Raw genomic sequence first — 230,686 nt, 5'->3', positions numbered from 1 at the left:
CAGGCGCTGACCAGTTGCGGCGCCTGGCTCGCGGTTTTACGGCCGAGGAAGTCCATGTGCATGGCGTAGCCGACTGCTGCGGATTTGTCCGCCAGGCTCGGCGCGCTGCTCAGCAGCGGCACCGGTTGCGGCGTGTCGCTGCGGACCTGGTGCACCAGGTTGGCGAACACTGTACCAATCTCATCAACCCGCTCGCCCAGCTTGTGCACATCACCACCGGGCACCGGCGTGTAGAGGTCGCCGATCTGCGGGTTGGCGTCGGCGGTGAGCACGCGGTACTGGGTTTCGGCACCGGCGTGGGTTTTCTTGCCGGCATCGGTGCGCAGGTGCAGGGCGTAAATCTTGATCTGCTTGCCGAGTGCCGCCTGACGCACTTCGGCTTCGTTCATTTGGGTGGCGGCGAATGGGTCATTCTTGCGCAGCGCGCCGGCATCGGTGACCAGCAAGATGATGCGCCCGCCGTAGCCGGTCCAGTCCATGCCATCGACCGCCTGCATCACCCCGGCAAAAGCGTCCTCGTTGAACGAGTGGCTGGACACCGTGGACGCTTTGACCTGGCGCGCCATGTCGAGGAAGCGCTGCGGGTCTCGGCCCTGGTCCAGGGTGATAAGCGTCTTGGCGACGTATTCCAAACCGGGGGTTTTCTTGATGCTGTTGCGAAACCCCACCAGCCCGAAGCTCACGCTATCAAGCTCGCCGCGCTCGGCAATGCGGGTTTGCAACTCATGCACCACATCGCGAACCTGGTCGATGTAAGGCTGCATCGAAACCGTCGTGTCGACCACCAACACCACCGCCGTGCGGAAAGCGTCTGCAGCGATCGCTTTGGCAGCCGGCTTGGCCACCGTGCTGCCCGGGTCGATGGATGCCACATTGAGCAACTGCACCGGCTGGCCGTTTTCGTCGAAGCTCTCTTTGGAGTCAAAAATCGGCAGCAGGTAAAACTGGTTTTGCGGCACGGCGCTGGCCGTCGGCTCAAGCGCCAGCACCTGTTGATTGTCTTCGCGGTTCTTCTGCGCCTTGGCCAACACGTTTTTGGCGGCGGCAGGATCAGCCAACAGTTTTTCCACCTCAGCCGATTGGCGCAGGAACATCACCGGCGCCCGGCCCGAGCGCTCGGTGAACTTGAGCACCAGGCTTTGCTTCCAGTCGCTGACTTGAGCGGCGGGCAACCACCCATCGCTGCGCCCATCGGTTGCGGCGCCGACACGCACCCACGGGCTGCCGTCGATGTCTTTGCGCTGGTAAACATAGAGCACCGAAAACGCCGGCAGGGCTTCGTCTGCTGCACCACCGGCATCATGGGACAGCTTGGCGCCCGGCTTGCTGAGCACGCGCTGGTACAAGGTCTTTTTGCCCGCCATCAGCAACGGCCGCTGGCCGCCATCCGCCTCAGCCACTACCGGCTTTACCTCCGGCGGTGGTGAGGTCTTGGGCACCACGGCGACAGGCGGTTTGGCAGGTTCATCGCTGCCGCTCAGCCACCAGTAACTGGCGCCACCAATGGCCAGTGCCACCGCCACGGCCACGGCGGCCAGGGCCAGCACCGGGCCACGGCGCTGTTCGGACACGGCGCGGTGTTGCGTCGGCGTCACCACTGGTTGACGCACCGGTTGCGGCTGGGGTTTTTCGGTCGGAATCTCGATGGACACCGGCGTCATTCCGGCCAAGTCAACACTCAGCGGAATCGGTAACGGCCGTACCAACGTGGCTTCCGGAGAGTCTGCGGGCAGTTGGTCCAGCGCGCGCAGCAACGCCGCCGCATCCGGAAAACGCTCGGCCGGGTCTTTGGCCAACAGCTTGCGCAGCACGTCCTGATAACGGCCATGGTGCACCGGCAGTTCCGGCAGCGGCTCGGTCAGATGGGCCAGCGCAGTGGACAGCGCATCAGTGCCGTTATACGGCAGCTTGCCAACCAGAATTTCGTAGAGCACCACGCCCAACGCATACAGGTCGGCGCGGCCATCGATCTCCTGACCTCGCGCCTGCTCCGGGCTCATGTAGCTCGGCGTGCCCACGGCAAAGCCGGCTTGAGTGAACTGGGTGCGATCGTCCAGGGACTTGGCGATGCCGAAGTCCGACAGTACGGCGGTGCCGTCAGCGCGAAACAGAATGTTCGCCGGTTTGACGTCGCGGTGTACCAAACCCTGCGCATGCGCATAGCCCAACGCCGAAGCGATCTGGCGAATCAGCGTCACACCCTGCTCCGGCGTCAGGCCGGCGGCGATGCGCTCTTTGAGTGTGCCATTGGGCAGGTATTCCATGGCCATGTAGTACAGCTCACCGACATTGCCGATGTCATGGATGGTCACCGTGTGCGGATGCGACAGGCGCGCCAGGGTCTTGCCCTCGCGCAGGAAGCGCTCGCAGAAGCTCGGGTCGGCCGCCAGCGCCGCGGCCATCACCTTCAAGGCCACCTTGCGCTCCAGCGAGCGCTGGGTCGCCAGGTACACGCTGGCCATGGCGCCTTCGCCGATCTCGCCTTCGATGTCGTAGCCCGGGATCACAATGTTCATGGCGAGACCTTCACGACAATGGCAGTGATATTGTCCGGCGCGCCGCGATTGAGCCCCAGGTGCACCAGGCTGCGCACGATTTCATCCGGCGCATCATGGCCCAGCACTTCGCGGATCTCATGGTCTTCGACGGTCTTGTTGAGGCCATCGCTGCACAGCAGGTAGCTGTCGCCGGGGGAAATCAACAGGTCAGCCACCGCCACTTCCAGCTGGGCCTCCACGCCCACCGCGCGGGTGACGATATTGGCACGGGGATGCACGCGCGCGTCGGCTTCGCTGAGCAGGCCGCTGTCTTGCAGGTCCTGCACGTAGCTGTGGTCACGGGAAATGCACTCCAACTGCCCCTCGCGCAGGCGGTAAAGACGACTGTCGCCGGCCCATAAACACACGCCACGCAGGCCACGTGCGGCAAGCACCACCACAGTGCTGCCCATCATGCTCACGCCACGGTTAGCGGTTTCTTCGCGCACCGTAGCGTTGATGCGAATCAGGTCATTGCGCAAGGCAGCCGAGTATTCATCCAGTGAGCGCCCCACCGACACATTGCGCAGGCTGTCGACGATCAGGCTGCTGACGTAATCACCGGCCGCATGCCCGCCCATGCCATCGGCCACGACCCACAGGCGGTTTTCCGGCAGGTCCAGGCACGCGTCTTCATTGACCTGACGCACCATGCCCACATGGCTTTTGCTCGCGGATTTAAACGTCGCCCCCATCTACACCACACCTTCTTGTCCGAGCAAAAACTGCGCAAAATCGCCGGCAGCCGGCAAACCCTGGCACCGCAATAAACCGGGTGAAATACGTTGTGAGCCACGGCCCCACCACAGGCTGGCACCTTCACAGGCCTGCTCGGCCAGTGCAGTCATGCGGCTGTGGGGCACAGTGGCGGCGACCCGTTGCAGGCCCGCGAAGCGACTGTCGACCGCGCGTGGCTCACTGGCCGGAATGCCCAGGCTGTCGACGCCATCGTTGAAACGTTCAAACGTGGCGCCAGTATCCAGGGTGCTGAGCAATAGCTCTTCAGCCTGCTCAAACCACGTATCCGGGCCGCCCACCAATGACGCCGGGTTAGTGTCGTGATCAAGCAACGCCACCACGGCCAACGGGAAATAGCGCCCGACCCGATCAATGCTCGGCATCACCACGCCTGTCGCCGCGTCCGGTCCGCACACGCCCGGTGCCAGCACAAAACGCCACAACGGGCTGACCAGATAGACGTTGAGCCAATCGCCGCCCAGGCTGTTCTGGCTGGCGAGCAAACCGGCGGCCAGCCAGCTGTCCCACGGGCCGATAAAACTCTGGGGCAAGGCGCGGCTGACAAAGTCACCGCGGCTGGCCAACTTGCCGTAGAAGCCCAGCGTGGTCATAACCGCTCCGGCAGGCTGAAGCCACTGAGTACGCGACTCTTGAACGGGTTGAAGGCGCTGTTGGCGCGCAACTCGTAGGCGATGCTCGCGCCATCAACCCGCAAACGCAGGTTGAAACGGTCCGGTGAGTTGCCGGCACTCAGGTCCGATTGCTCCAGCAGGCGGAACCACGCCCATGGGCCGTCCAGGGTCACGCCGGAACGGCCACTGGCTGACGGCGGCATGATCGAAATACGCACCACGCCACTGCTGCCGGGGTTGGGCCATTGCATCGCCACCGGGCGGCTTGGGCCGTGATCGTAGCTCAGTTGCTGGCCGTCGAGGTCAAGCAGAAACTGGGTGATAGTCGGGTCCATCGACACCGGCTTGAGCTCGAAACGCACGATCGGCTGGGTGCCCCCCGATCTAAAGAACGCGTCACGAATAGCCGCCGCACGCTGGAAGGTTTGCAGCACGCCCGGTGCAATCCCGAGCTTTTGCGCCGCGCCCGGCTGCCAGCGCCAGGTCTGCGCGGACGTATCCACGTAAGGCTGCAGGTATTTGCGGAAGTAGTTATCCATCACCCCGCCCACGCCGAAGAACTGGCCGAAGTCATCCAGCGTGGCGTCCCGCGCGCTGCCCGGCGACATCGGATAACGCCCCGCCAGAGACTGGCGATACACGTTGACCACTTCACTCACCCACGCTGCATTCAGCTGGTTACGCACCCCGCCCATCATGCTGTTGGTGGTGGAGTTGACCACTGACTTGACCATGCCCTGCACCAGCGGGGGCTGGCGTTCGGCATTCAAACTGACCCGCGTGGCCGCAGCCGCCGCCTGGTTCTTGGCCTCGCCGAGCAAGGCGTCGCCACTGGCGCCGACCATGGCGCTGACTTGCACATACAGCGCGTTCATGTCCGCCAGCAGGCCGTCGATGGCCGCCGGTTCGCCTTCGTTTTTGCTGACGATGCTATTGAGTTCGGCAAAGTGCGCGGTCACCGGATCGTCCGCCGCTTGCGGTGCATTAGCGCTTGGTTGCTCCTGGCCGAGCAGGCTGCCGAGGCGCTCCTTGAGCTTGTCGACGCCGCCTTCCACCGGCACGCCTTTGGCGGCCAATTGGCGTTCTTCAGCTTGCAGGTCGGTCTCTTTGGCCACGGCTACCAGCAGCTTTTTCAGCGGCGAAGTGGGGCCGGAAATCACCCGCAGCACATCGGCCGCCTGGGCCACGCTGGTGATCGGCACAAAGTCGATGTCCGCGAGCAAGGCGTCCCATTGGCGCTGGTAGTCCTGGAAGTACAGGCGGCGCACATCGGCGGCCAGGCTCACCACGTTTTGTTGATCGGCCTGTTCACGGCCCAGTACCCATTGCTCTTCGGCCAGGGTGCCGGTCTGGTTCAGGCTGCTGAGCAGGAAGGCCTGACGATAGCCTTTGGCAGTGAAGAACCCACTCAACGGCTCGCCCAAAGGCTTGCCGCTTTTACGGCTGAACACCAGCGCGGCATCGCGGCCGGCGGCTTCGTTGAGGCGAAAGTCCGGAATACCCTCGGGCAGTTTCTGGCGTTTGACCCGGTCGTAAACACGCTGTGCAACCGGTAGCTGTTGCAGCTGGCGACGCAGGTCATCGATCAAGCGTGGATCAAGACGCGCATTTGGCGGGTGGCGGTCGAACAGCGCCTGCAAGTGCCCGGTCAGCGCCTGGCGCTGATCGGCCGGCAGGTCACGCGGCAGGTTGCGGTCCCAATCCAGGGCGACCCAGGCTTTGATGAAGTCCGGGTCGTAGTGCTCGTTGTCGGCGAGCATCAGGTAGGCCTTGAGGCCTTCATAGAGGAAGTCGGAATTGCCGCCGCCATGCAGTTGCTCTTCGATGCGCGTGACCAGGCGTGGCGCGAACACGGCGATCAACAGCTTGCGATAGACACTGGCAGATTCGGCTTCAAGCATATCGCCCTGATACAGGCCCAGGCCTTCGGACCAGCTCGGCGAGTCGCCCGCGAGGTTCTTCACCGCGTTGAGCAGCGGCAACACTGCCAGCACTTCACGCTGCGCCGGGCTGAGGTTCTGTACGGTCTGGCCCAGCGGCGCAACCTTCTGATCAACCTGGGCGATATACGCCTGGTTGGCGCGATAACTTACCCACCACAGGCCACTGACCACCACCACCAAGGCGACGGTCGCTGCCAGCACACCGCGTGCAATCCACTTGCGGCGGCGCTCGACTTTCGGGTTTACACCGACCAACCCACGCTCGGCAAACGCTACGGCGGTGAACAACTTTTCGATGAAATAACTGCGCCCGGTGCCGCTCTGTCGCGCCAGGTGCTGGCGGTCCAGGTTCATGCTCTGGGCCATGGCGCCGATCAGGCGATCAATCGGGCTACCTTCCTGAGTGCCGCTGGTGAAGTACACACCGCGCAGCAACACCCGCTCTTCGAAGGCGTTGGGTTTGAACACGCCTTCGAGGAAGCTTTGCAGGCAATCTTTCAACGCGCCGAACTGCTGCGGGAAACCGTAGATCAGGTCACGCCGCGCCGGGTCACGCTCCTGTTGCAGGCGTTCCACCAGCCGTTCGTTCAGGCGCTGCTCAAGACCGGCAAACTCGCTTTGCAGATGGGCCAGTGGGCTGTCGCTGTTTTTGCCGTCGTCCAGGGCGAAGGTCATGCCCCACACCTGGGCGCGGTCTTCCTTGCTCAGGTTGTCGAAGAACTCCATGAAACCCGGCACCAGGTCGAGCTTGGTCAGCATCAGGTAGATCGGGAATCGCACACCCAGTTGGGTGTACAACTCCTGGATCCGCAGGCGAATTGCGGCCGCATGGGCGGCGCGTTCGGCATCCGTACCGAGCAGCAGATCCGAGAGGCTGATGGCGATAAACGCACCATCAATCGGGCGACGCGAACGCTGCTTTTTCAGCAGATCGAGAAAGCCCAGCCACGCGGCTTTATCCACTGTGGAGTTGCTGTCCTGGGTGGTGTAGCGGCCGGCGGTATCAAGCAAAACGGCCTGGTCGGTAAACCACCAATCACAATTGCGCGTACCGCCAACACCGCGCACGGCACCGGCGCCCAACTGCGCAGCGAGTGGAAAGTGCAGGCCGGAATTGACCAGCGCGGTGGTCTTGCCCGAACCCGGCGGGCCGATGATCACGTACCACGGCAGCTCATAGAGATTGCGGCGCTCATCACCGCCGAGCTTGGCCTTTTTCAGCAATGCCAGGGCTTCGTCCATGCGCTGGCGCAGGGCCGACAACTCTTCGGCGGTGGCGACGCTGTTGGGGTCGGCCGGGGTTTCGGCGGCGAGGCTGCGCATCACTTCGGCGGCCTGGCGGCGCGCCTGGATAATGCGCACTACGCGGTAGGCGATCCACAGCGCAAACACCAGGATGATCAGCGCCCAGCGCCGCCCTTCCGGCATCAGCACATCGAGCAACGGCCCCACAAACCAGATGATCAGGCTCAGGGCAATCAGGCCCAGTACGGGGATCACCCAGCGAATCATAAAACTGAAAAACGCCTTCACTCGACGCCCTCCGCCAATACGGTGATTTCAACCCGACGATTACGGGCACGGCCTTCGGCAGTAGCGTTGGTCGCCACCGGCTCGGTGTCGCTGCGGCCTTCGGCGCTGAAGCGATCCGCCTGACCAGTCTTGGCCGCCAGGATGTCCAGCACCGACTTGGCCCGCGCTTCGGACAATGCCCAGTTGGACGGGAAGCGCAACGTGGCAATCGGGCGGTTGTCGCTGTGGCCGGTCACGCGGACCTGGCCCTTGACCTTGCGGATGGCGTCAGCGATGCGCAGCATCAGCGGCTCGAAGTCATCGCGGATGCTGGAGCTGGCAGACGCGAACAGCTCATCGCCGCGAATCGTCACCACGGAACGGTCGACCTTGTCTTCCACCGCCACGCGGCCCGCCTTGATGTCTTCCACCAGGAAGCCGGCCAGACGCGGCCGCTCGATGACTTTAGGTTGCGCCACCGGACGGTCGATGGCCTGCACCGGAATCTCGCCCAGGGCATGGATATTCTTGAACACCGGTTCCGCATCCGACGCCAGCTTCATGCGCAAGCCAAACAGCAATGCCAGCAGCAACGCCAGGCCGATGGCCACGGCGATCCACGGCGGCATGAATTGCGCCAGGCGATCACGCGCCACGGTCACGCCGCGCCAATGCGGCGACAGCTCGCGCTCATGCTCGCCACGCGCACTGCGAATCGCTGCGGCGGTGCGTTCACGCAAGGCTTCCAACTGGCTGCGACCGTCATTCATCACGCGGTAGCGGCCTTCAAAACCCAGGCACATGCACAGGTACAACAGCTCCAGCAGGTACAACCGCTCGCGTGGGCTTTGCAGGCAATGGTCGAGCAACTGGAAGACCTTTTCGCCGCCCCAGGCTTCGTTGTGCACGGTAATCAACAAGCTCTGCTTGCCCCAGTCGCTGGCACTGCCCCATGGCGTGCTGAGCACGGCTTCATCGAGCGCCGTACACAGCGCGTAACGCGCCAGCAGCACTTCGTTGCGCGCCACACCGGCGGCTTCGGCGCGCTCTTCGAACTGGCGCAGGTAGGCCAGCAACTGCGCGCGCAAACTGGCCGGCGCCGGATGGGCGATGGTGTTGCGCAGGCGCGTCAACAGCGCCAGCAGCGGCCCGGCTGCGCTTTCCAGCGGGTTGAGGCCCTGGCTTTTGCCGGTGAGGATCGGCGCGGCCGGCATCGACAAAGGCGCCGGTTCGGCACGTGCAGGTTCCGGTGCACGACCACCTGGGCGAGGCATGAACTGGGTGCGGTCATCATCATTGGGATGCATCGCGGATTATCCTCGGATCGCCCAGAAGGCCAGGTTCAAGCCCGGGAACTGCCCGGCGATATGGAAGGCAAACCCGCCGGAGTTGTTCAGTTGCTGCCAGTGCTCGCTGCCACGGTCCAGCTCGTAATAGGTGCTGCCTGCGTGGTATGGGATCTGGCGTGGCGCAACCGGCAATGGCAGCAGGCCGATACCTGGCAATTGCAGGTTGACCATGTCGCGGATGTGCTCCACCGAGCCGACTTTGCTCTGCTGGCCGAAGCGTGCGCGCAAGGTTTCGCCGGGCACGTCGGCGCGGACCACGAGGATGAAACTGGCGCTGTCGAGCAGGGTTTTGTCGGCGAGCATGGCCACGTGGATGCCGTAGGCTTTTTCCACAATAGGGATCGGCGTGGCTTTGCTGTCGATCAGCATCGACAAGGCTTCACGCAACGCTGCCATCACCGGGGCAAAGCTCAGGGCCAGGTCATCATGTTGGTATTGCGGGTATTCCTGCGGGCGCCGGCCCGTGGTGGAAAACGTGGCGAACTCTCCCGCCAGGCTGACCAGCTCGCTGAAAAACCGCTCAGGGTGCAGTGGGCTTAACTGGCTCAGATGCTGGATCAGCGGCTGCGCCCTGTTGACCAATTGCAGCAGCATGAAGTCGGCAATTTCCGAAGCACCACCCGCACCCGAGGCGACCACGCGGCCCGCCAGGGCTTCGCCGCGCTGGTGCAGCAGGCCGAGCAGTTCGCTGCGAAAGGCAGTCAGTGGTTTGCTCGCGGCCACGTCCAGCACCGGTGGGATGTAAGTGTCGTCGAGTACCAGTGCGCGGTCGGCGCGCTTTTCCTTGATGCGCACCAGGCCAATGGCGGCGTAGTCACTGATGCCATCCTGAGCGGTCAACAGGCGCAGCGCTCGGGAGCCCACGGCCACTGGTGCGCGGTTTTCAAACGGCGCGTTATCGTCGCGCACTTCGCGCACCTGGCTGACGTAGCGCGCCGCTTCCAGCGCTTCACCTTCATCCACCGTGTCTCGCGCACCGGCGCGCTTGAGCGGCAAGGCCAGGTACACCAGGCCGTCGCGCAGGTTGTCGTCGATATTCAGCGGGCTCGGCGCCAAGTCGTCCTGGGGAATATTGAACGGCGTGCCGTCAGGCAACAGGCCGCGCGCCGACACGATCGCCAGCTTGCCCTGGGCCAGCAGGCCCTGGTCAATAAGCAACTCGGAAAAGCCCCAGGCACCGGCGGACAACGGGCGGCTGCGCGCGTCGATGAGGTTTTCCAGGTAACGGTCATGCTGCTGGAAGTGCTGCGTTCCGATGAACATGCCTTCCGACCAGACCACGCGATTGTTCCAGGACATGGGGGCTCCGAGGGTTTCTTATTGGGCAGGGCTGGATGGGGGAACCACGACGTCGGCGCGTACGGCACGCACATCGAGGCTGATCTGATATTCGGTGTATTGGCGCGCCGGTACAGTGAGCACCGTGCGCCATTGCGCGCGGTCCAGCTCGCGATAGCCCACCAACAAGCCGATCTGGCGTGTGGAGGGGTCAAGGTCGCGCTGTATGCTCAGTTGCTGGCCGGGCTGGATCATCACTTCATCCTGGTCCAGCAGGTCCAGGCCAAGGGTGGATTGCGCGCGATCGGCCAAGGCAAAGTAGTCGGAGCGACTGAAGGTGGCGGCGTTTTTCAGTTCGAAAATGCGCACCCGTACCGGAGCGGCCTGGCCGTTGGCGCCGGGGTTTAGCCCGGCAATGGCGTGAAAGTGCAGCTCGACGGCGGCAGTGCCCGCCTCGGCTTCAGTGGCAGCCTCGGGTTTGACCGCGTCCTTGGCACACGCCGTCAGCATCAGCGCGGTGGCGGCTGCGAGTAAAAACCTGGGAATCATCCTGCGTCCTCAATGACGTACTTAGCTATCCGTTTTATCCATTATTGCGGCGCGTTTTAGCGTCGCTGTCGTGCGCTGTGTTCTTCGTATGCCCGGCCGAATTCGCGACCGAACAGGTCCTGGAAATCTTCCTGGGCCTCACGGGAAATATTGCTGTAGAGCTCGGTGAATTGCTGCCAGTACTGCGCCTGGCGCGAACCGTTGAACAGGCTCGACAGCCCGGCGGGCTTGCCCATGCGCTCTTCCAGCTGTGCCGGTTCAAAACGCGTGAGCAGGTGTTTGATCGCCGCTTCCACACCGGCCATCACCGCCAGTTGATGGGCGCGCAGGTCGTCGAAACTGTCGCGCACGGCGACGTCCGGCGCCATAAACGCTTGGTTGCCATGACGAAGCAGCAGCAGTAAGGCTTCGTCAGCATTCGGCGCAAATTTCAACGGGTTGTTTTCTGCCGGCTGGATCATCGTCTGCTGCATGCGGAACTCGCCCTTGAGGCTGGCACGGGCACGCAACACGTCGATCAGGCCTTCGACCATCAGGCGGTAGCTGCGGCCGATGCTTTCCATTTGTGCTTCGGCTTGAGCCTTGTCGAGACGCAATTGGTCCAGCCCGGCGCCGCGCAGGAAAGCCTGGAGCAGGTCGGGCTGCGAGGAAATGTCCGGGGCGGCCGGCTGCATGATTGGCGCGAGGGGCGGTTCAACGGGTGCAACCGGCTGGGGAGTTGCTACGACTGGCGCTGGCGTGTCGCCAAACAAGTCCCAATCTTCGGGAATCACCGAGCCTGACACTGCGGGCTTTTCGACCACAGGCACCGCGACCGGCGTTGGCGGACGAAAATCGTGCTGCTCGCTGGGTACGTGGTCCGCCACGGTTGGCGGCGGCACGGTGGTCGGAGTGAGGAAGTCGAACAGGTCCGGCAGCGTGTCCATCGAGGAGGCGCCCTGGAACTGCGGCGCGATCACAGGCGCAGATACAGGTGCAGGCTTCGCCACCGCGCCCATCAGCGCTTCAAAACTGTTCGGCGAATCGCCGCTGAACGGCTGGCTATCAAGCGCCTGCACGTTGAAGTCGATACGCGCCTGGATCTCGTAATCGCCGATGCGGATCAACTCGCCATCTTGCAGCGGCTCGCTGTTCCCTCTACGCATTCGGATGCCGGCGTTAACCAGCTCCACTCCGTTGGTGCTGTTATCGGTCAGATAGTAACGGCCATCTTTGTATTGAATAACGCAATGTTGCGAGGAGACTAACCGCTCTGGATCAGGCAATACCCAGTCATTGTCGGAATTGCGGCCAATAGCCATCACGCCCTGATCCATGGACTTTTCAGAGCATTGCCCAGGGGTAATCTTGTGATAACTAGTGATAGTCAAACACAGCGACATCTTGCCTCCTTGCTGATACATCGCGCGCGGTCTATTCCAAGGGAGGGCGTTTCCCGTAAACGCCCTGCCAAGTCGTGCAACCGACCGTAAAATCTGCTTTTGTCAGCATGATCGCTGATCTTAACCGGCTTCTGTGACAAAAATCCTGTCTTGGGCCGCCGTCAGACCCGTCAGTCGCGCAGTGTGTTAAACACCGCACATCTGTCACAGAGGGCGAGTAGCTTACCTTGACAACGCGTAACTACTACACCAAAAATGCACAACTTCTTGAACATAAGTGATGGCACCATAGTGGCACACTGAGTATATGACCAAGAAAACATGCAAAGTTCATAGCGTAACTAATGCATGCATTGCCCGCCGTCTAACGGGCTGATAAGGAGATCGAATCAAGTGGATGTGCCGTTGCTGCTCGCCGCCGTTTCCGCGACTTCGCCCTGTGGTGAAGACCTGGAATATGACGCGCAATTCCTTCAACTGGAACGTGACGCCAAGGGCCAACCCGAGCGCAGCATGGGCGACTCGATCCTGCCCGCCGAACCACCGCAATGGCGCAGCATCCAGCAGCAAAGCCTCGACTTGTTGCAACGCAGCAAAGACCTGCGCATCACCCATTTCCTGTTGCAAAGCTCCCTCGCCCTCCAGGGTGTGGCCGGGCTTGCCGAAGTCCTTACGTTGATCAACGCGCTGCTGCGCGAATACTGGGCCGACCTGTACCCGCGCCTGGATGCCGACGACGATAACGACCCCACCGTGCGCATCAACGCCCTGTCCGGCTTGACCAGCGACGCGACCATTCGCCTGCTGCGCGAGAGCATCCTTACGCGCTCGCGCACGTTCGGGCCGGTGAGCCTGCGCGCGGCGCTCAACGCGAGCGGCCTGTCGAACTTCCCGGATGAGCAACTCGGCGCGCAGCAACTCAATGCCGCGTTCCTCGACAGCGACGCCGAACAACTGCACGCCACGCGCGACGCCTTGAGTGCCGCGCGTGCCGCCTGCGAGGCCATCGAACAACAGGTCAGCGACCAGGTCGGCTCGGCCCAGGGCGTAGACCTGGGCCTGTTGAAGCAACCGCTCAAGCAGGCGCTGCAGATCCTCAATCAAGCCGTACCCGACCCTGCAGGCAGCAGCGAACCCGAGGCCGTCAGTGAAGACAATGCCCCCTCGGTCGATTTCGCCGCCGCCCCCGCAGCACCGCGCCCTACGGGCGACATCGCCACCCGCGATGACGTGCTGCGCAGCCTCGACAAGATTCTTGCGTACTACACCCGGCACGAGCCTTCGAGCCCGCTGCCGGTGTTGTTGAACCGGGCGAAGCATCTGGTGCACGCCGACTTTGCGGCCATCGTGCGCAATCTGATCCCCGACGGCATGTCCCAATTTGAAAACCTGCGCGGCCCGGAAAGCGAGTAAGCCACCGGACTGTGCAGTAACAACACCGTCGCTCAAGCGACCAGGAGCAGCAACGTGGCGAAGCAAAGTTCTCAGAAATTCATCGCGCGCAACCGTGCGCCTCGAGTGCAGATCGAGTACGACGTCGAGCTTTACGGCGCCGAGAAAAAGGTCCAGCTGCCCTTCGTGATGGGCGTGATGGCCGACCTCGCCGGCAAGCCTGCCGAGCCGCTGGCACCTGTGGCTGATCGCAAGTTCCTTGAGGTAGACGTCGACAACTTCGACTCGCGCCTCAAGGCCATGCAGCCACGCGTAGCCTTCCACGTACCGAATGAGTTGACCGGCGAAGGCAACCTGAGCCTGGACATCACCTTCGAAAGCATGGACGACTTCAGCCCGGCCGCCGTAGCCCGCAAGGTCGATTCCCTCAAGCAACTGCTCGAAGCCCGCACCCAGTTGGCCAACCTGCTGACCTACATGGACGGCAAGACCGGCGCTGAAGAAATCATCATGAAGGCGATCAAGGACCCGGCACTGCTTCAGGCACTTGCCAGCGCGCCTAAGCCAGCAGGGGATCAGTAATCATGACCGACAATACCGCCCGCGAAGGCAGCCAGATCCTGGGTGCTACCGAAGAAGCCAGCGAGTTCGCCAACCTGCTGCTGCAAGAGTTCAAACCCAAGACCGAGCGTGCCCGCGAAGCCGTGGAAACCGCCGTGCGCACCCTGGCCGAACAGGCTCTGGCGCAGACGGACCTGGTTTCCAATGACGCGATCAAGTCGATTGAATCGATTATCGCGGCCATCGACGCCAAGCTCACCGCACAGGTCAACCAGATCATCCACCACCCGGATTTCCAGCAGCTGGAAAGCGCCTGGCGTGGCCTGCACTACCTGGTCAACAACACCGAGAGCGACGAGCAGCTGAAGATTCGCGTGCTCAATATCGCCAAACCTGAACTGCACAAGACCCTGAAGAAATTCAAGGGCACGGCGTGGGACCAGAGCCCGCTCTTCAAGAAGATGTACGAAGAAGAATACGGCCAGTTCGGCGGCGAACCGTACGGTTGCCTGGTGGGCGACTACTACTTCGACCAGTCGCCTCCGGATGTCGAGTTGCTGGGCGAGTTGTCGAAAGTCTGCGCCGCCATGCACGCACCATTCATCGCGGCTGCTTCGCCGACCGTGATGGGCATGGGCTCGTGGCAGGAACTGTCGAACCCGCGCGACCTGACCAAGATCTTCACCACGCCGGAATACGCCGGCTGGCGCTCACTGCGTGAATCGGAAGACTCGCGCTACATCGGTCTGACCATGCCGCGCTTCCTGGCGCGCCTGCCGTATGGCGCCAAGACCGACCCGGTGGAAGCCTTCGCTTTCGAAGAAAACACCGACGGCGCCGACAGCTCCAAGTACACCTGGGCCAACGCCGCTTACGCGATGGCGGTGAACATCAACCGTTCGTTCAAACACTACGGCTGGTGCTCGCGCATCCGTGGCGTGGAGTCCGGCGGTGAAGTGGAAAACCTCCCGGCCCACACGTTCCCTACCGATGACGGTGGCGTGGACATGAAGTGCCCGACCGAAATCGCCATCAGCGACCGCCGTGAAGCGGAGCTGGCCAAAAACGGTTTCATGCCGCTGCTGCACAAGAAAAACACCGACTTCGCCGCGTTCATCGGCGCCCAGTCGTTGCAGAAACCGGCCGAATACGACGACCCGGACGCCACCGCCAACGCCAACCTGGCTGCGCGCCTGCCGTACCTGTTCGCCACCTGCCGCTTCGCCCATTACTTGAAGTGCATCGTGCGCGACAAGATCGGTTCCTTCAAAGAGAAGGACGAGATGCAGCGTTGGTTGCAGGACTGGATCCTCAACTACGTCGACGGCGACCCTGCACACTCCACCGAAACCACCAAGGCTCAGCACCCGTTGGCCGCCGCCGAAGTGATCGTGGAAGACGTCGAAGGCAACCCGGGTTACTACAACTCCAAGTTCTACCTGCGCCCGCACTACCAGCTCGAAGGGCTGACCGTGTCGTTGCGCCTGGTATCGAAACTGCCTTCGGCAAAAAGCGCGTAACTAACGGTTGGACCGGCTCTTCTGTGGGAGCCGGGCTTGTGTGGGAGCGGGCTTGCTCGCGAATACGGTGGGTCAGTCGAAACATCTTAGGCTGGTACACCGCTTTCGCGAGCAAGCCCGCTCCCACACAAGCGGGTTCCCACACAAACCAAATTCAGTGGCCCCGTGCCACACAGGGAGAAAACATGGCTGTTGATATTTTCATCAAGATCGGCGACATCAAGGGCGAGTCCATGGACAAGGCCCACAAGGACGAAATCGACGTGCTGAACTGGAGCTGGGGCATGGCCCAGTCCGGCAACATGCATGTGGGCGGCGGCGGCGGCGCGGGCAAGGTGAATATCCAGGACCTGTCGCTGACCAAGTACGTCGACAAGGCTTCGCCTAACCTGATGATGCACTGCGCCAGCGGCAAGCACATCGACAAGGTCAAGCTGACCGTGCGCAAGGCCGGCGGCGAAAGCCAGGTCGAGTACATGGTGATCAACCTGGAAGAAGTGCTGGTCACGTCCCTGAGCACCGGCGGCTCGGGCACCGATGATCGCCTGACCGAAAACGTCACCCTGAACTTCGCCCAGGTGATGGTCGACTACCAGCCGCAGAAAGCCGACGGCACCAAAGACGGCGGCGCGATCAAGTTTGGCTGGAACATCCGTTCCAACACCAAGCGCTGATAGCCCTGGCGGCCGCAGCACCTCGCTGCGGCCCCTGGCACCTTGTCCCTCTCTTAGCCCGTCCGTGGAGCTGCTTTGGTGGTAACTGAAATCGCTTCCCGCGACCGTCTGCAACCGTCCCTGCTGGACCGGTTGACCGACGACGACCCGACCAACCCCAAGGAAAGCGCCGATAAACGCGTGCTGTCCCTGACCCAATTGAAAGCCTCGGTGCTGCGCGACCTGGCGTGGCTGCTTAACACCACGTCGCTCCTCGACGCCGATGCCACGTTGCACACCCCGGCTGGCACATCGGTGGTCAATTACGGCCTGCCGGCGCTGGCGGGCAATAGTGTTTCCAGTGTGGATATCAAAGCCCTGGAAGCCCTGATCTACCAAGCCATCGCGACTTTTGAACCGCGTATTTTGCGCCACACGCTGCGCGTCAAAGCCCGCGTGGGCCATGGCGAGATGAACCACAACGCATTGAGTTTCGAGATCGAAGGCGACCTGTGGGCGCAGCCGGTGCCGTTGCGCCTGCTGCTGCAAACCGACCTCGATCTGGAATCCGGGCATGTGCGTGTCGTCAATGCCGACCAGCGGAGGCGCCCATGAACCCGCGCCTGCTGGAGCTGTACAACCAGGAACTGCACCACGTGCGCGAAAGCGCCGCCGAGTTCGCCAAGGAATACCCGAAGATCGCCAGTCGGCTGACCCTGTCCGGCATGGACTGCGCCGACCCGTACGTAGAACGCTTGCTCGAAGGCTTTGCCTACCTCACGGCCCGGGTGCAGCTCAAGCTCGACGCCGAGTACCCGACCTTCACCCATAACCTGCTGGAAATCGCCTACCCGCACTACCTCGCGCCCACGCCGTCGATGACCGTGGTGCAATTGCAGACCGCCCCTGACGAAGGCTCGCTGGCCAGCGGTTTCCCGCTGCCACGCGACACCGTGTTGCGCGCCGCACTGGGCCGCGAAACCCAGACCTGCTGCGAGTACCGCACCGCGCACCCGGTGACGCTGTGGCCGTTGCAGGTCAGTGGCGCCGAGTACTTCGGCAACCCCGCTGCCGTGCTGGGTCGCCTGGCGGCCAGCGAACCCAAAGCCAAAGCCGGCCTGCGCCTGACTCTGCGCACCGGCGCCGAATTACCCTTCAACAGCCTCGACCTCGATAGCCTGCCGCTGTACCTCAGTGGCGCCGATGAGCAGCCGTTCCGCCTTTACGAACAACTGCTGGGCAATGCCTGTGCGGTGTTCGCCCGCAAGCCGGGCGGTGATTGGGTCGAGCGCCTGCCGCAAGACGCGCTGCGCTCCCGGGGTTTTGATGACGCCGATGCGGCCATGCCGGTGGTGGCCCGCGCGTTTCAGGGCTACCGGCTATTGCAGGAATACTTCGCCCTGCCCCACCGTTTCCTGTTCGTCGAATTCGCGCAGCTGAGCCGTGCGGTCAAACGCTGCGACGGCCAGGAGCTGGAGCTGATCGTGCTGTTCGACCGTCACGAGCCGAGCCTGGAAGGCAGCGTCGGCGCGGCGCAGTTCATGCCGTTCTGCACGCCGGCGATCAACTTGTTTCCCAAACGCGTCGACCGTATCCACCTGTCGGACCGTGTCAACGAACACCATGTGATCGCTGACCGCACGCGGCCGATGGATTTCGAGATTCACTCACTGAGCGGCATCACCGGCCATGGCACTGGGCCGGAGCAGCCGTTCCTGCCGTTCTATGCGGTGCGCGATCCATCCCGCTACGGCCGCGATCAGGCTTACTACACGCTGCGCCGCGAGCCTCGCGTGTTGTCCAGTGACCAACGCCGTAACGGCCCGCGCTCCACCTATGTGGGCAGCGAAACCTTTGTCAGCCTGGTCGACAGTCAGCAAGCGCCCTACCGTCATGACCTGCGCCAGCTCGGCGTGACCGCGCTGTGTACCAATCGCGATCTGCCGCTGTTCATGAGCGTGGGCAACGGCAAGACCGACTTCACCCTGGCCGACAGCGCGCCGGTGTTGTCTGTGCGCTGCGTCGCCGGGCCAAGTCGTCCGCGTGCCAGCCATGCCCATGACGCCAAAGCGTGGCGCCTGATCAGTCAGCTGTCGCTCAACTACCTGTCGCTAAGCGAACAAGGCCAGGGCGCGGGCGCCTTGCGTGAACTGCTGCGCCTGTACGGCGACAGCAATGACGCGGCCCTGCAGTTGCAGATCGAAGGCTTGCGCGAAGTCAGCAGCAAAGCCGTGACCCGGCGCCTGCCGATGCCCGGCCCGATCGTGTTTGGGCGCGGCCTGGAAATCACCCTGGAATTCGATGAAAACGCGTTTCGCGGCACCGGCGTGTTCCTGCTTGGCGCAGTGCTGGAACGCTTCCTGGCACGTTATGTGTCGATCAACAGTTTTACCGAGACGGTGATCCGTACCACCGAACGCGGCGAGATCATGCGATGGAAAGCCAAGCCCGGTCGACGTCCGACCCTGTGAACACACTGGATGCGATGCATCAGGAACCCTGGGAATACGATTTCTTCCAGGCGTTGCGGCGTATCGAGTGCGAATCGCCCGAGCTGCCGCGCCTGGGCCATTCCCTGCGCCTGGCCGATGACCCGCTGCGCCTCGGGCAACAAGCCGATTGCACCTTCGCACCGGCCACATTGGCCTCGGTCGACCCCGGCGGCGATGGCAAACCGGCGCGGCTGGAGCAGTTCTTTTTCGGCCTCGGCGGCCCCAACGGCCCCTTGCCGCTGCATATCACCGAGTACGTGCGCGAACGCCAGCGCAACAACGCCGACAGCACCAGCAAACAGTTTTTGGATGTGTTCCATCATCGCCTGCTCAGCCTGTTTTACCGAGCCTGGGCCGAGGCGCGGCCGACCGTCAGCCACGACCGCCCGGATGATGACTACTGGTCCGCGCGCCTTGCGGCGCTGAGTGGTCGCGGCATGCCGAGCCTGCTGAATCAGGGGTTGATTCCGGATACCGCGAAGCTGCACTACAGCGGCCACCTGTCGGCGCAAACCCGCTACCCGGACGGCTTGAGGGCCATTCTCAGCGAGTACTTCGGCCTGCCGGTAGCCATCGAAGAATACGTCGGCCAATGGCTGGAACTGCCGGAGCGCAGCCGCGTGAGTGTCAGCGCCAACCAGCTGGGCGTGGACTTTTGCCTGGGCAGCCATGTGTGGGATCGCCAGCATAAATTCCGCATCCGCCTCGGCCCGCTCAAGCTGGACGATTACATGGGCATGCTGCCCGGCAGCCAGCCGTTCAACGAGCTGGTGGCGTGGGTGGCCGAGTACCTGGGCCATGAACTGGACTGGGACTTGAACCTGGTTTTGCAACAACCCGAAGTCCCAAAGCTGCAACTCAATGGCCAATTCCGTCTGGGCTTCAACACCTGGCTCGGCCAACCCGAGCATGACGCCAACGACCTAATCCTGGCACGGCATTACGCCGATCACGCCACCACCTCAAGGAATCCAGAGCATGGGTGAAATCAGTCGCGCCGCACTGTTCGGCAAACTCAACAGCGTGGCCTACAAGGCCATCGAAGCCGCCACCGTGTTCTGCAAATTGCGGGGCAACCCGTATGTGGAACTGGCCCACTGGTTTCACCAGTTGCTGCAACTGCAGGATTCGGACCTGCACCGCATCATCCGTCAGTTCAATGTGGAGCCGGCACGCCTGGCCCGTGACCTGACCGAAGCGCTGGACCGCCTGCCGCGTGGTTCGACGTCGATCACCGACTTGTCGTCGCATGTGGAAGAGGCCGTAGAGCGCGGATGGGTCTACGGCAGCCTGATGTTCGGCGAAAGCCAAGTGCGTACCGGCTACCTGGTGTTGGGCATTCTGAAGACGCCGAGCCTGCGCCATGCGCTGCTGGGCTTGTCATCTGAGTTCGACAAGATCAAGGCCGAGGCCCTGAGCGAGCGGTTTGACGAATACGTCGGCGACTCGCCGGAGAATGCGCTGAGTGCCAGCGATGGCTTCAGTGCCGGTGCCGTACCGGGCGAAGCCAGCGGTGCCATGGCGCCGAGTGCGATGGGCAAGCAGGAGGCGCTCAAGCGCTTTACCGTCGACCTGACCGAACAGGCGCGCAGCGGCAAACTCGACCCGATCGTGGGGCGTGATGAAGAGATCCGCCAACTGGTGGACATCCTGATGCGTCGGCGCCAGAACAACCCGATCCTCACCGGTGAAGCGGGTGTGGGCAAGACCGCCGTGGTTGAAGGGTTCGCCCTGCGCATCGTCGCCGGTGACGTGCCGCCTGCGCTCAAGGATGTGGAACTGCGCAGCCTCGACGTGGGCCTGCTGCAAGCCGGCGCCAGCATGAAGGGCGAGTTCGAACAGCGCCTGCGCCAGGTTATCGAAGACGTGCAGGCCTCGCCCAAGCCGATCATTCTGTTTATCGACGAAGCTCACACCCTGGTAGGTGCCGGTGGCGCCGCCGGGACTGGCGATGCCGCCAACCTGCTCAAGCCTGCACTGGCCCGTGGCACCTTGCGTACCGTAGCCGCCACGACCTGGGCCGAGTACAAAAAACACATCGAGAAAGACCCGGCCCTGACCCGCCGTTTCCAAGTGGTGCAGGTGGCCGAGCCGTCGGAAGACAAAGCGCTGCTGATGATGCGCGGCGTGGCCTCGACCATGGAAAAACACCATCAGGTGCAGATCCTCGACGAAGCGCTGGAAGCCTCGGTGAAGCTGTCGCACCGCTACATCCCCGCGCGACAGTTGCCGGACAAATCCGTCAGTTTGCTCGATACCGCCTGTGCGCGCGTCGCCATCAGCCTGCATGCCGTGCCGGCCGAAGTGGACGACAGCCGCCGTCGCATCGAAGCGCTGGAAACCGAGCTGCAAATCATCGCCCGTGAGCATGCCATCGGCATTGCCATTGGTGCGCGTCAAACCCATAGCGAAGCCTTGCTGAGCGCCGAGCGCGAACGCCTGGCAACTCTGGAAAGCCGCTGGGCCGAAGAAAAAACCCTGGTTGATGAGCTATTGGCCACTCGCGCGACCTTGCGCGAAAAGGCGGGCGTGGTAGACAGCGGCAACGATGAGTTGCGCGCCCAACTGGTCGACCTGCAACAACGCCTCACCGCCCTGCAAGGCGAAACCCCGCTGATCCTGCCGACCGTGGATTACCAGGCCGTGGCCTCGGTGGTCGCCGACTGGACCGGCATCCCGGTGGGCCGCATGGCACGCAACGAGCTGGAGACGGTGCTCAACCTCGACCAGCATCTGAAAAAACGCATCATCGGCCAGGACCATGCCTTGCAGATGATCGCCAAGCGCATCCAGACCTCCCGCGCCGGGCTCGATAACCCAAGCAAGCCGATTGGCGTGTTCATGCTCGCCGGCACCTCGGGTGTGGGCAAGACCGAAACCGCCCTGGCCCTGGCCGAAGCCATGTACGGCGGTGAGCAGAACGTCATCACCATCAACATGAGCGAGTTCCAGGAAGCCCACACCGTGTCCACACTCAAGGGCGCGCCGCCGGGTTATATCGGCTACGGCGAAGGCGGCGTGCTGACCGAAGCGGTACGGCGCAAACCCTACAGCGTGGTGCTGCTGGACGAGGTGGAAAAAGCCCACCCGGACGTGCACGAAATCTTCTTCCAGGTGTTCGACAAGGGCGTGATGGAGGACGGCGAAGGCCGGGTAATCGACTTCAAGAACACCCTGATCCTGCTGACCACCAACGCCGGCACTGAACTGATTTCCCAGGTGTGCAAAGACCCGGCGAACATCCCCGAGCCGGAAGAAATCGCCAAGGCCCTGCGCCAACCGCTGCTGGAGATTTTCCCGCCGGCTCTGCTGGGCCGTTTGGTGACGATTCCGTATTACCCGTTGAGCGATGAGATGCTCAAGGCGATCACCCGCTTGCAGCTCAATCGCATCAAAAAGCGCGTGGAGAACACCCACAAAGTCGCCTTCGATTACGACGACGCGGTGGTCGATTTGATCGTCTCGCGCTGCACCGAAACCGAAAGCGGCGGGCGCATGATCGACACCATCCTGACCAACAGCCTGCTGCCGGACATGAGCCGTGAATTCCTCACGCGCATGCTCGAAGGCAAGGCGCTGGCGGGTGTGCGTATCAGCAGCCGGGATAATGAATTGCACTACGACTTCAGCGATTGACCTGACGAAACGCAATTCAAATGTGGGAGCTGGCTTGTGTGGGAGCCGGGCTTGCCCGCGATGCAGGCACCTCGGTGTGTCAGGCACACTGAGGTGATGCTATCGCAGGCAAGCCAGCTCCCACCCAAGCCAGCTCCCACAGCTGGATTCGGTTTCTTCAGTTATTCAGGTATTTACGGGACTACCGATGCTATTCAACCAAGCCTCACGCCTGGCCAAGATCACCAGCCCTCTGGGGCCGGATGTGCTGCTGCTCAATGAAATGGGCGGCGGCGAAGAGCTGGGCAGGCTGTTCAACTATGAGCTGCGACTGACCTCGCTGGACGCCAATATCGACCTTAACCAGTTGCTGGGCAAGCCGATGAGTGTCGGCGTGCAGTTGGCGGACGGTGGTGAGCGACACTTCCACGGTATCGTCGCGCGTTGCAGCCAGAATATCGACCAGGGCCAGTTCGCCAGTTATCAGGTGACCCTGCGCCCATGGTTCTGGCTGCTCAGCCGCACCTCGGACTGCCGGATTTTCCAGAACCTGAGCATCCCGCAGATCATCAAGCAGGTGTTTCGCGACCTGGGTTTTTCCGACTTCGAAGACGCGCTGAGCCGCCCGTATCGCGAGTGGGAATACTGCGTGCAATACCGCGAGACCAGCTTCGATTTCGTCAGCCGCTTGATGGAACAGGAAGGTATTTACTACTTCTTCCGCCATGAGCAGGACCGTCATGTGCTGGTGCTGGCCGATGCCTATGGCGCCCACACCACGGTGCCGGGCTACGCATCGATCCCGTACTACCCCAAGGACGAGCAGCAGCGCGAACGCGACCATATGCACAACTGGCACCTGGCGCAGGAAGTGCAGCCTGGGTCGCTGGAGCTTAACGACTACGACTTCCAGCGCCCCAGCGCCAGCATCGACGTACGTTCGGCCATGCCGCGCCCGCACACCGCCGGCGACTACCCGCTGTACGACTACCCTGGCACCTACGTGCAAAGCGCCGACGGCGAACACTATGCGCGCACCCGTATTGAAGCCCTGCAAACCCTGCATGAGCAGATCGAGTTCAGCGGTAATGCGCGGGGCCTGGGCTCGGGCCACTTGTTCAGCCTCACCGGTTTCAGCCGCCAGGACCAGAACCGCGAATACCTGATCGTCGGCTGCCGCTATGCCATCGTCCAGGAAAGCCTGGAAACCGGCGGCGGCTCAGGGTCGGCGCAGTTCGAAAGCAGCCTCACCTGTATTGACGCCCAGCAAAGCTTCCGCCCGCTGGCCAGCACCTATCGGCCCATCGTCAAAGGCCCGCAGACTGCGTTGGTGGTTGGCCCAAAAGGTGAGGAAATCTGGACCGACCAGTACGGCCGCGTGAAGGTGCACTTCTACTGGGACCGTCATGATCAATCCAACGAAAACAGCTCGTGCTGGATTCGTGTGTCGCAGTCCTGGGCCGGTAAAAACTGGGGTTCGATGCAAATCCCACGGATCGGCCAGGAAGTGATCGTGAGCTTTCTGGAAGGCGACCCGGACCGACCGATCATCACCGGCCGCGTCTACAACGCCGAACAGACCGTGCCTTACGACCTGCCGGAAAACGCCACCCAGAGCGGCATGAAAAGCCGTTCCAGCAAAGGCGGCACGCCAGCCAACTTCAATGAAATCCGCATGGAGGACAAGAAGGGCCTGGAGCAGTTGTATATCCACGCCGAGCGCAATCAGGACATCGTGGTGGAGGTGGATGAAAGCCACTCGGTGGGGCATGACCGAAATAAGAGCATTGGGCATAACGAGACGGTGACGATTGGTAATAACCGCCTGCGCATCGTCAAGCAGGAGGACATCCTCTCGGTGGGCCAAAGGAAGACCGACAGCATCAGCCAGAGCTACGTGATCGAGGTGGGCGAGAACCTGCGGCTGGTCTGCGGCGAAAGCATCCTGGAGTTGAATGCCAGCGGGCAGATAAACCTCACGGGTGTGAACATCAGCTTCTATGCCAGCGGCGATGCCGAGTTTAATACCGGCGGCCTTCTGCACCTGAACAACGGCGGCGGCGCCGGCGCCACACCCGATGGTCAAGGCCAGAAAGCCAGCATCGATGCCAACATCAAAGCCGCGTTCCCCGCGCCTAAAAGCTCCTGACGAGACCTGTTTGCCATGACGTACCGAATCAACGAATTTCAGTTCCAGCTGCCGGCCGCAGAGTTGCAGGACGCGACGATCAATATTCTCAAGTTTCCCGAGCTGGGCACCTCTTTGATCGTCAGCCGCAGCTTGCTGGCCGAAGGCGAAACGTTGCACAGCAACTTCGACGACCAACTCAAACGCCTGGAAAAACAGGTGCAGGATTTGCGCTGCCAACCCAGCGTTACCGTGCGCCTGGGCGCCGCTCAAGAGGTGGAAGGTATCGAGTTGCGCAGCCAGTTCAACAAGGGCAATGACAAGGTGTTTCAGTATCAACTGGCGCTGGTGTTGCCAGGTACGCGCAAGATGCTCGCCTTGAGCTATGTGAAGGCTGAAAAGCTAGGCGATGCCGAGGCTGCGCACTGGGCATTGGTCAAAAACTCGTTGTCGTTCGACGCTATTTCTTGATGAGCTGCCTGCATGTCTGACGCGTTATGGGCAGCCCGGATGGGCGATGCGCTCTCCCACACTTCGATGATGGCGGACATCCTCGGCGGTGTGCTGGAGGTGGCGGCCAATATCGCGATCACGGCGGTGGCGACGTCGGCCGTTGTTGCTGCCACCGGCATTACCGTAGTCACCGGTGGCCTCGGCTGTTTCCTGCTGGGGGCGGTAGTGGGCACGATTGTTGGCCTGGCCATGAGCAAAAGTGGCGCGGACAAAGGGCTGACCAAGCTATGCGATGCCTTCAGTAACGCCCTGTTTCCGCCCACGGTACAGGCGAACATTCTCACCGGCTCCACCAATACCCTGACCAACAACATACCTGCCGCCCGTGCCGCCGGGGCGATCAGCTCCCATGTCACGCCGGCGGGTACCGAGCTGGAAGCGCCCGAGCCGGAACCCGAAGCCAGTTATCTGGACATGGCCGCAGGTTTCTTTTCGCAGATGTGGCGCCCTACCGTCGCCACCCCTGCGCCGGGTGCCGTGCCCAAGCCGCTGGATCTGGTGGTGTGCATGAAGCACCCGCCAATGCCGCCGCAGTTTCTTGCCGAGGGCTCGGATAAGGTCACCATCAACGGCCAACCCGCCGTGCGCAGTGGTGATCGCAGTACCTGCGATGCGACGGTGGTGTCGTCCGGGCTGATTTCCTCCAACGTGACCATTGGTGGCGGCTCGGTGGTGGTGCGTGAGATTCGCAGCGGCAAGACGCCTGGCGTCGGGTTGGCGGTTACAGCGCTGTTGATGCTCAAGGGTGGCAAGGGCAAGTTCTTCAGCAAGTTGCCGTGCATGTTGGTCAGCGGCGCCACTTCGATGGCCATCAGCAGCGCGATGGACGCTGCGGCCAACGCCGCGATGGGCTCGTCGAACCCGGTGCATGCCGCGACGGGCGCGAAGGTACTGGGCGGTGTCGACGATCTGGATTTTGTGCTGCCCGGCATTCTGCCAATCGACTGGCAGCGCTTCTACAACAGCCGTGATGAACGCCAGGGCAGCCTGTTTGGCGTCGGCTGGAGCGTGCCCTACGAGGTGTGCGTCGACATTCAGCCGCATCCCGAGGGCGGCGAAACGCTGGTCTATACCGATGAGCAGGGTCGGCCCATCGATATGGGCACCATTCCCTTGGGCGGCGCAGTGTTCAGCGCCGGTGAAGGGCTTGCGGTGCGACGACACCTCAATGGGCAGTTGCTGATCGAAAGCGACGACGGCATGTACCGCTTGTTCGAAGCTGCGCCAGCAGACCCGTCGCGATTGCGTCTGAGCCAACTGGGTGATCGTAACGACAACCGTATCTATATCGACTATGACGAAGCCGGGCAGCTGGTGCGCCTGCGCGATACATTCGATCTGGTGCAGGTTGAACTGATCCGAGATCAGGGTCATGTGACTCATATTGAGCGCCTCTACCCGGATCAACGTCGCGAAGTGCTCGTGAGCTACGGCTACGACGCGGCGGGCAATCTCGTGCAAGTGCGTGATGCAACCGGCCAGGTGCAGCGGCGCTTTGCCTACGATGCCGGGCGCCGGATGGTGGAGCATCAGTTACCCACCGGATTGCGCTGTTTCTATGAGTGGGCACTGGTTGAAGGCCTGGAATGGCGCGTGGTTAGGCATTGGACCGATGAGGGCGATGCTTACCAGTTCGACTATGACTTGCAGGCGGGTATTACGCGCATCACCGATGGTTTGCAGCGCGTGAGTACGCGGCACTGGAACACTCAGCACCAGATCATTCAATACAGCGACAACCTTGGCCAGACCTGGCTATTTGAGTGGAATGACGAACGTCAGTTGCTCAGCGCGACTGATCCGCTGGGTGGGCGCTATGAATACAGCTACGATGAGAGCGGCAACGTAATTGGCGAAACCGACCCGCTGGGCCGCAGTGATTCGACTTTGTGGCTGGAACATTGGGCTTTGCCGCTGGTGGAAACCGACGCCGCCGACAACAGTTGGCAGTATCGCTACGACCCTCGCGGCAATTGCATCGCCGAGACCGATCCGCTGGGCTATATCACTCGTTACCGCTATGACGCGCACGGCCAGCCAGTAGAAATCATTGATGCCACTGGCAAAAGCAAACAACTGCGCTGGAACCCGTTTGGGCAGTTGGTCGAACATATCGACTGCTCGGGCTACCCGACGCGCTTCAGCTACGACGAGCGCGGTTATTTGCAGGTCATCACCGATGCGCTCGGTGAACGCACGCAGTTCAGCTATGACGCCCAGGGGCGCTTGCTCAGCAGCCAGCTACCAGACGGTCGCACTGAACAATATCAGCGCGATACCAGTGGCCAGTTGGTCGGCTACACCGATCCCGCCGGGCACACCACGCTCTACCAACACAACCGGCGTGGCCAGGTACGCCAACGCACCGATGCCCATGGTCGACAGGTGCAGTTCGGCTATGACAGCTACGGGCGGTTGCAAGCGCTGGTCAACGAGAACGGTGAAAGCTATCGGTTTGCGTGGGACGCCGGGGATCGGCTGACCGAGCAACAAGACCTCGACGGCAGCGCCAAGCGCTACGACTACGACTTGCTCGACAACATCACGACGGTGACTGCCCTTGCGGCGCCTTATGGCAATGGGCTGGCGGTGGTGCCCGAGACGCCACCGGCGCCTATCATTCACCGGCTTGAGCGTGATGCGGTCGGCCGACTGGTGGCCAAAACCACCGACGATGGCCGCACCGACTACCACTACGATGCAGTAGATCAGCTCACGGCTGTGACCTTCACTGATGTGCAAGGCAACACCCAGGCTCTGGGTTTCGCCTACGACGCTGTCGGCCAGTTGCTTGCCGAACAGAGTGCCGCCGGCAACCTGAAACATCATTACGACGAACTCGGCAACCTAATCCAGACCCAACTGCCGGACGGCCGTTGGCTCAACCGCCTGTACTACGGCAGCGGCCACCTGCACCAGATCAACCTTGACGGCCAGGTGATCAGCGATTTCGAACGCGACCGCCTGCACCGCGAAGTGCTGCGCACCCAAGGCCAACTCAGTACCCGCAGCGAATACGACCGCAGCGGCCGCCTGCGCTCACGCCAGCGCCGCCTGAACAGCCAGCCAACGCTGATGCCCGCAGCAGCGCAAAAGCAGTTCGAGTACGACCCCGCCGACAACCTGATCGGCAAACTCGACCAGCAACCCGCCGCGCAACATCGCCAACTGCTGCACTACGACGCCACCGGCCGCATCATCGCAAGCCAGGACAGCCTGCATGGGCAGCGCGAAACCTTTGCCTACGACGCCGCCGCCAACCTGCTGGACGGCCCGCAAGCGGGCGCCGGGTTGGTGGTGCATAACAAGCTGCTGACGTATCAGGACAAGCGTTATCGCTACGACGCGTTTGGGCGGATGATTGAAAAGCGCAGCGCCAAACGTGGGGTGCAGCGGTTTGCGTATGACGCTGAGAGCCGGTTGGTTGAAGTGCGTAATGATGATGGCAGCGTGGTCAGGATGGCTTACGACCCGCTGGGCCGTCGGATAGAAAAAACCGAGCATGGCGGTGATGGATATCCGCTGGGGAAAACGCGGTTCATGTGGGATGGCCTGCGCTTGTTGCAGGAGCATAAACACAGCCAGACCAGCCTGTACGTTTATGAGGATGAAGGCTATCAGCCTCTGGCTCGCGTGGACGGTGCCGGGCCGCTGCAAAAAATTCGTTACTACCACAACGACCTGAATGGGTTGCCGGAGCAGCTGACAGAGGTTGACGGCCATGCTCTCTGGCAAGCGACTTACCGGGTGTGGGGTAACGCAGTCGAGGAGGTACGCGAACCCTACTTCATTGAAGAGCAGAATCTGCGGTTTCAGGGGCAGTATCTGGACCGGGAGACGGGGCTGCATTTTAATACGTTCAGGTTTTATGATCCGGATGTGGGACGGTTTACGACGCCGGATCCGATTGGGTTGGCGGGAGGAATCAACCTCTACAAATACGCACCAAATCCCATCTCATGGATTGATCCATGGGGACTTCTAAATCTCAACACCAACGGCGCACAAGGCAATTTCGGCGTGTACGAAATCCGAATAGACGGCGAGCTACATAAATACGGTAAAGCCGATATGAACCGCGTAACTAAATCCAGTGGTAACCCGACCAGGCTTCACCAACAAGTAGAAAAATTAGAACGGCTGAATCCTGGAAAAACGATTAAGGGTACAATTCTGCAAAGCGGCATAAGTACGACAGAAGCGGCCAAAACTATCGAAACTGCAAAATTGGATGCGCATTACAAGAAAACTGGCGGACTGATACCGGAAGGAAACAAAAAAAGCTATAAAGGCCCTAAATCACTATGTGGCAAATAAGAGAGTATAAATAATGCGCAATCCGTACCCTATATCTATAAGCGGTCTCTTTCCAAATCCTACTGCCGTTTTTTATGTGTCACACCATGTCAGCCGGATTATCCGAGAACAGCTGGAACGACAAATAATCGAAACTGAACTGTTCGATAAAAAGTACGGCGACAACTATTGGCTGAGTCTTAAAGACTCGAGCGTGCCTGGACTAATGGACTTAAATGTAACCGGACCCGAGGTATCCAAAAGAAATAAAGCCGTGAGCTACTCTTTAAAAATGCCCAGCCAGCCTATCAATCAAGACCCTTCAGGCTATGAAAAATACCTTGAATATCACGAAAGAGCGGTGAAAGAAGTTTTTGACGCACTACAGATCCAAGTATCAAAGCCTATCGAAAGCATTTACAACTCTATACGCGATGAAGTGCGAAAATTACCACCAGAGCAACTGAAGAACCCTGACTAAAACTGGATAGAGAAAGTAATGACTAATTGGAACAACCTTATAATGACGAGCAGACTAAATATGCGCCCTTAATCGTCGACCTAATCCGCCCACCTAAACTTAGGTAATCGCTTATTGTAGTCTGACACCTGCTCCGCAAATTAGGCGATTGCATGAAAACCCTGAAGTCACCTAAACCGGGCGATCTTTTTTATATCCCGGCCCTCAATTCTTCAGATGAGACTGGGTTTGTTATTGCCCGCTATATCGAGCTAATTTCCCCTGCGCTGGGGCATCTGATCGAGGTTTTTGCGAAATTTTATACGCAAATACCCGTGTCATTGAGCGAGGTAGACACCTCAAAACGTCTGTTCCGACCGATTTTCTGCAGCATGCTTTTCTCGGAAATTCCTCGATGGAAGATCCTTTTCAGTGATCCGGACTACAAAGCTGCATTTTAATACGTTCAGGTTTTATGATCCGGATGTGGGACGGTTTACCACTCCCGACCCGGTCGGGTTGGAGGGAGGATTCAACCTCTACCAATACTCGCCGAACCCCCTTACATGGATCGATCCATGGGGGCTGAAGACCTGCTATCACAAGAGAACGAAGAGTGAGATCAAAAAAATACGCGCCAACTTCGACAAAAAAGGTGGTGCCAAAGAGAAGTACATGAAAAAAATGGCCAAAGACCCCAAATCACTTCAGAAATATGGTCCGGCCGGGGTAGATAGAATGAAAAAAGGCCAAGTTCCCGAGGGCTTTGACGTGCATCATAAAAAGCCAATATTCAGGGGTGGCAATAACCGCCAGAGCAACCTTGAACTCATGGACAAGTCCTACCACAAAGCTAATAGCAAAGCCCTGCATTGGTATCCTGAAGGGGAAAATCCATATGGACTCAATTAATAACGCCCGATGCCAGCTCTGCAAAGAGACATTTGAGCTGGACGCGAAGCAACAACAATTCATTGCACCGCTCCTTGCAAAAGGCCAGCGTTTTATCATGATTGAGTGCCCTTCCTGCGGTTCTTCAACGCAATACGTGAAGGCTGAACAACCCCCAATCACAGCGCCGCAGCCTGCCAATTATCGGTGCCCGATTAGCCAATGCGCCGGCTGGGTTGATCTGATTGATGAGCAATCCCCGCCCTTTTGGGGCTGTGGCGAGTGCGGCAGTGTTTGGTACGAAAGAAAAAACCTACAAAAAGAAATTACAGCAATTATGAGCTTGTATCCGTATAGAGCCAGCAGCTACAAGCAACTAAATGGAGATTGGATTCCCGGGAGTTTAAACTCAGAACCTGCGAACTACGAAGAGCTCGTCGCAAAAGAATCGCCAGACGGGCATGACGAGTTAGTTCGGGGATAAACGTGGCGACGCCAAGATGCATTGAAAACTTTGATTGAACAGCCCAATAAAAATGGGCACCCAACCCAGTCGGCGTGCCCATCTTCTTACCCACCCGCCTCCCTTCAGACGGTCCTGCTCTTACGGGTTGACGCTGTCTTTGAGCGACTTGCCCGGCTTGAATGCAACGGTGTTGCTGGCCTTGATTTTCACTGGCTCACCGGTTTGCGGGTTTTTGCCGGTGCGGGCGCCGCGGTGGCGTTGCAGGAAGGTGCCGAAGCCCACCAGGGTGACGCTGTCTTTGCGGTGCAGGGCGCCGGTGATTTCTTCGAGAACGGCGTTGAGAACGCGGTTGGCCTGTTCTTTGGTCAGGTCTGCTTTTTCTGCAATAGCGGCTGCGAGTTCTGGTTTACGCATAAGTGAAGCCTCTTTGACGGTTTTTTGTTGTTATGTCCGTGCTGCTCTCTGGTGGAGCAGCGCCCAAGGCGCCGCAGGCTCTACTCTGCGGCAGACGGGAGTGAGGATGGCATGCCCTCGCACGCTCCGCCAGTCTCGCGGCGACCTTTCTGGGGCTAAGAAGGTGCTGATTCCGACAGAACGACCGGTATTTACGCCAGCAATGGCGGAAGTTCTTTGTTAAGGGCGAGTTTTTCCATGACGGCGCTGCCCGTCAGCGCATAACCCAGCAGGCGGCCGCTGGCGTCGCGGCACAAGGCCTTGATATCGGCACCCTGCCCTTCGACGCTCCACACACCTTCGGTGCCGCGTGGCGGTGGCGAAACCACCAGCGGGCAAATCGGGGTTTTCACGGTGATCGGCATCGGCCCGTAGCTAACGGCCGTGGCATTGCCGGCCAGGGTTTGGGCCAGGGCGCGGGCGCAGCTCATCAATGGCATTACGTAGAGCAGGTTGAGGCCATCGACCTCGGCGCAGTCGCCCAGGGCGTAGATATTGGCGTGGGACGTCTTGAGGTGACGGTCCACCATGATTCCACGGTTGATCTGCAGGCCGGCAGCGGCGGCCAGGTCCACGCGCGGGCGCAGGCCGATGGCCGAGACCACCAGGTCGCAGTGGATCACTTCACCATCGGACAGGTGCGCTTCCAGGCCATCCGCCGTGCGCTGCAGGCGGTTGAGCACCGGGCCCAAGTGGAAGCGCGCGCCCAGGCCTTCCAGCCCGGCTTGCACAGCGGCGGCGGCTGCCGGGTGCAAAAGGGTCGGCATGACTTGCTCGCAGGGAGCGACCAGATCAATTTCGTAGCCGCCAAGAATAAGGTCGTTGGCGAATTCGCAGCCGATCAGGCCCGCGCCAAGCAGCAGCACACGGCGCTTTCCGGCGGCGGCGGCACGAAAGCGTGCGTAATCTTCAAGATCGTTGATGGGGAAAATCAGCTCTGCCGCATCGCCTTCGACCGGCACGCGCACGGTTTCTGCGCCCCAGGCCAGGATCAAGTCGCGGTAAGCCACCGCTTCCTCGCCGATCCACAGGCGTTTGTGGCCCGGATCGATACCGCTGATGCGCGTATGGGTGCGCACTTCGGCCTTGAGCTGCTCGGCCATGGCGCCCGGTTCCGCCATGCTCAGGCCATCGGCTTCCTTGTTCTTGCCAAAGCCGGTGGAGAGCATGGGCTTGGAGTAGGAGCGCCCGTCATCCGCGGTGATCAGCAGCAACGGGGTCTCGCTGTCGAGCTTGCGAAACTCCCGAGCCACGTTGTATCCGGCCAATCCTGTGCCGATGATCACGACAGGTGCGTTCATTCCTTTCTCCTTGTAGTACGTTTCTTAAACCGATGATTAGCCGATTTCGATCATTTCGAAATCCATTTTGCCTACGCCGCAGTCCGGGCACAGCCAGTCTTCCGGGACGTCCTGCCACAGGGTGCCCGGTGCGATACCGTCATCCGGCCAGCCGTCTTTTTCGTCATAGATCAGGCCACAGACTACACATTGCCACTTCTTCATTACTTGCTTCCTCAGGGTCCAGGCGTCTTGGCCAACGGTCGATAGACCAACGTTGCCGTACGGCTCAGGGCGTTTTGTACTGATCGGGGCCGGCAGATGCAAGCATGTTCGGCGCAAACGGCCGGTTCAGCCCGGCAAAAGCTCAGGACGCCATGGTAAGCTCGCCGCCTCTTTTGCTGCCAAAACTGACTCACCGTGCCGCACTCAATCGCCCGTCCCGATGCTTGCCAATGGCTGACCCAGAGCCTTCTGAGCCCAATGCCTGGGCCTTTGACCCTCAACTGGTTGTTCGACGAAGGCTCGCTGACGCGCAGGCTCACGTGGCTGTCCAACGACGGCTTCAGCGTGACGCCACTGTTCGAAGGCTGGCAGCCACTGCGCGAGGACGAATGCGTGGCGCTGGGTATGGCCCCGGCCACGGTCGGCTGGGTACGCGAAGTGTATTTGCGCGGGCATGGCCAACCGTGGGTGTTTGCCCGCAGCGTGGCGGCCCGCAGTGCCTTGCAGGGCGATGGCTTACACATGGACGAACTGGGCAGCCGTTCGCTGGGCGAATTGCTGTTCTGCGACCACGCGTTCACCCGCCAGGCGATCGAGGTATGCCATTACCCAAGGCAATGGCTGCCAACCGCCGACCAGGCCGATGGCCTGTGGGCGCGCCGCTCACGTTTTGATCGCGGACCGCTGAGCGTGCTGGTCGCGGAAATTTTCCTGCCCAGCTTCTGGCATGCGCTGCATGACCACCCGGAGAACTGCTGATGTATCAACGTCTGCTCAAGTCCTTGAACCGCCTGAACCCCAGGGCCTGGGATTTCATTCAGTTGACCCGCATGGACAAACCCATCGGCATTTACCTGCTGTTGTGGCCGACGCTGTGGGCGCTGTGGATTGCGGGCAAGGGCTCGCCGTCGTTGCTCAATATCGTGATTTTCGTGCTCGGTGTGGTGCTGACCCGCGCCGGCGGCTGTGTGATCAATGACTGGGCCGACCGCAAGGTCGACGGCCATGTGAAACGCACCGAGCAACGCCCGCTGGTGAGCGGCAAGATCAGCGCCAAAGAGGCCTTGGTGTTTTTTGCGGTGCTGATGGGCATCAGTTTTCTGCTGGTGCTGCTGACCAACGCCACCACCATCCTGCTGTCCCTGGGCGGCCTGGCGCTGGCGGCGAGCTACCCATTCATGAAGCGCTACACCTACTACCCGCAGGTGGTACTGGGCGCGGCGTTTTCATGGGGCATGCCGATGGCGTTCACTGCCGAGACCGGGCATTTGCCAGCCACGGCGTGGCTGCTGTACATCGCCAATTTGCTGTGGACGGTGGGTTACGACACGTATTACGCGATGACCGACCGCGATGACGACTTGAAGATCGGGGTGAAATCCACCGCCATTCTGTTCGGCGATGCGGACCGCGTGATCATTCTGACCCTGCAAGGTTTGTCACTGGTGTGCCTGCTATTGGCGGGGCAGCGGTTCGAGCTGGGTGGCTGGTTCCACTTGGGGTTGCTGGCGGCGGCGGGCTGTTTTGCCTGGGAGTTCTGGTATACCCGGGACAAGGATCGGATGAAATGCTTCAAGGCGTTTTTGCACAACCACTGGGCGGGGTTGGCGATATTTGTCGGGATTGTGGCGGATTACGCTTTTCGATGAGATTTTTGCGGTGGCTGGGCGGACGCCTTCGCGAGCAAGCCCGCTCCCACATTTGACCTGTATTCACAAATCAAAATGTGGGAGCGGGCTTGCTCGCGAAGGTTTCAATGGCGCCGCCGAGTCAAGGCTTGGCAACCTTCCAGGCACCGTCCATCTTGCCCTCACCGGTCATGTCGCCGACCTTCTTGTCCATGACGAAGGTGTAAAGCGGTTTGCCGCTGTAGGCCCACTGGCTCTTCTGATCGTCACGCGTGATGACGGTCCATTTGCCCATCGGCTTGTCAGTGGACTCAGCCATCAATGGCGGCCAGTTGGTGGCGCACTTGTCGTTGCACATGGACTTGTCATCAGAGTCCTTGGCAAAGGTGTAGAGCGTCATGCCCTTGTGATCCACCAACACGCCGCCCTTGGTCATCGCCGGCTCAGCCGCAAACGCCAGTGTCGGCAGGGTCAACGCCGCCGTTACCAACAGTGCTTTCCAGGAAAAAGTACTTTGAGTCATCGGAACCTTCCTTTTGTGGTTGTCAGGATTCGGACCCAAAGGGTAGTCCAGAGTGCCGTGAATTGCCTGATCGACTAAATTACTGTCACACGACTGCAATAATTCCGTTATCTAATGCGGCGCAAGACAGTTAAATGACAAGAGGATTTTGAGCATGGTTGGCAGGAGCATTCTGATCGTTGACGACGAAGCGCCCATTCGCGAGATGATCGCCGTTGCGTTGGAAATGGCCGGCTATGACTGCCTGGAGGCGGAGAACTCCCAGCAGGCCCATGCCATTATCGTCGACCGCAAGCCGGACCTGATCCTGCTGGACTGGATGCTGCCCGGCACCTCCGGCATCGAACTGGCCCGCCGCCTCAAGCGTGACGAACTGACCGGGGATATCCCGATCATCATGCTTACCGCCAAGGGCGAAGAGGACAACAAGATCCAGGGCCTGGAAGTCGGCGCTGATGACTACATCACCAAGCCGTTTTCCCCACGTGAGCTGGTAGCGCGCCTGAAGGCCGTACTGCGCCGTGCCGGCCCGACTGATGGCGAAGCACCGATCGAAGTCGACGGGCTGATCCTGGACCCGATCAGCCACCGCGTGACCATCGACGGCAAGCCGGCCGAGATGGGCCCGACCGAGTACCGCCTGCTGCAGTTTTTCATGACCCACCAGGAGCGCGCCTACACCCGTGGCCAATTGCTCGACCAGGTGTGGGGCGGCAACGTGTATGTGGAGGAGCGCACGGTTGACGTGCATATCCGCCGCCTGCGCAAAGCCTTGGGCGATGCCTACGAGAATCTGGTACAAACCGTGCGCGGCACCGGCTATCGCTTTTCCACCAAAGGCTGAGCCGGCCCTTCCCTTCCTTAACCGCTGACAAGGACGCATGTTTAAGTGAACCAGAACTGGCATGGCACCCTGATCCGCCACATGCTTCTGTTGATCACCGGTTGCCTGGTGGTGGGTTTGATCAGCGGTTATTACGGTTGGAGCCTGGCCGTCGGTATCGGCCTGTATCTGGGCTGGACCCTCAAACAATTGCTGCGCCTGCATGAATGGCTGCGCCAGCACAAACCCGACGAAGCACCGCCCGACGGCTATGGCCTGTGGGGCGAGGTGTTCGACAGCATCTACCACCTGCAACGCCGCGACCAACGGGTTCGCGGGCGCCTGCAGGCGGTGATCGACCGGGTACAGGAATCCACCGCCGCGCTCAAAGACGCGGTGATCATGCTCGACAGCGACGGCAACCTGGAATGGTGGAACCGCGCCGCCGAGACCCTGCTGGGCCTCAAGACGCCCCAGGACAGCGGCCAGCCGGTGACCAACCTGGTGCGCCACCCGCGCTTCAAGGAATACTTCGAGCAGGACAACTACGAAGAGGCCCTGGAAATCCCCTCGCCCACCAATGACCGCGTGCGCATCCAGTTGTACCTGACGCGTTATGGCAACAACGAGCACCTGATGCTGGTGCGCGACGTGACCCGCATTCATCAGCTGGAACAGATGCGCAAAGACTTCGTCGCCAACGTCTCCCACGAACTGCGCACGCCGTTGACGGTGATCTGCGGCTACCTGGAGACGCTGCTGGACAACGTCGACGAGATCAACCCGCGCTGGAGCCGTGCCCTGCAGCAGATGCAGCAGCAGGGTTCACGCATGCAAACCCTGCTCAACGACCTGCTGTTGCTGGCCAAACTGGAAGCCACCGATTACCCCTCGGACAACCACCCGGTGGCGGTGCAAAGCCTGTTGCAGACCATCAAGAATGACGCCCAGGCGCTTTCCGGCGAGCGCGGCCAACAGATCACCCTGGAGGCCGACCCGCAGGTATTGCTCAAAGGCAGCGAAGGTGAGTTGCGCAGCGCGTTTTCCAACCTGGTGTTCAACGCGGTTAAGTACACCCAGGACAAGGGCAATATCCGCATCCGCTGGTGGAGCGACGAGCACGGCGCGCACTTGAGCGTGCAAGACTCCGGCATCGGTATCGACGCCAAGCACCTGCCGCGCCTGACCGAACGCTTCTACCGCGTCGATTCCAGCCGCAACTCCAACACCGGCGGCACCGGGCTGGGTCTGGCGATCGTCAAACACGTGCTGTTGCGCCACCGCGCACGGTTGGAGATCAGCAGCGTGCTGGGGCATGGCAGTACCTTTACCTGCCATTTTCCACCGGCGCAGGTGACCCGTTCGCGGGTAATCGGGAATGATGAATAAGCTGAAAACGACGCTGGACTAAGTGTGGGAGCGGGCTTGCTCGCGAAGGCGGTGGGTCAGCTATGAATGTGTTGACTGACCCACCGCTTTCGCGAGCAAGCCCGCTCCCACATTGGTCATGCAGCGTGTTGACGAAGGCTTTCCAGGCCCCGCCCGGCAGCGGGCACTAGGCAAGCGCCCCGTCAGCCGCTACATTGGCCGACTTGCGCCTGCCTTTCAGGCCTGTCTGTCACCCCTTATTGAACACACGGAACCTGCAAAACCCCATCATGGACCCTTCCCCTGGTATCACCCTCGCTACACTCTTCGCCGATTTCGGCATGATTCTTTTTGCACTGATCCTGGTACTGCTCAACGGTTTCTTCGTTGCGGCGGAATTTGCCATGGTCAAACTGCGTGCCACTCGGGTCGAGGCCATCGCCCACAAGAACGGCTGGCGCGGGCAGATCCTGCGCACCGTCCACAGCCAGCTCGACGCCTATCTGTCGGCCTGCCAATTGGGTATCACCCTCGCCTCCCTGGGCCTGGGCTGGGTCGGTGAACCGGCCTTCGCGCATATCCTCGAGCCATTGCTGGGCGCCATCGGCGTGCAATCGCCCGAAGTGATCAAGGGCGTGTCGTTCTTTGCCGCCTTCTTCGTGATTTCCTACCTGCACATCGTGGTTGGCGAATTGGCCCCCAAGTCCTGGGCGATTCGCAAACCCGAGCTGCTGTCGCTGTGGACGGCGGTGCCGCTGTACCTGTTCTACTGGGCCATGTACCCGGCGATCTACCTGCTCAACGCCAGCGCCAACGCCATCTTGCGTATCGCCGGCCAAGGCGAGCCTGGCCCGCACCACGAACACCATTACAGCCGCGAAGAACTCAAGCTGATCCTGCACTCCAGCCGTGGCCAGGACCCAAGCGACCAAGGCATGCGCGTACTGGCTTCGGCCGTGGAAATGGGCGAGCTGGAAGTGGTGGACTGGGCCAACTCCCGCGAAGACCTGGTCACCCTGGACTTCAACGCCCCGCTCAAGGAAATCCTCGCGCTGTTCCGCCGCCATAAATTCAGCCGCTACCCGGTGTATGACGCCGATCGCAATGAGTTTGTCGGCCTGCTGCACATCAAGGACCTGCTGCTGGAACTGGCTGCCCTGGACCACATCCCCGAGTCGTTCAACCTGGCCGAGCTGACCCGCCCGCTGGAGCGCGTATCGCGGCACATGCCGTTGTCGCAGCTGCTGGAGCAGTTCCGCAAAGGCGGTGCGCACTTCGCCTTGGTGGAAGAAGCCGACGGCAAAGTCATCGGCTACCTGACCATGGAGGACGTGCTGGAAGTGCTGGTCGGTGATATTCAGGACGAACACCGCAAGGCCGAGCGCGGCATCCTCGCCTACCAGCCAGGCAAACTGCTGGTGCGTGGCGACACGCCGCTGTTCAAGGTGGAGCGCCTGCTGGGCGTGGACCTGGACCACATCGAAGCCGAAACTCTGGCGGGCTTGATCTACGACACGCTCAAACGCGTGCCGGAAGAAGAGGAAGTGCTGGAAGTTGAAGGCTTGCGCATCATCATCAAGAAAATGAAAGGGCCGAAAATCGTGCTGGCCAAGGTGTTGTTGCTGGATTGACGCCTCAATTGCCCAACGCAAAGTTGGGCAATTTGCCAAGCGGCTGGTTGAACTCATAGGGAATCGAAACCAGCCCGACCTCGGAAGCCTTCACCACCGTACCGCTGCGTGCCGCAATGATCGGCGTGCCCTCGGGCATGGCGATGTCCATGGCGTACCTGCCGGGATGACTGAACGGCAGGCTAGCCAGGGTTGATGACGGCTCTAAGCGGGCAGCGCGGTAAAGCAGATATCTACATTCATCCGGGCGGCGGCCGACAGGTTGACCAGCGCATCGAGGGAAAACTTGTCGATCTTGCCGTTGAGCACGTCGTTCAAGCGCGGCTGACTGATACCCAGTCTTTGTGCCGCGTCTTTCTGAGAAAGCTCCCAACTGCGGATGGTGTTGCACAACTCCAACAACAACTTTGAGCGCAGGCGCATATTGGCGGCTTGTTGGGGCGTGTCTTCCAGAGCATCCCAGATGCTGCTGAAACGTTCGGTGTGAATTTTTGAGTCTGTCATGGGCTTAACCTATCTCCTGCAATCTGGCACGAGCCAGTTCGATATCCCGCCCTTCGGTTTTCTGTGTGGTTTTGCGCAGCGCGTGCAGCACATAGACTGCTTCCGGCCGATTAATCACATAGAACACTCGAAACGCTCCCGATTCGTCAGTGATCCGAATTTCGCTGACGCCCCTCCCGATAGTCTTCATCGGTTTGCAATCAAAAGGCTGTTCACCCTGCTGCAAGAGATCCAACTGAAAGCCGGCAGCCCTTCGGGCGTCGAGAGGGAATTCTTTGAGATCCTTGAGCGAGCTTCCTAAAAACACCACATCCTTGTGCCTTGGCATTGGTTTCTCCTTTCCTGGAAAGAAGAAGCCTAATCGACGACTCAGCCAAAGGCGGTGCAGGTGTGTTTCAAGGCATAGCAAAGGCTCGATAACACTGACGCGTTATCGAGAGACTATATCGAAACAGATATAAATCAAGCGACCCAGCGGGAATCAGACGGTCGGTCGATTCCCTTGATTCAGGCGATCACGCACCCGGCACGAAGTGCTTCTGCGCCGTACCGCGCGCGATCAGGCGGGAGATGTAATCGAGCTTCTGCGCATCCTGGTCAATAAACCGGAAGGTCAGTTGCAACCAGTCGCTGTCAGGCCGTGGCTCATAGGCGACGATGGCGTGCAGGTAGCCATTGAGGCGCGCGACTTCGGCGTTCTCGCCTTGCTCAAGGTCGAGCACGGCGCTTTCCAGCACCTGGGGCAGCACTTCACCGCGACGGACCACCAGCAGCGCCTCCTTGATGCTCAGCGCCTTGATCACGCATTGCTGGTTGCCGCTGGACAGCCGCAGTTGGCCCTGGCCGCGACCGCCGGCAGGCGAAGCTGCAGGCGCTTGCACCGGCTGGCTGTTGAGCAGGCCTTTGCTCGGCGCAGCTACCGGCGCCGGTTTGGCCGCCTCGGGCTTGCCACCGGTCAAGGCATTGAGGGAGTCGTTGCCGAAGGCCGAGTTCATCTTGGTCGGCGCGCTGGCGATAAGGGCGTCGAGGCGGCCGATCTTGTGCAAAGCCTGTTTGACCTTGTTCAGCAACTGCTCGTTGGTGAACGGCTTGCTGACATAACCGGAAACCCCGGCCTGAATGGCCTGCACCACGTTTTCCTTGTCGCCACGGCTGGTCACCATTACGAACGGCATGGCCTTCAGGTGCGCCTGCTCACGGCACCAGGTCAACAGCTCAAGGCCGGACATCTCGGGCATTTCCCAGTCGCACAGCACCAGGTCGAAGGTCTCGCGCATCAGGATGGATTGCGCCTTTTTGCCGTTCACCGCGTCTTCAATCTTGATGCCTGGGAAGTAGTTGCGCAGGCACTTCTTCACCAAATCGCGGATAAACGAGGCGTCGTCCACCACCAATACACTGACTTTACTCATCGACCCTTCATCCTATTAAAACTTCGGCACGCAAAACGCCTGACTGATGGCATCTTGCCAAATCTCGCTGGTCACAGAAGGACTTTATTGCTCCTGCTGTGCAAAAAAATTCAAATGCCGCAAACGAAAACGCCCGACCAAAGGCCGGGCGTTAATGTCTCGGGCAACCTTACTTATCGTCAGATTCGCCCGGAACATTAGGGATTTGATCAGCAGTGCCTTCAACTTCGGCTTTCATGCGCTTGAGGCCCATGTGCCGCACGTCGGTGCCGCGCACCAGATAAATCACCAATTCCGAGATGTTGCGCGCGTGGTCGCCAATGCGTTCCAGGGAGCGCAGCACCCAGATGATGTTCAAGACCCGCGAGATAGAGCGCGGGTCTTCCATCATGTAGGTGGCCAGCTCGCGCAGTGCGGTCTTGTATTCGCGGTCGATGGTCTTGTCGTATTGCGCCACCGACAACGCCAGTTCGGCGTCGAAGCGGGCGAACGCATCCAGCGCATCGCGCACCATATTGCGCACCTGGTCGCCGATGTGGCGCACTTCCACGTAACCGCGTGGCGCTTCGCCTTCTTCGCACAGCTGGATAGCGCGGCGGGCGATTTTGGTGGCTTCGTCGCCGATGCGCTCCAGGTCGATCACCGACTTGGAGATGCTGATGATCAAACGCAGGTCGGAGGCCGCCGGCTGGCGGCGGGCCAGAATGCGCAGGCATTCTTCGTCGATGTTGCGTTCCATCTGATTGATCTGGTCATCGATCTCGCGCACTTGCTGGGCCAGGCCCGAGTCGGCCTCGATCAGCGCGGTGACCGCATCGTTGACTTGCTTCTCCACCAGCCCGCCCATCGCCAGGAGGTGGCTGCGCACTTCCTCAAGCTCGGCGTTGAACTGCGCGGAGATGTGGTGGGTAAGGCCTTCTTTGCTAATCATGTTGGCGTCCTTGGAACGTCCGGTAAGGTGCGGAGAACCGCAGCATTCAGTGCAATCAGAACCACCGCGTACTAGCCGTAACGACCGGTGATGTAGTCTTCGGTCTGCTTCTTCGCCGGGTTGGTGAACAAGGTGTCGGTGTCGCCGAACTCCACCAGCTTGCCCATGTACATGAACGCGGTGTAGTCCGAAACCCGCGCCGCCTGTTGCATGTTGTGGGTCACGATGACGATGGTGAACTTGGATTTCAGCTCATAGATCAGCTCTTCGACTTTCAACGTCGAGATCGGGTCGAGTGCCGAGCAGGGTTCGTCGAGCAGCAACACTTCCGGCTCCACGGCGATGGTGCGGGCGATCACCAGGCGCTGCTGCTGGCCGCCGGACAGGCCGAGTGCCGATTCATGCAGGCGGTCTTTGACTTCGTCCCACAACGCCGCGCCTTTCAAGGCCCACTCGACGGCTTCGTCGAGGATGCGTTTTTTGTTGATGCCCTGGATGCGCAGGCCATACACCACGTTTTCGTAGATGGTCTTGGGAAACGGGTTCGGCTTCTGGAACACCATGCCCACGCGGCGACGCAGTTCGGCCACGTCCTCGCCTTTGCGATAGATGTTGCTGCCGTACAGGTTGATCGCGCCTTCTACGCGGCAACCGTCAACCAGGTCGTTCATGCGGTTGAAGGTGCGCAGCAGTGTGGACTTGCCGCAGCCGGACGGGCCGATAAAGGCGGTCACGCGCTGCTTGGGGATGTTCATGCTGACATCGAACAGCGCCTGCTTTTCACCGTAGTACAGGCTCAGGCCCGGCACTTCGATGGCCACGGTTTCCTGGGCCAGGCTCAGGCTCTGCTTGTCGCGACCCAGGGCCGACATGTTGATGCCGTGGGTGTGGGTTTCATGTTGCATGGGATGCTCCCTGTGCTACCAATTCGTTTGGTTGAACCGCCGGGGCGGTTTACTCAAAAATCTATGTGTTACGCGGTCCAGTGTGGGAGCGGGCTTGCTCGCGAAAGCGGTGGTTCAGCCAGCAAATATGTTTCTGATACACCGCATTCGCGAGCAAGCCCGCTCCCACATTTAGTCCGCGTTCACTTCAATTAGCTGTCCAGCGCCTTGTATTTTTCGCGCAGGTGGTTACGAATCCACACGGCCGACAAGTTCAGCGTGGCGATCACCAGCACCAGCAGCAGCGCGGTGGCGTACACCAGCGGGCGTGCCGCTTCGACGTTGGGGCTCTGGAAACCGACGTCATAAATATGGAAGCCCAGGTGCATGATCTTCTGGTCCAGGTGCAGGTACGGGTAGTTGCCGTCCAGCGGCAGCGACGGTGCCAGCTTGACCACACCCACCAGCATCAGCGGCGCCACTTCACCGGCGGCGCGGGCCACGGCGAGGATCATGCCCGTCATCATCGCCGGGCTGGCCATCGGCAGCACGATCTTCCACAGCGTTTCCGCCTTGGTTGCGCCCAGTGCCAGGGAACCTTCACGCACGGTACGAGGAATCCGCGCCAAGCCTTCTTCGGTAGCCACGATCACCACCGGCACTGCCAGCAGCGCCAGGGTCAGCGAGGCCCACAACAGGCCCGGCGTACCGAAAGTCGGTGCCGGCAGGGCTTCGGCGAAGAACAGGCGGTCAACCGAGCCACCCAGTACATACACAAAGAAGCCCAGGCCGAACACGCCGTAAACGATGGCCGGTACACCGGCCAGGTTATTCACCGCGATACGGATAATGCGAGTCAGGGTGTTCTGCTTGGCGTATTCACGCAGGTACACCGCCGCCAGCACGCCGAACGGGGTCACGATCATCGCCATGATCAGGGTCATCATCACGGTGCCGAAGATGGCCGGGAAGATCCCGCCTTCGGTGTTGGCTTCCCGTGGGTCATCGCTCAAGAATTCCCAGACCTTGCTGAAGTAGAACCCCACCTTGGTCAGGGTGCCCATGGCGTTCGGCTGGTAGGCGTGCACCACTTTGCCGATACCGATTTCGATTTCTTTGCCGTTGCCGTCGCGGGCCGTGAGGCTGTCGCGGTTGAACTGGGTGTGCAGGTCGGCCAGGCGTGCTTCGATGTCCTGGTAACGGGCATTCAATTCGGCGCGGCCGGAGTCCATGTCGGCCTGGGCGGCAGCGTCGAGCTTGCCCTCCAGCTCCAGCTTGCGGCCGTGCAGGCGGATGCGTTCCAGGCCTGCGTTGATCGCGCCGATGTCGGTTTTCTCAAGGCTCTTGAGCTGGGCCGCCAACTTGTTCACACGGTCGACGCGGGCTTGCAGCTCCGGCCATGCGGCTTCGCCTTCGGCGATCACCTTGCCGTCCTGCTTGACGTTGACCAGGGTGCCGTAGAAGTTGCCCCACTCACGACGTTCGATGGCCATCAGGTTCTTCGGTGTGGTCTGGTCTTTCAACCACTCGCCGACGATCCAGGTGAAGTCGTTGCCATTCAAGTCGCGGTTACCGACCTTGATCAGCTCGCGGGTCATGAATTCCGGGCCTTGGTCCGGCACCGGCAGGCCCGCGCTTTTGAGGCGCTCGCGCGGCACTTCTTCCTTCTGCACCACTTCGCCGATGACGATATGGTTTTCCTGGCCAGGCACGCTGTAGTTGGCCTGGATCAGGTCGGCCGGCCAGAAGTGGCCCAGACCACGCACGGCAATCACGGCCAGCAAACCAATGGTCATGATGACCGCGATGGACACCGCGCCACCGCTGATCCAGACGCCGGGGGCGCCGCTCTTGAACCATCCATTCAGGGAGTTCTGTTTCACAGACTTCTACCTTTCTTAAAGCGACGAGTATTTCTTGCGCAGACGCTGACGGATCAGCTCGGCGAGGGTGTTCATGATGAAGGTGAACAGCAGCAGCACCAGCGCCGAGAGGAACAGCACGCGGTAGTGACTGCCACCGACTTCCGACTCCGGCATCTCCACCGCAACGTTGGCCGCCAATGTGCGCAGGCCTTCGAACAGGTTCATCTCCATCACCGGGGTGTTACCGGTGGCCATCAGCACGATCATGGTTTCACCCACGGCGCGGCCCATGCCGATCATCAGTGCGGAGAAGATGCCTGGGCTGGCGGTCAGGATCACCACGCGGGTCATGGTCTGCCACGGCGTGGCACCCAGGGCCAACGAGCCCAGGGTGAGGCCGCGCGGCACGCTGAACACCGCGTCTTCGGCGATGGAGTAGATGTTCGGGATTACCGCAAAACCCATGGCCAGACCGACGACCAGTGCGTTGCGCTGGTCGTAAGTGATGCCCAGGTCGTGGGAGATCCACATGCGCATGTCGCCGCCGAAGAACCAGGTTTCCAGGTAGGGGCTCATGTACAGCGAGAGCCAGCCCACAAACAGGATCACCGGAATCAGGATCTTCGCGCTTTCCCAGCCATCCGGAACACGCAGGCGGATCGACTCAGGCAAACGGCTGAAGACAAAACCGGCGACCAGGATGCCAATCGGCAGCAACATCAGCAGGCTGAAAATGCCCGGCAAGTGCCCTTCTACATACGGCGCCAGGAACAGGCCGGCGAAGAAGCCGAGGATCACCGTCGGCATCGCTTCCATCAGTTCGATCACCGGCTTGACCTTGCGGCGCAGGCTCGGGGCCATGAAGTAAGCGGTGTAGATGGCCGCAGCCACCGCCAGTGGCGCGGCCAGCAGCATGGCGTAGAACGCAGCCTTGAGGGTACCGAAGGTCAGCGGGGCCAAACTCATTTTGGGTTCGAAGTCGGTGTTGGCGGCGGTCGATTGCCAGACGTACTTAGGCTCGTCGTAGTTTTCGTACCAGACCTTGCTCCACAGCGCGCTCCAGGACACTTCCGGGTGCGGGTTGTCGAGCAGCAGCGGTTGCAGCTTGCCGCCGGCTTCGACGATCACGCGGTTGGCGCGTGGCGACATGCCGAACAGGCCTTGGCCATCCACCACAGGGTCCACCAGCAAGGTGCGATGCGCGGTGCTGTGGAACACGCCGAACTTGCCGGACGCGTCCAGGGCGGTGAAGCCTTTGCGACGCTCCTCGGCGGTGATTTCCACGATAGGCGCGGTGCCCATCTGGAAGGTGCGAATCTGCTTCAGGCGTTGCTCGCCGTCCGGGTCACGGGCCATGAACCACTGGGCCAGGCCACCCTTGGAGTTACCGACGATCAGCGAGATACCGCCCACCAACTGGGTGCTGGCGGTGATTTCGGCGTTGCCGTCTTCCAGCAGTTTGTAGCGGCCGTTGAGGCTGTTATCGCGCAAGTTGAAGACGTCGGCGAGGGCGCGGCCGTTGACCACATACAGCCACTGCTGGCGTGGGTCGACGAAAATCGCCTTCACCGGTTCGGTCATTTGCGGCAGCTCGATGCGCTTCTGCTCGCTGGTGACTTCACCGGTCATCATGTTTTCTTCGCGGCTCAGGCTCAGTACGTTCAAGAACGAACCCGCGGAGCCTGCAACCACCAGCGATGAATCGGTGGCGTTAAGGGCGACGTGCTCCAGCGGGCGGCCCTGCTCGTCGAGGACGATGGGCGTTTCGCCGTAAGGGTATTCAATGGCCGGTGTAATGGTCTTTTTGCCGTCCGGGTACGACACTTTATAAGTGTGGCGGAACACCAGGGACTGGCCATTGGACAAACCGAGGATCACTAACGGGCTGCCGGGCTGGTCTTTACCGATCGAGGCCACAGTGGCGCCCGCAGGCAATGGCAGGTCGACACGCTTGAGCTCGGCACCGGTGCTCACATCAAAGAACAACGCCTGGCCCTTGTCGGAAACCCGCATGGCGACTTGGTTCTGTTCTTCGAGGGAGATCATCAGCGGCTTGCCGGCATCCTGCATCCAGGCGGGTGTCAGCGCGTCTTCCTTGGTCAGCGAGGCACCCTGGAACAAAGGCGCAACTACATAAGCCAGGAAGAAGAAGATCAGGGTGATGGCGCCGAGCACGGCGAGGCCGCCGATCAACACGTACCAGCGGGTCAGGCGATCCTTGAGCGCGCGAATGCGGCGCTTGCGTTGCAGCTCAGGCGTATTGAAATCAATACGCTTGGGGGGAGAAGTCGTCGTCATGGTGGAATTGGCCAGATCATTCATGCGCACACCCTAGCGATCCTGTATGACAGAAAGATGACAATGCAGTGACGCAAGAAATCCGCCGCGTAGCAGGGCTGGCAGCGGACTAAAAAATTAGGGGTGTAGACGGGCTTAAGGAGCAAGGGATTACTGTGGCGAGCAAGCTTGCTTGCGCTGGGGTGCGAAGCGCCCCCAAGGCTTGCGACTGCTACGCAGTCGAACGGGAGCAAGCTCCCTCGCCACAGCAAGCCCGCTTCCACAGGGCCCGCTGCTACACCAGGTATTGCAGGCTTAGTTGCCTTCTTTCAAACCCAGGTCAGCCAGGGCCTTGGCAGCCACTTTAGCCGGCAGTGGGATGTAGCCGTCTTTGACGACCACTTCCTGGCCCTGTTTGGACAGAACCAGCTTCACGAACTCAGCTTCCAGCGGGGCCAGAGGCTTGTTCGGGGCTTTGTTGACGTACACGTAGAGGAAGCGCGACAGCGGGTATTTGCCGTTCAGGGCGTTTTCTTCGCTGTCTTCGATGAAGTCAGTGCTGCCTTTCTTGGCCAGGGCCACGGTCTTCACGCTGGCGGTCTTGTAGCCGATGCCCGAGTAACCAATGCCGTTCAGCGAGGAGCTGATCGACTGCACGACCGAAGCCGAGCCGGGTTGTTCGTTGACGTTTGGCTTGTAGTCGCCTTTGCACAGGGCTTCTTCTTTGAAGTAGCCGTAGGTGCCGGATACCGAGTTACGACCAAACAGCTGAACCGGCTTGTTGGCCAGGTCGCCGGTCACACCCAGGTCGCCCCAGGTTTTAACGTCGGCTTTAGCACCGCACAGACGCGTCGAGGAGAAAATCGCGTCGACTTGTTCCATGGTCAGGTGCTGGATCGGGTTGTCCTTGTGTACGAACACGGCCAGGGCATCCACGGCAACCGGGATAGCGGTTGGCTTGTAACCGTACTTTTGCTCGAAGGCCGCCAGTTCGGTGTCCTTCATCTTGCGGCTCATCGGGCCCAGGTTGGAGGTGCCTTCAGTCAGCGCAGGAGGTGCAGTGGCGGAGCCGGCGGCCTGAATCTGGATGTTGACGTTCGGGTATTCCTTTTTGTAACCCTCAGCCCACAGGGTCATCAGGTTAGCCAGGGTATCGGAACCGACGCTGGACAAGTTGCCCGACACACCAGTGGTCTTAACGTAAGCCGGGATTGCCGGATCAACACCAGCGGCCACCGCGTTGGCGGTCGCAACGCCAGCAGCGACAAAAGTCATTGCCGCCATCAAACGTTTCAGTTTCATGCCTTGCTCCTAGCAGATAGGGATAGTTGGATCGGGGCCAAGTATCGGTAGGCCGTGTGAACACTCTATGTCTGGAATATGACAATTAGATGAAAGGCCAGTATTTATGAAAAACCTGACAGGAAGGGGAAAGTGCAATAAATCCGGGGCTTGCGAGGAGGTTGAAGCGCTTTAAGCGGTGTTTCAGAAACACGCTGTAATCGTTGGTGAACCCAAAACCTGTGGCGAGGGCGCTTGCTCCCGTTGGACTGCACAGCAGTCCCATGCCTGGGGCCGCTACGCAACCCAGCGGGAGCAAGCGCCCTCGCCACAGGGCTATATCAGCGTCCGCGTTTCCACAGGTAACCGCCCACCGCGATCCCCATCACGCACAGGACGGCCACGTAATAAGCAGGGCCCATCGGGCTTTCCTTCATCAGCAGCGATACCGCCAATGGCGTCAGGCCGCCGAACACGGCATAGGCCACATTGTAGGAGAACGATAAGCCGCTGAAACGCACCACCGGCGGGAATGCTTTCACCATCACGTAGGGCACTACACCGATGGTGCCCACAAACAGGCCGGTCAACGCGTACAGCGGGAACAACCAGTCCGGGTGAGCCATCAGGCTGTGATACAGCGTCCAGGAGGTGGCCAGCAGCAACGCGCAACCGGTGACCAAAACGCGACCAGCACCAAAACGGTCAGCCAGCGCGCCGGAGGCGATGCAGCCCAGGCTCAGCGTAACGATCGCCAGGCTGTTGGCTTGCAGCGCCACGGTCGGGCTGAAGTGGTAGACGGTTTGCAGCACGGTCGGGGTCATCAGGATGACCACAACCACACCCGCCGACAGCAACCACGTCAGCAGCATCGACAGCACAATGGCACCGCGGTGGTCACGCAATACCGCGCGCAACGGCAGCTCGGCAGCCAGGGTTTTGCGCTGCTGCATCTCGGCGAAGATCGGTGTTTCGTGCAACCAGCGGCGCAAGTACACCGACAGCAGGCCGAACACACCGCCCAGCAGGAACGGGATACGCCACGCGTAATCCGAGACCTGCTCCGGGGTATAGAGGGTGTTGATGGCGGTGGCCACCAGCGAGCCCAGCAAAATACCGGCGGTGAGGCCGCTGGTCAGGGTGCCGCAGGCATAGCCGATGTGGCGCGGCGGCACGTGTTCGGAAACAAACACCCAGGCGCCCGGTACTTCGCCGCCAATGGCGGCGCCCTGGATGACGCGCATCAGCAGCAACAATAGCGGCGCCCACAGGCCGATCTGTGCGTAGGTCGGCAGCAGGCCCATGATCAGGGTCGGCACGGCCATCATGAAGATGCTCAGGGTGAACATTTTCTTGCGGCCCAGCAGGTCACCGAAGTGCGCCATGATGATGCCGCCCAGCGGGCGTGCCAGGTAGCCGGCGGCGAAGATGCCGAAGGTCTGCATCATGCGCAGCCATTCAGGCATGTCGACGGGGAAAAACAGCTTCCCGACCACGGTGGCGAAAAATACAAAGATAATGAAGTCGTAGAATTCCAGCGCCCCGCCCAAGGCAGACAGCGACAGGGTTTTGTAGTCGTTGCGGGTCAGCGGGCGCGAAGGTTGCGCACTGCTTGCAGGCACGGAGGACATGGCAAGGCTTCTCTTATTGTCAGGACGGCGAACGCGAGACCCCGGCAAGCGCCGGGGTCGGTTCGGCACGATAACAAATCGCCCGCAAAAGCACAGCGTTGCTTGACGCCCGCGTGTGCACAGCGCTCGCGGGAACGCTGGCATGTCGGGCTTCTCTTGCAAAGGTGCTCACCCGAATAACAGCCCGGACGCTGTAAATAATCCCGGCGATAGGCACAGTTTCTGCAAAAAGCCGCGATACAGCGCAGATTTGCCGACCAAATGAGCTTGCGGAGGTCGTCGTCGCCACAGGGTCTCGATATACTCGGCCCGTGCCAGCGCCAAACCCGCTGTCTTGAGGGGCTGCTGTGCCAAAACGTTGTTGGAAGAGCCTCAGGTTACGTTCCAGCCGCTTTGGCAGAGTTTCCCTTTAGTGCGCCTTACGAGAAACGTATCGAGCGGTGTAGGTTGGTGCTGAAACGTTTTTCCAGAAGACGGCTATCCACTTGAAACACCCATGAAGCGTTACGGGTCAGAGGCACCCTCGGCATGATTGAACTCGAACAAGAAGATCCTATCCCGCAAGGCGATCTCGCCTTGCAAATCACCGCGTTGCCGCGTGAAACCAATGGATTTGGCGATATCTTCGGCGGCTGGCTGGTCGCGCAGATGGACCTGGCCGGCACGGCCATGGCCAGCAAGGTCGCCGGCGGCCGCGTGGCCACCGTAGCGATTGATCGCATGGCATTCCTGGTGCCGGTGGCCGTCGGCGCGCAGCTGTCTTTCTACACGCAGGCCCTGGAAATCGGCCGCAGCTCGATCCAGATGATGGTCGAAGTGTGGAGCGACGACCCGCTGTCGAGCGAATGGCGCAAAGTCACCGAGGCGGTGTTTGTGTTCGTCGCCATCGATGGCAGCGGCCGCACGCGTTCGGTACCGTCGCGCGCGCGTTAAACCTCACCGGGTTTTGACGGTCAATTGCCCCATTGCCTGCCATAAAGAGTGCTTTGTATGCCTGTGCCCCACGTTGAAACTGTGAAAATCGACGAGCTGGACTGCTGGCGCATTCGCCACAATGGCGCTGAATTGATGGTGGCCCAACAGGGCGCGCACATCTTCAGTTACCAGCGTCAGGGCGAACAGCCGCTGATTTGGCCGAACCCTGCGGCGGTGTACAAGCAAGGCAAGGGCATCCGTACCGGCGTGCCGGTGTGCTGGCCATGGTTTGGTGTGTTTGACCGCAACCCGCAGAGCGTCAAGGCGATGCGCCAGAGCGAGCAACCGGCCGGTGCCCATGGTTTTGTGCGCACGGCACAGTGGGAGCTGGCTGCGAGCGAACTCGAAGGCCAAGCGCTGCGGGTGGATTTGGTGCTGCCGGCTCCCGAGGGCGGCTTCCCCGGCTGGCCGCATCAGGTCGACCTGACACTGAGCCTGCTGTTGGGCGATCAACTGCACATTCGCCTGACCAGCCACAACCGTGGCACCGACACCGTGACACTCAGCCAGGCGCTGCACACGTATTTCGCCGTGAGTGACGTGCGCAAGGTGCAGGTCGAAGGGCTGGATGGGCTGGCGTATATCGACACCGCCGATGGCTGGGCCGAGAAGAAGCAGTCCGGCCTGCTGCACTTCAGTGCCGAAACTGACCGTATCTACCTGAATACTCCGGCGCAGTTGGATATCGTCGATACCGATTGGCAGCGTCGCATCCAACTGACCGCCGAGGGTTCGAACTCGACGGTGATCTGGAACCCGTGGACCGAACGCGCCAAGGCGTTTGACGACATGGCCGATGATGGCTGGCAGGGCATGCTGTGCATCGAGACGGCGAATGTGCTGGATGATGTGGTGAGCCTGGCGCCGGGTGCAAGCCATACCTTGGGTGTGAGCATCGCCAGCTTCGCTCTGTAAAAACCAATCAACATGTGTGAGCACGCTTGTGTGGGAGCTGGGCTTGCCCGCGATACAGGCGCCTCGGTGAATCAGTGATACCGAGGTGATGCTATCGCAGGCAAGCCAGCTCCCACATTGATGGGGTGCTTGGCTTAGAGATCGGACTCTTTCACTACTCTGACCTTCCCCGCATCCAGCGCATACGCCGCATCTGCCAGGTCATTGTTGACCTTCTCCACCTTCAACGTGCCCGTCACCCACAGCGGCGTGTAGATATCATCCAGCTTCAGCCCCTTGGGATAACGCACCAGCACCAACTGGTTAGGCGGCGGTGGCGGTACGTGGATGCAGGCGCCTGGGTACGGCACCAGGAAAAACAGGGTGCTGCGGCCCTTCTCGTCGGTTTCCAACGGTACCGGGTAGCCGCCGATGCGGATGTTCTTGCCGTTCATGGCGGCCACGGTCTTGGTCGAGTACATCACCGCCGGCAAGCCTTTGCTCTGCTTCAAGCCACCTTTGTCGGTGAACGTGCCTTGGGCTTCGGGGGAGTTGTGGTCGATCTCGGGCATGGCTTCGAGGGCTTTCTGGTCTGAAAGCGGCATCAGGTCGAGCCAATCGGTTTCCGGCAGTTCACCGGCGTGCGCCAGGCCGGAGCCCAACAGGAGGAGTGTGAATAAAAGACGGCGCATGAAAAAAGCTCGGCAAGTTCAGATGCCGAGCATTCTAGCCCTCTGCGCCTGCGCAGCGCAGAGGGCTTTGTCGCTTAGATCATTTCTTTCTCAGCAGGCCGTAGATTACCAGCAACACGATGGCGCCGATCAGCGCGCCGAGGAAGCCCGCGCCTTGACCCGCCTGGTAGATGCCCAGGGCCTGACCACCGTAGGTGGCAACCAGGGAACCTGCGATACCCAGCAGGATGGTCATGATCCAGCCCATGCTGTCGTCGCCAGGCTTGAGGAAGCGCGCCAGCAGGCCGACGATCAAGCCGATAAAGATGGTTCCAATGATACCCATGGCATTTCCCTCTGAATGAAGTGAACTACACAAAAGCCTAGTCAGACTTTAGCGTCCTGCAATCAGAGAGGCAGCGATAACCAATGGTTCCCGCCGCCCTCAAGGTTATTGCTCGGCGATCAGTGCTTCGACCTTGAGGATCTGCGCCTCAAGGGTCGCACGGTCCTTGCAGCGCAGGTTGGCGTGGCCAACTTTACGCCCGACTTTGAAAGCCTTGCCGTAGTGGTGCAGGTGGCAGTCATCAATGGCGATGACTTTTTCTACCGGTGGCACTGCACCGATAAAGTTGAGCATGGCGCTCTCGCCCACCTTGGCCGTGGAACCCAACGGCAAGCCCGCCACCGCCCGCAGGTGGTTTTCGAACTGGCTGCACTCGGCGCCTTCGGTGGTCCAGTGCCCGGAGTTGTGCACGCGCGGGGCGATTTCGTTGGCCTTGAGGCCGCCGTCGACTTCAAAGAACTCGAACGCCATCACGCCGACGTAATCCAGTTGCTTGAGTACACGGCTGGAATAGTCTTCGGCCAAGGCCTGCAACGGGTGGTCGGTGCTGGCCACGGACAGCTTGAGGATGCCGCTGTCGTGGGTGTTGTGCACCAACGGGTAGAAGCGGGTCTCGCCGTCACGGGCACGCACGGCGATCAGCGACACTTCACCGGTGAACGGCACAAAGCCTTCCAGCAGGCAGGCGACACTGCCCAGTTCGGCAAAGGTGCCAACCACATCGGCAGCGGTGCGCAGGACTTTCTGGCCCTTGCCGTCATAACCCAGGGTGCGGGTCTTGAGCACGGCTGGCAGGCCGATGCTGGCGACGGCGGCGTCCAGGTCCGCCTGGGACTGGATATCGGCGAAGGCCGGGGTCGGAATGCCCAGGTCCTTGAACATACTCTTTTCGAACCAGCGGTCGCGAGCGATGCGCAAGGCTTCGGCGCTCGGGTACACCGGCACGAACTGCGACAGGAAGGCCACGGTTTCAGCCGGGACGCTTTCGAATTCGAAGGTCACCAGGTCGACTTCATCGGCCAGTTGGCGCAGATGGTCCGGGTCGCTGTAGTCAGCGCGCAGGTGTTCACCCAGGGCCGCCGCGCAGGCGTCCGGCGCCGGGTCCAGAAAAGCGAAGCTCATCCCCAGCGGGGTGCCCGCCAAGGCCAGCATGCGACCCAGTTGGCCGCCACCGATTACACCGATTTTCATCAATCAATACCTTCAGGCAATACGTGGGTCTGGGTTGTCCAACACGCTGTCTGTCTGCTCAGCACGGAATTTTTTCAGCACCGCATGGAACTGCGGGTGCTTGGCACCCAGGATGCTGGCGGACAGCAACGCGGCGTTGATCGCGCCGGCCTTGCCGATTGCCAGGGTGGCCACCGGAATACCGGCCGGCATCTGCACGATGGACAACAGCGAATCCACGCCCGAGAGCATCGACGACTGCACCGGCACACCGAGCACTGGCAGGTGGGTCTTGGCCGCACACATGCCTGGCAGGTGCGCCGCACCGCCGGCACCGGCGATGATCACCTCGATGCCACGGGATTCTGCTTCATCGGCATACTGGAACAGCAAATCCGGGGTGCGGTGGGCAGAGACCACTTTCACTTCATACGGAATGCCGAGTTTTTCCAGCATATCGGCGGTGTGGCTAAGGGTGGACCAATCGGACTTGGAGCCCATGATCACGCCAACCAATGCACTCATCGTCGTGCCTCTTCTCTCTGGGCGCCCGCAGGCGCGTCAAAAAACAACAAGCCACGCGGGAAATCCGGCGTGGCTTGGTGTACGAATTAAGGCCGGTTGGACCGGCCGAAGGCCGCGCAGTATACCGTAATAATCCAGATAAACAGCCCCTGGAATGACCATCTGTCATTCCTTGCTACCGAGGGATTTATTGACTCTAAGGTCAGCCTCTAACGCACGCCAAAGCACAACACTCATGCCCGCTCGCCAAACCGCCGTACCGTCGAGAATTAATTACCGCCCGGTAGAATGCCCTCATTCAATACACTCACTGACATCCTGATTCACTATCAGTAACTTTGAACTTCTTGAAAGGATTAAAGGATGACTCAGACAATCGAAGACCTACCCAAAAAAGATATTACCATTATCGCTGTTATTCATAATGACGTGGCGCAGTCAAAACGAAAAACCATTTACGCTGATTATTTTCACCCAGTTGTAAACGAGCTGGAGAGCTTCGCAGAGCGGAAAATCAATGTCGTCTTCGCGCAACGCGAGCCCCAAAGCAGCATGGAATATAAAGGCGATGTTTTTGATGACGCGGCAATACGCTGGGGAACTGTCGGCACTCAAATTCTCGAAGAAATGACGAACGAAGGCTTAGAAACCAATGAGTTGACCAAAGTCGTTCTCGTTACCAACGATCCATTAAACGATAAAGTTTTAGGCGTCGCGAGAACAAATGGGGAAACCAAAGGCGGAACATTCGCCATCGCATCATTGGTCTCGCCAGAAGTCGTCGCGCATGAGCTCGGTCATTTATTAGGGGCCAAACATGACGACTCTGAAGTACATATCAAGCGCCGCTGGGCCAGTGGCCTTAAGCTCCTCGAAGCTTGGTGGCTATTCGGAAGCTGGTACGAGGACATTAATACTTATACCTACATGGCACCCCACAGTAGCAGTTCCACCACTTACACTTTCAGCCCCGCCAATCGGCAAAATATTAAGAATTATCTGGCCAGCAAAGATTAATACCAACAGCCCTTTTACCGTTTTACTTCCATCAGTTCGAACAATCACTGACCTTCCTCCGCTCAGGCGGAGGAACTCACCGCGCTGCCACTTTCGAGCTTGCGCCACAACAACCGCACATTCGCCTTGCGCACCAGCGCGCAGCGATACAAGCGAATCTCCAGCGGCACATGCCATTGCGACCCGCCGCACACTACCAGTTCACCACGGGCCAGTTCCGCCCGTACGCTCAATTGCGGCACCCAGGCGATGCCCAGCCCTTCCAGCGCCATGCTCTTGAGGCTGTCGGCCATGGCGGTTTCATAGATGGTGGTAAAGCGCAGAGCCCTCTGGCGCAGCAGCAAATTCACCGAGCGCCCCAGGAACGCACCGGCACTGTAGGCCAGCAACGGCACGCTGCCCTCACCTTCCAGGTCGAACAGCGGTTTGCCGTCGGCGTCGGCGGCGCACACCGGGAGCATCTCGGTGTTGCCCAGATGCAGCGAGGGAAAGATCTCGGCGTCCATCTGCATGGCCGCGTCCGGGTCGTAGAACGCGAGCATCAGGTCACAGCCACCTTCGCGCAGCGCGTGCACGGCGTCACCGACGTTAGTGGCAACCAATCGCGTGGCGATGTTCAAACCTTCGTTGCGCAGTTGCGCGATCCAACGGGGGAAGAAGCCCAATGCCAGGGAGTGGGCGGCGGCCACTTGCATGACTTCGCCCTGCCCGCCTTCCAGATGATGCAAATGGCGCAGCACTTCACCGAGCTGCTCGACCACCGTGCGCGCGGTGACCAGGAACAACTGCCCCGCCGCCGTCAGCTCCACCGGTGTGCGTGAGCGATTGACCAGGGTTAACCCCAGTGCCGCTTCCAGGCTGCGAATACGTCGACTGAAGGCCGGCTGGGTCACAAAGCGCCGCTCCGCCGCCTGGGAAAAGCTGCGGGTCGCCGCCAGGGCGCTGAAGTCTTCCAGCCATTTGCTTTCAAGGTTCATCACTTCCTCCCACGGGTATGCACCATTTTGGCACACACGCCCGCCATGATAACCGGGTCACACCTACATTATGCCGTTTGTGCATAGGCCAGTGCTTAACAGCATTGGCCCAAAAACTTCTACAAGCCTAGCATTCGCAGCGTTCCGGCCTGTTCCGGGTCCATATCGAGATGATTTCCGTCATGTCCTCCGCTGCATCATTCCGCACAGAAAAAGACCTGCTTGGCGTACTCGAAGTACCGGCTCAAGCGTATTACGGCATCCAGACCCTGCGAGCGGTGAACAACTTCCGCCTCTCGGGCGTTCCGATTTCGCATTACCCGAAATTGGTGGTCGGCCTGGCAATGGTCAAGCAAGCAGCCGCTGATGCCAACCGCGAGTTGGGCCAGCTCAGCGAAGCCAAGCACGCTGCCATCAGCGAAGCGTGTGCCCGTCTGATCCGCGGCGATTTCCACGAAGAGTTCGTGGTGGACATGATTCAAGGCGGCGCTGGCACTTCAACCAATATGAATGCCAACGAAGTCATCGCCAACATCGCGTTGGAGGCCATGGGCCACAACAAGGGCGAGTACCAGTACCTGCACCCCAACAACGACGTGAACATGGCGCAGTCGACCAACGACGCCTACCCAACCGCGATCCGCCTGGGTCTGCTGCTGGGCCATGACGCGCTGCTGGCCAGCCTCGACAGCCTGATCCAGGCATTCGCCGCCAAAGGCGTCGAGTTCGGTCACGTGCTGAAAATGGGTCGCACCCAATTGCAAGACGCTGTGCCGATGACCCTCGGCCAGGAATTCCGCGCCTTCGCCACCACCCTGGGTGAAGACCTGGCCCGCCTGAAAACCCTGGCGCCAGAGCTGCTGACCGAAGTGAACCTGGGCGGCACCGCCATCGGCACCGGCATCAACGCCGACCCACGTTACCAGGCCCTGGCCGTACAACGCCTGGCGCTGATCAGCGGCCAGCCGCTGGTTCCGGCTGCCGACTTGATCGAAGCCACCTCCGACATGGGCGCTTTCGTGCTGTTTTCCGGCATGCTCAAGCGTACTGCGGTGAAGCTGTCGAAGATCTGCAACGACCTGCGCCTGCTGTCCAGCGGCCCACGCACCGGCATCAACGAGATCAACCTGCCGGCACGCCAGCCAGGCAGCTCGATTATGCCCGGCAAGGTTAACCCGGTGATCCCGGAAGCCGTGAACCAGGTAGCGTTCCAGGTTATCGGTAACGACTTGGCGCTGACCATGGCAGCCGAAGGTGGCCAACTGCAGTTGAACGTGATGGAGCCGCTGATCGCTTTCAAGATCTTCGACTCGATCCGCCTGCTGCAACGCGCCATGGACATGCTGCGCGAGCACTGCATCGTCGGCATTACCGCCAACGAAGCCCGTTGCCGCGAGCTGGTGGAACACTCCATCGGCTTGGTCACCGCGCTGAACCCGTACATCGGCTATGAAAACGCCACCCGCATTGCGCGTATCGCTCTCGAAAGCGGCCGCGGCGTGCTGGAACTGGTGCGCGAAGAAGGCTTGCTCGACGACGCCATGCTCGACGACATCCTGCGCCCCGAAAACATGATTGCCCCACGTTTGGTCCCGCTGAAGGCCTAAGCGTTTGATGCACCGCTCACCAGGTTGAGGGACTAGACACCTCTCACCTTTTGAGGGCCTGAAGGCTCGTTCTTCAGGCCCTTTTTTTTGCCCCAAGGTTGTGAAATGAAGCCCATAAAAATTCCAATATCGCCCTGCAAACCCTCCTTGCCTGCAACCGCCTGGCTGAAACCTTTAATCGCCCCGTGCAGACGGATCACGCTCGCCTAGGTATAGTGCCGCCCCTCTTCGCGTCTGCGGCCGTCGGTAACGAGGCCCGCAGACATCGCGAAAGCGCATGAATAACAACACCCGCAAAAGGATTGGGGTCGAACCGTCGCGCACTGCCTGGTGCTATGTGAGGGATCGGACCGTCCTGCGTTTGCCATTAGAAAAATCAGCGAGGAACACTCCATGCTCGAAGTCATCAACGACTTCCTCTCAGGGAAAGTACTGATCGTGCTCATTGTCGGGCTCGGCGGTTATTTCACGATCCGCTCGCGTTTCGTACAGTTGCGTCACTTTTTCCACATGTTCTCGGTGTTCAAAGACAGCCTGAAGAGCAGCTCCGGCCAGCTCAGTTCCTTCCAGGCGCTGATGCTCAGCCTGGCCGGCCGCGTGGGTGCCGGTAACATCGCCGGCGTCGGCATTGCCGTGACCCTGGGTGGCCCGGGCGCCGTATTCTGGATGTGGGTCACCGCGCTGGTGGGCATGTCCTCGAGCTTTATCGAGTGCTCCCTTGGCCAGTTGTACAAGCGCACCGATGCCGAAGGCACCTACCGGGGCGGCCCGGCGTATTACATCCAGCACGGTTTGCAGAAGCGCTGGCTGGGTATGGTCATGGCGTTCCTGTTGCTGGTGACTTTCGGTTTCGCCTTCAACGGCCTGCAAGCCCACGCCGTGACTCACTCGCTGAACAACGCCTTCGGCCTGGACACCACCTACACCGGCCTGGCGCTGGCCGTATTGCTGGGCCTGGTATTTATCGGCGGGATCAAGCGCATCGCTTCGATTGCCGACCTGCTGGTGCCGGTCAAGACCCTGGTCTACATCGCTGTGACCCTGTACGTGATCGTGCTGCAATTCGACCACGTACCGGCCATGCTCGCGACCATCGTCAAGAGCGCGTTCGGCCTCGACCAAGCCTTCGGTGGCCTGGTGGGCAGCGCGATCATCATGGGTGTGAAGCGCGGCGTGTTCGCCAACGAAGCAGGTTTAGGCAGTGCGCCTAACGTGGCAGCGGTGGCCTCGGTAGAACACCCGATCGCCCAAGGCGTGGTCCAGGCGTTCAGCGTGTTCCTCGACACATTCGTGATCTGCACCTGCACCGCGTTGCTGATCCTGCTCTCCGGTTTCTACACCCCAGGCTTTGAAGGCGACGGCATTGCCCTGACCCAGAACTCCCTGGCGGCGGTAGTCGGTGACTGGGGCCGCATGTTCATCTCGGTGGCCCTGGCGTTGTTCGTGTTCACCTCGATCATGTACAACTACTACCTGGGCGAGAGCAACTTGCGCTTCCTGGTGGGCAACAACCGCAAGGTGCTGATGGGCTACCGTGCGCTGGTGCTGGTGCTGATTTTCTGGGGTTCGATCGAGAACCTGAGCACCGTGTTCGCCTTCGCCGACATCACCATGACCTTGCTCGCGTTCGTGAACCTGTTCGCCCTGGCGTTCCTGTTCAAGATTGCCATGCGCATCCTCAATGACTACGACAACCAGCGCGCTGCGGGCATCAAGACGCCGGTGTTCGACTCCAGCCAGTTCCCCGACCTGGACCTGGACCGCAAGGCCTGGCCGGCCAATCCGGCAAAGCCGGAAGCAGTCGCCTCGGCTGAACTGAGCGCTCAAGCGCAACGTTAATCACCGCTAGATGACACGCCGCCCGGCCTTGGGCATGCTCTGGGCCCGGCGGCGTTTTTCGTTCAGGAGATTTTTCATGCAACCAGCTAACAACGTGATGGTGCTCTACACCGGCGGCACCATTGGCATGCAAGCCAGCGCCAACGGCCTGGCGCCGGCGTCGGGATTTGAGGCGCGCATGCGCGAACAGCTCGCCGATGCAGCAGTGCCCACCTGGCGCTTTCAAGAGATGTCGCCACTGATCGACAGCGCCAACATGACGCCCACCTACTGGCAGCATCTGCGCAGCGCCGTGGTTGAGGCCGTGGACGCAGGCTGCGATGCGGTGCTGATCCTGCACGGCACCGACACCCTGGCCTACAGCGCGGCAGCCATGAGCTTTCAACTGCTGGGCCTGCCGGCGCCGGTAGTCTTCACCGGCTCCATGCTGCCGGCCGGCGTGCCCGACAGCGATGCCTGGGAAAACGTCAGCGGCGCGTTGACGGCCTTGGGCGAAGGCCTGGCGCCGGGCGTGCAGCTGTACTTCCACGGCGCGCTGATGGCACCGACCCGTTGCGCGAAAATCCGCAGCTTCGGTCGCCATCCATTTGCAGCCCTGCAGCGCAATGGCGGCGTCGCCCAGGCCGACATGATCCCGGCCGCCCTGCATTACCGCCAGCCCAAAGCCTTGGCCAATGTCGGCGTGTTGCCGCTGGTGCCGGGCATCGCCGCCGCGCAACTGGATGCGTTGATCGACAGCGGCATCCAGGCGCTGGTGCTGGAGTGCTTCGGCAGCGGCACCGGGCCGAGCGATAACCCTGCGTTTCTCGCCAGCCTCAAGCGTGCGCAGGATCTGGGTGTCGTCGTAGTCGCAATCACCCAATGCCATGAAGGCGGCGTGGAGCTGGACGTGTACGAAGCCGGCAGCCGCTTGCGTGGCGTGGGCGTGCTGTCCGGTGGCGGCATGACCCGCGAAGCCGCGTTCGGCAAGCTCAATGCCCTGCTCGGCGCAGGGCTTGAGACAGGCGAAGTGCGCCGCTTGGTGGAACTGGACCTGTGCGGCGAACTGAGCTGACCGGCATGTAACTTGCTCCACTTCCAGCCATCCCCTGGCTGGAAGTTCCCAATGCTGCACTCCCACCTCACCACCCTCAATGCTGTTTCGCTGGTGCTCAACACCTTCAAAGGTTTGCCCCATGAGGCACTGCTGGCCGGCAGCGGCATCTGTGCGGCGGACTTGACCCGGGCCGACACGCGCATCACCACCAATCAGGAAATGCGCGTGTGCGCCAATGCCGTGGCCCTGCGCCGCGATGTCGGCCTGGAGCTGGGCGCACAAATGCATGTGTCGGCCTACGGCATGCTCGGTTACGCCCTGCTCACCAGTGCCACCTTTGGTGACGCATTGCGACTGGCCCTGCGGTATCCGGCGCTGCTGGGAACACTGTTCGAGCTGAGCCTTGAAGAAGACGGTGAGCGCATCTGGTTCACCGCCGGCGATTACCGGGAAAACCCCAGCCTGGAAATGTTCAACGTCGAGTTATGCCTTACATCGCTCAAAGTGATCTGCGACGACCTGCTCGGCCAGCCTCTGCCCTTACTGGCTGCGCGCTTTGAACATGACGCCCCCGACTACCGCACGCGCTACGCCGAGCGTTTCCCTTGCACGCTGCAATTTCAGGCCACCGCCAATGCCTTTGCCTTCGACAAACACTGGCTGGACCGACCTCTGCCCCTGGCCGACGCCATCACCCACCAGGCCATGGCCGAGCGTTGTCGTAAACAAAACCTGGAGTTCACCGGGCGCCAGGCCTGGCTTGGCAGAATTCGCCAACTGCTCACCGCACAGCTTGACGCCGCGCCCGGCCTTGAAGGTTTGGCCGAGCAGATGAACTGTTCAGCGCGCACCCTGCGCCGGCATCTGCATGACCTGGGCTGCAGCTACCAGGAGCTGTTGGACGAGTTGCGCTTCGAACGCGCCAAGCAACTGCTGGCTGAGGACCAGTGGCCGATCTACCGGATTGCCGAGGCACTGGGCTTCAGCGAAACCGCAAGCTTCAGGCATGCCTTTGTGCGTTGGAGTGGCGTGGCACCGAGCCAATTTCGCGCATGATGCTTCATTGAGGGGCGAATTAAGGACAGACAATTTGGCCATAATTATCCCCTTTTGGCCGCTCCTGCCGTTCTCTTAAAGCACGCCCGCCGCAAGACTGGATCCACCGATACAGCCTGCGGAGAACAACAAATGCTGACGATCTACTCGGACGATCACCACCTGCACCATGGCCGCTGTGAGTTGATGGACGGGCAACTGATGCCCTGCTTTGAAATGCCCTCGCGCGCCGACCACGTGTTGCAACGGGTCAAAGACCGCGAACTGGGCCCGGTGCACGCACCGCAGGATTTCGGCCTGGCGCCGCTGCAGCGTGTCCACAGCCACGACTACCTCGACTTCTTCCAGGGCGCCTGGCAGCGCTGGACCGAGTACGGCCAGGACGGCGACTTGTTGCCCTACACCTGGCCCGCGCGCACGCTGCGCCGGGTGATCCCCACAAGCCTGCATGGCCAGCTCGGCTATTACAGTTTCGACGGCGGCGCGCCGATTACCGCCGGCACCTGGCAAGCGGCCTACAGCGCAGCGCAAGTCGCCCTCACGGCGCAACAGGCCATCCAGAACGGCGCCCACAGTGCGTTCGCCCTGTGCCGCCCGCCCGGGCACCACGCCGCAGGTGATTTGATGGGCGGTTATTGCTACCTCAACAACGCCGCCATTGCCGCCCAGGCCTTCCTCGACCAAGGCCACAAACGCGTCGCGATCCTGGATGTGGATTACCACCACGGCAACGGCACCCAGTCGATTTTCTATGCACGCAGCGACGTAGTGTTCACCTCGATTCATGGCCACCCGGAAGCCGAGTTTCCGTTTTTCCTCGGCTATGCCGACGAGCTGGGCGAAGGTGACGGCGAAGGCTTCAATTTCAACTACCCACTGCCGGCCGGTTCCGGTTGGGCAGCCTGGAGTGCCGCACTGGAAGAAGCCTGCACCGAGATCCAACGCTATGGCGCCGACATCATCGTCGTGTCCCTGGGCGTGGACACGTTCAAAGACGACCCTATCTCGCAGTTCAAGCTCGACAGCCCGGACTACCTGGCCATGGGCGCGCGCATTGCCCGGTTGGGCAAGCCCACGCTGTTTGTGATGGAAGGCGGCTACGCGGTGGAAGAAATCGGCATTAACGCCGTCAACGTCCTCGAAGGTTTTGAAGGAGCAGCCCAATGAACAGGCTCAAGTCGCTCGTCCTCTGTGCCGCCGTCCTCAGCGGCGCGGCTCACGCCGAAGAGAAAACCCTCAAGGTCTACAACTGGTTCGACTACATCACGCCCAAAGCCCTGGAAGATTTCAAGGCGCAGAACCCCACTATCAAATTGGTCTACGACATCTTCGACACCAACGAAGCGCTGGAAGCCAAGCTGCTCACCGGCAATTCCGGCTATGACGTGGTGGTGCCGTCCAACGTATTCCTGGCCAAGCAGATCGAGGCCGGTGTGTTCCAGCCGCTGGACCGCAGCAAGCTGCCGAACTGGAACCACCTCGACCCCAAGCTGATGAAGCTGATCGAAGCAAACGACCCCGGCAATAAATTCGCCGTGCCTTACATGTACGGCACCATTCTCATTGGCTTCAACCCGGCCAAGGTCAAGGCCGCCCTGGGCGACAATGCGCCGGTCGACAGTTGGGATTTGATTTTCAAAGAAGAGAACATCAGCAAGCTCAAGCAATGCGGCGTGGCGCTGCTGGATTCGCCATCAGAAATCCTGCCCCTGGCCTTGCAGCACCTTGGCCTGGACCCCAACAGCAGCAACCCCAAGGACTACGACAAGGCTGAAGCGCTGCTGATGAAGATCCGCCCGTACATCACCTACTTTCACTCCTCCAAATACATGGCCGACATCGCCAACGGTGATATCTGCGTGGCCGTGGGCTATTCCGGCAGCTTCTCCCAGGCCGCCAACCGCGCCAGAGAAGCCAAGAATGGCGTGACGGTGGACATGCGCCTGCCCAAAGAAGGCGCGCCGATCTGGTTCGACATGCTCGCCATCCCCAAAGGCGCAAAAAACCCGGACGACGCCTACACCTTTATCAACTACCTGCTGCAACCCAATGTGATCGCGCCGGTCAGCGATTTTGTCGGCTATCCCAACCCGAACAAAGACGCCACCGAGCTGGTCGACCCGGCCATTCGCCACAACCCCAACCTGTACCCGACCGAGGCGGCGATGGCTACGCTCTATACCCTCAAGCCCCTGGACAGCAAAGCCGAACGGGCCAGAACACGGGCCTGGACCAAGATCAAATCCGGCACCTGACCAAGGCCTGGGTTCGCAAGCAGGCCTATGTAAGTACCGCCTCTCTGCCTGGCCGCGCCCTAGCATGGAAAGCCCTAGCCTTTACCTCGGGCTAGTTCCATCTAACGGCCAGACAGGGATGCCTCACCATGAACTCCCCCGCTTTAAATACTACGCCCTTGAACACCCATCGCCCGGATAAACGGATAGCGCTGCTCACCCAACTCTATATCGTCCCTTCATTCAGAGAGACAGCGACCCTCCTGTTGCGTGAGGCGTTGCAGGAACATTACCCGACACTGGATATCGACCCGGACACCGTCATGCTCGCGACGTCGACTTGGCAACTGGAGGACGACCAAGTCAGAGCCGGCCCCACTGAGTACCAGGCCCTCAGTGACGTCCTCGCCAAACAAGCGGTGCTGGCAGTGCCACTCTTGTGCATCGAAGGCGAGCACTTTCTTACCCGTCAACCGATCGTGGAGCCTGCGGTACACCTGCCCGTGCGTGTCACTGAAATCGCCAAGACCATTAACTTCCTGGCGCCCTCGATGCTGCGGGCCTACCAGCAACAAATGATCACCCATTGGAACCAAACTACCGGCAGCGGTCCGCATTGGCATGCGTTGTCGAACCTGTTGCGTGCGGTGTGGAATGTCGAGACCGCCGATGACTGGAGTGCGACTGAGTGTGCCATGGCCCGCGCCCTGTTCACTCACCCCGACAAAGCCGATAGAAAGGACAACGACATCTACAAGCTCAGGGCCTGCCTGGTCGATATCGACCGAGTCGATGATGAAGGGCAGGTCAAGCACCTCAATGATGTGATCATCGCGGTATTGATCGGCGAACATGAAGGAAAAACCACGGTCCTCACGCATTCGCTGCTCAAGGGTTATGAAAAGTTTCCCTCGCTGGAGCACCTGGGCAAGTCCTTGCCCGCGCACCTGTCGGACGCTGCCACGGACCAACAAATCCAATGGCGCCTGTTTGAACCGGACGGCGATTTCTTTGATCACCAGGCTTGTGCATTGGTGTCACTGCAAGTCGATACCATCGCTGAAATCGACTTCTCCGAACTGCACAAAGCCAACAACGTCGATGTCGCCCTGGGCACGCCACCTGCCGCCACCCCGCCACCGGCGCAAAGCAGCCCGGACCTGACGTGGTACCGCAACCAGATGCCCGATTGGCTGACAAACGCCTCACCCAGCGACTCGAATTTTTATGCTCGGCACCTCAAAGACCTTGCCGCGCTGCATAACCAGAATACCGGCCGCTCTTTCCTGGACGACATTCCGACTATCGAGGCATACGCGTTGAAGGTCATCAAGGAAAAGGTGATCAAGGACCACCCAGATAGCACCAACCTGCCCTTGGAGAAGATTTTCCTACAAGTAAAGAAGTCGGTCGTATGGGGTACTTTCGTAGTTCCGGGCCAGGTTGAGACCACTACCTTCAGCCTGGTTGAACTGGCCCTGCAAAACCTGATTGCGGTGCCGGTCGGCACCAAAATCATCAAGACCACCAATGGTTTCAACTTGCCTGAGTGGATGACCACCACTTATTTTGAAACGCTGGCCACCGCTGTCGATATTGGCCGCACCTATCCCGCGCTGATCAAGGAAAAGCTGCTGGACGACACTCAGGAATCGGCACGGCGTAATACGCTATACAGCCAACACCTGCGTATCCAACTGCCAATGCAGGCCCTGCAAGCCAAGATTCGCCAGGAAGGCAACATTGACGAGCGTGGCTACCGTTATGTGGCGGCGGTGATGCAAGAACAGGCCGCTGACCGCAAAGTCGACGGGCAGACCATAGTGCTCAGGCCCTTGGCCTTTGTACCCATAAGACGCACAGACGCCTCTACGGACACGGTCGCCAACATGTACGTGATCGGCCCCGAAGACCCGGTGGCCGGCCCATGCCTGTTGTACCGGCCGCTGTTCACGCCGGCCCTGATGCAGTTCCCGTCGCCGGCCAACCTCATCTATACGATCGCGCAATCGAGCAGCTTGTGCGAGTCGGTCCTGGCCTGGCTGCCGGACGCGGTCCGCAGCGACTACAGCAACTATGTATTTCCCGGCTCGCTGCCTTCGCCTTGGGCGGTTGCCGATTTCCTGGTGGAGCCCGACAAGCTATGGACCATGAGCGGGCCAATGAGCCTGGGCACTCAGGAACTCAACGGTGATCGATTCACCACACTGTTCAAGGCCAATGCCCAGGCGCTGGTAGAGCTGGCCGACCGCCAATCGGTGTCCAATGCCGAAAGCCGTTGGGCAACTTTCAAACACGCCGGCTGGGTAATCTTCAATGGTGTACTGCCGTTTCTCGGACGCACCATCGGCACAGGGGCCTGGATCTGGCAGGTGGTCGATCAACTGCAAACCTTTGTCCAAGCGCATGAACACGATGAGAAACAAGCCGAGTGGTCGGCACTCACCGATGTCCTGTTGAACCTCGGCATGGCGATCACTTTGCACGCCGCCAGCCGCAGCCACCGTACCGGCTACCCACGCAAGACCACGCCAAAGCTGGCCGAGGCAATCCGCGCAAAACAATTCACGATCAAACAAGAGGCGACTCTGACCAAGGAGTTGCCAGCCACACATTTACCGCATTTACACACCAGCGGCGCAATCAAGCGCATGCCCGGCGAACTCGCCACCGTGCTCGACAGCTTCAAAGTCAGCAAACCGCAAGGCCTCGGCGAGGCTGAAACCTCAGAAAACCAGTACCGGCATCTCTTTCATCAGGCACAAAAATACTACGCCCCCGTAGGGGAACGCTGGTTTGAGGTCAGTGCCGGTGAAGATGAAGCAGTGGTCATCATCGACCCGAAGCAACCCGGTCGAACAGGGCCGGCGTTGATTCATAACGCTCAGGGCCAATGGTTTATCGACACTCGTCTGCGCCTGCGCGGTGCCGGCTCCAAGCACCTGCGGAAGCAGTCAAAATCCAAGGCTGAGATCAACGCGCTAGAAGCCAAAAGACGCTTGAGGCTATTTGAGCAAAACAAACCCACTGCGCAACTTGAGTTGCAACAGGCCCGCCTGGCGATGTCGGACAGCGCGTCCCCCACCTCCCCCGAGGTCAGCCGCCAAACCTACCTGCAAAAACTCGAGAGCCAGAGCGGCGACTACGAAAAGGCACTGCAACAGCTCAAGATATTGAACGTGTTCTCCCCGAGCACTGACTATCAGCAACACGCGATCCGTTACGTGAGCGCCCAATTGGAGCTGACCCGAACCGGAATCACCGAAGCGCAAGTCGCCTTCACACCTCAACTCAAAACCGTGCTGGATCAGATCGAGCACCAAATCAGCCATCCCGAGGAACGTCATATCGACGATGCCCGCATCATGACCGAATTAAGCCAGGACATGATCCAGCGCCTGAATTACACCCAAACGCGGCTCACTCAACTCAAAGCGCTGGGTGAGTTGGGATTCGAGCAAATTCGCAAATTCAGAACAACATTGCCGAGCTACACCGCCCGTGACCTCAGGGCCTTGCAAGTGTCGATGGCGCGCAATTTATGCCTGGACGACCACAGCATCGCCACAGCCTCCTCAGCCTGGAGTGCCATTGACACCATCGTCGACAACGCCAACCTGTCGATTCAAGCCTTGCATGAAACCTCGGTGGAGCGTAGCCAGGCGCGCTTGGATGAACGCATCGAAACCCTCGGCAGCCTGATCGAACAGTTCAAGATCATCGACGAACGCCTGCAGGATTTTCCAGACGAGTTTCCTGACGCCGCGCTGCCTGCACGTATCACGACCTTGCGCGAAAAAATCCGCGATTTCTACCGCGAAACCCTGGGCAACCTGGAACTGCTGCACGCGGATCGGGACACGCTCAGAAGCCGCCCGACACCGCCGTCAACACCGCCAAGAGCAAAGAAAAAAATCATTCACACGCGCTACAACGGGGTATTGGTGGGAGTACCACGACTGACAGAGACCGGCGATGAAGCCGGCATGGTGGATGTCATCTCTCCTCTCAACCAGCAGATCATGGCGACCTTCCACGAAAAAACGCCAGGTGTGTGGGTGCAGCACGTTAATCCCATCGAGACCACCAGCACTACCACCACTGCCCTGGACGTCGCCACCAGTATCAGCCAGGCAAAGGAACTGCTGGACGGGCTGGGAGCCTTCAAGCAACGCACTGGCCAACAGGCCATCAAACCTGAGCGCAGCGCCACTGGCATCGAATGGCTGTACCACCAGCACGCTTTGAAACTGGAACGGGCCTCTGCAAACATTGAGCAGGCCCTCACCCAAAGCAACGCCACCGAGAGCAGCCAGGGCTCGGCGGCTATGGTCGACAAACAGCTGAGCGACGCGGTACAGGCACTCTATCAAGAGGCTGCGCGCCAAAAACTGCAAATGATCAAACAACGCCCCCCCACAATCAGTGGCGTGGAATGGCTTAAGCAAAACAACGAGATCGTGATCAAGAAAACCGTCAAACGCCGCCGACTCAAAGGGCCTGCCAAGGTCTACCTGGATGAGTACACCCTGAGTAACCGCAGTGATAAAACGGTGCTGTGGTATGCACACTTCCATTATTCGGCCGAATGGGTGCCCGCCAGGGCCTTTCTCCGGGGCCGCTTGAAAACCCCTCAAGAGCAAGCCCGAGGAGTAGATGCCGACAGTCTTGATGGCCTCAACGAACAGCAAAAAACCGCGTTCTACCTCAGCGAAATCAACCGGGACCAGGCCCAACGCTTGTTTTTCAAGGTGAAGTAACCTCAGTGCCCGTGAAGGACTCATGTTCCCACCTTGTGCATGGGGCCTTTGCGGACAAGTTTCTCTGATCTGATTTAGCGCAGCCGCCGCTATTTATCTACCGTCCTCCCGGCAACGGCCATCGCTACCTTGCACATCCTCAACGCCCGTCCAGGCCAGCGATTGCAGAGGAGCAACCCATGCCCAACGATCTACTTAACAACAATCATCGCCCCCCCAGCACCTATGAACTGCTCACCCAGTTAACCACCGGGCCCACCACCCACGAGGTCGCCGCCACCACGTTGCGCTCGGCACTCAAAGAACTTTACCCCACCCTCAATATCGACCCCGACCTGGCCATGGTGGTCAGCCCTCGCTGGCATATCGTGGGCAACGCCGTCGAACCGGCGCCAGCCGTTACCCAATCTCTGACCTCAGTGCTGGCTCATCAAGCGCTGTCCAGCGAGCGGGTCACTTACATCGATGGCGAGCATTTCCTCACGCTGCAGCCGAACGCTGCGGCGCCTGTGCACCTTGCGGTGAAGATCGATGCCATCGCACGCTTGATCAACGAGTTATCCGGCTTGCTGTTCACCGCTTTTCAGGAACAGCAACTTAACTTCTGGAACGCCTCCAACGGTAGCAGCGGACCACGCTGGCAGGCGTTTTCCAATTCGCTGAGGAAAGTGTGGAATGTCACCGAAGAACAAGGCCTGGATGAACACCAAGCGGCTATGGCCCGTGGAGTGTTCCAGGAACCGGACCGGGACAGGCGCTCGCTGAATAATCGCTACAAGTGTCACGCCTACCTGGTTGACGTCGACCTGCTTCGGGACGGCGAGTCTTTTCACCTCAGCTTCATGGACCTGACTGTACTGGTTGGTGAGCATGACAAACGCCAAATGATCCTGACGCACTCGCTGGTCACTGGCTATAACACCTTCGAGTCACTTGAAGCATTCGGCGCCTCACTGCCGGCCCGGCTCAGTGCGCCACAGCGCGATACCACGTTGCAATGGCGCCTGTATGAGCCCGCCGGCAATTTTTTCGATACCCTCGCCTGCACCCTGATAGAGCTGCAAATCCGCGCCATCGGCAGTTACAGCCAAGACGTTGTCGATGAGCCGGCAGAGGTCCAGCCAAGCCCCACCACCGTCGCCCGCATTGTGCCCAGCATCGAAGAGTTGAGCGATCACCAACTCTCGAGTATCCGAGAGGTTCATCATCAACTGCCCGACTGGCTGGCTTCGGCGTCGGACTCGGACACCGCCGCCTATAGCCGCTACATGATCGACCTGGCCCAACTGCATACCCATTATCACGGCGAAACATTCCAGGACGGCATTGCCCCCATTCGCGACTATGCCCGCACGCAGCTGCAAAGCCGCATCCAGTCGCATAAAGACGGTGCACGCCTGAACCTGGACAAAATTGAGGTAGTGATCGAAAGCCCGGTGGTATGGGGCACGTTCGTCGTACCGGGCAGCGTGGACATCACCCGTCGCGGCCTGATCGATCTGGCGCTGGACAACCTCACCGGACTGCCCACCGGCAACACCACGGTGCGCTACAACGGCAATGACAATAGTGTCCCCAGCTGGCTGACCTTCAGCTATTTGAAAGACCTGATCGAAGACATTGATATCGGCGAACACTACCCCGCGCTGATAAAACAGCAACTGCTTGATGACACTGCGCAATCCAGTCACCGGCAACAGCTCTACATCAGCCATCTACGCCTGCAGCTGCCGTTGCTGGCCCTGCAAATGAAAATTCGCAAACAAGGCGCAATTGATGAGCGCGGCTACCGCTACGTTGCCGCCGTGATGCGCGCCGATGAGCACGACCGCCACGTAGACGGGCAGCCCATTGTTATCCGCGCCCTGGCCTTCGTACCCACCTTGCGGCCCGGCAATGAGCGCGACGTGGTCGCCAATATGTTCGTGATCGGTCCAAGGGACGCCAACGCCGGTCCGTGCCTGCTTTATCGCCCATTGCTGGAACCGGTACTGATGCAATACCCGTCACGGCAAAACCTGCTGTACGCCATCAAACATGAGCGCCCCTTGCGCGAATCGGTACTGGCCTGGCTGCCGCAAGCGCAGAGCTTCAATTACGCCCAATACGTGTTTCCCGACACCTTGCCCTCGCCGTGGACGGTGGTGCGAGCCCTGGTCGAGCCCCTCACGTTGCTTTACATGAGCGGCCCCGTGACCCTGGCCGATGAAGAAGTGGGCAATGACGCCCTGGCAACGCTGTTCAAGGCCAATGCCAGCGCCATGGTCGAATTGGCGGACCGTCAGTCGGTGTCCAATGTACAGAAACGCTGGGCTACGTTTCGACACACCGGCTGGCAAATATTCAACGCGGCCCTGCCGTTCATGGGCCGCACCGTCGGCATTGCGGCCTGGATCTGGCAAATCATGGACGACCTGCAAGCCACCGAGGAAGCTGTGAACAAGGAGGATCAACACGCCTCGTGGACAGCGTTAGTGGATGTATTCCTCAACTTGGGCATGGCGCTGACCCTGCACATCGCCCTACGCCACCCTCGCCCGCTGGAACAGTTCGAGGCGCCGAAGATCGAAACTGAATCCGAGTCAACAACGATCGAAACCGCCGGCAAACCACCCTTCACCGAGAAAGAATATACGGCTGTGCAACAAGCAAATATTCCCGACAGCCAACTACCTGCCGAGCATCAAGGCGCCGTACACATCCTGGGAGCCCTGAGCCATAGCCGCCTGGGCCTGGCCAAGACACTCGACAGTTTCAATATCGCCAAACCCGATAAGCTTGGCGAGCAAAACAAAACGCCCGGGCGCCACTTGAATCTGTACCCACTTGCAGACAAGTGGTATGCACCGGTTGGCGCGCGTTGGTTCGAGGTGAGGGTGGATGAAAACGACAGTGTCATCATCGTCGACCCGAAGGCACCGTTGCGTACGGGCCCGCCGCTGATCGGCAATCTGGCGGGCCAGTGGTTCGTTGACATCCGTTTGCGACTGCGCGGCGGCGGCCTTCGAAACCGTCAGCGTGCGGTCAAGGTCAATCAGCCTGAGCGCATTGCGGAACTCATGAGCCAGCTCAACGCCTTTGATGCAGTCGCCGCCAGACAACAGCTGGACTTGCTTGAGTCAGAGCCTGCACTGGACGCCGCCCCTGGCCCTTCCACTGACCTGCGGCGTACAGCGTTCATAGGTAAAGTCGACAACCGGCTGACGGCGTATGACGAGGCGATCAGCCAGTTGAAGTCCTTGAGCATCATCGAGGCCGTGCCCACCTATAAGAGCGACATGAGTGAATACCTGAAGCAGCAAATACAACTGACTCAACTAGCCATGGAACAACAATTGGTGAGCTATGAGCAGGCCTTGAAATCGTCGTCCACAATCCTCGATGCCGAGGTAGACATTGACTATAAAAACCAGGCGCAAAGCGCGCAAAACCTGTCCACCGTGAACCTGGCAATCATCAAGCGCCTGGAGTTCATCAATAACCGCTTCAGCGACCTCAAAGCGCTGGGAAAGGAAGGCGCCGCGGTCATTCTCAAAACCATGAGCGAGTTGCCAACGCTCACCCTCACTGAGCTTAAATCTCTGGAGATCGGCTTGGCTCGCTACTTGTGTATCGATGAAGAGCAAAGCCAGATCCCCGCTACGCTGCGAGAGCAGATGGACCAGTGCGTCGAGACAGCCGAACTTAACGTCGAGAGTTTCACTGACATTATGGAAAGGGGTAACGACACGTCGCTGGATGAGCGCATTGACGTGCTCAACAGCCTGGTTGAGCAATTTTCCAGTGCAGATGAACGTCTGCTGGACCTGCACGCCGAACACCCGCAGTTTCTGCTGAAAACCCGCCTTCAGAGTTTTCGCCGGCAGATTGGCGAATTCAGCCAGCGCGCCATTCACGACCTGGCGCAACTGCTACGCGAGAAAAAAACCCTGGAACCCAAACCCGGCAGCTCAAAGGCGCCGCGCGCGCCACAACGCAAAGTCATCAAGACACGCTACGACGGCGTTTTAATAGCTCAACCCCGTGAGTCCGACAGTACGCTGTTCGATGTCAAAGCGTCGGTGACGGGCAAAGTGCTCGCTACGTTTCATGAAAAAACCCCAGGCGTCTGGGTCAAGCGGCAAAAGGTCACCCCACCACCGCCAGTGCCTGCCACGGTAGACCTGGATACCAGCATCAACAACGGGCAAACGCTGTTGGATAGCGCGCCAGCTGAAACCCATAAGTACCAGGGCTTCTCGCGTAAACGCTGGCACACGCCCCAGGATATCCAAGATATGTTCGAGGCCTATGCCAAAAAACTGGAGGATGCATCAAACGATATCGAGCAAGCACTGACCCGGCGCAATCTTACCGAAAGCGATCATGTCTCAGCCGCATCGACCAAGCGCAACCTCAACGACGAAGCACAGCGGCTTTATCGCCTGGGTAGAAAAACCTACATCGACATGATCAAACAGCAACCGCCCACTGCGGCGCGGGTGGAGTGGTTGCATAGCCAAGGGCTGATAAGGATCCAGAAAACCCTACCTCGCAGCGTCGTCAAAGGGCCGCCAAAGGGCTATCTGGACGAGTACGAAGTACGCGATAAAGAGACCAATGCCGTGCTGTGGTACGCGCACTTTCACTACTCAAAGAAAAACGCCGCACCGGAGGTATTCGATAAGGCTCATCTCAAAACCCGCGAACAACGACGGCTCGGTGGTTCCCGCCAGCGCACGGGGCGTAACGACTGGGAGGAGATCGAAATTCATCGCAGCTCGATTAGCGATCAACTGGCCAAGTCGCTGTTCTTTAGCAATTAATCGGCTTCAACTCCGCCACGCCTGGCGCAAACGCGCCAGCGCTTGCGCGATAGCCGTCTCGGGCACGGCGGCAAAGCCCATCACCAGGCCGGCACGCTGGTTCGGTGGTGGGCCGCTGTCTGCCAGCCAGTAGCCGCTCAAGCCATTGATCTCGACATTTGCTGCGTGGGCCTGGGCGAGCAACGCCTGCTCACGGGCCAGGCTGTCCACCCGCACCGTCAGGTGCAGCCCCGCCGCAACGCTGGGCAACGCCCCCACGCCGGGCAGCCCGTCGGGCCAGCCGGCCAGCAAGGCGTTGCGCCGGCTCAAGGCCGCGCGGCGCATGCGGCGGATGTGCCGCTGGAAATGCCCGGCCGCCATGAATTCGGCCATCACCGCCTGGGTACTGACTTCGGAATGGCGCATATCCACCGCCCGGCGGCGGGTGAAGGCTTGCACCAGCCCCGCTGGCAACACCAGGTAACCCAGGCGCAACGCCGGGAACGCCACCTTGCCGAAGGTGCCGACATACAACACGCGCCCACTGCGATCCAGCGCCGCCAACGGCGACAGGGGCGCGCCGCTGTAGCGATACTCGCCGTCGTAGTCGTCCTCGATGATCCAACCGCCGCTACGCTCGGCCCAGGCCAGCAACTCCAGACGCCGCGCCAGGCTCATCACCACGCCCAACGGGTATTGGTGGGACGGCGTGACATAGGCCACACGACAGTCATCCAGGGTGTTAAGCACCTGGCTATCCATGCCCTCGCTGTCTACCGGCACGCCATGCAATCGCGCGCCAGCCAGGGCGAACGCGTGGCCGGCGGCGCGGTAACCGGGATTTTCCACCGCCACGCCGTCCCCAGGCTCTACCAGCAACTGTGCACAAAGGCTAATCGCTTGCTGTGCGCCACTGGTGATCACAATTTGTTCAGCCGTGCATTGCATGCCACGCGAACTGCGCAAATACGCAGCGATCAGACCGCGCAAACGATCGTCACCGGCCGGGTCGCCATAGCACAGCAGTTCCAGGTTCGGCTTGCGCCAGAACGCCGCATTCAGCTTGGCCCATATATCAAAAGGGAACAGGTCGAAGGCCGGCACCCCCACACGAAAGGCCCGAGGCGGTCCTGCTGGAGGGTGAGCCAGGTGGTTGTTTTTTACCCGCGTCAGGCCCGCGCTGTGGATAACTTCATTGTCCAAATCTTCCGGAAAATCCGCCCATTTTGTGGATAAGGCTGGGGATAACCCTGTTGAAAACCCTGTGGATACTTTTGTGGATAGTTTTTTTGCCGTGGGCAGTTGGGCCACATAGGTGCCGTCACCCACTCGGCTTTCGATAAACCCTTCTGCGTACAGCTGATCGTAGGCGCGCACTACGCTGTTGCGCGAGATCGACAGCGCCGCCGCCAGGTCACGCGTGGCGGGTAATCGCGTACCGCTCACCAGCCGCCCGTCCAGCACCCGCTGGCGCAGGGCTTCGTAGAGTTGTCGAGTAAGCCCCTGGCGACGATCCAACTCGATACCTGCGGGATTGAACGACAGCGGCGGCGCGATGGGTGACATATTGGACCTATGAAATTGGTGCCAGATGGCTCTTACAACGAACCATTAGCCTGCCTAGGATGCAGGCATTCGCCAAGGAAAATTTCCATGTACACACCGCGCGCCTTTGCCCTCGATGATTTGCCTGAACTGCAGCAGCTGATCCAGCACACCCGCCTGGCGCAGTTGGTGACCTTTGGTGAGCAAGGCCTGCAGGCCAGCCATTTGCCGCTGCTGCTTAACCCCGATGAAGGCCCGAATGGCACGCTGTACGGGCACTTGGCCAAGGCCAATCCACAATGGCGTGACCTGCAAAATGGCAGCGAAGCACTGGTGATCTTTGCCGGTGCCGACGCTTATATCAGCCCGGCGTTTTACCCGGCCAAGGCCGAGCACGGCAAAGTGGTGCCCACCTGGAATTACCTCGCCGTGCATGCCTACGGCAAGGCTGAGGTATTTACCGACGCCGAGCGGCTGCTCGCGGTGGTCACCGCCCTCACCGATCGCCACGAAGGCAACCGTGCCCAGCCATGGAAAGTCAGCGACGCCCCGGCCGACTACATCGACGGCATGCTCAAGGCCATCGTCGGCTTCGCCCTGCCCGTCGAGCGCCTGATCGGCAAGCGCAAACTCAGCCAGAACCGCAGCGCAGCCGATATTGCCGGCGTGCGCGAAGGCCTGGCTGCCAGCATTGATGTGCGCGACCAGACCCTCGCGCGCTTTATTCCCCAAGGAGTTTCCGAATGAGTCAGATCGACATCCGCCAGGTGACTGCCGCCGACCACGCCGCGTGGCTGCCGCTGTGGCAGGCGTACTTGAAGTTCTACGAAACCGAACTGCCGGACGCCGTCAGCCAAAGCACCTGGCAACGCCTGATCGACGCCAACGAGCCAACCCATTCGGCGCTCGCCTGGCAGGACGGCAAGGCGGTGGGCATGGTCAACTTTATCTACCATCGCTCCAACTGGAGCATCGAGAATTCCTGCTACCTGCAGGACCTGCTGGTGGACCCGGCCCAACGCGGCACCGGCGTGGGCCGCAAATTGATCGAGTTTGTCTACGCCACCGCCAAGGCCGATAACTGTGCCAAGGTGCACTGGTTGACCCACGAGACCAACGCCACCGCGATTGCGCTGTACGAGCGCATCGCCGAACGCCCAGGTTTCATTCAATTTCGCAAAGGTCTTTAAGGAGCGCAGCATGCCTATCTCACCCGCCGACTGGAAAGGCGTCCCGGCGCCCACGACTCAACTGCTGGAAGGGCGTTTTATCCGCCTGGAAAAACTCGACCCGGCGCGGCATGCCGACGGCCTGTTCCGCGCCCTCGAAGGCCCGGGCGCGGACCCGAAACTCTGGGACTATTTGCCTTACGGCCCCTTCCCCGAGCGCGCCGCGTTCGATGCCTGGCTCAACAACCATGCCGCCAACAGCGACCCGTATTTCTTCAGCGTGATCGACCGCGCCAGCGGCGATGTGCAGGGCATCCTCAGCCTGATGTCCATCGTCCCGGCCCAGGGCCGCATCGAAATCGGCCACGTCACCTTCGGCGCACCGATGCAACGCTCGCCGAAAAGCACCGAGGCCGTGTACTTGCTGGCCAAATACGCGTTCGAGCAGGGCTACCGCCGTCTGGAATGGAAGTGCAACAACGGCAACGCCCGCTCAAAATACGCGGCCGAACGCCTGGGCTTCAGCTTTGAAGGGGTGTTCCGCCAGCATATGGTCGTGAAGGGGCAGAATCGCGATACCGCGTGGTATTCGATTCTGGATTCGGAATGGCCCACCGTGGGCGCAGGCTTTGAAGAGTGGCTGTCCGAAGCGAACCAGGCCGGTTCTGGTCAGCTTAAAGGCCTGGCGGAGTGTCGTCGCCAGGCGATTTAAGCCTTAGGCCGGCTTCTGGGCGAGCACGGCAATGTGCTCCGGCCCAATCCCGCAGCAACCGCCCAAATGGCTGGCACCGCGTGCCTGCCAGTCGGCGGCCCAGTGCAAGTAGCCGGGCGGGTCGAGATCGTCACGCAGCGGGTCGAGGCCATCGTTCGCGGTGGCCTCCTTGGGCTGCGGCGGGAAGGCGTTAGCGTAGGCGCCGATCTGGATGCTCACCCCCAGGCGCTCAAACGTTTGGCGCGCGGTATCAATGGCTGCGCCAATCACCTCCGGCTGGCTGCAATTGAACAGCAGCACCGCCACACCCAGTTGCGCGGCCGCTTCAGCCGCGTCTGCCACCGGTTCGCCAGAACGCAGGCGTGGCACCTCATCGGTGTCTTCATCCTTCAAGGTAAACGACAGCCAGAACGGTTTTCCGTCCTGCGGCAGGCCGGCATGAATAGCTCGGGCCTCAACGATCGAACTCTGGGTTTCCGCCAGCCATAGGTCGACATGGGGCGCCAGGCCATTCACCAGTGGCGTCAGCAGTTCGCTGACTCGGCCGGCCTCGAACAAATCGGGCCGGTAGGAGCCGAACAGCGGCGGCAATGAGCCTGCCACACGCACCGTCTGGCCTGAAGCCTGTACCGCACGTCGGGCCAATTCACCCGCCAACGCCGCAAGGGCCTGGCCTTCGGCCGCAAACCGCGCTTCGCCAATATGAAACGGCACAACCGCGTAGCTGTTGGTGGTGATCACGTTGGCACCGCTCTGGATGTAAGCCGTGTGCACCGCCTCAACGGCCTGCGGCGCTTCGCTCAACGCCAATGCCGACCACTCCGGCTGCCGGAACGGCGCGCCCCGGCGTTGAAGTTCACGGCCCATGCCACCATCGAGAATTACTGCGTTTGCTGCGCCCATATGCTTTTTACTCATATGCTTATGAAAATAACTCACTATGAGAGTCGTTCTTATAACTATTTAATGCGTACCGTCTGGTTAATAACAACCCTTTTCTTACTCAGGTGTCGATTGTGAAACTTAAACCGCTGTTGGCCTTGGGCCTGACGATGCTGGCTGCCTCTACCCAAGCCTTTGGCGGTGCAACCCTGGACCGGGTTGAGCAAAAGAAAGAACTGGTGGGCGTGCTGATGGAAAGCTACCCGCCGTTCTCGTTTCTCAACGAGCAGAACCAACTCGATGGGTTTGACGTCGACGTGGCCAAGGCAGTGGCGCAGAAGTTAGGCGTGAAGCTGCGTCTGGAAACGCCGTCCTGGGATGTGATTGCCGCAGGTCGCTGGGGCGGGCGCTACGATATTTGCATCTGCTCCATGACCCCGAGCAAAGCTCGCGCCGAGGTGTTTGATTTCCCGGTGGAGTACTACGCCTCGCCTGCGGTGATCGTTGTAAATGCCAAGGATGAACGCATCCACGGCGCCAAAGACCTCAGCGGCAAGAAAGTCGGCCTCACCAGCGCATCCAGCTATGAAAGCTACCTGAACAAGAATCTGGTGATTGAAGGCGCCGAAGATACGCAACTTCAGTACCCGTTCGAGGATGTGCAGATCGCCCCGTACGACACCGATAACGTCGCCTTCCAGGACCTGGGCCTGGGCGCCGGTGTGCGCCTGGATGCGATCCTCACCAACCTGGTCACGGCCCAACCGCGCCTGAACCAGGACAAGCGCTTCAAGCTTGCCGGTGAATCGCTGTATGCCGAGCCCAATTCAGTGGCCATCGAGAAAGGTGACCCGCAGTGGGATGCCAAGGTGCGTGAAGTGTTCGCGCAGTTGAAACAGGACGGCACCTTAAGCAAGCTGTCGCAAAAATGGATCGGCGCCGATATCAGCAAATGACCGCCTTCCCGACACCTCCCAAGCCGCCGGTGAACGCATCGCGGCTACAGCGGCTCTTTGGCTTTCGTACGCGGTTGTACCTGACGTGGGCAGCGCTGTTTTGCCTGTTCGCCAGCTTCTTCCTGAGCTTTGACCTGAAGTTCTCGATCATCCTCGACAAGCTGCCCAACCTGGTCGGCGTGCACCTGGGGCCCAACGGGTTTCTGCAAGGCGCAGCGCTGACGCTGTTTCTGTGCCTTTGCTCGATACTCGCCTCGTCGGTGCTGGGGTTTATCACCGCGCTGGGGCGCCTGTCGAAAAGCGCCGTGGCCTTTGGCATTGCGAGTTTTTACGCGTCGTTCTTTCGCGGCACGCCGCTGTTGATCCAGATCCTGCTGATTTATCTGGGCCTGCCCCAACTGGGCCTGGTACCAGGCGCCATCGTCGCCGGGATCATCGCGCTCTCACTGAATTACGGCGCCTACCTGAGCGAAATCTTCCGCGCCGGCATCCTTGGCGTTCCCCACGGCCAACGAGAAGCCGCCCTGGCCCTGGGCATGCGTGACAGCGCGATCTTCTGGCACGTCACCCTCCCCCAGGCCATGCGCACCATCGTGCCACCCGCCACCAACCAGTTCATCTCCATGCTCAAGGACTCGTCCCTGATCTCGGTGATGGGCGTGTGGGAAGTCATGTTCCTGGCGCAGTCGTACGGGCGATCAAGCTACCGATACATCGAAATGCTCACGACCGCCGCGATCATTTACTGGGTGATGTCCCTCGGGCTGGAACTGATCCAGGCACGCCTGGAGCGTCACTACGGCAAAGGCTATGTGCGGCGGGGGTGACGCTCAAGGCAACAGCCACAACCACAGGCTGACAAGCCAATGGCAAACGCGGTTTTAATCGCCCTGCAGTAGAGACAACTCCCGCAAATCAGGGGTCGATAGCCTGACAGTTATCGCCCCGCCATCTCGCTAAATTCCCGGCCTCATTCACCAGAGGCTATGACTTCATGCCCTTCTCCGTCCTAAACCTTGCACGCGCTATCAGCCTGGCTGTTGGCGTAGCCAGTACCCCGTTTGCCCTGGCAGGCATACCCTTTCAGTACGAACTGGACTTTTCTGACGGCACCCCGTATTACCAGCCGCCGGCCCCAATCGTGCCCATCGACAGCTACTTCGACCAGGCGACGACTCACAACGGCCAGCAACTGGCCGCGGTGCTTAAACCGGCTTTGCAACGTGCACTGCAAGCCGGCGACCTGACCTCGGAAGAAATCAAAGGCCTGCAAAAAGCCGCTGACGCATTGTCCCAACAACCAGGCGGCCTGGGTGCAGCATTCGAGCAACTGGCAGGCAGCCAAAATGCCAACTTGGCTGGCGCGACCCAAAACGCCACCGCGCACATCAGCAACTCATTGCTCGCCACCCTGCGCACGCTGCCCAGTGATGGCGATGGCCGCTTGTGGGTGCAAGGCCTGGGCAACGGCGGCAAGCTCGATAAACAAGGCGGCAGCGACGGTCTCAAGCACGGCACTAAAGGCCTGATGCTGGGCGCCGACTGGGCCGTGGGCGACGCCTGGCGAGTCGGAGTAATAGGCGCAAAATCTACCAGCGAGCTTCAAGCTCAACGCTTCAAGGGCGAACTCGATAGCTTGCACCTGGGCGGCTATGCCGTGCGCCAGGATGGCCCATTGGCCCTGCGCCTGGGGGCGTTCTACAGCGATCATGCGGGCAAGAACAAACGCGACGTCAACGTGCTCGACTTCAAGCAGCAACTGCAGGGCAACTACAACGCTCAAAGCCAAACAGTGTTTTCCGAGCTGGGCTACCAATTGGGCACTGCCGACGTGCACGTAGAGCCCTTCGCAGGCCTGGGCTATCAGCGCTATCACCGCGACAGTTTCAAAGAAAAAGGTGGCTGGACGGCCCTGAACGTAGGCCCACAAACCCAGCAAAACCTTAGCAGCACCCTTGGCTTGCGGTTGGCCACGGTGTACCGGTTCGACAATCAGATGAGCCTCACACCCCACCTGAGTACCTACTGGAAGCACCTCTACGGTGAAGTCGACAGCCAAGTGCGCCAATCCTCGCGCGCCGCACAGGGGAACATCGACAGCTTCACCATCACCGGCACCTCGCTGGACCGCAATAGCCTCGACATGCAAGCCGGCCTGGACCTCGCCTTGTCCACCGAACACAGCGTGGGCCTGACCTACAGCGCCCAAGCCGGTACCCACAGCCGCAGCCAGGGCCTGATGGGCGAGTGGAAGATGAGTTTCTAAACGCAAGTGCTGCATGGATAGCGAGCGGTCTTACGCTCGTCGGCTCAATCAGCCGACATAAAACGGCAAGCGCCTACGTTAGTTTTCGACCTCAAGCACACACGAGGTCGAAATCTATGTCACGCGTATCCTTGCACCCTCCTGCCTATATCCCTGCTCCCTCCCTTCCAGCGGCTGCACCCCATGCAGCCGGCGCCTCTGTGCATGCTCAAGCAGGTAACGCCGTTGAGATCACCACGGGCGGCGTGTTCAGAAACGATGGGCACATTTCTACCGGCCCTTCCATGCGGTTCAAAGAGTCTTACAGCGGCATCAGCCTGAACCGTGCAGGGGGCACGGTCGTCAATCACGGCAGTGTAGGCGGCGGCAGCAATGGCATAAAAGCAACCGACGACGTGGCGCTTCTCAATTCAGGCCTGATACGCGGCCACAAAGGTGCTGGTTTAAAGTCCAAAGGCAATGCACAGGTCATCAACTACGGCTTCATCACGGGAGCTGATACCCAACGCCCCAAGCAGAATGACGGCGATGGCGATGGCCTGGACATCGACAAGCTCGCCCGGATTCGCAACTACGGCATCATTGAGGGCACAGGCGCCAATGGTGCAGATAAAAACGGGGCGCCCAATACCAGCGAAGGCATCGCCATGGGCGGCGGCGAAATCCACAACTACGGGGTCATTCGCGGCGCCCATCACGGCGTACTGGTAGACAATGGTGACGTGGGGCCAGCCCATGGGAAAACCCGGCTGGTCAACGAGGGCACTATCAGCGGCCATAACGGCTACGGGGTAAAACTGATCGGCGCGTTTAATGACAGCATCACCAATAACGGCGTGATCAGCGGGACCAACGGCCTCGCCCTGGACATGGGCGGTGGCGACGACGTGTTGACCGTGCAAAATGGCGCCCAATTCAACGGCACCGTAGACGGTGGCAGCGGCTCCAACCGCGTCATTCTGGAGGATGCCAAGGGCGGCACCTTCAGCGGCGCCCGCCGGATGCAGCACCTGAAGGTGAGCACTGGCACCTGGACACTTAACGGCACGCTGGATGCCAACCAGCAAGGTCGGGTCCATAGCGGTGCAACGCTGATCAACCAAAGCCACATCAGCGGCGCCATGACGGTTGAGTCGGGCGCCACCTACATGGGCGGCACGGTGGACAGGCTCAATGTCGCAGGTACGCTGCGGCTGGACTCGCCCCCTCATAGCCGAACCCGAATCAAGCATGACCTGCACATGGAACACGGCTCAAGCCTCGCGTTCAGCGTCGGCAAGGGCGAGGCCCACAGCACGTTGAAAGTCGGTAATCGTGTCAACCTCGACGGTGCCACGTTCAACCTCCATGTCGATAACGAAAGCGACGAGTTGCTTACCCGCCAACTGCGCATCCTTGACGCCCGACAGATCGAAGGCCGATTCGACGCAATCACCAGCAACCTCAACACCCTGGTTCCGGAGTTGATCTACACACGCACCGGCGTATTCATCAGTTTCAGGCGCAAAGCGCCTGTCAGCGCCTGAATGTCAGGCAAAAAAAAGGGGAGCACCTGCCCCCCCGAGGATTAAGCGGTAGTGTCGAAGGCGGGATCAGCCTTCGATTTCAATCAGGATTTCGCCAGGGTTGACCCGGTCGCCCTTGGCCACATGAACGGCGGTTACCTTGCCGGCAATCGCTGCCTGCACTTCGGTTTCCATCTTCATGGCTTCGGTAATCAGCACCGCCTGGCCGGCTTTGACCACGTCGCCTTCCTTGACCAACACGTCGACGATGTTGCCCGGCATCGCCGTGCTGACATGGCCCGGCTCGGTTGCATGCTTGCGCTTGCTGCCGCCGCTGCTGACAAACTCGTTGAGCGGTTCGAACACCACTTCTTCGGGCATGCCGTCGATGGACAGGTAGAAGTGGCGCTTGCCTTCGGCTTTCACGCCGACACCGGTAATGTCCACACGGTAGCTTTCACCGTGCACGTCGATGACGAACTCGGTCGGCACGCCTTCGCCACCGGCACGGGCTACACCGCCGGCTTCGGGGATCGGCAACAGCACTTCAGGTGTGAGGGTGCCGGCGTCACGTTCTTCGAGGAACTTGCGCCCGATGTCCGGGAACATGGCGTAGGTCAGCACGTCTTCTTCGGACTTGGCCAATGCGCCGATTTCGCCGCGCAGCTTGGTCATCTCCGGCTTGAGCAGGTCGGCCGGGCGATGGTCGATCACCTCTTCGCTACCAATGGCCTGGCGACGCAGCTTCTCGTTCACGGTGCCCGGCGCCTTGCCGTAGCCGCCTTGCAGGTAGAGCTTCACTTCGTTGGTGATGGTCTTGTAGCGCTCGCCGGCCAGCACGTTGAAGAACGCCTGGGTGCCGACGATCTGCGAGGTCGGTGTGACCAGCGGCGGGAAGCCGAGGTCTTCACGCACACGCGGGATTTCGGCCAGCACTTCGCTCATGCGGTTGAGTGCGCCCTGCTCTTTCAACTGGTTGGCCAGGTTGGAAATCATCCCGCCCGGCACCTGGTTGACTTGCACGCGGGTGTCGACGGCGGTGAATTCGCTTTCGAACTGGTGGTACTTCTTGCGCACGGCGTAGAAGTACAGGCCAATTTCCTGCAGCAGTTCCAGGCTCAGGCCCGTGTCGAATTCGCTGCCTTTAAGGGCTGCGACCATCGACTCGGTGCCCGGGTGGCTGGTGCCCCAAGCGAAGCTGGAAATGGCGGTGTCGATATGGTCGGCACCGTTTTCGATCGCCTTGAGTTGGCACATCGCAGCCAGGCCAGCGGTGTCATGCGAATGGATGAAAATCGGCAGGCTTTGCTCGGCCTTCAACGCCTTGACCAGTTCGCCGGTGGCGTACGGGGTCAGCAAGCCGGCCATGTCCTTGATCGCCACCGAGTCACAACCCATGGCTTCCATTTGCTTGGCCTGGGCCACGAATGCCTCGATGGTGTGCACCGGGCTGGTGGTGTAGGCGATGGTGCCCTGGGCATGTTTGCCGGCAGCTTTGACCGCTTCGATAGCCACACGCAGGTTACGCACGTCATTCATGGCGTCGAAAATGCGGAACACGTCGATGCCATTCACAGCAGCCTTGGCGACGAAGGCTTTGACCACGTCGTCACTGTAGTGGCGGTAGCCCAGCAGGTTCTGGCCACGCAGCAGCATTTGCAGGCGTGTGTTAGGCAACGCGGCGCGCAGTTTGCGCAGGCGCTCCCACGGGTCTTCCTTGAGGAAACGCACGCAGGCGTCGAAGGTCGCGCCGCCCCAGACTTCCAGGGACCAGTAGCCGACTTTGTCGAGCTTGTCGCAGATCGGCAGCATGTCATCGGTGCGCATGCGGGTCGCCAGCAGCGATTGGTGGGCGTCGCGCAGGATGGTATCGGTTACGAATATTTTTTTGGAAACAGGAGTCTTGGACATTGTTGTATTCCTCACAGGCCTGCGTGGGCGGCGATGGCGGCGGCGATGGCCAGGGCCAGCTCTTCGGGTTTGCGCTTGATCGAGTAGTTGGTCAGCTCAGGGTGGCTTTCCACGAAACTGGTGTTGAACTGGCCGCTGCGAAATTCCGGGTTGCGCAGGATTTCCTGGTAGTAGGCGGCGGTGGTCTTCACGCCTTGCAGGCGCATGTCGTCCAGGGCACGCAGGCCGCGGTCCATGGCTTCTTCCCAGGTCAACGCCCACACCACCAGTTTCAGGCACATGGAATCGTAGAACGGCGGGATGGTATAGCCGGTGTAGATCGCCGTGTCGGTGCGCACGCCGGGACCGCCGGGCGCGTAGTAACGGGTGATCTTGCCGAAACTTGGCAGGAAGTTGTTCTTCGGGTCTTCGGCGTTGATGCGGAACTGCAACGCGAAACCACGGTGCTGAATGTCTTCCTGTTTCACCGACAGCGGCAGGCCCGACGCGATGCGGATCTGCTCACGCACGATGTCGATGCCGGTGATTTCTTCGGTGATGGTGTGCTCCACCTGCACGCGGGTGTTCATCTCCATGAAGTACACCTCGCCCTCGGCGAGCAGGAACTCCACGGTGCCGGCGTTCTCGTAACCCACGGCCTTGGCGGCGCGCACCGACAGGTCACCGATGTAGGCGCGCTGTTCCGGGGTCAGTTGCGGGCTGGGGGCAATTTCAATCAGCTTCTGGTTACGCCGCTGGATCGAGCAATCGCGCTCGAACAGATGCACCACGTTGCCAAAGCTGTCACCGAGGATCTGCGCCTCGATGTGCTTGGGATTGACGATGCATTTTTCCAGGAACACTTCCGCCGAACCGAAGGCTTTGGTGGCCTCGGAAATAACCCGGGGGAAGGCTTGTTCAAGTTCTTCGCGACTGTTGCAGCGACGGATGCCGCGACCGCCACCACCGGAGGTGGCCTTGAGCATCACCGGGTAACCAATGCGGTCGCCTTCGGTGAGGGCTTCGGCGATATCGGCGACGTTGCCTTCGGTGCCCGGCGTGACCGGCACACCGGCCTTGATCATGCTGCGGCGCGCTTCGGTCTTGTCGCCCATGCGGCGGATCACTTCGGCCGACGGGCCGATGAACTTGATCCCGCGCTCGGCGCAGATGTCTGCCAATTCGGCGTTTTCCGACAGGAAACCATAGCCTGGGTGCAAGGCGTCACAACCGGTTTCCACGGCCAGGTTCACCAGCTTGCGCGGGTTCAGGTAACCGGCCAGCGGCTCGGCACCAATGCTGTGGGCTTCGTCGGCACGTTTAACGTGCAACGCGTGGCGGTCGGCGTCCGAGTAAACCGCGACCGAGCGAATGCCCATCTCGGCGCAGGCACGCACGATTCGTACGGCAATTTCACCACGGTTGGCGATCAGGATCTTTTTTATCACTTGGAAATTCCCTTGAGCCGATTGCTGCGTTCTACGACCCGTTGGATCCGGGTCGGCGCGTGACCAAATGTTTCATGACAGTCGCGAGACACACACTATGCGCACCGGAGGATTAACAAAAATCAATAATTATTGGGTTGTGTATAAGTAAAGACTTATAGTTGGCCGGACGGCCCAGGGCGAGAGGATTTAAATAATGCGTAAGTCATTGATGCGTATGACATTGCGTCAATTGCAGATCTTCAATGAAGTGTGTGATTTACGCTCCTACAGCCGCGCAGCCGAGGAAATGTCTCTTACCCAACCCGCCGTGAGCCTGCAAATTCGCCAGCTTGAAGAGCTGATCGGCCAGCCGCTGTTCGATTACGTCGGCAAAAAGCTCTACATGACTGAAGCCGCCGAGGCTTTGCAGCGCGCCAGCCGGGACATTTTCGGGCGCCTGGAAAACCTCGATATGCAGTTGTCGGACATGCAGGGTTCGTTGCAGGGCCAACTGAAACTGGCGATCGAATCCAGCGCCAAATATTTCGTCCCGCACCTGTTTGCCGCCTTCAAACGCCAGCATCCCGAAGTGCAGTTGCACCTCACGGTGGTCAACCGCGCCCAGGTGATTCGCAGGCTGTCGGATAACCGCGATGACCTGGTGATCATGTCCATGGTGCCTCAGGACATGGGCCTGGAATTTCTGCCGTTCCTGAACAACCCGATTGTCGCCGTGGCGCCGCTCGATCACCCGCTGAGCCTGCAAGGGCCGCTGCGCCTTCAAGACCTGGAACCCTACACGCTGCTCATCCGCGAACCAGGTTCCGGCACGCGGCTGGCCTGCGAGGAGTACTTCAAGGAAAAACGCGTGCACTTCACCCAGACGGTGGAAGTGGCCTCGGCCGAGGCGCAGCGTGAGTGCGTCAGCGCAGGGTTGGGCGTGGCGTTGCTGACGCGCCACGCAGTCAACCTGGAGCTGGCCACCGGCGGGCTCAAGGAGCTGCCGGTGGAAGAGCTGCCGCTGTACCGCAGTTGGTGCCTGGTACAGGCCAAAGCCAAACGCCTGTCACCGGTGGCCCATGCGTTCCTGGGCTTTATACGCAGCGAACGCGTACAGATCAGCGCGCTGGCTGAGCGTTTCGCTGGGCAGCCGCGGGTGCCTGCCAGTGGAGTTCCGGGTAGTCACTGATGCTCTGGAGCAGTTGGCGCTCCTCGCAGCGGTCTTCGATTGCGCGACGGAACGCCATGCGGCGCTGGTCTTCTTGCTGACGACGGGTTTTGACGGTGCTGCTGTCTTCGTAGTGCCGGGCCATTTCGAGTCTCCCAATGCGAGTACGGGGAGTACAGAATGGGCGCAAGGGATGACGGTTTGGCGGCGCGAGGGTTACAGGACGATGAATCTTCCAGCATCAGCGCAGTACCACTGTGGGAGCTGGCTTGCCTGCGATAGCGGTGGGCGGCGACTGATACACAGCCATCGCAGGCAAGCCAGCTCCCACATTTGACCGAGGACGACCTCGAATCAGTCGTCGAGGGCTTTGACGGACTTGGGCGACAACCGCAGGCTGCGCAAGCTGCGCTTCACACTCTTGAGGTGGTTGACCAGGCTCGGCCCGCGCGCCATGGCCACGCCCATCGCCAACACGTCGATCACCACCAGATGCGCAATACGCGAGGTCAGCGGCGTATAGATCTCGGTGTCTTCGTGCACGTCGATCGCCAGGTTGACCGTGGACAGCTCCGCCAACGGCGTCTGGCTCGGGCACAGGGTAATCAACGAAGCGCCGCTTTCACGCACCAGGTTGGCGGTGATCAGCAGGTCTTTGGAGCGCCCGGACTGGGAAATGCAGATGGCCACGTCGGTCGGCTTCAAGGTCACCGCCGACATCGCCTGCATGTGCGGGTCGCTGTAGGCCGCGGCAGTGAGCAGCAGGCGGAAGAATTTGTGCTGGGCATCAGCGGCGACGGCACCGGATGCACCAAAACCATAAAACTCTACGCGCTGGGCCTGGGACATGGCGGTCACGGCCTTTTGCAGCTCAACCGGATCGAGCTTCTCGCGCACCTCCATCAGCGTGTGCAAGGTGGTGTCGAAGATTTTCAGGCTGTAGTCGGCCACGGAGTCGTCTTCATGGATCGCAAACTGCCCGAAGCTCGCACCGGCCGCCAGGCTTTGCGCCAGCTTGAGTTTCAAGTCCTGGAACCCGGAACAACCGATGGCACGGCAAAAGCGCACGATGGTCGGCTCACTGATGCCCACGCTGTGGGCCAGGTCGGCCATGGAACTGTGCATCACGGCCGCAGGGTCAAGCAGCACGTGATCGGCAACCTTGAGTTCCGATTTGCGTAACAGGTGGCGCGACTGGGCGATATGTTGCAACAGGTTCAAAGGGCAGGACTCTTGTTATTGGCAGACGCCAGGGATGTAGCAAGCTTGTAGTTATACTACAAGAATTACCGTTTTGCCCGCCCGATGCATCACTAAATCGCCCTGATGCCCTTTGAATCAGCGGGCAGCCGCCTTGTAGCCATAGGGGCGGCGTGGCGGTCTTTAAGGAAAGTCTGCATTTTTTCGTAATAAATCTGCCAACCCTTCAGCGGCCATCGGCCGACTGATCAAGTAACCCTGTACTTCATCGCAGCGTTCGCCGCGCAGGAAATCCAGCTGCTGCTGGTCTTCCACACCTTCGGCCACCACCTTGAGCGCCAGCCCGTGGGCCATGGCGATGATTGCGCGAGTGATGGCCGCATCTTCCCGGCCCTGGCCAAGCCCCCGGATAAACGTCTGGTCGATCTTCACGTAATCCACGGGGATGCGTTTGAGATAGCTGAGGGACGAATACCCGGTGCCAAAGTCATCGATGGCCAACTTCACGCCCAAATCGCGCAATTGCTGGAAGGTCGCGATGATGTGCTCAACGCTGTCGAGCAGTTGGCTTTCGGTCAGCTCCAGCTCCAGGTATTGCGGGTCCAGGCCGGTTTCTTCGAGCACCTGGCGCACCAGGCTGACCAACTTGCCCTGGCGCAACTGATGCACGGAAAGGTTTACCGACACGCGGATCGGCGCCAGCCCCTGGCGCTGCCACTCGCACGCCTGCCAGCACGCCTGGCGCAGCACGAATTCGCCCAGTGGCACGATCAGACCGGTTTCCTCGGCCAAGCCGATAAAGTCCCCCGGCGGCACCATGCCCCACTGCGGATGCTCCCAGCGCACCAGCGCCTCGGCGGCGTTCAGCTTGCCCGTGGCCAGGCACAGTTTCGGTTGGTAGAACACCGTGAGCTGGCGCTCGTCGATAGCCTTGCGCAGGTGGTTTTCCAGCTGCAAACGCTCCAGCGTGCTGGCTTGCAGGCTGTCGGTGTAGAACTGGAAATTGTTGCCGCCCAAATGCTTGGCGTGTTGCATGGCCATGTTGGATTGGCTGACCAGCGCAGAAATTTCCCGCGCATTGTCCGGCAGCAAACTGACGCCCATTGAGGCGCTGACCACCAGCTCATGCCCCTCCACCGCCACCGGCACCCGCAACTTGGCGAGCAGCCGCGTGGCCACCCGTGCCAGGCTCGACAGGCTGCCATAGGCATCGAACAGCACGGCAAACTCATCACCGGACAGGCGTGCGATGGTGTCGGCTTCGGGCAAGGCATTGATCAGGCGGCGGGCCATTTTCTGCAACAGTTGGTCGGCGACTTCATGGCCGAGGCTGTCGTTGAGCAGCTTGAAGCGGTCCAGGTTGATGTGCAGCAGCGCCAGGCTGCGCCCGCCCTGCCGCACCCGCGCATGCGCCTCACGCAGGCGTTCGCGAAACAGCGAACGGTTGGCCAGGCCCGTCAGCTCGTCATAGTGAGTGAGGTAGCGCATACGCTCCTCGGATTCACGCCGCGCGGATAGATCGGCGAAGAAGCCCACAATGTGGCTGACTTTTCCCCGAGCATCGCGCACTACATTCAATTGCAGCCACTGCGGGTACAGCTCGCCGTTCTTGCGTGTTTCCACCAACTCGCCCTGCCAGGTGCCATGGCTGAGCAGGGCCTGGCGAATCACCGGGAAGTGGCGGCGGGCGTCACGGCTGCTGGGCAGTTCGACGACATTGCGGCCGATCATGTCGTCGATTTCAAAGCCGGTGACGCGGCTGAAGGCCTGGTTAACGGCGATCAGCACGTACTCGGGGTCCAGAATCACGATGCCTTCGCTGGCCGCTTCGAACACCGTCGAGGCCAGGCGTTGCTGTTCCTCCAAGGCCTTGTCGGCGCTGATGTCGCGGCGCGTACCGAGCATGCGCGTGACGCGGCCGCCGGGCGTGCGCTCCACAGCACGGCCACGGTCTTCGATCCACACCCAATGGCCGTCGCCATGGCGCACGCGGTATTCCACCTGGTAATCCTCGCTGCGCCCCTTGAGGTGCTCCACCAGCGCGCGCTTGAGCAGCGGCAGGTCTTCGGGGTGCAGGCGCGGCTTGAGGTGGCTGAGCATCGCCGTGACGTACTCCGGCTCCAGGCCAAACAACTCTTTGAGCTGAGTGTGATGCACCTCGTCGGTTTGCAGGTTCCAGTCCCACAGGCCCAACTCACTGGCTTGCAGGGCCATGGCCAGGCGCGCTTCACTTTTATTCAGGGCCAGGCTGGCGGCGTCCAGCTCCTGGCTGCGTTGCGTCACGCGGTCTTGCAGGCCGATTTGGGCGTCGCGTAATTCCTGTTCGGCCTGGCGACGTTGGCCGACTTCGCGCACCAGTTCCTGATTCAACTGTTCACTGCGTTGCTGCGCCTGCTGCAGATGCTCGATCAGCGCCTGGTTCTGAAAGCGTCGCAACAAGCCGCGCTGGATCAGGCGGTTGACCTGCCAGGCCACCAGGCTCAAAGACGCGAGCAGGATCAGGCCAAGCACGCCCCAACCTTGTTGCTGCGCAGTGCCGTTCCAGAACAGATAGACAATGGCCGGCACCAGACACGGCACGGCAAAGGACAGGAACGCCGGCAAACTCACGGCATAGGCAACGCTGGCCGACAGCGTTGCGGCGCCGATCAGGCCGAACACCCAGGCCTGCTGCATAAAGCTGTCCGCCGGCACCAAAGCGATGGCGGCGGTGGCCAGGGTCAAGCCACTGACCGCCGAGCCGAGCATGAACATGCGCCGCCAGATCGGTAGGGCCTGGCGGCTGGGCATCGCCGAATCGAACGCCGCCACCTGGATCACACGCAGGGCCACCAGGGCGAGCAGCCAGACCAGCCAGATGCTGTCCAACAGGTATTGCTTGGGGTTCCACAGCAACCAGGCGCAGACCAGGCCGTTGACCAGCATCAATAACGTCGGCAGCAACGAGCCTTGATACAACAGGCGAGTGCGTTCGACCGCCATCTCGGTTGCGTAATGTTTACGGATGACCTGCGCGGGCGCCACCGAGGGGCCAAACAGGTCGGGACTGAGGGTCATAGGCAGTGTTCTTATAATGGTGAGCCCGAAACGTGGACGGAGCATACACAAGCAAGCGCTTGGGCCAAACTGCTCCAAGTCATAAAAACCCCACGGTTTTTACCCGCAAACTTCGCGGCCAAAGCGCTTGAGCTAGACAGTGCGCGGGCTGTGGGCCATGACCAACCGGTCATCACCGCCAGCAGAATGTTTGCGTGGCCAGGATCGCCCGGAATGTTTTGTATCGACCACCCGGCATTGGGATTTGCCCGACTCCCCGCAGCACCCTAGAATGCGCCGATGCGCGATGATCTCTCCCTTTTGCTGAACTCCCTCAACGATGCCCAACGCCAGGCTGTCGCAGCCCCCGTTGGCCGTCAGTTGGTCCTGGCCGGTGCTGGCTCCGGTAAAACCCGAGTGCTGGTGCACCGTATCGCCTGGTTGATCCAGGTCGAAAACGCGTCCCCGCACTCCATCCTGTCGGTGACCTTCACCAACAAGGCCGCTGCCGAGATGCGCCACCGCATCGAGCAACTGATGGGCATCAGCCCGGCCGGCATGTGGGTGGGCACCTTCCACGGCCTGGCGCACCGCCTGTTGCGGGCGCACTGGCAGGAAGCAGGGTTGAGCCAGACCTTCCAGATTCTCGACAGCGATGACCAGCAACGCCTGGTCAAGCGGGTGATCCGCGAGCTGGGCCTGGACGAGCAACGCTGGCCGGCGCGTCAGGCGCAATGGTTTATCAACGGCCAGAAAGACGAAGGCCTGCGCCCGCAACATATCCAGGCCAGCGGCGATTTGTTCCTGGCCACCATGCGCAGCATTTATGAAGCCTACGAGGCCGCCTGCGTGCGCGCCGGCGTGATCGACTTCTCCGAGTTGCTGTTGCGCGCCCTCGACCTGTGGCGCGACAACCCCGGCTTGCTGGCCCATTACCAGAAACGCTTCCGGCACATTCTGGTGGACGAGTTCCAGGACACCAACGCCGTGCAGTACGCCTGGTTGCGCCTGCTGGCCAAGGGCGGCGACAGCTTGATGGTGGTGGGCGACGACGACCAGTCGATCTACGGCTGGCGCGGCGCGAAAATCGAGAACATCTACCAGTATTCCGACGATTTCCCGGACGCGATCACCATCCGCCTGGAACAGAACTACCGCTCCACCGCCGGCATCCTCAAGGCCGCCAACGCCTTGATCGCCAACAACACCGGGCGCATGGGCAAAGAACTGTGGACCGACGGCGGCGAAGGCGAAGCGATCAACCTGTACGCCGCGTTCAATGAACACGACGAAGCGCGCTACGTGGTGGAAACCATCGAAAGCGCGTTGAAAACCGGCCTGGCGCGCAGCGATATCGCGATTCTGTACCGCTCCAACGCCCAGTCGCGGGTACTGGAAGAAGCCTTGCTGCGCGAGCGCATTCCTTACCGCATCTATGGCGGCCAGCGCTTCTTCGAACGTGCCGAAATCAAGAACGCCATGGCTTACCTGCGCTTGCTGGAAGGCCGTGGCAACGATGCGGCGCTGGAGCGGGTGATCAATATCCCGGCGCGTGGCATCGGTGAGAAAACCGTTGAGGCGATTCGCGACCACGCCCGCCACGCCGATGTGTCGATGTGGGAATCCATGCGCCTGCTGATCGCCAACAAGGGCCTGACCGGGCGTGCTGCCGGGGCGTTGGGTGTGTTTGTCGAGTTGATCGAGAACCTGGCGGCCAAGTGCGCAGAAATGCCGCTGCACTTGATGACCCAGACCGTGATCGAGCAGTCCGGGCTGATCGCCTATCACGAAGCGGAAAAAGGCGAAAAAGGCCAGGCCCGGGTAGAAAACCTTGAGGAACTGGTCAGCGCGGCCCGCGCATTCGAAAACACCGAGGAAGATGAAGAGCTGACGCCGCTCGCCGCCTTCCTCGGCCATGCGTCGCTCGAAGCCGGTGATACCCAGGCCGATGAGCATGAAGACAGCATCCAGCTGATGACCTTGCACAGTGCCAAGGGCCTGGAATTTCCGTATGTGTTCCTGGTGGGCATGGAAGAAGGTCTGTTCCCGCACAAGATGAGCCTGGAAGAGCCCGGCCGCCTTGAGGAAGAACGCCGCCTGGCCTACGTGGGCATCACCCGCGCCATGCAGAACCTGGTGATGACCTACGCCGAGACCCGACGTTTGTACGGCAGCGAGACCTACAACAAGGTGTCGCGCTTCGTACGTGAAGTGCCGAAAGGTCTGATCCAGGAAGTGCGCTTGTCCAACAGCGTCAGCCGACCGTTCGGCGGCGGCCAGCAGCAGAACTCCAGCAGCATGTTCGCCGGTTCCGAGATTCCGGAAACGCCCTTCAGCCTTGGCCAGCAGGTCAAGCATGCGATCTTCGGTGAGGGTGTAATCCTTAACTTCGAAGGCGCTGGCGCCCAGGCACGGGTGCAGGTGAATTTCGCCGAAGGCAGCAAGTGGCTGATGATGGGTTACGCGAAGCTCGAAGCAATCTGACGATCGTCTGTGGCGAGGGAGCTTGCTCCCGCTGGAGCGCGAAGCGCTCCCATTTTGCGCCGCTGCGATGTATCAGCTAGACCGCGTTTGCCTGATTGGGCTGCTTCGCAGCCCAGCGGGAGCCAGCTCCCTCGCCACACATCGCCCTCCTGATGAAACTTCGCGTTACATGAAGGTTGTTGGCCCTCCCTTGTTTTTAAGCAGTACGGGCCAATATCTGAGATAAGTCCTACAGGCCATTCTGAATCGGTCTTACGCAAAAGCCCGAAACATTATGTCGCTAGCCACTGTCACGACACCTGTGCAACATGGCGCGCGTGCAATCCACAAATGGGAATTCCCTTTATGAAACGATTTCTTAGCATCGCCATGGCGTTGTGCATCGGCCTGACGATGAGCCTCGACGCCAACGCCAAGCGCTTCGGTGGCGGCAAAAGCATGGGCTCGGCGCCGACTCACCAGACCAGCCAAATGGTTCCTTCCGCCGGTGGCGCAGCCGCGACCGCAGGCGCAGCCGGTGCTGCCGGCGCCGCCGCCAAGGCCGGCGGTGCTTCGCGCTGGTTAGGCCCTCTGGCCGGTATCGCCGCCGGTGGCCTGCTCGCTTCCATGTTCATGGGCGGCGGCTTCCAGGGCATGCAGATCTTCGACATCCTGATCCTGGCCGTCATCGCCTTTGTGATCTTCCGCTTTATCGCCGCCCGTCGACGCAAGCAGCAGGAGCACCTGGCTCCAGCCGGCGCGCCGATGCAGCGTGAAGTGTTCGAGCAAAAACCAGCCATGGGCTCGATCTTCGGTGGTTCGGCCGCGCCTGCTGCCGCTCGTCCGGTGATCAATGCACCGGCCTGGTTCAACGAAGAACGTTTCGTCGAAGCGGCCCGCAGCCACTTCCAGTCCCTGCAGCAGCACTGGGACGCCAACGAAATGGACAAGATCGCCGAGTTCGTAACCCCGCAACTGCTGGAGTTCCTCAAGCGCGAACGGGCCGAAATCGGCGATGCGTTCCAGTCGACTTACATCGACGACCTGCGCGTGCAGCTGGACGGTGTGGATGATCGCGCCGACAAGACCATCGCCACCCTGACCTTCAGCGGTGTGTCGAAGACCTCGCGCTTCGACCAGGGCGAAGTGTTCAGCGAAAGCTGGAACATGGAACGCCCGCAAGGCGAGAACCAGCCTTGGCTGGTCGCCGGTATCCGCCAGAACGGCTGATAACCGCACGCTTGAGCACTTGGTAATAAAAACCCCGGACATGTTCCGGGGTTTTCTATTTCGCGGTTGCACTTATAGCGAGCTACTGTATAAAACGCCCTATTAACCGCGCCAACTAGCAAGAGGATCCCGGCCGTGGAAGAAATCATCGAACAATTGCGTGAAGCCAACGAACCGGTCCCGGTTCCTCTGGAGCTGCCTGACGAAGACCAACTGGTGGAAATCGAGGAACAACTGTTCATCGACATCCCGTTTGTCTTCCGTGAATTCCTGTTGACCGTCAGCGATGTGGTGTACGGCAGCCTGGAACCGGTGACCGTCACCGACCCGCAGTCCCATACCTACCTGCCGGACGTTGCCGCCAACGCCTGGGACGCCGGTGTTGACCGTAGCATGATCCCGATCTGCCAGGACGGCGATGACTACTACTGCGTCGAAGAAGACGGCACTGTGGTGCTGTGGTCGGGCGAAGAGGAACTGGTCACCGAAGAAACCTGGGAATCGGTGTGGCACTGGGCGCGGGACGTCTGGCTGGAAAGCTGAGTCCCAAAACCTTAGGTGACCCCGCTTTTGTGGCGAGGGAGCTTGCTCCCGCTGGGCTGCGAAGCAGCCCCAACCAGGGCAACGCGTTTATCCAGGTGTGGCGAGGTGACTGTTTCAGGGCTGCTGCGCAGTCCAGCGGGAGCAAGCTCCCTCGCCACAATGACATCAGTGCTCCGGCGTATCTTTGTGGTTATCCAGGGTCTCCAGCAAGGCGACCTGCATCCGCGTATGCACGCGGATGAACCACCGCCAGAGCACCGCCGCCACCGCCGCCGTGACCACGGCAATCAGTACCAGCAACTTGTTGGTCGGCAATATACTGGCCGACAAGGCTGCCAATAGCAGGAAGATCACCAACAGCGACAGGATCGGGATCAGCTCCGCGATCACCCGTCGCACACGCTGAGTATGCCGCCCGGCCATCTCCGGTTTCACACTCATCTCCGCCAGCAACATCGACAGCGCCTTGAGCTTGCGGTACGCCGCAATCAGAAACGGCAGCGACAGCAGCAACGCCCCACCCCAGATCAATGCCTTCTGCCAGCTCGGATCATTGACCCAGCCTTCCAGATACCCGCCAATGCGCGCCGCGAAGAAGCTGCCGGCAAAGAAGATCGCGATCACCAATGCCAGGTTCACGCCCACTTGCAGGATGATCTTGCGAATCATCGACGCCAGCATCGCGCCCTCACCTTGAGGCTGAATGCTGCGCAACCATTCGCCATACATACCGAACACCCGGCTCATGCGCTTGGGCATTACCGCGGCAATCTTCAACGACAACGGGTCAGCGCCACGAATCAGGTACGGCGTGAGCAGTGTGGTAATCGCCGAAACCGCCACCGCCACCGGATAGAGGAAGTCACTGGTCACCTGCAAGGTCATCCCCAGCGCGGCGATGATGAAGGAAAACTCGCCAATCTGTGACAGCCCCATGCCCACGCGCAGTGAGGTGCGGCCATCATTGCCGGCAATAAACGCACCGAGGCCGCAGGACAGCATTTTGCCCAGCACTACCGCCACGGTAATCACCGCGATTGGCCAGGCGTACTGCAGCAGGATCTGCGGGTCGATCATCAAGCCGATGGCGACAAAGAAGATCGCGCTGAACATGTCGCGAACCGGTTCGATCAGGCGTTCAATTTTAATCAGCTGGCGAGATTCGGCCATGATCGCGCCGATCAGGAACGCGCCCAGCACCATGCTGTATTCGAGCTTGACCACCAGCAGGCAAAAGCCGAAACACAGGCCCAACACGGTGATCAGCAGCATCTCGTTACTTTCAAACTTGGCCACATAGGCCAGCAGGCGCGGCACCAGCAAAATGCCGATCACCAACGCCACAATCATGAACAGCGACAGCTTGCCGACCGTGGAGAACACCTCGCCGGAACTCACCGTGCCGCTGACCGCGATGCTCGACAGCAGGGCAATGATGCCGATGCCCAGGATGTCCTCGACGATCAGCACGCCAAAAATCAGCTGGGCAAAACGCTGGTTCTTCATCTTCAGGTCATTGAGTGCCTTGACGATGATGGTGGTCGAAGAGATCGCCAGAATGGCGCCGAGGAACAGCGAATCCATGGTGTTCCAGTCAAACCAGCGGCCGATCTCGTAGCCGATCCAGATCATCAGGATGATTTCCAGGAAGGCCGCGATAAACGCCGTGGCGCCGACCTTGAACAACTTGCGCAGGCTGAACTCCAGGCCCAGGCAAAACATCAGGAAGATCACCCCCAGCTCAGCCAGGGTCTTGATGGTGTCTTCGTCGTGGATCAGGCCGAACGGCGGCGTGTGAGGGCCGATGATGAACCCGGCGACGATATAGCCCAGCACCACCGGCTGCTTGAGGCGGTGAAACAGGATGGTGACAACCCCTGCCACCAACATGATCACGGCCAAGTCCTGGATAAAGCTGATGGCGTGCATGGCGAGGGGCTCCTTGAGGGTACTGGCGCTTTTCCCACTTCCGCACGCGCCCTTGGACAGTCGCGAAGCGCGGAAGGAAAAGTCTGCCTTGATCGTAAGAAATGCCCTGAGATGGGCTTTTGAAGGTTAACACCGCGACTTCCGGCAGAAAGCCGGTGCAATATATGGAAACAGATCGGTGTTCGCGTGACGGCAAGCCGCCCATTGGCGTCCCGTTAGGGAGTGCGCTGTAAAGATTCCAGCACCCGTAGAGGTGTCCCCCAACCAATGCCTACAACCCGTGAGTGTGCTATGGAACCCGGAAACGCCCAGCTGTCGATGACGGTATTGATGACCCCTGACATGGCCAACTTCTCAGGCAATGTGCACGGCGGCACCCTGCTCAAGTACCTCGACGAAGTGGCCTACGCCTGCGCGAGCCGTTACGCGGGCCGTTATGTGGTCACGCTGTCGGTCGACCAGGTGATTTTTCGCGAGCCGATTCATGTCGGCGAGCTGGTGACCTTCCTGGCCTCGGTCAACTACACCGGCAACACATCGATGGAAGTGGGCATCAAGGTGGTGACCGAAAACATCCGCGAGCGCTCGGTGCGCCATACCAACAGCTGCTTCTTCACCATGGTGGCCGTGGACGACCAGCGCAAACCCGCCGCCGTACCGCCGCTGCAGCCGCAGAACAGCGAAGACAAGCGCCGGTTTGTACAGGCGCAGCAACGCCGGCAGATCCGTCAGGAGCTGGAGAAGCGTTACCAGGAAATCAAGGCCGACGGGCCGTAAGTCCCGAGCTGTAAACCCAATCGAATGTGGGAGCTGGCTTGCCTGCGATGACGGCCTGACAGTCGACATCTTTGTCGCCTGACACACCGTCATCGCAGGCAAGCCAGCTCCCACATTGGGTTTTGTGTGCTTACAGGCAGATGGGTGTTGCTTCGAAGCGCACACGCGGATGCGCGATTCGATCCTGAGCCCGCACCAGCTCCAGCTCGTAACTGGTGCAGGCCTGGGTTTCCAGCAGCACTTCATGCACCGCTGCGGCGGTGAACTCGAAGGCTGCCAACAGGCTGTCACCCAACAGCACACGCGCCAGGAACAACCCCGACGTCAGGTCGCCCACACCCACCGGCTGACGCGGGAACGCCAGCAACGGCCGACGCAAGTGCCAGCTGCCTTCAGCGGTAACCAGTAGCATCTCGAAACCCTCCGGCAACTTGCCCGGGTAATCCAGGTGTTTGACCAATACCGCCTTCGGCCCACGGGCCAGCAGCGCCTTGGCCATCGCCAGGCAATCGAACAGCGATTGCGGTTTGCGCCCGGCAAAGCTATCTAGCTCCAGCTGATTAGGGCACAGGAAATCCGCCATGGCCGCCGCCTCGTCCAGCAGGAAATCGCTGACTTCCTGAGGCACGATGCAACCCTTTTCCGGATGGCCCATGACGGGGTCGCACAGGTACAGGGCTTTAGGGTTAATGGCCTTGATACGTGCCACGCCGGTCAAAATCGCGCGGCCCTGATCGGCACTGCCCAAGTAGCCGGACAGCACCGCGTCGCAGTTACCCAGCTCGCCAATCGCGGCAATGCCTTCTACCAGCGCCGGAATTTGCTGCGGCGCCAGCACTTCCCCCGCCCACTGGCCATACTGAGTGTGATTGGAGAACTGCACCGTGTTCAGCGGCCAGACGTTCACCCCGACCCGCTGCATGGGGAACACGGCGGCGCTGTTTCCGGCGTGGCCAAAGACCACATGAGACTGGATCGCAAGCAGATGAGGTGTGCGTTTCATGCGGGAGATTTCCGTAAAGCCGTTAGAATTCTGGCCGCGCAGTATGCGACTAAACGCAGCCTGTACGACAGACCAGCGACACAGTTAAGCTGCTCTCACTTTGTTGGAGTTCATCGCATGCTGACCCTGGGAAACATCTTCGTGTTGATGCTGTTGGCGACCGGTGCCGCCTGGGTGTGGCACAACCACGGCCTGCGCGAAAAGGCGCTGGAGCGGGTCAAGCAGCATTGCGCCAAGCTCGATATCGAACTGCTCGACGGCGCAGTGGCGCTCAAACGCATCGGTTTTGTGAAAGATGCCAATGGTCGGCGCCGCTTGGCGCGCATTTATAACTTTGAGTTCACCGTGACCGGCGAAGCCCGTCATCCTGGGACTATCACTCAGTTCGGCGCCCACAGCGCGCAGATCGAGTTGGCGCCCTACCCGTTCGAGATCAAGACGCCGCTGCCCAGCGCCGAAGTCATCGAGCTGAGCCAATGGCGCCAGGACCACGCCAGCAAGACCCGTCACTGACGGCAGGCGGCCAGCGCGATCTGTAGCCCAGCCACGTCCTGTGGCTGGCTGAAAATCAATTCAATACGTGAATCGCGGCGCCACTCGCTGGGTTGCCAGGTGAGTGGACTATTATCCACAGCGTTAGCCGACACCCAGGTATCGCCGCTGTGGATAACCAGCTTGGCACGGCGCCATTCAAGGCCTGACAGCCAGCGGTGCAGGCGCGCAATGTCGAATGACTGGCTCGGGTGCCAGCGCCAACCAATGCTCCAGCCATCTTCCTGAGCCTGGCTCAAGCAAATGGGCAACGCAGGATCCGTCCAGATCGCCGGCATCTGTGCCAGGCCTTCAGGTACGTCGAAGTTATCCACAGCTGCGCCAGCCTGTGCATCCAGGCCGGGCAATTGCGTCAGCGGCAAGTGCGCCTGGCGGGTCCAGTAAATCGGGCAAGCAGGCAGTTGCTGTTCTATGGCCTGGCGCTGTGAGGCATCCAACGCTTCATCTTTGTTCAGTACCAGCAAACCGGCGCTGGCCAGCGCTTCCTGCTGTGCTTGCGGCAATGCTCTGCCCGCTGCCAACGCTTGGGCATCCAATACCAACACACACGGCTGAACCGCGAGCACGCCCTGCCATGGCGCCTCGCGCAATTGCTTGAGCAACTGCGCCGGGTGACCCAAGCCTGAAGGCTCGATAAACAGCCGATCCGGCTTGGCCTTACGCAGCAGGCGGCCAAGCCCTACCTGGAACGGTGCACCATTCACACAGCACAAGCAGCCACCGGCCACTTCGCCCAGGGCAATGCCGTCGCCGTCCTGTGTGAGTAATGCGGCGTCCAGGCCGATTTGCCCGAACTCATTGATCAACACGGCCCAGCGCTCGTTGGCCGGGCGTTGGGCCAGCAGGTGTTTGATCAGGCTGGTCTTGCCGGCGCCCAAAGGCCCGGCAATCACGTGAGTGGGAATGTTCTGCAGCATCGGGGCATCATCTGACCGGGTAGAGCGCTTGATCCTACGCGGTTATGCAAGCCAATCCAGCGTCAGGATCAACCGGCGCTCGTCGGCCTTGAGCGCGGGTGAGCGATGGATCAAGCCATGGTTCTCGTTGCCGTGCCATTTTGTGCCCTTGAGCAGGGCCACTTCGCCGCAGTGGACCTGCTCGATACACTCGGTGGGTTCCGCGTCGGGCTGGCTGAGTTTACGCCGGTCCATCACGCCTTCGCGCAGCCACTGGCTGCCGATGCCAGCGTAGGTGGTGATCAGCCGAACCGGCACATGGTCGACGTGAAAACGCGGGCACATGGCCTTGTCCAACAGCCGCAAACGCACGCCAATGCGCTTGGCGCCGAGCAAGCACGCAAACGCGCTGACCAGCCAGGACACATCGGCGATAAAACCCTCGTAGCCTTCAAGATCGTGGCAACTGGACGCCAACCCCTGCAAATTCGGCACAGCGTCCTCATTCTCGAGTTCAATCACCCTGGAATCCGCCAACGGTTCATTGAGCGCCACCAGCAAGGCGCCGAATTCTGCGATATGCAGGGGCAACTGGCGCTGCCACAGCGCCAGGTTGACGTCGTTTTCGAGGATGTCCGACAGCGCCAGCGGGGTTTCACCACGGGTCTGCCGGATCACCGGGCGTAAGGGAATTACCGGGGCCAGCATCAGGCTACCTGCTCATACCAAGGGCCAAAGGGGTCGGCCAACTGGCGCCAGCCTTCGACGCCCAGGGCCATTTCTTCATCATTAAGCAAGCAGGCGTCCAGCTCGGCGCGCATCTGCGCGAAGTCGATGTTTTGCCCGATAAACACCAACTCCTGGCGGCAGTCGCCGGTGCTCAATTGCCAGTTGCCCATGATCGCCGCCACGCTTTCTTCGTCTTGCGGCCACTGGCTTTTCGGCACAAAACGCCACCAGCGCCCGGCAAAGCCATGGCGCATCAAGCCGCCGGCCTGGGACCAACTGCCCGCATCCTGATGCTTGCTCGCCAGCCAGAAAAAACCCTTGGAGCGCAGCAGTTTGCCGTTCACCCAAGGGCGGTCGATAAAGTCGAAGAAGCGTTGCGGATGAAACGGGCGACGCGCGCGGTAAGCGGTGGAGGCGATGCCATATTCTTCGGTTTCCGGCACGTGTTCACCGCGCAACTCCTGCAGCCAGCCTGGCGCTTGCGCTGCGCGTTCGAAGTCGAAGCGGCCGGTGTTGAGGATCTTGTTCAGCGGCACTTCGCCCATCACCATCGGGATGATTTCCGCCTGCGCATTGAGGCGCTCAAGGATGGCCATCAACTCCTCGCGTTCGCGGCTGCTGATCAGGTCGATCTTGCTGATCAGGATCACGTCGGCGAATTCGATCTGCTCGATCAGCAAATCGGTGATGGAGCGCTCGTCGTCTTCGCCCAGGGTTTCACCCCGGGAAGCAAGGCTTTCGGCAGCTTGGTAATCGAGCAGAAAGTTCATGCCGTCGACCACGGTGACCATGGTGTCCAGGCGTGCGATATCGGCCAGGCTTTGCTCGTTTTCATCACGAAACGTGAAGGTCTCGGCCACGGGCAGCGGCTCGGAAATGCCGGTGGATTCGATCAACAGGTAATCGAAGCGACCTTCCTTGGCGAGCTTTGTAACCTCTTCCAGCAAGTCTTCACGCAAGGTGCAGCAGATGCAGCCGTTGCTCATCTCGACCAGTTTTTCTTCGGAGCGATTCAGGGTGACGTCACGCTGCACCTCGCTGCCGTCGATATTGATTTCACTCATGTCGTTGACGATCACCGCCACCCGCAGGTTTTCGCGGTTGCGCAGAACGTAGTTGAGCAGCGTGCTTTTACCGGCGCCGAGGAAGCCGGACAGCACGGTAACGGGAAGGCGATTGGTCATCAGGTAGTCCTCATCAGGGTTGGCCGGTCAAATCGCCCGTTTATGGCGTTCGCGCAGCTCTTCACGTTCTTTGGCTTCGATACACAGGGTGGCGGTGGGCCGCAGCAGCAGGCGTTGCAGGCCGATGGGCTCGCCGGTTTCGCGGCACCAGCCGTATTCGCCGCGGGCCAGCCGTTCGATGGCATCGTCGATCTTGTCCAAGAGCTTTTTTTCACGCTCCAGTAGGCGCAGCTGCCATTGGCGCTGCTCTTCGGCGCTGCCGATGTCGGCCAGGTCGCTGTTGGTTTCCTGCTCGCGCAGCAGCAAAAATTCGGCCTCGATACGCGCCTGCAATTCATCGCGCTGGTTCAGCAACAGTGTTCGGAAGAAACCTTGCTGAGCGTCATTCATGTAGTCGGCGGGCGGTTGGGCCAGAAGGTCTTGTTCAGTCATGGGAAGCGGTTCACGGGTCAGGCTGTGTTTTAATGTTATAGTATAACAATACAAATAAGCCAATCCCCGCTTGCTCGCCACGACGAAGGGCGCAATGCTGGAACACTTTCTTGCCCGAGAGGCGCTATGAAAACCCTGGTGTGTGCCCTGTTACTGGGCGTGGCAGGCACTGCCTGCGCGCAAACGCCGAGCCTGTTGGCGAACTGCACGCGCAGCGCCAACTTGCTGGCCTGTGTAGACCCGCTGGGCAACGCCTACAGCGTGGCGACGGTTGGCAGCACCACGTATTTGCGCGGTTTTGAAGTGATCGGCAAACGCTATTGGGCACAGACCAGCAGTCGCTACGGGCAGCTGACGTTCTTTACCGGGTTGGCGTCCGATGGTGAGGCGTGGGTCGGCTACACGCGCCGCGTGGGCTGGACCACCATCAACCGGTTTTCCAGTTCGGGTGGCGCCAGCGCCAAGTTCACGTGCAGCCGCATAGCCGGCTGTTAGACCTGGCCGCTCTTCTGTTCCTGAACCCAAGCCATGTAGCTGTTCATCGGCGGGTTCTTCTCGAAGTATTTTTTCAGGCCGTCGAACAGCCCATCCGCCACGGCTTGTTGATGACGCGCCGTCACCAGCCGCTGGGCGTCCTGCGTGTTGGAGATAAACCCGGTTTCCACCAGGATCGACGGCACGTCGGGTGATTTAAGCACCGCAAACCCGGCTTGCTCCACGCGTTTCTGGTGCAGCGTGGTGATGCTTTGCAGGCTGCCCAACACCGAGCTGCCCAGCTGCAGGCTGGAGGCGATGGTGGCGTTCATCGACATATCGAGAATCACCCCAGCCAGCATCGGGTCCTTGTCCTTGAGGTTGAGCAAGGTGGTGGCGCCCAGCAGGTCGGCGCCGTTTTCGCGTTGCGCCATAAAGCGCGCGGTGGCGGAGGTGGCGCCGCCTTCCGACAACGCATACACCGAAGCGCCCGACGCGGTGAGCCGTGGCGCGGCGTCGGCATGCACCGAGATAAACATATCGGCCTTGTGCTGACGGGCAATGTCCACGCGCTTGCGCAGCGGCACGAAGAAGTCGTCGTTGCGCACCAGCTTCACGTCAAAGCCCTTCTCGCGCTTCAAGCGTTTGGCCAGCAGTTGGGCGATGGACAGCACCACGTCTTTTTCGCGCTGGCCCTTGGAGCCGATGGCGCCAGGGTCTTTGCCGCCGTGGCCGGGGTCGACCACCACAATGATGTCGCGCTTGGGATGGGCCTTGTCGACTGGGGCGACTAAAGGCGCCGGCTGCGCTGCAATCTGGCGCGGCGCGTGGGTGGCGCTGGTCAGGTCGAGCACCAGCCGATGGCCTTGGCCATCCTGCGGCGGCAATAGAAAGCTGTTGAGCTGCATCGGCGAGGCCAGGTCCAGCACGATGCGCGTATCGCTCTTGCCGAAATGCCCCGAACGAATCGAAGTAATCCCGCTGTTCTTCAACGCCAACTGAGAGAAGTCACCACTGAGCCCGGCGCCGCTCAGGTCGATGATCACGCGCTCCGGCGACGTCAGGGAGAAGGTCTTGTATTGCACCGGGCCGCTGAGGTCGAACACCAGCCGCAGTTTGTCGTCGGAGCGCCACAAGCGCGCATTACGAATCTGTGTGGCAAACGCCCCCAATGGAAAGGTGAACAGAGGGCTGACCAGCAGCAGATTGAGAAGCTGACGTCTGTGCATGAAAAACACCGCAAATAAAGGAGCGTCCCTGCTCGACATGACTGAGGAAAGACTGAAGCAGAAAAATCATCGTCGACTTAATCGTTATAATATAACATGTCTTTTTATTTCCAACGATGGACCTGCTCATGAATGCGCTGACTCTGCCGGATATCGCCGCGCAGGCTTCACGGCAAGCCTTGCCACTCGACTGGGTGGGCATGTGCGGCATCGCCCTACCAATCCTCATCGGCGGCCAATGCCTGGCTGCCACCGCCGATGCCGGCGTAAGCCTGGACGATGGCGAGGCCCGTGGCATTCATATGTCGCGCCTGTATCTGGCCTTGGAAATGCTCGACCAGCAGCTTCTTACACCTGCACTTCTGCGTAATGTACTGCAGCGCTTTCTCGAGAGTCATGAAGGATTATCTAAGAACGCCTACTTGCGTATTCACACGGATTTGTTACTCAAACGCCCGGCGCTGGTCAGCCCGCTGGCCGGTTGGAAAGGCTACCCGGTGTGCATCGAAGCGCGTCTGGAAAACCAGATGTTCCACGTGGAACTAAAAATTGACGTTACTTATTCCTCAACCTGCCCTTGCTCGGCCGCGCTCGCCAGGCAGTTGATTCAGCAGCAATTTCTCCAGGACTTTGCCAACACGCCGTTGCAGCATGAGGACGTTTTGACCTGGCTGGGCAGCGCCAACGGCATCGTCGCCACACCTCACAGCCAGCGCAGCAGCGCCCAACTGTCGATCCAACTGGACGCCAGCCAGAACACGCTGCCGCTTACAGACCTGATCGACACCGTCGAAGCCGCCCTCGGCACCGCCGTGCAAACCGCTGTAAAACGCGCGGACGAACAAGCCTTCGCCTTGGCCAACGGGCAGAACCTGATGTTCTGCGAAGACGCCGCCCGCCGCTTGAACCTCGCCTTGAAACGCTCGGATGCCGTCAAAGCCTTCCACCTGAAAGTGATCCACGCCGAAAGCCTGCACGCGCACGATGCCGTGGCTGAAAGCCGCTGGACGAGAGACTCTGCATGATCACCTGCAACGCTTTGCGCTGGGGCGCCCCTGGGCAACCACTCACCCCTGCGCTCGATCTGAGCCTGGAAAAAGGCAGCCTCACCGGCATCATTGGCGCCAACGGCACGGGCAAGAGCAGCCTGCTCAAAGTCATCGCCGGGCTGCAAAAGCCATTGGCGGGCAACGTCAGCGTGGATGTTCCACGTCGTGGCGGCTTGTCGTTCCTGCCGCAGCAGCAACACCTGGACCGGCAGTTTCCGATCAGCCTGCAAGAGTTGGTCGCGGCCGGTTTCTGGGGCACCAAGCTCGGCCCGGAACAACGCAGCCAGCGCCTGCAAGCCGTGTTGGAAGACTGGTGCCTCACCGGCCTGGAGCATCGACCGTTGATGGCGTTGTCTGGCGGCGAACTGCAACGCGCGCTGCTGGCGCGCATGAGCCTGGCTGAAGCACCGGTTTTGCTACTCGATGAACCTCACGCCGCCCTCGACGAAGAAGGCCAGGCGCTGTGCTGGAAACATGTGCACGCCTGGCACGATGAAGGCCGCACAGTGGTGATCGTTTGTCATGACCTCGCCTCGGTGCGCCACCACACACAGCATGTGGTGCAGATCAAAAACACCGGCTGCGTGTTCGGCCCCAGCAAAGAGCTGATCCGCCCGCAACCGCACATGCAGGTGGCCTGATGCACTTCGCCGCCCACCTGTGGATGCCGTTTCAAGATTTCGTCTTCATGCGCCGCGCCCTCATCGGCGGGCTGGTGCTTGCGTGCAGCACTGCGCCGCTGGGTGTGTTCCTGATCCTGCGGCGCATGAGCCTGATCGGTGACGCCGTCGCCCACGGCATCCTGCCCGGCGCCGCGCTGGGCTTCTGGTTCGCCGGTATTAGCCTGCCAGCCCTGACCATCGGCGGCCTCGGCGCCGGCCTTGGCATGGCCGGTTTGTCGGCGTGGATCACCCGCCGCACCGGCCTGCGTGAAGACGCCAGCCTCGCCGCCGTCTACCCGATCTCGCTCGCCGCCGGCGTGCTGATCCTGGGCATCGCCGGCAAGCGCCTGGACCTTCTGCACCTGCTGTTCGGCTCCGCCCTGGCGGTGGATGAAACCACCCTCACCGGCATGCTCTGGGTCTCGGGTTTCAGCCTGATCGCCATGGGGCTGATCTACAAACCGCTGCTGCTGGACACCCTCGACCCGCTGTTCCTGCAAACCGTCAGCCGTCTCGGCCCACTCGCCCACGGGTTATTCCTGACCCTGGTGGTGCTGAACCTGGTGATCGGCTTCCAGGCTATCGGCGCGTTGATGGTAGTGGGTTTGATGATGTTGCCGGCGATTGCTTCACGCTTCTGGAGCCGGCGCCTGCCGGTATTGATTGCGGTATCGGCGGTGCTGGGATGCCTGTCGGTGTGGCTTGGTTTGCTGCTGTCGTTCTACTACTCACTGCCCAGCGGCCCGGCCATCGTGCTGGTGGCTGGCGGCGGGTATTTGCTGTCCGTGGTTTTCGGCCCGGTGCACGGCTTGCTGCGCCGCCCGCCCTCTCTTACATCCCAATGAGGTGTTTCCCGATGCGCGCTTTACTCGTGCTGTTCAGTCTTCTGCTGCCCTTGTCGATGGCCCAGGCCGCCGACAAACTCCAAGTGGTCACCAGCTTCAGTATTCTCGATGACATCACCCACCAGATCGGTGGCGACCACATCCAGATCAGCAACATGGTCGGCCCGGACTCCGACGCCCACACCTATGAGCCTACCCCGGATGACGCCAAGGCGCTGCTCAAGGCCAAGGTCATCATCAAGAACGGCCTGGGTTTCGAACCCTGGCTGGACCGCCTGGTCACCAGCACCGAAACCAAGGCCACCGTGGTCACCGCCAGCAAAGGCGTGATCTCCCACACCATGGAAGAAGACGGCGAAACCATTCCCGACCCGCACGCCTGGCACAACCTGGCCAACGCCGAAATCTATGTGAACAACATCACCAAGGCACTGGTGGCAGCCGACCCGGCCAACAAGGCCGACTACCTGCACAACAGTCAGACCTACCTGAAAGAAATCTACCGCTTGCTGGCCGAAGCCAAGACCAAGTTCGGCGCGCTGCCCGCCGGCAACCGTCGCATCGTCACGTCCCATGACGCCTTCGGTTACCTGGGCCAGGCTTATGGTATTCAGTTCCTGGCACCACAAGGCCTGTCGACCGAACGCGAACCTTCGGCTGCTGAAGTCGCTGCGTTGATCACCCAGATCCGCAAGGACAAGGTCAAAGCGGTGTTCATGGAAAACATCAAGGACTCGCGCCTGCTCAAGCAGATCGCTGACGAAAGCGGCGCGCAGATCGGCGGCACGCTGTACTCCGACGCCCTCGCCGCCGAAGGCCCGGCGAGCACCTTCACCGGGCTGTTTGAGTACAACCTAAACACCCTGTGCGCCGCCCTGAGCAAGCCATGACCCTGAGCATGCACGACCTGGAAGAGGCTGCCCTGGGCAGCCGCTTTCCACTCGAACCCGTGCTCGACGCCCTGCCGTGGAACAGCGATGGCCTGATTGCCGCCATCGCCCAGCAACACGGCAGCGGCGCAGTGCTGATGTTGGCCTGGATGAATCGCCAGGCGCTCAGCGAAACCCTGGCCAGCGGGCACGTCTGCTACTGGTCGCGCTCACGCCAGCAACTGTGGCGCAAAGGCGAAAGCTCCGGCCACTGGCAACAGTTGATTGAGGCGCGCCTGGATTGTGATGGCGACGCCGTGCTGCTGATCGTCGACCAGCAAGGCCCGGCCTGCCACACCGGGCGGCCGACCTGTTTCTACAACGCCATTGATGGCGATCACGTTCACATTATTACGGAGCCTGTTGCATGATTCGCAAGAACCCTTCCGGCGATCTGCCGGTGATTGCCGAGTCGGCCTACGTCGACAAGACCGCGATCATCTGCGGCAAGGTCATCATTGGCGAGAACGTGTTCGTCGGCCCCTACGCCGTGATCCGCGCCGACGAAGTCGACGCCACCGGCGACATGGACCCGATCACCATCGGCGCCAACTCCAACATTCAGGACGGCGTGGTGATCCATTCCAAATCCGGTGCGGCGGTGACGATTGGGGAGTTCACGTCTATCGCGCATCGCTCCATCGTCCACGGCCCCTGCACCGTCGGCGACCGCGTGTTCATCGGTTTCAACAGCGTGCTGTTCAACTGCGCCGTCGGCGATGGTTGCGTGGTGCGCCATAACTCGGTGGTCGACGGCCGCGACTTGCCCGCCGCCTTCTACGTGCCCTCCACCACGCGCATCGGCCCCAATACCGACCTGTCGCAATTCCCGCCGGTGAGCGTCAGCGCCTCGGAGTTTTCCGAAGATGTCGCGCGTACCAACGTCGACCTGGTACGTGGTTACAAAGCCCTGCAAAACGAGTTCTGAACCATGAGCCGCCTGCTGATCCGCAACGCACGCCTGGTCAATGAAGGCCAGGAATTCGACGCCGATGTGCTGGTCGCCAATGGCCGCATCGAGAAGATTGCCGCCAGCCTTGAAGGCTACAACGAACCCGTGGAAATCGACGCCCAAGGCCAGTGGCTGCTGCCGGGCATGATCGACGACCAGGTGCACTTTCGCGAACCCGGCGCACCGGACAAAGGCAGTTTCTACAGCGAATCCCGCGCGGCGGTGGCCGGTGGCATTACCAGCTTCATGGACATGCCCAACACCAGCCCGGCCACGCTGAACCTCGAAGCACTGGCCGATAAAAAGCGCCGCGCCGCGTTGCACTCGGTGGCCAACTACGGCTTTCACTTTGGCGTGAGTAACGACAATCTCGACGTGGTTGCCGCCCTCGACCCGCGTGAAGTGGCCGGGGTCAAAGTGTTCATGGGCGCCTCCACCGGCAATATGCTGGTGGATGACCCACGGATTCTGGAGCGGCTGTTTGCGCAAGTGCCGACCCTCCTGCTGGCCCACTGCGAACACACGCCGAGCATCCTGACCAACGAGCAACGCTTGCGCGAGCGTTTCGGCGAGCAGATTCCTGCCGTCGCCCACCCGCTGATCCGCGATGCCGAAGCCTGTTATCGCTCGTCGTCGTTTGCCGTGGAATTGGCCAAGCGCCATGGCACGCGCCTGCATGTGCTGCACCTGACCAGCGCCCGCGAACTGGCATTGTTCGAAGACAAACCCTTGGCCGAAAAGCGCATCACCGCTGAAGTCTGCCTGCACCACCTGCTGTTCGATGACCGTGACTATCATCGCCTCGGCCACCAGATCAAATGCAACCCGGCGATCAAGACCCGCGCCGACCGCGACGCGTTGCGCCTGGCCTTGTTAAGTGATCGTCTGGATGTGATTGGCACCGACCATGCGCCGCATACCTGGGCGCAAAAACAGTTGGGCTACCGTGAAGCGCCGTCCGGGTTGCCGCTGGTGCAGCACGCGTTGCCGGCGTTATTGGAATTGGTCATCGACGGGCATTTGCCCCTGACCACGCTGGTGGCAAAAACCAGTCACCGGGTGGCCGATTTATTCGCCATCCCGGACCGTGGTTATGTGCGCGAAGGCTATTGGGCTGACTTGGTGCTGATCAAACCCGAGCCTGAAGGTAAACCCGTCAGTAGCCAGCCGGTCCTCGCCCGCTGTGGCTGGACACCGTTCGCCGAACGCAGCTTTCGCCACAGCGTGAGCACCACGCTGGTGTCCGGCCACCTGGCATGGCACAACGGCCAGGTGGTCGACAGCTGCCAGGGCTTGCCCTTGCATTTTCTGCGCTGACCGACGCCAGCGGGCTTGCCCTAATGCTATTCAGTTAAGAAGGCTGAAGGGTAAAAAGTAACCTGTGGCGAGGGAGCTTGCTCCCGTTGGACTGCGCAGCAGTCCCATGCTTTTAAAGCAAAGAGCCACAGAGAAGGTGGCAACCTTCAATAGTTGTGCACCTCTGCTGCGATCCAGCCAACTCCCACCGTTTAAGCACGGGGTTTTACCGTACCGCAATCGTTGCCCAACCACTGGGCGTGAGTGTCCAGGCTGCCCTTCTGCTGGACGCCAGTGGCATTGAAAGTACCGTTTACCTTGGTAGTGAATTCCTGCTGGCTCTGGAAGGTTGCAACGCCAGTGCCCTGGGCTTTCGGGCAACTGAAGCGGAATTTCCATTGGTTGCCGGTCTTGTCGGTCACTTCCTGCTTGCAGCCCGATTGCGGGTCGGTCAGCGGGATCGAATCAGAGGCGACCTGGGCGGGCGTCAGGCATACCTGCACGCCTTTACCGGCCATGGTGATGCCTTGTTTTTCCAGCATCGCACGCTGCTCAGGGGTCATCTGTTGCTTGAGCTGACCGAGGATCAGCGAAAGGTCCGGCAAATCCTGGTTATCGACTTTCATATTGCTGGTGGTCAATTCCCACAAGCCCGGCGCCAGCATCTGCGCCTGAGCCGCCACGGGCAGCGTCAGTCCAACAACCATGGCCAAACCAAGCAGACGAGCATTCATCGGGTAACTCCTGGGTAATTGTGGGCGTTAGACGCCGCAAAGCCGCCAGTGTTGCACGGCAAATAAAATAGCGACATTCGCTGTGGAACATGGTCTGTTAGGCACTCGATTGCCTGGAGTCATGTCGTTCATGGATTTTTTTGGCCCGCACCTGCTCGCCTACTTCATTGCCACGCTGCACTTTCTCGGGACGCTGGCGGCGATCCACGCGGTACTGACGGTCAGGACCGCCCAAGGCTCGATCGCCTGGGCCTTGTCGTTGATGTTCATGCCTTACCTCACGCTGATCCCGTACCTGATCTTCGGCCGCAGCACCTTCGACGCGTACATCCAGGCACGTCGCCAGGCCAACCAGGAAATGCACACCGCCATCACCGAGCTGAACTGGCGCCCATGGGTCGAAGAAGCCCTGGCCGCGCGCAACTCCAGCGCCTACGGCTCCTTGCGCGCCATGCCCAAACTGGGGCGCATGCCGTGCCTTGCCAATAATGAAGTGCGGTTGTTGATCAATGGTCAAGCCACTTTCAGCGCGATTTTCGAAGCCATTCGCAATGCCAAAACTGCAGTACTGTTCCAGTTTTTCATCATTCATGACGATGAGCTTGGCAGACAGCTGCATGCGCTGCTGAAGGAAAAAGCTGCCGAAGGCGTAGATATTCACGTGCTCTACGACCGCATCGGCAGCCACGCCCTGCCCCACCGTTATGTGCAATCGCTGCGCGACGCCGGGGTCAAAGTCAAAGCGTTCGCCACCCGCAGCGGCTGGCTTAACCGTTTCCAGGTCAACTTCCGTAACCATCGCAAAATCGTGGTGGTGGACGGCGTTACCGGCTTTGTCGGCGGGCACAACGTCGGTGATGAATACCTGGGCAAAAAGCCGCCACTGGCACCCTGGCGCGACACCCATGTGCAGGTCACAGGCCCGGTGGTGGCGTGCCTGCAGGAGTCATTTGCCGAAGACTGGTTCTGGGCGGCGCGCGAACTGCCGCCACTGATTTTGCCGGACACTTACCCCGAAGACGGCGTGCTCTGCCAATTGCTCGCCAGCGGCCCGGCCGATCCGTATGAAACCTGCTCGCTGTTTTTTGTCGAAGCCATTCATGCGGCGACCGAACGCGTGTGGATCACCAGCCCGTATTTCGTCCCCGATGAAGCCGTGTTCTCGGCCTTGCGCCTGGCCGTGCTGCGCGGTGTTGACGTGCGCCTGTTGCTGCCGTCGCGCCCCGACCATCGCATCGTCTACGCCGCGTCCAGCCTTTATGCGATCGAAGCGGTACGCGCTGGCGTGCGGGTATTCCGCTACAAGCCAGGCTTTCTGCATCAAAAAGTCGTGTTGGTGGACAGCGAAATCAGCGCCATCGGCAGCGCGAACATGGACAACCGTTCGTTCCGGCTGAATTTTGAAGTGATGCTGCTGACGGTGGACGAGGCGTTTGCCAGCGAGGTGGAGCACATGCTGCTGGACGACTTCGCCCTGGCCCATGAAGTCAGCCAGGAAGAAAGCCGCGAGACTCGGCGCCTGCAACAACTGGGCATGCGGGTGGCGCGGCTTATCTCACCCATTCTTTGATACAGCACAGAACAAATGTGGGAGCGGGCTTGCTCGCGAATGCGGAGTGTCAGAACCAAATTAATTGGCTGATCCACCGCATTCGCGAGCAAGCCCGCTCCCACATTTAGATCTTCAGCACTTTTATAACCGAGTTTCAGCGGTAAATATCTTCCCGCGTCCACGGCAATTCATGGCTGCCATCGGCGTGAGGCTTCACTGCCAATATCTGATGCAAATTGATCCAGCCCCGCGCAAACGCATACGCGCAACCGGCCAGGTACAGCCGCCAGATCCGCAGTGCCTGCTCCGGCACCATTTTCGCCGCCGCTTCGAGGTTGTCTTCCAGGCGCTCGCTCCAATGATCCAAGGTGCGCGCGTAGTGCAGGCGCAGGCTTTCGACGTCGACCACTTCCAGCCCGACCTCACTGATTTCGGCGGTCATCATCGCCAGGTGCGGCAGCTCGCCGTTGGGGAATACATAACGCTCGATAAACTCCCCGGCGCCACGGCCCACAGGTCGGCCATCGGTGTGCTTGGCGGTAATGCCGTGGTTCATCACCAGGCCGCCTTCGCGCACCGCGCCAAACAGCGTCTTGCAATACTCCGCCAGGTTGGCGTGGCCGACGTGCTCGAACATGCCCACGCTGACTACTTTGTCGAAGCGACCGTCTTGCGGCAGGTCGCGATAGTCGAGCAGTTGCAGGTCGACCTGATCGTCCAGCCCTTCAGCTTTAACCCGCTCCCGAGCCAGCGCCAGCTGCTCCTTGCTCAGGGTAATGCCAAACACTTTGACCCCAAACTCACGCGCCGCAAACCGCGCCAGCCCGCCCCAGCCACAGCCAACGTCGAGCAAATACTCACCCGGCTGCAGCCGCAATTTGCGGCACAGATGGCGAAATTTATCTTGTTGGGCCTGGTCGATGGATTCGCTGCCGGTTTCGAAATAACCGCAGGAATACGCCATGTCCTGGTCCAGCCACAGCTGGTAGAACTCGTTGGACAGGTCGTAATGGTAGGAAATAGCCGCTGCGTCAGTGGCCTTGTCGTGGATCGAGCGCACCGGACGACTCCCCTCGTCGTCGTCGATCAGGGCATGACTCAACTCGTCACATACCCGGATAACCTCGGAGATGGAGCCTTCCAGCTCCAACTTGCCCTCGACGAAGGCTTCGCCCAAAGCATCGAGCGTTGGGTGGGTCAGCCTGGACACGACCGTGGGGTCCTTCACCACGATGGTCACACTGGGCTCGGGGCCCAAGTTGAATTCATGGCCGTCCCAGAGTCGAAGACGCAGCGGTAGCTGAAGATTCTGTAAGGCCGGTGGAAGTTGCGCGAGCATGAGTAGTCCCCCCTTGTTTCAGACGTCTGGAGTGAGGGTAGACCATCCGAAGACAAAGTAGGAGGCTATCGATTTGATAGCCTTCTTCTATGGGGCTCGGCGCTCGAGCAAACCATCCTGGATCCACTGTTTCAGCCATGTCACCGCTTGCAGTGGCGCACCCTCTGCATAAGTGACTACCAGTGCTTCGCACAGTTCTGAAAAATTCCAGCCGGTGGTCACCATTCCCGCCAAGGCACAGGCTTCAGCGGGCTCCAGGCTGCGGTAATGGCACACGTTGTGGTGGCGCCATACCAGGCAAATCTGCGCCGACTCCAGCGCGTGGCTGTCGGGAAATTCCGATTCATCTTTACTCGCCCGCCAGATTGCCACGGTATTGAAGTGACACAGCATCTGCTGCACCGACGGCGCCAGGGTGACCTGCAACGCCGGCCATTCTTCGGGCGCCAGCTGCGCCATATCATCAAGGGCCAGCGGCTCACCCTGCGGCGCATCAAACGCCAGGGTAAACGCCCATTCCAACCGCGCCAGTTCAGCCAGCGGTGCGCTCTGTTCAGCCACCAGGTGCTCGACGATAAACGCCGGAAACCGCTCACCCAGCCAACGCAGGCTGTAATGGGCGGAAGGATAACGGCGCAAATAGGCTTCTGTGAGTGAGGCGAACTCATCATCGCCGAGCCAATACCAAATGGCACCGAAGTCATGGCCCAGCACTTCCTGCAAGCGCGACAGGTAGGCGTTGTGATAAATCGCCAGGCCCGTGTCCACATCCAGGGTCGGCCCGCCCAGCAAGGTCGCGGCGAAACCACTGTTGGCGACTGAGTTTTCAGATAACAGGTGTTGCTCAAAGGCCAGCTGCCAATCGGTCAGGCGCATAACGATCTCCGGGCCAAGGCAGTCGCGCCCAATTCACGGGCCTTGCTCAACTCGGTGAGCAGTTCTTCGAACGGCGGGAAATGGTCATCGCGTTCCAGCAAGGTCGACACCGGCCCCAAGCGTTCAAGCGTCTGCTGATAAAGCGCCCAAACCGGGTCGCACACGGGGTGGTCATGGGTATCGACCACATAGTCGCCGTAGTCCATATGCCCGGCCAGATGCAGCTGGCGGATGCTCTCGGGCGGTAAACTACGGATAAAGGTCCAGGCATCAAAACCGTGGTTGCGCGAGCTGACATACACGTTGTTCACGTCCAGCAGCAGCTGGCACCCGGTCAGATGAGCCAAGGCATTGAGGAATTCCCACTCGGTAAACTCATCGGCCTTGGAGCGCACATAGCTGGAGACGTTTTCCAGCACCAGTGGGCGCTGCAACACATCCTGCACTTGGCGCACGCGGGCAGCCACGTGGTAAAGGCTTTCTTCGGTGTAAGGCAGCGGCAGCAAGTCGTGCAACTGATGGGCACTGCCACGGCTCCAGCACAGGTGATCGGAGATCCACGCAGGCTGGATGCGCTCGGCTAGCTGTTTGATTTGTCTCAGGTAATCGGTATCGAGGGCGTGTGGCCCGCCGATGGACAGGGACACACCGTGCATCACCAGGGGATAACGCTCGGCTATCGCGTCCAGGTAATACAAGGCTTTACCGCCTTGGACCAGATAATTCTCGGAGATCACTTCGAACCAATCCACGGCCGGCGATTGTTCAAGGATCTGCTGGTAGTACTCACTGCGTAAACCCAGGCCGTAACCCAGACTTGTAAGGGAAGCGGACATCACACACTCCTGGGCAAAGTGTCCGCAGCGGTGGGGGGCATCCGCTGCGGGAGCACTGAGTTGCCGGTTATTCGCCGACTTTGCCGCCAGCCGCGTCGCAAGCGGACTTGGTCATGGCCTTGAAGCCGATACCTTTGCAAGCGCCTTGGCCTTTGCAGGCGTTGTCCTTAGTTTTGCAGTCGTTCTGGCCTTTGCAAGACGTCACGCCATAGCAATGCACTTGCGCATCTGCAGCTTGTACCTGAGTGACAACACCAGCAAACAGGGTAGCGGCGGCCATTGCGAGGGCGGCACCAGCAGCAGCGGATTTGAAGTTCATTTTTGTATTCCTCATGATCGGTAGTGGAATCGGTCTGAACGGATTGTTCAGTCTCGACATACCACTAGAGTGAGGTCCCTCACCGGCGTTACAGCCGTGTGCAAATATTTCCGAAAATTATTCATCCAGCTTCAAAAGCGGCTCCTGGAAACGCAGCAAACGCCCGGCATTCCCCAATACCAGCAGGGTGCTGAGGTTATGCAACACCGCCGCAATCATTGCCCCGGCAGCGCCCAGCCAGCCAAACGCGGCGAACACCACAATGGCCAGCGTCCAGCCCAGGCCGATGATCACGTTGACCTGCAACGTGTGCCGGCACTGGCGGCTCAAGCGCACGCAGGTGCCGAGGCGACGCAAATCGCTGCCGATCAGCACCACATCTGCCGACGCCAGAGCAATGTCCGCCCCGCCCGCACCCATGGCCACACCGACCACTCCAGCCTTGAGCGCCAGGGAATCGTTAATGCCGTCACCGACGACCATCGGCCGGAAACCGCTGCCAATTTCCCCCAGCACGCGGTTGAGCTTGTCCTCCGGCAAAGCCTGCGCTTCGACGTCACTGATACCTACGTCGAGCGCCAGGCTGTCGGCTACGCTCTGGCGATCCCCGGTCAGCAGCAGTTGGCGGCCCAGGCCGAGGTCGCGCAGCTCTTGCAGCGCCTGGCGTGCTTCCGGCTTCACGCTGTCGGCCAGCAACAGCCAGGCCAGGAACTGCCCGTTCAACGCCAGCCCGGCAATCGGGCCGTCATGGTTCGGGACTGTCGTCGTGACAATACCCAACTGCTCGAACAACTCCGGTCGCCCCAGCGCGGCCTCGCCCTGCCCGGTTTGCGCCACGACGCCAAGCCCCTGGCGTTCGTGAATATCCGTCAGCACCAGCATTTGCTCTTGCGTGGCCAAACCGGCCAGCGCACGGCTGACCGGGTGACTGCTGGCCGAACCGAGGCTGGCGGCGAGATTCAACAACACCTGCCGATCCGGCGCCGTGGTTTCGATGGACTGCAACCGCAGGGTGCCGAAGGTCAGCGTGCCGGTCTTGTCGACCACCAACGAGGTCAGGTCCGCCAACTCCTCCAGAAACGCCGAGCTGCGGATCAAAATCCCATGGCGCGCGGCCACGGCAATCCCGGCGATCGCTGTGGCCGGCGCCGACAGCACCAAGGCACACGGGCACGCCGCCACCAGCACCGCCAACATCGCCTGGGCGTCATTGGTGACAAACCAGGTCACGGCGGCCAGCAGCAACACCAACACCATATAGCTGCCGGCATAACGCTCCAGCAGCCGCGTGATGGGTGGCTTGGAGCGTTCAGCGTTTTGCATCAGCGCAATGACCTTGCCCAAGGTCGATTCATCGCCGGTGCGGGTCACTTGCAAGCGCAGCAACCCATCCAGATTGATCGCACCGCCAAACACCTGCACACCGACGCTGGCTTCCAACGGCACCGACTCACCCGTGATGGGCGCCGTGTCCAGGCTCGCCTGGCCCGACAGCACCACACCGTCGGCGGGCACGCGATCACCGGCGCGCACTTCGACAATATCGCCGGTGTTCAGCGTGCCGTTATCCACTTCAATAATGCTGCCATCGGCCTGCACCAACCGTGCATGGCTGCGGGTCAGTTTGCCCAGCGCATGAATCGCTTCCTGGGAGCCGATCACGCTGCGCTCTTCCAGCACATGGCCGAAAATCATGATGATCGGCAACAACGCAGCGGTCAGCAGATCACCGGTGGCCCAGGCACCCAGCATCGCCAGGGCGATCAATTGGTCGGTGATGCCATGCAGGCTGGGGTAACGCAGGCTGTACCAGGCCGAGCGCATCACCGGCACGGCCACCAGCAAGGACGCAACGCCCAGCAGTAATTGGCTGACGCCGGTCTGGTCCGGCGCCAGCCAGCGCCAGACCAGGCCAAGCACCAGCAGTCCCAAGGCCAGCATGGCCAGGGTCAATTGCCGGGCAGCGCTGCGCTGCTCGGCGGAGGTCAACATGGGTGCGCTCATTGCTCGGCTCCCTGAATGATCAAGCGGGAGTCGTCTTTAGGGTCGACGGTGGTCACGGAACCTGCCTGGCCAAGAATCTTCGGCAAGCGCTCGCGATACAGACGCAGCAGCAAGCCCGGGTCTTTCACCTGCGCCAGGCTGGTAACAGTCGCGGTTTGCGCCTGGGCGTTGGCCAAGCGTTCGCTGGCCTGGGCGTGGGCAACCTGCACCAGCCGGTCGGCTTCCTGGTTAGCGGTCTGGGTGAGTTTTTCCGCTTCGGTGCGCGCATTGGCCACGGCTTTGTCAGCTTGCTGGCTGGCCGTCAGCACGGCGTTGAAGGCGTTGACTGCCGGGCCTGGCAGGCTCGATTGCACATCCACGCGGGTGACTTCGATGCCCAAGCCCAAGCCCGTCGAAGCCAGCTCCGCCAGGCGTTTATTGATACCTTGCACCAGATCACCGCGCAGCCGCTCACGGCGCTCGGCGGCGCCGTTGTCGGTGCCGATCAGTTCAGGGCGCGCCACCAGAATCGTGTCCAGATCGCGCGCGGCTGTCAGGGCCACCGCGCTGCGCGTGACCAACCGATCCAGGGCTGGCAGCACATGCTCGCCCTGCAACACAAAGGCGTAAGGCTCGGTGACCTTGTAGAACACCCGCACATCCAGCTGCACCACACCGGCATCGCCCGTCAGCAAATAGCCGGAACCGGCCAGCGCGTCGCTCAAAGGCGTGGCAAAACTGGCCACGCGGTCCGCCTGGGTCGCCGCCTCGGAGCGCAACAAGTTCTCCACGCGCCGTTCGATCACACGGTCCGCCGCCGGCAACAGCACCACTTGCTCGAAGGGCTGAGGCCACGCCAGCAACAGCCCGGCGTTCTGGATCCGGTCAAGCGCGCCGAAGTGCAACACCACGGCGCGGTTTTGCGGGTCGATCTGGCGCACATTCGAAAACGCCCAGGCCAACGCCGCCAACACCGTCACTGCGTACAGCGCCAGGAAGGTCAGACGCCCGGCCTGGATCCACGGGCTGTCCGGAGCGTCACGCTCGGTCATGGCTGAAGGTCCTTGGGCCCGTCTACCAATGCACGGAACGGCGCAGCATCGGTGCGCAGGATGATCTTGGTGCCCGGCGTGACCACGGTGCCCAAGGTATCCAGCGAGCGCAGCAGGTTGTACAGCTGCGGGTTGCCGGCGTAGGCACGCCCGTAAATCTGCGCCGCCTCAACCCGCGACTGGGCTTCGATATCGGCGGCTTTCACCGTGGCATCGGCCTGCACGATGCGCGCATCCCGCTCGGCAGCGGAGCGAATCTGCGCCGCTTCCCGCTTGCCTACAGCGGTGCGTTCAGTGGCGATGGTTTCGCGCTCGGCGCGCATGCGGTCGACGGTGGCGGTCAGGGTGACGGAAGGCAACGTCAGGCGCTCGACACCCACTTGCGCCACGCGCACGCCATAGGTGGTGAGCAATTGTTGATCAATCTGCTGGCGCAGCTGGGCTTCAAAATCAGCGATGCGCACCTGGCTGGCGTCGGTGTTGATCAGGCTCGACAGGTCAAAGCTGGCGGCGGTGGTTTCCAGCGCCGAGCCGACGAAGGTGCGAATCTGCCGCGCCGCTTCATCCGGCTGGTTCTGCACCGCACGCATAAAGCGCTGCACATTGTCGGCATCGCCCTGCACCTGCCACGCCACGTAGGCCTGCACGATAATGCGCAGGCCATCGCGGGTGCCCACGTCCTGCAAACCGCTGGAGGTGGTGCGCAGACGCAGGTCCACCGGGATCGCGGCTTCGAACGGCGCCGGCCAGCGCCAGCCCAGGCCCGGCTCCAGCAGTACCCGCGCCGGGTTGCCGAAGCGGGTAATCACCGTGGCTTCACCGGAGCGCACCTGCACCAGGCTCGCCGCAGCAACGGCAAACAACACCAGCAATACCGCCCAGGCCATGCGCCGCCATGGGAATGGGCCAGCGGCCTGTTCGTCGCCATGATGGTGATGATGGTGGCCATGATGATGGTGATGGCCGTGATCGTGAGAATGAGCGCTCAACAGACAGACTCCTTATTGAACGGCTTTACGCGGCGCCATCGGGTCGGCCGGCAAAGTAAAAGAACGCAGATCGATCGTCGGCGCGCCATCGGCGCCCAGGCGGTGATCCAGAATAAGCAGCTTGGCGTGGGCCAGGCCTTGGCTGAGTTGGCCCAGGTACTGTTCCAATACAAAGGCGCGACCCGCAGTGGCGTAGGCTTTTTGTTCGGCGCTAAAACGCAGGTCGGCCGCTTGAGCACCGGCGTTCACCTCACGGGCAGTGGCCAGCGCCTGGTCGCGGGCAGTGCTGGCTTGCAGCAACGCCTGGTTGGTTTGCTCGCTGGCAGCCCCGCGCTCGCGGGAGATCAGCGCCTGGGCGCCAATTTGTGCCGCCTGCACACCGTGATAGGCATTGGCCGCGCCTGCCGGCGGGTGGATCGCTTCGACTACCGTGGCCAAAATCTCCACGCCGCTGTCGAGTTTTTGCAGATCTGCCTGCACGGCGCGGCCCACTTCATCGGCGAGGCTGGTGCGTTGCTCGCCGAGCAATTCGTCAAGGGTGCGCGAAGCAAAGTCATGCACAAGGATGCGGCTGGCGGTGCTGCGAATCAGCGTCGGTACATCCGCACTGTTATAGGTGGCGGCCAGCGCGGCCTTGTCCGTCAGGCCGATGCGGTAGACGAAACGCACATCCATATTGACGATCTGGAAGCTCTGCTTGTCGCCACTGCTGCTGGCGATCACTTGGGATTTGTCATTCACATGGCTGGCGTCCCACAAGCGGTTGGCGATTAGCGGCGCCGGGCCTTCCGCCGAGGCCACCTGCGGTGCGGCGGCCTCGCTGACGCTGGTCGCCAGTTCATGCACCACACCGTTTTCCACGCTCAGCACGCGCCCCAATGGCCAAGGCAACCCGGCATGCAAGCCAGGCCCGAACACCTGCACGGGTTTGGCCGAAGCGCTCATAAATCCCACGGCCTTGCAGGGGCACTTCGTGCACGCCGGTCGACGCCCAGCCTACGGCCAACACCACCAACAGCACCGGCAGAAACGCCCGGCGCATGTAGGTAAACGCCCAGATCTGGCGCAAGTCGATGCCGAAGCGGTTGTGCAATTCGTGCTGCAACGCCAGCAAGGGTTGGGGTGGCCAACGCAGCAGGTCCGCGATAAAGCTCTGCGCCATCAAGCGTGGTTCAAGGCGCGGCTGGCGCGGGCTGAACAGTGACAGCACGCCTCTTAGCAGAAACTCCAGCGCCACCAACGCGGGCAACAGCCCCGTCAACACCGCCAGGCGCAGCGGCCACACGGATTCGGCACCGGCAAACAGCAGGCAGATTGCACTGATCACCAGGCTGACAATCGCCACGCGGCTCAACTGCGCCAGCTGGGACGCTTCCGGCCATTTCGCGGCGGTTTCCTGGGCCAGGCGGCGCTCGAACACCAACAAGCCAAAGGCCAACGCCAGGGCCAGCGCCGCGCCGATGCTCGCCGATTGCCCCAGCGCGGCGGCGGGCAAGGCCAGGTTCCAGAATTCGCTGATGCTGATCAGCGCCAGCAACGACCAGCCACACAGCCATAGCACTGGCGCGCCGACCTGTGACAGCACGCCGCTGCCAAACCGATTGATCGCCCGTGCGAACGCGCCAACCTCTTCGCCGGACGCTTCGATCAGTTCAGCCGTGGGCGTTTCCAGCGCCTGGGCGCGCCAATCCGCCACCCACCACGCCGATTGCAACCCGGCTACCAGCACCAGCAAGGCCGACGCGCAGTTGATCAGCACCACCGGCCAGATCGACAGCGGCGCAAACAGCGCGACAAACAGCGCCAGCACCCAACCGGCCACGGCCAGGGCCGTCAGGCTGATGCCCGCTTGGCGCAATCGGCGGGCATGGAACAGCCCTTGTTGAAAACGCGGAAGGCCTTCCACCGAAGCGCCGTCAGCTTCCAGATCCACTTGCATCCACTTAACGTCCGCTACACACAATTGGTTACGATATAACACGGAGCGTGAAATTTTTGTCCGAAAACAGCGCAAATCCCCGGTGGGAGCGGGCTTGCTCACGATAAAGTTCTGCCAGTTTTTGAGGGCGGCCAATTTCTCCTGTGGCGAGCAGGCTTGCCCTGCGTTGGGCTGCGAAGCAGCCCCAGTGAAGGCACTGCAATTTTCCTGAAAGTACTCAGTGTCTGGGTTTGGGGCCGCTTCGCAGCCCAACGCAGGGCAAGCCTGCTCGCCACAACGGCCCACCTGCCACAGACCTCGTGTCAACCGGCTATGTAGATACCTATGCCCATCGCAGATAAGCCAGCTCCCACATTTGTTCTGCGGCGCTCTCGCAATAGTGATTAAACCCCCAGAAACACGAGCCATCACTGGTGCAGGCGCGGATTAATCGGCACACTCCAAACAGTTTTTCGCGGGCCCATGGACAAGGAAGCGTCATGATTTCGATCTACCAGCTCAAACCGCGTTTTCAGAACCTGCTGCGCCCTCTTGTGCAGCGTCTTTACGACAACGGCACCACCGCCAACCAGATCACCGTGCTGGCCGGCGTCGTTTCCTTGCTGGTCGGCCTGTTGATTGCAGGCTTTGCCCAACACCTCTGGCTGTTTGCGCTGATCCCGCTGTGGATGATCCTGCGCATGGCCCTCAATGCCATCGACGGCATGCTCGCACGCGAATTCGGCCAGCAATCACGCCTGGGCGCCTACCTCAATGAACTGTGCGACGTGATCGCCGACAGCGCATTGATCCTGCCCTTTGCGCTGATTCCCGGCGTGAGCCTGGCGCCGGTGCTGCTGGTGACGTTGCTCGCCGTATTCAGCGAATACGCTGGCGTATTGGGGCCGATGGTCGGTGCCTCACGCCGCTATGACGGGCCGATGGGCAAGAGTGATCGGGCGTTCGTGCTCGGTGTGCTCGCCACTGGCGTGGCGCTGGGCTGGCTCGGCGCGGGCTGGATCGATGCGGTGATGTGGCTGGTCGCCGCCCTGCTCGCCTACACCTTGGTCAACCGTGTGCGTCAGGGCCTCAAAGAACAACAAGAAACTTCACCGATTGCATAAGGATTTTTGCGATGCGCGAACAGCAAGAGCACACCTTTGGTACCCATGATGGCGTCGAGCTTTTTTATCGGCACTGGCCGGCCACTGCGCCTGTGGGTGACGAGCCGCGCAAGGCGATCCTGCTGTTCCATCGCGGCCATGAGCATTCGGGCCGCATTGCCCACCTGGTCGACGAGCTCGACCTGCCGCAATTCGATTTCTTCGCCTGGGACGCCCGTGGCCACGGCCAATCGCCGGGCGCCCGCGGTGACAGCCCAAGCTTCGCCACCAGCGCCCGCGACGTGCAGACCTTTTGCGAACACATCGGCGCCACTTACGGCATAGAAGAACACAACTTCGCCGTCATCGCCCAAAGCGTCGGCGCGGTGATCGCGGCCACTTGGGTACACGACTACGCGCCAAAAATCCGCGCGCTGGTGCTCGCCTCCCCGGCGTTCAAGGTCAAGCTGTACGTGCCCTTCGCCCGGCCTGGGCTGGCGTTGATGCGCAAGTTTCGCGGCAACTTTTTCGTCAACAGCTACGTCAAGGCCAAGTTCCTCAGCCATGACCCTGAGCGCGTCGCGTCCTACGACAGCGACCCGCTGATCACCAAGGCGATTTCGGTGAATGTGCTGCTGGGTTTGTACGAAGCCGCCGACCGGGTGGTCGCCGATGCCCAGGCGATTCAGGTGCCGACGCAATTGCTCATCTCCGGCTCCGACTTCGTGGTGCACCGCAAACCCCAACAGCAATTTTTCGACCGGCTTGGCAGCCTGAAAAAAGAGCTGCACATCCTGCCCGGCTTTTTCCACGACACCCTTGGCGAGCGCGACCGCGCCGTGGCCGTGGGCAGTGCCCGGCGCTTTATCCTGCAAAACTTCACCCACCCACTGGACCGCGCCGCCCTGCTGGATGCCGACAAAATGGGCGCCACCTGCGCCGAGTCCGAAGCCCTCGCCGCGCCGCTGCCGCGTAACTCCCTGCGCGACCTGTACTGGCGCATGACCCGCGCCAGCATGGGCCTGGGCAAGAACCTGTCGGACGGGGTGAAACTGGGCTTCGACACCGGCTTCGACTCCGGCAGCACCCTGGATTACGTGTACCGCAATAAGCCCACCGGCAAGGGCGGCTTGGGGCGGATGATCGACACCAATTACCTCAACTCCATCGGCTGGCGCGGCATTCGCCAGCGCAAGTTGAACGTCGAGGAATTGCTACGGCTGGCCATGGCCAGGTTGCGTGCCGATGATCGCGAAGTGCGCATTGTCGATATCGCCGCCGGTCATGGGCGCTACATTCTCGAAGCCTTGCAAGGCGTGTCGCCCTTGCCGGAATCGATCCTGTTGCGCGACTACAGCGACATCAACGTGCGTGACGGCGGTGCGCTGATTCGCGAGAAAGGCCTGGGGGATATTGCGCAGTTCGTCAAAGGCGATGCATTTGACCGTGCGGACCTGGCGGCACTGGCGCCCAAGCCGACCCTGGCGGTGGTGTCCGGCCTGTATGAGCTGTTTGCCGATAACGGCATGGTCGGCGGGTCGCTGGCAGGTCTTGCCGAAGCGGTGGAGCCCGGCGGGTATCTGGTCTACACCGGCCAGCCATGGCACCCGCAACTGGAACTGATCGCCCGCGCGTTGACCAGCCATCGCCAGGGCCAGGCCTGGGTAATGCGCCGTCGCAGCCAGGCAGAAATGGATCAATTGGTCGAGGCGGCGGGCTTTCGCAAAATCACCCAACGTGTGGATGAGTGGGGCATTTTCACCGTGTCCCTGGCGCAGAAGATCTGAGTATGCGCGAACCCGGCTTATTGAAACCCGCCGTCCTGTGGCTGTTGTTGTTGGCGCCGCTGTTTTTCAGCACCTACGGCTTTGCCACCTGGGTCACCAGCCAGCGCAGCGACGTCGGCACGCTGGTGTTCGGCTGGGAAACCCATATGCCGTTCTGGGCCTGGACCATCGTGCCCTACTGGTCCATCGACCTGCTCTACGGGTTTTCGCTGCTACTGCCCAATACTCGCCATGAGCTGAAACAACATGCGTTGCGCCTGCTCAGTGCGCAAGTCATTGCAGTGAGCTGCTTTTTGATCTGGCCGCTGCGTTTCACCTTTGAACGGCCGGAGCTGGATGGCGTATTCGGTTGGTTGTTTGCGGTGCTGGCCGGGTTCGATAAACCCTTCAACCAGGCGCCGTCGCTGCATATCGCGTTGCTGGTGATTTTGTGGGTCATGTACCAGCGCCACACCCAAGGGTTCTGGCGTTGGCTGGTGCATGGCTGGTTCGCGTTGATCGGTATTTCGGTGCTGACCACTTATCAACATCACTTTATTGACTTACCCACAGGCGCCCTGGCCGGTTGGTTGTGTGTGTGGCTGTGGCCGGTGGAACATCCGAGCCCGCTTGTGAATGCACGGCTGACGCGGGACCCAAAACTATGGCGGCTGGGCATACGCTATGGCCTTGGCGCAGTGGTGCTGGTGATTCTGGCTTTGGTGCTGCGCGGCGGGTGGTTGTGGCTGCTTTGGCCAGCGGTTTCCTTGGCTTTGATCAAGGCGAATTACTGTGTACTCGGCGCGGCGGGCTTCCAGAAGCGCCAAGACGGTCGGCTCACCCCTGCCGCGCGCTGGCTGTATGCACCTTACTTGGCGGCCGCGTGGCTAAATTCCAGGCTGTGGACACGTAAACATCCACAGCCTGACCAGATTGTGGATAACGTCTGGCTTGGTCGAATCCCTGCCACAGGCGAGCAAGGCGCCTTCAAGGCCATTGTCGATCTGTGCGCCGAATTGCCGATTAATCCACAGGGCCGCGCCTATGAATGTGTGCCTGTGCTCGACCTGATCGCGCCAACGCCCGCGCAATGCCTGCAAGCCGCTGAGGCCATTGAACGCCTGCGTTCAAGCGGCCCGCTGCTGGTGTGCTGCGCCCTTGGCTACTCGCGCAGCGCCACCGCCGTCGCCGCGTGGCTGCTGCACAGCGGGCGCGCCGCAACGGTCGACGAGGCAGTGGCTATTATTCGTACAGCACGGGCCGAAGTGGTCCTGCATCCTGCTCACCGTAAAGCGTTGGAGGGTTTGCCCCATGCCCGCTGATATGGAACTTCAGGTGGTTGCCAGCCTGTTGCGCCGTGGCCGTTCGCTGGATCAGTTATCCACAGGCCTGACCGTGGCCGGCGTGTTGTTCGGCCTTGCTCAATTATTATTGGCCAGCGTTTCGACCCTGTGCCTGCTGCTCAGCCTGTGGATGATCATGCTCGGCCTGCTGCAAAAGTACTGGGCCTTGCGCGTGGCCTTCGACGCCGACCTGTTCGCCCTGCTGGCGCGCGACACCGAGCGCACGGCCGATCTCGACCAAGCCTTGCAGAGCCTCGGCCTGCAATCGCCCAAACGCGCGGGCAGGCCCTGGACCGAACGCCGTCGCGGCGCGCTCAAACTGCTGCGCAAACAAGCCTGGTTGCTGGGCGCGCAAGCGCTGCTGACCCTGGCCGTCATCCTCGCCAGCCCTTGGCTACCTTTCGCCGGATAAGGAATCCCCATGTTCGAACCCGTGGTCGCCACCCTGATTACCTCGATGGCCCGCACCGTCACCGGCGCCCGTAGCCTGTGGCTGGGGTGCGCGCCGGTGCCGGTGCAACGCATCTACTTCGCCAACCACAGCAGCCACGGTGATTTCGTTTTGCTATGGGCGTCGTTGCCGCAAAACCTGCGCAAATTCACGCGCCCGGTGGCCGGCAGTGATTACTGGAACCAAAGCGCATTGCGCCGCTACATCATCAACCGCGTGTTCAACGGCGTGTTGATCGACCGCGAGCGTAAAGACCCTGTGGATAACCCTTTGCAGCCGATGCTGGCCGCGCTGGAAGGCGGCGATTCCTTGATCATTTTTCCCGAAGGCACGCGCAACCTGGAGGACGGTTTGCTGCCGTTCAAAAGTGGCCTGTATCACCTGGCAAAAAGTTACCCACAGGCCGAATTGATTCCGGTGTGGATCGCCAACCTCAACCGGGTCATGCCCAAGGGCCGGGTACTGCCGCTGCCGTTGCTGTGCACCACCAGCTTCGGCGCGCCGCTGCAATTGGAAGACGGTGAAGACAAGTCCGCCTTCCTTGCCCGCACCCGCGACGCCCTGCTTGCCCTCGCCCCGGAGCATGTCTGACATGGATAGCCAAACCCTGATGTTGTTCGGCGGAATCGGCGCGATTCTGGTACTCGCCTCCTTGATCGGCCTGATCCTCAAACTGCGCACCCGTGCCACACCGAATGCGGTGGTCGACAACCTCAACGCCCGCATCAATGCCTGGTGGGTGATGGTGGTGGTGATCGGTATCGCCTTCTGGCTCGGCACCGGCGCGGTGATCCTGCTGTTCTATGCAGTGTCGTTCTACGCCCTGCGCGAATTTCTCACCCTCACGCCCACCCCGCCGCAGCGATTACCCGGCGCTGGTGGCGGCGTTTTACCTGGCGCTGCCGCTGCAATACTTGCTGATCTATGCCGACTGGTACGGGCTGTTCTCGATCTTTATCCCGGTGTATGTGTTCCTGCTGCTGCCGATCCTTGCTTCGCTGGGTGGCGACAGCACGCACTTTCTGGAGCGAGCGTCGAAGGTGCAATGGGGCCTGATGATCGCGGTGTTCTGCGTGTCGTTCGTGCCCGCTCTGCTGACGCTCGACATTCCCGGCTACGAAGGCCGCAACCTATTGCTGATCGCTTACCTGGTGATCGTGGTGCAGTTGTCGGACGTGCTGCAGTACGTGTGCGGCAAGCTGTTCGGCAAACACAAGATCGCGCCCAATTTGTCGCCTTCCAAAACCGTGGAAGGCTTTGTCGGCGGGATTCTGCTGTCGTCCCTGATCGGCGCGGCGCTGTGGTGGACCACGCCGTTCAACCCGTGGCAGTCATTCCTGATCGCGCTGCTGATCAACCTGCTGGGCTTCGCCGGCGGCATCGTGATGTCGGCGATCAAGCGCGACCGGGGCGTGAAGGATTGGGGGCACATGATCGAAGGCCACGGCGGGATGCTGGACCGCCTGGATTCGGTGTGCTTTGCCGCGCCGATTTTCTTCCACCTTGTGCGGTACTGGTGGACCTGAGGAACACACACTCTCTCAAGCCCAACACAGATCAATTGTGGGAGCTGGCTTGCCTGCGATAGCGGAGTGTCAGCCGGCATCACTTTTGGCTGTGCCACCGCCATCGCAGCATAGGTATCTACATAACCGGTTAACACGAAGTCTGTGGCAGGTGGGCTGTTGTGGCGAGCAGGCTTGCCCTGCGTTGGGCTGCGAAGCAGCCCCAAACCCAGACGCTGAGTTCTTTCAGGAAAATGGCAGTGCCTTTACTGGGGCTGCTTCGCAGCCCAACGCAGGGCAAGCCTGCTCGCCACAGGAGAAAGTGGCGGCCTTTAAAAGTTGTGTAGATACCCTGGCCATCGCAGGCAAGCAAGCTCCCACAGTGGTTTTGCAGTGCTTTCGAGGGCTAAGCAAAGTCTGAAACCACCGTTCCTACCTCCTCCGTCTCTTTCTTTCGCAGGACATTTCCGAGAGAATCCCAACCGCTTGTGCGCTGCCTTTTCGATGGCTAGTCTGCGTTGGTCACTGTCAAGTCAGTGACCGGGTTTAGCAGCTCGAACGTTTAACATTGGGCGCACAAGCGCCATCTGAAGCATGGCGTTTTTTTATGCCGTCGCTTTATGGTGGCTGTGCGCAGGGCACCCTCGGGTGCGCCGGGTTCCCAATGTTCCGGCCTGCTAACCTGCGTACAGCTGCCACCCATTGTTTAGCAGCGATGGTTGTCAGCTCCAATTACCTACATTGGAGTTACCGCAATGAGCCAAGTAAGACCCGGTCCACCCCATCCATTTTTCATCCCCCACCCCGAGCTCAGCTTCGAAGACGCATTGGTTTATGCCTCAGATCTGCTTCACTGTGCCGAGCAGTTAAGCGACTCGCCCAAGGCTGCGGGCCATCTAATGGAAATGGCCAAAGTCATGGTGGACCGCTCACTGGAATGCATGAGCACCTCATGAAAATGTAATGAGCTCGCTTGCTCGCGATAGCGGAGTGTCAGCCAGCATCAGTTTTTGGTGTGCCACCGCCATCGCAGGCAAGCCAGCTCCCACAGGGTTTTGTGGTGTATTGGGAGGCCCCCGCTCAATCCGAAACCTTGCTTCACGGCCAGTCTTTTGATCGGTTTTGCGGTACGCCTCACCTTTGTGCAACACGCCTGAGCACGCAGACCACTTCACGTCATCTTTTGTATCAAAGACGCGTGTAAGATAGGCCGCACTTTGCCAGGGATGCTCACCATGTTCGACTCGTTGAAAGCGATCAGCCGCCGGATTATCGGCGCTTTACTGACTGTGGTGAGTGCCATCTTTGGCCAATGGCAGCCCCCAGCCTGGCTGCGAGCCACCGGCCGTGGCGTGGGGACCCTGGGCCAGAAGGCCCGCGCCTATCCGCGCCAGGCGGGTGCCGGGTTCTTGGGCCTGGTGTTGCTGGCCGCCGCTGGTTTTTATGGCTGGCACTGGTATTCGAATTTGCCGCAGCCCCACACCGTGGGTTATTCGCTGCACAAGCCGAACCTGACCGATTACACCCAGCAGCCTCCGGTTGTGGATAACTTGCAGGTGCGCTTTGCCGAGTCCGTGGCTCCGCTGGCGGCCATTGGCAAGCCGGTCACAGAAGGCATTACCCTTAAACCCGCTGTAGCCGGTGCCTGGCGCTGGTCCGACGACCGCACGTTAGTGTTCGTGCCGGAAAAAGACTGGCCTGTGGATGCCCATTACACGCTCGACCTGGCCAAGAAACAGCTGCTGGCTGACGGCGTGCTGCTGAGCCAATACAGCAGCCAGTTCTCGACCCAACCGTTCCGCGCCACCCTGGCGCAAAACGAGCTGTACCAGGACCCGTCCAACCCAACGCTGAAACAGCTGGTGGCGACTTTCCATTTTTCCCACCCGGTGGATGAAGACAACCTGCGCAAGCGCGTCTCGGTGACCCTCGGCAAAGGCCTGGCCTACCGCGACGCCCAACTGCCCAACCGTCCGGAAATCACCTTCGACGACCTCAAGCTCAATGCTTACGTGCGCTCCGCCGCCCTGGCCACGCCACTGGAAAGCACGCCGGTCAGCGCCAAGCTCGATGAGGGCATCAAGGCCCGTGACGGCGGCAATGCCAGCACCGCGCCACTGGTGGCGGAAGTCACCGTGCCCGGCCGTTATCGCCTGACGTTTACCGCTGCCGAGGTCAGCTTTGTCGACAACGAGCGCGGCGAACCGGAGCCGGTATTGATGTTCAGCAGTTCCAGCGCCGTGGCCGATGACACCATCGCCGGCAAGGTCCAGGCCTGGTTGCTGCCGGCCAAGGCCGAAGACGACACGCGCCCTTACACCAGCAACGATATCGATGACGCGATGCTCGCGCGCAGTACCAAGGTCAGCCTGACCCACGTGCCCAGCGTCGAGCCGCTGAACACCCTGCACGCGTTCAAGTTCAAGGCCCCGGCCGGCCGTGCGCTGTACGTGCGCGTGCCCGCCAACCTGGAAGCCATTGGCGGTTATCTGGCGAAAAACCCTACCGCCTCGCTGATCAGCATGCCGGCGTATCCACGCACTCTGCAGTTCCTGTCGGACGGTGCGCTGCTGAGCCTCAACGGCGAAAAACGCCTGGGCTTCATGGCCCGGGGCGTGCCCGGCGCCCATGTGGAAATCGCCCGCCTGCTGCCCAACCAGTTGCAGCATTTGGTCGACCAAAGCAGCGGCAGCTTCGCCCGGCCGAATTTCGGCAATGAATACTTCGACCGCATGGTCGAGCGTCAGTCACTGGATATTGCCCTGTCGTCCAATGACCCGGCGAAAACCGTCTACGACAACGTGGATCTGAGCCACTACCTCACCGCCAACGGCGGCCGTCGCGGCATTTTCGTGCTCAAGCTGAGCCCGCAGGATGACCCGGCCGAGCGCACGTTCGAGTACGAACGCAACAGCACCAGCGACCTGCGTTTTATCGTGGTCACCGACCTTGGCATCATCGCCAAGCGCTCCAGCGACGGCAGCCACGATGTGTTTGTGCAATCCATTGGCAACGGCTCGCCAGTGGCTGATGCACAAGTGGACATCATGGGTCGCAACGGTCTGCCGGTCGCCAGCGGCCGCACCGATGCCGAAGGCCACGCGCATTTCGCCAAGCTGGACGAACTGCGCCGTGAGAAAACGCCGCTGATGTACGTAGTCACACGCGGCAATGACCAGTCGTTCCTGCCGATTGCCCGTCAGTCCCAGCAGTTGGACTTTTCACGCTTCGATGTAGGTGGTTTGGAAGAAGACGGCGCGATTAATCGCCTCAGCGCTTACATGTTCACCGACCGTGGCCTGTACCGCCCGGGCGAGACTGCGCACCTGGGCATGATCGTGCGCAGCGGCGACTGGAAAGGCGCCTTGCAAGGCCTGCCGGTTGAACTGCAAATCACCGACCCACGCGGCCTGGAAGTGATCCGCCAGCCGCTCAAACTGTCTACCAGCGGCTTTGAAACCTTTGATTTCCCCAGCAGTGAAGTCGCCCCCGCCGGTGAGTACACCGCGACGTTGCAGCTGATTGGCCAGAAAAACACCCGCACCGACCTGGGCAGTGTCAGCTTCAAGGTTCGCGACTTCGAGCCGGACCGCATGAAGGTCAGCCTGAGCCTGCGCGACACGCCGGTGTTGGGCTGGATCCCGCCGGACCAAGTAGTGGCCAAAGTCACCGCGATGCACCTGTTCGGCGCGCCGGCAGCCGGCCGGCGCGTCACGGCGAAGATGTCCCTGAGCCCGACGCTCGCGGCCTTTGACCGTTACCCTGATTACCGCTTCCGCCTCAACGATTCCCTGGAAGAAGCCAGCACCGAAGACCTGGCCGAAACCACCGTCGACGACAACGGCCAGGCCGTGCTCGACCTCAACCTGCAACGCTTCGCCAGCAGCACCTATCGCCTGCAGGTGATGACCCAAGTGTTCGAGGCCGAAGGTGGCCGCAACGTGGCGGCGCAAAGTGCGCTGCTGGTGTCGTCCGCGCCTTATCTGGTCGGTGTGAAAAGTCAGGATTCGCTGTCGTACGTCGCCAAGGACGCCCCGCGCCAGGTGCAATGGCTTGCCGTCGCGCCGGACCTCACGCCGATGGCCGTGGATGGCCTGACCAGTGAAGTGGTCGAACACCGTTATGTGTCGGTGCTGGTGAAACAGTCCAACGGCACCTACAAGTACGAGTCGCGCATCAAGAACATCAGCCAGCCGGCCTCACCGCTGACGATGACCAAGGACGGCGCCAAGCAGACCCTGAACACCGGCACGCCGGGTGATTTCACCCTGCAAGTCAAAGACGCCAACGGCCGTCTGCTCAACCAGATCGACTACAGCGTGGCCGGGCGCGGCAACACCTCGCGCTCGCTGGAGCGCAACGCCGAACTGCAACTGCGCCTGGATAAACGCAGCTACGCCACGGGCGATGAAATTGCGATCAGCATCCGCGCGCCGTACACCGGTGCCGGCTTGATCACCATCGAGCGAGACAAGGTTTACACCCAACAGTGGTTTAAGGCCGACAGCACCAACAGCGTGCAACATATCCGCGTGCCTGCAGGCCTTGAGGGCAATGCCTACGTCAACGTGCAGTTTGTGCGCGACATGGGTTCGCCTGAGGTTTATATGAGCCCGCTGTCCTACGGCGTGGTGCCGTTCAGCATCAACCTGGATGCGCGGCGCATGGCGCTCAAGGTTGAAGGCCCGGAGAAGATTGAGCCGGGGCAGACCCTGGATATCAAGGTCACCGCCGACCGCCCAGGCCGCGCGGTGGTTTACGCGGTGGACGAAGGCATCCTGCAAGTGGCGCGTTACCAGACGCCCGACCCGTTGGGCTTCTTCTTCCAGAAACGCGCATTGGAGGTCGGCACCAGTCAGATTCTTGACCTGATCCTGCCGGAATTCAGCCGCCTGCTCAGTGGGGCAGCGCCGGGTGGTGACACCGAAGGCGCGCTGGCCAACCACCTCAATCCGTTCAAGCGTAAACACCAGCCGCCCGTGGCCTGGTGGTCCGGGCTGGTCGACCTGCCCGCCGGTGAAACCGTGCTGCTTTACCAGGTGCCGGACAGCTTCAACGGCAAGCTGCACCTGTTTGCGGTGGCAGTGGACAGTGACAGCGTGGGTGTCAGCGAGGCCAATACCGAAGTGCGCGGGCCGATTGTAATTACGCCAAACGTGCCGGCCTTTGTGGCGCCGGGGGATGTGTTCAATGTAAGCGCCGGGGTGTTCAGTAACCTCGACGCGGCAGCGGACGTGAAGTTTGAAGTGCAGACCAGCGACGGCCTCAACGTGCAGGGCGATAAAGGCAGCACCCTGTCGCTGCAACCGCGCAAGGAAGGCACTGCCGAGTTCAAGATCAAGGTGGGTGAAACCCTCGGCTCGGCTGACCTGCGTTTTGTCGCGGTACTGCCAAACGGCAAACGTATCCAGGTGGCGGAAACCACGTCGATCCGCCCACTGAGCGAGCATCGCGTGGCCTTGAGCCTGGGCCGTTTCGACAGCGCCAGCAAAGAGCTGAAACCGACGCGTGAGCTGTTCAGCCAACTGCGCGATGTGCAACTGGGCGTGGCCGCCTCGCCGCTGGTTTGGGCCAACGGCCTCAAGCATTACCTGGATGACTATGGCTACGCCTGCACCGAGCAATTGGTGTCCAAGGCCATGCCGGCGTTGATCTGGGGCGGTACGGCGCCAGAAGCCGAACAAGCCTTCAGCGGCGCGGTGCGCATGCTGCGCCAGCGCCAGAACTCGGCCGGTGGCTTTGGTTTGTGGGCGGCCAACCCGGATGTGGCGCCGTATGCCAGCCTGTACGCCACCGACTTCCTGATCGAAGCCAAGGAACGCGGGCTGCCGGTGCCGGAAGACCTGCTGGCGCGCTCCAACGCCTACCTGACGGACCTGGCCAATGGCCCGAGCGAAGGTCTGTCGGAATTGCGCAACCGTTCCTACGCCAGTTACCTCTTGAGCCGTCAGGGGATTCTGGTGAGTGGCGCCTTGAGCGATATCCGTGAGCGCTACGAGAGCTACTTCAAAGACACCTGGCAGAACGACCTGGGCGCCGCTTACCTGGCGGCCAGTTACAAGCTGCTCAAGCAGGATCGTCAGGCCGATACCTTGTTCCGCAAAATCCCGTGGCGTTCGCTGGTGGATAAATGGGAGAGCGATGGCCTGTATTACGACCCGCTGGTACACGACGCCGAGCACTTGCACCTGCTGGCGCGCCACTTCCCCGAGTTGCTTGACGATGTACCGACGGCGCTGCTGGATAAACTCGGCAAGCGCCTGAACGAACAGCGTTACAACTCGTTGTCGGCCGCCCTGTTGCTGCGCGCCCTGGACAATTATGGCCAGCGCGCCCAAAGCGACATGACCCTCAAGGCCACCGCCTGGCTGGGCGACAAGCAACAGCAACTGCTGGAGATGGCCGGCCAGCCACCGCGCGCCGCCGTGCCGGGTAAAACGCAGAAGCTGGTGATGGAAAAAACCGACGGCCCGGCTGCTTTCTACATGCTCAGCGAAGCTGGTTTCGACAAGGGTGCCAAGCTCAAGCCGATCAACAATGGCCTGGAAATCATCCACGAATACCTCGACCTCAAAGGCGAGCCGGTGAGCAAAGTCGCGGTGGGCGATGAGTTCCTGGTGCGCCTGCGCCTGCGCGCCACCGACAGCGACCAAGTGCAGCAAGTGGCCGTGGTCGACTTGCTGCCCGGTGGCGTCGAGCCCGTGTATAACTTGCCGCCGGAGCCGGAAGCCGCCGCCAGCAACGAAGAAAGTGAAAGTGAAGGCGACGATTCCGAGTATGTGGAAACCGCCGACGGTGATGAAGCCGACACCTGGCAAGCGCCGATCGGCGAAACCGAGCTGAGCAACTGGCAGCCGGACTACGTGGACGTGCGCGATGATCGGGTGGTGTTGTACGGCACCGCGCTGCGTGATGTAGGCACTTTCGTGTACCGCGTGCGCGCCACCAATGCAGGGACGTTCAATACGCCACCGGCCTACGCCGAAGGCATGTACGAAACCACCCTGCAAGGGCGCGGCAAAGTAGGCCAGCTTGAAATTACCAAGCCTTAAACGCCTGACGCCGCTGCTTGCAGCGGCGGTACTCTTTACAGGCACGCTGGCGGGGCTGCGATGGTGGCCCCATGCCCCACTGGAACAGGCCGTCACCTCGTCCCGCGTGGTGTTGGCCGACGATGGCGCGTTGCTGCGCATGACCCTGGCAGAGGATGGGCAATATCGCCTGTGGCTGCCACTGGAACGCATGTCGCCGTCACTGGTCGAGGCCTTGCTGCTCAAGGAAGACCGCAATTTCTACTGGCACCCGGGCATCAACCCCCCGGCGTTGCTGCGCGCGGCCATGGCCACCTACAGCGGCGGCCAGCGTCAGGGCGGCTCAACCTTGAGCATGCAGCTGGCGCGGCGGTTGTGGGACCTCAACACCCGCCAAGTGCCGGGCAAATTGCAGCAGATGGCCCTGGCGCTGTGGCTGGAAGCGCGCTACAGCAAGCACGATATCCTTGAGGCTTACCTGAACCTGGCGCCCATGGGCGGCAATATCGAAGGCGCCGAAGCGGCCAGCCGGATTTACTTTGGCAAGTCGGCGGCGCAGTTGTCGTTGTCCGAAGCGCTGGCGCTGGCAGTGATCCCGCAGCAACCGGGGCGGCGCGCACGCTTCGGGCCATCGCTGCAACATGCGCGGCTGCGCTTGATGGCCGACTGGCGCGAAACTTATCCACAGGACCCGCGCAACGACAGTTTGCTCGACTTGCCCCTGGAAGCGCGCAACCGTCAGCAGATCCCGTTTCTGGCGCCGCACTTAAGCGAACAATTGCTGGCATCCCAGCCCGGCAACGAGTTGAACACCACCCTCAACCTGCCTTTGCAGCAACTGCTCGAACGCCTGATCACCGGTTTTATTGCCGAGCGGCGCAGTACCGGTGTGGAAAACGCCACGGCCATCCTTGTGGACAGCCGCGACCAGAGCGTCAAGGCGCTGGTGGGTTCGGCGGATTACTTATCCACAAGCATCCACGGGCAGGTCAATGGCGTGTTGTCACGGCGCTCGCCGGGGTCGACGCTCAAGCCGTTTCTGTATGGGCTGGCACTGGATCAGGGGGTTATCCACCCCATGAGTATCCTCAAGGATTTGCCCAGTAACTTCGGCTACTTCCAACCGGAAAATTTCGACGGCAGTTTTGTCGGGCCGCTGACGGCGCGGGACGCGTTGATCCGTAGTCGCAATATTCCGGCGGTGTGGCTCGCCAGCCAAGTGCAGTCGCCCTCGTTGTACGGCTTGCTGCAACGTGCCGGTATCAAAGGCTTGCGTGGGGAACGTCACTACGGCTTGGCCCTGGCCTTGGGCGGCGGCGAGATGACGCCGGAGGAACTGGCGCGCCTGTATGTGATGCTGGCGGGTGACGGGCATTTGCGGCCTTTGCGTTATTTGCAGGAACAGCCGCAAACCACCGGTGCGCAACTGCTTACGCCCCAAGCGGCGTTTATGGTGCGCGACATGCTGCGCCGCAACCCGCGCCCGGATGGCCTGCCCGGCCGCCACTGGCGCACCGCGTGGAAAACCGGCACGTCGTGGGGCTTTCATGATGCCTGGAGCGCAGGCCTGGTCGGACCGTATGTGCTGGTGGTGTGGGTGGGCAACTTTGACGGGCGGCCGAACCCGACGTTTATCGGCGCCAAAACCGCCGCGCCGCTGTTCTTCCGCATCGCCGACGCCCTGCCCCTGGCCTTGCCCAATGTGGTGATCAAGCCCGACAAGCCGCCCGCCGGGCTGGTGCGCATCGACGTGTGCGCGGCGTCCGGCGAGTTGCCCAACCGCTGGTGCCCGCAAACCCGCAAGACCTGGTACATCCCCGGCGTGTCACCGATTCGCGTGTCCAACCTGCACCGCCCGGTGCTGATCGATACGCGCACCGGCAAGGCCGCGTGCCCGCCGTTTGACCCGCAATACACCCGCGAAGAAGTCTTCGAATTCTGGCCCAGCGATGTGCAGCGCCTTTATCGCGCCGCCGGTCTGCCCCGGCGCACACCGCCCAACGTGATGAAAAATTGCCAGCCCAACCGCATCAGCGACCAAAGCGAAGCGCCGCAGATTCGCTCGCCGCTGACCCAGGTGAGCTACCAACTGCGCCTGTCCCAGCCGCAGGAAAGTATCCCGCTCAATGCCAACGCGGCCAGCGACGCGACCACGCTGTACTGGTTTGCCGACCAGACCCTGATCGGCCAGGGCCCGCCGCAAAGCACCTTGAACTGGCGGCCGGGCAAGTCGGGCGAGTATCGGTTGCGGGTCAGCGATGATCAGGGGCGCAGTGCTAGCCGCGGGCTGAAAGTGGAGTTTGTGCCCTGATCACAGATCCCCTGTGGGAGCGGGCGAGCCCTAATGCCAGTCAGTTAAGACATTGCCGGTAACTGTGGCGAGGGAGCTTGCTCCCGTTGGACTGCGTAGCAGTCCCATGCTTTTAAAGCAAAGAGCAGGGACCGCTTCGCGCTGGAGCGCCAGCCCGGCCCAGCGGGAGCAAGCTCCCTCGCCACAGGTCGCTGGTTGTCAGTTCTAGCTTTTAACTGACTGGCATTAGGGCAAGCCCGCTCCCACTGGGATCTTTGCTGCTTTGAGGGTTGTGGTCTTGCCTCTTCAATCGCGCTGATCAGGCGTCTTCGTCGCCGAAGCTGGCTTTGCCCACGCGCTTGGCGTAATGGTTATACGCCGCACCGAGCTTCCTCTGCTCGAAGATCGAGAACACCAGGGTGCCCAGCAGGATCAGCATCCACACCAGAAACAACTTCATCGTATCCACATGGGCAACGAACAGCAGCAAGGTCACAACGCCGCCAATCACCATGCCCAAGCCCATCCATGCCCCCAGTACGCGCCCCACGGCCAGGCGAATACCTTTGGGCAAGACCAGCCGCGTGGCCATCATGACGACGATAAGGGCCAGAAAGAATCCAAACGCGGCCATGAACGGAATCTGAAAGCCGCCCTCGCGGTACAGCCAGGCGAGCAGCTGATAAAACGGACTCTGTTCGGCCATCTGTGGATAAGTCTCGGGGCCGGGCAAATGCAGTTGGGCAAAATGCGCAGGTGTCATGGCCATGACGCCCACACCGAGCAGCCCAACCACTGCGCCATAAAAACCACCGGCGCGCCATAACGGCGCCAGCACTCGGCGGTTTTCCACATCCTCAGTCAGCACTACGCCGAACACCGCCTTCGGGTGTTTGCCCTGTGAAATAACCGTTTGGCCTTCACGCTCACCGGCGTCGCCAATCAGCATCACGTCCAGGTCCTGGACTAACAGGATTTCACCCTGGCGGCGGGAACTGCCCAGCAGCTCATACTCGACAGGCGATTTATTGCCAAACAGGTCAATCCCTTCAGCAATCACGCGGACCTCACCGCTGGCGTCCTGCAGCCGGAAGTCATGACAGCGCGCCTCACCCAACACCCGGCTCCAACTCCAATCGCCGTCCTTGTCTTTGGTCCCCTCTTCGACAATCAGCACGTAACCCACGCACGGCTTACCGTTGACCGGCGACAGCATGGTCTGGTCGGCGACCACCTTGCCGCGCACTTCCACCACGCCCATGGCCAACGAGCGAATCTGACTGGTGGCCAGGCGCTGCTCGGTTTTGTAGAAACTGGGGCCAAAGCTGACCAGCAAACCGACCAGAATACCCACGGGGAAAAACAGCGCGATCAGGATGTTTGGCGCGTAAACCATCAAGGCGATAAAGCCGGCGAGGAGCACCAGCGCCAGCGCGGTTTTCCACTTTGGCTTTTTCACCACAACGCCCGCCTGGGTGGTTTTCATGCCCCCGGCACCTCAAGCTTCACGCCTTCGTAGCGGGTTTCTTCGGCGCTGATGGCCAACAGTGGAATGCGCTGATAGCTGAGCATCCGTGCAAAGAACAGGTCGGGGAACACCGCAATGGCGATGTTGTAGAGGTTCACCGACTCATTGAAGAACTCACGCCGGTCAGCAATGCGCTCCTCCACGGCCGAGATAGCCTGTTGCAACTCGACCATGTTCGGCCCCGAAATCAGCGCCGGATAACTCTCCGCCACCGCAATCACCGATTTGAGCGCCGCGTTGAGCTGGTTGGAGGCATCGACCTTATCGTTGAGACTGCTGGCGTTCAGGTATTGAGTGCGCGCATCGCTCAAACGCGTGAACAGCGCGTTCTCATGGTTCATGGCGGTCTGCACCACGCGCATCAGGTCGGGGATCTGATCGGCCCGTTGCTTGAGCAGCACGTCGATGTTGGCGAAGGCTTTATCCACATCGTTGCGCCGCATCACCAGGCCGTTGTAGACGCCGACCATCCAGCCGACCAGGCCGACGACAATGATCAGCACGACGATACCGGCGATAAGCAGTTCTATGTTCATGGTGAAGGCGTTCCCTGGCTGAGTTATCCACAGGGAGGCATTCTAGGGCTAAAGCGCAGTGAGGCGCCCGGACTTAGCGCACAGAACCGACAAGCGCGTCGTTCAAGGTTAGAAACGTCTGTGCAAATCAGGAAAGATCAACTGTGCAAACCACACAGGCAGTCCCGGAAAAATCGACCGTGATTTTGCTGAGGAGGCTTCTACTACCCCCAAATCAATGAGTTTTCTGAGTTGTTCACTGGCAACCCGGTCGTGCAGGCCGGAAAACGTCTTGAAGTCGGCTCGAAGAATCTCGCCTTGGGTCAGCAAGATATGGATCGCCTTGGCCATTTCTTGCTTCACGCCTGCCTGGATAAATCGCGGCTCAAGCCCGACGACCCGTTCCAGCCGGTGGCGCAAGGACACAAGGTCCATGGCTTGCTCGACATAGTCCATTTGATCGATGCAAATCTGCAGCATGAATTCCACAAAGCCAAACAAACCCGCCTGGGTGAGTTGACCCCGACCATCCAGATCGCCTCGGCGACGCTGATCCGCTGCGCGCAGATGGGCATAGTATTCATCCTGCTTACGCGCCAACCCTCTGGACAGTGACCACAGTGGGGAAGCAAGCCCAAGCCGCATCAGTTGCAGGTGGGTCATCATGCGTACAACCCGCCCATTACCATCTTCAAAGGGATGCACGAAAGCAAGGCGATGATGATAAGCGAGCGAGCCAAGAATCCTGAACACCAATTTGACTTTCGGCGAGAGCTCGCAGCTCCTTTGGGTCACGCCTGGGCACGCGAGCCGACAACGTGACCGGCTCCGTAAACTGGCCCTCGATCAGGTTGCTGTAATAGCTACTGGTGACCCGCATCAAACCGCCTATGCGGTCGGCCGTTTGCCTGGGCAAAAGCCCTGTCAGCTTTCCAGCGCGAAAGCCGAGGGACTCTGCCGTACGCACTACCGACGCAGGAAACCCCGGGGAGGGCCAAATAGGCTCAAGCCAATGGTTTCCAGAGATAAATTCCTGCGCTATTTCGGCTACCTTCTTCCGATTTAATTTCCGATATTTTTCTTCACAATAATCAATATTAGCTGGGCTTATCCCCGTTTTAACACCCATATTTAGATTTGTTTTTCCGATATTTTTTCCTGCTTTTTAATCTAGGAAAAATCTACATTTAATGCCATACGTATTTCCTCATCCGGTACGAGTTGGATATAGCTGGATTTCCCGCCGCCGGTCGCACCCGACAGCCAGCCCCATTCGAAGCCCAGCGTAGTACGCCCGACATCGTCAGTGCCGACAGTGCCACGGGACCAGCCGGCAAGGATCTCTCCTTGCGTGGTCAGGCACTGGTACAGAAGCTCGATCGAATTTGGGCCTGTCACGCGCCCGACTTGCTGACCCAGGTGGATTCGGCCGCCTTGGTAAGTGCCGGTAATAGCGTCACCCTCTACCAGGTAGTGAAATACCGTATCGGAGCCGGAAAGCCCGTGGGTGTTGTTTGCGACAGCGAACCTGCGATTGTTCAAACGCTCGCTGATCGTTGAAAAGGAAGGTTGCTTCAAAACCGATTCCTTTCGTAGGAAGGGTGCATTTCGACTGCAAACTGGAGACCCCATGATCCTACTGAATAAAGTCTGTCGGATCGAGCCCAGCAATTACAGGCGCTAGCCGGTGGGCTAATCAGAAATAAAGTCTGTCGCAGCGCCATTTTTTGAGATTTTGAAGCCAGACCTACTAAATAAAGTCTGTCGTTAACATGCAGGCTATTGATTAGAAAGGCTTTTCAAAAAAAGCCAGCAAATGTTCCGAGCGCAAGCACAATGGCGCTACGGCGACCCAGAATGCCTTGCACCGTTATGTGCCTAATGAAGAGTCTAATAACAAGCCATCCGACTACTCTTTTGGCCGATGTGAGCCTGTCATGACGGGCGGCAGTCGGCCCAAAGCGGTCTCTCAGTTTCGTTGCGAATCGGAGGCAACTTAGTCACCGGTAGAGTTGAAAAATTGTCCGCAGCGAGCCTGTATGGTATTTAAAAACCCTAGGTATTTTAACTCTCGGATTATGCAGCAATGATGATATCCGATATGTTGTTATAGCGCTCATAGAACGGATAATGAACGTCGGCTAAGGATGAAATTACATGCTATGCATTCATCCTCTACAAGCTCCAATGACAAAAGCTACCATTAAAGTAGCTTCTGCCAGCGACAACCTATTTTTTTGAGGACTTGCTAGGTTTCAAGTCGGGTTTGTTTCCCGGCGTGTCTTTGTTATCACGGCGACGCTGATCAAGTTCACCGGTTGACTTAGCAATTGGCTTTGGGCCTGGTTTAAGCGCCATAACATTTCCCCTTGATTTTAATATTATTTTTGGTTTTTGCAGAATCATCTTATAGGTACTGATGAATACTTTCAATAGAAATAAGACGCTTGATTTTAGCTATGTAAAAAATTGAATTAGCTATGGCAGCTACACTTAATATCTAAAGGTAGACCAGTTTGTTGATTTACGCCCATTGGTGCGACGTTACAGTTAGCACAGCACGCCCAGAGTCATTCGAGCATCGCCTCGGGCGAGGTGGGCGCCGACCTCCGGCCCCGAATTCGCTGGCGGCCTCGGTCAGCATGATCCAGCGCGATTGCAAGCCCTGGCGCCCTTCTACACATTCACCATCCCATGATGGCATACAGCAGTATTGCTCAGGCGGTAGTCAGTTGGGAGGGATAGTTCGTGGCGCTGGCCGGTCAGCGACAATAGGCGCTGATCTAAAGAGATGCTGTAAGCCACGACCATTCACCCCGCGACGATAGCCGCATATTTCTCAGCCACCTCTGCCCCGGTCAATGAGGTAGCCATCATGTCGTCGGTGATACCTATGAATCCATGTGAAATCATGCACAGTTTGAGACAACCAGACCAAGGCCTCCTGGCGTGGGTGTAGGCAGGCCCTACCTGATGTTCACGGAAAGTCATAATAATTAAAGGGGCTATAGTGGTGTGAGGGCAAATGGGGGTCAGGTATGTACTCGTCCACTGCGAAATTTCGCTGTCAAGCCGCTAGCACCCCGAGATTTAAGGACTGCTTCTGGCCGACAGCTGTCGGTAGCAAGTCTCCTACTTCGGCCAGCATGTTCGCTATGAGTCAAGCCATCAGTTCTTGCGACATCATGTTTTACGCTAATCCGAGTCCGTAAATCATGGTCGCAAGACTGGTCACAGGTCTTTACTTAACCAGAATGCGCATTGCTTCGTTAAGAGAGCGTAATGCCAAGAACATTGCTTTCGGTAATGGCCCTAGGCCTTTCAGCATTTCATCTACGGTAGGCTCCCGACGGGACGCGGCCTTGATGATCTCACGAAGCTGACTAACGTTGGGATCGACGGATATTTCTTCGTCTAACGCTTGAACTTTCTCGGCACTCTCGGACGCGGCACTTAAGGCTGCTCTTAGATGATCGTTTTTCTCTAACTCTTCAATGACTTGACGCTCGTGATGCGAGTACTGCTCCTTTAAAAAAGTGCAAGGCTAGCCTTCTTGACGAGAAGCTCCATCTCTTTCTTTTTGATTGCAAGCCCGTCGATTTCTTGTTCGGTTTGGGCGCGAGTAGATTGAAGTTTTTCAAGCTGCTCAGCGGTTGCGGCCATAGATTTTAGAGCCTCAATCTCAGCGCCCTTGAAATCCGATTGAGTTATAGCCGGACGCGTCAGGGCTAAGAGCCCCGCAACTGACGCGAATCCTCCCACGATTCCAGCATAGGCAAAATAGTCATCCCTAGTCACGACTCCGAATCTGGTAGCAATCCACCCTCCAATAAAGTAAGCGATGCATGCGAGTATGATAGCTGCGTAAGCTTTTCTCAAAATAATTCCCCACAGATTTTTGGCGGTACTCTACACCTCGCAGCGGCTGGAGACCTAGGCCCCGTACGAGATGCACCCAAACTCGCCCATGCTTCGTCGAAAACAGGCCAGGAATGCTCGTGTGCAGCAAGCCAACTCCGTAGGGGGCACCAAACGCCAAGTATTCATGGCTGTAAATCCCCGTTTCAAAGGGCGAGACACGATGTTGGCCAGAGATATGATACGTAAAAATTAAAACGAGGGGTCTGCTAGCAGACTGATCGAAACTCCCAAAACTGGTTGGCAAGATGCGCTTACACCAACAAGTACCGGAGTAAACATGTACCACACCCCTACCCTCGACGACGCCTGTCACGTGCTCACGGCCTTGGATACCATTCCTCGGCCTTACGGAGACAACGAAGGAGATCCGATCAACAGTGATAGCATTTACTACTCGCTGTCAGCTGAGCACCAAGCGATGGTTGACCATGCTGAAGGCGTGGTGAAAATCTACACTCGTACGCCAGATCAGCAGCCGAACAAACGCGCAATTGGCCATCTCCTCAATCGCGGATTCAAGGCCTTCCTGAACCAGGATCAATACGACCCATACCGCTTGGTTGGAGCGGTGGAGACGCAGGGATGGACGCTTATGATCTCTGACCCAAAATTCTACGAGGATGATTTTTAAATATCGTCATAGCGTATAAAGGTGCCGTCTTTAAGACGGTACCCTTCTATAATCCCATAATCCGGGTTTTCTCTGCGTTTTATTTCTTGTTTATGAAGCTCTTGGCACAGCTCAAGAATTGTGGACTCGCCTATCTTGATGTCAGTTCTTTTGCTCTCATGGATTTCAGTAGTCAAAGCGTGGTGGATAGCATCTCTGGCCTTATTTGCACTTTTCCATAGCGGGCGAACGCCGTCAGGCCCTTCCTCTCGTAAGCTGTAAAATAGTTCTCTTGCCCTAATTTTCCCTAACTTAACTCTGTTGTCATTTGCATGACGCTTTTCAGCATTGGCTCTTGCCTTTCTAATTTTTGATACCTCATCAAATCGCTCCATGATGTACTCGGATGATTGGTACATGCCTAACATATAGTTGGCATCAATAAGATAGCTATAGGCCTCGGCCATCAAGCCATTTTCTGATGCTTGCTGGGACTGTATAAGCAGTCCACAAATTCCGAAAATAGCTGCTGGGGTATGATGAGGAGTATCAAGAGTCTGGGATATTATTTTTGCAACTTCCTTCTCGTCTGAAAACATCATTGCATGTCGGATAAACAAAAATAAATCATCGCCGGGATTCCCCTGGCTAACCAACGCAGGGATAAGTCCATTTCTAAAAATCACTTTCAGCAACTCTTTGAGCTTCGATTCTCCGTTTAGGCTTCCATCTTCTATTATGATTTTCAATACTGGAGAAATGCGGCCCTCGAAGTATTTTTCAAAAATACATATAGCCCAGTTCCAGAGCCGATCTAATTCATAATCATAGGTGCGAGCCGGGCGTGTTTCTTTGTGTATGGTATTGCTGAGATCAGGATACTCAGGTAATACGGCTTCACGTATAACTTTAAATAACTCGTCAATTTCGTGTTTCTGAGCATCCCAAATATCAAAACCTCTTCCATGGCGATCTTGTGAATTCCGGTATCGCCGAACAAGCTCAAGAAAAAATTCCTTCGGTATTTGCTGGTCTTCGGGGGAATCCATTCGAGTCTCCGACACTGCTGATTATGTGGTCGAAAGTAGTGTATCGAAGGTTCGTCAGAGCCCCAAGCCCCTGCTAGCAGAGCCTCCAGCCTCCTATCTCGCAGTTTTTCAGGATGCTTCCTACCGAGGACACCAGCCGTAATCCGAGCCCGCAGCACATTTTCATCGATGGCCCACTCAGCATCAGTTGCTGGAATCTCAATGATCATTACCTGCAGACCATAGCTCAAACATGGATCAAGCCGCTTGTAATCCCCATACTCGCATTTTGACCGTTCTCGGCCGTTTTCTGACCGTCGTGAGAGTCAGAAAACGACCCATTGCAACCCCTCGGCATCCGCCTGGAATCGGCCAAAAACGCTCTGTCAGATGAGTCTAGGAACCAGAGTGATTCAGGATGTTTCTTCATCCGGGGGCTGGGGAGACAACCCCAGTAATTCAATGATGCTGTCCGCAAGCTCCTGATCCACCTCGGTGACCCACTGAGTGACCAATGAAAGGTAGAGGTCATTGACGTCTTCATCAGAGATGATCCATCGAATTTGGCTGTTGTCGGTTGCGGCTCGAAATAGCCGTTCGGCATCCTGTTTAGTCAGGTGTTGGAGATAAGTATTTAGGTTCGCAACCGCTGAGTGAGTAGCGGTGAAGTTTCCACTGTCCACCAACTGCAGGATTGCAGCTTCGATCTCACCACGCGGTATTGTAGGGACAACCGCCTGCTGAGGCACAATAGCTTCGACTTCAGGTGCGATAGCTTCAGGAATAGGGCTTTGTTCGTCGCTTACCAACTCCGGAACTTCTGAATCCGCATGGGCTTCGGCAATTATAGCAACCTCAACGCCGGGTTGATTCTGAATGTTTTTGTAATAACCCACGACCTCGTTGATTGTTCTAAAAATCGTCAAGCGACCCCCACCCTTCGACTCAGTCCATTCGTCAGCAAGGTAAGCGAGAGGGCGAGTATTTCTGTCCATTGTCAGAGGGGATGCGTAGTCGCCATCTTTCGAGATAATGAATAGATCACCATCCGGGACGCGGGTTAACAGAGTTTCCCAGATATATCGATCTCCAATGCTCTGCGCTTTTCCTGGAGGATTCCCCTTATTCATTCGTTCCAACGCCTTTTGGTACAGCTCATCGTCTTCAGGGTGACGGGAGGCTTTTTCAAATAGCCGTGAGAGCTTCTGGTCGACCTCTAGCTCGTTGCTTAGTGCGAGAGCTATCGCATTCGCGATTAGAAGCTTCTTTGCCTGCTCCGCGCTCTTTACCGCTTCGTCGTACTGCCTAGCCGCTTCTGTTCCGCGCATATGTTGTGGTACTGCGTTAGGAAGCTGGGCCTTCTTAAAATCAGACATCGCGACCTGCAACTTCGACTCCCGGTTACGTTTAAGCTCATTCTCGACTTGCTTAGGGAGGTGAATGGTCATCTGGCCAGGCGCCGTGAGCTCGATGAGCTCATCAAGGATTTCGAGCTTGTCGTCTGAAAAGGAGTAAAAGTTGAGAAAAATGTTGGTGTCGATGAACAGATGAAGGGCCGGCATCACTGAATATCCTTTAAAGGTGAGTTGGCAGCCTGAACAGATAAGCGCTTACATGGCTGGATCAAGGCCTACCGCTTTAACCGGACCAGAGCAGACTGGCTTGGCGCCTGGGAGGAAAAATGATTACATCGACTTGACCGATACCACTTCTACATACCGGAATTTTCTCCTGGCTGCTTTGGTGGCTTCATGCTCTGCCAGCAGCGTACTAAGAGTATCGGCCTCATGGACGATCTCAAGCATCCTTCCTTCAAATTCATTGCTCACACGGAGAGTCACCAGAAGCCTCGGAGTAAAGGCTTTGGGAACCTTCTTTTTCGCCCCATTTGTTGTGGGCACAGCAGCGACGTCCGGCTGGATTTCTTCCACTGGGGCGGAGCTCACCGGCGCAGATATTTCAGCGTTGCCGAACAACGCTTGGCGCATCTCTTCTTCGGTCCATTCTTCGTTCATGCTGCTTCTCAGGGGCCTGATCACTAAACCAACACAATTCTAACAGCTAGTCATGGCAAGGCAGTTTCCAGCACCTGAATGTGTTCTGAGCTTTACTCTCTGGTGTGGAACAAGGCTGGTCAGTTCGCATCCCTAATCCCCACATCTCAAATGGTCAGATCCAGCGAATCGAGTGACAGATTAAAGGTGGGTTCAGCAGAATCTTTCGGTACCTGCAAGGGGGCAGCGGGCGCTAGATGATGCCTATAACTGGCGTAGGCGCATAATTGCATCGGTGATGGCTCGTGCATTCTTGTCCAGCGTGCCCATGGCCCCAATTGCGTTAAAGCTGACTGAAATCCTTAACCATGCAGCCTCGGCGACTCATGCTAGCAAAAGCATATAATCCTCTACTTTTTCCGTCCTCGCGGCTTGCCTAGCGTGCTGTCATGGCGGAAGCGCTGACCCTCAACAATGCCGTAAGCCTCTTCTAAAGCACGCATCGCTACCATAAGACTCCCGCGCAACGCCTCTTCACGTTCAGCGGCTTCAGATGTTTCTTGGGTCCTTTGCGAGGAAGCTTTCCGTTTGGCGACGTTGGCGAAACAGCCCACGATCATAGGTGCAAGTTCGACGTCAATGAGCCACGGCGAACGCGTACGAAATGGAAGAGGCGCATTCCGTCGTCTATCGAAGAGAATCCTGAGTTCCGCAACTGAAATATCAGCAGTTATTTCGACGTTCAGTTGAAGTCCTTGATTCAACACAGTCCATCCAAAGCCATTGAAATTTCTGAGTGCAGACTCTCGGCCTAGCATGACTGCAAAAGCACAATATGCCGTCACAACTAGTCCCGCCGGATCCATACTCCGGGCAAGATCTAAAAACTCAAATGAACCTGGCTCTATCAAGCTAATTAGAAACCCGTGCTCTAACGGGCTGCGAGCTTTATCAGAGCTTCCAAGAGCATCCATTATTATATCATATCGTTTTTCGCGACTGCTCACGCCCCGTAACTCACGAGTAATCTGAGGAATTGGGCGCTTGAGCAGATCACGTTGGCCCCAATCTGTTTGCCCTTCAAGCCATACTTGAATCTGATGGCCCAGGGTTTCAGATGAAGCATCTTTAATTTCTAAGCTATCAGAAAGAGTCCATAGAAAATCTGACAGACTCACAATGTTGGTCACTGTAGAAATGTTAACTTCATTCTCGGTTAGTACACTTGCCTCCAGCCAGCGCTCCGCGAGAATTGCAAGCGACTTACCTTGCCAACCTCTAACTATTGCTTGCGCACAGACGAATGAAAAAGTTCTACGAACAGAGTCCATCCCCATAGTTCGAAGATCAGCTTCCGAGCTAATAAGCGACGTGAGCTCACCAATAATTAAACCCACAAAGCCCAAAGCTTTAGCAGTATCAAGCGGTTTGAACTCATACGGATTACCACATCCAAAATCTTCAATAGCCCACGCTTTCATAGCAGATGTAATTGGAGTAACGGCACTTGGGAGTGCTAACAATCTTGGGAGTAAAGTGCTTATATTATCGCTAGAGGCAACTATTATGGACGGAGCATCATTATTTAGGCTGTAATCATCTACCCATAGGATACGTATCTGATTATGAGACAACGGATCTCCGAGCTCAGAAATTTTGATTGGATAAGATGTGGCCTTCAGCTCTCCAGGCCTTGAAAGAATACGCACCAGCTCGCCAGCTTCGACATTGACATTTCGAAACTTTTTCATATTTTCTTTCCAAATAAATTCTTTATAGAAATTTTGCCCACGTTAGGTTTCGCAATCGCAGATGCAAAGAAAGCATGAAGAGGCTTATCGTGATAGATATCTAAGGCCGTCTTAGCTCGTGTAACAGCCATGAATGCAACTCTTCTCTCGTGTTTATTGAATGCCGAAAAGTCATCTGCAGAAACGATATGCGTACATCGGTATTCAAGGCCTTTCGACGAATGGACCGTGCTTACCCATATGGGAAGCGATGGATCAAATTCACGACTCATGGCGTTAGTAACAAAGCCAGTCAAGTCCGGTTCCTTATTGAGTTTTCCAACGATTTCTTTAACTCGATCTCGGTGCGGAACGAGAACACCTATCGCTTGGTTTGGATAGACAGCTAATTGTTTAACCAATTTTTTAATTAGAGCCTTTATTTGAGTATCCAAATTAATACCACCGGAAACATCTACGTCTCCCGGGTCACCTTTATATTGATGAGTGTCGAGCATGGAGGTATGCCCAAGTTTTCCGGCCATGATTTTGTCGGCTACTTCAAGAATCGCAGGAGCGACCCGATGGTGATACTTTAGCGTAATCGATGTACCCCAACTGTACTCCTGAAGCCATTGAGATCCGGATACACCAGTGCCGTAAATTCCTTGGCGTAGATCGGCAGCACAGCATAAGTTTTTGGCCAGATACTTGAAAATATCTAAATCTTCGCCAGAATAGTCCTGCGCTTCGTCTATAAATATAACAGGATAAGAGTTCCGGCCATTACCGCTACCCATCAGCTCAGCCATGGCGAGTTTTAGGGCCGTATCCCTGTCGGTATAGGACTCTCCTTCTATTCGCGGGGGTAGAAAGTCGTGATCGCCGAGGACCTGCTCCAGCAATTTACGCTGAGTTATAATCCGGTTCTCAGGAAATGAATAAAGACCCGCACCTGTGCGGACAAAGTTTTGCAACAAGCTGGTATAGCAAACTATGTAAAATTCTGCATCAGGCGATGCAAGAACTAAGTGATTTGCCCGAAGTAGGAGCAAGTTTGTCTTGCCGCTTCCGGGAGGCCCCTTCAGGATTATATCTGAATCAAGGTCTTCCTCAAGAACCTTGATCTGTTCATCAAATAATTCATTTTCATCAATCCACCATGTACCAGACATTGCTAAACCTCCATTGTTTATTCGGCAATCAACTCTTCGATTATCGTAAGCATCCACTCTTGAAACTTATCGGAAAAAGTTTCAAGATTCTCAAGAGCAGGCCCGAGTTTAGTCCACCCTATTTCTGTGTCGGTTAGCCCCCTAGACGCTCTGACATAAACATCTACTGTTTGCCGGTCTTGGAAAATTTCTATCGCAATTTGAAAGCGAAAGTTAGTATTAAGACCAAGCTTGGGTGCTGGATCAAAGGAGTAGGTAATGGCTGGGCTAGGATATATATGCCCGTTGATAGTTGTCGCTCTTGACGGCATGATACTGCTTAGCTCTGCAAGCGCAGCATCGAACTGAGCTCTCGCAAAGCTCACCGTTTGAGTTAATCTCATTTCATCTAAACGACGTTTTTCTAGTTTCTCGAGCACATCCGCACGGCTTAAAATATTAACAAGCCTTAGTCTTTGCTGAAGAGCATCTTTTCTTGCGGCAAGAGATGGCTTAACTGGCTCATTAACGGAGATCATAAAGTCCTCCCAGCAAACTAACTCAAGCCTTTCAAGTGGGTTTTTTAGTAGACACCGGGTCGCAAGACTGCATAAATGATGGTCAACCTCGTCGGATACCACTACGACTTGTTCATTGTTTATGGCTACCACGAGATCAGCATGTCTCCCCGTCGCGTCGTAGAAAATAGGTTTTCGGACAATAAGATCATGTAGTACTGCGCCGATCTGATAAAAGGTAATGGCTCGCCAACCATTTAGCGAATCCTCCTCACGACCGTGTATCATTTCGGGCGGGCTGTATTGATGCGTCCCAATGAAAGCTTTTGAAACCTGCAAAAGTGTAGCGGAATTGTCACCGTGCGGCTTCATAACCCCGAAATCTAGCAATTTCAAAGAAGAGTAGTCTTCGTTCACATGTATATTACTTGGCTTTATATCGCGATGTGTAAACCCCCACAGTTCGAGCTGCATAGCAGCCCTGGCTAATTGCTCGATTAGCACTGCTATATTTTTAGGAGGGATTAAATGCAGAACATCGCTTAGCGGCCGCCCCTCTGCAATGTCCATTGCAACGAAGAAGTGCTCAGTATCCTTACACATGCCTGCGTCAATGATATTTACTATGTTCTGATGTCTTTTTTCTATAAGAGTCCGTTCACGGTCAACTCTTACCTGCTGCGCTTCCCGACCATACTGTTCGGTCAGAGTGGGGTGAAATACTTTCAGTACTGCTACCCGCTCAGCATGTTGCGCATGCAAGACAACAGCCGATTTCCCATGCGATATATATTCTGTAAGCCTCCAACCCGCTACCTCCTGCCCTGCTATAAGTTTGTCCGAAAAAACTTTGGCTTCTGCAAAATCCATTTATATTTCTCGCGCAATTAGCACCGGATGTAGCGGAAATTTTCAGCAACTAGCATAACCTCGCATCCGCTAGCAGCCGCCTCACCTAACCCACCATTACAATGTTGTACAAAATCGAGGGAGTCCATGTGTGACCGTATTTCTAGAGCACTGTGGTTAGAGGTGCTCCAGTAGAACTGATAAACTCCAAATAAATCTTTACATTTAGCACTATAACAAACTGAGTAGTTCCCAACTGGCTCAATTAAAATAAGCGAGGAGGCCCCTGTAACATATCCCGCCGCAACAAGTGCATCGCCCGTACAAAAAAGCGCTTTCTCTCGATAAGCAATGCCAAACCGATCAACGAACCATTCGTTCAAGATTTGATGAGTAGCGAGCGGCATATCTCGGGGTCTTCTTGACCTATGAAGATTTGGATTCGAGATTACCCCCATAGCGCCTGACAGGTGCTTGGCTGAATGCGCACGAAAAAGCTTCGGGCCAACTGATACCATTTTTGCTTCCTTTTCAATGGGAGTGCCGCGACCACAAACGGGCTAGTGACGTACCTCTGAACGTCATCTATGAGTAAGGCGAAATCCGTTTCGTAGCACCTAACTTGGATCGCAAGGAGCGCAGCGGGGCCATTCGCCTTACCCATCATAGATACATCCAGCGAGCCGGGGGAACTGGGCGTACGAATCCATAGGAAACCGCACTATCCCGCAGGTTTAGGGATACAGGCTGGAGAGGAATCACAGCGAATGTTGATTACCCTCAATTCTGCAATCGAACAGCAGTCATCTTAGCCCTTTGCTGCTCCTTGACCACTGCCTGCTGATCTATTCGCGTCTGGATTTGGGTATAGAGCTGAGCCCTCTCGTTGTCGCGGTCAGCCACCGTAACCACCAACGAATACTGTTCCTTTTCTGCAGCCGTGGGATTCCAGTCACGATCCTGCCTGACTACGACCACAAACCACTTCTCGCCGGGTTTCCCTTGTTTGAACGTCCAACGAGAAGACTGAACCGTGCCATGGTTTCTCATCTGGGCGGGAATGTCGCGATTTGTGTCCCTGGCCTCTTTGAGTACCTCCGTCTTCTTTTTCATCTCCTGGCTAAAGTGTTTCTGTACCTCCTCCAGCGAGATGCCCGTGACTAGGCGGTAATAAATTTTGGGTAGCCAGATATTCAATCCGGGTAGTGCGGACTACTGGCGAGTAAGCCAGTGTTATTGAAAGCTCTCGTGTCCCTCGAGCGGAGCGCAAATAGTCCTCCGGTAACGGCAGTTCGAAGAACTGGCATCCGTCGTTCTCGATGGTTTCCTCTGACATCAACACCACGACGTTATCGGAAGACCTGAAAAGATCAGCCTCACTCACCACACCATAGCCGGCCACATCCCTTTCTACATCACGGTTCCAGGTGGCCTTCGCTTTCTTGTAGCTCTTTCGAAATTCCTTCGAAAACGTCGAGGTGACCGTATCCGGCAGGTAAGCCTGATTGACCAGCATTGCGCGAAGCATGTTCGCAGACGCCGTTGGGTAAGCGTTCAGCAGGCGCCCGGCTAGGTGAGTGATGTACGGCGCCGCCAAGCTGGTCCCGCTGATTTCCTTAAAGACGGTATTCCCGCTCCACTGATGGTTGAGCGTTAACACACCCAAACCCCTCATGTGTGGCGCCCATTGTGCGTTTGCTTGCCTCATAGGGCTGGCGAGATTGCCACCGGCCGCAACTAGCTCGGGCTTGATCGCCCCTTTTACCGACGGGCCGTGCCGAGTGAAGGGAGATGGTTGGTTTTCCGATGCAGGTGAGAGGTGGTAAATCTCCGGATACTTCTGGCTATCAATCGTAGAATTGTGTCGGGAGATGCTTCCAACCGTCAGCACCATCATTGCAGGTGCGGGGTCGATGATGGCGCTCTGGGCAGCAATTAAGTACTCCGGGTATTCATCGCGCCAACTGTTGATTGGGACTGGTGGGCTTTCGGAGCCACAGAAATTGCCCGTAGAAACAACGAACAAAATGTTGTAGCGCCTAGAAAGGACATCCAGGATATAGGCTAGCCCTCTGACATGCGCACCATCGTAGGGAGCATTATTGTTGCCCAGCGAGAGGTTGAAGATCCGGCAGCCGAGTTCAACGAAATGCTCTACAGCCTTCGTCAGCGATACCTCGAGTGTGAGCTCGTCGTAGACCGCATTACCTGTATGCGGACATTTCTTCATGACTTTTCCATTGAAGAGCCAGAACTCCGGCTTCCAGAAATTCGAGTTGTTACAACCCTCCACGTCGCCGTACAGGGCAACGCCGGCCACAGCGGTGCCGTGACCTGCTTCATCTGCATCACCTTCTTCATCGACAAACGAGGCGCTCTCAGCCATTGCAGGCTTCAGGAGGGGATGATTCCCGTTAATGCCGCTGTCTAGAATGCAAACGCGGGCTGCGTCATTAGGTGGTGGCGGGATGTTGAGAGGCAACTCATTGATGTCTCGGTTCAGCTGTTGAATGCTAATGCCAGTGGCTGGGATGAGGTCCACCAGACGAACATCGCGCTGGTTAAGCAGCAACTGTGCTTGTTCGGGGGTGACCTCGACCCGGTACATGAGCAGGCTGTCCAGATTTATTCTGTCGAGCTTCTTGATGTGCTCGGCGGCTAGCCAGGTCTCGAAAGAGGTCGTGAGCTGAACACGACTTGGGTGATGCGCAACCTGAATAGGCCACAGTTCGACATCGAGCTTGAAGGTGGGGGTGTCTGGCAAGCCTATATTCGTAAGAGCCCAACTCTTCCGATCTTCTGCGGACCAGGCATCTACACCTGCAATAGCCTCGAGAATCTGGCGATGGGTCAAGTTGGCGTCCATGACACCCAGCTTTTGCAGATGGGCGGTAAATTTTGCCAAACCCTCTTCGCTCGCGAACACTACGCAGAGTTGCTTGCCTTCTTGGCTGATAAACTCCAACCCATGCGTATTCAGGTTGGCGAAGGTCAATGCGCCCTCGTACTCCAGCTTTAGAACGTAAGGGGATTTGTCTGAAGAGCCAATTTGCTTCTTGGCCAGCCCCTCCGCTGTGGCGAAGTAACCGTTGAGCTTTTGACCGTGACCAAGCCGATCTTCGCGGGTGACGAAGTGAGGGGGGCTTTTGGTCCGACGCGAGTTATCCAGAACTTCACGTGTAATGCTCAGATGCTTGTAGGTTGCCACTGCTTCTTCCTTGAAAATTTATATTTTAGGACTTTCTGAGGTCCTCCCGCACGAGAGCGCTTTTAAGCTCCTTGATGGTCAGAAACTCTTGCTCTCGCAGGATCATCCGCTTGGCGGCGCGGCGAATAACCCGCTCGATATCCGCGCCGCTCTTACCTTTAAACTCCTTCAATACTTCTTTGTCGTCAATCTCGAATTGACGACGGATCCCTCGCAGTTTCAGCAACAAGATTTCCTTCAACTGCTTTTCATCAGGAAGCGGAAACTCGATCGACTCATCAAATCGTCGCCAAATGGCAGAATCTAAAATCTTCTCATGGTTGGTAGCCGCCAGGATCAAACTAAGACCTTCGTATGAGTCCATCATCTGAAGGACCGCGTTCACAACACGTCTCAGTTCGCCATGGTCGCCACTATCACCACGTTCTTTACCGATGGCATCGAACTCATCGAAGAGAACAACAAACGGATGTTGGGCAATAAAATCGAAGACCTTGCGAAGGTTAGCTGCCGTTTCGCCCAAGAACGAGGACATCAATGCATCCAAGCGGACGATAGCTAAAGGTCGATCAAGCTCGAAGGCCACGACCTCTGCAGCCAGCGTCTTTCCGCAGCCGGGCGGGCCGAAGAAAATCACCTTGCCAGCGGGCTTCATCCCGTAGCTGCGCAGCACATCAGCACGCCGGTTCTCCTCAAGGATCTCCTCCAATGCAGCGGAACTGCTGGGGGGAAGTATCACTTCATCAAGAGACCGCTTTGGAGTTCTTATATCGAGCAGTGGTAAACCACGCTCCTTGTCTACGGGAACGTCGTAGTGAGCTCGTGGCGTATTACTGGATGCCTTGAGATTCAAATCGCTGCCGTAGAGGATCTGCTCCAGATCGTTAGCCAGAAGATGATGCTGCTTCTGCCGCTCCTCCTCGATAACCGCTTTAGAGGCAAGACGAAACGCATCGGCATCGCCAGCGGTACCTGCTCGGAACAGCTGACGGAGAATTTTTCCATTTGCCATAATTACCACCTTCTAAGTTATTGATTAATAAACTTATATAGACTTCGACAACCCTGTCACGACTACATAATTTCCAATAACTTGTCTCGCATTTTGATTTTCATAATCAGGCACTCCATTCCCAATTCAACATCTGTACACACACGTGCTAACACTTTGGAGCCGGGCAGCTGGCATGGCGGCGTAGCCTAGTTCATGTTGGAGTGGTCTTAAATGGCCCCTCCCGAAATTCCGCCGAGCTGCAACCTGTCACCCCACCTCTCGACCGATTGCAAGAGCCATCCAAGATGGCAGTAGCGACCGCACCGAGCTCAACGCCTGCCAGTCGATGGGAGTCAGCTGTTTACGCAGCCTTTCCATCACCTCACCTATACGCCGCTCTCCCAACCAAGCCAAGGCTCGAATTACAGCACCGGCAGTCGTGGAGCCAAGCGCTAGCATCCAGCGAGGGGCGTGTCTTATCTCCGCCGTTGCATCTCCCACTTTAAGCGCCCGAGTACGCCCATTGCTGAGAAAAACGTTCCCATCTAGGGCTTGCGCCGACAGACCCAGCATCTTTGCAGAGCGCGCCCCATCAAGGACGATCTCTTCCTGATTCTTCGAAGCCAGGGCGCTAACAACCTTATCCATCGACGGCGTTGCTTGCTTGCCCAGGTCTGTAATGGCGGCTAGGTAAAGCCCACGAGCCGCGCGAATGAGCTGCCCTGCCTTCGCCAATCGTGAAAGCGCCTGATCTACAGCAGCCCGGCTCCCCAAGTGTAGAAACTCTTTGGGACTCAGTAAGCCACCCTCAGGCAGACGCCTGCTGTGGTCTAGGATCGATTCGGGGAGGGTCTTCATAGGGCTTAAATAACTATCGCAATTCTGATGTCAGAAGTTTATTTTTATTTCTGACATTGATCAAGTAATGATCATCTCCAACCGTCAGTCAATTCCTCTGGTATCCGCCTGCCGCTACATGTTGGCGCCGACGCTAAATTGACCCTAAAGCCGAGATATCACTGACCTAACCTGAATCTCGAAACATTGCGATTGCGGAAGTGGCGCCAGCTTGAAGGCAGCCTCGAGCCGATAAGTGGGTCAATCCCGCATAGGCCTCAACAAGATGGCGGCGAATGCAATCCCGCCTCCCACTCAATCTGTCATTTGGCCTTAGCAAGGTGATTATCCAGATTAAACCGCAATAGGTAGCGCTTGCTGTCATTTTGTCGCTATTATGCCGAAACGCCCGCAAAATGCCCTCAAAATGACAGCGAGTATCGTCCATGGCCAGATTAAGCGTTCGCGACTTTCCTGATAACTTGCACCAACTGCTGATCCAATCAGCTGCCAGACATGAACGCTCTCTAGAGGGGGAAACCCGGTTTGGTTTGGCGCGCTACCTTGAATCTCTCAAGGCACCCAAACCTGAGGAGGCGTCCTTGTGTGAATCCTGGCAGCGCTCTACAGGCCAGCGCTTGCAAGCGCTATTTGCGCGCTTGCGCGAAGACAACGTTTTTTCTTGGGGCGAGCGCAGCGATTTGCCTCACTTAGCCTTGGCCTTGGGGGAACCGTCGCCGGCAACGCTGATGAACTGCATCGAAGGTCGTGAAGCGCTGCCATTTGATCTGGCCATACGTATTGCCGATCGCTATGGGTGCAACCTGGAGTGGCTTATCAACGGCTCTAGCACTATGTTCCCTTACCCAGAAATTGGCGGTGACTATCGCGAGTTTTTCGAGCCGGCTGTCAGAGGCACCGGTATCAGTATCAAGCTGGTCCGGCTCTGCACCTCTGAGGATGCCGAAGGTAATCCAGGCCGACATGACGGTACCTTGCTGATGTTCAGATGCAAGGACGACAAACTAAGCATTGCCGCGGGGTATAGCGGTCGCTTTTATCTAAATGGTCATATGGGTGGTGGTGGCCATAGTTGCCTAGAAGGTTTCGTCAAATTTCTCAATGAGAGTAAAAACTTGCAATTCAGCGAATACAACTGCACGGCGCCGATTGACGAATCTGCGATGTGGGACCACCACCCCAACTACTACCTTGACCTCAAGCATTGCAGTCAGGCGTCCTGGCTATACCCACTGCGTGCAGGTCGGTCGCCTTCCAGCATTGACTGGACGCAGCAACATGCCTATATGAGCCCAAAGCAAAACGATCAGCCGCTTTCATAATCAACGTCTTAACGCTAAGGCGAAATTGACACTTGTGTTGACGTGAGACTATCCCACCTTTAAATCAACACAAATCTAGCAAAGGTAGCGGTGCGCGAGGATGCTGAACGGGACAGTGGTCCCGGCAACTGAGTCAATTCGGCGCTGGCGCCTACATTAATGGCTATGGTCAAGGCGCGCAGGCTGAACCTCATCTCGTGGCAGGACTTGCAACGGCGTCCTTCTCCAAACAAGGCTAGCTGTGAACCTTGAGGCTTCGCGCTGTTTTCGGACCAAGCCTTGGAGCAACCTGGACCAAGGCGTTGTTTGCTTGCGCCCAATGTATGTCTGACAAATTTTCGCTAGGCGCATGTGCGCCTTGTCAGTAAAAGAATGGACAAGAAATGATTACCCTATGACAGCTCCTACCCAGATTGACACCACCAGCTTGCTCACCATATTGGGCGTTATCGCCGCTGTGTGGGCGCTGATCTCTCCTACCAGCAGACTTCGATTTCGTTTCTGCACGACTTGGGTAGATTCGGTTGTTGGTATATCGGCCTTTCTTCTCGTCCACTATCTAGTGTTTGCCCCCGCTTTGGAGCAGCTTGGGCTGTACTACAGCCTGGGTCCTTGGAAATGGGGACTCGACAGTCCCAGTGCGGTTTATCTGCTTCTGCTTTCGACTGCTCTCTACTTCTTTTGGCGAACACGGTTTCCTAAGCTTGCTCGAAGCAGAGTCCACGTCTTTCGTGAGTTGATTGAGAACTTGCACCTCACCAAGCGCTACGACGAGCTGGTAGTGCTGGTCGAACCGCAACTGCTGAAACTCATTTCGCTGACACAGCAGCAATCCTGGTTGGTGCGCTGGATTGATGGCCTCGACAAGCCCAAGATTGACCTCGCAGCGCTCTTACGCGGGGAATCCGCAGCCCCCCTATCAGCTTGGCGCAAGCACTGGCGTGGCATGTTGCACAAAGTGAAGTCTTGGCGAATGGCTCGGGACGAGGCCAGTACGCAAGCCCGTGAAATCCTACTGAACCTCGTTACCTCACCTGAGCTAACCGTTCACTTGGCGCAGGCCCACCCACATTTCTGCCTCAAGCTCCTTGAAACGGACGAGGCGATACGCTCCGACTTCATTACGCTTTACATTGATGCGTTGCTGGGCGCGCCGGGAAGTCGCCTCTACGTCGAGCTGAAGAACAATCAAAACCTGAATGGCGGAAGCCGCCTGTATCTGCCGGAGAGCAATCGACTGCTTCGCTTCTTCTTTGCCGATGCAGCCACGGCGGTGAAGAACGGCTTGGATGCTGCCATTGGCGACTCAGTACGCCGCCGATTGGATGAAGAAAGACAATTGTCCGATAAGCTCAACGAGCCGCTAGGTTCCTACCAGGAGACAGGGCGATTTCGCTGCCCGATCAATTCGGGCATCACACTCTTTGAGATCATGGTGCACGAAGGCATCCATCAAGGGCTGCAAGACCACATGTGGCTCCACTACTTTGGAGACTTTGCCGAAAAGATCCTCAAGAAAATGTCTGGGCCACCCGACGAAGAGGCCTATCAGGAGTGGCCAACACCTTTTCACTACCTCCTTTGCCGCCTGGTCAGCATCGCCACGGATTGGGCTGAGCAGTGCGCGCACATGGATGATTCAGAAATCCCGCAGGCAACCCGTTCTGCCGATCGCTTTGATCGCCACTACATCTCCAAGCAAGCCACCAAGGCGCTTGGTTCGATGCTGGAAGACATCATCCCAAGTGAAAAACTGTCAGCTTCGTTCAAGACGTATTTGCTGGAAATCGTCATTCGAAGCTATGTAAAGCTCCAGAGCGATCCGAAGATGGCGGATGTTGCATCGTCATTCCTGACAGCCGTGATCGAGGGGGCCGACTTACTAACAAAAGTCGCCTACCGGCAGGAGCTTCGGAATGTGTTCGGAAGACTGGATCACCTCTTGAGGGGCGACGCATTCGTCTTCAAAAACGCGCTGGACGCCTCGCTTCCTTGACGCTCCGATTGGCATATAGTTCTGGGCTTCGCTGATGCCGGATTGCTTTCAACCAGTGAAACAACTACGTCAATGACAGAACTTCCGCGCAACTGCTACACGGGTGAAGACCGTTGTTCCAAGCGGGCTCGCTTTCTTTCTCGTTCTGCTTTCCTTGCAGCGCGGTCCCTGCTCAACTCAACCTCTCTCATGGGGTGGTTGATGAAGTGCTGTTCGTAGGTACGGATCAATCCAGCATCGTGACTTGCCATAACCTGCTCGAAAACGTAATCCGCGTTCCTGGCGACGATTTCGTACTTATCGGTTTCAAGGTTTCTATTCGAGATCAGTAGCAGCGCCTCTGGAGTGAAATTACCGCTGCTCCAAATTTCAAACCGCTGCGGCAGATATCCCCATTCAGAATGATGCTTAGCCACTTCACGGAGCACAGGAATGCGCTTGTCGAGCCATTTGGCGACTTCTGCGTCATCAACATTGCCCAGGGGATGTACTCCCTTGCACTCAATGAACACCACGTCTCGATGCCTCCTGACTACCAATACGTCAATTTCGGCCTGCCGGCCAAGGCTGTCCTTAACCTTCCGGTTCACTTCAGGATCGCCGCCCGGGAACGTGGACTTGGCAATGTGAGCAACTGCGAACTCAAACAAACTTCCTCGCAAAGTGGACCCGGCGCCCTCTATCCGCGAAAGCACGTTGAAAACTTGATCCAGTGACTCAGGGCTGTCCAAGAGCTTGGCCGTGTTTTCGAGTAATGAGCACAGGCTTTTCAGGGCTCTGGCTACCTCTAGGCCGAAAAGGCTTTCAGTAGTGGCAGGAATAATGCCCTCTGCTTTTAGGAGCGAGAATGCTTCGGTGGAAAACTCCTCAGCTACAAAAACCTGCAAACAGCGGCTTACCTTTGAAAGGTTTCGCAGCGTCACGCATTTTTTGACAAATGCACTCAGTTCCTCCGCAGTTACCCGTCCATCCAAAGCAATATCGCAGACAAAAAATCCGCCCTTAACTCCGGCAGCCTCAGAATACGAACGCATCGGAAACAGAAATGATGGACCCGCCATATCCCACTGAAACGTACCTACCTGAGGCATCTTCTCTAGCCCATCGTCCTCACGGGTTTTGACGGCGTCGTAGCTCACCAGCCCTAATTTTCGTGCCCAGTCCTTTACCGCGATCAGCGCCAATCGCTCTGCAATGTTTCGAGCCTTGAGTTTGGCCAGCGTGTTCCCGTCTTGGAGAGGCATTTCTTGATCGCACCTCACGACGCATGTATCCCCTCCGGGCAGTGCTACTTCCTTGACCAGACTCGCGCTGATCAACCGTTCAAGCAGGCTTTCGGCCGAGACATGTTTCAACTGAGCAACCGGCGCTCCACAGGCGATAAGGAAATGAGACCGCAGCATGAAGTTGGAGCGCATTTTCAGGGCTTGGAGGGCTGAGTAGTAGGCGCTATTCGTCTTCTGAAGAGCATCAATCAGATTGGAAAAAAACTTCGGCGAGCCGTAGTCGGATCGTAGATACACAAAGCGGGCACGGTGAGGAAAGATCAGGTGGCTGAGCTTTCTCATATCTTCAAAGCCCCGCTCAACCCGCTTGCGAGCGGCCGTAGGAGCCAGGTTGTATTGAGATTCCAGAATCTTCGCGAGCTCACTACTCAGCATCGGGCCGTTCTTGGCCAGAATTTTCGCTATCGCATCCTGCGCCATTTTGCCTCCGTCATACCAATGTCACACAGCGCTATTTATATAACTTGTAAACAAGTGCCGTTCTGTATGCTGTTTGTATTCTATGAAAGGCCTAATTTACAAGGCTTTCATAGGGCCGAGTCAGCGGAAAATCAGGAAAATGTCACAATAGCCGAATCTGGGACTCCTCCAAGGCGTTGCTTTAGAAGCCCGGAGCCTGTTTTGCTCTTAGACCACCTTAGAGAGCTAAACTGAAGATCTGCGGGGCAGGAGCCGCTGCGCGATGTTTCAGAGGGCCTCAATATGACCATGCCAAATGAACGTACCCGGGCTGTCATCCAAACGGGAGAGTTTCTCCTCGAGCTATCTCGAGATTCCTCGTTACCAGAACGAATACGCCGTGACGCCAAATCTCTCCTGCGCCACTATCCAAATCCGTTTCAGATGCTGCTGGCGGGTCGGATCGAAGAGGCGTCAGATCCTGACGTGTCTCCAATGGGTCCGGTTTTCAGCTCTTCCACCGAAAGCAGCTATCACTCCCCGATCACTTACGCTACAGACGCGAAAGTTCCCAGATGAACGATTGGGATAGAGCTATCGGAGCCCTGGCCGCTGCTCGAAAAGTCGTGTTTTTCACCGGCGCCGGCGTCTCTGCTGCAAGTGGGATTCCAACATTTCGCGACAAGCTCACAGGCTTTTGGGAGAAGCACGACCCTGAAAAGTTGGAAACAGCACGAGCTTTTCGAGAAAACCCTCAACTGGTCTGGGGGTGGTACCTGTGGCGGCGTTCCCAAGCTGGCCAAGCCCAACCAAACGCCGCTCATCTTTCTATTAGCCGACTGGCGAGCACTGGCATACAGGTTTCGGTTATCACTCAGAATATCGATGACCTGCACGAGCGCGCGGGATCTCAGAACGTCGTGCATTTGCACGGCAGCTTGATCAATCCGATCTGCTTTGCCTGCAAGCGTCCGGCGGAACTCACAACTGATCAATTCCAGGTTTCTGAAGAAGGACAATGGGTAGAGCCTCCACGGTGCACCCGGTGCAATGGGAAACTCCGACCAGGAGTTGTGTGGTTTGGAGAGGATCTGCCTTCAGGATCTTGGAAAGCAGCATTGGCTGACGTCAAAAATTGCGACGTTCTGATCTCCGTCGGGACTTCAGGAATAGTCAGGCCTGCAGCGGATATTCCTGAAATCGCGTCGACATCTGGCGCGACGGTCATCCACGTCAACATTGTAGACGTTTGCCTAGGGGCTCCAAATGAGCTGATGCTCATGGGCTCGGCCGAGCAAGTGTTGCCTGCATTGTTGCAGGCAACACCCTCTTCATAGGACTGACAATGTCTTGGGAGGACACGCAACTGCTTTCTTAGCGCTTACTTTGCAGGCCCTCTGGGCTTAGGTGACCCTTTGGACTCTGATAGCAGTCGGCTGTACGCATCCTCTAAGCCTTCTCGAGTTTGGGCGGGCAATGCTGGTTTCTTCTCTCGCTTGGGCTTCGAAGGGAGATTGGACGGTGAACCCGGGGGATGGAGCAGCTCGAAAGTCTTGCGCTCCTCGGCTGTAAGGGATGAAACAAAAATCTTCTCGCTCACACGTGAAGCACGATCGTCCTTGGCAAAGCTCAAGACGTTTGATGGCATCGGCACCGGGAACGGGCAACGAAGATCAGGCCTGCCCCCGGTTTTGCTCTTATGAACGCTGAGGCGAATTAGCTCCTCGACGTCGTCCCTACTGCTGGAGTAAAAGGCTGAAAGGTATGCCTTGTTGACGTCCTCCAAAGTAATCGTATGGCGACGAGCTGCACGGGCCTCAAGATACGCCACCTTGATCAGTTGAACCGCCAGACGCTTTATACCGAACGTCCAGCGATACAGCTCATGTACCAGGGCGCTTGGATCTGCAGATACGCGCCCCCCGCTCACCCGTATGCATTCTAGAACATACTCCTTCCAGGCCTTCGAGTCAGAATGGTCCGGTAGCATGACACGGGGTTCAGAGAGAAGCCGTTGCTTGTCCTCACTGTTCCTTGTCAGCAATTTGTGACCCAGGCTGTAGTTGGCGACATAGACCATCGGAACCCCAAGCCCGGCCATGGTAAGGAGAATATCCGTAACGCGGGCCACCCCTTGACCAGTGCTCTGATGCTGCATCTCTTCGAGCATCATTAGTGATACACCATCACGATTAACCCTACGCCGGCACTCCGTCAGTAGCTTTGATGTATTCGCTCTAACTCCTGTCGCGTCGCCACCTAGGAAGTCTTCCAACAGCTGCCTGCCGCCAGCCTTACCCCTGGCGCTGGCGTACCAGTACGAGATTAATATATGAGGTTCGTGGTAATGAGCGGATGCATAGGTTGCAGGTCTAGGCATCACCTTCATCAGCGCACTGATAGTTTGGCTCTTCCCAACCCCTGCAAGGCCGGTGAGGCAGATAGGAAACGCCTCGTGCTCAGGGGGGTGATATAGCCGCCGCTGATATTGCTGGTACGTGGAGAAACTCTCCGCCGAAAAGCTGCGCGCACGATCAACAGTGTCTTTGATGAAGTCCAAAGAAAACTGGTTGGGAAGGAAAATCGTCTTCAGTACCTCTGACAAACGCTCAGCGGCCAATGCAGGGCTCAATTCCTCAAGCCCGGCTACCGGATCAGGTTGCACTGTAATCAAACTCCGGATATCAGCCAGCGTGTCTAGCCCGTCAAAGCGCGCAGAAAAGATGTTAGTCATTGCCTTTCCCCATCAACCGCTTCTGGTCGGCGGCATCACGCTCAGCCGCTCCGCCCTTCGCAGGGCGCCCAGGCTTGCGGGTACCACTGTCCCAGGCCTTGCCAGTGGCGTGAAGAAATTGGGCATTGCGATCCTGAAGGATTGCGGGCTGCTCTTCACGAAGCTGCGCATTGCCGCGCAGCCGATTCTCATTGAGCGCCTGAAGATCCGACAGAGAAATGTCGACGCTGCTGGGGTGAACGCTCGCTGGCTTTACAAAGTCCAGCTCGTACAAAACGCCTTCTAATTCGATCCAGATATGTCTGACACACATCGTCATGACATAAGCGGTTACCGGTATCTGGCCATTGAACGCAATCCGGTCAAAAACTTCGGTTTCAATCAACTTCGGTGAATTGTACTTACGACCGTAAAAATAAACGCCACTCCTTTTGATGTGCGCCGGACGAGGAGTCAGAAATTCTCTCACTGCGTAGTCAACACTCACCTCCGTGCCGGAATCGTAACCAAGATCACTATAGAACTTGTAAATGTTATGTGGGGTGGGACTGAAGCCCACCTCCAACATCTCAGGCGTCATCTTCCCTTCAGTACCTGAAGCATGGTTATCGTAAATAGCTTGCAGAATATGCCGCTTGCATATCTCTACAAAGTTGAGAGAGCTATGAAAGTGTGTTGGCTGATCATTGTCAGATTTGGTCCTAGGATGCGACGATTCAACCGTTGCTTTCGACTGACCCGAGTGAGTAGGAGTCAGTTCAAGTCTGGATAACCAACTCATCATTTCGCCACGGCCGGCCAAAGTGGAAAAATACCCCGTTGACTGGGAGGCCCGAGATTCTCGGCTGCTCAGCATGATACGAATGGCGTACGAGGCGATTACTGGACTGCAGCGCGGTCCAGTCACTACGACCGAGCTTTACGCCCGGGTTCCCATGCTCTCGTCTTGCTTGGAAAATCGGAACCGATACCCCGCCTCAAGAGCATTCTTGTCCACGGTGCTGCATCGCTCCAAGTCGACGGTCCTTCACGACCACGTGCAATGCGGTAAGGCCAGCGGATTTCGGTAGCCCCTCACGCTAGCTGAAGAAAAACGAGGTGTAAGGACATGAGTAAGATTTCGATCCTAGGATTGGCCCTTTCGCGCCCGCCAGCATGCTGGAGCTCAACATACCGTGGCTACGAGCTCAGGCGGGTACAAGTCTTGATGCAGGCAAGTCACACTTTAGGAAACCGTAAAAGCGCCGATAGGTGGCTCGGTTCACCATTACTTGCACTCAACCGACGCAGCCCTTGCGAGATGCTGACCAAACCTAGCGGCTATCCCGAGGTTCGAGACGTATTGCTCAGAATTGAATACGGCATTTATATGTGACCTGTTCTGTCTCCCTGGCGGCGCAGTGAGCGAGAGGAAACAGCGATATTCACCGTCAAGGATTGACCAGTTGATCTTATAGTGTGAAGGGGATATCGAAACTCATGGCAATAACTTCATTAGAGGTTAGTCCTCCTAGCGTACATTTAGAGAGGAAAACTATTTCCGTCTGTAAACACCCGGCGGCGCATTATTTACTCGTTCGGGTTTAGGTTGAGGGCCTTTTCTTTTTGGCCGTTCAAAACTACAGCATGGATAATAAACTGGCCGCCAATCCCACATTCGCAATAAGTCCTTAGCAGGGAACGGACAACACCAAACACCAACACCTTGGTCGTAGTCTTCTTCAACGAAATGCGTTGATTCTTGATGCCCTGAAATATACGTGGACCACAATGACTCAATCGGGCGGATTTCGTCTCCATATGCTTTCACATCACTGACAAAGTCCGCAAACTTTCCATAGGCTTCGACTATAGCCTGGATAATAAAATCAGTGGATTCTCCGTGTGGAAGCCTGTTTACAGACCTCGACGTCTTAACAGTTTCCAGCCGCCATTTAATTATTTCTCCCAGTTGCATGTTGGATCCAGAGTTCAAAACTCTACGCTTTAGATCATCGTTTTTATGGACTTTTTCATCCAAGACCGCGAGAACTGACTCCTCTGAGAGGTGATGGGTGAATGACAGAATATCCATAAAAATCTGAGCTTTCTTCAGCTCATATGGATCTGTGTTCAGCGTCACAGGGCAGTCTTTAAGATACCGACCCTCGCAGCTGGTCCACATCACTCCCAAATTATGACCTCCATGGCAAAACTGCCTGTCACAGAAGGGGCAGCGCTTAACAAGCTCTACATTGTGTTCAGCGCAGACTTTCAGCTCACAACAGTGAGCACGTCGCCAGAAGGAAAATCCTAAGCGTTCAATATCTTCGGCAACACAAACAGGACAAAACCCTGATGGGTTCTATTTGAGTCGTAGCACCTCGATTGATCTATGTATTCGTCCCTAGAGTAGGAGATATCTTGAACATTCTTGAAAACCTTCTTTAACGGATAGTTAGTATGCCTATGAAGCATCTTGTTCAAGCCATAGCAGCCAATCCATCCCTGCATTTCGGCGATTAACAAAATATCCGCTCGTAATACGCAGTTTTTGGGAAACCTCCGAAAAATTTCTTCGGAAGAATGTTTTCCTTTAATAAAAAGAGTTCTTTCCACAAAGGAACGCACAGTTTCCTCAGGCTGAATAGCTAAGATCATTTTGTCGATAAAACCTAGAGCTGCGTCGAGAGCAATGAGGCACGCAGGAAAACGTCGCTGGCTGCTCAACCGGGGGGGCAGGAAGGCGCCAGCGACAGACTTTATTTATTTCCGACAGACTTTATTTCGTAGCTTCACCCAAGGGCCTCCAGGGTATGGCCTATTACTCCACCGTCACCGACTTCGCCAGGTTACGCGGCTGGTCAACGTCGGTGCCCTTGAGCACGGCAACGTAATACGACAGCAGCTGCAACGGGATGGTGTAGAGGATCGGCGACAGGGTGTCGTGGATGTGCGGCATGTTGATGACGTGAGTGCCTTCGGCGTTGGTCATGCCGGCCTTTTCATCGGCAAACACGATTAGCTGACCGCCACGCGCGCGTACTTCCTGCAGGTTGGATTTGAGCTTTTCCAGCAGTTCGTTGTTCGGCGCGACGGTGACCACTGGCATGTCGTCATCCACCAGGGCCAATGGGCCGTGTTTGAGCTCGCCGGCCGGGTAGGCTTCGGCGTGGATGTACGAGATTTCCTTGAGCTTGAGCGAGCCTTCCATCGCCACCGGGTATTGCGCGCCACGGCCGAGGAACAGGGTGTGGTTTTTGTCGGCGAACAGTTCGGCGACTTTTTCCACGGTGCTGTCCATGGCCAGGGCTTCGCCCAGGCGGGTCGGCAGGCGGCGCAGTTCCTCGACCAATGTGGCTTCGACGCCTTCGGCGAGGCTGCCGCGCACCTGGCCCAGGGACAGGGTCAGCAGCAACAGGCCAACAAGTTGGGTGGTAAAGGCTTTGGTGGACGCCACGCCGATTTCGCGACCGGCCTGGGTCAGCAGGGTCAGGTCGGACTCGCGCACCAGCGAGCTGATGCTGACGTTGCAGATCGCCAGGCTGCCGAGAAAGCCGAGTTCTTTAGCGTTACGCAGCGCGGCCAGGGTGTCGGCGGTTTCGCCGGACTGGGAGATGGTCACAAACAGGGTGTCGGGCTGCACCACCACCTTGCGGTAGCGGAACTCGCTGGCGACTTCGACCTGGCACGGGATGCCGGCCAGTTCTTCGAGCCAGTAACGGGCAACCATACCGGCGTGGTAGCTGGTGCCGCAGGCGACGATCTGCACATTGCGCACTTTGGCGAACAGCTCGGCGGCTTGTGGGCCGAAGGCGTTGACCAGTACTTGGTTCTGGCTCAGGCGGCCTTCCAGGGTACGCTGCACCACGGACGGTTGCTCGTGGATTTCCTTGAGCATGAAATGGCGGAATTCGCCCTTGTCGGCAGCTTCGGCGCCGTCGCGGTATTGCACGGCTTCGCGCTCGACCGGCACGCCGTTGACGTCCCAGATCTGCACGCTTTCACGGCGAATGTCGGCGATATCGCCTTCTTCCAGGTACATGAAGCGGTCGGTGACCTGGCGCAGGGCCAGTTGGTCGGAGGCGAGGAAGTTTTCGCCCAGGCCCAGGCCAATCACCAATGGGCTGCCACTGCGTGCAGCCACCACGCGGTCGGGTTGGCTGGCGCAGACCACGGCCAGGCCGTAGGCGCCGTGCAGTTCCTTGACCGTAGCCTTGAGCGCGACGGTCAGGTCGCCGAGGTCCTTGAGCTTGTGGTTGAGCAGGTGGGCGATCACTTCGGTGTCGGTGTCTGAGGTGAACTCGTAGCCCAAGCCCTTGAGCTGTTCGCGCAGCACTTCGTGGTTTTCGATGATGCCGTTGTGCACTACGGCCAGGTCACCGGAGAAATGCGGGTGAGCGTTACGTTCGCACGGTGCACCGTGGGTGGCCCAACGGGTGTGGGCGATGCCAAGACGACCCACCAGCGGCTCGCCGAGCAAAGCTTGTTCCAGTTCGCTGACTTTGCCTGGGCGGCGCATGCGCTCGAGCTTGCCGGCGTTGGTAAAGACGGCTACGCCAGCGCTGTCATAGCCGCGGTATTCCAGACGTTTGAGGCCTTCAAGCAGGATGGCGGTGACGTTGCGTTCAGCGACTGCGCCTACAATTCCACACATGGTGTATCTCCTAGATGATTGCCGCGCATATCAGCGTAATGCCGCGGGCTTGGATCTGGTCGCGGGCCTCAAGCGGCAGGCGATCATCGGTAATAAGGGTATGGACGCTGCTCCAGGGCAGTTCCAGGTTGGGAATCTTGCGGCCGATCTTGTTGGATTCGACCATCACCACCACTTCACGGGCGACCTCGGCCATGACACGGCTCAGGCCCAGCAGTTCGTTGAAGGTGGTGGTGCCACGTGCCAGGTCGATGCCGTCGGCACCGATAAACAACTGATCAAAGTCGTAGGAGCGCAGCACTTGTTCAGCGACCTGGCCCTGGAACGAATCCGAATGCGGGTCCCAGGTGCCGCCGGTCATCAACAGCACCGGCTCATGCTCCAGCTCGCTCAGGGCACGGGCCACATGCAGGGAGTTGGTCATCACCACCAGGCCGGGCTGATGGCCCAACTCCGGGATCATGGCGGCGGTGGTGCTGCCGCTGTCGATAATGATGCGTGCATGTTCACGCAAGCGCATGACGGCCGCACGGGCGATGGCGCGCTTGTAGGCCGAGATGGGCTGCGCGGCGTCGCCGACCAGTTCCTGGGGCATGGTAATAGCGCCACCGTAGCGGCGTAGCAGCAGGCCATTGCTTTCGAGGGCGGCGAGGTCCTTGCGGATGGTCACTTCCGAGGTTTCGAAACGCTTGGCCAAGTCGTCCACGCTGACTTCGCCCAGTTCATTGAGCAGCGTCAGAATGTTATGGCGTCGTTGGGGTGTATTTCGTTTCGACATGGTAGTGATAAGTTTCGTTTCGAAAGATAACGAAGGCAATCAAAACCTATTGGTAGGAAATCGTCAAGCAGATCGAAAAGTTTTTTGCACAACACTGAGCATAATGTGGGAGCGGGCTTGCTCGCGAAAGCGTTCGGTCAGGCACTGAAAAGTTGACTGACACACCGCATTCGCGAGCAAGCCCGCTCCCACATTTGAACTGCATTGATCTTGGGATTGTGGATAACTCAGGTCTTTTTGATTTTGACCGGGCGTTTCCAGCCGTCGATATTGCGCTGGCGGGCGCGGGCAACAGCCAGTTGGGACTTATCCACATCCTGGTTGATGGTCGAACCTGCCGCTGTGTTGGAACCATCACCGATGGTGACCGGCGCAATCAGCGAGTTGTTGGAGCCGATAAACACGTCTTCACCAATGGTGGTCTGGTATTTGTTGGCGCCATCGTAGTTGCAGGTGATCGCACCGGCGCCGATGTTGCTGCGCGCGCCGATCACCGCATCGCCGAGGTAGGCCAAGTGACCGGCCTTGGCGTCGTCGCCCATTTTCGCGTTCTTGAGTTCGACGAAGTTGCCGACGTGCGCACGGGCACCCAGTACGCTGCCCGGACGAAGGCGCGCAAACGGACCGGCATCGCTGCCCTCGCCCATCACCGCGCCGTCAAGATGGCTGTTGGCCTTAACGACCACGCCTTTGCGCAAGGTGCTGTCCTTGATCACGCAGTTAGGGCCAATCACCACGTCATCTTCGATGATCACGCGGCCTTCAAGAATTACGTTGATGTCGATCAGCACGTCGCGGCCGACAGTGACCTCACCACGCACATCGAAGCGCGCCGGATCACGCAGGGTCACGCCCTGGGCCATCAGGCGGCGACCTTCACGCAGTTGGTAGTGACGTTCAAGCTCGGCAAGCTGCTTGCGGTCGTTGGCGCCCTGCACTTCCATCGGGTCATGGGGCTGCTCGGTGGCAACCAGCAGGCCGTCAGTGACGGCCATTTCGATGACGTCGGTGAGGTAGTACTCGCCCTGGACGTTGTTGTTGGACAAGCGGCTCATCCAGTCCGCCAGCATGTTGGCCGGCACGGCGAGAATGCCGGTGTTGCCTTCAGTTATCGCGCGTTGGGCTTCGCTGGCGTCTTTGTGCTCGACGATAGCCGCGACCTTGCCGCTGGCATCGCGCACGATGCGGCCGTAGCCAGTTGGGTCATCCAGCTCAACGGTGAGCAGGCCCATTTGGCCAGGTACTACGTGCTTGAGCAGGCGTTGCAGGGTTTCGACTTCGATCAGCGGTACATCGCCGTAGAGGATCAGCACGGTGTCGGCGCTGATGAACGGTACAGCTTGCGCTGTCGCGTGGCCGGTGCCCAGTTGCTTGTCCTGCAACACGAAATTCAGGTCATCCGCGGCCAGGCGTTCACGCACCACGTCAGCGCCGTGGCCAATCACCACGTGAATGCGCTGTGGGTCCAGTTGCCGGGCGCTGTGGATAACATGACCGAGCATGGAATTACCCGCGACCGGGTGCAGCACCTTGGGCAGGGCCGAACGCATGCGGGTGCCCTGGCCTGCGGCGAGAATGACGATTTCAAGAGACATGAATGGCTACCAATCCTGGGCGGTCCGGCTTCAGACCAGAGAGTGTTTTGCTGAAAAAGAAAAAGGGTAGCCGAGGCTACCCTTTTTAATCAATCGCGCTTGAAGCATTGCGGCTAGGCCACTTACTTCTTGCGGATCTGCTGGAGCGTGCGCAGCTGAGCTGCAGCCTCGGCCAGACGTACAGCAGCAGCGCTGTAGTCGAAGTCCGCACCCTTTTCGTTCAGGGCCTTCTCGGCAGCCTTTACGGCTTCCTGAGCGGAGGCTTCATCCAGGTCGCCAGCACGTTGCACGGTGTCGGCAAGTACCTTGACCATGTTCGGCTGAACCTCGAGGAAACCGCCGGAGATGTAAAACACCTCACGTTCCCCGCCTTGCTTGGTCAGAGTGATCGGACCTGGCTTCAAGCTGGTGATCAACGGCGCGTGGCCCATGGCAATACCCAGGTCACCGAGTTCGCCGTGTGCAATCACCATTTCTACCAGACCGGAGAAGATTTCCCCTTCCGCGCTGACGATATCGCAATGGACTGTCATAGCCATCTGATTGCCTCAACCTGATGAGCGCCCGTTTCCGGGCGCCGAGATTACAGTTTCTTGGCTTTCTCGATCGCTTCTTCGATGCCGCCGACCATGTAGAACGCTTGTTCTGGCAGGTGGTCGTAGTCACCGTTGAGGATGCCTTTGAAGCCAGCAATGGTGTCTTTCAGGGAAACGTATTTACCCGAAGCACCGGTGAAGACTTCAGCCACGAAGAACGGCTGCGACAAGAAACGCTGGATCTTACGAGCACGGTTTACCAACTGCTTGTCGGCTTCCGACAGCTCGTCCATACCCAGGATCGCAATGATGTCCTTCAGTTCTTTGTAACGCTGCAGCACGTACTGAACGCCGCGAGCGGTGTCGTAGTGCTCCTGGCCGATCACGTTCGGATCCAGCTGGCGCGAAGTCGAGTCGAGTGGATCGACCGCTGGGTAGATACCCAGGGAAGCGATGTCACGGGACAGAACGACGGTGGCGTCCAAGTGGGCGAAGGTGGTCGCAGGCGACGGGTCAGTCAAGTCATCCGCAGGTACGTATACCGCTTGGATCGAGGTGATCGAACCTTCTTTGGTCGAAGTGATACGTTCTTGCAGAACGCCCATCTCTTCGGCCAGGGTCGGCTGGTAGCCTACTGCGGAAGGCATACGGCCCAGCAGTGCGGATACTTCAGTACCGGCCAAGGTGTAACGGTAGATGTTGTCGACGAACAGCAGAACGTCGTTACCTTCGTCACGGAACTTCTCGGCCATGGTCAGGCCAGTCAGTGCTACGCGCAGACGGTTACCCGGCGGCTCGTTCATCTGACCGTAAACCAGTGCCACTTTGTCCAGAACGTTGGAGTCCTTCATCTCGTGGTAGAAGTCGTTACCCTCACGAGTACGCTCACCCACACCGGCGAACACGGAATAACCGCTGTGCTCGATGGCGATGTTACGGATCAGTTCCATCATGTTTACGGTTTTGCCTACACCGGCACCACCGAACAGACCGACTTTACCGCCTTTGGCGAACGGGCAAACCAGGTCGATAACCTTGATACCGGTTTCGAGCAGATCGTTGCCGCCAGCTTGTTCGGCAAACGAAGGTGCTGGACGGTGAATGCCCCAGCGCTCTTCGGTGTCGATCGGGCCAGCTTCGTCAATCGGGTTGCCCAGTACGTCCATGATCCGGCCCAGGGTCGCTTTACCGACCGGTACGGAGATGGCAGCGCCAGTGTCGACAACGTCCAGACCGCGCTTCAAGCCTTCGGTGGAACCCATCGCAATGGTACGAACCACGCCGTCGCCCAGCTGCTGCTGAACTTCCAGAGTGGTTTCCGCGCCTTGTACTTTCAGCGCGTTGTAGATGCTCGGTACGCTGTCGCGTGGGAATTCCACGTCGATAACGGCGCCGATGATTTGAACGATACGTCCGCTACTCATAGCTGGATCCTCTGAATATTTGAACCGTTAAACCGCGGCAGCGCCGCCGACGATTTCCGAGATCTCTTGGGTGATCGCAGCCTGACGCGCCTTGTTGTAGATCAGCTGCAAATCGCTGATCAGATCACCGGCGTTATCGGTAGCGTTTTTCATCGCGATCATCCGCGCCGCTTGTTCAGCTGCGTTGTTCTCGACCACCGCCTGGTACACCTGCGACTCCACGTAGCGCACCATCAAGCCGTCAAGCAGCTCTTTGGCCTCTGGTTCGTAGAGGTAGTCCCAGTGGTGCTTGAGTTCCTGATCCGGAGTCGCCACCAGTGGAATCAATTGCTCCACGGTTGGCTGCTGGGTCATGGTGTTGATGAACTTGTTGGATACCACGGACAGGCGGTCAATCCGGCCTTCCAGGTACGCATCCAGCATCACCTTCACACTGCCGATCAAATCATTGATCGACGGCTCTTCACCCAGGTGGCTGATAGCTGCAACGACGTTACCGCCGAAGTTGCGGAAAAAGGCCGCACCCTTGCTACCAACTACACACAGATCGATCTCGACGCCCTTTTCGCGGTTTACCGCCATGTCCTTGACCAGGGCCTTGAACAGGTTGGTATTCAGACCACCGCACAAACCACGGTCACTGCTCACTACCACATAACCCACACGCTTAACTTCGCGGTCGATCATGAACGGGTGGCGGTATTCCGGGTTGGCGTTAGCCAAATGCCCAATTACCTGGCGGATACGCTCCGCATAAGGACGGCTAGCAGCCATGCGCATTTGTGCCTTGCGCATTTTGCTGACCGCCACTTTTTCCATGGCGCTGGTAATCTTTTGCGTGCTTTTGATGCTCGCAATCTTACTGCGAATCTCTTTTGCGCCTGCCATGTAACACCTATCAGGTTAGCAAGCGGGAGCCTTGCGGCTCCCGCTGCGGCTTACCAGGTTTGGGTGGCCTTGAACTTCTCGATACCGGCTTTCATGCCAGCGTCGATTTCGTCATTGAAGTCACCCTTCACGTTGATCTTGGCCAACAAGTCGGCATGATCGCGGTTGAAGTAAGCAATCAGCGCTTGTTCGAAGCTGCCGACCTTGGTGATTTCGACGTCAGTCAGGAACCCACGCTCAGCGGCATACAGCGACAACGCCATGTCAGCGATCGACATTGGGGCGTATTGCTTCTGCTTCATCAGCTCGGTAACGCGCTGACCATGCTCAAGTTGCTTACGGGTCGCTTCGTCCAGGTCAGAAGCGAACTGGGCGAATGCCGCCAGTTCACGGTACTGAGCCAGAGCGGTACGGATACCACCGGAGAGCTTCTTGATGATCTTGGTCTGAGCGGCACCACCCACACGGGATACCGAAACACCGGCGTTCACAGCAGGACGGATCCCGGAGTTGAACATGGCCGATTCCAGGAAGATCTGACCGTCGGTGATGGAAATCACGTTGGTCGGAACGAACGCGGAAACGTCGCCAGCCTGGGTTTCGATGATCGGCAGTGCGGTCAGGGAACCGGTTTTGCCGGTTACTGCGCCGTTGGTGAACTTCTCTACGTATTCTTCCGAAACGCGGGATGCGCGCTCCAGCAGACGGGAGTGGAGATAGAACACGTCGCCTGGGTAAGCTTCACGGCCTGGTGGACGGCGCAGCAGCAGGGAAATCTGGCGGTAAGCCACTGCTTGCTTGGACAGATCGTCATAAACGATCAGCGCGTCTTCACCGCGGTCGCGGAAGAATTCACCCATGGTGCAACCGGAGTACGGTGCCAGGAATTGCAGCGCAGGAGATTCCGAAGCACTGGCAGCCACGATGATCGTGTTGGCCAGGGCGCCGTTTTCTTCCAGCTTGCGAACCACGTTGGCGATGGTCGATTGCTTCTGACCAATGGCTACGTAGACGCAGAAAATGCCGCTGTCTTTCTGGTTGATGATCGCGTCGATCGCCAGAGCGGTTTTACCGATCTGACGGTCACCGATGATCAGCTCACGCTGGCCACGGCCGACCGGGATCATGGCATCGACAGCCTTGTAGCCAGTCTGTACAGGCTGGTCTACCGACTTACGCCAGATCACGCCTGGAGCAACTTTCTCGACCGCGTCGGTCTCGGTGTTGCCCAGTGGACCTTTACCGTCAACAGGGTTACCCAGTGCGTCGACTACGCGACCCAGCAGTTCCTTACCAACCGGAACTTCCAGGATGCGGCCTGTGCACTTGGCGCTCATGCCTTCAGCCAGACTGGTGTACGCGCCCAATACAACGGCACCTACGGAGTCTTGCTCCAGGTTGAGGGCCATACCGTAGACGCCGCCCGGAAACTCGATCATCTCGCCGTACATTACGTCGGCCAGACCGTGAATCCGCACGATGCCGTCAGATACGCTGACGACAGTGCCTTCGTTACGGGCTTGGGAGGTCACATCGAGCTTGTCGATGCGGCCCTTGATAATTTCACTTATTTCGGAAGGATTGAGTTGCTGCATTGCTCTGCTGCCCCTTCAAACTCAAGATTTCAATGCTTCGGCAAGTTTCGCGATTTTGCCGCGAATCGAGCCATCGATAACCAGGTCGCCGGCACGGATAACAACACCACCAATCAGGGATGCGTCCTCCGAAGCTTGCAGGCGCACTTCCCGATTGAGTCGTGCACTGAGAACCTTGGCGAGTTTGTCTTGCTGTTCTTGGTTCAATGCAAAAGCACTGGTCACTTCAACGTCTACCGATTTCTCTTCTTCGGCCTTGTACAGGTCGAAAAGAGCGGCGATCTCCGGCAAAAGCGGGAGACGGTCGTTTTCGGCAACGACGTGGATGAAGTTCTGTACCTTCACATCAAACTTGTCGCCGCACACTTCAATAAAAGTGGCGGCCTTGTCTGCGCTCGTCAGTCGCGGGGCCTTGAGCACGCGCTGCATCGTGTCGTCTTGCGACACTGCTGCAGCCAGGCCGAGCATGGCTGACCAAGAGGCCAGCTGCTGGTGGGCCTGGGCGTGCTCGAAGGCTGCCTTAGCGTAAGGTCGGGCCAACGTGGTCAATTCTGCCATGATCGCCCTCGCTTAGATTTCAGCAGCCAGTTTGTTAACCAGCTCCGCGTGCGCGTTTTGATCGATTGTGGCACCCAGGATCTTCTCAGCACCGCCGACGGCCAGAGCACCCAGTTGGGCACGCAGCGCATCTTTGACACCGTTCAATTCCTGCTCGATCTCGGCCTGAGCCTGAACCTTCACACGGTCAGCGTCGATACGGGCTTTTTCAACAGCCTCTTCAACAATCTGATTACCGCGTTTCTTGGCTTGCTCAATGATTTCAGCTGCCTGTGCCTTAGCATCGCGCAGTTGATGGCCCGCTTTCTCTTGGGCCAACTCCAGGTCGCGAGCTGCACGGCTGGCAGCGTCCAGTCCATCCGCGATCTTCTTCTGACGTTCGTGCAAAGCTGCGATGACCGGAGGCCATACGAACTTCATGCAGAAAACGACAAAAATCAAGAACGCTAAGGACTGACCAATAATGGTTGCATTAATGTTCACGCCAATACCTCGCTCGTTCGTTGCACAACACACCAATCACTCGAAAAAACGAGTGATTAACCGGCGAGTTGACCAACGAAGGGGTTCGCGAAGGTGAAGAACAGAGCGATACCAACACCGATCATGGTCACGGCGTCGAGCAGACCGGCAACGATGAACATTTTAACTTGCAGCATTGGAACCATTTCTGGCTGACGCGCTGCGCCTTCCAGGAACTTGCCGCCCAGCAGGCCGAAACCAATGGCAGTACCCAGGGCGCCCAGGCCGATCAACAGTGCAACAGCGATAGCGGTTAGACCAACTACAGTTTCCATCTTTCCTCCCGACTTTTACGTCGTATGGTTTAGGTTTTTTAGATTTTAAAGCGGTAAAACAAATCGTTTCATAGCCCTGGTGGGCCACCTTCCCGTTTCACCGGGAAGGACATCAGACTAGTCGAGACTGGTCTTAATGGTTCTCTTCGTGCGCCATCGACAGGTAGACGATGGTCAGCATCATGAAGATGAAGGCCTGCAGGGTGATGATCAGGATGTGGAACACAGCCCACGCCCACTGCAGAACAATGCCCAGGCCGCTAAGCCAGAGCAGACCACTGCCGAACATCACAGCGATCAGAATGAACACCAGCTCGCCGGCATACATGTTGCCGAACAGTCGCAGAGCCAGGGAAATCGGCTTGGCGATCAGGGTGACGAATTCCAGCAGGAAGTTCACCGGGATCAGCAGGGCTTGAACAAAAATGTTCTTGCTGCCGAACGGGTGCAGGGTCAGTTCGCCGATGAAGCCGCCGATGCCCTTGATCTTGATGCTGTAGAAAATGATCAACGCGAATACCGACAAGGCCATGCCCAGGGTAGCGTTAGGGTCAGTGGTCGATACCGCACGGAATGGAATATGCGGGTCGCCGCTGATCGCCATGGCGAGCTGAGGAATCCAGTCAACCGGGATCAGGTCGACGGCGTTCATCAGGAACACCCAGACGAAGATGGTCAGTGCCAGCGGTGCAATCACCGGGCTACGGCCATGGAAGCTGTCTTTCACGCTGCCATCGACGAATTCGACCAATACTTCAACGAAGTTCTGCAAAGCACCTGGCTGACCGGAAGTCGCCTTTTTCGCCGCCATGCGGAAAATCAGGACGAAGATCAGACCCAATGCGACCGACCAGCCCAGAGTATCCAGGTGGAAAGCCCAGAAACCCATTTCTTTGGCTTCTGCTGCGGTGTGGGCGAAGCCCCAGCCGCCGTTGGGAAGCTGACCGAAGGTCAGGTTCTGCAAGTGGTGCTGGATATAGCCCGAAGCGGTTGTTTCTGCCATGGTTGCCTCAAACGCCCTAAGGTTTCGAAAGTCTTGTTTTCATTAGCAGGGGAGCGAACCAGCTGACCAGTTGGGTCAACACGAAGACGCCGAATACAGCCAGCGGCGCCAATGGCTTCACACCTGCAAAGGTCAGTGCAAACAGCACTGCCGTCAAAATCAGTTTCCCCGCCTCGCCGGCATAAAATGACCGGACGATAGCCTGGGCTGCTCGGGCGCCGGAAAACCGAAAGGCCCTGTGAGCAAAATACATATTGGGCAGCAAGGCTATCAGGCCTCCGCAGAGTCCTGAATATCCGGCTACGACTCCATGCCAGTACCAAAGCGCCAACGCGGCGATTAATAAAATGACAAATTGAGCCAATAAAACCGGGAAAACGGCCAAGCGATGGAACGGCAACGTGTTTGGCGTGCGGGTTTCCATCACTCTTGCTCCTCAATGGTCGGCTGCCGAGAATCAATAACTTGGCATAATTTGTGCCGACAAAATGCGCGCAGAGTATAGGGGCGGTTCAGCCCCTATTCAACTGTCGGGTAGTGTTTTCCGATCGCGCGCTACATAAGCAAATGTTTCAGCGGATGTGGGCAAGGACGCCCTGAAGCTCGTCAAGCGAGTTATATCCGATGACCAATTGCCCTTTGCCCTTCTTGCCGTGACGAATTTGTACCGCAGAGCCCAGCCGCTCGGCCAGGCGCTGCTCGAGGCGTGCGATATCCGGATCAGGTTTGGCCGTTTCGACCGGTGCAGGTTTGCCGCTCAGCCACTGGCGAACCAGCGCCTCAGTCTGACGCACCGTAAGCCCCCGTGCGACAACGTGTCGCGCCCCTTCAACCTGTTGATTTTCCGGCAAACCGAGCAAAGCACGGGCATGACCCATTTCCAGGTCGCCGTGGGACAACATGGTCTTGATGACTTCCGGCAACGCGATCAGACGCAGCAAGTTGGACACGGTAACGCGGGATTTACCCACCGCGTCGGCCACTTGTTGCTGGGTCAGCTGGAATTCCTGCTGCAGACGCTGCAATGCGATCGCTTCTTCGATCGGGTTGAGGTCTTCACGCTGGATGTTTTCGATCAACGCCATGGCGATGGCGGTTTCATCCGGCACATCGCGCACCATCGCCGGGATGGTTTCCTTGCCGGCCTGCTGGCTCGCGCGCCAACGGCGTTCGCCGGCGATGATTTCAAAACGACCACCGCCAATCGGGCGCACCACAATCGGCTGCATCACGCCCTGGGCCTTGATCGAGTTGGCCAGTTCTTCCAGCGCCTGGGGGTCCATGTCCCGGCGTGGCTGGTACTTGCCGCGCTGGATCAGGTCCAGCGGCAGGTGTTGCAGCTCGCGCTCGTCGGCCTGCACCGCTTGCTCTTCAAGCGAAGTGACAGTCGGACCACTCAGCAGTGCATCCAGTCCACGTCCGAGACCTCGTTTCTTGACGGCCATGGGGATTCCTTAAGTTGTCTGGGCTGCAGCGGTGCGTGGGTTGCGGCGTTGACGGCGAACCATCTCGCCGGCCAGTGCCAGGTAGGCAATGGCACCACGCGATGATTTGTCGTACGCCAGCGCGGGCATGCCGTAGCTTGGCGCTTCGGCCAGGCGGATGTTGCGTGGGATCACGGTGTCGTACAACTGATCGCCAAAGTGTTCCTTGAGCTGCGCCGACACATCGTTCATCAGGCTCAGGCGCGGATCGAACATCGTGCGCAGCAAGCCTTCGATCTGCAGGTTGGGGTTCAGCAACTCAGCGATACGCTTGATGTTATCCACAAGGTCGCTCAACCCTTCCAGCGCGTAGTACTCGCACTGCATGGGGATAATCACCCCATCGGCGGCAACCAGCGCGTTGAGCGTCAGCATCGACAGCGACGGAGGGCAGTCGATCAAAATGTAATCGTAGTTCTCGCGGATTGGCGCCAAGGCGCTGCGCAGACGGCTTTCTTTCATCTGCATTTCGAGCAACACCACTTCCGCCGCAGTCAAATCGCGGTTCGCCGGCAGCAGTTGATAACCACCGTGCTCGGAGTAGTGCATGGCCTGGGCCAGGTCACACTCGCCGATCAGCAAGTCGTAGACCGAATTTTCCAGGCCGTGTTTATCCACACCGCTGCCCATGGTGGCGTTGCCCTGTGGATCGAGATCGATCAACAGCACCCGGCGCTTAGTGGCGACCAGGGATGCTGCGAGGTTGATGCAGGTGGTGGTTTTGCCCACGCCACCTTTCTGGTTCGCTATCGCGAATACCTTAGCCATTCTTGCTTGTGTTCCCAATCATGCCGTGCGGCGCAGTATCAGCAGATGGCGTTGGCCTTGGCAACCGGGTACGGCCAAGGCGTGTTCGCTATCGAGGTGGAAGTCTGTCGGCAATGCTAACAGCTCGTCGCTTGGATGAACGCCCTTCATTGCCAGCCAGCGGGTGTCGAGGTCGCCCAGATGGCGAGTCCAGTTACTGAAGTTCTCCATGCTGCTGAAGGCCCGGGAAACAATTCCGTTGAAGGGCAGTTCAGGCGTGAATTCTTCGACCCGACTGTGGATAACTTGCAGGTTATCCAGCTTGAGCTCGAGTTTGACCTGGGTCAGGAAGCGGGTTTTCTTGCCGTTGCTGTCCAGACAAGTCACTTGCGACTCGGGAAACAGGATGGCCAATGGAATGCCAGGCATGCCACCGCCACTGCCCACATCAAGCCAACGACCGTTTTCGATAAATGGCATCACACTCAAGCTGTCGAGCAAATGCCGCGAAACCATTTCGTCGGGATTGCGCACTGCAGTCAGGTTGTAAGCCTTGTTCCATTTGATCAACAGGGCCAGATAGCCCAACAGCAATTCGTGCTGGGCTGCGGTCAGGTCCACGCCCAACTGGCGCGCACCTGTGGATAACTCTTCGGCGTGTTGCGAGGTGACCAACGAACTCAAGCGCTTTGCTCCAACTGACGGCCCGCGCCGCGTTTTTTCAAATGAATCATCAACAGCGAAATGGCTGCTGGAGTGACGCCGGGAATACGCGAAGCCTGGCCCAGGGTTTCCGGGCGAGTTATCCCCAGCTTGCTTTGGATTTCTTTCGACAACCCGGAAATCCCGGTGTAATCGATATCCATAGGCAGCTTGGTGTTTTCACTGGCGCGCAGGCGAGCGATCTCGTCCTGTTGGCGGTCAATGTAACCGGCGTATTTGGTTTTGATCTCGACCTGCTCGGCAACCTGTGGGTCTTCTGCGCCCTGGCCGGTCACTTCGACCAGACCAGCGTAGTCGATTTCCGGACGGGACAGCAGGTTGAGCAAGTTGTACTCGTGGGTCAGCGGCGTGCCGAATTTTTCCGCAATCGCATCGCCCTGCTCGGTGCCCGGGCGAACCCAGGTACTTTTCAGACGTTGCTCTTCGAGCGTGATGCTTTCGCGTTTTTTGCAGAAGGCTGCCCAACGCGCGTCATCGACCAGGCCCAGCTCGCGACCTTTTTCGGTCAAGCGCAGGTCGGCGTTGTCTTCGCGCAGGATCAAACGGTATTCCGCCCGGGAAGTGAACATCCGGTACGGTTCCTGGGTGCCCAGGGTAATCAGGTCATCAACCAATACACCGATGTACGCTTCATCGCGACGCGGGCACCAGCTGTCTCTGCCCTGCGCGCGCAATGCTGCGTTGGTCCCGGCGAGCAAACCTTGGGCGCCGGCTTCTTCGTAACCGGTAGTGCCATTGATTTGGCCGGCGAAAAACAGACCGGCGATAACTTTGGTTTCGAGGCTGTACTTCAGGTCACGCGGGTCGAAGTAGTCGTACTCGATGGCGTAGCCCGGACGCACGATGTGCGCGTTTTCCATGCCGCGAATCGACTGCACGATCTGAATTTGCACGTCGAACGGCAAGGATGTGGAAATCCCGTTCGGGTACAGCTCATGGGTGGTCAAGCCTTCCGGTTCGATGAAGACCTGGTGGCTTTCCTTGTCGGCAAAGCGATGGATCTTGTCTTCGATCGATGGGCAATAACGCGGGCCGATACCTTCGATCACCCCGGAATACATCGGCGAACGGTCGAGGTTCGCGGCAATGATTTCGTGGGTGCGGGCGTTGGTGTGGGTGATCCAGCAGCTCACCTGTTTGGGGTGCTGTTCTTTGTTGCCCATGAACGACATGACCGGGATCGGTGTATCACCGGCTTGTTCGGTCATCACCGAGAAATCCACAGAACGCCCGTCGATACGCGGCGGGGTACCTGTTTTCAAGCGGCCGACTCGCAGCGGCAACTCGCGCAGGCGTTTTGCCAGGGCAATCGACGGCGGATCACCGGCGCGACCGCCGGAATAGTTCTGCATACCGATGTGGATAAGTCCGCCCAGGAATGTACCGGTGGTCAACACCACGGATTCTGCGAAGAAACGCAGGCCCATCTGGGTGACAACACCCTTCACCACATCCTGTTCGACGATCAGGTCATCGGCAGCTTGCTGAAATATCCACAGGTTCGGTTGGTTTTCCAGGGTTTCACGTACCGCAGCCTTGTACAGGATGCGGTCGGCCTGTGCCCGAGTAGCGCGTACGGCCGGGCCTTTGCGGCTGTTGAGCACGCGAAATTGAATACCACCTTTGTCGGTAGCCATGGCCATGACGCCGCCAAGGGCATCAATTTCTTTAACCAGATGGCTTTTACCGATCCCGCCGATGGCGGGGTTGCAACTCATGGCACCGAGGGTTTCCACGTTGTGCGTCAACAACAGGGTTTTAACGCCCATGCGTGCTGACGCCAGTGCTGCCTCGGTACCGGCATGACCGCCGCCGATGACGATCACTTCAAAACGGGAAGGGAAATCCACCACGCACCTCGTGCCTGCTTATGTAGGTAATCAGGAATTGTTTGTTGAAAGAGTTTTCAAGCTTTGGCGGCAAGTATAGGGACTTAGCCCTTCCTAAAGAACCCTTTGCACAAAATTTAACCAGCTGTGGATGAATCACAGACAATAGAAATTAAAAAAGAAGAAATTTATAAGATCTTTGTTTTTATGTTTATTTCTACTGAGCCTGTTTTCTGTGGATAGATCTCTACAGGCCTCTATTTGCTTCGTGTACAGAGATTCAAAAGTCTGTGGTCATCTGCCAATGAGGCCCTTGGATAAGTGCTTTAAGCCTGTGGATTAAAGGGGTGGTTATCCACAGAGGGGTTTTTGCTCAGGTTTCAGGCCCTGTTATCAACTGGGCACAGGTGCGGTTATTCACAGGGCTTAATCCACAGAAATCCCAATTTGAGGGCATAGCAAGGCCGCCAAAGCTTTCGATTCGGTGTCTGGATCTAAAAAAAGGAGAGCTATTGTGAGAACTCGGCGGTGCAGTTAATAATAGCGATTATCATTAACCCGTCATGTCGCGCCCTATGCCCTTTCCTTCACACACGGCTGCCGTCCAGCACATCTATGAGCAGCACCATTCATGGCTGCACGGGTGGCTTAAAGGCAAGTTGCACAACGCTTGCGATGCAGCCGATGTGGCACATGACACCTTCGTGCGTATCCTGGGCGGTCGCCATGCAGGGCAAATCCTCGAACCGCGTGATTACTTGGCCACAATCGCCAGAGGTTTGGTGATTGACCGCTATCGTCGATCCTCCATTGAACAGGCTTATAAACAGTCGTTGGCCGAGCGTCCTGAAGCCACTGCCATCAGTGAAGAAGACAAGGCGATCATCATCGAAACCCTGGTGGCTGTGGATAAAGCCCTGTCGGAATTGGGGCGGCGGACACGCCATATTTTCATGCTGTCGCAGATTGAAGGTCTGACTTATCAACAGATCGCCGAGCAGTTGCAGGTATCGCTGACGACGGTCAAGAAACACATGATCCGCGCGCTCACCGAATGCTCATTGATCATGGCGAGCCTGTAATGCCCGCGCCGGATCGTAAGGTTTTCGAGGCGGCTGCCAGCTGGTACGTGCAGTTTCAAGCGCAGGTGCCGACCCCGGCCGAACGGCATGCCTGGCAGCAATGGCTCAACGGCGATCCCTCTCACCAAGCGGCATGGAACCAGTTGGAGCAATTACAGCGCAGCCTCGGCGCCCTGCCCCAGGATTTCACGCGTCGCGCTTTGTCGGCCACGCAACAACGGCGCCAGGTGCTCAAGTGGATGTTGGTACTGGGCGCCACCAGTTATCTGGGCTTCAATGTTCAACAACACACGCCCTTGGGCAATTTCTGGGCGGATTATCGAACACGCGTCGGTGAACGCCGGCGCATCGAGCTGGCCGACGGCACTCAAATTGATCTGAACACCAGCACTGCCATTGATGTGGTGTTTGATCAACGCCAGCGCCTGGTACGACTGCGCGACGGCGAAATACTTATCCACACCGGCAAATTGGGCGGGCAAACGCCTTTTTACGTCGAAACCCGCGAAGGCCGGGTCCAGGCATTGGGGACTCGGTTTACCGTGCGTCAATTAGCGGGCTCAACTCGCGTGTGTGTGCTGGAAGACCAAGTGAGCCTCTCGCCTGCCGACCTACCGAATCACGAACGAATACTCAGCGCCGGCGAAAGTGCTGACTTCGACCGGAGAAATGTGGGGCCCAATCATTTCTATCGACGGACACAGGCGGCTTGGGTCGATGGCCAGGTCATCGTTCTCGACGCCCGCCTTGGCGATCTGCTCGCCGACCTTGGGCGCTACCGCCCCGGCGTTCTGCGATGCGATTCGGCTTCGGCAAGTTTGCGAGTCTCCGGGACGTTCCGCCTGGACTCCACCGACGCGGTGCTGGCTAACCTGCAAGCCACGCTGCCGATACAGGTGAAATATTTCAGCCGCTATTGGGTCGCGGTCACGCACCTGGGCTGAAAGCAAAAAATAATCCACAGGGGGGTTATCTTTTTTTTACCTGGCCCGGCCCTACAGGTAACCACGACGCTATCTACAGGGCTTCACCACCTATGCGCCTTCCTACCAAACTACGCCAACGCCTTTCACACCACGGCATGACCTACGGTTTATTACTGTGCTCGGCCTGCGCCGCAGGTTTATTGCTGCCAGCCTCTGCCATGGGCGCCAGCACGGCGCAGCACTTCACCATCGCTTCCGGCCCGCTGGACGCAGCCCTCAGCCAGTTTGCCGCCAGGGCCAATGTGATCCTGTCGTTTTCCCCCGAGCAAACCGCACGTTTAAACACGCCAGGGTTGGAAGGTGATTACTCGGTTGATCAGGGCTTTGCACTGCTGCTGCAAAACTCGGGGCTGCAGGCCGTGGCGCAAGCGCCTGGTAGCTATGTGTTACAAGCTGCACCTACCGGGCAACTGACGTTGGCAGCCACGACCGTCAGCACTTATCAACAACTGGGGTTCAACCAGGATATTGCCGGTGATGTTGGCTACAAGGCACAAAACAGCCGTATCGGCACCAAGACCAGTACGCCGCTGTCGGAAACGCCCCGGTCGGTATCGGTGGTCACCGGTCAGCGCATCAAGGACCAGAAGTCGCAGACGCTGACTGAAGTCTTGGGTTATGTACCGGGAATTTTCGCTCCACCTTTCGCCGCCGGCGATAGCCTGGCCGGTGATCTGTTCTTCATTCGCGGCTTCAACGCCACGGATTATGGCTACGGCCTGTTGCGCGACGGCCTACGGGTGCAAGGTAACCGGTATGACACCACCAGTGAGCCCTATGGCCTGGAGCGCGTGGAAATTTTCCGTGGTCCTTCATCCCTGCTCTATGGCGAAAACGCACCCGGTGGCTTGGTTAACCTGGTCAGCAAACACCCGACTGCCACGCCGCAAGGCGAGGTGCAATTGGGCTATGGCTCCAACAATCGGCGCCAATTGGGTGTGGATATCTCCGGGCCGCTCAATGACAACGCCAATGTGCTTGGCCGCGTGGTCATGCTGGGCCGCAAGTCCGACACCCAGACCGACCATGTACCCGATGATCGCCTATATATCGCGCCATCCCTGACCTTGAACTTCGATGACTACAACACCCTGACACTGCTGGCCAACTACCAGAAGGACCACACCAACCTGGAACTCGGCCTGCCTGCCGCCGGTACTTTGCTCAGCAACCCCAATGGCAAGCTGTCCAAACACACCATGCTTGGCGATCCGGATTGGAACACCTTTGAACGCGAAGCCTGGAGCACCGGTTACGAGTTCAGCCACAGCTTCAATGACGACTGGCAGTTCCGTCAGAACTCGCGCTACATGCAGTCGCGCATCAACCGCCATGAAACCTGGCCCAGTGCCTTGAATAATCGCGGCTTTGGTACCCAACTGAACATGACCGCCTACGACCGTTACAACAAGTCGATGGTGTATTCCCTGGATAACCAGCTCGAAGGTAAATTCCAACTGGGTGACCTGCAAAACACTGTGCTGTTCGGCGCCAGCCACGACCGCACCTCATTCAATCAGGACTGGGACGCTGGATTTGCCGGCACTATCAATGTGTATAACCCGGTGTATCTGCGCGACCCACTCACGCCGATCGCGGTGCAGAACACCTTGCTTGAGCAGCAGATGAAAGGGGTTTACGCACAAGTGCAGAGCAAGTACGACCATTGGCTGTTCCTGCTGGGCGGGCGCCAGGACTGGGTCAACAGTGATTTTCGCGACAAGGTAAACAAGGCCAGTAACACCGGCTCTGAGGACAAGAAATTCACCTATCAGGGCGGGGTGATGTACCAGTTCGACAACGGGCTGACCCCGTATGTCAGCTACTCCACCGCATTTGTACCGGTGCAGCAGATTTCCAATGCCGGCTCACCGTTAAAGCCGATTACCAGCCGCCAATACGAAGTGGGTGTGAAATACGAGCCGATCGGCTGGGACACCGCGATGACGTTGTCGGTGTATGACCTGCGCAAGCAAGACGACACCTACCTGGACGCCACCACCAACAGCTATCGCCAAGTCGGTGAAAGTCGTGCCAAAGGTGCAGAAGTCGAGATCAACAGCAATCTCACGCCTAACCTGAATATCACCGCGGCCTACACCTATACCGACGCCAGGATTACCAAGGACTCTGCAACGTCACTGGTTGAGGGACATCAGATGACAGGGGTTCCACGCAACCAGGCGTCGGTGTGGAGCAAGTACCGCTTCCTCGATGGCCAGCTCAAGGGTTTGTCCCTGGGCGGCGGTGTGCGTTACTTCGACAGTACTTTTTCCTACACCGCCCCTACGCTGTACGGCAAGTTGGATGCGGGAGGCGTGACGTTGGTGGATGCGGCCGTGGGTTATCAGATCAACCCACACTGGTCGGTGGATCTGAACGCGAAGAACCTCTTCGACAAGGAATATGTATCCGGTTGCAACGATGCCGGGCGTTGTTACTGGGGTGACAGCCGTACCTTGCTCGGCACGGTGTCCTACAACTGGTAAGGCCTTGTGGATAACTTGGCTACTTACCAATACAGAAGCTGGAAAAGATCCTTCCCAACAAATCATCGGAGCTGAACGCACCGGTGATTTCCCCAAGCAGCTGCTGTGCCTGACGTAAATCCTCAGCCAGCAGCTCGCCAGCCCCCGCCAAGGTCAGCTGAGCCCGACCGTGCTCCAACGCCGCACTGGCGTGACGCAGTGCCTCCAGGTGCCTGCGGCGTGCGCTGAAGCTGCTTTCAGAGGTCTGCTCATAGCCCATGCAGGCTTTGAGGTGATCGCGCAGCAATTCCAACCCATCGCCAGCCGACTTTGCGCTCAGGCTGATGGTCACGTGGCCATCGTCACTGGTCTCCATGGCAATGGCTTCGCCGGTTAAATCCGCCTTGTTGCGGATCAAGGTGACTTTGGCCGGGTCCGGCCGTTGCTCGAGAAATTCCGGCCACAGGGCAAAAGGATCCATAGCCTCTGGCGCAGTGGCATCCACCACCAGCAATACGCGGTCCGCTTCACTGATCGCCTTGAGCGCCCGTTCCACGCCGATCTTTTCCACCTGGTCGTCGGTATCGCGCAAGCCGGCGGTGTCGACCACGTGCAGCGGCATGCCATCGATGTGGATATGTTCGCGCAAGATGTCCCGGGTGGTGCCGGCAATCTCGGTAACGATCGCGGCTTCCCGACCCGCCAGCGCATTGAGCAAGCTGGACTTGCCGGCATTCGGCCGCCCGGCGATCACCACTGTCATGCCGTCGCGCAGCAATGCACCCTGCCCGGCTTCGCGCAGGACGGTGGATAACTCGTCGCGAACTTTATCCAGCATCGCCAGGACGTGGCCATCAGCGAGGAAGTCGATTTCTTCCTCCGGGAAATCAATCGCAGCCTCGACGTAGATGCGCAGGCTGATCAACTGCTCGGTCAAGTTATGCACACGCAGGGAAAAAGCGCCCTGCAACGAGCGCAGCGCATTGCGCGCCGCCTGCGCAGAACTGGCCTCGATCAAATCGGCAATCGCCTCGGCCTGGGCCAGGTCGAGTTTGTCATTGAGGAATGCCCGCTCGCTGAATTCCCCTGGTCGCGCCAGACGGCAGCCCAATTGCAGGCAACGCTGCAGCAACATATCCAGCACCACCGGGCCGCCATGGCCCTGCAGTTCCAGGACGTCTTCACCGGTGAACGAGTTAGGGCCGGGGAAATACAGCGCCAACCCCTCATCCAATACCGTTTCGTCCGCATCCAGGAACGGCCCGTAATGGGCATACCGGGGTTTCAACTCACGGCCGCTGATGGCCTGGGCTGCAACGCTGGCCAGCGGCCCGGAAATTCGAACGATACCGACACCGCCGCGACCTTGAGCGGTAGCGACGGCAGCGATGGTTTCACGAGGAGCGCTCATCAGCAGGTTCCAGAACAAAAGTGACGGAAAGCAAAACGCCCCACTAGGGGGCGTCTTGAGTGGTTATCCACAGAGTAATTACGCCGCAGCTTTATTGGTAGCCGCTTCGATTTTACGTGTGATGTACCACTGTTGAGAGATCGACAACACGTTGTTGACCACCCAGTACAGCACCAGACCCGCTGGGAACCACAGGAAGAAGAAGGTGAAGATGATAGGCATCATTTTCATCACCTTGGCCTGCATCGGATCCGGCGGAGTCGGGTTCAGACGCTGCTGGATAAACATGGTCGCGCCCATGATGATCGGCAGAATAAAGAACGGGTCTTTAATCGACAGGTCAGTTATCCACAGAATGAACGGTGCCTGGCGCATTTCGACGCTTTCCAGGAGAACCCAGTACAGCGACAGGAACACCGGCATCTGCACCAGAATCGGCAAGCAACCACCCAGCGGGTTGATCTTCTCTTTCTTGTACAGCTCCATCATGGCCTGCGACATTTTCTGCCGGTCGTCACCATGTTGCTCTTTCAGAGCGGCCAGTTTTGGCGCAACGGCACGCATGCGCGCCATCGACTTGTAGCTGGCTGCCGACAGAGGGAAGAAAAGCCCTTTGATCAGCATGGTCAGGAAGATGATCGAGAAGCCCCAGTTACCCACGATGCTGTGGATATGTTGCAGCAGCCAGAAAATCGGCTGGGCAATGAACCACAGAATGCCGTAATCCACAGTCAGTTCCAGACCTGGGGACAACTCCTTGAGCACAGCCTGGCTTTTCGGGCCGGCGTACAGGGTAGTGCTGGTTTCAGCTTTGGCACCTGGAGCGACGGTCAACGCCGGGCCAGTAAAACCAATGATGTAGTTGCCTTGGCTGTCTTTGCGGGTTTGAACCAGGTTGGCTTCACCCTTGTTCGGGATCCATGCGGTCACGAAGTAGTGTTGCAACCAGGCAACCCAGCCACCTTGGACGGTTTCTTTCAGCGAGCCCTTGTCGATATCTTTCATCGACACTTTTTTGTACGGCTCGCCACTTGTCCACAGGGCGGCGCCCAGGTAAGTCGCGGTGCCGGTGGCGGTGCTGGAAGAAGGATCGGCGCTGTTGTCACGCTTGAGCTGGGCAAACAGGTTGCCGGTCCATGGCTTGGCGCTTTCGTTGTCGATCAGGTAAGTGACCTTCAAGTCGTACAAACCACGGGTGAAGCTGAAACGCTTGATGTAGTTGACGCCGTCGAGGCTGAATTTCAGGTCGACATTCAACTGGTTCTGGCCGTCGGCCAGTTGATAAGTCTTCTGTTCGGTCGAATAAACCGGACGACCGGTAGCACGAGCATCCGGACCGTCAGTGCCGGTCAGGCCGCTTTGCGCCAGATAAGTACGTTCACCACCGTTATCGAACAGTTGGAACGGAACATCTGGATGGTCTTGGCGACGTGGATACAGCGGCAGTTTCAACTGCGCGATATCACCACCTTGTGGGTCGATAGCCAGGTCGAGCACATCCGTTTTCACGTGGATGAGGTCTTTATTGGTGACCACTGGCGTTTCTAGAGGGGCGCTTGTCTCGCCATTCGCGCTGGGAACATCGGCACTCGCGGACGCATTGTTACCCAGCGGGGTGTCCGGAATAGCCGGCGCAGCCTGATTGGTAGCAACATTCTGAGTCGGCAGGGCAGCCTGGCCGTAGTCCTGGTTCCACTTTAGAACCATGACGTAGGACACGATTGCCAGGGCGACGATCAGGATCGTGCGTTTAATATCCATGATTACTCGGCCATCGAAGAAGAACGGGAGGTAGGGATAGGTGGAACCGGGTCGAAACCACCGGGATTCCACGGATGACAGCGGCCTAAACGACGAAAGGCCAGCCAGCCACCGCGCAGAAGACCATGATTTTCTATGGCCTCTAACGCGTAGCAGGAACAACTGGGGTAGAAACGACAGTGGTCGGCCATCAGAGGACTAATGGCATAACGGTAAAACTGGATCGGAACGAGTGCCAGTTTACGCATTGGTGCTGTCTACCCCTACAGTTTCGGTGCTGACTGCTGGTGCTGGCTTGTTGGTACGCGCCAGACGTTTCCAGAGCTTGCCGAAATGCTGAATCAATTCGGGGTTTTCTACATCCCCCAAGCCTTTGCGCGCGACGATAACAATATCCCAACCAACCAGAGTGTCCTGGTGGAGGCGAAACGATTCGCGCATCAGACGCTTGAGGCGATTGCGCTCAACGGAGAGCTTTACGCTCTTCTTGCCGATCACCAACCCGAGACGGGGGTGATCCAGATCGTTGTTACGCGCAAGGAGCAGGAGATTTTTCCCCGGAACCTTGCCGGTGGGGGAGTCAAAGACTGCCTTGAAATGCCGGGGGGTTAGCAGACGCTTTTCCCGACTGAAGTCCTGACTCACCACCAGTACCGGATTATCAAACTGCCAGACGCGCACGACCTTTGGCGCGGCGACGCGACAGGACAGCACGGCCGTTCTTGGTAGCCATGCGAGCACGGAAGCCGTGAGTACGGGCGCGTTTGATGGTGCTTGGTTGGAAAGTACGTTTCATGGCGTTGTTACCTGGTTCGTCCACAACGGGCCGGAATGGCCCCCGTTTTAAGAGACCGGCGATTCTAGAGAAAGCACGCCTCTAGGTCAATTTCCAACCAGCTTTTCCTTCAATTAGATCTTCCACAGGCAATCGGCCCTTTTCTGCGCGCCTGGCTTTCACGAGCAATGCCATAGATATAAAAATAAAGAAGAAAGTTATTTAAAGCTTTTCTGTAAAGCTTATAAAAGCTAGGCAGGCGATCATCTGTGGATAACTGCCTTGAGGCCATATTCCACCTGCTGTACAGAGAATGACAAGTACGGGGGAAAACAGTGCTCTGCCTGTGCTGCGCTGTCGGATAAGCTGTGGGTGGAATGGGTTGTTATCCACAGGCCAGTTACCCACAGACTTTCGACCCCACTTGTACAACGAGCTTAGGTGCGCTTATCCACAGAGCTTATGCACAGACCATTGGTCGGCTTTTTTGCACTTAACACATTGATTTTGGCTGCTCTGTGAGCAACCTACATGTGGATAAGTGGGCGTCTGGCCGCTACAATGGCGGCTGTTTTTGCCTCACCGGCTTTCAACTTAGGGGATATCCGTGTCAGTGGAACTTTGGCAGCAGTGCGTGGAGCTTTTGCGCGAAGAGCTGCCTGCCCAGCAATTCAACACCTGGATCCGTCCGCTACAGGTCGAAGCCGAAGGCGACGAGTTGCGTGTCTACGCGCCGAATCGTTTTGTTCTCGACTGGGTCAACGAGAAATACCTGAGTCGCGTTCTCGAATTGCTCGATGAACACGGCAACGGCATTGCGCCCGTGCTTTCCTTATTAATAGGCAGCAAACGCAGCTCTGCACCGCGCGCTGCGCCGAATGCGCCGCTGGCGGCTGCTGCATCGCAAGCTCAAGCGGCACCTGTTAATAACTCGCCGGCGCCCGTTGCCCAGGCACCGTCGAAATCGTCGTCGCAGAAAAACGCGCCTATAAATGAAGAACCCTCGCGTGACAGCTTTGATCCGATGGCTGGCGCCAGCTCTCAGCAAGCACCGGTTCGCGCCGAGCAGCGCACCGTGCAGGTGGAAGGTGCGCTCAAGCACACCAGTTACCTGAACCGTACCTTTACCTTTGAGAACTTCGTCGAAGGTAAATCCAACCAGCTGGCCCGCGCGGCCGCCTGGCAAGTAGCCGATAACCCCAAGCATGGTTACAACCCGCTCTTCCTATATGGTGGCGTTGGCTTGGGTAAGACTCACTTGATGCACGCTGTGGGTAACCATCTATTAAAGAAGAACCCGAATGCCAAGGTTGTGTACCTGCACTCGGAGCGCTTCGTGGCTGACATGGTCAAGGCCTTGCAGCTCAACGCAATCAACGAATTCAAGCGTTTCTACCGTTCGGTGGACGCCTTGCTGATCGATGACATTCAATTCTTCGCTCGCAAGGAACGTTCCCAGGAAGAGTTTTTCCACACCTTCAACGCCCTGCTCGAAGGCGGCCAACAGGTCATCTTGACCAGTGACCGTTACCCGAAGGAAATCGAAGGCCTGGAAGAACGCTTGAAGTCACGCTTTGGTTGGGGCCTGACCGTTGCGGTAGAACCGCCGGAGCTGGAAACCCGCGTGGCGATCCTGATGAAAAAGGCCGACCAGGCCAAAGTCGACCTGCCCCACGATGCAGCCTTCTTTATCGCCCAACGCATTCGTTCCAACGTGCGTGAGCTGGAAGGCGCGCTCAAGCGGGTTATCGCACACTCGCACTTCATGGGCCGCGACATCACCATCGAGTTGATTCGCGAATCCCTGAAAGACTTGCTGGCTCTGCAAGACAAGCTGGTGAGTGTGGATAACATTCAGCGCACCGTGGCTGAGTACTACAAGATCAAGATTTCCGACCTGCTGTCCAAGCGCCGTTCGCGCTCGGTGGCACGTCCACGTCAGGTGGCGATGGCGCTCTCCAAAGAGCTGACCAACCACAGCCTGCCGGAAATCGGTGATGTGTTTGGCGGTCGCGACCACACCACGGTCTTGCATGCGTGCCGCAAGATCAACGAACTTAAGGAATCCGACGCGGATATTCGCGAGGACTACAAGAACCTGCTGCGTACACTGACTACCTGATGACACCAGCGCAGCTTATTAAGGCAAGGGACTAGACCATGCATTTCACCATTCAACGCGAAGCCCTGTTGAAACCCCTGCAACTGGTCGCAGGCGTCGTCGAGCGCCGACAGACCTTGCCGGTGCTTTCCAACGTATTGCTGGTGGTCGAAGGCCAGCAATTGTCCTTGACCGGTACCGACCTGGAAGTCGAACTGGTGGGTCGCGTGCAGCTGGAAGAGCCGGCTGAGCCCGGCGAAATCACGGTGCCGGCACGTAAGCTGATGGACATCTGCAAAAGCCTGCCCAACGATGCGCTGATCGACATCAAGGTTGATGAGCAGAAGTTGGTGGTCAAGGCCGGTCGCAGCCGTTTCACGCTGTCGACCTTGCCGGCCAATGACTTCCCTACCGTCGAAGAAGGCCCAGGCTCGCTGACCTGCAGCCTGGACCAGAGCAAGCTACGCCGTTTGATCGAGCGTACCAGCTTCGCCATGGCCCAGCAGGACGTGCGTTATTACCTCAACGGCATGCTGCTGGAGGTCGCTGAAGGCGTTATCCGTGCAGTGGCTACCGACGGTCACCGCCTGGCCATGTGCTCGATGCGTGCCGATATCGGCCAGCCGGACCGTCACCAGGTCATCGTGCCGCGTAAAGGTATCCTGGAACTGGCGCGTCTGCTCACTGAGCCGGATGGCAATGTCAGCATCGTCCTGGGGCAGCACCACATCCGCGCGACCACCGGCGAATTCACCTTCACGTCCAAGCTGGTTGACGGCAAATTCCCGGATTACGAGCGTGTGCTGCCAAAAGGTGGCGACAAGCTGGTGATCGGCGATCGTCAGGCGCTGCGTGAAGCGTTCAGCCGTACTGCGATTCTGTCCAACGAGAAGTACCGTGGTATCCGTCTGCAACTGGCCAATGGTCAGCTGAAAATCCAGGCCAATAACCCGGAGCAGGAAGAAGCGGAAGAAGAAGTCGGCGTTGACTACAACGGCGGCTCGCTGGAAATTGGCTTTAACGTAAGCTACCTGCTGGACGTACTGGGTGTGATGACCACCGAACAGGTTCGCCTGATTCTGTCGGACTCCAACAGCAGTGCCCTGGTGCAAGAATCCGACAACGACGACTCGGCTTACGTTGTTATGCCGATGCGCCTGTAATCATGCTCAGCAGAAGCTAGATGTCCCTCAGTCGCGTCTCGGTCACCGCGGTGCGCAATCTGCACCCGGTGACCTTCTCCCCCTCCCCCCGCATCAATATCCTTTACGGCGCTAACGGCAGCGGCAAAACCAGCGTGCTGGAAGCCGTTCATTTGCTTGGGCTTGCCCGTTCCTTTCGTAGTGCTCGCTTGTTGCCGGTGATTCAGTATGAACAGCTGGCTTGCACAGTGTTTGGCCAGGTTGAACTGGCAGAAGGGGGGCACAGCGCCCTAGGGATATCCCGCGATCGCGGCGGTGATTTCCAGATTCGCATTGACGGGCAAAACGCCCGCAGTGCAGCACAACTGGCAGAAATCCTGCCGTTGCAACTGATCAACCCAGACAGTTTCCGCCTTTTGGAAGGTGCGCCGAAAATCCGCAGGCAGTTCCTCGATTGGGGAGTGTTCCACGTGGAACCGCGCTTCATGGCCACTTGGCAGCGCCTGCAGAAGGCCCTGCGGCAGCGGAACTCATGGCTGCGGCATGGTACACTTGACGCCGCTTCGCAAGCGGCCTGGGACCGGGAACTGTGCCTGGCCAGCGACGAAATAGATGAATACCGCCGCGCCTATATCAAAGCCTTGAAACCAGTCTTTGAGCAGACCTTGAGTGAGTTGTTGGATCTCGAGGGCCTGACGCTGAGCTACTACCGTGGTTGGGATAAAGAACGTGAGCTGAGCGCAGTGCTCGCCACGTCCTTGCAGCGGGATCAGCAAATTGGTCATACCCAGGCAGGCCCACAACGTGCTGACTTGCGCCTTAGATTAGGCGCACACAATGCCGCGGATATTTTGTCCCGCGGTCAGCAAAAGTTGGTGGTGTGTGCACTGCGTATTGCCCAAGGGCATTTGGTAAGCCAAGCCCGGCGCGGTCAGTGTATTTATCTGGTGGATGACTTGCCGTCCGAACTCGACGAGCAGCACCGCCGAGCGTTATGCCGCTTGTTGGAAGACTTACGCTGCCAGGTGTTCATCACCTGTGTAGACCACGAATTATTGAGGGAAGGCTGGCAGACGGATACGCCAGTCGCTTTGTTCCACGTGGAACAGGGCCGTATCACCCAGACCCACGACCATCGGGAGTGAAGGCATGAGCGAAGAAAACACGTACGACTCGACCAGCATTAAAGTGCTGAAAGGTTTGGATGCCGTACGCAAACGTCCTGGTATGTACATCGGCGACACCGATGATGGTAGCGGTCTGCACCACATGGTGTTCGAGGTGGTCGACAACTCCATCGACGAAGCTTTGGCCGGTCACTGCGACGACATCAGCATTATCATCCACCCGGATGAGTCCATCACCGTGCGCGACAACGGTCGCGGCATTCCGGTCGATGTGCACAAAGAAGAAGGCGTATCGGCGGCAGAGGTCATCATGACCGTGCTTCACGCCGGCGGTAAGTTCGACGACAACTCCTATAAAGTCTCCGGCGGTTTGCACGGTGTAGGTGTGTCGGTGGTAAACGCTCTGTCTGAAGAGCTGATCCTGACCGTTCGCCGTAGCGGCAAGATCTGGGAACAGACCTACGTCCACGGTGTTCCACAAGAGCCGATGAAAATCGTTGGCGACAGTGAAACTACCGGTACGCAGATCCACTTCAAGCCTTCGGCTGAAACCTTCAAGAATATCCACTTCAGCTGGGACATCCTGGCCAAGCGTATTCGTGAACTGTCGTTCCTCAACTCCGGTGTGGGTATCGTCCTCAAGGACGAGCGCAGCGGTAAGGAAGAACTGTTCAAATACGAAGGCGGCCTGCGTGCGTTCGTTGAATACCTGAACACCAACAAGACTGCGGTCAACCAGGTGTTCCACTTCAACATCCAGCGTGAAGACGGCATCGGCGTTGAAATCGCCCTGCAGTGGAACGACAGCTTCAACGAGAACCTGTTGTGCTTCACCAACAACATTCCACAGCGCGATGGCGGTACTCACTTGGTGGGTTTCCGTTCCGCACTGACGCGTAACCTGAATACCTACATCGAAGCGGAAGGCTTGGCCAAGAAGCACAAAGTGGCCACCACCGGTGACGATGCGCGTGAAGGCCTGACAGCGATCATCTCGGTAAAAGTGCCGGATCCAAAGTTCAGCTCCCAGACCAAAGACAAGCTGGTGTCTTCCGAAGTGAAGACCGCAGTGGAACAGGAGATGGGCAAATATTTCTCCGACTTCCTGCTGGAAAACCCGAACGAAGCCAAGCTGGTTGTCGGCAAGATGATCGACGCGGCACGTGCCCGTGAAGCGGCGCGTAAAGCCCGTGAGATGACCCGCCGTAAAGGCGCGCTGGATATCGCCGGCCTGCCGGGCAAACTGGCGGACTGCCAGGAGAAGGACCCTGCCCTTTCCGAACTGTACCTGGTGGAAGGTGACTCTGCTGGCGGTTCCGCCAAGCAGGGTCGTAACCGTCGCACCCAGGCTATCCTGCCGTTGAAAGGCAAGATCCTCAACGTCGAGAAGGCCCGCTTCGACAAGATGATTTCCTCCCAGGAAGTCGGCACCTTGATCACGGCGCTGGGCTGCGGTATCGGCCGCGACGAGTACAACATCGACAAGCTGCGTTACCACAACATCATCATCATGACCGATGCTGACGTCGACGGTTCGCACATCCGTACCTTGCTGCTGACCTTCTTCTTCCGTCAGTTGCCGGAGTTGATCGAGCGTGGCTACATCTACATCGCTCAGCCGCCGTTGTACAAAGTGAAAAAGGGCAAGCAAGAGCAATACATCAAAGACGACGACGCCATGGAAGAGTACATGACGCAGTCGGCCCTGGAAGATGCCAGCCTGCACTTGAACGACGAAGCCCCGGGCATTTCCGGTGAGGCGCTGGAGCGTTTGGTTAACGACTTCCGCATGGTAATGAAGACCCTCAAGCGTCTGTCGCGCCTGTACCCTCAGGAGCTGACCGAGCACTTCATCTACCTGCCTTCCGTGAGCCTGGAGCAGTTGGGCGATCACGCCCACATGCAGAATTGGCTGGCTCAGTACGAAGTGCGCCTGCGCACTGTCGAGAAGTCTGGCCTGGTGTACAAAGCCAGCCTGCGTGAAGACCGTGAACGTAACGTGTGGCTGCCAGAGGTCGAACTGATCTCCCACGGCCTGTCGAACTACGTCACCTTCAACCGCGACTTCTTCGGCAGCAACGACTACAAAACCGTGGTCACCCTCGGCGCGCAATTGAGCACCCTGTTGGACGACGGTGCTTACATCCAGCGTGGCGAGCGTAAGAAAGCGGTCAAGGAGTTCAAGGAAGCCCTGGACTGGTTGATGGCCGAAAGCACCAAGCGCCACACCATCCAGCGATACAAGGGTCTGGGCGAGATGAACCCGGATCAACTGTGGGAAACCACCATGGATCCCGCTCAGCGTCGCATGCTGCGCGTGACCATCGAAGACGCCATTGGCGCAGACCAGATCTTCAACACCCTGATGGGTGATGCGGTCGAGCCTCGCCGTGACTTCATCGAGAGCAATGCCTTGGCGGTGTCCAACCTGGATTTCTGATCAGGCTACCCGCTAAAACAAAAAGGCCAACGCTGAGCGTTGGCCTTTTTTATTGGGTGAAACTTAAGCGTTTTACAATTGCTCCACGTGGAACATCACTGTTTTTAACCTTGGGCCGCCGCCACACTCTCCAACCGATAGCCGTACCCGTAGATTGTCAGCAGCTGCCAACCCCGGTCGGCGGTCAGCCCCAGCTTGTTACGCAGCCGATAAATATGCGTGTCCAGTGGTCGCGAGGAGACCATTTCTTCATGGCTCCAAAACCGCTCATACAGATATTCCCGAGACAGTGGCCGAGCCAGGTTGGCGAACAAGCAACTGGCCAGGCGGTATTCACGCTCAGTGAGATTGATCGGCTTACCCGCACGCGTCACCGTCAGTTCGGCATCATCAAAGGTCAGGTCGTTGAAGCTCTGCACTTCATTAGTCGCAGGCTTTTGCAGCCCATGGCGGCGTAGTACGGCGTTGACCCGAGCCTTGAGCTCGTTTGGCCGAAACGGTTTGCTGACGTAATCGTCTGCCCCACTGTTGAGCGCGGTGACGATATCGCTCTCGGCATCGCGGCTGGTCAACATGATCACGGCGGGGGGTGAGTCCATGTGTTCGCGGGTCCAACGCAGCAATGCGATGCCTGTGATATCGGGCAGTTGCCAGTCGAGTATCAAAAGGTCAAAGGTTTCGCGGCGCAGTTGGCGCAGCAGGTCTTCACCGCGTTCGAAGAAATGCAGGGACCAGGGTTGCTCTGCGGTGCTGGGGATCTGTCGCAGCGTCTGTTCAACCCGACGCAATTCAGCGGGTTCGTCGTCCAGTATTGCGACACGCATGGGTGGGTCCTTTCTACAAAAAATACGACAGCCGACGGTCTGTTCAATCGCGTAGGTAGTGCGCAGATGCCTGTGGTTGAATCTGAAGAATTGTGGCCAGACTCAATGTTCACAGGATCTATCGGTACGCTGATATCAAAGGGCCGTAAACCCGTTTAAAGTCTTTCGTACCTACTAGTCGAAAGATACCGGCTCCTAACCCTGAGGAAAAGGATCAGCCGACACATGCGCTGCCGTAAACCTGTACGTGCCGAGGTCAGATGCCGTCTGAAACTACCCGGGTGATGAGCACCATGACCTGTTCTGCCTATCGATTATGGTGTGCCCTACCCGCCTTGCTGGCCTTGGTCATCGATACTGCGCAGGCTGCCACGCCTTATCGCCCTGCTTATATTGACGAGCCGTTCCAGTGCCGCGCTCAACCGTTGCCGGCGGTTGTGCAGCATTTGACGGGTGAAGCCTGGAAGCTCGACGCTAAAGGCCGGGCTCAGCCTCTGCTGGAAGGGATGAACATTGATGAGCAAGAAGGCGTGAAGACGTCGACATCGGCTTTTACCAGCCTGCGTCTGGGTGATGGCTCCCGCGTGGTGCTGCCTTCCAGTTCACAAGTGCGCCTGCACTGGGTGGAAAAGCTGGCGATTCCCCAGGTCATTCTGGAACAGGGCCAAGTCGAGACCTATGTGATCAAGCGAGCCAGCGACTACGACCGTTTTCAGATCGTGACGCCCGTCGCTGTTCTCGGTGTGCGCGGTACGCACTTTCGCGTGCGCAATGACGGCGAGCAATCTGTGCTGGAGGTGCTCAACGGCCAGGTTGCGGTTAACCGTTCAGAAGGCAGCGCCGCAGCCGAAGTAAAGGTGGGCGCACGCCAAGGTCTGCTGCTAAAGCAACAAGGCGAACTCAAAGCCGTGGAGCTTTTGCCCGCGCCGGTATTGATTGGCCAGGACGGCCAGAAAGGTCAGTCGCCGGTCTGGAGCCTGTACCTGCGGCCATTGCCTGGTGCACAGCGCTACCGTGCCCAAGTGGCGACCGACTCAGCCTTTATGAATATCAAGCAGGAATACTTTTCCAGTGAGCCGAAAATGCGCTTCACTGGGCTCAAGGCATCGTTTTACCACGTGCGTTTGTCTGCCTATGACGCGCAGGGCCTGGAGGGAGAAACCGGGGTTTATGACATCTTCTATTACCCACCCGCCACCCAGGCACAGGCCAGCGGTGGTTGACCAATGATGCTGTGGCGCAAGGCCGAAAAACGCCAACCCACCCATGCCCAGCGCTTGTTCCACGGCCTGGTGCGCGAGTGGTTGTGGATAGGTTTGCTATTGTTGCCGATGACGGCTTACCTGTCGTTGAGCCCGGGCCTGGCGCTGAACAACCCGCTGTATGACAGCCTCAGGCGCCTGGCGCCCTTGCCGGTAGACCCGCGAATCTTGCTGGTGACCATCGACGACCCCAGCCTGAAAGAGCTGGGCCGCTGGCCTTGGCCGCGCAGTTTGCATGCCGACCTGATCAACCGCCTGAGCGCCGCACAACCTGCGGCCATCCTCTTCGATGTGATCTTCAGTGAGCCCGGTATCCCCGCCAACGATCAACGCCTTACGGCGGCCGTGTGCAATGCCGGTAACGTGGTATTGCCGTTGCTGCGTGAGGAAGCGGCCAGCTACAGCGCGCCCGACGCGCAAATGCTGCCGCTGCTCAAATGCGCTAAAGGTCTCGGGCATATCAATGTTGAAGCAGACAGTGACGGCGTGGTGCGCAGCCTGTTTTTGCGAGAGGGCCCGCCCGGTGACACTACGCCGCAGTTGGCGTGGATGGCCTATGCGTTGAGCGGCCAGGCCGCTGAGATGCCAGGCGAACCCCAGCAACCGATCAATCCGTCCTGGCATCGGGAGCACGCCATTCGGATCCCGTTCATCGCTGCCAACACCCGCTTTCCTACGGTTTCCTACGCCAGCGTTCTACGCGGTGAGGTCGACCCGGAACGGCTGCGTGGCCGGCTGGTTCTGGTGGGCGCCACCGCGTCCGGTATGGGCGATCGTTTCGTTACCCCGCTCTCGTCGACGGTCGGTACTACGGCGGGTGTGGAGATCCAGGCCAACGTGCTTAATGGCCTGCTGCAAGGGCGCAGCATTGTTGACCTACCCGGCGCGGTGTCGGCCCTGATGGCGACTACCTGGGTGGCATTGTTACTGGGCCTGTTGTTGTATCGCCCCCGCTACGCGTTGTGGATGACCCTGGGCTGCATGGCGAGCGCGTTGTTCGTTTCGTGGGTGTTGCTGGGCCTGGGCCACTGGTGGTCGCCCGCTGCGTGCCTGATTGGTTTGCTGCTCAGTTATTTGATCTGGAACTGGCGGCGCCTCAGCGTGATCCTTGCCTACTTCGGCTGGGAGCTGGCGCGGCTGGATAACGAACCCAAGGTGCTTCCCGAGCGTCGTCGTGCGCCCGCGAGCAAGGGCGATGTGCTGCAAGCGCGGATCTTTGCACTTGAACAAGCGGTAAGCCGTACACGCGACACCCGGCGGTTTATGGCTGACGGACTGGAGTGCCTGCCAGTGGCCACGCTGATTACCGACCCCAGAGGCAGCATCCTGCTGGCCAACCGGATTGCGCGCGAAGTGTTCAGTAATGAGTTGGTCAACCAAAACCTGCTCGATCAACTCGCCGATCTGGGTTATCCGCCGCTGCACAATGGCGTGCGCCCTGCTCTCTCAGCATTGGAACTCGTTGAGTTTCGCGACATCCACCAGCGTAGCCTGCGCATGGAGCTTGCCCCTTTGCTGCCGGCCGAAGGTGACGTCGCCCTCGGTTGGCTACTGAGCCTCACAGACCTGAGCAAGGAACGCGAAGCCCAGCAGCACCGCGAAACCATGCTGCGCTTTCTGTCCCATGACTTGCGTGCGCCGCACTCGGCGATCCTGGCGCTGCTGGATGTGCATAACGGTGAGTCGCCGGTGTTTGTTCAGATCGAACAACAGGTCCGGCGTGCGCTGAGCCTGACTGAATCCTTCGTGCAACTGGCCAAAGCCGAGGCCGATGGTTACCAGTTTCAACCCACGCTGTTCGCGATGCTGGTGATGGATGCTTTCGATCAAGTGGCGGTCATCGCCCAACTAAAAGGCATTCACCTGGTTCATGATCTGGACGAGGCCGATGAAGGCATGGTCTGCGCGGATCAATCGTTGCTGACCCGAGCGTTATTCAACGTGCTGGAAAATGCGATCAAGTATTCCGCTTCCGGCACCACCGTCACCTTGAGCCACGGCAGCGCGCAAGGGTGGCTGGAATGCCGCATCAGCGATCAAGGACCCGGTATTGCGCCAGAGGATTTACCGGAGTTGTTCAGCCAATACCGACGCTTTGACTCGGCTCAGGGCAGTGAGGGCCTGGGGTTGGGATTGACCATGGTCAAAGCTGTGGTGGAGCGCCATGGCGGACGCATTCTGTGTGAAAGCGAGGTAGGTAAAGGTTCGACTTTCAGCCTGCAATTGCCGCTGCTCGATGATTAAAAAACGTACTTTTTTACTGTGCATAAAAAACCGGTCACAAGGACCGGTTTTTTATGCTGAAAAAACTTATGCACGTTTTTCGCGATTTTATGAGCTTGAGAAATATGTAAGTAAATCAGCTTGTTATGAAACAAAAACGCCAATTCGCCAACAAACCGTACACAGGTTATCCACAGATCACTAAATCGCCGGTGTCTCGACTACAACCGGCTCCGGAGGCAGCGAACCCATGGCCCGTTGCTGCGCTTCATTCCACGCTTGGGCGCGGTCATTAAGTGCGGCAATGGCGCGTGGCCCTTCACCTTCGGCGTACATGGGCTCGCCAATAATCACAGTGATCGTACCTTCGCGTTTGGCCCAACCAGTCTTCGGCCAGAACTTGCCGGCGTTATGCGCAATCGGCAGCACTGGCAGGTGGGCGTTGACCGCCAACGCGGTACCACCGCGTGAGAACTTGCCCACAGTGCCATACGGCACACGGGTACCTTCCGGGAAGATCAGCACCCAAACGCCATCCTTGAGCAGCTCGTCACCCTTCTTGGCCACGTGCTTGAGCGCCGCCTTGGGGTTGTCACGGTCAATGGCGATCGGCCGCAGCATGGCCATTGCCCAGCCGAAGAACGGCACGTAAAGCAGCTCACGCTTAAGCACCTGGCTCAGGGGCGAGAAGTACGCGGACAAGAAGAACGTTTCCCATGTGCTCTGGTGATTCGACAGAATCACGCAGGGCTGGTCCGGGACGTTTTCAGCGCCCTTGATCTCGAAACGAATGCCCAGGAATACCTTGGTCAGCCATAACGCACAGCGGCACCAATAGACGTTGATAAAACGATAGCGCGCCTTGAACGGCAGGAACGGCGCGATAAAAAAGCTCAGGGTGCACCACAGAAACGAACTGGTGCCCAGCAGCAGGTAAAAGAAGAAGGTTCTGATGGCCTGCAAAATCGACATGGCAGCATTTACCGTTGCGGGACATGGCCCGCCTGCTAAAAGCGCACTCCCGAGCAATCCTTGTTCAGGAAGCCGAGGGTGGCTAGTTGTTAATAAGTTCTGCGGCAACCGCCGCCAGATCGTCAAAAATCAAAGTGCCTACCGGCAGGTTTTTCGCCTGGGTCTTTTCGCCTTTACCGGTTTTAACCAAAACTGGCTGAGAGTCGACGGCTTTGGCCGCCTCCAGGTCACCGAGGCTGTCCCCGACGAACCATATCCCAGCTAACGGCACCTTGTAATGTTCTGCAATAGTTTTCAACATGCCAGGCTTGGGTTTGCGGCAATCGCAGCCCTCATCCGGCCCGTGGGGGCAGTACACCACCAGCCCCACCTCACCGCCCTGCTCGGCCACCAGCGTGCGTAAACGCGCGTGCATGGCGTCCAGGGTGGCGATGTCGTAATAACCGCGGGCGATGCCGGACTGGTTGGTGGCGATGGCCACCGTCCAGCCGGCTTTGCTCAACTGCGCGATGGCCTCGATCGAGCCGGGCAGTGGAATCCACTCCGCCACCGACTTGATGTAAGCGTCGGAGTCGTAATTGATCACTCCGTCCCGATCGAGAATCAGCAGTTTCAACATGATCAGCCCAGTACGGAAATATCAGCGATGTTGATGAACAGGCCGCGCAAACGCGCCAGCATGGCGTAGCGGTTTTTCCGCACGCCAGCATCCTCGGCATTGATCATCACCGCTTCAAAGAACGCATCCACCGGCTCACGCAAGGTGGCCAGGCGCGCCAGTGCTTCGGCGTAGTTGCGTTCGGCGAGCAGCGGCTTCACGGCGTTTTCCGCTTTGGCGATGGCCGAGTTCAGCGAGAACTCCTTGGCATCGGCAAACAGGCCAGGGTCGACTTCGGTATTGCCGAGGTTGTCAGCCTTGCTCAGCAGGTTCGACACACGCTTGTTCACGGCGGCCAGGGCATCGGCCTCCGGCAGCTTGCGGAAGGCTTGTACGGCCTGTACGCGCTGGTCGAAGTCCAGTGCCGAACCCGGTTGCAGGGCACGTACCGACAGGTAGACGGAAACGTCCACGCCTTCGTCTTCGTAACGCGCACGCAGGCGGTCGAATACAAACTCCAGCACTTGCTCGGCCAGGCCGGCTTGCTTGACCTTGGTGCCAAACTGGCCGACAGCGAACACCACGGCCTGGGTCAGGTCGAGGTCGAGCTTTTTGTCGATCAGGATACGCAGCACGCCCAGGGCCGCACGGCGCAGGGCATACGGGTCTTTGCTGCCGGTAGGCAACATGCCGATACCAAAGATGCCGACGAGGGTGTCCAGCTTGTCGGCGATGGCCACGGCCGCACCGGTCAGGGTGCTTGGCAGCTCAGCACCGGCACCGCGCGGCATGTACTGCTCGTTCAGTGCCAGGGCAACATCGTCCGGCTCGCCGTCGTTGAGGGCGTAGTAGTAACCGGCGACGCCTTGCATCTCCGGGAACTCGCCGACCATTTCGGTGGCCAGGTCGCACTTGGACAGCAAGCCAGCGCGGGCTGCCCAGGCAGCGTCACCGCCAATGCGTGGGGCAATGTAGGCGGCCAGCTTGGAAACGCGTACGGCCTTGTCGTAGACGCTGCCGAGTTTTTCCTGGAACACCACGTTTTGCAGGCGCAGGTTGAAGTCTTCGAGCTTCTGCTTCTTGTCTTGCTTGAAGAAGAACTCGGCGTCAGTCAGACGCGGGCGCACGACTTTCTCGTTACCGGCGATGATCTGCTGAGGGTCTTTGCTTTCGATGTTGGCCACGGTGATAAAACGCGGCAGCAACTTACCGTCCACATCCAGCAGGCAGAAATACTTCTGGTTGTCCTGCATGGTGGTGATCAGGGCTTCTTGCGGCACGTCGAGGAAACGCTCTTCGAACGAGCACACCAGCGGCACCGGCCATTCAACCAGCGCGGTCACTTCGTCGAGCAGGCTTGGCGGCACGATGGCAGTGCCTTCCTGCAGGCGGGCCAGCTCTTCGGTGCGCTTGCTGATCAGCTCGCGACGCTCGTTGGCATCGGCCAGCACGTAAGCGCCACGCAGGTCGGCGGCGTAGTTGGCCGGCGAGGTGATGCGCACGGCTTCTGGATGGTGGAAGCGGTGACCACGGGAATCACGACCAGCCTTCTGGGCGAGGATGGTGCAATCGATGACGTGGTCACCGAGCAACATCACCAGCCACTGAGTTGGGCGCACGAACTCTTCCTTGCGCGCACCCCAGCGCATGCGCTTGGGAATAGGCAGGTCGTTCAGGGAGTCTTCAACGATGGTCGGCAACAGGCTCGCCGTTGGCTTGCCGGTAATGACCTGGCTGAAACGCAGTTTCGGGCCGCTCTGGTCGATCTCGCTTAGCTCGACGCCGCACTTCTTGGCGAAACCAAGGGCGGCTTGAGTCGGATTGCCTTCAGCATCAAACGCCGCCTGACGCGGTGGGCCGTCGAGGTTGATGCTGCGGTCCGGTTGCTGGGTTTCCAGCGCGGTCAGCAACACCGCCAGGCGACGTGGTGCGGCGTAGACTTTTTTCGCAGCGAATTTCAGGCCGGCGCTGTGCAGGCCTTTTTCGATACCGGCCAGGAACGCATCGGCCAGGGTATTGAGTGCCTTGGGTGGCAGCTCTTCGGTGCCCAGTTCAACCAGGAAATCTTGAGCACTCATTGTGCAGCCTCCAGCTTAGCCAACACTTCATCACGCAGGTCTGGGGTTGCCATCGGGAAGCCCAGCTTGGCGCGAGCCAACAGGTAGGCTTGGGCGACGGAACGCGCCAGGGTGCGTACACGCAGAATGTATTGCTGACGCGCAGTTACCGAGATGGCACGGCGGGCGTCCAGCAGGTTGAAGGTATGGGAAGCCTTCAACACCATTTCATAGCTCGGCAACGGCAGCGGCTGGTCGAGTTCGATCAGGCGCTTGGCTTCGCTTTCATAGAAGTCGAACAGTTCGAACAGCTTGTCGACGTTGGCGTGTTCGAAGTTGTAAGTGGATTGCTCCACTTCGTTCTGATGGAACACGTCGCCGTAGGTGACTTTGCCGAACGGGCCGTCAGCCCACACCAGGTCGTAGACCGAATCCACGCCTTGCAGGTACATGGCCAGGCGCTCAAGACCGTAGGTGATCTCGCCGGTCACTGGGTAGCACTCGATGCCGCCCGCTTGCTGGAAGTACGTGAACTGCGTCACTTCCATGCCGTTGAGCCAGACTTCCCAGCCCAGGCCCCAGGCGCCCAAAGTTGGCGATTCCCAGTTGTCTTCGACGAAACGGATGTCGTGTACCAGTGGGTCCAGGCCGACATGTTTCAGCGAACCCAGGTACAGCTCCTGGAAGTTGTCCGGGTTCGGCTTCAGTACCACCTGGAACTGGTAGTAGTGCTGCAGGCGGTTCGGGTTTTCGCCGTAGCGGCCGTCAGTCGGGCGACGACTGGGCTGCACATAAGCGGCGTTCCAGGTTTCCGGGCCGATGGCCCGCAGGAATGTTGCGGTGTGGAAAGTGCCGGCGCCTACTTCCATATCGTAGGGCTGAAGTACCACACAACCTTGCTCGGCCCAGTATTGCTGGAGGGCGAGGATCAAGTCTTGGAAGGTACGCACGGCTGGCGTAGGCTGGCTCACGAAATTCACCTGTTACTTGGGCTGCGATTTAAAGAGCGGGAGTATACCCGATTCGGCCCTGCCACCACTCCCTGGAGCCTTATGCCACGCTGCTTTTGGTGTTCTGAAGATCCGCTGTACATGGCTTATCACGATCAGGAGTGGGGAACGCCGCTGCGCGATGCGCAGGGCTTGTTCGAGTTGCTTTTGCTCGAAGGGTTCCAGGCGGGCCTGTCCTGGATCACCGTTTTACGCAAACGTGAGCATTATCGAAAGGTCTTGTTCGGCTTTGATGCGCAGCGTTTGGCGCTGTTGACCGATGAAGAGATCGAAGCGCTGATGCTCGACCCGGGCATCGTGCGCAATCGCCTCAAGCTCAACGCCACTCGCCGCAACGCCGCCGCCTGGCTGGCGCTGGAGGACCCGGTGGGCTTGCTCTGGTCGTTTGTCGGCGGCGTGCCCAAGGTCAATCACTTTACCGATCGCAGCCAAGTCCCGGCGATTACCCCCGAAGCTCAAGCCATGAGTAAAGCATTGAAAAAAGCCGGTTTCACCTTCGTCGGCCCGACCATCTGTTACGCGTTCATGCAGGCTTCGGGCATGGTCATGGACCACACCCAGGACTGCGACCGTTACGCGGACTTGGCCAACGCCGGTTAGAATGCCCGCTTTGCGCACCACACACGATCAGGAGTGACCTGTGGAAAAGTTTAAAGGCGCCTTGCTGGTAGGCGCTCTTCGGTTGTTTGCCCTGCTGCCCTGGCGCGCTGTCCAGGCCGTCGGCACGGCGATTGGCTGGATCATGTGGAAAACCCCCAACCGCTCCCGCGACACGGTGCGGATCAACCTCTCCAAATGCTTCCCGGACATGGACCCGGCCGCCCGCGAGCGTCTGGTGGGCCAGAGCCTGATGGACATCGGCAAGTCGCTGACCGAAAGCGCCTGCGCCTGGATCTGGCCGGCTCAGCGTTCCATCGACCTGGTGCGCGAAGTCGAAGGCCTCCAAGTGCTGTATGAGGCATTGGCCTCAGGCAAAGGCGTGGTCGGCATCACCAGCCACCTGGGCAACTGGGAGGTGTTGAACCACTTCTATTGCAACCAGTGCAAACCGATCATTTTCTACCGCCCGCCCAAGCTCAAGGCGGTGGATGAGTTGCTGCAAAAGCAGCGCGTGCAACTGGGTAACCGTGTGGCGGCTTCCACCAAGGAAGGCATCCTCAGCGTGATCAAGGAAGTGCGCAAAGGTGGCCAGGTGGGCATTCCCGCTGACCCTGAGCCGGCGGAATCTGCCGGGATCTTCGTGCCGTTTTTCGCCACCCAGGCGCTGACCAGCAAGTTTGTGCCGAACATGCTGGCAGGCCATAAAGCCGTCGGCGTGTTCCTGCATGCGCTGCGGCTTCCGGACGGTTCGGGTTACAAAGTGATTCTGGAAGCGGCCCCGGAAGATATGTACAGCACCGACACGGCCACGTCCTGCGCGGCGATGAGCAAGGTGGTGGAGCGCTATGTCGGCGCCTACCCGAGCCAGTACATGTGGAGCATGAAGCGCTTCAAGAAACGCCCGCCGGGTGAGGAGCGGTGGTACTGATGCGCGGCTGACTTAAGGTCTATGCGAAACCATTGTGGGAGCGGGCTTGCTCGCGAATGCAGAGTGTCAGTCACTGATATGTAGCTGATACACCGCATTCGCGAGCAAGCCCGCTCCCACATTTTTGATCTCCATTCAGGCTTGGCGGTCGAGTTTCTTCAGGAACACCGTCATCTCTTTTTCGGCCTGTTTATCGCCATGGGCCAGGGCCGCTTCAATGCCCTTCTCCCACGCCAGTCGTGCTGCGGCACTATCACCCAAACCCTGCTGAGCCTTGCCCAACAGCTTCCAGGCCGCCGAATACTTCGGATCGAACTCGACGCATTTCTGCAAATGCTCGGCTGCTTTAGCGTTGTCCTTCAAGTCCAGATAACCCTTGCCCAAGCCAAAGCGCAGCAAGGAATTATCCACACCCTTGGCGAGCATTTTTTCCAGGGATTCGAGCATTTGTTTTCACCTTGAGTGAAAGATGGCTGTTGTGGCGAGGGAGCTTGCTCCCGCTCGAGTGCGAAGCGCTCGCAAAATGTTGGGGACCGCTACGCAGTCCAACGGGAGCAAGCTCCCTCGCCACAATGAAATATTCCTGACTAGAAAAAACTCAGCCCCACGTGGAACAGTTTCTCCACATCGCGAATATGCTTTTTATCCACAAGGAACAAAATCACGTGGTCACCCGTGGCGATCACCGTATCGTCATGGGCGATGATCACCTCTTCATCACGAATAATCGCACCAATAGTGGTGCCCGGCGGCAGGCCGATATCGCGGATGGCCTTGCCGATCACCTTGCTCGACTTTGAATCACCATGGGCAATCGCCTCGATGGCTTCCGCCGCGCCCCGGCGCAGGGAGTGCACGCTGACGATATCGCCACGGCGCACGTGGGCCAGCAAGGTGCCGATGGTCGCCAGTTGCGGGCTGATGGCGATGTCGATGTCACCGCCCTGGATCAGGTCGACATAGGCCGGGTTGTTGATGATGGTCATCACCTTTTTCGCCCCCAGCCGCTTGGCCAGCAACGAGGACATGATGTTGGCCTCGTCATCGTTGGTCAGGGCCAGGAAGATATCGGCGTCGGCGATGTTTTCTTCCATCAGCAAGTCGCGGTCCGAGGCGCTGCCTTGCAGGACCACGGTGCTGTCGAGGGTGTCGGACAAATGCCGGCAGCGCGCCGGGTTCATCTCGATGATCTTCACCTGATAGCGGCTTTCGATGGCCTCGGCCAAGCGCTCGCCGATCTGCCCGCCGCCAGCGATAACGATGCGTTTGTAGCTCTCATCCAGTCGACGCATTTCGCTCATCACCGCACGAATATTCGCTTTGGCTGCGATGAAAAACACTTCGTCGTCTGCTTCGATCACCGTATCGCCCTGGGGCAGGATCGGCCGGTCGCGACGAAAAATCGCCGCCACGCGGGTTTCCACATTCGGCATGTGTTCACGCAACTGGCGCAGTTGCTGGCCCACCAGCGGCCCGCCGTAATACGCCTTCACCGCCACCAGTTGCGCCTTGCCTTCGGCAAAGTCGATGACCTGCAAGGCGCCGGGAATTTCGATCAGGCGCTTGATGTAATGGGTCACCACCTGTTCGGGGCTGATCAGCACGTCCACCGGAATCGCATCGTTGTCGAACAGACCGGCACGGGTCAGGTAGGCGGCTTCGCGCACGCGGGCGATCTTGGTGGGCGTGTGGAACAGGGTATGGGCGACCTGGCAGGCGACCATGTTGGTCTCGTCACTGTTGGTCACCGCCACCAGCATATCGGCATCATCGGCACCGGCCTGGCGCAGCACGGTCGGGAATGATGCGCGGCCTTGCACGGTGCGGATGTCCAGGCGGTCGCCCAGGTTGCGCAGGCGCTCGCTGTCGGTGTCGACCACGGTGATGTCGTTGGCTTCGCTGGCCAAATGTTCGGCCAGCGTGCCGCCGACCTGCCCTGCACCAAGGATGATGATCTTCATCCGGTCACTCCCTTAAACCCATTAGCTGCGCGCGGCAGCAATCTTGATCAGTTTGGCGTAGTAGAAGCCATCGTGTCCGCCTTCCTGCGCGAGCAACTGGCGGCCGTGGGGCTGCTTGATACCGGCCGTCGTGGCGAGGTCCAGCTCCCGTGCGCCACGGGTGCGGGCGAGGAAGGCTTGGATCACCTCGGTGTTTTCTGTCGGCAGCGTGGAGCACGTGGCGTAGAGCAGGATGCCGCCGACGTCCAGGGTTGGCCACAGGGCGTCGAGCAGTTCGCCTTGCAGCACGGCCAGGGCGGCGATGTCGTCGGGTTGGCGGGTGAGCTTGATATCCGGGTGACGGCGGATCACGCCCGTGGCGGAACATGGCGCGTCGAGCAGGATGCGCTGGAACGGTTTGCCGTCCCACCAGGTGGCGGTGTCGCGGCCGTCGGCGGCGATCAGCTCGGCGCTCAGTCCCAGGCGCGCGAGGTTTTCACGCACACGCACCAGGCGCTTGGCTTCCAGGTCGACGGCGACTACACCGGCAAGGTCTTTTTCGACTTCCAGAATGTGACACGTCTTACCGCCCGGCGCGCAGCAGGCGTCCAGCACGCGTTGGCCGGGGGCCAGGTCGAGCAGGTCGGCGGCCAGTTGTGCAGCTTCGTCCTGCACGCTGATCCAGCCTTCGGCAAAACCCGGCAGGCTGCGCACGTCGGTGGCGGTTTCCAGCACAATGCCGTCGACGCTGTACACACACGGCGTGGCACTGATGCCGGCATCGGCCAGCAATTGCAGGTAGGCATCACGGCTGTGATGGCGACGGTTGACCCGCAAAATCATCGGCGGGTGCGCATTGTTGGCGGCGCAAATCGCTTCCCATTGCTCGGGCCAGAAGGCTTTCAGGGATTTTTGCAGCCAGCGCGGGTGAGCCGTGCGCACCACCGGGTCATGTTCCAGCTCGGCCAGCAGCGCTTCGCTTTCACGTTGGGCACGGCGCAGTACGGCGTTGAGCAAGGCCTTTGCCCACGGCTTTTTCAGCTTGTCGGCGCAACCAACGGTTTCACCGATGGCGGCATGCGCGGGCACGCGGGTGTAGAGCAACTGATAGAGGCCCACCAGGAGCAGGGCTTCTACATCGGCATCAGCCGCTTTGAATGGCTTTTGCAGCAGCTTGGCCGCCAGCGCCGACAAGCGCGGCTGCCAGCGGGCGGTGCCAAAGGCCAGGTCCTGGGTGAAACCGCGATCACGGTCTTCAACCTTGTCCATTTGCGTAGGCAGCGAACTGTTCAGCGAAGCCTTGCCGTTGAGTACAGCAGCAAGCGCCTTGGCGGCGGCCAGACGCGGGTTCATTGAGCGACCGCCCCGAGAACCGTGCCCAAGGCAAATTTCTCACGACGGCTGTTGAACAGGTCGCCGAAGTTCAGTGCCTTGCCGCCGGGCAATTGCAGGCGGGTCAGGCACAGCGCCTGTTCACCGCAGGCGACCAACAGGCCGTCCTTGCTGGCGCCGATGATTTCACCCGGAGCACCTTTGCCATCCGCCAAGGTGGCGGCCAGCACTTTCAAGGCTTCGCCATTGAGGGTGCTGTGGCAGATCGGCCACGGGTTGAAGGCGCGCACCAGGCGCTCCAGCTCCACGGCCGGGCGGCTCCAGTCGATGCGGGCTTCATCTTTGTTCAATTTGTGCGCGTAGGTGGCGAGGCTGTCGTCCTGCACTTCGCCTTCCAGCGTACCGGCCGCCAGGCCAGCGATGGCCTGGATAACGGCAGGTGGGCCAAGCTCGGCCAAGCGGTCGTGCAGGCTGCCGCCGGTGTCTTCGCCCGTGATCGGCGTGGCAACCTTGAGCAGCATCGGGCCGGTATCCAGACCCGCCTCCATGCGCATCACGGTCACGCCGCTTTCAAGGTCACCGGCTTCCACGGCGCGCTGGATCGGCGCCGCACCGCGCCAGCGTGGCAGTAACGAAGCGTGGCTGTTGATGCAGCCCAGGCGCGGGATATCCAGTACGGCTTGAGGCAGGATCAAACCGTAAGCCACCACCACCAGCAAGTCGGGCTTCAACGCCGCCAGTTCTGCCTGGGCATCGGCATTGCGCAGGGTTGGCGGTTGCAGCACAGGGATGTTGTGCTCAAGCGCCAACTGCTTGACCGGGCTTGGCATCAGTTTTTGCCCGCGACCGGCCGGGCGATCCGGCTGGGTGTACACCGCCACGATGTCATAAGGGCTGGCAAGCAGCGCCTTGAGGTGTTCGGCAGCAAATTCGGGAGTGCCGGCAAAAACAATGCGCAGTGGCTCGGTCATGGGAGGTCTCGGTAAAAAACAGTCACAAAAGAAAAAGGCTTGCCGCAGCAAGCCTTTGGAAGAAGGGCATCAAGCTTGCTGGCGATGCTTTTTTTCCAGCTTCTTCTTGATCCGGTCGCGTTTAAGCGTGGACAGGTAATCAACAAACAGCTTGCCGTTGAGGTGGTCGCATTCATGTTGAATGCACACTGCCAGCAGGCCTTCGGCGATCAGTTCGTAGGGCTTGCCGTCACGGTCCAGGGCCTTGATCTTCACGCGCAGCGGGCGTTCGACGTTCTCGTAGAACTCCGGCACCGACAGGCAGCCTTCCTGGTATTCGCCCATCTCTTCGGTCAGCGGTTCGAACTCGGGGTTGATAAACACCCGAGGTTCGCTGCGATCTTCCGACAGGTCCATGACCACGACGCGCTGATGCACGTTGACCTGGGTGGCGGCGAGGCCGATGCCCGGGGCTTCATACATTGTTTCAAACATGTCATCGACCAACTGACGAACCTTGTCGTCCACTACGGCCACCGGTTTGGCGATCGTGCGCAGGCGCGAGTCGGGAAATTCGAGGATGTTCAAAATAGCCATAAGCGTAATTGCTGCACATGTGAGGTAGAGGCAAATCGGCGTTGGGATGGACCCAGACCGCCGGTGTGAAAGGCTCGAAAGCCGCGAAGGCTATGGCATTTCACGCGAACGCACATAATAAAGGAGATTGACCCCATGAGGAAATCGCTACTCGTCTTGCTGTTGTGGGCGCCGCTCGCCATGGCCCTGGTTCCCCAGCCCGGCCCGCGCCTGGAACAGGCCACGCAACAGGCCATCCGCCACTTCTTGTTGCACAACCGCATTTTCGATACGCCCCAGGATCTGGACAACGCGCCTTACATTGTTGCCGCCGACGCGGGACGAGTCCTGGGCGCCAACGGTGAGCGCGTGTATGCCCGCGGTGACCTGGACCCGACCCAGCCGGACTATGGGATCTTTCGTCGCGGCAAAACCTACACCGACCCGCAAACCCGGGAGTTGTTGGGCATCAATGCCGACGACATCGGCAGCGCACGCTTTGTAGTGGCGGGCGACCTCAGCACCCTGGCCGTGCAACGGGTCACCCAGGAAGTGCGCCCGGGCGACCGCTTGCTGCGTGCCGAACCGCCCGTCGAATGGGCCAATCGGCAGCCTGCGCCTTTCATCGAGGGGCACATTATCGATATTCCCAAGGGTGTCTCCCAGATCGGCGTAATGGATGCCGTGACTTTGAACAAGGGCCGCCGTGACGGTCTGGCTGAAGGCCACCTGCTCACGGTGATCAAGACCGGCGTGAGCGTTCGCGACAGCCTCTCTGGCGCCCCGGCCCAACTTCCCGAGGAGTACGCTGGCACGCTGCTGGTGTTTCGCACCTACGAAAAACTCAGTTATGGCCTGGTGCTCAGAGCCTCACGTTCGCTGGCAGTAATGGATCGATTCGAGACTGCCCGACAAACGCAATAAATAGCCTGCTAAATAAGTTACCAACAGAGTTATCCACAGCTTGTTCAGATCAAGGACGATCAAATGTATCCGACAAACAGCCCTGAAATTTCCCCTGCAGAACTGGAAGCCCGACTACGCTTGAACAGGCTGCCGGAACTGGGTCCCAAGCGTTTTCGTGTATTGATCGAGGCATTTGGTTCTGCCTCCAGGGCCATCAGTGCACCGGCAAGTGCCTGGCGTTCCCTTGGGTTGCCAGCCGTTAGCGCCGATGCCAGGCGCAGCCCTGAAATTCGCGATGGCGCCAGTGCTGCGCTTGCATGGTTGGAGCGCCCGGCCCAGCATTTGCTGATGTGGGACCAGCCTGAGTACCCTGCATTGCTGGCGCAGATCGACGATGCACCGCCGTTGTTATTCGTCGCCGGCGAGCCGAACATCCTCGAAAAACCGCAGTTGGCCATGGTCGGCAGTCGGCGTGCATCCCGCCCGGGGATGGACACTGCCGCCGCCTTTTCGCGCAGCCTGGCGAGCGCCGGTTTTGTCATTACCAGTGGCTTGGCCTTGGGCATCGACGGTGCTGCGCACCAAGCGGCATTAGATGTCGGGGGGCAGACAATCGGCGTGCTCGGCACCGGCCTCGAAAATGTTTATCCACAACGCCACCGCCAGCTCGCAGCGGCGATGATTGCCCAAGGCAGCGCGGTGGTTTCCGAGTTTCCGCTGGACGCTGCGCCCCAGGCCGCCAACTTCCCACGACGCAACCGGATCATCAGCGGCCTGTCGCTGGGGGTGCTGGTAGTGGAAGCCAGCATGGCCAGCGGTTCGCTGATCACGGCCAAGCTTGCGGCCGAGCAAGGGCGTGAGGTGTATGCGATTCCGGGCTCCATTCATCATCCGGGCGCCAAGGGCTGCCATCAGTTGATTCGCGATGGCGCGACGCTGGTGGAGTCCATCGAGCACATCCTGGATGGCTTGCGCGGTTGGCAGGCGTTGTCCCGCCCGGCGCCGATGCCGGTCACCCACCCGCTGGTGGCGCTGCTGCACGCGGCACCCCTCACCAGCGAGGCTTTGGCGGTGGCCAGCGGGCGGCCTTTGGCCCACACACTGGCGGCGCTTACCGAGCTTGAACTTGAGGGCCTGGTGATCTGCGAAAGCGGGCGATGGCTTGCGCGCGGCCCGCTTATGTAATTAGTTTTTGCAAAGAACATCGGTAAACTGCGCAGAGCTTTAGTCCGGAGAGTGAGCAATGGTCAACAGGTGGCGTGTGCTGGAAGCCGCACGAGAAATTCGCGCAGGCGCGGTGATTGCCTATCCGACCGAAGCGGTCTGGGGCCTGGGCTGCGACCCGTGGAATGAAGACGCGGTAGACCGGCTGCTGGCGATCAAGAATCGCTCGGTCGACAAGGGGCTGATTCTGGTAGCGGACAATATCCGTCAGTTCGATTTTCTATTCGAAGACTTCCCGGACACCTGGATTGACCGCATGGCCAGTACTTGGCCGGGGCCGAACACCTGGCTGGTGCCGCATCAGGGCATGCTGCCGGAATGGGTGACCGGTGTGCATGACACCGTGGCGCTGCGGGTCAGCGATCATCCGTTGGTGAGGGATTTATGCGCGCAGGTGGGGCCGTTGATCTCTACCTCAGCCAACCCGCAAGGCCGCCCGGCGGCGCGCACGCGGCTTCGTGTGGAGCAGTATTTCCGTGGCCAAGTGGATTTGGTGCTGGGTGGTGCCCTGGGTGGGCGCAAGAACCCGAGCCTGATTCGCGATTTGGCGACGGGTGAGGTAGTGCGGCCTTCTTAGTGCCTTTGTGGCGAGGGAGCTTGCTCCCGTTGGCCTGCGAAGCAGGCCCAAAACCGGACGATGCGGCTTACCTGAAGAAGCACCTAACTGTTTTGGGGCCGCTTCGCGGCCCAACGGGAGCAAGCGCCCTCGCCACAATGGGCAGTTAAGGCAGCAAAATGGTCGACCCGGTCGTCCTGCGCCCCGACAACTCCGTCTGCGCCTTCGCCGCATCCGCCAGCGCAAACCGCTGGTTGATATCAATACGCACCTTGCCGCTCTTGATCATCGAGAACAGATCATCAGCCATCGCCTGCAAGTCTTTCGGGTTGCTGGCATAAGTCGCCAGTGTCGGCCGAGTGACATACAACGAGCCCTTCGCCGCCAGAATCCCCAGGTTCACGCCATCCACCGCGCCTGACGCATTGCCGAAACTCACCACCAAACCCCGTGGCGCCACGCTGTCCAGTGAGGTCAGCCAAGTGTCTTTGCCGACGCCGTCGTACACCACCGGGACTTTTTTGCCGTCGGTCAATTCCAGTACGCGCTGTGCGACGTTTTCCTTGCTGTAGTCGATGGTTTCCCAGGCGCCAAGGGATTTGGCCAGGGCGGCTTTCTCCGGCGAACTCACGGTGCCGATCAGCTTCACGCCCAGCGCCTTGGCCCATTGGCAGGCCAGGGAGCCCACACCACCGGCAGCGGCGTGGAACAAGATGGTTTCGCCGCCCTTCAACTCGTAGGTCTGGCGCAGCAGGTACTGCACGGTCAGGCCCTTGAGCATCGCGCCGGCAGCCTGTTCGAAGCTGATAGCGTCCGGCAAATGCACCAGGTTGGCGGCAGGCAGCACGTGCAGCTCGCTGTACGCGCCCAGTGGGCCACTGCCGTAGGCCACGCGGTCGCCGACCTTGAACTGCGTGACCTCGCTGCCAACCGCATCCACCACGCCAGCACCTTCTGCGCCAAGGCCCGATGGCAGCGCGGGCGGCGCATACAGGCCACTGCGGAAATAGGTGTCGATGAAGTTCAGGCCGATGGCCTCGTTACGCACACGCACCTGCTGGGGTCCAGGTTCTGCCGGGGTGTAGTCCACATACTCAAGTACTTCGGGGCCGCCATGGGCGCTGAACTGGATACGTTTGGCCATCTGCACTTCTCCTGAGGTCGAATCGCGTAGCCCCCTATCCCACTCCTAACCTTGATCTTCGTCAACTGCGGCGCACCTAAGTGCGGAAGGACGTAAGCGCGGTGGTATCCTGTGCGCCCATTTGCCGCCGACGCCCAATGGCCTCGCGTAGCTTTGCCCGATTCAAGGTGATGCCATGACTACCCGCACCGAGGCTGTAAAGGCCTACCTGCTCGACCTGCAAGACCGCATTTGCAGCGCCCTGGAAACCTTCGAGACGGACACTCGCTTTATCGAAGACGCCTGGACCCGGCCTGCCGGCGGCGGCGGTCGCACCCGTGTGATCGAAAACGGTTCGGTGATCGAAAAAGGCGGCGTCAACTTTTCCCACGTATTCGGCAGCGGCCTGCCGCCCTCCGCCAGTGCGCATCGCCCGGAGCTGGCCGGCCGTGGCTTTGAAGCCCTCGGCGTGTCGCTGGTGATCCACCCGCACAACCCGCACGTGCCAACGTCCCACGCCAACGTGCGTTTTTTCATCGCCGAAAAAGACGGCGAAGAGCCGGTGTGGTGGTTCGGTGGCGGCTTCGACCTCACGCCCTACTACGGCAATGAAGAAGACTGCATCCACTGGCACCGCGTGGCCGAGCAGGCCTGTGCGCCGTTTGGCGCGGACGTGTACGCGCGCTACAAGGCCTGGTGCGACACCTACTTCCATATCAAGCACCGCAATGAACCGCGCGGCATCGGCGGCCTGTTCTTCGATGACTTGAACGAGTGGGGCTTCGACACCTGCTTCGCCTTCATCCGTGCTATCGGCGATGCTTATATCGACGCCTACCTGCCGATCCTGCAGCGCCGCAAGGCCATGGCTTACTCCGAGCAGCAGCGCCAGTTCCAGGAATTTCGTCGCGGCCGCTACGTTGAATTTAACCTGGTCTACGACCGTGGCACCCTGTTCGGCCTGCAATCGGGCGGGCGTACCGAGTCGATCCTGATGTCGCTGCCGCCGCAAGTACGCTGGAGCTACGACTGGAAAGCCGAAGCCGGCAGCGAAGAGGCGCGCCTCACCGATTACTACCTGCAAGACCGCGACTGGCTGGGCCTTGCTGCGCCCAAGGCGGCTGTCTGATGGACCGTTATGTGGTGTTCGGCAACCCCATCGGCCACAGCAAGTCGCCGCTGATTCACCGTATGTTCGCCGAACAGACCGGCGAGCAACTGGACTACAGCACCTTGCTCGCGCCGCTGGAGGATTTCACCGGCTGTGCCCGTGAGTTCTTTGCACAAGGCCGTGGCGCCAACGTCACCGTGCCGTTCAAGGAAGACGCCTACCGCCTGGCCAACAGCCTGACCGAACGCGCCCAGCGCGCAGGCGCCGTGAACACCCTGAGCAAGTTGGGCGACGGCACCTTGCTGGGCGACAACACCGACGGCGCCGGCCTGGTGCGCGACCTCACGGTGAATGCCGGGTTGAGCCTGCAAGGCAAACGCATCCTGCTGCTGGGCGCCGGTGGCGCCGTACGCGGGGCGTTGGAGCCATTACTGGCTGAGCAACCTGCGTCGCTGATCATCGCCAACCGCACCGTGGAAAAGGCCGAGTTGCTTGCCGAGCTGTTCGACGATTTGGGGCCGGTGTCGGCCAGCGGTTTCGATTGGCTGCGTGAGCCGGTGGACGTGATCATCAATGCCACGTCTGCCAGCCTGTCAGGCGATGTACCGCCAATAGCGGGCAGCCTGATCGAACCGGGCAAGACCTTTTGCTACGACATGATGTACGCCAAGGAGCCGACCGCGTTCTGTCGCTGGGCTACCGAGCAAGGCGCGGCGGTGGCGATGGACGGTTTGGGCATGTTGGTGGAGCAGGCCGCAGAAGCCTTCTTCCTGTGGCGCGGCGTGCGCCCGGAGTCGGCGCCGGTGTTGGCTGAGTTGCGTCGGCAACTGGCAGCCAACTGATTCCAGCCTTGTGAAGATCCAATGTGGGAGCTGGCTTGCCTGCGATAGCGGTGTATCAGATACAGATGTGCTGGCTGATCCAGCGCTATCGCAGGCAAGCCAGCTCCCACAGTTTTAACCGCATTCAGTCTTCGAAATGGATGGGGCAGTTGTCGGCCCCTTCCAGTTTTTTCAACTCTTCGACGACTTGCGGCCTGGCCCGGCGCAACGTCAGGCTGCGCCCCACACCCTTCAGCCGTCGCGCCTCCTGGTGCAGCATCTCCACCCCGGAATAGTCGATAAAATTAATCTGCTGCGCCTCGATCACCACCCGTTCGCTTTGCAAGCTTTGCAGGCGCACTTGCAGGTAATGGCTGGCGCCAAAAAAGATCGAGCCGCCCACCCGCAACACATCCTCATCACCGTCGCGCCACTGCTGAACCCGCGGCTGCGAGGTGCGTTTGAGGTAGAAAAACAATGACGCCAACACCCCCGCATAAATCGCTGTTTGCAGCTCCAGCAGCAAAGTCGCGATGCACGTCAGGCTCATCACCACAAACTCGGCGCGGCTGACGCGGAACAGCGCGCGAATGCCACGATGATCCACCAGGCCCCAGCAAATCAGCAGGATGCTCGCGGCCATACTCGGGATCGGGATGTGCGCGATCAATGCCGCGCCAAATAACGCAAACACTGCCACCCACAGCGCGGAAAACACGCCCGCCAACGGCGAGCAGGCGCCCGCTTCATAGCTGAGGCCGGAGCGGGTAAAGGAACCGGCCGACAAGTACCCGGAGAAAAAGCCGCCGACGATATTGGATAAACCCTGCGCGCGGACTTCCTGGTTAGCGTCGAGCAATTGCTGCGAACGCGCCGACAGCGAGCGCGCAATCGACAGGCTGGTGACCAGCCCAAGCATGCCCACCGCCACGGCACTGGGCAGCAGGCGCAGGAGCATGTCCAAGTCCATCGGCAGCGGGCTGAACGGCGGCAGTTTGCCGATAAACGAGCTCACCCGCGCCACATGCCCGAACATTGCCGGCCACAGGCACGCCACCAGGCTGCCCAGTGCCAGGGCGATCAACAGCGTCGGCCAACGCGGGACCCGGTATTTGAGCAGCGCGCCCACCAGCAAGGTGCCCAGGCCCAGCGCCAATGAAGCGTGGTCCCATTCCCCGGCATGGTCCATCAGTGCCAGCAAGCTGTTGATCGCCGTGGCCTGGCTGGGTAAATCCAGCCCCAGCAAGTTGGGCAATTGCCCCAGGGCAATCACCACGGCAGCGCCCAGAGTGAAACCCAGCACCACCGAATGCGAGACGAAATTCACCAGCGCGCCGAAGCGCAGCATGCCCAGCAACCACTGGAATACGCCGGCGAGAAATGTGAGCAACAGGATCAACGTGATGTAGTCCTGCGAGCCAGGCACGGCCAGCGGACTGACGCTGGCGTACAGAACGATGGATATCGCTGCCGTCGGCCCACAGATCAGGTGCCACGACGAACCCCACAAGCACGCGATCAACACCGGGATGATGGCGGCATACAGGCCGTATTCGGGTGGGAGCCCGGCGATCAGCGCGTAGGCAATCGACTGCGGCAAGGCGAGTACGGCGCCGCTGAGCCCGACAATCGCATCCCGGCCGACGCTGGCGCGGGTTTGGCGCGGCAGCCAGGCGAGGAAGGGGAAGAGAGTGTGGCGGTTGGGCCGGGGCATCGCAGACTCGGTAGAAAGGTTTAGTTCAGAGTATCAGTACACCTAAGGCTCTGTGGGAGCTGGCTTGCCTGCGATAGCATCACCTCGGTAGGTCTGGCAGACCGAGTTGTCTGTATCGCAGGCAAGCCAGCTCCCACACAAGCCTTTTCCCATTCGGGATTGTGTAAGGTCTTAGAGTTTGGCTTTTACGGCAGGCAGTGCATCTTTGCCGTCGAGGGTCTTCACCCCATCCAGCCACTTATCCAGTACCGCCGGGTTAGCCTTGATCCACGCCTTCGCCGCCTCGGCATTGCTGACCTTGCTGTTCACCACCTGGGCCATGATGCTGTTCTCCATCGCCTGGGTAAAACTCAGGTTGGTCAGCAACTTTCCTACGTTCGGACAGGCCTGTGCATAACCCTTGCGGGTCAAGGTATACACGCTGCCGGTGTCACCAAAATACTTCTCGCCGCCTTTGAGGTAATGCATCTTCAACTGCACGTTCATCGGGTGTGGCGTCCAGCCGAGGAAGGTCACGAACTTTTGCTTTTTCACCGCCCGCGACACTTCGGCCAGCATCGCCTGCTCGCTCGACTCGATCAGCTTCCACTGGCCCAAGTCGAAGTCGTTCTTCTTGATGATCTCCTGCAGCGAAATATTCGCCGGTGCGCCGGAGCCGATGCCGTAGATCTTCTTGTCAAACTTGTCGGCAAATGTGTTCAGGTCGGCAAAATCATGCACACCGGCGTCCCACACATAGTCCGGCACGGCGAGGGTGAACTCGGTGCCGTCGAGGTTTTTCGCCAGTTGCACCACATCGCCATTGGCCACGAACTTGTCGTAGAAACCCTGCTGCGCCGGCATCCAGTTGCCCAGGAACACATCCACCTGGCCATCTTTGAGCCCGCCAAACGTGATCGGCACCGCCAAGGTGTCGACCTTGGCCTTGTAGCCCATGCCGTTCAACAGAAAACCGGTGATGGCATTGGTGGCGGCGATATCGCTCCAGCCTGGATCGGCCATCTTCACCGTGTCACAGCTGGTGTCTGCGTAAACATTGGCGCTGCTCAACGCCAAGACTCCGAGTATCACCGTTAACTTTTGCATGGCCTTCCCTCTGTTTATTTATTGGTTTTGGCAGGGTTGTGGATAACGTGCCTTGCGCTCCAGGTCGTCGAGGTCGATATGGTTGCGCATGTACTGCTGACTGGCGTCCACCAGTGGCTGGTGATCCCAGCTCTTCAGCTTGCCTTGGGTCAGCGCCTCGAACACCAGGCGGCGACGGCGTTGGCTGGCGAGCACCTGCTGGTGGATCGCCGGGATGTCCCATTTGGCCCGCGCTTCAGTCAAAAACCCCTCGAACAGTGGCCGGTGTTCCGGTGACTGGCTGAGGTCTTCCCGCTCGTGCGGGTCATTGTGTACATCGAACAGTAGACAAGGGTCGTCTTCGCTGTAGATGAATTTGTAGGCGCCGCGCCGAATCATCATCAGCGGGCTGATGGTGCCTTCGGCCATGTATTCGCCAAACACTTCGTCGTGCCCGCCCTGCCCTTGCAGGTGTGGGACCAGCGAGCGGCCGTCCAGCGCCAGGCGTGGGTCCAGTTCGCCATCGGCCAGCTCGACCAGGGTGGGCAGCAGGTCGGCGGTGGACACGGCCTTGCTCACGCGGCCTGCCGCAAACTGGCCTGGCGCACTCACCAGCAGCGGTACGCGGGCGGCCATTTCGAACCAGTGCATTTTGTACCAGAGGCCACGCTCGCCGAGCATGTCGCCGTGGTCGCCGGAGAAGATGATGATCGTGTCGTCGGCCAGGCCGGTGTCTTCCAGGGTTTGCAGGAGTTTGCCAACGTTGCTGTCGATATAGCTGCACGCGCCGAAATACGCGCGGCGCGCATCGCGGATCTTGTCTACAGGCAGCGGCTTGCCCCACAGGTCGTAAACCTTGAGCAGGCGCTGGGAATGTGGGTCGAGATCGCCTTGCGCGGGGATTGCTGGCATTGGGATGTCGTGGTCGTCGTACAGGTCCCAGAATGGCTTGGGAATGGTGTATGGGTCATGCGGGTGCGTCATCGACACGGTGAGGCAGAACGGCTGGTTGCCGTCTTCACGGATATGGTCGAACAGATACTGCTGGGCCTTGAACACCACTTCTTCGTCGAAATCCAGCTGATTGGTGCGCACGCACGGCCCGGCTTGCAGCACCGAGGACATGTTGTGGTACCAGGTGGGGCGCACATCCGGCTCATCCCAGTTCACCGCCCAGCCATAGTCGGCGGGGTAGATGTCGCTGGTCAGGCGTTCTTCATAACCGTGCAATTGATCTGGCCCGCAGAAGTGCATCTTGCCCGACAGCGCCGTGCGGTAACCGAGGCGGCGCAGGTAGTGGGCATAAGTGGGTACATCGGCGGGGAAGTCTGCTGCGTTGTCGTAGGCGCCAATCTTGCTCGGCAACTGGCCGCTGACCAAGGTGAAACGCGAAGGCGCGCACAACGGGCTGTTGCAGTAGGCGGCATCAAACACCACGCCCTCTGCAGCCAGGCGGCTCAGGTTCGGCAACTTGATCGGGGAAGGTCCGTAGAACGGCAGCATCGGCGCGGCCATTTGATCGGCCATGATGAAAAGAATGTTCTTGCGCTTCATGATCTATCGGCATTCCATAGGCGGTGTTTATGCGAATGAGCATGCGGCCCATGGAAAATGGGGTAAAGCCCATGAAAAGCAATGTCTAGGATAAGCGCAGCTTATGTATGAAGCCCTCGGTGATCTGTCCCTCGACCTGCTGCGTGCCTTTGAAGCAGCGGCGCGCCATCGTAGCTTTACCGCCGCCGCGATGGAGTTGGGCACCACGCAGCCGGCCATCAGCCAGCAGATCAAGCGCCTTGAAGAACAGCTGGCGATCCGCCTGTTCGATCGCATCTACCGAGGCATCGAACTGACGGATGCGGGCGCGCTGCTCTTCGAGCATGTGCAAGGCGGTATGCAAACCATCAACCAGGGCCTCAGCGCAATCACCCAGCAGGACCAGCACGAGGTGCTGCAAGTGGCCACCGACTTCGCCTTCGCCGCCTACTGGCTGATGCCGCGCCTGCATCGCTTTCACCAGGCCAACCCGCAGGTGGATGTGAGCCTGGTGACCAGCGAGCGCAACCACGCCACGTTGCGCAGCGATATCGACGTGGCGGTATTGTTTGGCGATGGTCGTTTCAAGCAGGGCGAGAGCTTGTGGCTGTTCAACGAGGAAGTGTTTCCGGTGTGCAGCCCGCAGTGGCTCAAGGCTCAATCCACGCCACTGACGGTGCAAAATCTGCACGATTACCCGCTGTTGCACCTGCGCCAGGAAAACAACAGCCAGTGGTTCGACTGGAGCGGCGTGTTTCGTGAGTTGGGCATCACCACGGCGCCTACGCCTGGGCAATTGCGCTTCGACAATTACACCCTGCTGATCCAGGCGGCGATTGCCGGCCAGGGCGTGGCCATCGGCTGGCGCCATTTGGTGGATAACCTGCTGGAGCAGAACTGGCTGTGCCGGCCGATCAGCGACACGGTGATCTCGCGCTTCGGTTATTACGTGGTGCAGCCCCAGCGCAAACGCCGGGGGCAATTGGTCGAACGCTTTGTCGACTGGCTGGTGGCCGAGCAAGCCAGCAGCGCGCAGTCGTTGACCGGGCTGGCCCTGCCGTCGATTGCGGTCTAGGATCGGCGCATATTGGATCCGGATTTCGCCATGCAACGTATCAAGGGCTACCACGCCCATATCTACTTTGACGCCAGCACCATCGAGCAGGCGCGGCAAGCTCTGCGAGGACGCGGCCAAGCTGTTCCCGCTGAGCATGGGCCGTGTACACGAAAAGCCGGTTGGCCCGCACCCGGACTGGAGCTGCCAGCTGGCATTCGAGCCGGAATACATTGGCGTGGTGTTGCCCTGGCTGGCGCTGCATCGTGATGGGCTGGTGGTGTTCCTGCACCCGGACACCGGCGATGACCTCAAGGATCACACCGATTACGCGATCTGGATGGGCGCGATGCGCGAGCTGAACCTGTCTGTTTTTTAACCACTGCTGACACCAATCCCATCACCTTGTGCAAAGGCGATGGGATTTTTTATTGTCACGTCCCATTATATGGGACTGTTATTTATATATTGAGATATTGCCAGCCGTAGGTTTATATTCGCCCATCAGCTTTTTCAGCACCCACTCATTTCAGGTGAAGCGATGCAGGCGCAATTGATCGCGCTCGACTGGGGGACCAGCTCCCTTCGTGCTTACAAACTCGGCCCGGCTGGCTGCGTGCTCGAACAGCGCGCTTTGGCGTTCGGCATCATGCACCTGCCCAGTGAACCCCGGGTCATTGCTGGCGTGCTGTGCAGTGACGGCTTTGAGTTGGCGTTCGATGCGGCCTGCGGCGACTGGCTCGACGCGCAGCCCGGCCTGCCGGTGATTGCCTGCGGCATGGTCGGCAGCGCACAAGGCTGGAGCGAAGCGGCTTACCGCCAAACACCCGTCGACGTCGCCAGCCTCGGCCAGGCCTTGCACCCTGTGCGCAGCCTGCGCGGGGTGCAGGTGCATATTGTGCCGGGTGTGATCGAGCGGGTCGGCTTGCCCAATGTGATGCGCGGCGAAGAAACCCAGGTTCTGGGTGTGCTGCAAGGCCTGGGCGCCGACGTGTTGATCGGCCTGCCGGGCAGCCATTCCAAATGGGTCGAGGTGGTTGAAGGCTGCATCACCCACTTCGACACCTTTATGACCGGCGAGGTGTTTGCGGTACTCAGCAAGCACAGCATTCTCGGGCGTACCCAGCAACCGTCCGAACAATTCCAGGGCGAGGCCTTTGATCGTGGCGTGCGCGTGGCGCTCTCGGAGGATGGCCGGCGCGGTGTGCTGTCGACCTTGTTCAGCGCCCGTACGCTGGGCTTGACCGGCGAACTGGCACCCGACGAACAACCCGATTATCTGTCCGGCCTGCTGATCGGCCACGAACTCGCCGGTTTGCCACAGCAGGCCAAACACACGCCTATCGTTCTGGTCGGCGCTGCCAAACTCTGCGCCTGCTACCAACGCGCCCTTGCCCTCAGCGGCTTTACCCACGTCAGCCTCGCCCAGGAAGCCACCGCGCGCGGTCTGTGGCAGTTGGCCGTCGCCGCTGGGCTCACTCAACCTGTACAGGAGGCCTGACATGCTCAAGCAAGCACTCGCACACAACGGTTTGATCGCAATTTTGCGCGGCGTGCGACCGGATGAAGCGCAGGCGATTGGCCAAGTGCTCTATAAGGCCGGTTTTCGCGTGATCGAAGTGCCACTGAATTCGCCGGACCCTTACACCAGCATCCGCACCCTGCGCGACACCTTGCCCGCCGATTGCCTGATCGGCGCGGGCACCGTGTTGACCCCGGAACAGGTCGAGCAGGTCAAAACCGCCGGTGGCCAAGTGATTGTCATGCCCCACAGCGATGCCAAGGTATTGCGTGCCGCCAAGGCGGCGGGCTTGTTCCTGTCGCCGGGTGTGGCAACGCCGACCGAGGCCTTCGCCGCGTTGGCCGAAGGCGCGGATGTATTGAAGCTGTTCCCGGCCGAGCAAATGGGCCCGGCGGTAATCAAGGCGTGGCTGGCGGTATTGCCCACCGGCACCTTGCTGCTGCCGGTGGGCGGCGTGACACCCGACAACATGCAGGTGTATTTCGACGCGGGCGCGAAGGGTTTCGGCCTGGGTTCCGGGTTGTTCAAACCGGGCATGTCGGTGGACCAAGTGGCGAGCAATGCCCAGGCCTATGTCGCGGCCTGGAACGCGCTTAACTGAACTCAAGGTTTGCGCCCCTGGCGCTGCATCGATAAGAGAGATAAGAAGATGAAAATCACCAAACTGACCACCTTTATCGTCCCGCCGCGCTGGTGCTTCCTCAAGGTCGAGACCGACCAGGGCGTGACCGGCTGGGGTGAGCCTGTGGTGGAGGGCCGCGCCCACACCGTGGCCGCCGCCGTCGAAGAACTCTGCGACTACCTGATCGGCAAAGACCCACGCAATATCGAAGACATCTGGACCGTGCTCTATCGCGGCGGCTTCTACCGGGGCGGCGCGGTGCACATGAGTGCCCTCGCCGGTATCGACCAGGCGCTGTGGGACATCAAGGGCAAGGCGCTCGGCGTGTCGGTCAGCGACCTGTTGGGTGGCCAGGTGCGGGACAAGATCCGCGTGTATTCCTGGATCGGCGGCGACCGCCCCGCCGACACCGCCCGCGCCGCCAAAGAGGCCGTGGCCCGTGGCTTTACCGCCGTGAAGATGAATGGCACCGAAGAATTGCAGTTCGTCGACAGTTTCGAAAAAGTCGACCTCGCGCTGGCCAACGTGGCCGCTGTGCGCGATGCCGTCGGGCCTAACGTCGGCATCGGCGTCGACTTCCATGGCCGCGTGCACAAGCCCATGGCCAAGGTGCTGATGAAAGAGCTGGACCCGTACAAACTGATGTTTATCGAAGAGCCGGTGCTCAGTGAAAACTACGAAGCGCTCAAAGAGCTGGCGCCGCTGACCAGCACACCGATTGCTTTGGGCGAGCGGCTGTTTTCCCGTTGGGACTTCAAGCGTGTGCTCAGCGAAGGCTACGTCGACATCATCCAGCCGGACGCGTCCCACGCCGGCGGCATCACCGAAACCCGCAAGATTGCCAACATGGCTGAAGCCTACGACGTGGCCCTGGCCCTGCATTGCCCGCTGGGCCCGATTGCCCTGGCGGCGTGCCTGCAATTGGACGCGGTTTGCTACAACGCGTTTATTCAGGAGCAAAGCCTGGGTATCCACTACAACGAGAGCAACGACCTGCTCGACTACGTGCGCGACCCAGGCGTGTTCGACTATGACAAAGGCTTCGTGAAGATCCCCAACGGGCCGGGCCTGGGCATTGAGATCAACGAGGAATACGTGATCGAACGCGCCGCCATCGGCCACCGCTGGCGCAACCCGATCTGGCGGCATGCCGACGGCAGCTTTGCCGAGTGGTGATTGCTCACTGAAGGAATGCGGTCAAGTGTGGGAGCGGGCTTGCTCGCGAATGCGGTAGTTCAGTCCCAGGTGTGTTGAATGACACACCGTATTCGCGAGCAAGCCCGCTCCCACATTTTTGATCCAGTTTCTTCAGTCAGGCCCCATTCCGGTCCTCAATAATCACAAGAAGAGGCAACCCCCCATGCACCCTGAATCCTTCACCGGGCAGGCTTCTCTCGTCACGCCTAGCAGAAAGCGTTTCTTCATCATGGTGCTGCTGTTTATCACCGTGGTGATCAACTACCTCGACCGCAGCAACCTGTCGATTGCCGCCCCGGCGCTCACCAGCGAACTGGGGATCGACCCGGTGCATGTCGGGCTGATCTTCTCCGCGTTCGGCTGGACCTACGCCGCCATGCAGATTCCCGGCGGCTGGCTGGTGGACCGCGTGCCGCCGCGCATTCTCTATACCGCTGCCCTGCTGTTGTGGTCCATCGCCACGGTGATGCTGGGGTTTGCGGCCAGCTTTATCGCGCTGTTTGTGCTGCGCATGGCCGTCGGTGCCCTGGAAGCACCGGCTTACCCGATTAACAGCCGCGTGGTCACCACCTGGTTTCCCGAGCGCGAGCGTGCCACCGCGATTGGCGTTTACACGTCCGGGCAATTTGTCGGGCTGGCGTTTCTGACGCCGGTGCTGGCTTGGCTGCAGCACGCGTTCGGTTGGCACATGGTGTTTGTCGCCACCGGTGGCGTCGGCATCCTGTGGGCGTTGATCTGGTACGCGGTGTACCGCGAGCCGAAAGATTTCAAAGGCGCCAATGCGGCAGAAATCGAGCTGATCCGCGACGGCGGCGGCCTGGTGGATATGCAGGCGAAAGCGGTCAAGGCGCCGTTCAGTTGGGTCGACCTCGGGATAGTGCTGAGCAAGCGCAAGCTGTGGGGCATCTACCTGGGGCAGTTCTGCCTGAACTCGACGCTGTGGTTTTTCCTGACGTGGTTCCCGACCTACCTGGTGAAATACCGCGGCATGGACTTCATCAAGTCCGGTTTGCTCGCCTCGCTGCCGTTTCTCGCTGCGTTTATCGGTGTGCTGTGTTCGGGGATTTTTTCTGATTGGCTGATTCGCCGGGGCACGTCGGTAGGGTTTGCGCGCAAGCTGCCGATCATTGGTGGGTTGCTGATTTCCACGGCGATCATCGGCGCCAACTATGTAGACTCGACGGCCTGGGTGATCGCGTTTCTGGCGGTGGCGTTCTTTGGCAATGGCTTGGCATCGATCACCTGGTCATTGGTGTCGACCCTGGCGCCCGCGCGGTTGCTGGGGCTGACGGGTGGGGTGTTTAACTTCATCGGCAACTTGTCGGCGATTACCACGCCGATAGTGATTGGCTTTCTGGCCAGTGGGGATTCGTTTGCGCCGGCGATCACCTATATCGCGGTGCTGGCGTTGCTGGGGGCGCTTTCCTACGTGTTGCTGGTGGGCAAGGTTGAGCGCATAGAGCTGTAAACCTGATATTCAGCGGTCGATTGACCCTTGTGGCGAGCGGGCTTGTTGTGGCGAGCGGGCTTGCCCCGCGTTGGGCTGCGCAGCAGCCCCAATAAAGCCACTGCGGTTTTTCCAGATGAAACCGTGTTGTCAGGTTTTGGGGGCGCTTCGCACCCCAACGCGGGGCAAGCCCGCTCACCACAAAAGCTTTCCTGGGCTAGTAGAGGGCGCCATCCAGGATTTGATAGACGATGCTGGTGCCAATGGCGATCAATACGATATCGCCGCCGGACCGGCGCCATTCATACCCAGGGTATTGCGGCAGATGGGCCAGGGCGCGGTTGTCGAGGCGTTCGCCGTAGTAGTTGCGCGGCAGCGGTTGGCCCCGCACCAGGCGCACGCCAGGTGGTGGTGGCGCGCCTCGGCGGAAGTCGTTGTGGTGGTCACGGATCACCTGGCGCACCGGGCCGAAGTCCTGCGGCGGGCCACGACGGTTATCCTGTGGGCCGCGATGGTCGTCGCCATGTTGCTCGTACTGGCCTTGCGGGCCGCCACGGCCTGGGCCATCACCGCGTTGATCGGGCGGCGCGGCTTGCGCCAGGGCACTTGCGCCGAGCATCAACACGCCAAGACCTGCGATCAAGCGTTTAGGCATTCTCATGGGGGTTTTCCTCAGTACTGCACGAACAAAAAAGGGATTTCGAACGAGGCTCGAAATCCCTTGGTCTTGTCAGTTTAGGTACTGGATTACCCAGATGATTCCTCTGTATCAGGAACTTTACCCATTGCTACACGCCGCTTACTTACGGGCGTTACGGACACCTTCCGACAGCGCCGCGCAGAGGCTCAATACGCCATCGATCGCTTGTTGATCATTTTTCGCAGTGGCGATGTGATCGATCAGCGCCGAACCGACCACCACACCGTCTGCCAGGCGCGCGATAGCGGCGGCCTGTTCCGGGGTGCGGATACCAAAGCCGATGCTGATCGGCAGGTCGGTATGCCGACGCAGGCGGGTCACGGCTTCCTCGACGTGTTCCAGGGTAGCGGCACCGGCACCGGTCACACCGGCTACCGACACGTAATACACAAAACCGGAGCTGCCGTTGAGCACGGTCGGCAGGCGCACGTCGTCGGTGGTCGGCGTGGTCAGGCGGATAAAGTCGATGCCTGCGGCCTGGGCCGGGTCGCACAGCTCGCCGTTATGCTCAGGCGGCATGTCGACCACGATCAGGCCGTCGACACCGGCTTCTTTGGCGTCGGCGATAAACGTGGGCACACCGTATTTGTGGATCGGGTTGAAGTAACCCATCAGCACCAGCGGGGTGTCCTGGTTGTCTTTACGGAACTCGCGGACCATCTGCAGGGTTTTCAGCAGATTCTGTTTGGCTTCCAGCGCACGGATGTTGGCCAGTTGAATCGCCGGGCCGTCGGCCATCGGGTCGGTGAAGGGCA

Annotated in this window: 191 protein-coding genes and 5 pseudogenes (2 of these 196 only partly in view); 90 read left to right on the top strand and 106 right to left on the bottom strand. The window is 59.1% G+C overall.

The features are described from left to right. The 8 genes in view from QF043_RS29465 to tagH are tightly spaced (at most 56 nt apart) and all read right to left on the bottom strand, a layout consistent with a single transcriptional unit that may run on beyond the window. On the bottom strand, positions 1–2,516 hold the 5' portion of the coding sequence (locus tag QF043_RS29465; protein ID WP_307421162.1) for a serine/threonine-protein kinase. The gene continues 463 nt to the left of window position 1, outside the view; the window shows 2,516 of its 2,979 coding nt (coding positions 1–2,516); the start codon lies at positions 2,514–2,516; its stop codon lies off the left edge, out of view. Next, positions 2,513–3,232 carry a PP2C family serine/threonine-protein phosphatase gene (locus QF043_RS29460; protein WP_307421161.1) on the bottom strand — a complete coding sequence of 240 codons (720 nt, stop codon included), beginning with the start codon at positions 3,230–3,232 and terminating at the stop codon, positions 2,513–2,515. The genes QF043_RS29465 and QF043_RS29460 overlap by 4 nt, the downstream gene beginning before the upstream one ends. Continuing rightward, on the bottom strand, positions 3,233–3,886 hold the full coding sequence (gene tagF / locus QF043_RS29455; protein ID WP_307421160.1) for a type VI secretion system-associated protein TagF: 654 nt from the start codon (positions 3,884–3,886) through the stop codon (positions 3,233–3,235). Continuing rightward, positions 3,883–7,383: a type VI secretion system membrane subunit TssM gene (gene tssM, locus QF043_RS29450; RefSeq protein ID WP_307421159.1), complete on the bottom strand. Its 3,501-nt coding sequence runs from the start codon at positions 7,381–7,383 to the stop codon at positions 3,883–3,885. The genes tagF and tssM overlap by 4 nt, the downstream gene beginning before the upstream one ends. Continuing rightward, positions 7,380–8,669: a DotU family type VI secretion system protein gene (locus QF043_RS29445; protein ID WP_017135828.1), complete on the bottom strand. Its 1,290-nt coding sequence runs from the start codon at positions 8,667–8,669 to the stop codon at positions 7,380–7,382. The genes tssM and QF043_RS29445 overlap by 4 nt, the downstream gene beginning before the upstream one ends. Positions 8,670–8,675: 6 nt before the next feature. Beyond that, the gene (gene tssK, locus QF043_RS29440) at positions 8,676–10,010 is read right to left on the bottom strand and encodes a type VI secretion system baseplate subunit TssK (protein ID WP_138450366.1); all 1,335 of its coding nucleotides are present in this window, start codon (positions 10,008–10,010) and stop codon (positions 8,676–8,678) included. Positions 10,011–10,028: 18 nt separating this feature from the next. After that, on the bottom strand, positions 10,029–10,538 hold the full coding sequence (tssJ, locus tag QF043_RS29435; RefSeq protein WP_305456646.1) for a type VI secretion system lipoprotein TssJ: 510 nt from the start codon (positions 10,536–10,538) through the stop codon (positions 10,029–10,031). Positions 10,539–10,594: 56 nt separating this feature from the next. Next, positions 10,595–11,920, bottom strand: coding sequence for a type VI secretion system-associated FHA domain protein TagH (gene tagH / locus QF043_RS29430; protein ID WP_307421158.1), 1,326 nt, complete (start codon positions 11,918–11,920; stop codon positions 10,595–10,597). 393 nt (positions 11,921–12,313) lie between these two features. On the opposite strand from tagH, the gene tssA reads away from it, so the two are divergent. From tssA to QF043_RS29355, 15 genes and pseudogenes are all read left to right on the top strand, one after another. Continuing rightward, positions 12,314–13,333 carry a type VI secretion system protein TssA gene (gene tssA, locus QF043_RS29425; protein WP_307421157.1) on the top strand — a complete coding sequence of 340 codons (1,020 nt, stop codon included), beginning with the start codon at positions 12,314–12,316 and terminating at the stop codon, positions 13,331–13,333. 54 nt (positions 13,334–13,387) lie between these two features. Beyond that, positions 13,388–13,894 carry a type VI secretion system contractile sheath small subunit gene (gene tssB / locus QF043_RS29420; RefSeq protein WP_017135823.1) on the top strand — a complete coding sequence of 169 codons (507 nt, stop codon included), beginning with the start codon at positions 13,388–13,390 and terminating at the stop codon, positions 13,892–13,894. Positions 13,895–13,896: 2 nt separating this feature from the next. Then, positions 13,897–15,393: a type VI secretion system contractile sheath large subunit gene (gene tssC / locus QF043_RS29415; protein WP_056860861.1), complete on the top strand. Its 1,497-nt coding sequence runs from the start codon at positions 13,897–13,899 to the stop codon at positions 15,391–15,393. A 185-nt stretch (positions 15,394–15,578) separates the two neighbouring features. After that, positions 15,579–16,067 carry a type VI secretion system tube protein Hcp gene (locus tag QF043_RS29410; protein ID WP_005792512.1) on the top strand — a complete coding sequence of 163 codons (489 nt, stop codon included), beginning with the start codon at positions 15,579–15,581 and terminating at the stop codon, positions 16,065–16,067. Between the two features lie 78 nt (positions 16,068–16,145). After that, positions 16,146–16,661, top strand: coding sequence for a type VI secretion system baseplate subunit TssE (gene tssE, locus QF043_RS29405; RefSeq protein ID WP_005792513.1), 516 nt, complete (start codon positions 16,146–16,148; stop codon positions 16,659–16,661). Further along, positions 16,658–18,517 (top strand): type VI secretion system baseplate subunit TssF, encoded by a 1,860-nt coding sequence (tssF, locus tag QF043_RS29400; RefSeq protein ID WP_307421156.1) that lies wholly within the window; start codon positions 16,658–16,660, stop codon positions 18,515–18,517. Before tssE ends, tssF begins: the two co-directional genes overlap by 4 nt. After that, positions 18,481–19,524: a type VI secretion system baseplate subunit TssG gene (gene tssG / locus QF043_RS29395; protein ID WP_307421155.1), complete on the top strand. Its 1,044-nt coding sequence runs from the start codon at positions 18,481–18,483 to the stop codon at positions 19,522–19,524. The genes tssF and tssG overlap by 37 nt, the downstream gene beginning before the upstream one ends. After that, complete coding sequence (gene tssH / locus QF043_RS29390) at positions 19,517–22,174, top strand: type VI secretion system ATPase TssH (RefSeq protein WP_307421154.1); 2,658 nt, start codon at positions 19,517–19,519, stop codon at positions 22,172–22,174. The genes tssG and tssH overlap by 8 nt, the downstream gene beginning before the upstream one ends. A gap of 187 nt (positions 22,175–22,361) precedes the next feature. Continuing rightward, positions 22,362–24,302, top strand: coding sequence for a type VI secretion system Vgr family protein (locus tag QF043_RS29385; protein ID WP_307421153.1), 1,941 nt, complete (start codon positions 22,362–22,364; stop codon positions 24,300–24,302). Positions 24,303–24,317: 15 nt separating this feature from the next. Then, positions 24,318–24,752 (top strand): DcrB-related protein, encoded by a 435-nt coding sequence (locus tag QF043_RS29380; protein ID WP_307421152.1) that lies wholly within the window; start codon positions 24,318–24,320, stop codon positions 24,750–24,752. Positions 24,753–24,764: 12 nt separating this feature from the next. After that, complete coding sequence (locus QF043_RS29375) at positions 24,765–29,111, top strand: RHS repeat-associated core domain-containing protein (RefSeq protein WP_307421151.1); 4,347 nt, start codon at positions 24,765–24,767, stop codon at positions 29,109–29,111. Between the two features lie 13 nt (positions 29,112–29,124). Further along, a complete protein-coding gene (locus QF043_RS29370) occupies positions 29,125–29,571 on the top strand; it encodes a hypothetical protein (protein WP_307421150.1) in 447 nt (148 codons plus the stop codon). A gap of 152 nt (positions 29,572–29,723) precedes the next feature. After that, positions 29,724–30,011 (top strand): Imm26 family immunity protein, encoded by a 288-nt coding sequence (locus QF043_RS29365; protein WP_307421149.1) that lies wholly within the window; start codon positions 29,724–29,726, stop codon positions 30,009–30,011. Continuing rightward, positions 29,989–30,147, top strand: a pseudogene (locus QF043_RS30940) (RHS repeat-associated core domain-containing protein); the annotation flags it as partial. The gene QF043_RS29365 and the pseudogene QF043_RS30940, both read left to right, overlap by 23 nt. Before the next feature lie 301 nt (positions 30,148–30,448). Beyond that, positions 30,449–30,925 (top strand): hypothetical protein, encoded by a 477-nt coding sequence (locus tag QF043_RS29355; RefSeq protein WP_307421147.1) that lies wholly within the window; start codon positions 30,449–30,451, stop codon positions 30,923–30,925. A gap of 120 nt (positions 30,926–31,045) precedes the next feature. Here the strand turns inward: QF043_RS29355 and QF043_RS29350 are convergent, their stop codons facing one another. From QF043_RS29350 to QF043_RS29340, 3 genes are all read right to left on the bottom strand, one after another. Continuing rightward, positions 31,046–31,321: an HU family DNA-binding protein gene (locus QF043_RS29350; RefSeq protein WP_003213368.1), complete on the bottom strand. Its 276-nt coding sequence runs from the start codon at positions 31,319–31,321 to the stop codon at positions 31,046–31,048. A 191-nt stretch (positions 31,322–31,512) separates the two neighbouring features. Continuing rightward, positions 31,513–32,661, bottom strand: coding sequence for an NAD(P)/FAD-dependent oxidoreductase (locus tag QF043_RS29345; protein WP_058421114.1), 1,149 nt, complete (start codon positions 32,659–32,661; stop codon positions 31,513–31,515). Between the two features lie 36 nt (positions 32,662–32,697). Further along, complete coding sequence (locus QF043_RS29340) at positions 32,698–32,865, bottom strand: rubredoxin (protein ID WP_003213373.1); 168 nt, start codon at positions 32,863–32,865, stop codon at positions 32,698–32,700. Between the two features lie 195 nt (positions 32,866–33,060). Here QF043_RS29340 and QF043_RS29335 point away from each other — a divergent pair, with 195 nt between their 5' ends. Together QF043_RS29335 and ubiA are read left to right on the top strand one after the other, a co-directional pair. Next, complete coding sequence (locus tag QF043_RS29335; RefSeq protein ID WP_307421146.1) at positions 33,061–33,624, top strand: chorismate lyase; 564 nt, start codon at positions 33,061–33,063, stop codon at positions 33,622–33,624. Next, a complete protein-coding gene (gene ubiA / locus QF043_RS29330; protein WP_307421145.1) occupies positions 33,624–34,514 on the top strand; it encodes a 4-hydroxybenzoate octaprenyltransferase in 891 nt (296 codons plus the stop codon). Before QF043_RS29335 ends, ubiA begins: the two co-directional genes overlap by 1 nt. A 121-nt stretch (positions 34,515–34,635) precedes the next feature. Here ubiA and QF043_RS29325 read toward each other — a convergent pair whose 3' ends face one another. After that, a complete protein-coding gene (locus QF043_RS29325; RefSeq protein WP_307421144.1) occupies positions 34,636–35,016 on the bottom strand; it encodes a hypothetical protein in 381 nt (126 codons plus the stop codon). A 154-nt stretch (positions 35,017–35,170) separates the two neighbouring features. On the opposite strand from QF043_RS29325, the gene phoB reads away from it, so the two are divergent. The 3 genes from phoB to QF043_RS29310 all read left to right on the top strand — a co-directional run bounded on the left by phoB (position 35,171) and on the right by QF043_RS29310 (position 38,838). Beyond that, positions 35,171–35,860 carry a phosphate regulon transcriptional regulator PhoB gene (gene phoB / locus QF043_RS29320; RefSeq protein WP_003195617.1) on the top strand — a complete coding sequence of 230 codons (690 nt, stop codon included), beginning with the start codon at positions 35,171–35,173 and terminating at the stop codon, positions 35,858–35,860. Positions 35,861–35,941: 81 nt separating this feature from the next. After that, on the top strand, positions 35,942–37,228 hold the full coding sequence (gene phoR, locus QF043_RS29315; protein ID WP_256593062.1) for a phosphate regulon sensor histidine kinase PhoR: 1,287 nt from the start codon (positions 35,942–35,944) through the stop codon (positions 37,226–37,228). 269 nt (positions 37,229–37,497) lie between these two features. Further along, positions 37,498–38,838, top strand: a complete 1,341-nt coding sequence (locus tag QF043_RS29310) for a hemolysin family protein (protein ID WP_017135804.1) — start codon at positions 37,498–37,500, stop codon at positions 38,836–38,838. Between the two features lie 4 nt (positions 38,839–38,842). On the opposite strand, the gene QF043_RS29305 is transcribed toward QF043_RS29310, so the two are convergent. The 10 genes from QF043_RS29305 to QF043_RS29260 all read right to left on the bottom strand — a co-directional run bounded on the left by QF043_RS29305 (position 38,843) and on the right by QF043_RS29260 (position 49,623). Beyond that, positions 38,843–38,989, bottom strand: a complete 147-nt coding sequence (locus QF043_RS29305) for a hypothetical protein (RefSeq protein WP_373460794.1) — start codon at positions 38,987–38,989, stop codon at positions 38,843–38,845. A gap of 53 nt (positions 38,990–39,042) precedes the next feature. Then, complete coding sequence (locus tag QF043_RS29300) at positions 39,043–39,342, bottom strand: helix-turn-helix domain-containing protein (protein WP_307421143.1); 300 nt, start codon at positions 39,340–39,342, stop codon at positions 39,043–39,045. A gap of 4 nt (positions 39,343–39,346) precedes the next feature. Beyond that, positions 39,347–39,670: a type II toxin-antitoxin system RelE/ParE family toxin gene (locus QF043_RS29295; RefSeq protein WP_307421142.1), complete on the bottom strand. Its 324-nt coding sequence runs from the start codon at positions 39,668–39,670 to the stop codon at positions 39,347–39,349. Positions 39,671–39,857: 187 nt separating this feature from the next. Then, entirely contained in the window at positions 39,858–40,754 is an 897-nt protein-coding gene (locus tag QF043_RS29290) for a response regulator (protein WP_056860878.1), read from the bottom strand. 169 nt (positions 40,755–40,923) lie between these two features. Further along, complete coding sequence (gene phoU, locus QF043_RS29285) at positions 40,924–41,685, bottom strand: phosphate signaling complex protein PhoU (protein WP_053258703.1); 762 nt, start codon at positions 41,683–41,685, stop codon at positions 40,924–40,926. 71 nt (positions 41,686–41,756) lie between these two features. Then, positions 41,757–42,590, bottom strand: coding sequence for a phosphate ABC transporter ATP-binding protein PstB (gene pstB, locus QF043_RS29280; protein ID WP_058421111.1), 834 nt, complete (start codon positions 42,588–42,590; stop codon positions 41,757–41,759). Positions 42,591–42,781: 191 nt separating this feature from the next. Beyond that, positions 42,782–44,452: a phosphate ABC transporter permease PstA gene (gene pstA / locus QF043_RS29275; protein ID WP_017135800.1), complete on the bottom strand. Its 1,671-nt coding sequence runs from the start codon at positions 44,450–44,452 to the stop codon at positions 42,782–42,784. A 15-nt stretch (positions 44,453–44,467) separates the two neighbouring features. Then, complete coding sequence (locus tag QF043_RS29270; protein ID WP_307421546.1) at positions 44,468–46,504, bottom strand: ABC transporter permease subunit; 2,037 nt, start codon at positions 46,502–46,504, stop codon at positions 44,468–44,470. A 522-nt stretch (positions 46,505–47,026) separates the two neighbouring features. After that, positions 47,027–48,013, bottom strand: coding sequence for a phosphate ABC transporter substrate-binding protein PstS (locus tag QF043_RS29265; protein ID WP_017135798.1), 987 nt, complete (start codon positions 48,011–48,013; stop codon positions 47,027–47,029). Between the two features lie 320 nt (positions 48,014–48,333). Further along, positions 48,334–49,623: an MFS transporter gene (locus tag QF043_RS29260; RefSeq protein ID WP_219337450.1), complete on the bottom strand. Its 1,290-nt coding sequence runs from the start codon at positions 49,621–49,623 to the stop codon at positions 48,334–48,336. A 528-nt stretch (positions 49,624–50,151) separates the two neighbouring features. On the opposite strand from QF043_RS29260, the gene QF043_RS29255 reads away from it, so the two are divergent. Both QF043_RS29255 and QF043_RS29250 read left to right on the top strand, forming a co-directional pair. After that, positions 50,152–50,556 carry an acyl-CoA thioesterase gene (locus QF043_RS29255; protein ID WP_003176975.1) on the top strand — a complete coding sequence of 135 codons (405 nt, stop codon included), beginning with the start codon at positions 50,152–50,154 and terminating at the stop codon, positions 50,554–50,556. Between the two features lie 57 nt (positions 50,557–50,613). Next, complete coding sequence (locus tag QF043_RS29250; RefSeq protein WP_307421141.1) at positions 50,614–51,513, top strand: D-hexose-6-phosphate mutarotase; 900 nt, start codon at positions 50,614–50,616, stop codon at positions 51,511–51,513. A 134-nt stretch (positions 51,514–51,647) separates the two neighbouring features. Here the strand turns inward: QF043_RS29250 and QF043_RS29245 are convergent, their stop codons facing one another. From QF043_RS29245 to purE, 4 genes are all read right to left on the bottom strand, one after another. Beyond that, positions 51,648–52,184 (bottom strand): DUF3299 domain-containing protein, encoded by a 537-nt coding sequence (locus QF043_RS29245; RefSeq protein WP_307421140.1) that lies wholly within the window; start codon positions 52,182–52,184, stop codon positions 51,648–51,650. Between the two features lie 79 nt (positions 52,185–52,263). After that, a complete protein-coding gene (locus QF043_RS29240; RefSeq protein WP_015886585.1) occupies positions 52,264–52,509 on the bottom strand; it encodes a GlsB/YeaQ/YmgE family stress response membrane protein in 246 nt (81 codons plus the stop codon). A gap of 105 nt (positions 52,510–52,614) precedes the next feature. Beyond that, positions 52,615–53,700 (bottom strand): 5-(carboxyamino)imidazole ribonucleotide synthase, encoded by a 1,086-nt coding sequence (locus QF043_RS29235; RefSeq protein WP_307421139.1) that lies wholly within the window; start codon positions 53,698–53,700, stop codon positions 52,615–52,617. Positions 53,701–53,712: 12 nt separating this feature from the next. Next, complete coding sequence (purE, locus tag QF043_RS29230; RefSeq protein ID WP_003195648.1) at positions 53,713–54,204, bottom strand: 5-(carboxyamino)imidazole ribonucleotide mutase; 492 nt, start codon at positions 54,202–54,204, stop codon at positions 53,713–53,715. Between the two features lie 363 nt (positions 54,205–54,567). Here purE and QF043_RS29225 point away from each other — a divergent pair, with 363 nt between their 5' ends. Next, positions 54,568–55,221: a reprolysin-like metallopeptidase gene (locus QF043_RS29225; RefSeq protein ID WP_307421138.1), complete on the top strand. Its 654-nt coding sequence runs from the start codon at positions 54,568–54,570 to the stop codon at positions 55,219–55,221. A 62-nt stretch (positions 55,222–55,283) separates the two neighbouring features. Here QF043_RS29225 and QF043_RS29220 read toward each other — a convergent pair whose 3' ends face one another. Beyond that, positions 55,284–56,198, bottom strand: coding sequence for a LysR substrate-binding domain-containing protein (locus QF043_RS29220; protein ID WP_307421137.1), 915 nt, complete (start codon positions 56,196–56,198; stop codon positions 55,284–55,286). A 182-nt stretch (positions 56,199–56,380) separates the two neighbouring features. Between QF043_RS29220 and aspA the strand changes: the two genes are divergently transcribed. Further along, complete coding sequence (aspA, locus tag QF043_RS29215) at positions 56,381–57,805, top strand: aspartate ammonia-lyase (RefSeq protein ID WP_017135792.1); 1,425 nt, start codon at positions 56,381–56,383, stop codon at positions 57,803–57,805. Between the two features lie 32 nt (positions 57,806–57,837). On the opposite strand, the gene QF043_RS29210 is transcribed toward aspA, so the two are convergent. Next, positions 57,838–58,005 (bottom strand): hypothetical protein, encoded by a 168-nt coding sequence (locus QF043_RS29210; RefSeq protein WP_307421136.1) that lies wholly within the window; start codon positions 58,003–58,005, stop codon positions 57,838–57,840. 193 nt (positions 58,006–58,198) lie between these two features. Here QF043_RS29210 and QF043_RS29205 point away from each other — a divergent pair, with 193 nt between their 5' ends. The 7 genes from QF043_RS29205 (at position 58,199) to QF043_RS29175 (ending at position 73,535) form a co-directional block, all read left to right on the top strand. Beyond that, positions 58,199–59,644: a sodium:alanine symporter family protein gene (locus QF043_RS29205; protein ID WP_056860884.1), complete on the top strand. Its 1,446-nt coding sequence runs from the start codon at positions 58,199–58,201 to the stop codon at positions 59,642–59,644. A 76-nt stretch (positions 59,645–59,720) separates the two neighbouring features. Further along, positions 59,721–60,698, top strand: coding sequence for an asparaginase (locus tag QF043_RS29200; protein ID WP_307421135.1), 978 nt, complete (start codon positions 59,721–59,723; stop codon positions 60,696–60,698). A 51-nt stretch (positions 60,699–60,749) separates the two neighbouring features. Beyond that, positions 60,750–61,736, top strand: a complete 987-nt coding sequence (locus tag QF043_RS29195; protein ID WP_307421134.1) for an AraC family transcriptional regulator — start codon at positions 60,750–60,752, stop codon at positions 61,734–61,736. Positions 61,737–61,868: 132 nt separating this feature from the next. After that, positions 61,869–62,903: a histone deacetylase family protein gene (locus QF043_RS29190; protein ID WP_307421133.1), complete on the top strand. Its 1,035-nt coding sequence runs from the start codon at positions 61,869–61,871 to the stop codon at positions 62,901–62,903. After that, entirely contained in the window at positions 62,900–63,991 is a 1,092-nt protein-coding gene (locus tag QF043_RS29185) for a polyamine ABC transporter substrate-binding protein (RefSeq protein ID WP_307421132.1), read from the top strand. The genes QF043_RS29190 and QF043_RS29185 overlap by 4 nt, the downstream gene beginning before the upstream one ends. 128 nt (positions 63,992–64,119) lie before the next feature. Then, on the top strand, positions 64,120–68,730 hold the full coding sequence (locus QF043_RS29180; protein WP_307421131.1) for a dermonecrotic toxin domain-containing protein: 4,611 nt from the start codon (positions 64,120–64,122) through the stop codon (positions 68,728–68,730). A gap of 179 nt (positions 68,731–68,909) precedes the next feature. Then, positions 68,910–73,535, top strand: a complete 4,626-nt coding sequence (locus QF043_RS29175) for a dermonecrotic toxin domain-containing protein (protein ID WP_307421130.1) — start codon at positions 68,910–68,912, stop codon at positions 73,533–73,535. Between the two features lie 6 nt (positions 73,536–73,541). Here QF043_RS29175 and QF043_RS29170 read toward each other — a convergent pair whose 3' ends face one another. Next, positions 73,542–75,080: a PLP-dependent aminotransferase family protein gene (locus tag QF043_RS29170; protein WP_307421129.1), complete on the bottom strand. Its 1,539-nt coding sequence runs from the start codon at positions 75,078–75,080 to the stop codon at positions 73,542–73,544. A gap of 87 nt (positions 75,081–75,167) precedes the next feature. On the opposite strand from QF043_RS29170, the gene QF043_RS29165 reads away from it, so the two are divergent. The 3 genes from QF043_RS29165 to QF043_RS29155 are packed head-to-tail and all read left to right on the top strand — an operon-like array spanning position 75,168 to position 76,940. After that, positions 75,168–75,806, top strand: a complete 639-nt coding sequence (locus QF043_RS29165) for an FMN-binding negative transcriptional regulator (RefSeq protein WP_307421128.1) — start codon at positions 75,168–75,170, stop codon at positions 75,804–75,806. Then, positions 75,803–76,249 (top strand): GNAT family N-acetyltransferase, encoded by a 447-nt coding sequence (locus QF043_RS29160; protein ID WP_058421099.1) that lies wholly within the window; start codon positions 75,803–75,805, stop codon positions 76,247–76,249. The genes QF043_RS29165 and QF043_RS29160 overlap by 4 nt, the downstream gene beginning before the upstream one ends. 10 nt (positions 76,250–76,259) lie before the next feature. Continuing rightward, positions 76,260–76,940: a GNAT family N-acetyltransferase gene (locus QF043_RS29155; RefSeq protein ID WP_307421127.1), complete on the top strand. Its 681-nt coding sequence runs from the start codon at positions 76,260–76,262 to the stop codon at positions 76,938–76,940. A gap of 3 nt (positions 76,941–76,943) precedes the next feature. On the opposite strand, the gene QF043_RS29150 is transcribed toward QF043_RS29155, so the two are convergent. Next, positions 76,944–77,843: a homocysteine S-methyltransferase family protein gene (locus tag QF043_RS29150; protein WP_307421126.1), complete on the bottom strand. Its 900-nt coding sequence runs from the start codon at positions 77,841–77,843 to the stop codon at positions 76,944–76,946. Between the two features lie 113 nt (positions 77,844–77,956). Between QF043_RS29150 and QF043_RS29145 the strand changes: the two genes are divergently transcribed. The 4 genes from QF043_RS29145 to QF043_RS29130 all read left to right on the top strand — a co-directional run bounded on the left by QF043_RS29145 (position 77,957) and on the right by QF043_RS29130 (position 82,570). Then, positions 77,957–78,778: an ABC transporter substrate-binding protein gene (locus QF043_RS29145; RefSeq protein WP_056860896.1), complete on the top strand. Its 822-nt coding sequence runs from the start codon at positions 77,957–77,959 to the stop codon at positions 78,776–78,778. Beyond that, complete coding sequence (locus QF043_RS29140; protein ID WP_307421125.1) at positions 78,775–79,605, top strand: amino acid ABC transporter permease; 831 nt, start codon at positions 78,775–78,777, stop codon at positions 79,603–79,605. Before QF043_RS29145 ends, QF043_RS29140 begins: the two co-directional genes overlap by 4 nt. Before the next feature lie 167 nt (positions 79,606–79,772). Then, entirely contained in the window at positions 79,773–81,044 is a 1,272-nt protein-coding gene (locus QF043_RS29135) for an autotransporter domain-containing protein (RefSeq protein ID WP_307421124.1), read from the top strand. 284 nt (positions 81,045–81,328) lie between these two features. Further along, positions 81,329–82,570, top strand: coding sequence for a hypothetical protein (locus QF043_RS29130; RefSeq protein WP_307421123.1), 1,242 nt, complete (start codon positions 81,329–81,331; stop codon positions 82,568–82,570). 66 nt (positions 82,571–82,636) lie between these two features. Here the strand turns inward: QF043_RS29130 and oadA are convergent, their stop codons facing one another. Together oadA and QF043_RS29120 are read right to left on the bottom strand one after the other, a co-directional pair. Further along, positions 82,637–84,460: a sodium-extruding oxaloacetate decarboxylase subunit alpha gene (gene oadA / locus QF043_RS29125; RefSeq protein WP_056860900.1), complete on the bottom strand. Its 1,824-nt coding sequence runs from the start codon at positions 84,458–84,460 to the stop codon at positions 82,637–82,639. A gap of 11 nt (positions 84,461–84,471) precedes the next feature. Further along, positions 84,472–85,887: an acetyl-CoA carboxylase biotin carboxylase subunit gene (locus QF043_RS29120; RefSeq protein WP_003213442.1), complete on the bottom strand. Its 1,416-nt coding sequence runs from the start codon at positions 85,885–85,887 to the stop codon at positions 84,472–84,474. 196 nt (positions 85,888–86,083) lie between these two features. Here QF043_RS29120 and QF043_RS29115 point away from each other — a divergent pair, with 196 nt between their 5' ends. Next, complete coding sequence (locus tag QF043_RS29115) at positions 86,084–87,058, top strand: LysR family transcriptional regulator (protein WP_200431049.1); 975 nt, start codon at positions 86,084–86,086, stop codon at positions 87,056–87,058. On the opposite strand, the gene QF043_RS29110 is transcribed toward QF043_RS29115, so the two are convergent. The 3 genes from QF043_RS29110 to QF043_RS29100 all read right to left on the bottom strand — a co-directional run bounded on the left by QF043_RS29110 (position 86,988) and on the right by QF043_RS29100 (position 91,294). After that, the gene (locus QF043_RS29110; RefSeq protein ID WP_017135775.1) at positions 86,988–87,182 is read right to left on the bottom strand and encodes a PA3496 family putative envelope integrity protein; all 195 of its coding nucleotides are present in this window, start codon (positions 87,180–87,182) and stop codon (positions 86,988–86,990) included. The two genes, QF043_RS29115 and QF043_RS29110, sit on opposite strands and share 71 nt — an antisense overlap. A gap of 209 nt (positions 87,183–87,391) precedes the next feature. After that, a complete protein-coding gene (hexR, locus tag QF043_RS29105) occupies positions 87,392–88,258 on the bottom strand; it encodes a transcriptional regulator HexR (RefSeq protein ID WP_003177007.1) in 867 nt (288 codons plus the stop codon). A gap of 162 nt (positions 88,259–88,420) precedes the next feature. Continuing rightward, positions 88,421–91,294, bottom strand: coding sequence for a bifunctional diguanylate cyclase/phosphodiesterase (locus QF043_RS29100; protein ID WP_307421122.1), 2,874 nt, complete (start codon positions 91,292–91,294; stop codon positions 88,421–88,423). Positions 91,295–91,573: 279 nt separating this feature from the next. On the opposite strand from QF043_RS29100, the gene uvrD reads away from it, so the two are divergent. From uvrD to QF043_RS29085, 3 genes are all read left to right on the top strand, one after another. Beyond that, a complete protein-coding gene (gene uvrD, locus QF043_RS29095; RefSeq protein ID WP_176992479.1) occupies positions 91,574–93,757 on the top strand; it encodes a DNA helicase II in 2,184 nt (727 codons plus the stop codon). Positions 93,758–94,102: 345 nt separating this feature from the next. Continuing rightward, positions 94,103–94,966, top strand: a complete 864-nt coding sequence (locus QF043_RS29090) for a Tim44 domain-containing protein (RefSeq protein ID WP_307421121.1) — start codon at positions 94,103–94,105, stop codon at positions 94,964–94,966. Between the two features lie 135 nt (positions 94,967–95,101). Beyond that, positions 95,102–95,509 carry an SMI1/KNR4 family protein gene (locus QF043_RS29085; protein ID WP_017739032.1) on the top strand — a complete coding sequence of 136 codons (408 nt, stop codon included), beginning with the start codon at positions 95,102–95,104 and terminating at the stop codon, positions 95,507–95,509. A gap of 165 nt (positions 95,510–95,674) precedes the next feature. Here the strand turns inward: QF043_RS29085 and QF043_RS29080 are convergent, their stop codons facing one another. Beyond that, positions 95,675–97,438: a cation:proton antiporter gene (locus tag QF043_RS29080; RefSeq protein ID WP_307421120.1), complete on the bottom strand. Its 1,764-nt coding sequence runs from the start codon at positions 97,436–97,438 to the stop codon at positions 95,675–95,677. Positions 97,439–97,729: 291 nt separating this feature from the next. Between QF043_RS29080 and QF043_RS29075 the strand changes: the two genes are divergently transcribed. Further along, positions 97,730–98,215, top strand: coding sequence for an acyl-CoA thioesterase (locus tag QF043_RS29075; protein WP_003213461.1), 486 nt, complete (start codon positions 97,730–97,732; stop codon positions 98,213–98,215). Between the two features lie 130 nt (positions 98,216–98,345). Here QF043_RS29075 and pdxY read toward each other — a convergent pair whose 3' ends face one another. Continuing rightward, a complete protein-coding gene (gene pdxY, locus QF043_RS29070) occupies positions 98,346–99,218 on the bottom strand; it encodes a pyridoxal kinase PdxY (RefSeq protein WP_307421119.1) in 873 nt (290 codons plus the stop codon). A 117-nt stretch (positions 99,219–99,335) separates the two neighbouring features. Between pdxY and QF043_RS29065 the strand changes: the two genes are divergently transcribed. Beyond that, entirely contained in the window at positions 99,336–99,731 is a 396-nt protein-coding gene (locus QF043_RS29065) for a DUF3301 domain-containing protein (protein WP_058421086.1), read from the top strand. On the opposite strand, the gene QF043_RS29060 is transcribed toward QF043_RS29065, so the two are convergent. The 4 genes from QF043_RS29060 to dksA are packed head-to-tail and all read right to left on the bottom strand — an operon-like array spanning position 99,725 to position 103,011. Further along, positions 99,725–100,687, bottom strand: coding sequence for a GTP-binding protein (locus QF043_RS29060; RefSeq protein ID WP_307421118.1), 963 nt, complete (start codon positions 100,685–100,687; stop codon positions 99,725–99,727). The genes QF043_RS29065 and QF043_RS29060 overlap by 7 nt on opposite strands. A 42-nt stretch (positions 100,688–100,729) precedes the next feature. Beyond that, the gene (locus QF043_RS29055) at positions 100,730–101,374 is read right to left on the bottom strand and encodes a DUF1826 domain-containing protein (protein ID WP_307421117.1); all 645 of its coding nucleotides are present in this window, start codon (positions 101,372–101,374) and stop codon (positions 100,730–100,732) included. Further along, positions 101,374–102,579: a zinc metallochaperone GTPase ZigA gene (gene zigA / locus QF043_RS29050; protein WP_058421083.1), complete on the bottom strand. Its 1,206-nt coding sequence runs from the start codon at positions 102,577–102,579 to the stop codon at positions 101,374–101,376. Before zigA ends, QF043_RS29055 begins: the two co-directional genes overlap by 1 nt. Before the next feature lie 27 nt (positions 102,580–102,606). Beyond that, complete coding sequence (gene dksA / locus QF043_RS29045) at positions 102,607–103,011, bottom strand: RNA polymerase-binding protein DksA (protein WP_307421116.1); 405 nt, start codon at positions 103,009–103,011, stop codon at positions 102,607–102,609. A gap of 126 nt (positions 103,012–103,137) precedes the next feature. Here dksA and QF043_RS29040 point away from each other — a divergent pair, with 126 nt between their 5' ends. Next, positions 103,138–103,506, top strand: coding sequence for a hypothetical protein (locus tag QF043_RS29040; protein ID WP_056860913.1), 369 nt, complete (start codon positions 103,138–103,140; stop codon positions 103,504–103,506). Here the strand turns inward: QF043_RS29040 and QF043_RS29035 are convergent. Continuing rightward, the gene (locus QF043_RS29035; protein ID WP_065932047.1) at positions 103,503–104,714 is read right to left on the bottom strand and encodes an N-acetylmuramoyl-L-alanine amidase; all 1,212 of its coding nucleotides are present in this window, start codon (positions 104,712–104,714) and stop codon (positions 103,503–103,505) included. The two genes, QF043_RS29040 and QF043_RS29035, sit on opposite strands and share 4 nt — an antisense overlap. A 128-nt stretch (positions 104,715–104,842) precedes the next feature. Here QF043_RS29035 and folE2 point away from each other — a divergent pair, with 128 nt between their 5' ends. From folE2 to QF043_RS29000, 7 genes are read left to right on the top strand one after another with little or no spacing between them, the layout of a single operon-like run. Continuing rightward, positions 104,843–105,739 (top strand): GTP cyclohydrolase FolE2, encoded by an 897-nt coding sequence (gene folE2, locus QF043_RS29030; RefSeq protein WP_307421115.1) that lies wholly within the window; start codon positions 104,843–104,845, stop codon positions 105,737–105,739. Then, a complete protein-coding gene (locus tag QF043_RS29025; RefSeq protein WP_305456715.1) occupies positions 105,736–106,404 on the top strand; it encodes a metal ABC transporter ATP-binding protein in 669 nt (222 codons plus the stop codon). The genes folE2 and QF043_RS29025 overlap by 4 nt, the downstream gene beginning before the upstream one ends. Continuing rightward, a complete protein-coding gene (locus QF043_RS29020) occupies positions 106,404–107,270 on the top strand; it encodes a metal ABC transporter permease (protein ID WP_056860917.1) in 867 nt (288 codons plus the stop codon). The genes QF043_RS29025 and QF043_RS29020 overlap by 1 nt, the downstream gene beginning before the upstream one ends. An 11-nt stretch (positions 107,271–107,281) precedes the next feature. Next, positions 107,282–108,160, top strand: a complete 879-nt coding sequence (locus tag QF043_RS29015) for a metal ABC transporter substrate-binding protein (protein ID WP_056860918.1) — start codon at positions 107,282–107,284, stop codon at positions 108,158–108,160. Continuing rightward, the gene (gene hisI / locus QF043_RS29010) at positions 108,157–108,570 is read left to right on the top strand and encodes a phosphoribosyl-AMP cyclohydrolase (protein WP_307421114.1); all 414 of its coding nucleotides are present in this window, start codon (positions 108,157–108,159) and stop codon (positions 108,568–108,570) included. Before QF043_RS29015 ends, hisI begins: the two co-directional genes overlap by 4 nt. Continuing rightward, positions 108,567–109,127, top strand: a complete 561-nt coding sequence (locus QF043_RS29005) for a DapH/DapD/GlmU-related protein (protein WP_017135756.1) — start codon at positions 108,567–108,569, stop codon at positions 109,125–109,127. The genes hisI and QF043_RS29005 overlap by 4 nt, the downstream gene beginning before the upstream one ends. 3 nt (positions 109,128–109,130) lie before the next feature. Then, the gene (locus tag QF043_RS29000) at positions 109,131–110,468 is read left to right on the top strand and encodes a dihydroorotase (protein ID WP_307421113.1); all 1,338 of its coding nucleotides are present in this window, start codon (positions 109,131–109,133) and stop codon (positions 110,466–110,468) included. A 191-nt stretch (positions 110,469–110,659) separates the two neighbouring features. Here QF043_RS29000 and QF043_RS28995 read toward each other — a convergent pair whose 3' ends face one another. Continuing rightward, positions 110,660–111,181, bottom strand: a complete 522-nt coding sequence (locus tag QF043_RS28995; RefSeq protein WP_017135754.1) for a DUF3617 domain-containing protein — start codon at positions 111,179–111,181, stop codon at positions 110,660–110,662. A 130-nt stretch (positions 111,182–111,311) separates the two neighbouring features. Here QF043_RS28995 and cls point away from each other — a divergent pair, with 130 nt between their 5' ends. Continuing rightward, complete coding sequence (cls, locus tag QF043_RS28990; RefSeq protein WP_307421112.1) at positions 111,312–112,751, top strand: cardiolipin synthase; 1,440 nt, start codon at positions 111,312–111,314, stop codon at positions 112,749–112,751. 136 nt (positions 112,752–112,887) lie between these two features. On the opposite strand, the gene cfaB is transcribed toward cls, so the two are convergent. The 8 genes and pseudogenes from cfaB to hflK (QF043_RS28950) all read right to left on the bottom strand — a co-directional run bounded on the left by cfaB (position 112,888) and on the right by hflK (QF043_RS28950) (position 122,066). Beyond that, entirely contained in the window at positions 112,888–114,072 is a 1,185-nt protein-coding gene (gene cfaB, locus QF043_RS28985) for a C17 cyclopropane fatty acid synthase CfaB (RefSeq protein WP_307421111.1), read from the bottom strand. An 87-nt stretch (positions 114,073–114,159) separates the two neighbouring features. Next, complete coding sequence (locus QF043_RS28980; protein WP_307421110.1) at positions 114,160–114,948, bottom strand: DNA-binding domain-containing protein; 789 nt, start codon at positions 114,946–114,948, stop codon at positions 114,160–114,162. Then, positions 114,939–115,784 (bottom strand): DUF692 domain-containing protein, encoded by an 846-nt coding sequence (locus QF043_RS28975; RefSeq protein ID WP_307421109.1) that lies wholly within the window; start codon positions 115,782–115,784, stop codon positions 114,939–114,941. The genes QF043_RS28980 and QF043_RS28975 overlap by 10 nt, the downstream gene beginning before the upstream one ends. Positions 115,785–115,851: 67 nt before the next feature. Beyond that, positions 115,852–116,103 (bottom strand): hypothetical protein, encoded by a 252-nt coding sequence (locus tag QF043_RS28970; protein ID WP_305456732.1) that lies wholly within the window; start codon positions 116,101–116,103, stop codon positions 115,852–115,854. A gap of 117 nt (positions 116,104–116,220) precedes the next feature. Then, positions 116,221–118,107, bottom strand: a complete 1,887-nt coding sequence (locus tag QF043_RS28965; protein WP_058421072.1) for a cation-translocating P-type ATPase — start codon at positions 118,105–118,107, stop codon at positions 116,221–116,223. Further along, positions 118,104–119,138 carry a protease modulator HflK gene (gene hflK, locus QF043_RS28960; protein WP_307421108.1) on the bottom strand — a complete coding sequence of 345 codons (1,035 nt, stop codon included), beginning with the start codon at positions 119,136–119,138 and terminating at the stop codon, positions 118,104–118,106. The genes QF043_RS28965 and hflK (QF043_RS28960) overlap by 4 nt, the downstream gene beginning before the upstream one ends. Next, entirely contained in the window at positions 119,135–120,130 is a 996-nt protein-coding gene (gene hflC, locus QF043_RS28955) for a protease modulator HflC (protein ID WP_307421544.1), read from the bottom strand. Before hflC ends, hflK (QF043_RS28960) begins: the two co-directional genes overlap by 4 nt. A gap of 9 nt (positions 120,131–120,139) precedes the next feature. Further along, positions 120,140–122,066, bottom strand: a pseudogene (gene hflK, locus QF043_RS28950) (protease modulator HflK). A 479-nt stretch (positions 122,067–122,545) separates the two neighbouring features. On the opposite strand from hflK (QF043_RS28950), the gene QF043_RS28945 reads away from it, so the two are divergent. The 9 genes and pseudogenes from QF043_RS28945 (at position 122,546) to pbpC (ending at position 137,555) form a co-directional block, all read left to right on the top strand. Further along, on the top strand, positions 122,546–123,169 hold the full coding sequence (locus QF043_RS28945) for a CDP-alcohol phosphatidyltransferase family protein (protein WP_307421107.1): 624 nt from the start codon (positions 122,546–122,548) through the stop codon (positions 123,167–123,169). 11 nt (positions 123,170–123,180) lie between these two features. Beyond that, entirely contained in the window at positions 123,181–124,935 is a 1,755-nt protein-coding gene (locus QF043_RS28940; protein ID WP_307421106.1) for a bifunctional alpha/beta hydrolase/class I SAM-dependent methyltransferase, read from the top strand. A gap of 2 nt (positions 124,936–124,937) precedes the next feature. Then, positions 124,938–126,236 (top strand): phosphatase PAP2/dual specificity phosphatase family protein, encoded by a 1,299-nt coding sequence (locus tag QF043_RS28935; protein WP_307421105.1) that lies wholly within the window; start codon positions 124,938–124,940, stop codon positions 126,234–126,236. Further along, positions 126,226–126,669 (top strand): hypothetical protein, encoded by a 444-nt coding sequence (locus tag QF043_RS28930; RefSeq protein ID WP_307421104.1) that lies wholly within the window; start codon positions 126,226–126,228, stop codon positions 126,667–126,669. The genes QF043_RS28935 and QF043_RS28930 overlap by 11 nt, the downstream gene beginning before the upstream one ends. A gap of 9 nt (positions 126,670–126,678) precedes the next feature. Further along, the gene (locus QF043_RS28925; RefSeq protein ID WP_056860933.1) at positions 126,679–127,299 is read left to right on the top strand and encodes a 1-acyl-sn-glycerol-3-phosphate acyltransferase; all 621 of its coding nucleotides are present in this window, start codon (positions 126,679–126,681) and stop codon (positions 127,297–127,299) included. A gap of 1 nt (position 127,300) precedes the next feature. Continuing rightward, positions 127,301–128,234 (top strand): annotated as a pseudogene (locus QF043_RS28920) (phosphatidate cytidylyltransferase). A 734-nt stretch (positions 128,235–128,968) separates the two neighbouring features. Then, positions 128,969–129,169, top strand: a complete 201-nt coding sequence (locus QF043_RS28915) for a DUF3077 domain-containing protein (RefSeq protein ID WP_069785774.1) — start codon at positions 128,969–128,971, stop codon at positions 129,167–129,169. A gap of 279 nt (positions 129,170–129,448) precedes the next feature. Continuing rightward, a complete protein-coding gene (locus QF043_RS28910) occupies positions 129,449–135,265 on the top strand; it encodes an alpha-2-macroglobulin (RefSeq protein ID WP_307421103.1) in 5,817 nt (1,938 codons plus the stop codon). Next, positions 135,246–137,555, top strand: a complete 2,310-nt coding sequence (gene pbpC, locus QF043_RS28905) for a penicillin-binding protein 1C (RefSeq protein WP_307421102.1) — start codon at positions 135,246–135,248, stop codon at positions 137,553–137,555. Before QF043_RS28910 ends, pbpC begins: the two co-directional genes overlap by 20 nt. Before the next feature lie 298 nt (positions 137,556–137,853). On the opposite strand, the gene QF043_RS28900 is transcribed toward pbpC, so the two are convergent. The 5 genes from QF043_RS28900 to QF043_RS28880 form a co-directional block, all read right to left on the bottom strand. Beyond that, positions 137,854–139,020, bottom strand: coding sequence for a hypothetical protein (locus QF043_RS28900; protein WP_307421101.1), 1,167 nt, complete (start codon positions 139,018–139,020; stop codon positions 137,854–137,856). Beyond that, positions 139,017–139,598 (bottom strand): LemA family protein, encoded by a 582-nt coding sequence (locus tag QF043_RS28895; RefSeq protein ID WP_064454818.1) that lies wholly within the window; start codon positions 139,596–139,598, stop codon positions 139,017–139,019. The genes QF043_RS28900 and QF043_RS28895 overlap by 4 nt, the downstream gene beginning before the upstream one ends. 108 nt (positions 139,599–139,706) lie before the next feature. Then, positions 139,707–140,243, bottom strand: coding sequence for a hypothetical protein (locus QF043_RS28890; protein ID WP_307421577.1), 537 nt, complete (start codon positions 140,241–140,243; stop codon positions 139,707–139,709). Positions 140,244–140,747: 504 nt separating this feature from the next. Further along, the gene (locus QF043_RS28885; protein ID WP_307421100.1) at positions 140,748–141,155 is read right to left on the bottom strand and encodes a hypothetical protein; all 408 of its coding nucleotides are present in this window, start codon (positions 141,153–141,155) and stop codon (positions 140,748–140,750) included. A 1,950-nt stretch (positions 141,156–143,105) separates the two neighbouring features. After that, complete coding sequence (locus QF043_RS28880; protein ID WP_307421099.1) at positions 143,106–143,375, bottom strand: hypothetical protein; 270 nt, start codon at positions 143,373–143,375, stop codon at positions 143,106–143,108. A gap of 400 nt (positions 143,376–143,775) precedes the next feature. On the opposite strand from QF043_RS28880, the gene QF043_RS28875 reads away from it, so the two are divergent. Then, complete coding sequence (locus tag QF043_RS28875; protein WP_307421098.1) at positions 143,776–144,129, top strand: hypothetical protein; 354 nt, start codon at positions 143,776–143,778, stop codon at positions 144,127–144,129. Here the strand turns inward: QF043_RS28875 and QF043_RS28870 are convergent. From QF043_RS28870 to QF043_RS28830, 9 genes and pseudogenes are all read right to left on the bottom strand, one after another. Continuing rightward, positions 144,126–145,157 (bottom strand): hypothetical protein, encoded by a 1,032-nt coding sequence (locus tag QF043_RS28870; RefSeq protein ID WP_307421097.1) that lies wholly within the window; start codon positions 145,155–145,157, stop codon positions 144,126–144,128. The genes QF043_RS28875 and QF043_RS28870 overlap by 4 nt on opposite strands. Before the next feature lie 392 nt (positions 145,158–145,549). Next, positions 145,550–146,698, bottom strand: coding sequence for a PIN domain-containing protein (locus QF043_RS28865; protein WP_307421096.1), 1,149 nt, complete (start codon positions 146,696–146,698; stop codon positions 145,550–145,552). Between the two features lie 123 nt (positions 146,699–146,821). Beyond that, the gene (locus QF043_RS28860; RefSeq protein ID WP_307421095.1) at positions 146,822–147,151 is read right to left on the bottom strand and encodes a hypothetical protein; all 330 of its coding nucleotides are present in this window, start codon (positions 147,149–147,151) and stop codon (positions 146,822–146,824) included. Between the two features lie 389 nt (positions 147,152–147,540). Beyond that, complete coding sequence (locus QF043_RS28855; protein WP_307421094.1) at positions 147,541–148,881, bottom strand: hypothetical protein; 1,341 nt, start codon at positions 148,879–148,881, stop codon at positions 147,541–147,543. Continuing rightward, positions 148,878–150,035, bottom strand: coding sequence for an ATP-binding domain-containing protein (locus QF043_RS28850; protein WP_307421093.1), 1,158 nt, complete (start codon positions 150,033–150,035; stop codon positions 148,878–148,880). Before QF043_RS28850 ends, QF043_RS28855 begins: the two co-directional genes overlap by 4 nt. A gap of 17 nt (positions 150,036–150,052) precedes the next feature. Continuing rightward, a complete protein-coding gene (locus QF043_RS28845; RefSeq protein WP_307421092.1) occupies positions 150,053–151,402 on the bottom strand; it encodes a protein kinase in 1,350 nt (449 codons plus the stop codon). A 759-nt stretch (positions 151,403–152,161) separates the two neighbouring features. Then, positions 152,162–154,589 (bottom strand): annotated as a pseudogene (locus tag QF043_RS28840) (S8 family peptidase). A gap of 25 nt (positions 154,590–154,614) precedes the next feature. Next, positions 154,615–155,601, bottom strand: coding sequence for an AAA family ATPase (locus QF043_RS28835; RefSeq protein ID WP_046070202.1), 987 nt, complete (start codon positions 155,599–155,601; stop codon positions 154,615–154,617). A 249-nt stretch (positions 155,602–155,850) separates the two neighbouring features. Continuing rightward, positions 155,851–156,441, bottom strand: a complete 591-nt coding sequence (locus QF043_RS28830) for a DUF6088 family protein (RefSeq protein WP_154907161.1) — start codon at positions 156,439–156,441, stop codon at positions 155,851–155,853. A gap of 425 nt (positions 156,442–156,866) precedes the next feature. Between QF043_RS28830 and QF043_RS28825 the strand changes: the two genes are divergently transcribed. Together QF043_RS28825 and QF043_RS28820 are read left to right on the top strand one after the other, a co-directional pair. Next, positions 156,867–157,763 carry a hypothetical protein gene (locus QF043_RS28825; RefSeq protein ID WP_307421091.1) on the top strand — a complete coding sequence of 299 codons (897 nt, stop codon included), beginning with the start codon at positions 156,867–156,869 and terminating at the stop codon, positions 157,761–157,763. 394 nt (positions 157,764–158,157) lie between these two features. Next, positions 158,158–159,759 carry a hypothetical protein gene (locus QF043_RS28820; RefSeq protein WP_307421090.1) on the top strand — a complete coding sequence of 534 codons (1,602 nt, stop codon included), beginning with the start codon at positions 158,158–158,160 and terminating at the stop codon, positions 159,757–159,759. Between the two features lie 95 nt (positions 159,760–159,854). Here the strand turns inward: QF043_RS28820 and QF043_RS28815 are convergent, their stop codons facing one another. After that, on the bottom strand, positions 159,855–161,465 hold the full coding sequence (locus QF043_RS28815) for an NERD domain-containing protein (protein ID WP_087716002.1): 1,611 nt from the start codon (positions 161,463–161,465) through the stop codon (positions 159,855–159,857). Positions 161,466–161,747: 282 nt separating this feature from the next. Here QF043_RS28815 and QF043_RS28810 point away from each other — a divergent pair, with 282 nt between their 5' ends. Together QF043_RS28810 and QF043_RS28805 are read left to right on the top strand one after the other, a co-directional pair. Further along, entirely contained in the window at positions 161,748–162,023 is a 276-nt protein-coding gene (locus QF043_RS28810) for a BPSL0761 family protein (RefSeq protein ID WP_087716003.1), read from the top strand. Then, positions 162,020–162,781, top strand: a complete 762-nt coding sequence (locus QF043_RS28805; RefSeq protein ID WP_307421088.1) for an NAD-dependent deacylase — start codon at positions 162,020–162,022, stop codon at positions 162,779–162,781. The genes QF043_RS28810 and QF043_RS28805 overlap by 4 nt, the downstream gene beginning before the upstream one ends. Positions 162,782–162,825: 44 nt before the next feature. Here QF043_RS28805 and QF043_RS28800 read toward each other — a convergent pair whose 3' ends face one another. Both QF043_RS28800 and QF043_RS28795 read right to left on the bottom strand, forming a co-directional pair. Further along, positions 162,826–164,178 (bottom strand): transposase, encoded by a 1,353-nt coding sequence (locus QF043_RS28800; protein ID WP_307421087.1) that lies wholly within the window; start codon positions 164,176–164,178, stop codon positions 162,826–162,828. Continuing rightward, positions 164,171–164,959, bottom strand: a complete 789-nt coding sequence (locus QF043_RS28795; protein ID WP_307421086.1) for a transposase — start codon at positions 164,957–164,959, stop codon at positions 164,171–164,173. Before QF043_RS28795 ends, QF043_RS28800 begins: the two co-directional genes overlap by 8 nt. A gap of 327 nt (positions 164,960–165,286) precedes the next feature. On the opposite strand from QF043_RS28795, the gene QF043_RS28790 reads away from it, so the two are divergent. Beyond that, a complete protein-coding gene (locus QF043_RS28790) occupies positions 165,287–165,553 on the top strand; it encodes an antitoxin Xre/MbcA/ParS toxin-binding domain-containing protein (RefSeq protein ID WP_307421085.1) in 267 nt (88 codons plus the stop codon). A 159-nt stretch (positions 165,554–165,712) separates the two neighbouring features. Here QF043_RS28790 and QF043_RS28785 read toward each other — a convergent pair whose 3' ends face one another. The 17 genes from QF043_RS28785 to mnmG all read right to left on the bottom strand — a co-directional run bounded on the left by QF043_RS28785 (position 165,713) and on the right by mnmG (position 182,792). Continuing rightward, entirely contained in the window at positions 165,713–166,300 is a 588-nt protein-coding gene (locus QF043_RS28785) for a hypothetical protein (protein WP_307421083.1), read from the bottom strand. 681 nt (positions 166,301–166,981) lie between these two features. Continuing rightward, positions 166,982–168,814, bottom strand: coding sequence for a glutamine--fructose-6-phosphate transaminase (isomerizing) (gene glmS, locus QF043_RS28780; RefSeq protein ID WP_236368967.1), 1,833 nt, complete (start codon positions 168,812–168,814; stop codon positions 166,982–166,984). Between the two features lie 10 nt (positions 168,815–168,824). Then, positions 168,825–169,592 carry a DeoR/GlpR family DNA-binding transcription regulator gene (locus tag QF043_RS28775; protein WP_307421081.1) on the bottom strand — a complete coding sequence of 256 codons (768 nt, stop codon included), beginning with the start codon at positions 169,590–169,592 and terminating at the stop codon, positions 168,825–168,827. Between the two features lie 227 nt (positions 169,593–169,819). Beyond that, positions 169,820–171,187 carry a bifunctional UDP-N-acetylglucosamine diphosphorylase/glucosamine-1-phosphate N-acetyltransferase GlmU gene (glmU, locus tag QF043_RS28770; protein WP_307421080.1) on the bottom strand — a complete coding sequence of 456 codons (1,368 nt, stop codon included), beginning with the start codon at positions 171,185–171,187 and terminating at the stop codon, positions 169,820–169,822. A 122-nt stretch (positions 171,188–171,309) separates the two neighbouring features. Then, positions 171,310–171,726, bottom strand: a complete 417-nt coding sequence (locus tag QF043_RS28765) for a F0F1 ATP synthase subunit epsilon (RefSeq protein ID WP_032885166.1) — start codon at positions 171,724–171,726, stop codon at positions 171,310–171,312. Between the two features lie 44 nt (positions 171,727–171,770). Next, positions 171,771–173,147, bottom strand: a complete 1,377-nt coding sequence (gene atpD / locus QF043_RS28760; protein ID WP_017135118.1) for a F0F1 ATP synthase subunit beta — start codon at positions 173,145–173,147, stop codon at positions 171,771–171,773. A gap of 27 nt (positions 173,148–173,174) precedes the next feature. Next, entirely contained in the window at positions 173,175–174,035 is an 861-nt protein-coding gene (gene atpG / locus QF043_RS28755; protein ID WP_307421077.1) for a F0F1 ATP synthase subunit gamma, read from the bottom strand. A 50-nt stretch (positions 174,036–174,085) separates the two neighbouring features. Next, positions 174,086–175,630 (bottom strand): F0F1 ATP synthase subunit alpha, encoded by a 1,545-nt coding sequence (gene atpA, locus QF043_RS28750; RefSeq protein WP_017135120.1) that lies wholly within the window; start codon positions 175,628–175,630, stop codon positions 174,086–174,088. Positions 175,631–175,651: 21 nt separating this feature from the next. Continuing rightward, positions 175,652–176,188, bottom strand: a complete 537-nt coding sequence (locus tag QF043_RS28745) for a F0F1 ATP synthase subunit delta (protein WP_017135121.1) — start codon at positions 176,186–176,188, stop codon at positions 175,652–175,654. Between the two features lie 12 nt (positions 176,189–176,200). Then, positions 176,201–176,671 carry a F0F1 ATP synthase subunit B gene (locus QF043_RS28740; protein WP_056860942.1) on the bottom strand — a complete coding sequence of 157 codons (471 nt, stop codon included), beginning with the start codon at positions 176,669–176,671 and terminating at the stop codon, positions 176,201–176,203. A 56-nt stretch (positions 176,672–176,727) separates the two neighbouring features. Further along, entirely contained in the window at positions 176,728–176,985 is a 258-nt protein-coding gene (gene atpE, locus QF043_RS28735; protein ID WP_002555987.1) for a F0F1 ATP synthase subunit C, read from the bottom strand. A gap of 133 nt (positions 176,986–177,118) precedes the next feature. After that, the gene (atpB, locus tag QF043_RS28730; protein ID WP_017135123.1) at positions 177,119–177,988 is read right to left on the bottom strand and encodes a F0F1 ATP synthase subunit A; all 870 of its coding nucleotides are present in this window, start codon (positions 177,986–177,988) and stop codon (positions 177,119–177,121) included. A gap of 16 nt (positions 177,989–178,004) precedes the next feature. Beyond that, positions 178,005–178,412: a F0F1 ATP synthase subunit I gene (locus tag QF043_RS28725; protein WP_010565865.1), complete on the bottom strand. Its 408-nt coding sequence runs from the start codon at positions 178,410–178,412 to the stop codon at positions 178,005–178,007. Between the two features lie 148 nt (positions 178,413–178,560). Next, the gene (locus QF043_RS28720; protein ID WP_056860943.1) at positions 178,561–179,433 is read right to left on the bottom strand and encodes a ParB/RepB/Spo0J family partition protein; all 873 of its coding nucleotides are present in this window, start codon (positions 179,431–179,433) and stop codon (positions 178,561–178,563) included. A gap of 9 nt (positions 179,434–179,442) precedes the next feature. Continuing rightward, positions 179,443–180,240 (bottom strand): ParA family protein, encoded by a 798-nt coding sequence (locus tag QF043_RS28715; protein ID WP_307421076.1) that lies wholly within the window; start codon positions 180,238–180,240, stop codon positions 179,443–179,445. Between the two features lie 18 nt (positions 180,241–180,258). Beyond that, positions 180,259–180,903 carry a 16S rRNA (guanine(527)-N(7))-methyltransferase RsmG gene (gene rsmG / locus QF043_RS28710; RefSeq protein ID WP_058420576.1) on the bottom strand — a complete coding sequence of 215 codons (645 nt, stop codon included), beginning with the start codon at positions 180,901–180,903 and terminating at the stop codon, positions 180,259–180,261. Then, positions 180,900–182,792, bottom strand: coding sequence for a tRNA uridine-5-carboxymethylaminomethyl(34) synthesis enzyme MnmG (gene mnmG / locus QF043_RS28705; RefSeq protein WP_307421074.1), 1,893 nt, complete (start codon positions 182,790–182,792; stop codon positions 180,900–180,902). Before mnmG ends, rsmG begins: the two co-directional genes overlap by 4 nt. Positions 182,793–183,346: 554 nt before the next feature. Here mnmG and QF043_RS28700 point away from each other — a divergent pair. From QF043_RS28700 to QF043_RS28690, 3 genes are all read left to right on the top strand, one after another. Next, on the top strand, positions 183,347–183,853 hold the full coding sequence (locus QF043_RS28700; RefSeq protein ID WP_305456773.1) for a sigma-70 family RNA polymerase sigma factor: 507 nt from the start codon (positions 183,347–183,349) through the stop codon (positions 183,851–183,853). Continuing rightward, positions 183,853–184,797, top strand: a complete 945-nt coding sequence (locus tag QF043_RS28695; protein ID WP_307421073.1) for a FecR domain-containing protein — start codon at positions 183,853–183,855, stop codon at positions 184,795–184,797. Before QF043_RS28700 ends, QF043_RS28695 begins: the two co-directional genes overlap by 1 nt. Positions 184,798–184,889: 92 nt before the next feature. After that, entirely contained in the window at positions 184,890–187,328 is a 2,439-nt protein-coding gene (locus QF043_RS28690; protein ID WP_307421072.1) for a TonB-dependent siderophore receptor, read from the top strand. A gap of 19 nt (positions 187,329–187,347) precedes the next feature. Here the strand turns inward: QF043_RS28690 and mnmE are convergent, their stop codons facing one another. From mnmE to rpmH, 5 genes are all read right to left on the bottom strand, one after another. Continuing rightward, a complete protein-coding gene (mnmE, locus tag QF043_RS28685) occupies positions 187,348–188,718 on the bottom strand; it encodes a tRNA uridine-5-carboxymethylaminomethyl(34) synthesis GTPase MnmE (RefSeq protein ID WP_307421071.1) in 1,371 nt (456 codons plus the stop codon). A 78-nt stretch (positions 188,719–188,796) separates the two neighbouring features. Next, positions 188,797–190,479, bottom strand: coding sequence for a membrane protein insertase YidC (yidC, locus tag QF043_RS28680; protein ID WP_307421069.1), 1,683 nt, complete (start codon positions 190,477–190,479; stop codon positions 188,797–188,799). A 2-nt stretch (positions 190,480–190,481) separates the two neighbouring features. Next, entirely contained in the window at positions 190,482–190,727 is a 246-nt protein-coding gene (gene yidD, locus QF043_RS28675) for a membrane protein insertion efficiency factor YidD (RefSeq protein WP_073636650.1), read from the bottom strand. Beyond that, positions 190,720–191,124: a ribonuclease P protein component gene (gene rnpA, locus QF043_RS28670; protein ID WP_026013533.1), complete on the bottom strand. Its 405-nt coding sequence runs from the start codon at positions 191,122–191,124 to the stop codon at positions 190,720–190,722. Before rnpA ends, yidD begins: the two co-directional genes overlap by 8 nt. A gap of 16 nt (positions 191,125–191,140) precedes the next feature. Then, entirely contained in the window at positions 191,141–191,275 is a 135-nt protein-coding gene (gene rpmH / locus QF043_RS28665; RefSeq protein WP_003213577.1) for a 50S ribosomal protein L34, read from the bottom strand. Positions 191,276–191,861: 586 nt separating this feature from the next. On the opposite strand from rpmH, the gene dnaA reads away from it, so the two are divergent. Genes dnaA through gyrB form a run of 4 tightly spaced genes read left to right on the top strand, consistent with a single transcriptional unit; the run spans position 191,862 to position 198,064 of the window. After that, the gene (gene dnaA, locus QF043_RS28660) at positions 191,862–193,376 is read left to right on the top strand and encodes a chromosomal replication initiator protein DnaA (RefSeq protein ID WP_056860951.1); all 1,515 of its coding nucleotides are present in this window, start codon (positions 191,862–191,864) and stop codon (positions 193,374–193,376) included. A gap of 38 nt (positions 193,377–193,414) precedes the next feature. Beyond that, positions 193,415–194,518, top strand: a complete 1,104-nt coding sequence (dnaN, locus tag QF043_RS28655; RefSeq protein WP_017135131.1) for a DNA polymerase III subunit beta — start codon at positions 193,415–193,417, stop codon at positions 194,516–194,518. 20 nt (positions 194,519–194,538) lie between these two features. Continuing rightward, positions 194,539–195,642 (top strand): DNA replication/repair protein RecF, encoded by a 1,104-nt coding sequence (gene recF / locus QF043_RS28650; protein ID WP_307421068.1) that lies wholly within the window; start codon positions 194,539–194,541, stop codon positions 195,640–195,642. A 4-nt stretch (positions 195,643–195,646) separates the two neighbouring features. Next, the gene (gyrB, locus tag QF043_RS28645; RefSeq protein ID WP_307421067.1) at positions 195,647–198,064 is read left to right on the top strand and encodes a DNA topoisomerase (ATP-hydrolyzing) subunit B; all 2,418 of its coding nucleotides are present in this window, start codon (positions 195,647–195,649) and stop codon (positions 198,062–198,064) included. Between the two features lie 104 nt (positions 198,065–198,168). On the opposite strand, the gene QF043_RS28640 is transcribed toward gyrB, so the two are convergent. After that, positions 198,169–198,888: a response regulator transcription factor gene (locus QF043_RS28640; protein ID WP_017135134.1), complete on the bottom strand. Its 720-nt coding sequence runs from the start codon at positions 198,886–198,888 to the stop codon at positions 198,169–198,171. A gap of 293 nt (positions 198,889–199,181) precedes the next feature. On the opposite strand from QF043_RS28640, the gene QF043_RS28635 reads away from it, so the two are divergent. Next, positions 199,182–200,111, top strand: coding sequence for a FecR domain-containing protein (locus QF043_RS28635; protein ID WP_307421542.1), 930 nt, complete (start codon positions 199,182–199,184; stop codon positions 200,109–200,111). A 3-nt stretch (positions 200,112–200,114) separates the two neighbouring features. Continuing rightward, on the top strand, positions 200,115–202,394 hold the full coding sequence (locus QF043_RS28630; RefSeq protein ID WP_307421066.1) for a CHASE2 domain-containing protein: 2,280 nt from the start codon (positions 200,115–200,117) through the stop codon (positions 202,392–202,394). 180 nt (positions 202,395–202,574) lie between these two features. Here the strand turns inward: QF043_RS28630 and QF043_RS28625 are convergent, their stop codons facing one another. The 4 genes from QF043_RS28625 to glyQ form a co-directional block, all read right to left on the bottom strand. Beyond that, on the bottom strand, positions 202,575–203,345 hold the full coding sequence (locus QF043_RS28625; RefSeq protein ID WP_056860956.1) for a 1-acyl-sn-glycerol-3-phosphate acyltransferase: 771 nt from the start codon (positions 203,343–203,345) through the stop codon (positions 202,575–202,577). Positions 203,346–203,427: 82 nt separating this feature from the next. Beyond that, the gene (gene gmhB / locus QF043_RS28620; protein ID WP_178116801.1) at positions 203,428–203,967 is read right to left on the bottom strand and encodes a D-glycero-beta-D-manno-heptose 1,7-bisphosphate 7-phosphatase; all 540 of its coding nucleotides are present in this window, start codon (positions 203,965–203,967) and stop codon (positions 203,428–203,430) included. Then, a complete protein-coding gene (gene glyS / locus QF043_RS28615) occupies positions 203,967–206,021 on the bottom strand; it encodes a glycine--tRNA ligase subunit beta (protein ID WP_307421065.1) in 2,055 nt (684 codons plus the stop codon). Before glyS ends, gmhB begins: the two co-directional genes overlap by 1 nt. Further along, entirely contained in the window at positions 206,018–206,971 is a 954-nt protein-coding gene (gene glyQ / locus QF043_RS28610; RefSeq protein ID WP_003187265.1) for a glycine--tRNA ligase subunit alpha, read from the bottom strand. The genes glyS and glyQ overlap by 4 nt, the downstream gene beginning before the upstream one ends. 81 nt (positions 206,972–207,052) lie before the next feature. Here glyQ and QF043_RS28605 point away from each other — a divergent pair, with 81 nt between their 5' ends. Together QF043_RS28605 and QF043_RS28600 are read left to right on the top strand one after the other, a co-directional pair. Beyond that, positions 207,053–207,610: a DNA-3-methyladenine glycosylase I gene (locus QF043_RS28605; protein ID WP_307421064.1), complete on the top strand. Its 558-nt coding sequence runs from the start codon at positions 207,053–207,055 to the stop codon at positions 207,608–207,610. A 40-nt stretch (positions 207,611–207,650) separates the two neighbouring features. Then, positions 207,651–208,538, top strand: a complete 888-nt coding sequence (locus tag QF043_RS28600) for a lysophospholipid acyltransferase (protein WP_307421063.1) — start codon at positions 207,651–207,653, stop codon at positions 208,536–208,538. 135 nt (positions 208,539–208,673) lie between these two features. Here the strand turns inward: QF043_RS28600 and QF043_RS28595 are convergent, their stop codons facing one another. From QF043_RS28595 to def, 5 genes are all read right to left on the bottom strand, one after another. After that, on the bottom strand, positions 208,674–208,985 hold the full coding sequence (locus QF043_RS28595) for a hypothetical protein (RefSeq protein ID WP_307421062.1): 312 nt from the start codon (positions 208,983–208,985) through the stop codon (positions 208,674–208,676). A gap of 140 nt (positions 208,986–209,125) precedes the next feature. Next, positions 209,126–210,499: a Trk system potassium transporter TrkA gene (gene trkA, locus QF043_RS28590; RefSeq protein WP_056860960.1), complete on the bottom strand. Its 1,374-nt coding sequence runs from the start codon at positions 210,497–210,499 to the stop codon at positions 209,126–209,128. Between the two features lie 21 nt (positions 210,500–210,520). Then, positions 210,521–211,831 carry a 16S rRNA (cytosine(967)-C(5))-methyltransferase RsmB gene (gene rsmB, locus QF043_RS28585; RefSeq protein ID WP_307421061.1) on the bottom strand — a complete coding sequence of 437 codons (1,311 nt, stop codon included), beginning with the start codon at positions 211,829–211,831 and terminating at the stop codon, positions 210,521–210,523. Beyond that, a complete protein-coding gene (gene fmt / locus QF043_RS28580) occupies positions 211,828–212,781 on the bottom strand; it encodes a methionyl-tRNA formyltransferase (protein WP_056860962.1) in 954 nt (317 codons plus the stop codon). Before fmt ends, rsmB begins: the two co-directional genes overlap by 4 nt. Before the next feature lie 69 nt (positions 212,782–212,850). Next, a complete protein-coding gene (def, locus tag QF043_RS28575; RefSeq protein ID WP_017135146.1) occupies positions 212,851–213,357 on the bottom strand; it encodes a peptide deformylase in 507 nt (168 codons plus the stop codon). Positions 213,358–213,492: 135 nt separating this feature from the next. On the opposite strand from def, the gene QF043_RS28570 reads away from it, so the two are divergent. From QF043_RS28570 to QF043_RS28560, 3 genes are all read left to right on the top strand, one after another. Continuing rightward, positions 213,493–214,260, top strand: coding sequence for a peptidoglycan-binding protein (locus QF043_RS28570; RefSeq protein ID WP_307421060.1), 768 nt, complete (start codon positions 213,493–213,495; stop codon positions 214,258–214,260). 63 nt (positions 214,261–214,323) lie between these two features. Then, positions 214,324–215,427: a DNA-processing protein DprA gene (gene dprA / locus QF043_RS28565; protein WP_307421059.1), complete on the top strand. Its 1,104-nt coding sequence runs from the start codon at positions 214,324–214,326 to the stop codon at positions 215,425–215,427. 58 nt (positions 215,428–215,485) lie between these two features. Then, positions 215,486–216,043: an L-threonylcarbamoyladenylate synthase gene (locus QF043_RS28560; RefSeq protein WP_056860965.1), complete on the top strand. Its 558-nt coding sequence runs from the start codon at positions 215,486–215,488 to the stop codon at positions 216,041–216,043. A 145-nt stretch (positions 216,044–216,188) separates the two neighbouring features. Here the strand turns inward: QF043_RS28560 and QF043_RS28555 are convergent, their stop codons facing one another. After that, the gene (locus tag QF043_RS28555; protein ID WP_307421058.1) at positions 216,189–217,166 is read right to left on the bottom strand and encodes an NADPH:quinone reductase; all 978 of its coding nucleotides are present in this window, start codon (positions 217,164–217,166) and stop codon (positions 216,189–216,191) included. 175 nt (positions 217,167–217,341) lie between these two features. Between QF043_RS28555 and hemF the strand changes: the two genes are divergently transcribed. Both hemF and aroE read left to right on the top strand, forming a co-directional pair. Continuing rightward, entirely contained in the window at positions 217,342–218,274 is a 933-nt protein-coding gene (gene hemF, locus QF043_RS28550) for an oxygen-dependent coproporphyrinogen oxidase (protein ID WP_307421057.1), read from the top strand. Beyond that, positions 218,274–219,098 (top strand): shikimate dehydrogenase, encoded by an 825-nt coding sequence (aroE, locus tag QF043_RS28545; RefSeq protein WP_069785792.1) that lies wholly within the window; start codon positions 218,274–218,276, stop codon positions 219,096–219,098. Before hemF ends, aroE begins: the two co-directional genes overlap by 1 nt. Before the next feature lie 124 nt (positions 219,099–219,222). On the opposite strand, the gene QF043_RS28540 is transcribed toward aroE, so the two are convergent. The 3 genes from QF043_RS28540 to betC all read right to left on the bottom strand — a co-directional run bounded on the left by QF043_RS28540 (position 219,223) and on the right by betC (position 223,410). Then, a complete protein-coding gene (locus tag QF043_RS28540; RefSeq protein ID WP_307421056.1) occupies positions 219,223–220,791 on the bottom strand; it encodes a SulP family inorganic anion transporter in 1,569 nt (522 codons plus the stop codon). A gap of 171 nt (positions 220,792–220,962) precedes the next feature. Further along, a complete protein-coding gene (gene choX, locus QF043_RS28535) occupies positions 220,963–221,877 on the bottom strand; it encodes a choline ABC transporter substrate-binding protein (RefSeq protein WP_307421055.1) in 915 nt (304 codons plus the stop codon). An 18-nt stretch (positions 221,878–221,895) separates the two neighbouring features. Further along, positions 221,896–223,410, bottom strand: coding sequence for a choline-sulfatase (gene betC / locus QF043_RS28530; RefSeq protein WP_307421054.1), 1,515 nt, complete (start codon positions 223,408–223,410; stop codon positions 221,896–221,898). A gap of 103 nt (positions 223,411–223,513) precedes the next feature. On the opposite strand from betC, the gene QF043_RS28525 reads away from it, so the two are divergent. From QF043_RS28525 to QF043_RS28500, 6 genes and pseudogenes are all read left to right on the top strand, one after another. Continuing rightward, entirely contained in the window at positions 223,514–224,464 is a 951-nt protein-coding gene (locus tag QF043_RS28525; protein WP_219337531.1) for a LysR family transcriptional regulator, read from the top strand. Between the two features lie 30 nt (positions 224,465–224,494). Beyond that, a pseudogene (locus tag QF043_RS28520) lies at positions 224,495–224,822 on the top strand (DOPA 4,5-dioxygenase family protein). A 162-nt stretch (positions 224,823–224,984) separates the two neighbouring features. Further along, on the top strand, positions 224,985–225,944 hold the full coding sequence (locus tag QF043_RS28515; RefSeq protein ID WP_307421053.1) for a 2-dehydro-3-deoxygalactonokinase: 960 nt from the start codon (positions 224,985–224,987) through the stop codon (positions 225,942–225,944). A gap of 1 nt (position 225,945) precedes the next feature. Next, entirely contained in the window at positions 225,946–226,566 is a 621-nt protein-coding gene (locus tag QF043_RS28510) for a 2-dehydro-3-deoxy-6-phosphogalactonate aldolase (RefSeq protein WP_307421052.1), read from the top strand. Positions 226,567–226,614: 48 nt separating this feature from the next. Beyond that, the gene (gene dgoD, locus QF043_RS28505) at positions 226,615–227,763 is read left to right on the top strand and encodes a galactonate dehydratase (RefSeq protein ID WP_065931997.1); all 1,149 of its coding nucleotides are present in this window, start codon (positions 226,615–226,617) and stop codon (positions 227,761–227,763) included. A gap of 184 nt (positions 227,764–227,947) precedes the next feature. After that, entirely contained in the window at positions 227,948–229,252 is a 1,305-nt protein-coding gene (locus QF043_RS28500) for an MFS transporter (protein WP_307421051.1), read from the top strand. A 196-nt stretch (positions 229,253–229,448) separates the two neighbouring features. Here the strand turns inward: QF043_RS28500 and QF043_RS28495 are convergent, their stop codons facing one another. Further along, entirely contained in the window at positions 229,449–229,892 is a 444-nt protein-coding gene (locus QF043_RS28495; protein ID WP_307421049.1) for an anti-virulence regulator CigR family protein, read from the bottom strand. A 138-nt stretch (positions 229,893–230,030) separates the two neighbouring features. After that, a protein-coding gene (gene trpA, locus QF043_RS28490) for a tryptophan synthase subunit alpha (RefSeq protein WP_058420549.1) crosses the window boundary here: on the bottom strand, positions 230,031–230,686 show its 3' portion. Its footprint extends 154 nt past the window's final position; 656 of the gene's 810 nt are visible here — the last part of the coding sequence; the start codon falls outside the window, past its right edge — the gene reads right to left on this strand; it ends in the stop codon at positions 230,031–230,033.

It is taken from the genome of Pseudomonas sp. W3I7 (assembly GCF_030816095.1).
In the GTDB taxonomy this organism is placed as follows: Bacteria; Pseudomonadota; Gammaproteobacteria; order Pseudomonadales; family Pseudomonadaceae; genus Aquipseudomonas; species Aquipseudomonas salomonii.
This window is presented reverse-complemented; position numbering and strand designations above follow the sequence as displayed.

Bases quoted from the DNA above. Each gene is read 5' to 3' on its own strand.
- QF043_RS29460 (WP_307421161.1), bottom strand. From the start codon at position 3,232: ATGGGGGCGACGTTTAAATCCGCGAGCAAAAGCCATGTGGGCATGGTG.
- tagF (WP_307421160.1), bottom strand. From the start codon at position 3,886: ATGACCACGCTGGGCTTCTACGGCAAGTTGGCCAGCCGCGGTGACTTT.
- QF043_RS29445 (WP_017135828.1), bottom strand. From the start codon at position 8,669: ATGCATCCCAATGATGATGACCGCACCCAGTTCATGCCTCGCCCAGGT.
- tssK (WP_138450366.1), bottom strand. From the start codon at position 10,010: ATGTCCTGGAACAATCGCGTGGTCTGGTCGGAAGGCATGTTCATCGGA.
- tssJ (WP_305456646.1), bottom strand. From the start codon at position 10,538: ATGATTCCCAGGTTTTTACTCGCAGCCGCCACCGCGCTGATGCTGACG.
- tagH (WP_307421158.1), bottom strand. From the start codon at position 11,920: ATGTCGCTGTGTTTGACTATCACTAGTTATCACAAGATTACCCCTGGG.
- tssC (WP_056860861.1), top strand. From the start codon at position 13,897: ATGACCGACAATACCGCCCGCGAAGGCAGCCAGATCCTGGGTGCTACC.
- QF043_RS29410 (WP_005792512.1), top strand. From the start codon at position 15,579: ATGGCTGTTGATATTTTCATCAAGATCGGCGACATCAAGGGCGAGTCC.
- tssF (WP_307421156.1), top strand. From the start codon at position 16,658: ATGAACCCGCGCCTGCTGGAGCTGTACAACCAGGAACTGCACCACGTG.
- tssG (WP_307421155.1), top strand. From the start codon at position 18,481: ATGGAAAGCCAAGCCCGGTCGACGTCCGACCCTGTGAACACACTGGAT.
- tssH (WP_307421154.1), top strand. From the start codon at position 19,517: ATGGGTGAAATCAGTCGCGCCGCACTGTTCGGCAAACTCAACAGCGTG.
- QF043_RS29385 (WP_307421153.1), top strand. From the start codon at position 22,362: ATGCTATTCAACCAAGCCTCACGCCTGGCCAAGATCACCAGCCCTCTG.
- QF043_RS29380 (WP_307421152.1), top strand. From the start codon at position 24,318: ATGACGTACCGAATCAACGAATTTCAGTTCCAGCTGCCGGCCGCAGAG.
- QF043_RS29375 (WP_307421151.1), top strand. From the start codon at position 24,765: ATGTCTGACGCGTTATGGGCAGCCCGGATGGGCGATGCGCTCTCCCAC.
- QF043_RS29370 (WP_307421150.1), top strand. From the start codon at position 29,125: ATGCGCAATCCGTACCCTATATCTATAAGCGGTCTCTTTCCAAATCCT.
- QF043_RS29365 (WP_307421149.1), top strand. From the start codon at position 29,724: ATGAAAACCCTGAAGTCACCTAAACCGGGCGATCTTTTTTATATCCCG.
- QF043_RS29355 (WP_307421147.1), top strand. From the start codon at position 30,449: ATGGACTCAATTAATAACGCCCGATGCCAGCTCTGCAAAGAGACATTT.
- QF043_RS29350 (WP_003213368.1), bottom strand. From the start codon at position 31,321: ATGCGTAAACCAGAACTCGCAGCCGCTATTGCAGAAAAAGCAGACCTG.
- QF043_RS29345 (WP_058421114.1), bottom strand. From the start codon at position 32,661: ATGAACGCACCTGTCGTGATCATCGGCACAGGATTGGCCGGATACAAC.
- QF043_RS29340 (WP_003213373.1), bottom strand. From the start codon at position 32,865: ATGAAGAAGTGGCAATGTGTAGTCTGTGGCCTGATCTATGACGAAAAA.
- ubiA (WP_307421145.1), top strand. From the start codon at position 33,624: ATGTATCAACGTCTGCTCAAGTCCTTGAACCGCCTGAACCCCAGGGCC.
- QF043_RS29325 (WP_307421144.1), bottom strand. From the start codon at position 35,016: ATGACTCAAAGTACTTTTTCCTGGAAAGCACTGTTGGTAACGGCGGCG.
- phoB (WP_003195617.1), top strand. From the start codon at position 35,171: ATGGTTGGCAGGAGCATTCTGATCGTTGACGACGAAGCGCCCATTCGC.
- phoR (WP_256593062.1), top strand. From the start codon at position 35,942: ATGCTTCTGTTGATCACCGGTTGCCTGGTGGTGGGTTTGATCAGCGGT.
- QF043_RS29310 (WP_017135804.1), top strand. From the start codon at position 37,498: ATGGACCCTTCCCCTGGTATCACCCTCGCTACACTCTTCGCCGATTTC.
- QF043_RS29305 (WP_373460794.1), bottom strand. From the start codon at position 38,989: ATGGACATCGCCATGCCCGAGGGCACGCCGATCATTGCGGCACGCAGC.
- QF043_RS29300 (WP_307421143.1), bottom strand. From the start codon at position 39,342: ATGACAGACTCAAAAATTCACACCGAACGTTTCAGCAGCATCTGGGAT.
- QF043_RS29295 (WP_307421142.1), bottom strand. From the start codon at position 39,670: ATGCCAAGGCACAAGGATGTGGTGTTTTTAGGAAGCTCGCTCAAGGAT.
- QF043_RS29290 (WP_056860878.1), bottom strand. From the start codon at position 40,754: ATGAGTAAAGTCAGTGTATTGGTGGTGGACGACGCCTCGTTTATCCGC.
- phoU (WP_053258703.1), bottom strand. From the start codon at position 41,685: ATGATTAGCAAAGAAGGCCTTACCCACCACATCTCCGCGCAGTTCAAC.
- pstB (WP_058421111.1), bottom strand. From the start codon at position 42,590: ATGCAACATGAAACCCACACCCACGGCATCAACATGTCGGCCCTGGGT.
- QF043_RS29270 (WP_307421546.1), bottom strand. From the start codon at position 46,504: ATGCAGGATGCCGGCAAGCCGCTGATGATCTCCCTCGAAGAACAGAAC.
- QF043_RS29265 (WP_017135798.1), bottom strand. From the start codon at position 48,013: ATGAAACTGAAACGTTTGATGGCGGCAATGACTTTTGTCGCTGCTGGC.
- QF043_RS29260 (WP_219337450.1), bottom strand. From the start codon at position 49,623: ATGTCCTCCGTGCCTGCAAGCAGTGCGCAACCTTCGCGCCCGCTGACC.
- QF043_RS29255 (WP_003176975.1), top strand. From the start codon at position 50,152: ATGATTGAACTCGAACAAGAAGATCCTATCCCGCAAGGCGATCTCGCC.
- QF043_RS29250 (WP_307421141.1), top strand. From the start codon at position 50,614: ATGCCTGTGCCCCACGTTGAAACTGTGAAAATCGACGAGCTGGACTGC.
- QF043_RS29245 (WP_307421140.1), bottom strand. From the start codon at position 52,184: ATGCGCCGTCTTTTATTCACACTCCTCCTGTTGGGCTCCGGCCTGGCG.
- QF043_RS29240 (WP_015886585.1), bottom strand. From the start codon at position 52,509: ATGGGTATCATTGGAACCATCTTTATCGGCTTGATCGTCGGCCTGCTG.
- QF043_RS29235 (WP_307421139.1), bottom strand. From the start codon at position 53,700: ATGAAAATCGGTGTAATCGGTGGCGGCCAACTGGGTCGCATGCTGGCC.
- purE (WP_003195648.1), bottom strand. From the start codon at position 54,204: ATGAGTGCATTGGTTGGCGTGATCATGGGCTCCAAGTCCGATTGGTCC.
- QF043_RS29225 (WP_307421138.1), top strand. From the start codon at position 54,568: ATGACTCAGACAATCGAAGACCTACCCAAAAAAGATATTACCATTATC.
- QF043_RS29220 (WP_307421137.1), bottom strand. From the start codon at position 56,198: ATGAACCTTGAAAGCAAATGGCTGGAAGACTTCAGCGCCCTGGCGGCG.
- aspA (WP_017135792.1), top strand. From the start codon at position 56,381: ATGTCCTCCGCTGCATCATTCCGCACAGAAAAAGACCTGCTTGGCGTA.
- QF043_RS29205 (WP_056860884.1), top strand. From the start codon at position 58,199: ATGCTCGAAGTCATCAACGACTTCCTCTCAGGGAAAGTACTGATCGTG.
- QF043_RS29200 (WP_307421135.1), top strand. From the start codon at position 59,721: ATGCAACCAGCTAACAACGTGATGGTGCTCTACACCGGCGGCACCATT.
- QF043_RS29195 (WP_307421134.1), top strand. From the start codon at position 60,750: ATGCTGCACTCCCACCTCACCACCCTCAATGCTGTTTCGCTGGTGCTC.
- QF043_RS29190 (WP_307421133.1), top strand. From the start codon at position 61,869: ATGCTGACGATCTACTCGGACGATCACCACCTGCACCATGGCCGCTGT.
- QF043_RS29185 (WP_307421132.1), top strand. From the start codon at position 62,900: ATGAACAGGCTCAAGTCGCTCGTCCTCTGTGCCGCCGTCCTCAGCGGC.
- QF043_RS29180 (WP_307421131.1), top strand. From the start codon at position 64,120: ATGAACTCCCCCGCTTTAAATACTACGCCCTTGAACACCCATCGCCCG.
- QF043_RS29175 (WP_307421130.1), top strand. From the start codon at position 68,910: ATGCCCAACGATCTACTTAACAACAATCATCGCCCCCCCAGCACCTAT.
- QF043_RS29170 (WP_307421129.1), bottom strand. From the start codon at position 75,080: ATGTCACCCATCGCGCCGCCGCTGTCGTTCAATCCCGCAGGTATCGAG.
- QF043_RS29165 (WP_307421128.1), top strand. From the start codon at position 75,168: ATGTACACACCGCGCGCCTTTGCCCTCGATGATTTGCCTGAACTGCAG.
- QF043_RS29160 (WP_058421099.1), top strand. From the start codon at position 75,803: ATGAGTCAGATCGACATCCGCCAGGTGACTGCCGCCGACCACGCCGCG.
- QF043_RS29155 (WP_307421127.1), top strand. From the start codon at position 76,260: ATGCCTATCTCACCCGCCGACTGGAAAGGCGTCCCGGCGCCCACGACT.
- QF043_RS29150 (WP_307421126.1), bottom strand. From the start codon at position 77,843: ATGGGCGCAGCAAACGCAGTAATTCTCGATGGTGGCATGGGCCGTGAA.
- QF043_RS29140 (WP_307421125.1), top strand. From the start codon at position 78,775: ATGACCGCCTTCCCGACACCTCCCAAGCCGCCGGTGAACGCATCGCGG.
- QF043_RS29135 (WP_307421124.1), top strand. From the start codon at position 79,773: ATGCCCTTCTCCGTCCTAAACCTTGCACGCGCTATCAGCCTGGCTGTT.
- QF043_RS29130 (WP_307421123.1), top strand. From the start codon at position 81,329: ATGCGGTTCAAAGAGTCTTACAGCGGCATCAGCCTGAACCGTGCAGGG.
- oadA (WP_056860900.1), bottom strand. From the start codon at position 84,460: ATGTCCAAGACTCCTGTTTCCAAAAAAATATTCGTAACCGATACCATC.
- QF043_RS29115 (WP_200431049.1), top strand. From the start codon at position 86,084: ATGCGTAAGTCATTGATGCGTATGACATTGCGTCAATTGCAGATCTTC.
- QF043_RS29110 (WP_017135775.1), bottom strand. From the start codon at position 87,182: ATGGCCCGGCACTACGAAGACAGCAGCACCGTCAAAACCCGTCGTCAG.
- QF043_RS29100 (WP_307421122.1), bottom strand. From the start codon at position 91,294: ATGACCCTCAGTCCCGACCTGTTTGGCCCCTCGGTGGCGCCCGCGCAG.
- uvrD (WP_176992479.1), top strand. From the start codon at position 91,574: ATGCGCGATGATCTCTCCCTTTTGCTGAACTCCCTCAACGATGCCCAA.
- QF043_RS29090 (WP_307421121.1), top strand. From the start codon at position 94,103: ATGAAACGATTTCTTAGCATCGCCATGGCGTTGTGCATCGGCCTGACG.
- QF043_RS29080 (WP_307421120.1), bottom strand. From the start codon at position 97,438: ATGCACGCCATCAGCTTTATCCAGGACTTGGCCGTGATCATGTTGGTG.
- QF043_RS29075 (WP_003213461.1), top strand. From the start codon at position 97,730: ATGGAACCCGGAAACGCCCAGCTGTCGATGACGGTATTGATGACCCCT.
- pdxY (WP_307421119.1), bottom strand. From the start codon at position 99,218: ATGAAACGCACACCTCATCTGCTTGCGATCCAGTCTCATGTGGTCTTT.
- QF043_RS29065 (WP_058421086.1), top strand. From the start codon at position 99,336: ATGCTGACCCTGGGAAACATCTTCGTGTTGATGCTGTTGGCGACCGGT.
- QF043_RS29060 (WP_307421118.1), bottom strand. From the start codon at position 100,687: ATGCTGCAGAACATTCCCACTCACGTGATTGCCGGGCCTTTGGGCGCC.
- QF043_RS29055 (WP_307421117.1), bottom strand. From the start codon at position 101,374: ATGCTGGCCCCGGTAATTCCCTTACGCCCGGTGATCCGGCAGACCCGT.
- zigA (WP_058421083.1), bottom strand. From the start codon at position 102,579: ATGACCAATCGCCTTCCCGTTACCGTGCTGTCCGGCTTCCTCGGCGCC.
- dksA (WP_307421116.1), bottom strand. From the start codon at position 103,011: ATGACTGAACAAGACCTTCTGGCCCAACCGCCCGCCGACTACATGAAT.
- QF043_RS29040 (WP_056860913.1), top strand. From the start codon at position 103,138: ATGAAAACCCTGGTGTGTGCCCTGTTACTGGGCGTGGCAGGCACTGCC.
- QF043_RS29035 (WP_065932047.1), bottom strand. From the start codon at position 104,714: ATGCACAGACGTCAGCTTCTCAATCTGCTGCTGGTCAGCCCTCTGTTC.
- folE2 (WP_307421115.1), top strand. From the start codon at position 104,843: ATGAATGCGCTGACTCTGCCGGATATCGCCGCGCAGGCTTCACGGCAA.
- QF043_RS29025 (WP_305456715.1), top strand. From the start codon at position 105,736: ATGATCACCTGCAACGCTTTGCGCTGGGGCGCCCCTGGGCAACCACTC.
- QF043_RS29020 (WP_056860917.1), top strand. From the start codon at position 106,404: ATGCACTTCGCCGCCCACCTGTGGATGCCGTTTCAAGATTTCGTCTTC.
- QF043_RS29015 (WP_056860918.1), top strand. From the start codon at position 107,282: ATGCGCGCTTTACTCGTGCTGTTCAGTCTTCTGCTGCCCTTGTCGATG.
- hisI (WP_307421114.1), top strand. From the start codon at position 108,157: ATGACCCTGAGCATGCACGACCTGGAAGAGGCTGCCCTGGGCAGCCGC.
- QF043_RS29005 (WP_017135756.1), top strand. From the start codon at position 108,567: ATGATTCGCAAGAACCCTTCCGGCGATCTGCCGGTGATTGCCGAGTCG.
- QF043_RS29000 (WP_307421113.1), top strand. From the start codon at position 109,131: ATGAGCCGCCTGCTGATCCGCAACGCACGCCTGGTCAATGAAGGCCAG.
- QF043_RS28995 (WP_017135754.1), bottom strand. From the start codon at position 111,181: ATGAATGCTCGTCTGCTTGGTTTGGCCATGGTTGTTGGACTGACGCTG.
- cls (WP_307421112.1), top strand. From the start codon at position 111,312: ATGGATTTTTTTGGCCCGCACCTGCTCGCCTACTTCATTGCCACGCTG.
- cfaB (WP_307421111.1), bottom strand. From the start codon at position 114,072: ATGCTCGCGCAACTTCCACCGGCCTTACAGAATCTTCAGCTACCGCTG.
- QF043_RS28980 (WP_307421110.1), bottom strand. From the start codon at position 114,948: ATGCGCCTGACCGATTGGCAGCTGGCCTTTGAGCAACACCTGTTATCT.
- QF043_RS28975 (WP_307421109.1), bottom strand. From the start codon at position 115,784: ATGTCCGCTTCCCTTACAAGTCTGGGTTACGGCCTGGGTTTACGCAGT.
- QF043_RS28970 (WP_305456732.1), bottom strand. From the start codon at position 116,103: ATGAACTTCAAATCCGCTGCTGCTGGTGCCGCCCTCGCAATGGCCGCC.
- QF043_RS28965 (WP_058421072.1), bottom strand. From the start codon at position 118,107: ATGAGCGCACCCATGTTGACCTCCGCCGAGCAGCGCAGCGCTGCCCGG.
- hflK (WP_307421108.1), bottom strand. From the start codon at position 119,138: ATGACCGAGCGTGACGCTCCGGACAGCCCGTGGATCCAGGCCGGGCGT.
- QF043_RS28945 (WP_307421107.1), top strand. From the start codon at position 122,546: ATGATTTCGATCTACCAGCTCAAACCGCGTTTTCAGAACCTGCTGCGC.
- QF043_RS28940 (WP_307421106.1), top strand. From the start codon at position 123,181: ATGCGCGAACAGCAAGAGCACACCTTTGGTACCCATGATGGCGTCGAG.
- QF043_RS28935 (WP_307421105.1), top strand. From the start codon at position 124,938: ATGCGCGAACCCGGCTTATTGAAACCCGCCGTCCTGTGGCTGTTGTTG.
- QF043_RS28930 (WP_307421104.1), top strand. From the start codon at position 126,226: ATGCCCGCTGATATGGAACTTCAGGTGGTTGCCAGCCTGTTGCGCCGT.
- QF043_RS28925 (WP_056860933.1), top strand. From the start codon at position 126,679: ATGTTCGAACCCGTGGTCGCCACCCTGATTACCTCGATGGCCCGCACC.
- QF043_RS28915 (WP_069785774.1), top strand. From the start codon at position 128,969: ATGAGCCAAGTAAGACCCGGTCCACCCCATCCATTTTTCATCCCCCAC.
- QF043_RS28910 (WP_307421103.1), top strand. From the start codon at position 129,449: ATGTTCGACTCGTTGAAAGCGATCAGCCGCCGGATTATCGGCGCTTTA.
- QF043_RS28900 (WP_307421101.1), bottom strand. From the start codon at position 139,020: ATGAAAACCACCCAGGCGGGCGTTGTGGTGAAAAAGCCAAAGTGGAAA.
- QF043_RS28895 (WP_064454818.1), bottom strand. From the start codon at position 139,598: ATGAACATAGAACTGCTTATCGCCGGTATCGTCGTGCTGATCATTGTC.
- QF043_RS28890 (WP_307421577.1), bottom strand. From the start codon at position 140,243: ATGATGACCCACCTGCAACTGATGCGGCTTGGGCTTGCTTCCCCACTG.
- QF043_RS28875 (WP_307421098.1), top strand. From the start codon at position 143,776: ATGTACCACACCCCTACCCTCGACGACGCCTGTCACGTGCTCACGGCC.
- QF043_RS28870 (WP_307421097.1), bottom strand. From the start codon at position 145,157: ATGGATTCCCCCGAAGACCAGCAAATACCGAAGGAATTTTTTCTTGAG.
- QF043_RS28865 (WP_307421096.1), bottom strand. From the start codon at position 146,698: ATGCCGGCCCTTCATCTGTTCATCGACACCAACATTTTTCTCAACTTT.
- QF043_RS28860 (WP_307421095.1), bottom strand. From the start codon at position 147,151: ATGAACGAAGAATGGACCGAAGAAGAGATGCGCCAAGCGTTGTTCGGC.
- QF043_RS28855 (WP_307421094.1), bottom strand. From the start codon at position 148,881: ATGAAAAAGTTTCGAAATGTCAATGTCGAAGCTGGCGAGCTGGTGCGT.
- QF043_RS28850 (WP_307421093.1), bottom strand. From the start codon at position 150,035: ATGTCTGGTACATGGTGGATTGATGAAAATGAATTATTTGATGAACAG.
- QF043_RS28845 (WP_307421092.1), bottom strand. From the start codon at position 151,402: ATGGATTTTGCAGAAGCCAAAGTTTTTTCGGACAAACTTATAGCAGGG.
- QF043_RS28835 (WP_046070202.1), bottom strand. From the start codon at position 155,601: ATGGCAAATGGAAAAATTCTCCGTCAGCTGTTCCGAGCAGGTACCGCT.
- QF043_RS28830 (WP_154907161.1), bottom strand. From the start codon at position 156,441: ATGAAGACCCTCCCCGAATCGATCCTAGACCACAGCAGGCGTCTGCCT.
- QF043_RS28825 (WP_307421091.1), top strand. From the start codon at position 156,867: ATGGCCAGATTAAGCGTTCGCGACTTTCCTGATAACTTGCACCAACTG.
- QF043_RS28820 (WP_307421090.1), top strand. From the start codon at position 158,158: ATGACAGCTCCTACCCAGATTGACACCACCAGCTTGCTCACCATATTG.
- QF043_RS28815 (WP_087716002.1), bottom strand. From the start codon at position 161,465: ATGGCGCAGGATGCGATAGCGAAAATTCTGGCCAAGAACGGCCCGATG.
- QF043_RS28810 (WP_087716003.1), top strand. From the start codon at position 161,748: ATGACCATGCCAAATGAACGTACCCGGGCTGTCATCCAAACGGGAGAG.
- QF043_RS28805 (WP_307421088.1), top strand. From the start codon at position 162,020: ATGAACGATTGGGATAGAGCTATCGGAGCCCTGGCCGCTGCTCGAAAA.
- QF043_RS28800 (WP_307421087.1), bottom strand. From the start codon at position 164,178: ATGACTAACATCTTTTCTGCGCGCTTTGACGGGCTAGACACGCTGGCT.
- QF043_RS28795 (WP_307421086.1), bottom strand. From the start codon at position 164,959: ATGAGTTGGTTATCCAGACTTGAACTGACTCCTACTCACTCGGGTCAG.
- QF043_RS28790 (WP_307421085.1), top strand. From the start codon at position 165,287: ATGAGTAAGATTTCGATCCTAGGATTGGCCCTTTCGCGCCCGCCAGCA.
- glmS (WP_236368967.1), bottom strand. From the start codon at position 168,814: ATGTGTGGAATTGTAGGCGCAGTCGCTGAACGCAACGTCACCGCCATC.
- QF043_RS28775 (WP_307421081.1), bottom strand. From the start codon at position 169,592: ATGTCGAAACGAAATACACCCCAACGACGCCATAACATTCTGACGCTG.
- glmU (WP_307421080.1), bottom strand. From the start codon at position 171,187: ATGTCTCTTGAAATCGTCATTCTCGCCGCAGGCCAGGGCACCCGCATG.
- QF043_RS28765 (WP_032885166.1), bottom strand. From the start codon at position 171,726: ATGGCTATGACAGTCCATTGCGATATCGTCAGCGCGGAAGGGGAAATC.
- atpD (WP_017135118.1), bottom strand. From the start codon at position 173,147: ATGAGTAGCGGACGTATCGTTCAAATCATCGGCGCCGTTATCGACGTG.
- atpG (WP_307421077.1), bottom strand. From the start codon at position 174,035: ATGGCAGGCGCAAAAGAGATTCGCAGTAAGATTGCGAGCATCAAAAGC.
- atpA (WP_017135120.1), bottom strand. From the start codon at position 175,630: ATGCAGCAACTCAATCCTTCCGAAATAAGTGAAATTATCAAGGGCCGC.
- QF043_RS28745 (WP_017135121.1), bottom strand. From the start codon at position 176,188: ATGGCAGAATTGACCACGTTGGCCCGACCTTACGCTAAGGCAGCCTTC.
- atpE (WP_002555987.1), bottom strand. From the start codon at position 176,985: ATGGAAACTGTAGTTGGTCTAACCGCTATCGCTGTTGCACTGTTGATC.
- atpB (WP_017135123.1), bottom strand. From the start codon at position 177,988: ATGGCAGAAACAACCGCTTCGGGCTATATCCAGCACCACTTGCAGAAC.
- QF043_RS28725 (WP_010565865.1), bottom strand. From the start codon at position 178,412: ATGGAAACCCGCACGCCAAACACGTTGCCGTTCCATCGCTTGGCCGTT.
- QF043_RS28720 (WP_056860943.1), bottom strand. From the start codon at position 179,433: ATGGCCGTCAAGAAACGAGGTCTCGGACGTGGACTGGATGCACTGCTG.
- QF043_RS28715 (WP_307421076.1), bottom strand. From the start codon at position 180,240: ATGGCTAAGGTATTCGCGATAGCGAACCAGAAAGGTGGCGTGGGCAAA.
- QF043_RS28700 (WP_305456773.1), top strand. From the start codon at position 183,347: ATGCCCTTTCCTTCACACACGGCTGCCGTCCAGCACATCTATGAGCAG.
- QF043_RS28695 (WP_307421073.1), top strand. From the start codon at position 183,853: ATGCCCGCGCCGGATCGTAAGGTTTTCGAGGCGGCTGCCAGCTGGTAC.
- QF043_RS28690 (WP_307421072.1), top strand. From the start codon at position 184,890: ATGCGCCTTCCTACCAAACTACGCCAACGCCTTTCACACCACGGCATG.
- mnmE (WP_307421071.1), bottom strand. From the start codon at position 188,718: ATGAGCGCTCCTCGTGAAACCATCGCTGCCGTCGCTACCGCTCAAGGT.
- yidC (WP_307421069.1), bottom strand. From the start codon at position 190,479: ATGGATATTAAACGCACGATCCTGATCGTCGCCCTGGCAATCGTGTCC.
- yidD (WP_073636650.1), bottom strand. From the start codon at position 190,727: ATGCGTAAACTGGCACTCGTTCCGATCCAGTTTTACCGTTATGCCATT.
- rpmH (WP_003213577.1), bottom strand. From the start codon at position 191,275: ATGAAACGTACTTTCCAACCAAGCACCATCAAACGCGCCCGTACTCAC.
- dnaN (WP_017135131.1), top strand. From the start codon at position 193,415: ATGCATTTCACCATTCAACGCGAAGCCCTGTTGAAACCCCTGCAACTG.
- recF (WP_307421068.1), top strand. From the start codon at position 194,539: ATGTCCCTCAGTCGCGTCTCGGTCACCGCGGTGCGCAATCTGCACCCG.
- gyrB (WP_307421067.1), top strand. From the start codon at position 195,647: ATGAGCGAAGAAAACACGTACGACTCGACCAGCATTAAAGTGCTGAAA.
- QF043_RS28640 (WP_017135134.1), bottom strand. From the start codon at position 198,888: ATGCGTGTCGCAATACTGGACGACGAACCCGCTGAATTGCGTCGGGTT.
- QF043_RS28635 (WP_307421542.1), top strand. From the start codon at position 199,182: ATGACCTGTTCTGCCTATCGATTATGGTGTGCCCTACCCGCCTTGCTG.
- QF043_RS28630 (WP_307421066.1), top strand. From the start codon at position 200,115: ATGATGCTGTGGCGCAAGGCCGAAAAACGCCAACCCACCCATGCCCAG.
- QF043_RS28625 (WP_056860956.1), bottom strand. From the start codon at position 203,345: ATGTCGATTTTGCAGGCCATCAGAACCTTCTTCTTTTACCTGCTGCTG.
- glyS (WP_307421065.1), bottom strand. From the start codon at position 206,021: ATGAGTGCTCAAGATTTCCTGGTTGAACTGGGCACCGAAGAGCTGCCA.
- QF043_RS28605 (WP_307421064.1), top strand. From the start codon at position 207,053: ATGCCACGCTGCTTTTGGTGTTCTGAAGATCCGCTGTACATGGCTTAT.
- QF043_RS28595 (WP_307421062.1), bottom strand. From the start codon at position 208,985: ATGCTCGAATCCCTGGAAAAAATGCTCGCCAAGGGTGTGGATAATTCC.
- trkA (WP_056860960.1), bottom strand. From the start codon at position 210,499: ATGAAGATCATCATCCTTGGTGCAGGGCAGGTCGGCGGCACGCTGGCC.
- rsmB (WP_307421061.1), bottom strand. From the start codon at position 211,831: ATGAACCCGCGTCTGGCCGCCGCCAAGGCGCTTGCTGCTGTACTCAAC.
- fmt (WP_056860962.1), bottom strand. From the start codon at position 212,781: ATGACCGAGCCACTGCGCATTGTTTTTGCCGGCACTCCCGAATTTGCT.
- def (WP_017135146.1), bottom strand. From the start codon at position 213,357: ATGGCTATTTTGAACATCCTCGAATTTCCCGACTCGCGCCTGCGCACG.
- QF043_RS28570 (WP_307421060.1), top strand. From the start codon at position 213,493: ATGAGGAAATCGCTACTCGTCTTGCTGTTGTGGGCGCCGCTCGCCATG.
- dprA (WP_307421059.1), top strand. From the start codon at position 214,324: ATGTATCCGACAAACAGCCCTGAAATTTCCCCTGCAGAACTGGAAGCC.
- QF043_RS28560 (WP_056860965.1), top strand. From the start codon at position 215,486: ATGGTCAACAGGTGGCGTGTGCTGGAAGCCGCACGAGAAATTCGCGCA.
- QF043_RS28555 (WP_307421058.1), bottom strand. From the start codon at position 217,166: ATGGCCAAACGTATCCAGTTCAGCGCCCATGGCGGCCCCGAAGTACTT.
- hemF (WP_307421057.1), top strand. From the start codon at position 217,342: ATGACTACCCGCACCGAGGCTGTAAAGGCCTACCTGCTCGACCTGCAA.
- aroE (WP_069785792.1), top strand. From the start codon at position 218,274: ATGGACCGTTATGTGGTGTTCGGCAACCCCATCGGCCACAGCAAGTCG.
- QF043_RS28540 (WP_307421056.1), bottom strand. From the start codon at position 220,791: ATGCCCCGGCCCAACCGCCACACTCTCTTCCCCTTCCTCGCCTGGCTG.
- choX (WP_307421055.1), bottom strand. From the start codon at position 221,877: ATGCAAAAGTTAACGGTGATACTCGGAGTCTTGGCGTTGAGCAGCGCC.
- betC (WP_307421054.1), bottom strand. From the start codon at position 223,410: ATGAAGCGCAAGAACATTCTTTTCATCATGGCCGATCAAATGGCCGCG.
- QF043_RS28525 (WP_219337531.1), top strand. From the start codon at position 223,514: ATGTATGAAGCCCTCGGTGATCTGTCCCTCGACCTGCTGCGTGCCTTT.
- QF043_RS28515 (WP_307421053.1), top strand. From the start codon at position 224,985: ATGCAGGCGCAATTGATCGCGCTCGACTGGGGGACCAGCTCCCTTCGT.
- QF043_RS28510 (WP_307421052.1), top strand. From the start codon at position 225,946: ATGCTCAAGCAAGCACTCGCACACAACGGTTTGATCGCAATTTTGCGC.
- dgoD (WP_065931997.1), top strand. From the start codon at position 226,615: ATGAAAATCACCAAACTGACCACCTTTATCGTCCCGCCGCGCTGGTGC.
- QF043_RS28500 (WP_307421051.1), top strand. From the start codon at position 227,948: ATGCACCCTGAATCCTTCACCGGGCAGGCTTCTCTCGTCACGCCTAGC.
- QF043_RS28495 (WP_307421049.1), bottom strand. From the start codon at position 229,892: ATGAGAATGCCTAAACGCTTGATCGCAGGTCTTGGCGTGTTGATGCTC.